This is a genomic window from Ethanoligenens harbinense YUAN-3 (genome assembly GCF_000178115.2).
In the GTDB taxonomy this organism is placed as follows: domain Bacteria; phylum Bacillota; class Clostridia; order Oscillospirales; family Ethanoligenentaceae; genus Ethanoligenens; species Ethanoligenens harbinense.
In genome coordinates, this window is sequence record NC_014828.1 from 2,422,247 (window position 1) to 2,652,932 (window position 230,686).

At 52.9% G+C, this 230,686-nt stretch carries 211 protein-coding genes, 1 other RNA gene, 3 pseudogenes, 1 riboswitch and 1 other annotated feature (1 of these 217 only partly in view); of the genes and pseudogenes, 109 read left to right on the forward strand and 106 right to left on the reverse strand.

The genetic code is table 11. The features are described from left to right. The 3 genes from ETHHA_RS11405 to ETHHA_RS11415 form a co-directional block, all read right to left on the reverse strand. Nucleotides 1-424: the start of a cation:proton antiporter gene (locus tag ETHHA_RS11405; RefSeq protein ID WP_013486123.1), read on the reverse strand. 746 nt of this gene lie to the left of the window's left edge; the window shows 424 of its 1,170 coding nt (coding positions 1-424); its start codon is at nucleotides 422-424; its stop codon lies off the left edge, out of view. 43 nt (nucleotides 425-467) lie between these two features. Then, nucleotides 468-518, reverse strand: a sequence feature (sodium ion sensor (DUF1646 type); this cis-regulatory element may regulate processes involved in with the transportation of sodium ions). A gap of 82 nt (nucleotides 519-600) precedes the next feature. After that, nucleotides 601-780: an H-type small acid-soluble spore protein gene (locus ETHHA_RS11410; RefSeq protein ID WP_013486124.1), complete on the reverse strand. Its 180-nt coding sequence runs from the start codon at nucleotides 778-780 to the stop codon at nucleotides 601-603. Nucleotides 781-1,001: 221 nt separating this feature from the next. After that, a complete protein-coding gene (locus ETHHA_RS11415; protein WP_013486125.1) occupies nucleotides 1,002-1,523 on the reverse strand; it encodes a peptidylprolyl isomerase in 522 nt (173 codons plus the stop codon). Between the two features lie 197 nt (nucleotides 1,524-1,720). Here ETHHA_RS11415 and ETHHA_RS11420 point away from each other — a divergent pair, with 197 nt between their 5' ends. After that, on the forward strand, nucleotides 1,721-1,948 hold the full coding sequence (locus ETHHA_RS11420; RefSeq protein WP_013486126.1) for a hypothetical protein: 228 nt from the start codon (nucleotides 1,721-1,723) through the stop codon (nucleotides 1,946-1,948). Nucleotides 1,949-2,102: 154 nt separating this feature from the next. Here the strand turns inward: ETHHA_RS11420 and ETHHA_RS11425 are convergent, their stop codons facing one another. From ETHHA_RS11425 to ETHHA_RS11470, 9 genes are all read right to left on the reverse strand, one after another. Beyond that, entirely contained in the window at nucleotides 2,103-3,272 is a 1,170-nt protein-coding gene (locus ETHHA_RS11425; RefSeq protein ID WP_013486127.1) for a toxic anion resistance protein, read from the reverse strand. Nucleotides 3,273-3,329: 57 nt separating this feature from the next. Then, nucleotides 3,330-4,415 (reverse strand): substrate-binding domain-containing protein, encoded by a 1,086-nt coding sequence (locus ETHHA_RS11430; protein ID WP_013486128.1) that lies wholly within the window; start codon nucleotides 4,413-4,415, stop codon nucleotides 3,330-3,332. Further along, nucleotides 4,412-5,032: a 5-bromo-4-chloroindolyl phosphate hydrolysis family protein gene (locus ETHHA_RS11435; RefSeq protein ID WP_013486129.1), complete on the reverse strand. Its 621-nt coding sequence runs from the start codon at nucleotides 5,030-5,032 to the stop codon at nucleotides 4,412-4,414. Before ETHHA_RS11435 ends, ETHHA_RS11430 begins: the two co-directional genes overlap by 4 nt. 10 nt (nucleotides 5,033-5,042) lie before the next feature. Further along, entirely contained in the window at nucleotides 5,043-6,650 is a 1,608-nt protein-coding gene (locus ETHHA_RS11440; RefSeq protein WP_013486130.1) for a VWA domain-containing protein, read from the reverse strand. 1,096 nt (nucleotides 6,651-7,746) lie between these two features. Further along, nucleotides 7,747-7,962 (reverse strand): hypothetical protein, encoded by a 216-nt coding sequence (locus tag ETHHA_RS15660; RefSeq protein ID WP_137143897.1) that lies wholly within the window; start codon nucleotides 7,960-7,962, stop codon nucleotides 7,747-7,749. Between the two features lie 50 nt (nucleotides 7,963-8,012). After that, nucleotides 8,013-9,173 (reverse strand): MFS transporter, encoded by a 1,161-nt coding sequence (locus tag ETHHA_RS11455; protein ID WP_013486131.1) that lies wholly within the window; start codon nucleotides 9,171-9,173, stop codon nucleotides 8,013-8,015. A gap of 137 nt (nucleotides 9,174-9,310) precedes the next feature. Then, nucleotides 9,311-10,339, reverse strand: a complete 1,029-nt coding sequence (locus ETHHA_RS14720; protein ID WP_013486132.1) for an ArsR/SmtB family transcription factor — start codon at nucleotides 10,337-10,339, stop codon at nucleotides 9,311-9,313. Nucleotides 10,340-10,441: 102 nt separating this feature from the next. Further along, complete coding sequence (locus ETHHA_RS11465) at nucleotides 10,442-10,969, reverse strand: HXXEE domain-containing protein (protein WP_013486133.1); 528 nt, start codon at nucleotides 10,967-10,969, stop codon at nucleotides 10,442-10,444. A 109-nt stretch (nucleotides 10,970-11,078) separates the two neighbouring features. Continuing rightward, complete coding sequence (locus tag ETHHA_RS11470) at nucleotides 11,079-12,557, reverse strand: phytoene desaturase family protein (RefSeq protein WP_013486134.1); 1,479 nt, start codon at nucleotides 12,555-12,557, stop codon at nucleotides 11,079-11,081. A 313-nt stretch (nucleotides 12,558-12,870) separates the two neighbouring features. Here ETHHA_RS11470 and ETHHA_RS11475 point away from each other — a divergent pair, with 313 nt between their 5' ends. Both ETHHA_RS11475 and ETHHA_RS14725 read left to right on the forward strand, forming a co-directional pair. Next, nucleotides 12,871-13,860 (forward strand): Gfo/Idh/MocA family protein, encoded by a 990-nt coding sequence (locus tag ETHHA_RS11475; protein WP_013486135.1) that lies wholly within the window; start codon nucleotides 12,871-12,873, stop codon nucleotides 13,858-13,860. Nucleotides 13,861-14,026: 166 nt separating this feature from the next. Next, entirely contained in the window at nucleotides 14,027-14,689 is a 663-nt protein-coding gene (locus tag ETHHA_RS14725) for a L,D-transpeptidase (protein WP_013486136.1), read from the forward strand. Nucleotides 14,690-14,815: 126 nt separating this feature from the next. Here the strand turns inward: ETHHA_RS14725 and rnr are convergent, their stop codons facing one another. The 11 genes from rnr to ETHHA_RS11535 form a co-directional block, all read right to left on the reverse strand. Beyond that, nucleotides 14,816-16,915 carry a ribonuclease R gene (gene rnr, locus ETHHA_RS11485; RefSeq protein ID WP_013486137.1) on the reverse strand — a complete coding sequence of 700 codons (2,100 nt, stop codon included), beginning with the start codon at nucleotides 16,913-16,915 and terminating at the stop codon, nucleotides 14,816-14,818. 112 nt (nucleotides 16,916-17,027) lie between these two features. Beyond that, on the reverse strand, nucleotides 17,028-17,285 hold the full coding sequence (secG, locus tag ETHHA_RS11490) for a preprotein translocase subunit SecG (protein WP_013486138.1): 258 nt from the start codon (nucleotides 17,283-17,285) through the stop codon (nucleotides 17,028-17,030). Between the two features lie 397 nt (nucleotides 17,286-17,682). Next, nucleotides 17,683-19,917 (reverse strand): DNA gyrase subunit A, encoded by a 2,235-nt coding sequence (locus tag ETHHA_RS11495; RefSeq protein WP_013486139.1) that lies wholly within the window; start codon nucleotides 19,915-19,917, stop codon nucleotides 17,683-17,685. 170 nt (nucleotides 19,918-20,087) lie between these two features. Then, nucleotides 20,088-22,073: a DNA gyrase/topoisomerase IV subunit B gene (locus tag ETHHA_RS11500; protein WP_013486140.1), complete on the reverse strand. Its 1,986-nt coding sequence runs from the start codon at nucleotides 22,071-22,073 to the stop codon at nucleotides 20,088-20,090. Nucleotides 22,074-22,300: 227 nt separating this feature from the next. Continuing rightward, the gene (gene ftsH, locus ETHHA_RS11505; RefSeq protein WP_013486141.1) at nucleotides 22,301-24,169 is read right to left on the reverse strand and encodes an ATP-dependent zinc metalloprotease FtsH; all 1,869 of its coding nucleotides are present in this window, start codon (nucleotides 24,167-24,169) and stop codon (nucleotides 22,301-22,303) included. A 182-nt stretch (nucleotides 24,170-24,351) separates the two neighbouring features. Beyond that, the gene (hpt, locus tag ETHHA_RS11510; protein WP_013486142.1) at nucleotides 24,352-24,891 is read right to left on the reverse strand and encodes a hypoxanthine phosphoribosyltransferase; all 540 of its coding nucleotides are present in this window, start codon (nucleotides 24,889-24,891) and stop codon (nucleotides 24,352-24,354) included. Beyond that, the gene (gene tilS, locus ETHHA_RS11515; RefSeq protein ID WP_013486143.1) at nucleotides 24,875-26,248 is read right to left on the reverse strand and encodes a tRNA lysidine(34) synthetase TilS; all 1,374 of its coding nucleotides are present in this window, start codon (nucleotides 26,246-26,248) and stop codon (nucleotides 24,875-24,877) included. Before tilS ends, hpt begins: the two co-directional genes overlap by 17 nt. After that, a complete protein-coding gene (dnaB, locus tag ETHHA_RS11520) occupies nucleotides 26,235-27,584 on the reverse strand; it encodes a replicative DNA helicase (protein ID WP_013486144.1) in 1,350 nt (449 codons plus the stop codon). Before dnaB ends, tilS begins: the two co-directional genes overlap by 14 nt. A 47-nt stretch (nucleotides 27,585-27,631) precedes the next feature. Continuing rightward, complete coding sequence (rplI, locus tag ETHHA_RS11525) at nucleotides 27,632-28,081, reverse strand: 50S ribosomal protein L9 (RefSeq protein WP_013486145.1); 450 nt, start codon at nucleotides 28,079-28,081, stop codon at nucleotides 27,632-27,634. 135 nt (nucleotides 28,082-28,216) lie between these two features. Beyond that, nucleotides 28,217-30,184 carry a DHH family phosphoesterase gene (locus tag ETHHA_RS11530; RefSeq protein ID WP_013486146.1) on the reverse strand — a complete coding sequence of 656 codons (1,968 nt, stop codon included), beginning with the start codon at nucleotides 30,182-30,184 and terminating at the stop codon, nucleotides 28,217-28,219. A gap of 55 nt (nucleotides 30,185-30,239) precedes the next feature. Continuing rightward, complete coding sequence (locus ETHHA_RS11535) at nucleotides 30,240-32,030, reverse strand: ribonuclease J (protein ID WP_013486147.1); 1,791 nt, start codon at nucleotides 32,028-32,030, stop codon at nucleotides 30,240-30,242. Between the two features lie 153 nt (nucleotides 32,031-32,183). Here ETHHA_RS11535 and ETHHA_RS11540 point away from each other — a divergent pair, with 153 nt between their 5' ends. After that, nucleotides 32,184-32,483, forward strand: coding sequence for a hypothetical protein (locus ETHHA_RS11540; RefSeq protein WP_013486148.1), 300 nt, complete (start codon nucleotides 32,184-32,186; stop codon nucleotides 32,481-32,483). Nucleotides 32,484-32,665: 182 nt separating this feature from the next. On the opposite strand, the gene ETHHA_RS14730 is transcribed toward ETHHA_RS11540, so the two are convergent. Together ETHHA_RS14730 and zupT are read right to left on the reverse strand one after the other, a co-directional pair. After that, nucleotides 32,666-35,002 carry a sugar phosphate nucleotidyltransferase gene (locus tag ETHHA_RS14730; RefSeq protein ID WP_013486149.1) on the reverse strand — a complete coding sequence of 779 codons (2,337 nt, stop codon included), beginning with the start codon at nucleotides 35,000-35,002 and terminating at the stop codon, nucleotides 32,666-32,668. A 131-nt stretch (nucleotides 35,003-35,133) separates the two neighbouring features. Continuing rightward, complete coding sequence (gene zupT / locus ETHHA_RS11550; protein WP_013486150.1) at nucleotides 35,134-35,913, reverse strand: zinc transporter ZupT; 780 nt, start codon at nucleotides 35,911-35,913, stop codon at nucleotides 35,134-35,136. 137 nt (nucleotides 35,914-36,050) lie between these two features. On the opposite strand from zupT, the gene rnhA reads away from it, so the two are divergent. The 3 genes from rnhA to ETHHA_RS11570 all read left to right on the forward strand — a co-directional run bounded on the left by rnhA (nucleotide 36,051) and on the right by ETHHA_RS11570 (nucleotide 38,371). Next, entirely contained in the window at nucleotides 36,051-36,524 is a 474-nt protein-coding gene (rnhA, locus tag ETHHA_RS11555; RefSeq protein ID WP_013486151.1) for a ribonuclease HI, read from the forward strand. A gap of 251 nt (nucleotides 36,525-36,775) precedes the next feature. Beyond that, entirely contained in the window at nucleotides 36,776-37,951 is a 1,176-nt protein-coding gene (nifS, locus tag ETHHA_RS11565) for a cysteine desulfurase NifS (protein WP_013486152.1), read from the forward strand. A 15-nt stretch (nucleotides 37,952-37,966) separates the two neighbouring features. Further along, nucleotides 37,967-38,371, forward strand: coding sequence for a secondary thiamine-phosphate synthase enzyme YjbQ (locus ETHHA_RS11570; RefSeq protein WP_013486153.1), 405 nt, complete (start codon nucleotides 37,967-37,969; stop codon nucleotides 38,369-38,371). A gap of 98 nt (nucleotides 38,372-38,469) precedes the next feature. Here ETHHA_RS11570 and ETHHA_RS11575 read toward each other — a convergent pair whose 3' ends face one another. The 4 genes from ETHHA_RS11575 to ETHHA_RS11590 all read right to left on the reverse strand — a co-directional run bounded on the left by ETHHA_RS11575 (nucleotide 38,470) and on the right by ETHHA_RS11590 (nucleotide 43,376). Continuing rightward, entirely contained in the window at nucleotides 38,470-40,212 is a 1,743-nt protein-coding gene (locus ETHHA_RS11575) for an NADH-dependent [FeFe] hydrogenase, group A6 (protein WP_013486154.1), read from the reverse strand. Then, nucleotides 40,206-42,050, reverse strand: coding sequence for an NAD(P)-binding protein (locus ETHHA_RS11580; protein ID WP_013486155.1), 1,845 nt, complete (start codon nucleotides 42,048-42,050; stop codon nucleotides 40,206-40,208). The genes ETHHA_RS11575 and ETHHA_RS11580 overlap by 7 nt, the downstream gene beginning before the upstream one ends. A gap of 122 nt (nucleotides 42,051-42,172) precedes the next feature. Then, nucleotides 42,173-42,559: a hypothetical protein gene (locus ETHHA_RS15665; protein ID WP_137143899.1), complete on the reverse strand. Its 387-nt coding sequence runs from the start codon at nucleotides 42,557-42,559 to the stop codon at nucleotides 42,173-42,175. Between the two features lie 196 nt (nucleotides 42,560-42,755). Then, nucleotides 42,756-43,376, reverse strand: a complete 621-nt coding sequence (locus tag ETHHA_RS11590; RefSeq protein ID WP_013486156.1) for a TetR/AcrR family transcriptional regulator — start codon at nucleotides 43,374-43,376, stop codon at nucleotides 42,756-42,758. 169 nt (nucleotides 43,377-43,545) lie between these two features. Here ETHHA_RS11590 and ETHHA_RS14735 point away from each other — a divergent pair, with 169 nt between their 5' ends. Both ETHHA_RS14735 and ETHHA_RS11600 read left to right on the forward strand, forming a co-directional pair. Then, a complete protein-coding gene (locus tag ETHHA_RS14735) occupies nucleotides 43,546-46,413 on the forward strand; it encodes an MFS transporter (protein ID WP_013486157.1) in 2,868 nt (955 codons plus the stop codon). Between the two features lie 441 nt (nucleotides 46,414-46,854). Next, nucleotides 46,855-48,024, forward strand: a complete 1,170-nt coding sequence (locus ETHHA_RS11600) for a YibE/F family protein (RefSeq protein ID WP_242822125.1) — start codon at nucleotides 46,855-46,857, stop codon at nucleotides 48,022-48,024. Between the two features lie 90 nt (nucleotides 48,025-48,114). On the opposite strand, the gene ETHHA_RS11605 is transcribed toward ETHHA_RS11600, so the two are convergent. Next, a complete protein-coding gene (locus tag ETHHA_RS11605) occupies nucleotides 48,115-50,532 on the reverse strand; it encodes a 5'-nucleotidase C-terminal domain-containing protein (protein ID WP_013486159.1) in 2,418 nt (805 codons plus the stop codon). A 308-nt stretch (nucleotides 50,533-50,840) separates the two neighbouring features. Here ETHHA_RS11605 and ETHHA_RS15670 point away from each other — a divergent pair, with 308 nt between their 5' ends. Continuing rightward, the gene (locus ETHHA_RS15670) at nucleotides 50,841-51,116 is read left to right on the forward strand and encodes a hypothetical protein (RefSeq protein ID WP_137143900.1); all 276 of its coding nucleotides are present in this window, start codon (nucleotides 50,841-50,843) and stop codon (nucleotides 51,114-51,116) included. A 35-nt stretch (nucleotides 51,117-51,151) separates the two neighbouring features. Further along, a complete protein-coding gene (locus ETHHA_RS11610; RefSeq protein WP_013486160.1) occupies nucleotides 51,152-52,033 on the forward strand; it encodes an aldose 1-epimerase family protein in 882 nt (293 codons plus the stop codon). A gap of 283 nt (nucleotides 52,034-52,316) precedes the next feature. Here the strand turns inward: ETHHA_RS11610 and ETHHA_RS11615 are convergent, their stop codons facing one another. The 6 genes from ETHHA_RS11615 to ETHHA_RS11640 all read right to left on the reverse strand — a co-directional run bounded on the left by ETHHA_RS11615 (nucleotide 52,317) and on the right by ETHHA_RS11640 (nucleotide 56,789). After that, nucleotides 52,317-53,567 carry an NAD(P)/FAD-dependent oxidoreductase gene (locus tag ETHHA_RS11615; RefSeq protein WP_013486161.1) on the reverse strand — a complete coding sequence of 417 codons (1,251 nt, stop codon included), beginning with the start codon at nucleotides 53,565-53,567 and terminating at the stop codon, nucleotides 52,317-52,319. After that, on the reverse strand, nucleotides 53,567-54,019 hold the full coding sequence (locus ETHHA_RS11620) for a 4Fe-4S dicluster domain-containing protein (RefSeq protein WP_013486162.1): 453 nt from the start codon (nucleotides 54,017-54,019) through the stop codon (nucleotides 53,567-53,569). Before ETHHA_RS11620 ends, ETHHA_RS11615 begins: the two co-directional genes overlap by 1 nt. A 226-nt stretch (nucleotides 54,020-54,245) precedes the next feature. Then, the gene (locus tag ETHHA_RS11625) at nucleotides 54,246-54,827 is read right to left on the reverse strand and encodes a PIN domain-containing protein (protein ID WP_013486163.1); all 582 of its coding nucleotides are present in this window, start codon (nucleotides 54,825-54,827) and stop codon (nucleotides 54,246-54,248) included. Nucleotides 54,828-54,837: 10 nt separating this feature from the next. After that, entirely contained in the window at nucleotides 54,838-55,185 is a 348-nt protein-coding gene (locus tag ETHHA_RS11630) for an STAS-like domain-containing protein (protein WP_013486164.1), read from the reverse strand. A gap of 20 nt (nucleotides 55,186-55,205) precedes the next feature. After that, nucleotides 55,206-56,072: an ATP-binding protein gene (locus tag ETHHA_RS11635; protein ID WP_013486165.1), complete on the reverse strand. Its 867-nt coding sequence runs from the start codon at nucleotides 56,070-56,072 to the stop codon at nucleotides 55,206-55,208. A gap of 339 nt (nucleotides 56,073-56,411) precedes the next feature. Further along, entirely contained in the window at nucleotides 56,412-56,789 is a 378-nt protein-coding gene (locus ETHHA_RS11640; protein WP_137143901.1) for a hypothetical protein, read from the reverse strand. A 306-nt stretch (nucleotides 56,790-57,095) separates the two neighbouring features. Between ETHHA_RS11640 and ETHHA_RS11645 the strand changes: the two genes are divergently transcribed. The 20 genes from ETHHA_RS11645 (at nucleotide 57,096) to ETHHA_RS11740 (ending at nucleotide 81,970) form a co-directional block, all read left to right on the forward strand. Beyond that, nucleotides 57,096-58,181 carry a FecCD family ABC transporter permease gene (locus ETHHA_RS11645; protein WP_013486167.1) on the forward strand — a complete coding sequence of 362 codons (1,086 nt, stop codon included), beginning with the start codon at nucleotides 57,096-57,098 and terminating at the stop codon, nucleotides 58,179-58,181. Between the two features lie 83 nt (nucleotides 58,182-58,264). Then, nucleotides 58,265-59,431, forward strand: coding sequence for an ABC transporter substrate-binding protein (locus ETHHA_RS11650; RefSeq protein ID WP_013486168.1), 1,167 nt, complete (start codon nucleotides 58,265-58,267; stop codon nucleotides 59,429-59,431). 82 nt (nucleotides 59,432-59,513) lie between these two features. Beyond that, a complete protein-coding gene (gene nifH, locus ETHHA_RS11655) occupies nucleotides 59,514-60,341 on the forward strand; it encodes a nitrogenase iron protein (protein WP_013486169.1) in 828 nt (275 codons plus the stop codon). 146 nt (nucleotides 60,342-60,487) lie between these two features. Then, nucleotides 60,488-60,805 (forward strand): P-II family nitrogen regulator, encoded by a 318-nt coding sequence (locus tag ETHHA_RS11660; RefSeq protein ID WP_013486170.1) that lies wholly within the window; start codon nucleotides 60,488-60,490, stop codon nucleotides 60,803-60,805. Nucleotides 60,806-60,830: 25 nt separating this feature from the next. Next, nucleotides 60,831-61,202, forward strand: a complete 372-nt coding sequence (locus ETHHA_RS11665) for a P-II family nitrogen regulator (protein WP_013486171.1) — start codon at nucleotides 60,831-60,833, stop codon at nucleotides 61,200-61,202. Nucleotides 61,203-61,326: 124 nt separating this feature from the next. Continuing rightward, on the forward strand, nucleotides 61,327-62,718 hold the full coding sequence (gene vnfD, locus ETHHA_RS11670; protein ID WP_013486172.1) for a nitrogenase vanadium-iron protein, alpha chain: 1,392 nt from the start codon (nucleotides 61,327-61,329) through the stop codon (nucleotides 62,716-62,718). A 2-nt stretch (nucleotides 62,719-62,720) separates the two neighbouring features. Then, entirely contained in the window at nucleotides 62,721-63,059 is a 339-nt protein-coding gene (locus tag ETHHA_RS11675) for a Fe-only/vanadium nitrogenase subunit delta (RefSeq protein ID WP_013486173.1), read from the forward strand. Between the two features lie 30 nt (nucleotides 63,060-63,089). Then, nucleotides 63,090-64,475, forward strand: a complete 1,386-nt coding sequence (locus ETHHA_RS11680; RefSeq protein WP_013486174.1) for a nitrogenase component 1 — start codon at nucleotides 63,090-63,092, stop codon at nucleotides 64,473-64,475. 732 nt (nucleotides 64,476-65,207) lie between these two features. After that, on the forward strand, nucleotides 65,208-65,429 hold the full coding sequence (locus ETHHA_RS11685) for a hypothetical protein (protein WP_013486175.1): 222 nt from the start codon (nucleotides 65,208-65,210) through the stop codon (nucleotides 65,427-65,429). 75 nt (nucleotides 65,430-65,504) lie between these two features. Then, on the forward strand, nucleotides 65,505-67,040 hold the full coding sequence (locus ETHHA_RS11690) for a nitrogenase component 1 (protein WP_013486176.1): 1,536 nt from the start codon (nucleotides 65,505-65,507) through the stop codon (nucleotides 67,038-67,040). Then, entirely contained in the window at nucleotides 67,025-68,371 is a 1,347-nt protein-coding gene (locus ETHHA_RS11695) for a nitrogenase component 1 (RefSeq protein WP_013486177.1), read from the forward strand. The genes ETHHA_RS11690 and ETHHA_RS11695 overlap by 16 nt, the downstream gene beginning before the upstream one ends. A 13-nt stretch (nucleotides 68,372-68,384) precedes the next feature. Next, a complete protein-coding gene (locus ETHHA_RS11700; protein WP_013486178.1) occupies nucleotides 68,385-69,644 on the forward strand; it encodes a NifB/NifX family molybdenum-iron cluster-binding protein in 1,260 nt (419 codons plus the stop codon). A gap of 52 nt (nucleotides 69,645-69,696) precedes the next feature. Further along, nucleotides 69,697-70,767: a homocitrate synthase/isopropylmalate synthase family protein gene (locus ETHHA_RS14740; RefSeq protein ID WP_013486179.1), complete on the forward strand. Its 1,071-nt coding sequence runs from the start codon at nucleotides 69,697-69,699 to the stop codon at nucleotides 70,765-70,767. Next, nucleotides 70,745-71,578 (forward strand): beta/alpha barrel domain-containing protein, encoded by an 834-nt coding sequence (locus ETHHA_RS11710; protein WP_013486180.1) that lies wholly within the window; start codon nucleotides 70,745-70,747, stop codon nucleotides 71,576-71,578. Before ETHHA_RS14740 ends, ETHHA_RS11710 begins: the two co-directional genes overlap by 23 nt. 20 nt (nucleotides 71,579-71,598) lie before the next feature. Continuing rightward, on the forward strand, nucleotides 71,599-72,225 hold the full coding sequence (anfO, locus tag ETHHA_RS11715) for a Fe-only nitrogenase accessory protein AnfO (protein ID WP_013486181.1): 627 nt from the start codon (nucleotides 71,599-71,601) through the stop codon (nucleotides 72,223-72,225). A gap of 13 nt (nucleotides 72,226-72,238) precedes the next feature. Further along, the gene (locus ETHHA_RS11720; protein WP_013486182.1) at nucleotides 72,239-73,183 is read left to right on the forward strand and encodes a hypothetical protein; all 945 of its coding nucleotides are present in this window, start codon (nucleotides 72,239-72,241) and stop codon (nucleotides 73,181-73,183) included. Between the two features lie 295 nt (nucleotides 73,184-73,478). Next, complete coding sequence (locus ETHHA_RS11725; RefSeq protein WP_013486183.1) at nucleotides 73,479-74,564, forward strand: ABC transporter substrate-binding protein; 1,086 nt, start codon at nucleotides 73,479-73,481, stop codon at nucleotides 74,562-74,564. A gap of 47 nt (nucleotides 74,565-74,611) precedes the next feature. Then, nucleotides 74,612-74,797, forward strand: a complete 186-nt coding sequence (locus ETHHA_RS11730; protein ID WP_013486184.1) for a hypothetical protein — start codon at nucleotides 74,612-74,614, stop codon at nucleotides 74,795-74,797. 490 nt (nucleotides 74,798-75,287) lie between these two features. Continuing rightward, the gene (locus ETHHA_RS14745) at nucleotides 75,288-80,690 is read left to right on the forward strand and encodes a CehA/McbA family metallohydrolase (protein ID WP_159033376.1); all 5,403 of its coding nucleotides are present in this window, start codon (nucleotides 75,288-75,290) and stop codon (nucleotides 80,688-80,690) included. A 95-nt stretch (nucleotides 80,691-80,785) separates the two neighbouring features. Continuing rightward, the gene (locus ETHHA_RS11740) at nucleotides 80,786-81,970 is read left to right on the forward strand and encodes a YibE/F family protein (protein WP_013486186.1); all 1,185 of its coding nucleotides are present in this window, start codon (nucleotides 80,786-80,788) and stop codon (nucleotides 81,968-81,970) included. 418 nt (nucleotides 81,971-82,388) lie between these two features. On the opposite strand, the gene ETHHA_RS11745 is transcribed toward ETHHA_RS11740, so the two are convergent. The 13 genes from ETHHA_RS11745 to ETHHA_RS11805 all read right to left on the reverse strand — a co-directional run bounded on the left by ETHHA_RS11745 (nucleotide 82,389) and on the right by ETHHA_RS11805 (nucleotide 96,077). After that, entirely contained in the window at nucleotides 82,389-84,299 is a 1,911-nt protein-coding gene (locus ETHHA_RS11745) for a sensor histidine kinase (RefSeq protein ID WP_013486187.1), read from the reverse strand. A gap of 18 nt (nucleotides 84,300-84,317) precedes the next feature. Further along, entirely contained in the window at nucleotides 84,318-85,550 is a 1,233-nt protein-coding gene (locus ETHHA_RS11750) for a transporter substrate-binding domain-containing protein (protein WP_049776610.1), read from the reverse strand. Nucleotides 85,551-85,664: 114 nt separating this feature from the next. After that, the gene (locus tag ETHHA_RS11755) at nucleotides 85,665-86,729 is read right to left on the reverse strand and encodes a response regulator transcription factor (protein ID WP_013486189.1); all 1,065 of its coding nucleotides are present in this window, start codon (nucleotides 86,727-86,729) and stop codon (nucleotides 85,665-85,667) included. A gap of 234 nt (nucleotides 86,730-86,963) precedes the next feature. Further along, on the reverse strand, nucleotides 86,964-87,869 hold the full coding sequence (locus ETHHA_RS11760; protein ID WP_013486190.1) for a carbon-nitrogen hydrolase family protein: 906 nt from the start codon (nucleotides 87,867-87,869) through the stop codon (nucleotides 86,964-86,966). Nucleotides 87,870-87,969: 100 nt separating this feature from the next. Beyond that, nucleotides 87,970-88,572, reverse strand: a complete 603-nt coding sequence (locus ETHHA_RS11765; protein WP_013486191.1) for a cytidylate kinase-like family protein — start codon at nucleotides 88,570-88,572, stop codon at nucleotides 87,970-87,972. Nucleotides 88,573-88,614: 42 nt separating this feature from the next. Next, the gene (urtE, locus tag ETHHA_RS11770; protein ID WP_013486192.1) at nucleotides 88,615-89,310 is read right to left on the reverse strand and encodes an urea ABC transporter ATP-binding subunit UrtE; all 696 of its coding nucleotides are present in this window, start codon (nucleotides 89,308-89,310) and stop codon (nucleotides 88,615-88,617) included. After that, entirely contained in the window at nucleotides 89,310-90,068 is a 759-nt protein-coding gene (gene urtD, locus ETHHA_RS11775) for an urea ABC transporter ATP-binding protein UrtD (RefSeq protein ID WP_013486193.1), read from the reverse strand. Before urtD ends, urtE begins: the two co-directional genes overlap by 1 nt. A gap of 1 nt (nucleotide 90,069) precedes the next feature. After that, nucleotides 90,070-91,155, reverse strand: a complete 1,086-nt coding sequence (urtC, locus tag ETHHA_RS11780) for an urea ABC transporter permease subunit UrtC (RefSeq protein WP_013486194.1) — start codon at nucleotides 91,153-91,155, stop codon at nucleotides 90,070-90,072. A gap of 1 nt (nucleotide 91,156) precedes the next feature. Then, nucleotides 91,157-92,014: an urea ABC transporter permease subunit UrtB gene (urtB, locus tag ETHHA_RS11785; protein ID WP_013486195.1), complete on the reverse strand. Its 858-nt coding sequence runs from the start codon at nucleotides 92,012-92,014 to the stop codon at nucleotides 91,157-91,159. A gap of 152 nt (nucleotides 92,015-92,166) precedes the next feature. Then, on the reverse strand, nucleotides 92,167-93,411 hold the full coding sequence (locus tag ETHHA_RS11790; RefSeq protein WP_013486196.1) for a transporter substrate-binding domain-containing protein: 1,245 nt from the start codon (nucleotides 93,409-93,411) through the stop codon (nucleotides 92,167-92,169). Between the two features lie 454 nt (nucleotides 93,412-93,865). Next, nucleotides 93,866-95,398 (reverse strand): IS66 family transposase, encoded by a 1,533-nt coding sequence (gene tnpC, locus ETHHA_RS11795; RefSeq protein ID WP_013484564.1) that lies wholly within the window; start codon nucleotides 95,396-95,398, stop codon nucleotides 93,866-93,868. 65 nt (nucleotides 95,399-95,463) lie between these two features. Further along, the gene (tnpB, locus tag ETHHA_RS11800; RefSeq protein ID WP_013484563.1) at nucleotides 95,464-95,814 is read right to left on the reverse strand and encodes an IS66 family insertion sequence element accessory protein TnpB; all 351 of its coding nucleotides are present in this window, start codon (nucleotides 95,812-95,814) and stop codon (nucleotides 95,464-95,466) included. Further along, nucleotides 95,814-96,077 carry a hypothetical protein gene (locus ETHHA_RS11805; protein ID WP_049776611.1) on the reverse strand — a complete coding sequence of 88 codons (264 nt, stop codon included), beginning with the start codon at nucleotides 96,075-96,077 and terminating at the stop codon, nucleotides 95,814-95,816. The genes tnpB (ETHHA_RS11800) and ETHHA_RS11805 overlap by 1 nt, the downstream gene beginning before the upstream one ends. 624 nt (nucleotides 96,078-96,701) lie before the next feature. Here ETHHA_RS11805 and ETHHA_RS16375 point away from each other — a divergent pair. Beyond that, nucleotides 96,702-96,848, forward strand: a pseudogene (locus tag ETHHA_RS16375) (hypothetical protein); the annotation flags it as partial. Between the two features lie 52 nt (nucleotides 96,849-96,900). Here the strand turns inward: ETHHA_RS16375 and ETHHA_RS11810 are convergent. From ETHHA_RS11810 to ETHHA_RS11850, 10 genes are all read right to left on the reverse strand, one after another. Then, nucleotides 96,901-98,265: an MATE family efflux transporter gene (locus tag ETHHA_RS11810; protein ID WP_041686854.1), complete on the reverse strand. Its 1,365-nt coding sequence runs from the start codon at nucleotides 98,263-98,265 to the stop codon at nucleotides 96,901-96,903. Between the two features lie 4 nt (nucleotides 98,266-98,269). Then, complete coding sequence (locus tag ETHHA_RS14750) at nucleotides 98,270-99,307, reverse strand: glycosyltransferase family 2 protein (RefSeq protein WP_013486198.1); 1,038 nt, start codon at nucleotides 99,305-99,307, stop codon at nucleotides 98,270-98,272. Between the two features lie 211 nt (nucleotides 99,308-99,518). Further along, nucleotides 99,519-100,544, reverse strand: a complete 1,026-nt coding sequence (locus ETHHA_RS11820) for a hypothetical protein (RefSeq protein WP_137143904.1) — start codon at nucleotides 100,542-100,544, stop codon at nucleotides 99,519-99,521. Nucleotides 100,545-100,719: 175 nt separating this feature from the next. Beyond that, a complete protein-coding gene (locus tag ETHHA_RS11825; RefSeq protein WP_013486200.1) occupies nucleotides 100,720-101,604 on the reverse strand; it encodes a glycosyltransferase family 2 protein in 885 nt (294 codons plus the stop codon). Between the two features lie 51 nt (nucleotides 101,605-101,655). After that, nucleotides 101,656-102,744, reverse strand: coding sequence for a glycosyltransferase (locus ETHHA_RS11830; RefSeq protein ID WP_013486201.1), 1,089 nt, complete (start codon nucleotides 102,742-102,744; stop codon nucleotides 101,656-101,658). Between the two features lie 21 nt (nucleotides 102,745-102,765). Beyond that, entirely contained in the window at nucleotides 102,766-103,581 is an 816-nt protein-coding gene (locus ETHHA_RS11835) for a glycosyltransferase (protein ID WP_013486202.1), read from the reverse strand. Between the two features lie 73 nt (nucleotides 103,582-103,654). Next, nucleotides 103,655-104,263, reverse strand: a complete 609-nt coding sequence (locus tag ETHHA_RS11840; RefSeq protein ID WP_013486203.1) for an acyltransferase — start codon at nucleotides 104,261-104,263, stop codon at nucleotides 103,655-103,657. Further along, on the reverse strand, nucleotides 104,260-105,609 hold the full coding sequence (locus ETHHA_RS11845) for a glycosyltransferase family 4 protein (RefSeq protein WP_013486204.1): 1,350 nt from the start codon (nucleotides 105,607-105,609) through the stop codon (nucleotides 104,260-104,262). Before ETHHA_RS11845 ends, ETHHA_RS11840 begins: the two co-directional genes overlap by 4 nt. 24 nt (nucleotides 105,610-105,633) lie before the next feature. Then, nucleotides 105,634-105,963, reverse strand: coding sequence for a hypothetical protein (locus tag ETHHA_RS15675; RefSeq protein WP_137143905.1), 330 nt, complete (start codon nucleotides 105,961-105,963; stop codon nucleotides 105,634-105,636). Nucleotides 105,964-106,871: 908 nt separating this feature from the next. Further along, nucleotides 106,872-107,966, reverse strand: a complete 1,095-nt coding sequence (locus ETHHA_RS11850) for an acyltransferase family protein (protein ID WP_013486205.1) — start codon at nucleotides 107,964-107,966, stop codon at nucleotides 106,872-106,874. Between the two features lie 753 nt (nucleotides 107,967-108,719). Between ETHHA_RS11850 and ETHHA_RS11855 the strand changes: the two genes are divergently transcribed. Further along, nucleotides 108,720-108,941, forward strand: a complete 222-nt coding sequence (locus ETHHA_RS11855; RefSeq protein WP_137143906.1) for a hypothetical protein — start codon at nucleotides 108,720-108,722, stop codon at nucleotides 108,939-108,941. A gap of 261 nt (nucleotides 108,942-109,202) precedes the next feature. Here the strand turns inward: ETHHA_RS11855 and ETHHA_RS16380 are convergent, their stop codons facing one another. The 8 genes and pseudogenes from ETHHA_RS16380 to gmd all read right to left on the reverse strand — a co-directional run bounded on the left by ETHHA_RS16380 (nucleotide 109,203) and on the right by gmd (nucleotide 115,446). Next, entirely contained in the window at nucleotides 109,203-109,505 is a 303-nt protein-coding gene (locus ETHHA_RS16380) for a hypothetical protein (RefSeq protein WP_423219396.1), read from the reverse strand. Further along, the gene (locus ETHHA_RS16385; protein WP_423219397.1) at nucleotides 109,493-109,948 is read right to left on the reverse strand and encodes a phosphohexomutase domain-containing protein; all 456 of its coding nucleotides are present in this window, start codon (nucleotides 109,946-109,948) and stop codon (nucleotides 109,493-109,495) included. The genes ETHHA_RS16380 and ETHHA_RS16385 overlap by 13 nt, the downstream gene beginning before the upstream one ends. A gap of 93 nt (nucleotides 109,949-110,041) precedes the next feature. Beyond that, a pseudogene (locus ETHHA_RS16390) lies at nucleotides 110,042-110,424 on the reverse strand (hypothetical protein). A gap of 20 nt (nucleotides 110,425-110,444) precedes the next feature. Then, nucleotides 110,445-110,579: a hypothetical protein gene (locus ETHHA_RS16395; RefSeq protein WP_423219398.1), complete on the reverse strand. Its 135-nt coding sequence runs from the start codon at nucleotides 110,577-110,579 to the stop codon at nucleotides 110,445-110,447. A gap of 444 nt (nucleotides 110,580-111,023) precedes the next feature. Further along, the gene (locus tag ETHHA_RS11865; RefSeq protein WP_013486206.1) at nucleotides 111,024-112,340 is read right to left on the reverse strand and encodes a sugar phosphate nucleotidyltransferase; all 1,317 of its coding nucleotides are present in this window, start codon (nucleotides 112,338-112,340) and stop codon (nucleotides 111,024-111,026) included. 51 nt (nucleotides 112,341-112,391) lie between these two features. Then, nucleotides 112,392-113,336, reverse strand: coding sequence for a GDP-L-fucose synthase family protein (locus ETHHA_RS11870; protein ID WP_013486207.1), 945 nt, complete (start codon nucleotides 113,334-113,336; stop codon nucleotides 112,392-112,394). Between the two features lie 20 nt (nucleotides 113,337-113,356). Next, nucleotides 113,357-114,418: a glycosyltransferase gene (locus ETHHA_RS11875; protein ID WP_013486208.1), complete on the reverse strand. Its 1,062-nt coding sequence runs from the start codon at nucleotides 114,416-114,418 to the stop codon at nucleotides 113,357-113,359. Next, a complete protein-coding gene (gene gmd, locus ETHHA_RS11880; RefSeq protein WP_013486209.1) occupies nucleotides 114,415-115,446 on the reverse strand; it encodes a GDP-mannose 4,6-dehydratase in 1,032 nt (343 codons plus the stop codon). Before gmd ends, ETHHA_RS11875 begins: the two co-directional genes overlap by 4 nt. Before the next feature lie 234 nt (nucleotides 115,447-115,680). Between gmd and ETHHA_RS11885 the strand changes: the two genes are divergently transcribed. The 4 genes and pseudogenes from ETHHA_RS11885 to ETHHA_RS15310 form a co-directional block, all read left to right on the forward strand. After that, nucleotides 115,681-116,553: an AraC family transcriptional regulator gene (locus ETHHA_RS11885; RefSeq protein ID WP_013486210.1), complete on the forward strand. Its 873-nt coding sequence runs from the start codon at nucleotides 115,681-115,683 to the stop codon at nucleotides 116,551-116,553. 173 nt (nucleotides 116,554-116,726) lie between these two features. After that, nucleotides 116,727-116,867 (forward strand): hypothetical protein, encoded by a 141-nt coding sequence (locus tag ETHHA_RS15680; RefSeq protein WP_156793978.1) that lies wholly within the window; start codon nucleotides 116,727-116,729, stop codon nucleotides 116,865-116,867. Nucleotides 116,868-116,948: 81 nt separating this feature from the next. Further along, a complete protein-coding gene (locus tag ETHHA_RS15685; RefSeq protein ID WP_137143907.1) occupies nucleotides 116,949-117,200 on the forward strand; it encodes a hypothetical protein in 252 nt (83 codons plus the stop codon). A gap of 972 nt (nucleotides 117,201-118,172) precedes the next feature. Continuing rightward, nucleotides 118,173-118,319, forward strand: a pseudogene (locus ETHHA_RS15310) (NAD(P)-dependent oxidoreductase); the annotation flags it as partial. Between the two features lie 45 nt (nucleotides 118,320-118,364). Here ETHHA_RS15310 and ETHHA_RS11900 read toward each other — a convergent pair. From ETHHA_RS11900 to ETHHA_RS11935, 7 genes are all read right to left on the reverse strand, one after another. After that, on the reverse strand, nucleotides 118,365-119,252 hold the full coding sequence (locus ETHHA_RS11900) for an ABC transporter substrate-binding protein (protein WP_041686861.1): 888 nt from the start codon (nucleotides 119,250-119,252) through the stop codon (nucleotides 118,365-118,367). Next, complete coding sequence (locus ETHHA_RS11905) at nucleotides 119,245-119,853, reverse strand: ABC transporter permease (protein ID WP_242822073.1); 609 nt, start codon at nucleotides 119,851-119,853, stop codon at nucleotides 119,245-119,247. The genes ETHHA_RS11900 and ETHHA_RS11905 overlap by 8 nt, the downstream gene beginning before the upstream one ends. After that, nucleotides 119,850-120,500 (reverse strand): ABC transporter permease, encoded by a 651-nt coding sequence (locus tag ETHHA_RS11910; RefSeq protein ID WP_013486212.1) that lies wholly within the window; start codon nucleotides 120,498-120,500, stop codon nucleotides 119,850-119,852. The genes ETHHA_RS11905 and ETHHA_RS11910 overlap by 4 nt, the downstream gene beginning before the upstream one ends. Beyond that, complete coding sequence (locus ETHHA_RS11915) at nucleotides 120,497-121,618, reverse strand: ABC transporter ATP-binding protein (protein WP_013486213.1); 1,122 nt, start codon at nucleotides 121,616-121,618, stop codon at nucleotides 120,497-120,499. The genes ETHHA_RS11910 and ETHHA_RS11915 overlap by 4 nt, the downstream gene beginning before the upstream one ends. 1,300 nt (nucleotides 121,619-122,918) lie before the next feature. Further along, nucleotides 122,919-130,358, reverse strand: coding sequence for a beta strand repeat-containing protein (locus tag ETHHA_RS14755; protein ID WP_013486214.1), 7,440 nt, complete (start codon nucleotides 130,356-130,358; stop codon nucleotides 122,919-122,921). Between the two features lie 35 nt (nucleotides 130,359-130,393). Then, on the reverse strand, nucleotides 130,394-130,657 hold the full coding sequence (locus tag ETHHA_RS11930) for a hypothetical protein (protein WP_013486215.1): 264 nt from the start codon (nucleotides 130,655-130,657) through the stop codon (nucleotides 130,394-130,396). A gap of 12 nt (nucleotides 130,658-130,669) precedes the next feature. Then, a complete protein-coding gene (locus ETHHA_RS11935) occupies nucleotides 130,670-133,024 on the reverse strand; it encodes a helix-turn-helix transcriptional regulator (protein WP_013486216.1) in 2,355 nt (784 codons plus the stop codon). Nucleotides 133,025-134,122: 1,098 nt separating this feature from the next. Between ETHHA_RS11935 and ETHHA_RS11940 the strand changes: the two genes are divergently transcribed. Then, nucleotides 134,123-137,581: a hypothetical protein gene (locus ETHHA_RS11940; RefSeq protein ID WP_013486217.1), complete on the forward strand. Its 3,459-nt coding sequence runs from the start codon at nucleotides 134,123-134,125 to the stop codon at nucleotides 137,579-137,581. Nucleotides 137,582-137,692: 111 nt separating this feature from the next. Here the strand turns inward: ETHHA_RS11940 and ETHHA_RS11945 are convergent, their stop codons facing one another. The 8 genes from ETHHA_RS11945 to ETHHA_RS14760 all read right to left on the reverse strand — a co-directional run bounded on the left by ETHHA_RS11945 (nucleotide 137,693) and on the right by ETHHA_RS14760 (nucleotide 141,205). Then, nucleotides 137,693-138,232 (reverse strand): IS66 family transposase, encoded by a 540-nt coding sequence (locus ETHHA_RS11945; protein WP_083803723.1) that lies wholly within the window; start codon nucleotides 138,230-138,232, stop codon nucleotides 137,693-137,695. Next, a complete protein-coding gene (locus ETHHA_RS16470) occupies nucleotides 138,207-138,374 on the reverse strand; it encodes an IS66 family transposase zinc-finger binding domain-containing protein (protein WP_083803724.1) in 168 nt (55 codons plus the stop codon). The genes ETHHA_RS11945 and ETHHA_RS16470 overlap by 26 nt, the downstream gene beginning before the upstream one ends. Nucleotides 138,375-138,475: 101 nt before the next feature. Continuing rightward, nucleotides 138,476-138,976, reverse strand: a complete 501-nt coding sequence (locus tag ETHHA_RS11950) for a hypothetical protein (RefSeq protein WP_137143909.1) — start codon at nucleotides 138,974-138,976, stop codon at nucleotides 138,476-138,478. Between the two features lie 140 nt (nucleotides 138,977-139,116). Then, nucleotides 139,117-139,728 carry a manganese catalase family protein gene (locus tag ETHHA_RS11955; protein WP_013486218.1) on the reverse strand — a complete coding sequence of 204 codons (612 nt, stop codon included), beginning with the start codon at nucleotides 139,726-139,728 and terminating at the stop codon, nucleotides 139,117-139,119. 4 nt (nucleotides 139,729-139,732) lie between these two features. Further along, a complete protein-coding gene (locus tag ETHHA_RS11960; RefSeq protein ID WP_013486219.1) occupies nucleotides 139,733-139,996 on the reverse strand; it encodes a spore coat protein CotJB in 264 nt (87 codons plus the stop codon). Further along, complete coding sequence (locus ETHHA_RS15325) at nucleotides 139,993-140,199, reverse strand: spore coat associated protein CotJA (protein ID WP_242822074.1); 207 nt, start codon at nucleotides 140,197-140,199, stop codon at nucleotides 139,993-139,995. Before ETHHA_RS15325 ends, ETHHA_RS11960 begins: the two co-directional genes overlap by 4 nt. 205 nt (nucleotides 140,200-140,404) lie before the next feature. Beyond that, nucleotides 140,405-140,818, reverse strand: coding sequence for an ImmA/IrrE family metallo-endopeptidase (locus ETHHA_RS11965; RefSeq protein ID WP_013486221.1), 414 nt, complete (start codon nucleotides 140,816-140,818; stop codon nucleotides 140,405-140,407). 15 nt (nucleotides 140,819-140,833) lie between these two features. After that, entirely contained in the window at nucleotides 140,834-141,205 is a 372-nt protein-coding gene (locus tag ETHHA_RS14760; RefSeq protein WP_013486222.1) for a helix-turn-helix domain-containing protein, read from the reverse strand. 210 nt (nucleotides 141,206-141,415) lie between these two features. Between ETHHA_RS14760 and ETHHA_RS16190 the strand changes: the two genes are divergently transcribed. Together ETHHA_RS16190 and ETHHA_RS14765 are read left to right on the forward strand one after the other, a co-directional pair. Then, a complete protein-coding gene (locus tag ETHHA_RS16190; RefSeq protein WP_013486223.1) occupies nucleotides 141,416-144,322 on the forward strand; it encodes a hypothetical protein in 2,907 nt (968 codons plus the stop codon). A gap of 32 nt (nucleotides 144,323-144,354) precedes the next feature. Next, a complete protein-coding gene (locus ETHHA_RS14765) occupies nucleotides 144,355-144,666 on the forward strand; it encodes a Mor transcription activator family protein (protein ID WP_013486224.1) in 312 nt (103 codons plus the stop codon). Between the two features lie 71 nt (nucleotides 144,667-144,737). On the opposite strand, the gene clpB is transcribed toward ETHHA_RS14765, so the two are convergent. From clpB to ETHHA_RS12005, 4 genes are all read right to left on the reverse strand, one after another. Beyond that, nucleotides 144,738-147,356: an ATP-dependent chaperone ClpB gene (gene clpB / locus ETHHA_RS11985; protein WP_013486225.1), complete on the reverse strand. Its 2,619-nt coding sequence runs from the start codon at nucleotides 147,354-147,356 to the stop codon at nucleotides 144,738-144,740. A gap of 305 nt (nucleotides 147,357-147,661) precedes the next feature. Then, entirely contained in the window at nucleotides 147,662-149,119 is a 1,458-nt protein-coding gene (locus tag ETHHA_RS11995) for a glycoside hydrolase family 68 protein (protein ID WP_013486226.1), read from the reverse strand. A gap of 295 nt (nucleotides 149,120-149,414) precedes the next feature. Further along, nucleotides 149,415-150,149, reverse strand: coding sequence for a LytR/AlgR family response regulator transcription factor (locus ETHHA_RS12000; protein WP_013486227.1), 735 nt, complete (start codon nucleotides 150,147-150,149; stop codon nucleotides 149,415-149,417). A gap of 342 nt (nucleotides 150,150-150,491) precedes the next feature. Then, nucleotides 150,492-151,325 (reverse strand): undecaprenyl-diphosphate phosphatase, encoded by an 834-nt coding sequence (locus tag ETHHA_RS12005; RefSeq protein ID WP_013486228.1) that lies wholly within the window; start codon nucleotides 151,323-151,325, stop codon nucleotides 150,492-150,494. Nucleotides 151,326-151,628: 303 nt separating this feature from the next. On the opposite strand from ETHHA_RS12005, the gene nadA reads away from it, so the two are divergent. From nadA to ETHHA_RS12025, 4 genes are all read left to right on the forward strand, one after another. After that, nucleotides 151,629-152,528 (forward strand): quinolinate synthase NadA, encoded by a 900-nt coding sequence (gene nadA / locus ETHHA_RS12010; protein ID WP_013486229.1) that lies wholly within the window; start codon nucleotides 151,629-151,631, stop codon nucleotides 152,526-152,528. Continuing rightward, nucleotides 152,525-153,616, forward strand: a complete 1,092-nt coding sequence (gene mnmA / locus ETHHA_RS12015; protein WP_013486230.1) for a tRNA 2-thiouridine(34) synthase MnmA — start codon at nucleotides 152,525-152,527, stop codon at nucleotides 153,614-153,616. Before nadA ends, mnmA begins: the two co-directional genes overlap by 4 nt. 357 nt (nucleotides 153,617-153,973) lie before the next feature. Continuing rightward, complete coding sequence (locus ETHHA_RS12020) at nucleotides 153,974-155,374, forward strand: radical SAM/SPASM domain-containing protein (RefSeq protein ID WP_013486231.1); 1,401 nt, start codon at nucleotides 153,974-153,976, stop codon at nucleotides 155,372-155,374. A gap of 208 nt (nucleotides 155,375-155,582) precedes the next feature. Further along, on the forward strand, nucleotides 155,583-156,191 hold the full coding sequence (locus ETHHA_RS12025) for a hypothetical protein (RefSeq protein WP_013486233.1): 609 nt from the start codon (nucleotides 155,583-155,585) through the stop codon (nucleotides 156,189-156,191). A 162-nt stretch (nucleotides 156,192-156,353) separates the two neighbouring features. On the opposite strand, the gene ETHHA_RS15695 is transcribed toward ETHHA_RS12025, so the two are convergent. Beyond that, on the reverse strand, nucleotides 156,354-157,046 hold the full coding sequence (locus ETHHA_RS15695) for a hypothetical protein (RefSeq protein ID WP_013486234.1): 693 nt from the start codon (nucleotides 157,044-157,046) through the stop codon (nucleotides 156,354-156,356). A 238-nt stretch (nucleotides 157,047-157,284) separates the two neighbouring features. Between ETHHA_RS15695 and ETHHA_RS12040 the strand changes: the two genes are divergently transcribed. Together ETHHA_RS12040 and ETHHA_RS12045 are read left to right on the forward strand one after the other, a co-directional pair. After that, nucleotides 157,285-157,839 (forward strand): hypothetical protein, encoded by a 555-nt coding sequence (locus tag ETHHA_RS12040; protein ID WP_013486235.1) that lies wholly within the window; start codon nucleotides 157,285-157,287, stop codon nucleotides 157,837-157,839. Nucleotides 157,840-157,947: 108 nt separating this feature from the next. After that, nucleotides 157,948-158,175, forward strand: coding sequence for an alpha/beta-type small acid-soluble spore protein (locus ETHHA_RS12045; RefSeq protein ID WP_013486236.1), 228 nt, complete (start codon nucleotides 157,948-157,950; stop codon nucleotides 158,173-158,175). Nucleotides 158,176-158,244: 69 nt separating this feature from the next. Here ETHHA_RS12045 and ETHHA_RS12050 read toward each other — a convergent pair whose 3' ends face one another. After that, nucleotides 158,245-158,661, reverse strand: a complete 417-nt coding sequence (locus ETHHA_RS12050; protein WP_013486237.1) for an ImmA/IrrE family metallo-endopeptidase — start codon at nucleotides 158,659-158,661, stop codon at nucleotides 158,245-158,247. Further along, nucleotides 158,648-159,016 (reverse strand): helix-turn-helix domain-containing protein, encoded by a 369-nt coding sequence (locus ETHHA_RS14770; RefSeq protein WP_049776613.1) that lies wholly within the window; start codon nucleotides 159,014-159,016, stop codon nucleotides 158,648-158,650. The genes ETHHA_RS12050 and ETHHA_RS14770 overlap by 14 nt, the downstream gene beginning before the upstream one ends. A gap of 218 nt (nucleotides 159,017-159,234) precedes the next feature. Between ETHHA_RS14770 and ETHHA_RS12060 the strand changes: the two genes are divergently transcribed. After that, nucleotides 159,235-159,540 (forward strand): Mor transcription activator family protein, encoded by a 306-nt coding sequence (locus ETHHA_RS12060; RefSeq protein WP_013486239.1) that lies wholly within the window; start codon nucleotides 159,235-159,237, stop codon nucleotides 159,538-159,540. A 246-nt stretch (nucleotides 159,541-159,786) separates the two neighbouring features. Next, on the forward strand, nucleotides 159,787-163,269 hold the full coding sequence (locus tag ETHHA_RS14775; protein WP_159033377.1) for a lectin like domain-containing protein: 3,483 nt from the start codon (nucleotides 159,787-159,789) through the stop codon (nucleotides 163,267-163,269). Between the two features lie 402 nt (nucleotides 163,270-163,671). On the opposite strand, the gene ETHHA_RS12070 is transcribed toward ETHHA_RS14775, so the two are convergent. The 6 genes from ETHHA_RS12070 to ETHHA_RS12095 all read right to left on the reverse strand — a co-directional run bounded on the left by ETHHA_RS12070 (nucleotide 163,672) and on the right by ETHHA_RS12095 (nucleotide 170,175). Continuing rightward, a complete protein-coding gene (locus ETHHA_RS12070; RefSeq protein WP_013486241.1) occupies nucleotides 163,672-165,045 on the reverse strand; it encodes an MBL fold metallo-hydrolase in 1,374 nt (457 codons plus the stop codon). Between the two features lie 79 nt (nucleotides 165,046-165,124). Further along, nucleotides 165,125-166,480: an ABC transporter substrate-binding protein gene (locus ETHHA_RS12075; protein WP_013486242.1), complete on the reverse strand. Its 1,356-nt coding sequence runs from the start codon at nucleotides 166,478-166,480 to the stop codon at nucleotides 165,125-165,127. A gap of 42 nt (nucleotides 166,481-166,522) precedes the next feature. Beyond that, the gene (locus ETHHA_RS12080) at nucleotides 166,523-167,347 is read right to left on the reverse strand and encodes a carbohydrate ABC transporter permease (RefSeq protein WP_013486243.1); all 825 of its coding nucleotides are present in this window, start codon (nucleotides 167,345-167,347) and stop codon (nucleotides 166,523-166,525) included. Beyond that, nucleotides 167,340-168,272, reverse strand: coding sequence for a carbohydrate ABC transporter permease (locus ETHHA_RS12085; RefSeq protein WP_013486244.1), 933 nt, complete (start codon nucleotides 168,270-168,272; stop codon nucleotides 167,340-167,342). The genes ETHHA_RS12080 and ETHHA_RS12085 overlap by 8 nt, the downstream gene beginning before the upstream one ends. Then, complete coding sequence (locus ETHHA_RS12090; RefSeq protein WP_242822076.1) at nucleotides 168,265-169,350, reverse strand: ABC transporter ATP-binding protein; 1,086 nt, start codon at nucleotides 169,348-169,350, stop codon at nucleotides 168,265-168,267. The genes ETHHA_RS12085 and ETHHA_RS12090 overlap by 8 nt, the downstream gene beginning before the upstream one ends. A gap of 408 nt (nucleotides 169,351-169,758) precedes the next feature. Continuing rightward, nucleotides 169,759-170,175: an allophanate hydrolase-related protein gene (locus tag ETHHA_RS12095; RefSeq protein ID WP_041686872.1), complete on the reverse strand. Its 417-nt coding sequence runs from the start codon at nucleotides 170,173-170,175 to the stop codon at nucleotides 169,759-169,761. Between the two features lie 97 nt (nucleotides 170,176-170,272). On the opposite strand from ETHHA_RS12095, the gene ETHHA_RS12100 reads away from it, so the two are divergent. The 14 genes from ETHHA_RS12100 (at nucleotide 170,273) to ETHHA_RS12165 (ending at nucleotide 186,504) form a co-directional block, all read left to right on the forward strand. Then, entirely contained in the window at nucleotides 170,273-171,103 is an 831-nt protein-coding gene (locus ETHHA_RS12100) for a MerR family transcriptional regulator (RefSeq protein ID WP_013486246.1), read from the forward strand. Nucleotides 171,104-171,201: 98 nt separating this feature from the next. After that, nucleotides 171,202-171,528 (forward strand): P-II family nitrogen regulator, encoded by a 327-nt coding sequence (locus ETHHA_RS12105; protein ID WP_013486247.1) that lies wholly within the window; start codon nucleotides 171,202-171,204, stop codon nucleotides 171,526-171,528. A 31-nt stretch (nucleotides 171,529-171,559) separates the two neighbouring features. Next, nucleotides 171,560-171,916 (forward strand): P-II family nitrogen regulator, encoded by a 357-nt coding sequence (locus tag ETHHA_RS12110; RefSeq protein WP_013486248.1) that lies wholly within the window; start codon nucleotides 171,560-171,562, stop codon nucleotides 171,914-171,916. 109 nt (nucleotides 171,917-172,025) lie between these two features. Next, complete coding sequence (locus tag ETHHA_RS12115) at nucleotides 172,026-173,078, forward strand: ABC transporter substrate-binding protein (RefSeq protein ID WP_013486249.1); 1,053 nt, start codon at nucleotides 172,026-172,028, stop codon at nucleotides 173,076-173,078. 13 nt (nucleotides 173,079-173,091) lie between these two features. Next, on the forward strand, nucleotides 173,092-173,883 hold the full coding sequence (locus ETHHA_RS12120) for an ABC transporter permease (RefSeq protein ID WP_013486250.1): 792 nt from the start codon (nucleotides 173,092-173,094) through the stop codon (nucleotides 173,881-173,883). Then, complete coding sequence (locus ETHHA_RS12125) at nucleotides 173,883-174,722, forward strand: ABC transporter ATP-binding protein (protein WP_013486251.1); 840 nt, start codon at nucleotides 173,883-173,885, stop codon at nucleotides 174,720-174,722. The genes ETHHA_RS12120 and ETHHA_RS12125 overlap by 1 nt, the downstream gene beginning before the upstream one ends. An 18-nt stretch (nucleotides 174,723-174,740) precedes the next feature. Beyond that, nucleotides 174,741-174,845, forward strand: a riboswitch (guanidine-I (ykkC/yxkD leader). 62 nt (nucleotides 174,846-174,907) lie between these two features. Further along, nucleotides 174,908-175,624 carry an urea amidolyase associated protein UAAP1 gene (locus tag ETHHA_RS12130; protein WP_013486252.1) on the forward strand — a complete coding sequence of 239 codons (717 nt, stop codon included), beginning with the start codon at nucleotides 174,908-174,910 and terminating at the stop codon, nucleotides 175,622-175,624. A 14-nt stretch (nucleotides 175,625-175,638) separates the two neighbouring features. Continuing rightward, entirely contained in the window at nucleotides 175,639-176,292 is a 654-nt protein-coding gene (locus tag ETHHA_RS12135; RefSeq protein ID WP_013486253.1) for an urea amidolyase associated protein UAAP2, read from the forward strand. A gap of 12 nt (nucleotides 176,293-176,304) precedes the next feature. Then, the gene (uca, locus tag ETHHA_RS12140) at nucleotides 176,305-179,901 is read left to right on the forward strand and encodes an urea carboxylase (RefSeq protein WP_013486254.1); all 3,597 of its coding nucleotides are present in this window, start codon (nucleotides 176,305-176,307) and stop codon (nucleotides 179,899-179,901) included. A 12-nt stretch (nucleotides 179,902-179,913) separates the two neighbouring features. After that, on the forward strand, nucleotides 179,914-181,248 hold the full coding sequence (locus ETHHA_RS12145) for an allophanate hydrolase (RefSeq protein ID WP_013486255.1): 1,335 nt from the start codon (nucleotides 179,914-179,916) through the stop codon (nucleotides 181,246-181,248). A gap of 825 nt (nucleotides 181,249-182,073) precedes the next feature. Then, nucleotides 182,074-183,498, forward strand: coding sequence for a hypothetical protein (locus tag ETHHA_RS12150; RefSeq protein WP_013486256.1), 1,425 nt, complete (start codon nucleotides 182,074-182,076; stop codon nucleotides 183,496-183,498). 53 nt (nucleotides 183,499-183,551) lie between these two features. Further along, the gene (locus ETHHA_RS12155; RefSeq protein WP_013486257.1) at nucleotides 183,552-184,532 is read left to right on the forward strand and encodes a glycosyltransferase family 2 protein; all 981 of its coding nucleotides are present in this window, start codon (nucleotides 183,552-183,554) and stop codon (nucleotides 184,530-184,532) included. After that, nucleotides 184,529-185,542: a glycosyltransferase gene (locus tag ETHHA_RS12160; RefSeq protein ID WP_013486258.1), complete on the forward strand. Its 1,014-nt coding sequence runs from the start codon at nucleotides 184,529-184,531 to the stop codon at nucleotides 185,540-185,542. Before ETHHA_RS12155 ends, ETHHA_RS12160 begins: the two co-directional genes overlap by 4 nt. Nucleotides 185,543-185,571: 29 nt before the next feature. Further along, on the forward strand, nucleotides 185,572-186,504 hold the full coding sequence (locus tag ETHHA_RS12165; RefSeq protein ID WP_049776616.1) for a lysylphosphatidylglycerol synthase domain-containing protein: 933 nt from the start codon (nucleotides 185,572-185,574) through the stop codon (nucleotides 186,502-186,504). Nucleotides 186,505-187,065: 561 nt separating this feature from the next. Here ETHHA_RS12165 and ETHHA_RS16400 read toward each other — a convergent pair. The 7 genes from ETHHA_RS16400 to ETHHA_RS14780 all read right to left on the reverse strand — a co-directional run bounded on the left by ETHHA_RS16400 (nucleotide 187,066) and on the right by ETHHA_RS14780 (nucleotide 191,785). Continuing rightward, nucleotides 187,066-187,314 carry a tyrosine-type recombinase/integrase gene (locus tag ETHHA_RS16400; protein WP_083803725.1) on the reverse strand — a complete coding sequence of 83 codons (249 nt, stop codon included), beginning with the start codon at nucleotides 187,312-187,314 and terminating at the stop codon, nucleotides 187,066-187,068. A gap of 37 nt (nucleotides 187,315-187,351) precedes the next feature. Continuing rightward, nucleotides 187,352-188,884 (reverse strand): IS66 family transposase, encoded by a 1,533-nt coding sequence (gene tnpC / locus ETHHA_RS12170; RefSeq protein WP_013484564.1) that lies wholly within the window; start codon nucleotides 188,882-188,884, stop codon nucleotides 187,352-187,354. A gap of 65 nt (nucleotides 188,885-188,949) precedes the next feature. Further along, a complete protein-coding gene (gene tnpB, locus ETHHA_RS12175) occupies nucleotides 188,950-189,300 on the reverse strand; it encodes an IS66 family insertion sequence element accessory protein TnpB (protein ID WP_013484563.1) in 351 nt (116 codons plus the stop codon). Beyond that, nucleotides 189,300-189,659, reverse strand: coding sequence for an IS66 family insertion sequence element accessory protein TnpA (gene tnpA / locus ETHHA_RS12180; protein WP_013484562.1), 360 nt, complete (start codon nucleotides 189,657-189,659; stop codon nucleotides 189,300-189,302). Before tnpA ends, tnpB (ETHHA_RS12175) begins: the two co-directional genes overlap by 1 nt. Before the next feature lie 111 nt (nucleotides 189,660-189,770). Then, nucleotides 189,771-190,682 carry a tyrosine-type recombinase/integrase gene (locus ETHHA_RS12185; protein ID WP_013486260.1) on the reverse strand — a complete coding sequence of 304 codons (912 nt, stop codon included), beginning with the start codon at nucleotides 190,680-190,682 and terminating at the stop codon, nucleotides 189,771-189,773. 32 nt (nucleotides 190,683-190,714) lie between these two features. Continuing rightward, nucleotides 190,715-191,278 (reverse strand): hypothetical protein, encoded by a 564-nt coding sequence (locus ETHHA_RS12190; protein ID WP_013486261.1) that lies wholly within the window; start codon nucleotides 191,276-191,278, stop codon nucleotides 190,715-190,717. 78 nt (nucleotides 191,279-191,356) lie between these two features. After that, complete coding sequence (locus ETHHA_RS14780; protein WP_159033378.1) at nucleotides 191,357-191,785, reverse strand: helix-turn-helix transcriptional regulator; 429 nt, start codon at nucleotides 191,783-191,785, stop codon at nucleotides 191,357-191,359. Between the two features lie 162 nt (nucleotides 191,786-191,947). Between ETHHA_RS14780 and ETHHA_RS16405 the strand changes: the two genes are divergently transcribed. The 17 genes from ETHHA_RS16405 to ETHHA_RS12265 all read left to right on the forward strand — a co-directional run bounded on the left by ETHHA_RS16405 (nucleotide 191,948) and on the right by ETHHA_RS12265 (nucleotide 200,100). Then, nucleotides 191,948-192,148 (forward strand): helix-turn-helix domain-containing protein, encoded by a 201-nt coding sequence (locus tag ETHHA_RS16405; protein ID WP_423219408.1) that lies wholly within the window; start codon nucleotides 191,948-191,950, stop codon nucleotides 192,146-192,148. 24 nt (nucleotides 192,149-192,172) lie between these two features. Then, nucleotides 192,173-192,436 (forward strand): helix-turn-helix domain-containing protein, encoded by a 264-nt coding sequence (locus ETHHA_RS12200; RefSeq protein ID WP_013486263.1) that lies wholly within the window; start codon nucleotides 192,173-192,175, stop codon nucleotides 192,434-192,436. Between the two features lie 64 nt (nucleotides 192,437-192,500). Continuing rightward, nucleotides 192,501-192,764 (forward strand): hypothetical protein, encoded by a 264-nt coding sequence (locus ETHHA_RS12205; protein ID WP_013486264.1) that lies wholly within the window; start codon nucleotides 192,501-192,503, stop codon nucleotides 192,762-192,764. 31 nt (nucleotides 192,765-192,795) lie between these two features. Next, entirely contained in the window at nucleotides 192,796-193,635 is an 840-nt protein-coding gene (locus ETHHA_RS12210; protein ID WP_013486265.1) for a hypothetical protein, read from the forward strand. Between the two features lie 218 nt (nucleotides 193,636-193,853). After that, nucleotides 193,854-194,603: a hypothetical protein gene (locus ETHHA_RS12215; protein WP_013486266.1), complete on the forward strand. Its 750-nt coding sequence runs from the start codon at nucleotides 193,854-193,856 to the stop codon at nucleotides 194,601-194,603. Nucleotides 194,604-194,668: 65 nt separating this feature from the next. Continuing rightward, the gene (locus tag ETHHA_RS12220; RefSeq protein WP_041686873.1) at nucleotides 194,669-194,893 is read left to right on the forward strand and encodes a hypothetical protein; all 225 of its coding nucleotides are present in this window, start codon (nucleotides 194,669-194,671) and stop codon (nucleotides 194,891-194,893) included. Between the two features lie 20 nt (nucleotides 194,894-194,913). Continuing rightward, complete coding sequence (locus ETHHA_RS16410) at nucleotides 194,914-195,075, forward strand: AbrB/MazE/SpoVT family DNA-binding domain-containing protein (RefSeq protein ID WP_013486267.1); 162 nt, start codon at nucleotides 194,914-194,916, stop codon at nucleotides 195,073-195,075. Between the two features lie 104 nt (nucleotides 195,076-195,179). Continuing rightward, nucleotides 195,180-195,500 (forward strand): hypothetical protein, encoded by a 321-nt coding sequence (locus ETHHA_RS12225; RefSeq protein ID WP_013486268.1) that lies wholly within the window; start codon nucleotides 195,180-195,182, stop codon nucleotides 195,498-195,500. A 42-nt stretch (nucleotides 195,501-195,542) separates the two neighbouring features. Further along, nucleotides 195,543-195,609, forward strand: an RNA gene (locus tag ETHHA_RS15345) — hammerhead ribozyme type II. 211 nt (nucleotides 195,610-195,820) lie between these two features. Continuing rightward, complete coding sequence (locus ETHHA_RS12230) at nucleotides 195,821-196,273, forward strand: hypothetical protein (RefSeq protein WP_013486269.1); 453 nt, start codon at nucleotides 195,821-195,823, stop codon at nucleotides 196,271-196,273. Between the two features lie 21 nt (nucleotides 196,274-196,294). After that, nucleotides 196,295-196,855 (forward strand): N-acetyltransferase, encoded by a 561-nt coding sequence (locus ETHHA_RS12235; protein ID WP_013486270.1) that lies wholly within the window; start codon nucleotides 196,295-196,297, stop codon nucleotides 196,853-196,855. A gap of 93 nt (nucleotides 196,856-196,948) precedes the next feature. Beyond that, nucleotides 196,949-197,728: a leucine-rich repeat domain-containing protein gene (locus ETHHA_RS12240; RefSeq protein WP_013486271.1), complete on the forward strand. Its 780-nt coding sequence runs from the start codon at nucleotides 196,949-196,951 to the stop codon at nucleotides 197,726-197,728. Nucleotides 197,729-197,801: 73 nt separating this feature from the next. Beyond that, complete coding sequence (locus tag ETHHA_RS12245) at nucleotides 197,802-198,359, forward strand: hypothetical protein (protein ID WP_013486272.1); 558 nt, start codon at nucleotides 197,802-197,804, stop codon at nucleotides 198,357-198,359. Between the two features lie 75 nt (nucleotides 198,360-198,434). Further along, nucleotides 198,435-198,701 (forward strand): hypothetical protein, encoded by a 267-nt coding sequence (locus ETHHA_RS12250; protein WP_013486273.1) that lies wholly within the window; start codon nucleotides 198,435-198,437, stop codon nucleotides 198,699-198,701. A gap of 28 nt (nucleotides 198,702-198,729) precedes the next feature. Beyond that, the gene (locus tag ETHHA_RS12255) at nucleotides 198,730-199,071 is read left to right on the forward strand and encodes a hypothetical protein (protein WP_013486274.1); all 342 of its coding nucleotides are present in this window, start codon (nucleotides 198,730-198,732) and stop codon (nucleotides 199,069-199,071) included. A 116-nt stretch (nucleotides 199,072-199,187) separates the two neighbouring features. Continuing rightward, nucleotides 199,188-199,547 carry a hypothetical protein gene (locus ETHHA_RS12260; protein WP_013486275.1) on the forward strand — a complete coding sequence of 120 codons (360 nt, stop codon included), beginning with the start codon at nucleotides 199,188-199,190 and terminating at the stop codon, nucleotides 199,545-199,547. A 217-nt stretch (nucleotides 199,548-199,764) separates the two neighbouring features. Further along, entirely contained in the window at nucleotides 199,765-200,100 is a 336-nt protein-coding gene (locus ETHHA_RS12265; protein WP_137143912.1) for a hypothetical protein, read from the forward strand. Between the two features lie 2 nt (nucleotides 200,101-200,102). On the opposite strand, the gene ETHHA_RS12270 is transcribed toward ETHHA_RS12265, so the two are convergent. Then, nucleotides 200,103-200,741: a hypothetical protein gene (locus ETHHA_RS12270; RefSeq protein WP_013486277.1), complete on the reverse strand. Its 639-nt coding sequence runs from the start codon at nucleotides 200,739-200,741 to the stop codon at nucleotides 200,103-200,105. 146 nt (nucleotides 200,742-200,887) lie between these two features. Between ETHHA_RS12270 and ETHHA_RS12275 the strand changes: the two genes are divergently transcribed. From ETHHA_RS12275 to ETHHA_RS12365, 19 genes are all read left to right on the forward strand, one after another. Then, a complete protein-coding gene (locus ETHHA_RS12275; protein ID WP_013486278.1) occupies nucleotides 200,888-201,334 on the forward strand; it encodes a single-stranded DNA-binding protein in 447 nt (148 codons plus the stop codon). A gap of 72 nt (nucleotides 201,335-201,406) precedes the next feature. After that, nucleotides 201,407-202,030, forward strand: coding sequence for a hypothetical protein (locus tag ETHHA_RS12280; RefSeq protein WP_013486279.1), 624 nt, complete (start codon nucleotides 201,407-201,409; stop codon nucleotides 202,028-202,030). A gap of 75 nt (nucleotides 202,031-202,105) precedes the next feature. Continuing rightward, nucleotides 202,106-202,336, forward strand: a complete 231-nt coding sequence (locus ETHHA_RS12285; RefSeq protein WP_013486280.1) for a hypothetical protein — start codon at nucleotides 202,106-202,108, stop codon at nucleotides 202,334-202,336. A gap of 1 nt (nucleotide 202,337) precedes the next feature. Beyond that, nucleotides 202,338-202,937, forward strand: coding sequence for an HNH endonuclease signature motif containing protein (locus ETHHA_RS12290; RefSeq protein WP_013486281.1), 600 nt, complete (start codon nucleotides 202,338-202,340; stop codon nucleotides 202,935-202,937). A 75-nt stretch (nucleotides 202,938-203,012) separates the two neighbouring features. Then, complete coding sequence (locus ETHHA_RS12295) at nucleotides 203,013-203,804, forward strand: ParA family protein (protein ID WP_013486282.1); 792 nt, start codon at nucleotides 203,013-203,015, stop codon at nucleotides 203,802-203,804. Nucleotides 203,805-203,810: 6 nt separating this feature from the next. Beyond that, nucleotides 203,811-205,388 (forward strand): ParB/RepB/Spo0J family partition protein, encoded by a 1,578-nt coding sequence (locus tag ETHHA_RS14785; RefSeq protein WP_013486283.1) that lies wholly within the window; start codon nucleotides 203,811-203,813, stop codon nucleotides 205,386-205,388. Between the two features lie 469 nt (nucleotides 205,389-205,857). Further along, a complete protein-coding gene (locus ETHHA_RS12305; protein ID WP_013486284.1) occupies nucleotides 205,858-206,133 on the forward strand; it encodes a SpoVG family protein in 276 nt (91 codons plus the stop codon). Then, a complete protein-coding gene (locus tag ETHHA_RS15705) occupies nucleotides 206,130-206,348 on the forward strand; it encodes a hypothetical protein (RefSeq protein WP_013486285.1) in 219 nt (72 codons plus the stop codon). Before ETHHA_RS12305 ends, ETHHA_RS15705 begins: the two co-directional genes overlap by 4 nt. Beyond that, nucleotides 206,345-206,827 (forward strand): prepilin peptidase, encoded by a 483-nt coding sequence (locus ETHHA_RS14790; protein WP_013486286.1) that lies wholly within the window; start codon nucleotides 206,345-206,347, stop codon nucleotides 206,825-206,827. Before ETHHA_RS15705 ends, ETHHA_RS14790 begins: the two co-directional genes overlap by 4 nt. Then, complete coding sequence (gene cpaB / locus ETHHA_RS12320) at nucleotides 206,824-207,687, forward strand: Flp pilus assembly protein CpaB (RefSeq protein WP_013486287.1); 864 nt, start codon at nucleotides 206,824-206,826, stop codon at nucleotides 207,685-207,687. The genes ETHHA_RS14790 and cpaB overlap by 4 nt, the downstream gene beginning before the upstream one ends. Continuing rightward, the gene (locus ETHHA_RS12325) at nucleotides 207,684-208,412 is read left to right on the forward strand and encodes a nucleotide-binding protein (RefSeq protein WP_013486288.1); all 729 of its coding nucleotides are present in this window, start codon (nucleotides 207,684-207,686) and stop codon (nucleotides 208,410-208,412) included. Before cpaB ends, ETHHA_RS12325 begins: the two co-directional genes overlap by 4 nt. Continuing rightward, the gene (locus tag ETHHA_RS12330) at nucleotides 208,409-209,767 is read left to right on the forward strand and encodes an ATPase, T2SS/T4P/T4SS family (protein ID WP_013486289.1); all 1,359 of its coding nucleotides are present in this window, start codon (nucleotides 208,409-208,411) and stop codon (nucleotides 209,765-209,767) included. Before ETHHA_RS12325 ends, ETHHA_RS12330 begins: the two co-directional genes overlap by 4 nt. Beyond that, nucleotides 209,668-210,723, forward strand: a complete 1,056-nt coding sequence (locus ETHHA_RS12335) for a hypothetical protein (protein ID WP_137143913.1) — start codon at nucleotides 209,668-209,670, stop codon at nucleotides 210,721-210,723. Before ETHHA_RS12330 ends, ETHHA_RS12335 begins: the two co-directional genes overlap by 100 nt. Next, complete coding sequence (locus ETHHA_RS12340) at nucleotides 210,716-211,639, forward strand: hypothetical protein (RefSeq protein WP_013486291.1); 924 nt, start codon at nucleotides 210,716-210,718, stop codon at nucleotides 211,637-211,639. The genes ETHHA_RS12335 and ETHHA_RS12340 overlap by 8 nt, the downstream gene beginning before the upstream one ends. Nucleotides 211,640-211,783: 144 nt before the next feature. Next, nucleotides 211,784-212,050, forward strand: coding sequence for a DUF6133 family protein (locus ETHHA_RS12345; protein ID WP_013486292.1), 267 nt, complete (start codon nucleotides 211,784-211,786; stop codon nucleotides 212,048-212,050). A 131-nt stretch (nucleotides 212,051-212,181) separates the two neighbouring features. Then, on the forward strand, nucleotides 212,182-212,643 hold the full coding sequence (locus ETHHA_RS12350) for a hypothetical protein (RefSeq protein WP_013486293.1): 462 nt from the start codon (nucleotides 212,182-212,184) through the stop codon (nucleotides 212,641-212,643). Next, nucleotides 212,628-213,203 (forward strand): hypothetical protein, encoded by a 576-nt coding sequence (locus ETHHA_RS12355; RefSeq protein WP_013486294.1) that lies wholly within the window; start codon nucleotides 212,628-212,630, stop codon nucleotides 213,201-213,203. Before ETHHA_RS12350 ends, ETHHA_RS12355 begins: the two co-directional genes overlap by 16 nt. Before the next feature lie 13 nt (nucleotides 213,204-213,216). Continuing rightward, nucleotides 213,217-213,765, forward strand: a complete 549-nt coding sequence (locus ETHHA_RS12360) for a hypothetical protein (RefSeq protein ID WP_013486295.1) — start codon at nucleotides 213,217-213,219, stop codon at nucleotides 213,763-213,765. Nucleotides 213,766-213,962: 197 nt separating this feature from the next. After that, complete coding sequence (locus ETHHA_RS12365; protein ID WP_041686876.1) at nucleotides 213,963-214,271, forward strand: hypothetical protein; 309 nt, start codon at nucleotides 213,963-213,965, stop codon at nucleotides 214,269-214,271. A gap of 314 nt (nucleotides 214,272-214,585) precedes the next feature. Here the strand turns inward: ETHHA_RS12365 and ETHHA_RS12370 are convergent, their stop codons facing one another. After that, the gene (locus ETHHA_RS12370) at nucleotides 214,586-214,801 is read right to left on the reverse strand and encodes a hypothetical protein (RefSeq protein WP_013486296.1); all 216 of its coding nucleotides are present in this window, start codon (nucleotides 214,799-214,801) and stop codon (nucleotides 214,586-214,588) included. A 244-nt stretch (nucleotides 214,802-215,045) separates the two neighbouring features. Here ETHHA_RS12370 and ETHHA_RS12375 point away from each other — a divergent pair, with 244 nt between their 5' ends. From ETHHA_RS12375 to ETHHA_RS14805, 7 genes are all read left to right on the forward strand, one after another. Beyond that, the gene (locus ETHHA_RS12375) at nucleotides 215,046-216,953 is read left to right on the forward strand and encodes an Ig-like domain-containing protein (RefSeq protein WP_013486297.1); all 1,908 of its coding nucleotides are present in this window, start codon (nucleotides 215,046-215,048) and stop codon (nucleotides 216,951-216,953) included. 39 nt (nucleotides 216,954-216,992) lie between these two features. Continuing rightward, a complete protein-coding gene (locus tag ETHHA_RS15350; protein ID WP_013486298.1) occupies nucleotides 216,993-218,045 on the forward strand; it encodes an Ig-like domain-containing protein in 1,053 nt (350 codons plus the stop codon). A 75-nt stretch (nucleotides 218,046-218,120) separates the two neighbouring features. Next, nucleotides 218,121-220,574 (forward strand): DUF8195 domain-containing protein, encoded by a 2,454-nt coding sequence (locus ETHHA_RS12385; RefSeq protein ID WP_479723655.1) that lies wholly within the window; start codon nucleotides 218,121-218,123, stop codon nucleotides 220,572-220,574. 766 nt (nucleotides 220,575-221,340) lie between these two features. Further along, nucleotides 221,341-221,913 carry a hypothetical protein gene (locus tag ETHHA_RS12390; RefSeq protein ID WP_013486300.1) on the forward strand — a complete coding sequence of 191 codons (573 nt, stop codon included), beginning with the start codon at nucleotides 221,341-221,343 and terminating at the stop codon, nucleotides 221,911-221,913. Between the two features lie 22 nt (nucleotides 221,914-221,935). Continuing rightward, nucleotides 221,936-222,604, forward strand: a complete 669-nt coding sequence (locus ETHHA_RS12395; RefSeq protein ID WP_013486301.1) for a hypothetical protein — start codon at nucleotides 221,936-221,938, stop codon at nucleotides 222,602-222,604. A 109-nt stretch (nucleotides 222,605-222,713) separates the two neighbouring features. After that, on the forward strand, nucleotides 222,714-223,259 hold the full coding sequence (locus tag ETHHA_RS12400; protein WP_137143914.1) for a hypothetical protein: 546 nt from the start codon (nucleotides 222,714-222,716) through the stop codon (nucleotides 223,257-223,259). 172 nt (nucleotides 223,260-223,431) lie between these two features. Beyond that, a complete protein-coding gene (locus ETHHA_RS14805) occupies nucleotides 223,432-225,171 on the forward strand; it encodes an RCC1 domain-containing protein (RefSeq protein WP_479723656.1) in 1,740 nt (579 codons plus the stop codon). A gap of 41 nt (nucleotides 225,172-225,212) precedes the next feature. Here the strand turns inward: ETHHA_RS14805 and ETHHA_RS12410 are convergent, their stop codons facing one another. Both ETHHA_RS12410 and ETHHA_RS12415 read right to left on the reverse strand, forming a co-directional pair. Then, the gene (locus ETHHA_RS12410) at nucleotides 225,213-225,704 is read right to left on the reverse strand and encodes an ASCH domain-containing protein (RefSeq protein WP_013486304.1); all 492 of its coding nucleotides are present in this window, start codon (nucleotides 225,702-225,704) and stop codon (nucleotides 225,213-225,215) included. Continuing rightward, nucleotides 225,667-226,740, reverse strand: coding sequence for an N-acetyltransferase (locus ETHHA_RS12415; protein ID WP_013486305.1), 1,074 nt, complete (start codon nucleotides 226,738-226,740; stop codon nucleotides 225,667-225,669). Before ETHHA_RS12415 ends, ETHHA_RS12410 begins: the two co-directional genes overlap by 38 nt. A gap of 152 nt (nucleotides 226,741-226,892) precedes the next feature. Here ETHHA_RS12415 and ETHHA_RS12420 point away from each other — a divergent pair, with 152 nt between their 5' ends. From ETHHA_RS12420 to ETHHA_RS12435, 4 genes are all read left to right on the forward strand, one after another. After that, nucleotides 226,893-227,888 (forward strand): DUF3991 domain-containing protein, encoded by a 996-nt coding sequence (locus tag ETHHA_RS12420; protein ID WP_013486306.1) that lies wholly within the window; start codon nucleotides 226,893-226,895, stop codon nucleotides 227,886-227,888. Between the two features lie 27 nt (nucleotides 227,889-227,915). Continuing rightward, nucleotides 227,916-228,170 (forward strand): TrbC/VirB2 family protein, encoded by a 255-nt coding sequence (locus tag ETHHA_RS12425; protein WP_013486307.1) that lies wholly within the window; start codon nucleotides 227,916-227,918, stop codon nucleotides 228,168-228,170. 42 nt (nucleotides 228,171-228,212) lie between these two features. After that, on the forward strand, nucleotides 228,213-230,120 hold the full coding sequence (locus tag ETHHA_RS12430) for a pLS20_p028 family conjugation system transmembrane protein (RefSeq protein WP_013486308.1): 1,908 nt from the start codon (nucleotides 228,213-228,215) through the stop codon (nucleotides 230,118-230,120). Nucleotides 230,121-230,206: 86 nt separating this feature from the next. After that, a complete protein-coding gene (locus tag ETHHA_RS12435) occupies nucleotides 230,207-230,503 on the forward strand; it encodes a hypothetical protein (protein ID WP_137143915.1) in 297 nt (98 codons plus the stop codon). Nucleotides 230,504-230,686 lie beyond the last annotated feature (183 nt).

Sequence of the window (230,686 nt, forward strand, 5' to 3'; positions counted from 1 at the left end):
TGGAGTTCAGTTTTCCCAGTTCAGTCAATGTCTCCACGGTGATGCTGACGCTTGTTGCCGTTAATATCACACCGACAAAGATATTCTCCATCCAGTTTTGATAGAACAGAAACGCACCCAGCGTGCCCAGAAACAAGGGAACCATGATTCCCAGCACCGCAATGACAAAAGATGATTTTCCGGCTTTTTTAAACTGTTCCACATTGGTTTCAAGCCCGGCCAGAAACATCAGCAGGATTACGCCCAGGTTTGAAAGCAGTTTGATGTTTTCATCGTATTGCACCAGATGCAATACGACCGGACCGAGGATGACGCCGGCCAGCAAAGCCCCCAGCACCTCCGGCATTTTAAGCTTGCGGCTGACGATTCCTCCGATTTTGGTGGCCGCCAGAAGCAATGCAATGTCCAGCAATATTTTTTCCATCTGACCCCTCCTCTGATAAAACAAAAGCGGGAAGCCCAAACTGGACTTCCCACCCAAGAAGCTGATTCTTGAAAACGGCTTCAGCCGCCCAACCGATCCCAACACCCTATTGTATTCAAGCTAACATAATCCACATGAAAAGTCAAGCGTTTTGTCATGCAGAAACGCTGCCGCCGTCAATGCTCCATTAAACTCGACAACGAAACGATTTCCTTTTTTTGCGGGTTGTTCAGGTAATGAATCATGCATGTTTGATCGGCATCATTGATTTTTTCCATATATACAGGGGAATTGTTATGCGTCACATTGACCATAACAGGGGACAATACGATCGATTTTGCACGTGTGATGTCCATCCAACCACCTCCGAATATTAGTTTCCGCATCAAAAGCCAAAATATAAGCCGGATCGTTCTCTTTCTTCCATTTTCCTTACAAACGGCCGCAAATTCGGGCCGGCGCCGGTTGCACATCAGCAGCATGGTACCGGTTTGCCGCATGCAAAAAATCCGGGCCCTTGTCGGGTCCGGATTTTGCGGCTCTGCAACCGGCAGAAAATGAAACGACAAATGCCGTATTACATTTTTTCCGGTTCTTCAAACGGATAGTCAAACAATTCAACCATCATGGATGTGATTTTCTGTTCGTTGACTGGTCTGTCCCGGAAATCAATGTCTGTACCAGCGATTTTGTCCACCTCGTCCATACCTTCCACGACTTTGCCGAAAGCGGCATATTGGCCGTCAAGATGCGGTGCATCCTGATGAACGATAAAAAACTGCGAGCTTGCGGAATCCGGATCAGCGGCCCTCGCCATCGAAATCACCCCGCGGCCGTGCCGCAGTTGGTTATCAACGCCATTTGCCGCGAATTCACCGCGGATGTTATATCCGGCTCCACCCATGCCGGTTCCGTCGGGGCAGCCGCCCTGTATCATGAAACCGCTGATGACCCGGTGAAAAATCAGGCCGTCGTAAAACCCGCTGTTTACCAAGGATATAAAGTTATTCACGGTGTTTTTGGCATATTCGGCAAGTAGTTCCACTTTGATCTGCCCGCCGTTTTTCATGGTGATGGTGACAATCGGGTTCTTGCTCATACACATTGCCTCTTTCCTGGTCGTTGAATGGATTCAGTCTGCATCATTATAGTAGAAAACGGAGCTTGAAGCAAGGGTTCGATCTTACAAAATCAGGAAAACTCCAACACACGTCGTGGTGTTTCTGGTGCAAAGCGTAAAATTTCCATCGTAATTTTCGCATTGTGGGGAAAAATAACTTGGAAAGGGGTGTGTTTATGGACAGGAAAAAGCATGGATATCCTCCGTATGACGATGACAAATTTTACGATATGGGTTCCGTCGCTTCCGCATCGGACTGCACGGGGCTGATACCCTCTCCGCCCATCAACGAAGGGGAAGCGGAGTCCTATGCCGAACTTTACAATATTCCGGAGCCGACCGATGAACTGAACAACGGTTTGCAGAACATTAAAAAAACCAAGAACAATACCGATATGAACTAGCGGGCCATAAGACCACGCGCGCCCAACATTGCATCATGCCGTCTGTCTGTGCGGATGCGGCCAATGGGGAAAAAACAGCCCTGCAAGTGCAAGGCTGTTTTTGCATGAAACGGAGCGGACGAACCGCGCACACCGCGTGTGTAACCTGCCGCCTTTATTTTTTCAACGCGATCAGCCGCTCTTTCAACGTCTTTTCCAGCGTGGCCAGCTCCGCTTCGGCCTGCTGCCGCTTGGCATGGCCCTCGTCCTGGATGCGGATCGTGTCCTCGATCGTGCTGATGAGGTCCGCGTTGACCTGCCGGAGCGTGTCGATGTCGATGACCCCGCGCTCGTTTTCTCTGGCGATCTCCGTGGTATTCTGCTTGAGCATGGCGGAATTTTTCAAGAGCAACTGGTTGGTCGTGTCCGTAACGGCCCGTTCCATCTGAAGCGCCGCCTGCTGCCGATTCATTCCAATGGCGATGACGATCTGGTTTTTCCACAAAGGGATGGTCTGCAGAATGCTGGTCTGGATCTTTTCCGCAAGCACCTGATCGCCCTGCTGGATAAGCTTGATCTGCGGGCAGGTCTGGATGGCGCTCATGCGGCTCAGGAGCATGTCGTGCAGCTTCTTTTCAAACCGCGCCGCCGCCTGCGCCAGATCGTTGGATGCCTGCGCGTCCATCGGGTCGCCGGTCTGCTGCGCTTTGGCCTGCACCGCCGGGATGACCGTCTGCGTCAGCTCCTGCAATTTCATCCGACCGGCGGCGACCACAATGTCCAGCTGCTTGAGATATTCGAGGTTCTTCTTATACAGCAGGTCATACATCTCAATGTCCTTGAGCATGGTCATCCGCTCTTTGTCGAGCTGATCGGTGATTTTGTCAATCTGCACGCTGGTCTTATCAAACCCGGCCATAAACTTTTCGACCGATTTTTTTACACCGAACAGCTTGCCGAACAACCCGTCCTTTTTCCCATCGAGCGAATCGATGTCCACATTCTTGACGGTGACAATCAGGTTGGTGAGCAGCGAACCGGCATACCCCGCGTCTTTCGCCCGCACCTTTTCCAGGATGGTGTCGGAGAAAGACGCGATGCCGCTCTGCACCTCCACGCCGTACTGCGACACCAGCGCGGAATCGGTCACATCGATCTTAGCGGCAAGGGCCTTTGCTTTTTCGGTCTGCTCCGCATCCAGATAGAGATCCGGGAAATCCTGCCCACCCTGGGCGGGAGCTGCGGCGGACGGCGCAGGCTGGATACCGGCGGCGTCAACCGGTTCCGGCGGCGTCAGAATCGTCGAGGCGATGTCCATTTCCAAGGGCGTTTTGTTTTCTTCCATGCGGATACCTCCTACACTTATAAAGAACGATGTATCGATTATATGGTTGCCCTGCCGTCACTGGTTTTTCAGGGCCGCCAGGATCGCGTTGATGACATCCGGGCTGGGTGTCTGGATGACCTGTGTGATCTGCGCGGGGACACCGGCAACCGGTACGTCGCCCACGTTGTTGACGACGCCCGACACTCCCGTGCGGAACCCGTGCTTTTTCCACGCAATGGCCTGGATCTGCGGGTCTTTGAATGCGTTCAGCAGCACTTTGGCCTTATCGTCCAGCGCGATGATGGTATGGGCGCTCCACAGCGTGGGGACGGGATAGAGGATGCGCATGTTGGACTTGACCTTGGTCCACACCGCCGGTTTTTCCGCTGCAAACTCGATGATCTGGCTTTCATACCCAACAATCAGCGGGCAGGCCCCCTCGCCGGTGTTGGTATACTGGTCGAACAGATAAGCGGAAGACTCCTGCATATACCCGAGGTTGCCGAAATACGTTTTCAGCTGTGGCAGCACCGCCTGCACCGACGTGCTGTCCACTGCGGTCCCGTTGTTCAGGATATCCGCCAACAAACCCGAAAACAGGTTGCCGGAATTCGACGATTCCGGGTCGGTGGACTGCAGAACGATCTTCCCATACAGGTTGTTCAGGCCGATGTCCGACCATTTGGCGCCGGTGTTCATCAGAGAGACCATCTTTGGCATATCGATGATGTAGCTGACGCCGTTGTCCGTACGCACAATGCCCTGTTTTTCCAGCGCACCGGTGACATCCGCCCACGAGTAGACCACCAGCGGAGAATTGAGAACCGTCTGCGTGCCGGCGTTTTTGATGTTGCGCTGCCGAAAAACCTCCACCGCCGTCTGGCTGGACGGGAACAGGAAATCCAGACCCGCGGTGCTTCCTTCCGCCATCTCGATGGAACCTGCTTTCTGGTAATCCAGCGTAATGCCGTATTTGTCCTTGAGAATCTTCTGCACGGACGCGTCCTGCAGCAGGCCTTCCTTTTCGCTGCCGATCAGCCCGGTAAGCGTAACCTGTTTGACACTCGGCGCCCCCGTGCCGCCGCCGATTCCCAGCTTGATGACCACGACCGCCACGATCGCCGCCGCGAGGATGAGAAAGCCGATGAGTTTTCGCTTCATGACAGTTCCCCCGATTGTATCGTCTTGCGCAGCACGTTGATTTCCGTCTCCAGATCGAACACATCTCCCTGTATGAGGTTTTCCAACTGCTTTTGGTAGCAGCCCACCAGCAGTTTGGCCACGTCCTCCGCTTTTTTCATGGAGTCCCGGATCTCCGGCGAATCGAGGCCCTGCGCCTCGATCCCGCAGTATTTTTCAAAGATGGTACAGGACGTGCCCAGATAATACGAGAAGAACGCACGGGCGCCGCGCACCTTCCCCGGATTTTTCTGGATATACTCAAAGATCTTGTCGCCCGTCTGGCAAATCTGCTGTGCATACCCCGCCATCACGGGGCTTTTGAGCTTCTTCACATATCCTTTGAGCTCCGCAAGCTTCTCATATCCATCGCCCACAATGGATTCAATCGACTGGTACTCGGACGCATCCTCCACGGTGATCTTCCCGATGCGGAACCGGTTGGGGCTGCTGACGAAATACAGCCCGGCAAGGAACACCGCCGAAAGCACGATGGACAACCAGAGTGAAATGGCAAAGAGCAGATAAAGTACGATGAAAAACAGCACCGCCGCTGCCGGAAGCAGGATATCCCAGACCGGGGTTTTCTTTTTCGCCATGAGAAACACCTCAATTGTAGCTTTTGGCCTGTTTGAACGCGGCAACCAGGTCTTTCCTGCCGTCAAACAGGGCCGCTTTGGACAGGGTGCCGAACTGCTTGAGCTGCGTGGGATCCGCGGCACCGAACTCGATGCTGAAGATCGGGATGTCCTTGCCGATCGATTTATAGGTGCTTTGCACATTCGTAAAGGTTCGGCCGGTGTTGGACTGCCCATCGGTCATGAGGATCACCGCCGGGTTGCACTGGCTGACATCCGCGCCGGCAAGCTGCTGCAGCGCCGTCATAACAGGCGTATAGATGTCCGTGCCGCCGCCGGCCTGCAGCTTCTGGATGTTCTGATCCAGCGTGCTCATGGAACTCAAGTCGCCACCGGTCGCATACCATTCCGCTTTGACGGAATCCGAGAAGGCGATGACCGCGATCTTGTCCTGCGGCGTTGCCTGCAGGAAATACAGCTTCGCCGTGGACTGGTTCAGAATCATGTCCATCGCCTTTTTCACGCCCGTTTCCCCGCCGTTGTCGCCCATGCTGCCGCTGTAATCCAGGCAGTAAACCGTATAAGACGGCTTGCGCAGGCTGGTCTGGTAGAGGTTGAGCGCATCGACGAGAACACCGGCGTCCGGCATGCGGAAGGTGTTCAGCGTCCGGCTTGTATCGATCCCCCAAGCCGGATTGAACGTGGCGGGCTCGTTCACCGTGACCGTGCTGCCGGTCCCCGTCCTGCGGCCGTAGGACTGCAACGCTTTCTGGACTTTATCGGACAGCAGATACGATTGAAACTTCTTGAACGCGGATTCCTTGGCGCTGTTTGCGTTGTCGATGTAACCCAGCGGAGAATCCGCGATCGTCAGACCATCCTTGGGATACACGACATAGAGCGGCTGCTTTTTCTGCTTGACCAGCTCTTTGTTGGTTTCAATGATGACGTCCTCATAATTGACCATGGCGCTGTACCCGCCCTGGAGGTAGAGATCCTTGAGCCACTCGGAGCTGCCGGAAGAACGGTTCACGCCCGAGAGCAGTTCTTTCATCTGGTTCTGTGCCGTCTGGTCGTTCAGGTCCGCTTCCGTCAGCACATCCGGGTTGCCTCGCAGCGCATACCAGAACCCGATATACGCCGAAGCGCCGGAGTTGCTTTGCGTTGCGGACGTCATGCAGAATTTCAGCTTGCCGGCCTTCACATCCTGCAAAATGGTATCAACCGTCACATCATGGCCGACATAACCGAGCTGCTCCGCCAAATCTTTTTCCACCCCGAAGACCACCGGGCTGGTCATGATCGACTGCTGCAACTTGACCTTGTGAGCCTTGTCTCCGAGGTTGATCCACATGCTGTTGGCCGGCCACACCGCATCATAGGGGATGTTCCCCTGCTGCAGCGTCTGCATAATGTCCACCGAGCCTTTGTAGACCATGTTGACTTTGATGCCCGTCTGTTTGGTAAACTGGGTGATGATGGGCGCGATCTCCTTGTTTTCGGACGCGGAGAGCACCGTCAGGGAAACCGCGGCGTTCTGCGAGGCGCTACCGCACCCGGAAAACCCAACCGCAAGCAGTACCGCCATCGTGAACGAGATTTTTGACTTGTGTTTCCGGAAAAGCCGCATGATGTTCATATTATGTCCCCCGATTCTGCATTTCTCAGGAACAGGACTTCGCTTTCCGTCACCGGCGCCACACCGTTCCGATGGGCACAGATGCATCTTTATGGAAACAGATGTTTTCCCTTTCCATTATACCATATATTTGCTGTTTCAGCGCTCTTTGAAATCAGCCTATGAACCGGGTCGGAAAAACAAATTCCAGCCGCAACACTGCCGGAACGCTTTCATGCAAACCGCCCGACTGCCCGGCCGAGGTGCTGCGGCGCGCATGAAAAAAGAGGGCCGCAGCCCTCTGGATTGGGTCCTTTGAAGGTACCTCACTTCAGTGGCAGGTATTCGATAGATTCACAGGATATAAAACGGGCATCTACTTTTTCATGTAGGTGCTCGTTTTCTGCCCTGCATATTGACAAAGACACCGTTATCTCAAAGTGAAATGTGTCATGGTGTTTCTGGGATTAATTCCACAATATTTCAATCATTCTATTCTGGCTTTTTTGGTGGATACGCATTAAAAGGATAGCGCATATACTGACAAGCTTGTTATTGTGGAATATGATGCACTTAAAGGATGACTCTGCACTTCGAGGGGTAATCCCGTTGGATTGTACTCATAAATAAATATGCGGTTCAGTTGTACCCCATTCGGGAACCACTGAGCCGCGTTTTTATTGCTTGTTTTCCGCAATGGTTTCCACCAAAGGCCATATTGCTCTTGCAAAGGTATCTATCGCCTATTGGGAATAACGTTCTGAAAGTGTTACGCCATCGATTTCCTGCATCTCGTATTCTCGTGATTTTTCTTTTATGTTTTCCAGTTCGTTGTTCCAGCGCCCTTACGTTTACGGACGACATCCTGCGGCAGGCGGTGGACAGCGACAACAGCCTGAACAACGTCGTGTTGCTGCCGGTCTGCATCGCGTCGGTCCCGGCGCTGATTGTACTGTACAATCCATTAACATCAGCGAGTGAAAGCGTGAAACCGCCACCCTCAAGGTGCTGGGATTCCACGACCGGGAAACCAACTCGTATATCTACCGCGAAGCCTTCATCCCGACACCAATCAGCATCAGCGTAGGGCCGGCGCTGAGCACCGGGCTCCACCGCCTCAGCATAGGGATTCGAAAACGATACCGCCATCTATTTCAAAAGCATCCACGCCTTCCGTTTTGTATGGGCGTTTCTGATTACGATGGCGTTTTCCGTCATCATGCAGATCGTCACCTTTTTTCAACTGCAAAAAATCGAGATGATCGAATCGCTCAAATCGACGGAATGAAAAAGTATACCATTCGGCGCCAGAACAGCCGTTATGCTTTTCCAAAAAGCGGAATTCTTATTGTAGTAGGGCTTCCGCTTTTCCCGCCGGCAAATTTATGGCCTCGGGCGCAGGCCGGATATCCCTATGCCGACAACCGCCAGGAAAACAGCGCTCCCATACAGTAAGGCCCCCAGGTGGAACTGGATGCACAGCCCCGCGGCAGTGGGGCCGAAGAAGAACCCGAGAAACGTCATCGTCTGCAAGATGCCGTTTGCCGCGCCACGGTTCTCCAGCGAGACCAGCTTGTTCATTTCCGAAGGGATACCGGCGGTCAGGCACATAAAACCGGTCAGGCTCACGATGGTTCCAGCCGCCGTAAAGGCAAGGCCTCCCGGAATCATCAGAAGCCATGCAAGCAGCAGCGCCGCGAACGACACCCGGGAGACTGGGACATAACCTCCCTTGTCGCTCAGGGAGGTCGAGAACTTCATGGCCGCTATCCCGCACACAACCGCCGGCAAAAAGACCATCCAGATATTCCCGGCTCCAATCATACCGGCAAGCCTTTCCGGCACGATCATAAAAAGATCCGCGTTCAGATAATTGATGATGAACCCGCCAATCGACAGGAGCAAAACCGGCCTTTGGGCAAGCAACTGCCCGATCTGCTTCCTCAACCGAACCCCCGCCGTGCTTTTCCGCTCCCGCTGTTCCTTGGCCAAAAACAGGACCATCAGAAACGCCAGGGCAATCAGCACCGCGCACCCTAAGAACATGCTCCGCACCGAAACGGACCGGTATAACAAGGGGCCCACCACAAAAGCTATGACGGCGCCGATGGAAACAATGGTGCCGGCTACCCCCATTGCGGTACTTTTCCTCTCGTTTTCGATACGGTCGCCAATCCACGAGTAGGCGATGGCCATGACCGCGCCGCTGCCCTGCAGTGCACGGGCCGCGATCAAAAGGTAAATATCCTTGGCGAGAAAAGCCAGAAAAAGACCCGCGCCCAACTGGGCCAGCCCGGTCAAAATGACCGGTTTGCGACCGGCCCGGTCGCTCCAACTGCCATAGGGAATCTGAAAGACCGCGTTGGTCAGTCCGTATATTCCAAGCGCCAGCCCGCACAGCAGCGATGTGCTTCCGCGCAGCGTTCCGCCATACAGGCTGATAAATGGGTTGAGCATGGTCATCGACAGTTCCCGGAGCCCCATCACAAGCCCCATCACAACCAGGAACCAGACCTGCGCCTTTGTAAATCCGCTTTTGCGCATAGCGTCATCGCCGCCCTTTATATATAATATACGCATCTAATTAGATGTATGTATTATATCAAAACAGCGGTGCCCTTGCAATACCAAAACAAAACACCCCGCCCGGAAATTCGGATGGAGCGTTTACTGTCCCGCGCCTATTTGTTATACAGAAAATCATTCAGGCTCTGCATGAGCCACTGGATCTCTTCCTCATTTGCAATAAAGTATTTGATATTGCCCTCTTTGCTTTCGCGGATCAGGCGGGCCGAACGGAGCACATCCAGATGATGCGAAATGGTGGCGGTCGTCAGGTGCAGCCGGTCTGCCAGCAGCTTGCCGTAGGTGGGCTGCAGGATCAGAAGGCGCAGGATCTCAAGGCGCGTCTCATCGCTCAATACCTTTAATGCAGCCGAAAGTTTCCGCCTGGACTGCCCGGCGCCGCTGTTCTCCCTTCGCATGTCAAACAGAAACATCCGGGCGGATCGGTTGTATGCCATCACGTAATGCGGAGCGATGTAATACGATGGCAGGAAAAACAATTCCCGCACGGAATCATCGGGGGTGATCCTGCGGTTCATGATCTGCTCCGCCACATCATAGGCGGAACGCCCGGACAAGCTGTCTCGCAGCGAATCGACCGCCGCTTTGTATTTCTCTTCCAGGTGCGGCTCCATCCCGGAGAAAAACAGCTTGCCGATCTCTCGGAGCAGTACGGTCAGATCGTTTTTGAAGGTCTGCGTTTCATACAGGAGGCTTTCGAAAACGTCGTCCCGTCCCCGATACACCCATGGAAGATCCTGCAGCCAACGCGGTAAAGCCTGCCTGTCCGCGACAAGCTGATCGATCAGCTTGTCTTCCAACTCTTCTCCCGTGAGGATGCGGATAAACCGCCGGTTGTCGTATGCCTGCACCGCGGCGGCAAATCCGTCCGGATCGTGAAAGATCCGGCAATCCAGCAGAAGTTCAAAAAACTCGATTCCCTGATAAGGAAGCCCCGCCACTTTCTCCAGAAACGCCTCGCTGCCTGCGGAGAGACATCCGGACAGCTCCTCGGTCTCTTCCCGGGCGGCGGCATGGTGTTTGTTGTCCGCCAATACATTCACCAGCGCAAGCAGCTCCGCCACCGCCGAGTAGAACACGTGGATTTCCGGCTCTTTCGTTTGGGTCGTCACCTCGACCGACATCGTTTATCACCCGCTTCCAGTCCAATCCTTATGATTGTAATCGGAATTTCACGGCATGTCAATGCGGCCCGCGATGGCCGGTCTTCCGGATGCCTGGCGGCGTCACGCGCCCCATTTTTCAAGCCATCGATCGAACCGGGCCATCAGGATGTGCAGAACATACAGGTTCAGGGCCATGAAAACCACCGACAGCACCGCGCTGATGACCATCGGGGGCTGCAGCGCGGCGGGAAGCATCCGGCAGAACGTGTAGACACAATAAGGCAGCAAGGCGATTGAGGTCGCCAGACTCGGAACATAGCTTCTCAGCACGGCGGCCTGCAGGATATGGATGACCAGATGCAGCGAGAGCGCGAAGAACACCCCAAACCAAACCACATCACAATCGAACACCACGGACAAGACGGTCACGCCGCTGATCAGGATGAACTCCTCGGCCACGCCAAGCACAAACGCCGGCACGGAGGTCTGTTCCATATGGGGCAGTATGCGGCCCGCAAAACGCGGGATACGCTCGCTGAAAACGGAACGATGGCGGTGGAACCACGCACGCAGAAAGATGATTTCTTCAAAGTCATGGACCATGAACAGGATCGGAAGCAGCCAAACCAGCACCATGTGTTCTTTCAATTTTTCTTTTCCTCTTGACGGTATTACGGCACCCGCCAAAACGTTTACACGATCGGTACGCGAACCGGACGTTCCGGACCGTTTCCCCGCGCGACGATCTGCTCGGACATCAGCTGTTTCCCTGGAATACCGTGCCGGTATCCCGGCACAGAAACTGGACGGCGCGCCTGCCGGAATCGACCGCCACCGGCAGCCCTCCGGGGCTGCGCAGCCGCTGGCCCGCAAAATAGAACTGCCCGATGTGTTCGGTTTTCGCGGGATAATACGTATTCTGCCGGCCCATGACGGTCATCCAGGAGCCTTTGTAGGAATGCAGATACCGTTCGTATGTCAGCGGCGTCGCCACATCCCAGACGGCGATCTTCCCGGCCGTCTGCGGATATCGTTCCGCCAGAATGGCAATGAACGCCTCCGCCAGCTTTTCCTTTTCGGCCTGATATGTGCCGTTTTCCCGGCAGGCTTTCCAGTAATCGTAGCTGTCCCCGATGATGGTACAGGTGACGGCGGTACAGCCCTCCGGCGCATATCCCCGGTAGCCCGCGTAATTGCAGATACCGACGACCGGTTCCGCCACGCCTCCGCACACCAGCGGCTCCTTCGGAATAAACTGCACCCTTTCCGGCAAGGCGGACAAATCGGCCTGCACCCCCACGCTGATAAAGGTGTCGAGCATGGGCTTGGTCGTCCGGCGCATCTTTTCCGCCCAGGGGTCACGAATGGGTTCGTCGAACAGGGTGTTGATCGCGGCCAGTGTATCCTGCGTCACGATGACCGCATCGGCCAAGATGTTTTCCCCGTTTGCCGCCACGCCGCAGGCAACATCGTTTTGAACAATCACCTTATCGACCGGTGTGCCGTACCGAATAGTGCCGCCCAGCGCTTCAAACCGTTTCGCCATGCGCAGAGCCATCCCCAGTGAACCGCCCTCTGGATATCCCCCGTCGCCGGAGGCAAGCGTTGCGATGGTAAACATCACGCCTGCCGCGTTATATGTGGGACCGATGATGCTTTCCAGCAGCAAACGCAAAAGCGGGCTTTTAAACCGGCCGGCATATTCCCGCACGGTCTGATTCGCATAAAAGGGCATGCGGGACAAAGCGGGCAGCATGCCGAACAACATCGAAACGGGCATGGATGCTTTTTTCTTCACCTTCACGCCCCGGATATCCATTACCGGCATGGTCATCTTTGTAAATTTTTTGACATCCGTGCATAGATGGTCGATTTCCTTTTTGTCCTCCGGTGAGAGCGCCATAAAATGCGCGCGGAGCTTTTCCACGTCACGGTACAGACATGCTGTCTGCCCGTTGTAATCGAACGTAAAGAAGGGGTCGCGGTTATGAACCTGCACGCCGTCATCCAGTGCACCCGTTTCTCGCCAAAGCCGATGCAACGGCATTTCGGGCGAGGAACCGGTCAGCCAGTGCAAACCGCCCTCAAACAGATAGCCTTTCCTGCGCCAACTGGTGGAGGCGCCCCCGGGTATGGTATGGCTTTCAAAGATGGTGACCTGAAAACCGCTCTGCAGTGCGTATATTCCCGCCGTCAGGCCGGAAATGCCCGCGCCCACAATGCTCACTTTTTTCATTCTGTTTCCCTCAAATCACGATGTGGCACGTCCGCAAGGGGAGAATGCAGCGGACAAACCGCAGGGGGACGTTGCGCCGGCATCCTTTAGCGGAGCTTTCTATATCTTTATTAAGAATACTCCATTTGGCATACCATAACAATTAAAAACAGGTAAAATTGTACCGAACGTTGAATCTCGTCGAATGTGAGGTCCCCTGGTTTCGGCAGCAACCCCCGATCTTTGCCCATGCATCTTTCTTTATGGCGGATTCGGTGGTATAGTGTAATCCATCGGGCATCCCGATAGCATACAGCGAAAAGAGGAGACAGCCATGATCCGTTTTGCGACAATTGGGACCAATTTTATCACGGAATGGTTTTTGGAAGCGGCCAAACGGTGCGATGCCGTGGAGTATCTCGGGGCCTATTCCCGAAGCGCCGAAAAGGCCCGGCGGTTTGCAAACGCGCACGGCGCGCCGCTGGCCTTCGACGATCTGGAAGAACTGGCCGCCCATCCTGACATCGACGCTGTTTACATTGCAAGCCCCAACAGCTTTCACTACCCGCAGGCAGCGCGGATGCTGCGGCACGGGAAGCATGTGCTGTGCGAAAAAACCATCACGGCCAACTACCCGGAACTGACCGAACTGATTGCCGTCGCAAAGGAGCACCATGTGGTTTTGATGGAAGCGATGCGCTCCGTTCACACACGTGGATTTGCCGTTTTGCAGAATAATCTGCACAAACTCGGAACGATCCGAAGGGCCACGTTCCAATACTGCCAATATTCTTCACGGTATGACAATTACAAAAAAGGAATCATCGAAAACGCTTTCGATCCCCACTATGCAAACGGCGCGCTGATGGACATCGGCGTCTACTGTGTACACCCGCTCGTAAAACTGTTTGGCATGCCACTCTCCATCCACGCGGACGCGCTGATTCTGCAAAACGGGATAGACGGTGCCGGCACCATCCTGGCAAAATACCCGGAGATGCAGGCGGAACTCCTCTATTCCAAGATCACCAACAGCGCGCTGCCCAGCCAGATTCAGGGAGAAAACGGCTCTCTGCTGATCGAGGAGATTCCCAACCCGCATAAACTGACGATCGTATACCGGGACGGCACCACAGAGGCCCTGCTGAATGAACCCGAAGCACGGGACCTTTTATCCGAACTGAACGTCTGGGCGGCATGCATCCAAAGCGGGAAGATCCTGCATCCGAACCTTGCCTGCAGCGAAATGGAACTGCGCATCCTGGACGAAGCCCGGAAACAGCAGGGCATCCATTTTCCTTCGGACGAGGGACGCATCTTTTGAACCGCCCCTCCTCCCCACGCTCGGCATCCCAAGGTGGCTTTTCCCAAATTTTTTGCAGATTCGGCTTGCGCCAACGGCACAATAGGGTATAATAAAATCAATATTTGCCCGCCCGTTTTTCAAGCAGCCGTCAGGGCGGCCGTGCCCATATACAGGAGGTCTTCTTTTGAAAAATCCCCGGTTGTTTCACCACAACAGACCCAAACGGCGCCTGCGCCCGATCGGTGCCGTCGTCATTGCCGCCGCCGTGGTCTGCATCGCCGCCGTCTACATGGTCTCCGCGCATGTACCCGCTTCGGGGCAAAGCGTACCGTCATCCGCCGTGACGAAATCCACGCCGTCCAAAACGGCTGCCAGCCATGCGGCCGTTTCCTCTACCCCGCTGACCCCCGCACAGGTTGCCGCGTCCCACCTGCCCGCCGTGCAGGTGAGCCTGGCGGAAGCAGCGAAACCCCTGTGGGTGCATGTCGATCTCACCACGCAGAACGTCGTGGTATACGACGCCCAGAACCGTGTCGTGGAAGCGTTCATCTGCTCCAGCGGCTCGCCGGGCAACGACACCCCCACCGGCACCTATACGGTTACAGACCGCGGAGAGTCCTTCTACAACCCCAAATACAAGGAAGGCGCGTATAACTGGGTGCGTTTCAACGGCAGCTACCTGTTCCACAGTGTCCCGTTCGACGCTAATAAGAACATTATCCCCGAGCAGGTCGCCGATCTCGGCGAACCCTCCTCGCACGGCTGCATCCACCTCTCCATGGACGATTCCAAATGGATCTACGACAACATCCCGCGCGGCACCAAAGTCGTCGTCGACAATTCATAAACGATGCAAATCAAAGCCACCCGTTCAAACGCTGGTGGTTGCGTTGTGCCAAAGCCGCAACGCAAAGCGGGCCGCCCTTGTGAGGGCGGCCCGCTTTTGTATTCATTCAGCTAAAAGGACAGTTTGTCACGCCAACTCGAAATCCACCTGGCCGAGCGCGACTTCCACCCGCGTGGCGACGACGGTCACCGCGTCGCCGATGGAATAGCGTCTGCCGTTGGTGGTGCAGAAAAGCTGCATGTTCTTTTCATCGTAATCGAACCAGCCCTTGAGCGTCTCCACCCGCACCAGGCCCTCCACGGTGTTTTCCAGTTCCACGTAGAACCCGTAGGATTTTACGCCTGTGATGGTGCCGGAGAACGTCCCGCCCACATGCTGGAGCATATATTCCGCCTTGTAAATGTCATCGCAGTCCCATTCGATCTGCATGGCGTTGACTTCGCGCTCGCTGGACTGCTCGGCCGCCTCGGCCACAAAGCTTTCATACCGGTGAAGAATCTCCTCCGTTTCCACCTTGTGCTCCAACAGTTCCGACAGGATACGGTGGATGACCAGATCGGGATATCGCCGGATCGGTGAAGTAAACTGGCTGTAGTATTTGAGCGCCAGCCCAAAATGCCCCAGGCATTCCGGCCAGTATTTCGCTTTGGCCATCGTACGCAGCGCCATCTGGTTGAGCGCACGCTCTTTAGGCGTGCCTTCGATCTCGCGCAGCACCTCCGCCAGATCGCCCGGCTTCAGGCCCGGCTTGATCTTACGGTTGTTGATGCCCACTGCGGCCAGGGATGCCGCGAAGTTCTCCAGCTTGAGCGCGTCGGGCTCCTCATGCACGCGGTAGACGAACGGCAGCTTTTTCTCACTGGCAAACGTAGCAACCGCTTCATTGGCCAGCAGCATGAACTCCTCGATCATGCGCTCGGAGATGCCGCGCGTACGGCGGACGATGTCCACCGCCACACCCTGCTCGTTGAACACAACCTCGCAGTCATCCGACTCAAAGTCGATGGCGCCGCGGCGCTTGCGCGCCTGCTGAAGCAGTTCCGCCAGCTCGCGCATCCGCGCGATGGACGGCAGTGCGTCTTTATATTTTGCCAGCAGGTCTTCGCCCGCCGTTTCGGCATAAATCTGGTTGATCTCATCGTAAACGCCCTTGACATAAGAGCGGATGACGCTTTTGTGCAGCTCGTGCCCGATTATCTCGCCGCTGCCGTTCACGTCGATAAACACGGTAAACGCCAGCCGGTCTTCCCGGGGATTGAGCGAGCAGATGCCGTTGGAAAGGGCCTCCGGCAGCATGGGGATGACGCGGTTGCCGAAATAGATGGACGTGCCGCGCTCAAAGGCTTCCTCATTGAGCGCCGTACCCGGCCGCACATAATGCGACACATCGGCAATGTGCACGCCCAAGCGGTAGCCGCCGTCCGTCTTCTCGATGGAGATCGCGTCGTCCAAGTCCTTGGAATGTGCGCTGTCGATGGTGAGGATGATGCGGTCACGCAGATCAAACCGGCCGGCAGGATCGAAAGTCTGCGGAATAGCGTTTGCCTCCGCCAGCACCTCGTCGGGGAAAACCTGCCTGGCGTGCTTGCGATCCAGCACGGCCTGGCAGCAGGCCGCGCCGCTGTCGGCAGAGCCGTAGCTCATCACCACATGCACCTGCCCGTTGTCGGCGGCGGTAGGATAACGGAGCATCTCGGCCATCACTTTTTCATGCTCGCCCAGCGTTTTCACGTCGTCCGGCAGAACCTCGATACGCTCCTTGAACCCGAAATCCGGCAGTACGAAGCCGCGCCCACCCTCACGGTAATACGTGCCGGTGAACTTGACGAAGTTGCGCTTGACGATGCGCGTCACTTCACCTTCGGGCAGGCGGTCGGTCTCGCGCAGGATACGCACTTCCACCTCATCGGTGGGCATGGCGCCCATCAACCGGGATTTGTCGATATACACGTCGGTGGACTGATCGGCAAGCTGGGCAAAACCGCCGCGCTTGGACATATTCATGATGGTGGCGGGTTTGCCCTCCGCCTCACGGGCGTGCACCTTTTTGGTTTTGGATATGGTCAGCGAGCCTTCCCGCTCCATCTGCTGCAAAAGGCGGAAAAAAGCCGGGCGTCCGCTCTCGGGAAGCGAAAGCGCCGCAGCCAGTTCATTCACCTGCATCGGGCGATATCCGTCGGCCCGGATAAACCGCAGCACCCGTTCTTGGGTTTTGGTCATATTCATTTTATCTGATCTCCCATAACCTGTTCGATCGCAACCGATCCTATTTCACATCACTTCCGCACAGCCACGACTGTGCAAAAAAAGAAACGCCCCGCGGCTGCGGGGCAGTGTCTCACTTATTGGCAAAAGCCATGGCGACTTCCACCGCTACAACGAGCACCACAAACACGATTGCCGCGATACGGGTCAGCCTGGTCAGAGCGGCATCCGCCGTGCTGGTGCCTTTCTTGCCTAAAAACGATTCCGACGAGCCCCCCGTGATGGCACCGCCGAGAGCCGATGTCTTACCGTGCTGCATCAGCACGATCACAATGAGGATAACGGCGGCAAGCAACAGCAGTACGCCGCCCACGATTTCCAAAACGCTCATATTCCATTCCTCCGCGGTATTTTTCCCGCTCCGTTTCGATTTATGAAAACGCCGGTTTCCGGCTTCTGTGTCACAGCTGTTCGTGCCCGCGCCTGCGGCGCGCGGCTTTTCCAGTCAACGCCGCGACCCATACAGCTATAGCATACCATACCTTGCATGCAAATGCAATTCTTCACTGTGGCGGGCGCATAAATTTTTCATATAAGGACATGCTAGAGAGGCAGCCACACTGGAAATATGCGTTTGCAACGTGGCTGTGAACCGCTGCGGTTTGAAAAAACCGCGGCGGTTACTTTTTGGCGGACAGTGCCCGCAAACGCAACGCGCCCGAAACTTTCGATCAGCCAACAGTACTCCAGCCCGCTATTTTTCCGGCCGTCTATTCGAAGCGGACCGATCAGAAATGGAGCTGCTCGCCCATCGTATCCTCCCGGGCGGGCATCTGCCCCGCGCCCGGCAGGTTCCGCACACGGTAGCGCCCCGGATTTTTGAATGTGCCTTCCTCATAGAGCTGCGCGTCGGTGACTGCCTGGCCTGGCTTGAGCGTCATGGCCGTCACGCCCTGCGTAGTGTGCGTGGTTTTGACCGGCACCGCGCCGGTGTCCAGCAGCAGCATTTTGCCCGCAGACGATGTGAGCACAACTTCCCGATCTTCCGTCAGGTGAAACATCGCCACCAGTGATTCCTTGTCGCTGTAGGCATTTACCAGCTTACGGCGGCGGGTCTTGGTCTTGTAGGACGCCAGTTCCACCTTGGCTGCCTTGCCGTTTGCATAAATGAACAGCAGCCAGCCGTCATACTGTTTGGCGACGACCATCCGCCGCAGGGCCTCGCCCTCGTCAAACCCCAGCCTGGCGGGCAGATAATCACCCAACACGCTGGCTTTTCCGTCCTCAAACTCGGATACGGACGATTTATAGACCTGGCAACGGTCGGTGAAAAAGAGCAGCTCGCAGCCATTGGTGCTTTCCACCGTTTGCACCAGCGCGTCGCTTTCCTTGAGCTTCTGCTCGCCGGACATACGCAGCGACTGCGGCGTAATCTTCTTAAAATACCCCTCGCGCGTGAGGAACAGCGTGACCGGATACGCTGGAATTTCCTCCTCGTCCGGGGCCGTTTCCTCCTTCACATCGTAGAGAATGAGGCTGCGCCGCGGCCTGCCGTATTTTTTGACGATGGCGCGCAGTTCGTCCGCGATCAGTCGGAGCATCCGGGCGTCTTCCCCCAGCGTTGCCTCCAAGTCGGCAATTTCTCTTTCCAGTTGCTCGATCTCCTGTGTCTTTTCCAGAATATACGCACGGTTGAAATGCCGCAATTTGATCTCTGCGACGAATTCTGCCTGCACCTCGTCGATGCCAAAGCCGATCATCAGGTTGGGCACCACTTCGGATTCCTCGTCGGTTTCCCGCACAATGCGCACGGCCTTGTCAATGTCCAACAGAATCTTTTCGAGGCCGCGCAGCAGGTGCAGCCGGTCTTTGGCGCGCCCTAGGTCGAAACGCAGGCGGCGGCGCACACAGTCCATGCGAAACGCCGTCCAAGCCCGCAGCAGGCCGCGCACGCCCAGCACCTGCGGCCGTCCGCCTACCAGCACATTGAAATTGCAGCCGAACGTATCTTCCAGCGGCGTGAGACGGAACAGGCGGGACATCAGCTTGTCTCCGTCCGCACCGCGCTTGAGGTCGATGGTCAGTTTCAAACCGGAAAGGTCGGTTTCGTCGCGGATATCGGCGATCTCGCGCACTTTGCCTGTCTTGACCAGCTCCACGATGCGGTCCATGATCGCCTCCACCGTAGTGGTGGGCGGTATCTCGGTGATCTCGATGAAACGCCCGGCTTTGTCCAGTTGGTAGCGAGCACGCACCCGCAGGCTGCCTCGGCCGGTCTCGTAGACGGAGCGAAGCGTGTCCGCGTCGTAGAGCACCAGCCCGCCGCCCGGAAAATCGGGCGCTTTGAGCAGCGGCAGGAGGTCGGCCGCCGGGTCTTTCATCAGGCGTATGGTCGTTTCGCAAACCTCGGTCAGATTAAACGGACAGATAGAACTGGCCATGCCCACCGCGATGCCGATGTTCGAGTTGATGAGAATGGATGGGAAGGCTGCCGGCAACAGCACCGGCTCCTGCATGGTGCTGTCATAGTTATCCACAAAATCGACCGTTTTTTTGTCGATGTCACGGAACAGCTCATTGCAGATCGGGTCGAGTTTGACCTCCGTATAACGGGACGCGGCAAACGCCATATCGCGCGAATACGCCTTACCGAAGTTGCCTTTGGAATCCACATACGCGTGCAGCAGTGCCTCGTTCCCGCGCGAAAGGCGCACCATCGTTTCGTAGATGGCCATATCGCCATGCGGGTTGAGCCGCATGGTCTGCCCCACCACGTTGGCTGATTTGGTACGCGCCCCGGACAAAAGGCCCATTTTATACATCGTGTATAGTATTTTGCGGTGCGAAGGCTTGAACCCGTCGATCTCCGGGATGGCGCGGGAGATGATGACGCTCATGGCATAGGGCATATAGTTGGCGGTGAGGGTGTGCGTAATGGGTTCACTGAGCACTTTGCCCGCGCCTTCGATGCGCACCTTTGTGCTGCCTGCACGTTTCTTGGAATGTTCGTCTTTGGGTGGCATCCGGCCGCTCCCTCCTTGTGAATTGGTATTTCATGCGCTGGCATTCAGGACACAGCACCGTTTTGCCGGTGTTTACCTGCACAGGAATGCAAGCACAGCCCGCTTCAGACTATCCGGTCGTTTCTCTCGCCAAACCAACCTGAACATGCCCGCGGGCTGTGTCCGCCCGGCTAGGAAACGTCCGCGAGGTCAATGTATTCCTCGCCGTGCTCGGCGATATACTGCTTGCGCTCAGCCAGATTGTTACCAAGCAGCATATCGAAGACCTCCACCGTTTTCTCCACATCGTCCGGCAGCACGCGGATAAGGCGGCGGGTTTCTGGGTTCATGGTGGTTTCCCACATCATGTCCGGCTCGTTTTCGCCCAGCCCTTTGGACCGCTGCACTGTATATTTCTTTCCTTTGAGCTTGGCCAGGATGGTGGATTTCTCCGGCTCGGTATAGGCAAAATAGGTCATCGACTTCTCGTTGATCTCATAGAGCGGCGATTCGGCAATGTAGACATATCCCTCGCGGATGAGCGTGGGCACCAGACGGTAGAGCATGGTGAGGATGAGCGTGCGGATCTGATAGCCGTCCACATCCGCATCGGTGCAGATAACCACCTTGTTCCAACGCAGCTGCTCCAGCGAAAAGCCATGCATGTCCTTGTTGGCGCGGGTGTTTACCTCCACGCCGCAGCCCAGCACCTTGATGATGTCGGTGATGATGTCGTTTTTGAAGATCTTGGCGTAATCGGCTTTCAGGCAGTTGAGAATCTTGCCGCGCACCGGGATGATGGCCTGGAACGTCGCGTCTCGCCCCAGCTTGCAGGCGCCGAGCGCCGAGTCGCCCTCCACGATGTAGAGTTCCCGTTTGGAGACGTCGCGCGTGCGGCAATCCACGAACTTCTGCACGCGATTGGCGATATCCAGCGAGCCGGAGAGCTTCTTTTTGAGGTTCAGCCGCGTCTTTTCGGCGTTCTCGCGGCTGCGCTTGTTCACCAGCACCTGCTCGGCGATCTTGTTCGCGTCGTCCGGATTCTCAATGAAATAAACTTCCAGACTATGGCGCAGGAAATCCGTCATGGCCTCCTGAATGAACTTGTTGGTGATGGATTTTTTGGTCTGGTTCTCATATGAGGTAATCGTGGAGAACGAGGACGATACCAGCAGCAGACAGTCCTCAAGGTCCTGGAAACTGATGCGGCTCTCATTTTTCAGGTATTTGTTGCTCTGCTTGAGCAGCGCGTCGATCTGAGAGAGAAAAGCCGAACGCACCGCCTTTTCGGGCGCGCCGCCGTGCTCCAGATAGCTGGAATTGTGGTAATATTCGAGACGGTTTGCGCTGTTGTGGAAGCAGAACGCCACCGCGATCTTCACTTTGTATTCCGGCTTGTCCGCCCGGTCGCGCCCCTGCCGTTCGCAGGAAATGGACTGCACCGGTGTGAGCGCGTCCTCGCCCGCCAACTCGCGCACATAGTCCTCGATCCCGTTTTCATAATAGAATTCGCAGGTCTCAAAGCCGTCCGGGGTCTCGTCGCGCAAGAGGAACCGCAAGCCGGGGTTGACCACGGCCTGCCGCTTGAGCATATCCTGATAAAACGCGAGCGGCACGTCGATATCGGTGAATACGTCCAGATCGGGCAGCCAGCGCTGCACCGTACCGGTGGTTTTGTCCTTACTCTTTTTCTTTTGCAGGCCGCCGACGTTTTCGCCGCGCTCGAAGTGCAGCGTATACTCCATACCGTCGCGCCGGGAGATCACGTCCATATACCGGGACGCATACTGTGTGGCACAGGCGCCCAGCCCATTCAGACCCAGCGAATACTCATAGCTTTCACCCGCCTGCGTATTGTATTTGCCGCCGGCGTACAGCTCGCAATAGACCAGTTCCCAGTTGAAGCGTTTCTCGGCGGGGTTGTAATCCACCGGTACGCCGCGACCGAAATCCTCCACCTGCACCGAATGATCGGCAAACCGCGTGACGATGATGCGGTTGCCGTAGCCTTCGCGCGCCTCGTCGATGGAGTTGCTCAATATTTCAAAAATGGAATGCTCGCAGCCCTCCAGCCCATCCGAGCCGAAAATCACGCCCGGGCGTTTGCGCACACGTTCGGCGCCTTTCAAGGTGGAAATGCTGTCGTTTCCATAAGTTTGGCTTCGTGCCCTGGCCATGCCATTGCCTCCAGATTCAGAAATGTCCCGCAACAAAGCGTTCCCGTTTCGTGGCGTTTGATGCAGATGCAAGTATTACTGTACCGTACATTCCGCTGAATTGTCAAGCAATTTTATGCAGCGGAACGTGACCGCACGGCGCCACCCGCGAAAACGGGCCGTTTTCCAACAGCCAAATGCCGCTGGAAAACAGCCCGTTGCAGGGTCGTATAAAAAGGGGCGGCCCGTCAACCCATCGCGGGCTGCACGGTCGGGGACGGCGGAATCGGCGGCTCGGTGAAGAACCGCTCGAACTCCGCGCCGGACATTTTCTCATGCTTCATCAGGAAATCGGCCACCGCTTTGAGTTTGTCCATATGCGCTTCCAGGATTTCCTTGGTCTTTTCATAGGCCGAATCGACCAGGCTTTTGATCTCGCTGTCGATCTCAGCGGCCACGTTTTCGGAATAGTTGCGCGCCTGCGCGAAATCGCGGCCTAAAAACACCTCGTCGTGGCCGGAGCCAAATACGATCGGCCCCAGGCGCTCGCTCATGCCGTAATGCGTAACCATCTTACGGGCCACGTCGGTGGCGCGCTCGATGTCGTTGGAGGCTCCGGTGGAAATATCGTCAAGCACGACGCTCTCAGCCACCCGGCCGCCAAGCAACACGCAGATTTCCTCGAACATCTCGGTTTTGGACGTATAATATTTGTCTTCCACCGGCGGGGAAAGCGTAAAACCGCCCGCCATGCCGCGCGGAATGATGGAAATCTGCTGCACGGGGTTCTGCGTGGGCAAAAAGCGCGTAGCCACCGCGTGCCCGGCCTCATGCACCGAGGTGAGCCGCTTTTCTTTCTCGGTGATAACGCGCGAGCGTTTCTCGGGGCCGACCATAACCTTGATGGCAGCCTCCTCGATATCGGTCATCATAATGACATGGCGGCTCTTGCGCGCCGCAATCAGCGCCGCTTCGTTGAGCAGGTTTTCCAAGTCGGCACCGGTGAAGCCCACCGTCGTCTTGGATATCTCCTTGAGATCCACATCCGGGGCAAGAGGCTTGCCGCGCGCATGCACCTTCAAGATTTCCTCACGGCCCTTGATGTCGGGGACGCCCACGACCACCTGCCGGTCAAACCGGCCGGGGCGCAACAGCGCGGGGTCGAGGATATCGGGGCGGTTGGTGGCGGCGATAATGATGACGCCTTCGTTCGCACCGAAGCCGTCCATCTCCACAAGCAACTGGTTCAGGGTCTGCTCACGCTCATCGTGCCCGCCGCCGAGTCCGGCGCCGCGGTGACGGCCCACCGCGTCGATCTCATCGATGAAAATGATGCAGGGGGAACTCTTTTTTGCCTGGTCGAACAGGTCGCGCACGCGAGAAGCGCCCACGCCGACAAACATTTCCACGAAATCGGAACCCGAGATGGAGAAAAACGGCACGCCCGCCTCCCCAGCGACCGCTTTGGCAAGCAGGGTTTTACCGGTACCGGGAGGGCCCACCAGCAGCACGCCTTTGGGGATGCGCGCGCCCAGCTCATTGAACTTGTGCGGGTTTTTGAGGAACTCCACGATTTCGCGCAGCTCTTCTTTTTCCTCGTCGGCGCCGGCCACATCGTCAAATGTGGTCTTCTTTTTCTCGTCGGTGCCCTGCTTGACGCGCGCCTTACCGAAGGACATCACCTTGCCGCCCCCGGCACCGCCCGCCTGATTGAGCATAAACACCCAGAACACGATCATGATGATGGCCAGCACCAGCACGGGCAGATAGCCGAACCACCAAGGCGCCTGCCACGCCTGAATGTAATCGTAGGTGATACGGTTGTCCGGATTCTGCGTGTTGTACTGGTTCACCAGCGGCTGGATCTCATTTACAAACAGGTCGATATTGGGCACTGTGTACTTGATATGCTCGGTATGATTGACCGTGGCCACCAAATCACCGCTGCCGAGGTCGAGAGTAAAATCGTTGACTTTATTGTCCTCAAAATACCCCACGATGGTGGAATAAACGATCTTCTTGTCCTGCGGCTGATTCTGCTCGACAACGAAGAAAACCAATACCAGTACGGCAAACAGGATCAGATATACCCATGCGCCACGAAAATTTTTGCTCAATTCAAACTCACTCCCTGATGCCGGGCAAACACGCCCCGCAGGATAGGGGAACTCTGCATGTCACAGGTTCCTTTACGTTGTGCGTCCTGTAACAATGCGTCCGTCGGCTTGCCGCCGGGCTTGTGGTAGGACCTTTTCTATTATACACGGTAGGGCTGAAAAAAACCAGCTTGCGCGCGCGGTTATGCACCATATATTTCCGGACGCAGCAGGCCGACAAACGGCAGGTTGCGGTATTTCTCCGCATAATCCATGCCATAGCCGACCACAAAGCCGTCCGGCACGGTAAAACCGATGTATTTCGGCTCCACAGGCACCGCCCGCCCGGACGGCTTGTCGAACAGCGTGCAGATTTCCACGCTGGCCGCATGCTGGGCGCGCAGCTCGTCCTGCAGGAAGGCCAATGTGTGCCCGCTGTCCACGATATCTTCCACGATCAACACGTCGAACCCCTCCGGCGGCTGGTCGAGATCCTTGCGCACCTCAATGGCGCCATTGCTCGATACGCCGTCCCCGTAACTGGAAACCGACACAAAATCCACCGCAAGCGGCAGATCGACCGCGCGCGCAAGGTCCGCAACGAACAGGAACGCACCCTTCAGCGTGCCGACAAGCAGCAGATTCCTGTTCGCGTAATCCGCCCGGATCCGCGCGCCGAGCTCCGCCACCCGTGCGGCGATCTGCTCCTCTGTGAACAAAACCTGTTCAATATCCTCCGTCACCGGTTGCCCCTTTCCGCGTGTCCGCATCATATGCGAGAAACAGGACCCGGCGGGTGCCGGTATCCGGCGCGCAGCGCGCGTCCGGCCCGAAGCCGCCCACCCAGATGATCCCGGTTTCATCCGCCGCCACCGGCACATACGGCCGCAAAGACGGCGGAACCGCTTGCTCATTGAACAGTTTTTTTAAAGACTTTCCTACGCCGCGCCCAGCCGGATGATAGAAATCCCCCGCCCGCCGGGTACGGATGACCGCTTTACCGATTATTTTATCACAATCCAGAACGCTTTTGAAATAGCGTGCACAAAAACTTTCAAATTTTTTTACATTTGCATGCTCGACCGGCGTGACTTTCAGGCGAACCGGGCCGTTTTCCAGTACGCCGGGCGCAAGCGGCCGGCAAAACGGCGCGGGCGGTTCCTCTTTTCCTGGGGAAAACGAAAGCACTCCGCGCACGATCTCGGCAAACCAGCCGCCCCGCAGCTGCGTGCGCCCCGCGCCCGTGCGCAGCAACTGTTCCATGGCTCGCACATGCACGGCTTCGGGCCGCAGGCCGGTCGTCTGCGCGGCTGCGGCCGCCAGCGCCCGCGCGCACAACGGCGACGCGCGCAGCACCTCCGCCGCAAAACCGCCCGGCACCGCCGCAGCACGCAGAAGGGACGCGGTGAGGTCTTCCAGCACCGCCTCATCCCGCGCGAACAGGCGCATGTCGCGGGCCAAGGTACGCTCCAGCGCGGGATTGAGCGCGCGCAGAGCGGGCACCACGTCCAGCCGGATACGGTTGCGCCCATAGGCACGGGAAAAATTGGTGCTGTCTGTCACATAATTGAGACCGTGCGCTGCGCAGTAAACCTCCACCTCCGCGCGCGTGGTCTCGATGAGTGGCCGCACGATGTTCCCGCGCACCGGCGGGATGCCGCGCAGACCCGCCAGACCGGTGCCCCGCGCAAGGTTGAGCAGCATGGTTTCCACGCTGTCGCTCAAAGTATGGGCAGTGGCGATCTTCGCGCCGAGCGCTTCCGCCTGCTCCGCAAAAAAAGCGTAGCGCAACCTGCGCCCGCAAAGTTCCTCCGATTCGCCGGTGCGGGCGGCCTCGGCGCGCACGTCGGTGCGGCGCACAAAGCAGGGCACGCCCCATTCCACACAGCGCGCACGGACAAACGCTTCGTCCCGATCCGCTTCTTCTCCGCGCAGCCCGTGGTTGAGGTGGGCGGCAAACACGCGCAGCCCCCATTCCTCACGCAGCGCGCAGAGCAGGTGCAGCAGCGCCGTGGAATCGGCGCCGCCCGAAAATGCCGCCAGCACAGCGTCGCCCGGTGCGAGCAGATGGTATGTTTTCATGGTATCACGCGCCTGCATGGACCCGCTCCATCGCTGTGAACTCGGTGTGCATGCCGTCCCAGTGCAAGGGGATATCCCCCACCGCGCCGTGACGGTTTTTGCCCACAATGCAGGTCGCCTGGTTGTGGTTTTCCTCGTTCTGTTCGTAATAATCCTCACGGTAGAGGAACATAACGATATCCGCGTCCTGCTCAATGGAGCCGGACTCTCGCAGGTCGGAGAGCTGCGGGCGGTGCCCGGTGCGCGACTCGGTGCCGCGCGAGAGCTGCGAAAGCGTGAGCACCGGCACGTCGAGATCGCGCGCCATAATCTTCAGGCTCCGGGTGATCTCGGAAACCTCCTGCACGCGGTTCTCGATGCGCCGCCCGGAGGACATCAGCTGAAGGTAGTCGATGACCACGAGGTCGAGCTCGTGCAGGCGGCGGCAGCGCGCCTTGATCTCCGGCACCGTGATACCGGAGGTATCGTCGAAATAAAGCGGACATTTGGAGAGCGTGTCCGCCCCCTCGGCCAGGCGCACCCATTCGTCCGCCGCCAGTTCACCGGTGCGCAGCTTGGTGTTCTCGATGCGCGCCTGCGCCGAAAGCATACGCGAGACATTCTGCTCCGCCGACATTTCCAACGAGAAAAACGCCACCTTGCCGCCCGCGCGCGCCACATTCTGCGCGATGTTGAGCGCAAACGCCGATTTGCCCATGGCCGGGCGGGCGGCAAGCAGGATGAGGTCGGACGGGTTGAGGCCGCCGATATAGCGGTCAAGCTCCGAAAAACCGGTGGACATGCCGAGAAAATCCTTTTTGTCCGACCCGCTGATCTTTTTCAGGCGGTCGTAGGTCTCGAGGATAACCTCCTTGACATGATGCAGGCCGGTACCCTGCTTATCCTGCCGGATATCGTAAATGCGCTGCTCGGCCATGTCCACCACGGCACGCACGTCATCGGTCTCCTGCACGGCGGCACCGATGATCTCCCGCGACACCTGAATGAGGCTGCGCAGGTAATATTTGTCCTCCACGATGCGGGCGTATGCCATGGCGTTGGCCGCCGACGGCACCATCTGCATCAGCGAGAGCAGATAGGCCTTACCGCCCGCCTCGTCGTACACGCCCTCGGCCTTGAGTGCGTCGAGCAGGGTGACGAAGTCGATGGTCTGGCTGGCGGAAAACATCCGCACCATCACGGTATAGACGGCGCGGTGCTGCGCCAGATAAAAATAGGATGCCTTGAGGACATCCAAAAGCTGCGTCAGAACGCCGGGGTCGAGCAGCACGGCACCCAGCACCGACTGTTCCGCCTCCAAACTGTACGGGAGCGGCACGTTCCCCAGCAGCTCATTTGTTTCTTCGGCGGCCATGCCGTTTTCCCTCCCGGTTTCGTTTGGTTGTCTCTGCGCGAAAAGACTCAGCCCGGTTCGCCCACCTGGACGGACAGCTTCGCGCTGATTCCCGGGTGCAGGCGGATCTCGAACGGATAAGTGCCGTAGGACTTAATCTCGCCTTCGAGAACGATCTTTCGTTTGTCCACACCCACCGAGAACTGTGTCTTGACGGCGGCGGCAATCTCTTTGGCTGTTACCGCGCCGAACAGACGCCCGTTCTCACCGGCTTTGGCCGTCAGGCGCACCACCACGCCGTCCAGCTTTTGGGCCGCCGCTTCCGCCTCGGCCTTTTCCACCGCGGCTTTATGCTCTTTGGCGGCTTCGCGGCCCTTGAGGTCGTTAATGGCCTGTGCGCTGGCCTCGGCGGCCAACCCGCGCGGCAACAGAAAATTGCGGGCGTATCCGTCGGACACGTCCACCATCTGCCCGGCTTTGCCGCTGCCTTTGACATCCGCTTTCAAAATCACTTTCACGTGCAGACCCTCCGTTTCGGCGCGGCAGCGCGAAACGCCGCCGCATCGTTCGCCTTCTCGCCGGCAGATGCCGGTCGGTGGCTATCATTATAACATTCCGCGCGCAGGCGGGCAATCCCACCTGAAATTCCGCTCTTATTTGTTGCTTTCAAAATACCGGTCGAGCGCCTGGAACAGACGGTCCCGCGCCTCGGCGGGCGTGGTATCCGGTATCTGAGCGCCGGCCATGGTCAGGTGCCCGCCGCCGCCCAGCGTTTCCATCACCAGTTGCACGTTCACCGCGCCCATGCTGCGGGCGGACATCGACGTGCCGCCGCCGTCGGCATAGAGCACAAACGATGCCTGCACCCCGCGGATGGTGAGCAGATCGTCCGCCGCCTGCGGTGCGATGAGCTTGATGTCCGGATCGGGGCCACCGGTGTAGACGGCAACGGCGCAACCCTTGTAGACCTGCGCGGAGCTCACCAGCGCGGTGCGCTTCTTGTAATCATCCATGCTGCCCGCAAACACCTGCTTGACGCGGGCGGTGTCCGCCCCCTTGCGGCGAAGATAGCCCGCCGCCTCAAAGGTGCGCACGCCGGTGCGAACGGAAAAATTGCGGGTGTCCAGCGTCATGCCGGCGAGCAACGCGCTGGCCTCCACCGAGGTGACGGCGCTGTCCGCGATGTACTGCATCAGCTCCGCCACCATTTCGCTGGAGGAAGACGCATAGGTCTCATGATAGAAGATGACGGCGTTGTCAATGAAATCAACCATTTTCCGGTGGTGGTCGATGACCACCACCGTGCGCGCCACGCGGTACAGATCGGGCGATTCCACGAAGCCCTTGCGGTGGGTATCCACCACAATGAGCAGTGTGCGGCGCATGACGAGCATCAGGCATTCCTCGGGCGGGATGAACGCGTCGGCATACCCCTCCTCCTGCCGGAGCTGCTGGACAAAATCCGCGGCCAGGCAGGTCTTGAGGTTGACCACGATGCGCGCGTCGCGTCCGCGCGAGATGCAGGCCTTACGCAGGGCCACCGCAGCGCCCAGGGAATCGAGATCGGCATTGCGGTGCCCCATGATGAGCACGTTGTCGCTGCCGTCGATGAGTTCCCCGAGCGCCGAGGCGATGATGCGCGTTTTGACCTTGGTGCGCTTTTCCACTGCTTTGGACACGCCGCCGTAAAACTCAAAGCCGTTCTGCGTTTTCACGGCCGCCTGATCCCCGCCGCGGCCGAGCGACATATCCAGCGCCTGGCGGGCCATTTCCTCCGCCTGCGCGAAGGTCTTGGCCCCGCGCCCCACGCCGATGGAAAGGGTGGCGGGCATGTGCTCCGACGTGACGATCTTGCGCACAGCGTCGAGGATATCGAAGCGCGACTCCACGATCTTGCGCAGGTGCCGTTCCTCGAAGATGAACAGGTATTTGTCCCGGTCGGCGTGGCGCAGAAAGCCGGTGGTGCCGGAGACCCAGCGCACCAGCTCCCGCTCGATCTGGCTGACGATGCCGACCTTTTCGCCCTCGCGGGCGTTCTGCATCAGTTCGTCGTAATTGTCGATCATAATCATGGCCACGACCGGGCGGCTCTCGCGGAATTCGTCGGCGATGTTCTTGAGCTCGGTGTTTTCCACCCAATAGAGCGTGTAGAACCCACGGTCGGCCGGGTGGCCGTAAACGGTGAAGCGCCGTCTTCTGACCACCACGTCCACCGCCGTGCCGGGTTTTTCAAACGATGCCGGATTCAGGTTCTTCACGATGCACTTGAGGTCGGCGCCGAACTGGTCCACGCCCCCGAGGACCTGCTTACGGAACGGATCGTTGTAGAGCACGATCTCGCCGTTCTCCCCCACCACCACCAGCGGCAGCGGAAACAGTTGCAGCGCCTGCCGGTCGCGCGCGTCCAGCCCGGCGGCCGTTTTGCCGACCAGGGAACGCATGTCGTGCCGCACACCGCGCAAGCCCAGATAGACCGCAGCAATGACCACCACCGAGGCGCAGAGTTCCCCCAGCGCCACCTTGTAATCCCAGAACAGGCTGATGAGCGAGATCGCGGGCGGTACCGCAATGGCCAGCACGATGGCCGGCGTGAGCTGCCAGATGCGTTTTTTTCGTTTCATAACCGTCTTCCCCACCAGACAAAGGGCCCGCCTATGCCGCAGGCGGGCCAATCCGTCAGACTTCCATAATCACGGGCAGGATCATCGGGCTGCGCTTGGTGCGCTCATACAGCAGTTTGGAGAGCGCGTCCTTCACGCGGGACTTGATGGTGCCCCATTCGGTCACATGAGCATCGGCGCAGTCCATCAGCACGTCGCGCGCGGTCAGGCGGGTCTGCTCCATCAGCGATTCCGATTCGCGCACATACACAAATCCGCGGGAAACGATATCCGGCCCGGCGACAAGCGCACCGCTCGCGCCATCAATGGTGGCCACCACCACGATGAGGCCGTCCTGTGCAAGATGCTTGCGGTCGCGCAGCACGATGGAGCCGACATCGCCGACGCCGGTGCCGTCTACCAGCACCCGCCCGGCGGGCACGGTGCCCACGAATTTGAAATTGCCTTTATCGAATTCCATCACCTTGCCGATGTCGGTAATGATGATGTTTTTATCCGGAATGCCGATGCTGCGCGCCAGCGACGCGTTTTTCATCAAGTGCTTGTATTCGCCGTGCACCGGGATGAAATAGGTTGGCTTGCAGAGCGACATGATGATCTTGAGTTCTTCCTGCCTGGCGTGACCGGAAACATGCACTTCCTCATAGACCACTTCGGCGCCCAGCCGCATCAGCTCGTTGACCACGCGGTCCACCGTCTTCTCGTTGCCGGGAATGGGGTTGGCCGAGATGATGACGAAATCGTCCGGCCCCACCACCACCTTGCGGTGGTCGGAATAGGCCATGCGATAAAGCGCCGACATGGCCTCGCCCTGGCTGCCGGTGGTGACGATGACCATCTTTTCCTTGGGGAAACGGTCGATCTCGTCAATGTCCACCACCAGGCCCTCGGGCACGCGCAGGTAACCGAGCTCCGCGGCGATGCCGCAGACGTTGACCATGCTCCGGCCCGAAACCGCGACATGCCGCCCGTATTTCTGGGCATAGTCCACGATCTGCTGCACGCGGTGCACGTTGGACGCAAAGGTGGCGATGATAAGCCGCTTGCCCTCCGCCTTGGCAAAAAGCGTATTGAGCGCTTCGCCCACCTTCCGCTCACTGAGGGTATAGCCCGGACGCTCGGCATTGGTGGAGTCCATCAGCAGGCCGGTCACACCCTCCTTGCCCAACTCGCCGAAACGCGCCAAGTCGATCATCTCGCCGTGGATGGGCGTGCAGTCGATCTTGAAGTCGCCCGTCTGCACAAACAGGCCGCCCGGCGTGTTGATGGCCAGCGCCACCGAACCGGCGATGGAATGGTTGACGTTGATGAACTCGACCGTCATGCAGCCGAGCTTGACCGTGTCGCCCGGCTTGACGACATGCAGCTTCACTTTGCCCGTAAGGCCGTGTTCCTTCAGCTTGCCCTCCACCAGCGCAAGAGTGAGTTCGGTGCCGTAAAGCGGCATGTTCACCTGCTTGAGCACATACGGCAGCGCGCCGATATGGTCCTCGTGCCCGTGTGTAAGCACCACGCCGCGGATACGGTCCTTATTTTTGACCAGCCAGGTCACATCGGGGATGACCAGATCGACGCCGAGCATGTCGCTGTCTGGAAACGCAAGGCCGCAGTCCACGATAACGATATCGTCTCCGCACTCGTAGGCGGTGATGTTCTTACCGATCTCATTGAGCCCGCCCAGCGAAACGATGCGCAGCGGAAGCCCCGGCTTGACCGTGGGTTTGCGCCGGCCGCGATGGTAGGGACGGGGGTTCTGGCGCCGCGGGGCGGATGCCTTCGCCGCCGCGGCGGATGGTTGACCCGGGCGCTCCGGGGTTGCCGGCGTTGCCGGATTGTTTGTAGTCACAGACGATTACCTCCATGTATGAAAAAATAAAAATATCAAAGATCACGCGGCTCTTCGTGACGATAGCCGCATGCCAAAGGCAAAAATCAGACGCCCGCGCAGGGAAAGCTCTCCCCCTGCCGCGCTCGCCATATGGTTGCATGGAGGGCAAAAATGCACGCACATTTTGGTCCTCTATACAACTATACCCCGCCCCGGGTCGCTGCCGTCAAAAACGGCCGGAAACAGCCGGAAACAGCCGGAAAAGTCCTACCGGCAGCCGAAAAGGCGAACAAACCGCAAACCAAACAAGGCCAGACCTTGTTTGTAAAATCCCGAATCTTGTTCATTTCGACTAAAATGCCGCCGCGCTACGCTGCAAATACGCGGAACACGGCAAGTATTCCTGCGCTTTACGTGGGCGACATTTTCTCCCGAAAATCCGTTGGCTTTAAATTTAGAAACAAGACCTGATGAAACAGCTCAAAAACAAGGCATCCCACAGGGATGCCCCGGATAGTCAGATGAACGAACGGAAAAAACGGAAACGCCTGCCGACCGCACACGAGCGCTCGCTTTTTACACCGCTCTGCCGCCCCATGGCGGATAGTAAAACTCAAACCGGACACAACTGCACATTCAGTATATCCGCATTCTCAGCGTTTGTCAAGCGGGTCGCCGCCCCGGAGTTCCTTCTGCAGATCGATGCACAGTTCGTCGGCGGTCTCCATATCCGCCGCTTCGGCGAGAATGCGCAGGCCCTTCCCGCGCTTGAGCGGGCTGAGCAGCACCTGGCCGCGCCGCCTGGAAAGCAGCACGCCCTCGCCCTCACCCAGGAGTGCGTCGCCTGCAAACGCGCGCAGCACCTCACCGGGATTGCCCGTCAGCGGCACCGAGCGCACCGCCACGGCAAACCCGGGCAGTGCGGCGGCCGCATCGTGCAGGCGCAGACCGCCCGTTTTCAGCCAGGAGAGGATGCGCACGCCATTCTGCAGGCCGTCCCGCACCCACTGCTGGCGTGCAGCCAGCGCGCGCGCCTCCCGGTCCGCGTCGTCGGCCGGGCAGGAAAGGTAACGCAGCACCCGCCGTCCATACTGCCCGGCCAGCGTGTCCAGCACGCGCGGCGCTTCGTAGGGCAACGCCACATCCTCGCCCGCTTCGAACGCGATGCGGCAGCCCAGCGCAAGCGTGTGCAGCGGGGAAAGATAGCGTTCCTCTTCATCGAAAAACGAAGCCGCCCGGCCGGACGCGGTGAGGTGCAGCCGCAGGCCGCCGGACCGGCTCGGTCCGCCCGGCGCGCAGGACAGTTCCTCCAGCACCCCCGCCAGCCGCTGCCTGGCCTGCCGGTTGGCGCAACGCACGATGGCGTACATGCCGGCCAGCCCCCGCGGCGCCAGGCCGGCAAGTGCACGCGCATAAAACGCGCCCATGCCCGCAAGCTGTTCCGGCGCGCCGTATTCCCCCGGCAGGCAGCGCGCGATCTCTCCGGTGGAGAGATGCGCCTCGATGCTGCGCTCCCACTTGCGGCAGAGCGGCAGGCCCGCACCGTCAAACAGGCGGAGCACCGCCCGCGCGCCCGCCGCACGCGTGAAAATGCCGAGATCGGCGGCGCAGAATACCGCGGAAAACAGGAACTGCGCTTCAAACGCGCTGCCAAAATCCAGCACGCGGGCGCCCGCCGAGAGCGCGCCCGCCGAAAGCGCCTGCTTGAGCGCACGGCCGACGTTGCTGCCGTCGTCCCCCACGGCAATCAGGCCGCGCGCGGTAGCCTCCCCTGCCGCCGCACCCAGTTTTGCGCAAAACTCCGGCGTGAGGTCCACCCCCACTTCACCGGAAACACCGTCGTCATCGAACACACCGCGCCGGGCCGCACCGGATTTGATGTTCCGCGCGGCGCGGGCGCCGTCCTCCACCCGTTTGCCGGGCCAGATGCGTACGCCGGGCGCGACCACGGCGTCGCGCCCGATCACCGCTTTCGCGCCCGCCACCGCGCCCTCAAACATGGCCGCCCGCGCGCCGAGCGACGCGCCCGCACAGACCAGCGCACCGCGCAACTCGCACCGCGCGCCCACATAGGCGTCCGGCAGCAGCACCGACTGCCTCACCTTGGCGCGCGCGCCGACGGCGCAGCCGTCATCCACCACCGCAAACGGCCCGATCACGGCGTCTTCCCCGATGGTGACGTTCTCACCCAGATACACCGGCGCGTGCAGCGTATACCGCCCCGCCGGGAGCGAGCCTTTGACATACACGCCGTTTTCCGCCTGCCCCGGCAGGCGCGCGTCCACTTTGCCGTCGAGCAGGTCGAACTGGCTCTGCACATAGGCGCCGATGTCTCCTATATCGCACCAGTAGCCGCTTGTGTCAAACCCGTAAAGAGGCATGTCCGCACGCAGCATGGCGGGAAACAGATCCTTGCCGAAGTCATAGGGCCCGCCCTGCGGGATGCGCGCCAGCGCTTGCGGTGAAAGGATATAGATGCCGGTGTTCACCGCATCGGTGACCGACTGCGACCATCCGGGTTTTTCCACAAAACCGCGCACCCGGCCTTCCGGCGCCGTCACCACCAGGCCGTACTCGCGCGGATCGGCCACACGGGAGAGCAACAGCGTGGCCGCAGCTCCTTTCTCCCGGTGGAAACGCGCGGCGGCGCGCAGATCGAAATCGCAGAGCGCGTCCCCGCTGATAACCAGCACGTCTCCGTCCGCGTTTTCCAGCGCGTTCCGCACGCTGCCCGCCGTGCCCAGCGGCTCGTCCTCTTCCACAAAACGCAGCGCCACCCCGGCGCAGCGCCCGTCCGGCCAGGCGGCACGGATGGTCTCGGGCAGATAGCGCAGCGTCACCGCCGCACGGGTGATCCCGTTCTGCGCAAGCAGTTCCAATATATAAGCAAGCGCGGGCCTGCCGCACAGGCGCGCCATCGGTTTTGGACAATCGCAAGTAAGCGGACGCAGACGCGTCCCCTCGCCGCCGGCCATAATCACGGCTTCCATTCCAGCAACCTTCCCCTCATTTTTTTCGGTGCATGCGGGTCTGCATGCAAGTCCGCCGTTTTGCGGTACAGACTATAGTATTGCACCGAAAATACGTTTTTATCGCGCCGGGCCGTTCGGACACAAACCCGTCATATCGACAGAACAATCAGCGCGAACTGCATAAACGCCAGCCCCGCGAAAATTCCACCGACCGCAAAACCGGTATGCCCGGCGGCCCGCGCCGACGGGATGAGCCCCGCGAACGACAGGTAAAGCATAATGCCCGCCACCCACGCAAACAGCACGCCGAACAGCAGCGGGCTTAAAAACGGACGCAGCACCGTGAACGCCAGCAGCGCGCCCACCGGTTCTGAAAGGCCGGACAGCGCCGAAAAGGTAAACGCCTTGACACGGCTGCCGGTACCGTAATACAGCGGCGCCGACACCGCGATGCCCTCGGGGATGTTGTGCAGCGCGATGGAAACCGCCACCGGAAGCCCGATGCGCAGCCCGGCGTAGCCCGCCATAAAGGTAGCCATGCCTTCGGGCAAATTGTGCAGCGTCACCGCCACGGCGGTGACGGCGCCCACACGCGCCAGAGCCGCCGCCGTACCGCCCGTCACGGGTGTTTTCCGTTCGCGGTGAGGCAGCGCACGGTCAATGGCGGCCGCACACGCCAGCCCCGCACAGAGGAACACCAGCGTCAGCCCGTCGGCGGTCTGCGCCTGCATCTCCTGCAAAAGATGGGCCCTGGCCTGCGGCAGCAGGTCGGCCACCGACACCAGAATCATCACCCCGGCGGCAAACCCCAGCGAAAACGACAGGAACCGCCGGTTTTCCCGTTTGGAAAACAGCGCGATCAGGCTGCCCAGCGCCGTGGCCAGCCCCGCGCCCGTGGAAAGCAGAAACGCCTGCCAGAAACCCTGCATGCCGTCCCTCCGTTCTGCCCTACAGGCCACATGAATCCAATCAAACTCGATACAGAATATAGGAATTGGCATTGTATCCCACCCACACATTTGCTACAATAGGAAAAAACGAGCGGAACCGTCCGGTGGAGGATGCAATGGAACAAACGCACAAGCATGTGGAGATCTTTTCGGACGGGGCCTGCCGCGGCAACCCCGGCCCGGGCGGCTATGGCGTCATTTTGCGCTTTGGCGGCCATGAAAAGGAACTCTCTGAAGGTTTTGCCGAAACCACCAACAACCGTATGGAGCTTTCCGGCGCCATCGCGGGGCTCTCCTGCCTGAAGGAGCCGTGCGACGTCACGCTCTACAGCGATTCACAGTATGTGGTCAACGGCGTCGAAAAGGGCTGGGCCAAAAAATGGCGCGCCAACGGTTGGCGCAAAAGCGACAAATCCCCCGCGCTCAACGCGGACCTATGGGAAAAGCTGCTGGAGCTGCTGGAGCTGCACAACGTGCGCATCGTGTGGGTGAAAGGCCATGCCGGGCACCCTGAAAACGAGCGCTGCGACGCGCTGGCCGTAGAGGCGGCGCTCCGGTTCCAGCAGGGACCGGCCAAAGGCGGCGCATAACCCGCCGGGCCGCGGTTTTTTCCCTAAAGAACCGCCGATTGAACGGAAAATGCGTGGCTGGACGAAACGATTTCTCGTTCGACAAGAACAAATGCACGCGAATCCTTGCTGTATGCGGAGCATTTGGAACGCAGTCCGGACGGAAAAGCGACCGCCCGGGCATGCGCTCGGAAGCAATCAGCGGTTCCTTGAACAAACCGATGTTTTACACCGCGCCGCGCCGGAAGCGCGGCGGATTGGAGTGATCTGCCATGTCCAAATTCGTATATGCCGACAACGCCGCCACCACTGCCGTTTCCCAAGACGTGCTGCATGCCATGCTGCCCTATTTCGCGGAGCGATATGGCAACCCGTCGAGCATCTACTCGGTGGGGCGCTCGGCGCGCGAGGGCGTGGACAAAGCCCGCAGACAGACGGCGGACGCGCTCGGCGCCAAGCCCGAAGAGATCGTCTTCACGTCCGGCGGTTCGGAATCGGACAACCAGGCCATCCGCGGTGCGGCTGCCAAGTGTGCCGCCAAGGGGCGACACCTCATCACCACCGCCATCGAGCACCACGCCGTGCTGCACACCATGCGCGCGCTGGAAAAAGAAGGCTTCACCATCACCTATCTGCGGCCGGAGCCGGACGGCACCGTGTTGCCCGAGACACTGGAAGCGGCTATCCGGCCCGACACCACGCTGGTGAGCATCATGTATGCCAACAACGAGATCGGTACAATCCAGCCTATTCCCGCCTTTGTGCAAATATGCAGGGCGCGCGGCATCCTTTTTCACACCGACGCGGTGCAGGCCGTGGGGCATGTGCCCATCGACGCGGAACAGGAGGGCATTGACCTGCTCTCGCTTTCGGCGCATAAATTTCACGGCCCCAAAGGCGTCGGCGCACTTTATATCCGCAAGGGCGTGCGGCTGCCCAGCCTCATCGAGGGCGGCACGCAGGAGCGCGGGCGGCGCGCGGGCACCGAGAACACCCCCGGCATCGTGGGGTTGGGCGAGGCTCTTTTCCGTGCCGCCGCCGGGATGGAAGAGCGGATGGAACGGGTGGCCCGCCTGCGCGACCGCCTGTGCGACGGCCTGCTCGCCATCCCGCACACCCGCCTCAACGGCAGCCGCGCGCACCGGCTGGCCGGCAACCTCAACATCTCCATCGACGGCATCCAGGCCGAAGGGCTTTTGCTGCTGCTTGACCAGAACGGCATTTGCGCGTCGGCCGGCTCGGCCTGCGCCACCGGCGCGGTGCAGCCGTCGCATGTGCTCACCGCCATCGGGCTGCCGGAGGAAGCGGCCCACGCCGCGCTGCGCCTCACGCTCGACGACGTCAACACCGACGAGGACGTCGATTATATCATCGAAACCATCACGCGGCTGGTGCAGCATCTGCGCAGCCTTTCGCCGGCCTGGGGCCCGGCGCAGACGACACATTGACAGGGGGACGGCCAGATGGCTTTATTTCTGAAAACCTGCGCGTTGGAAACCATGCAGCGTGAATTCATCGACATCACCCGAACGGTGGAATTGTTTGTGCAGGAAACCGGCGTGCGGGAAGGGCTGTGCCTGGTTTTCTGTCCGCACACCACGGCGGGCGTCACCATCAACGAGAACGCCGACCCCGATGTGCTGCACGACCTGAATTATACCTTTGAGCGCGCGTTCCCCAAGCTGCCCGCCTATCTGCACATGGAGGGCAACTCGGATGCGCACATGAAGTCCACCCTCACCGGCGCGTCCGAGACCGTCATCATCCACGGCGGGCGGCTGCTGCTCGGCCGCTGGCAGGGGCTGTATTTCTGCGAATACGACGGGCCGCGCACCCGCAAGTTCCTTATCAAGGTACTGGAAGGATAGTTCCCGTTTCCCCGCAAAGCACAGCAAAGCCGCCCCTTATGGCCGAAAACCATAAGGGGCGGCTTTTACCGAAAACGGGCGGTGTGTCCGTTTTGTATTTATTTTTTCGCGGCGGCGCCGGGCATTTCCCAGGCGTCATGCGCCGTATGGAGCAGCTCATGTGCGCGATGCGAGAGCGGTTTGTCCAGATAGTCACGGTACACCTGCACGATGGACGGGTTTTCATGTGAAAACCGCAGCGCGCTGATATTATCCAGCCCGTAGAGGGTCTCCGCGCGGACGCCCGCCCGCTCCTCGCCCTCGGCGATGGGCTGCCCCCCGCCGCCTGAGCAGCCGCCGGGGCAGGCCATGATCTCCACGAAATCGTACTGCACATCGCCTTTGCGCAAGGCTTCCACCAGCCGACGGGCGTTGCCCAGACCACTGGCCACCGCTACACGCACCGTGGTGCCCGCGATGTCGATGGCCGCTTCCTTCCAGCCGTCCATTCCCCGCACGTTTCCAAACGCGTCGGGCTCCGGATTTTTTCCGGTGACCAGATAGTAGGCCGAGCGCAGGGCCGCTTCCATCACGCCGCCCGTGGCGCCGAAAATCACGCCCGCGCCGCTGCCCACGCCAAGCGGCTGGTCGAACTCCTCCTCCGGCAGCTCCCCCGGGTGGATATCCTCCGCGCGGATCATGCGGTCGATCTCCCGCGTCGTGAGCACGATGTCCACATCCGGCCCCGCTCCCGCTGTGTCCATGGTGGGCAAGGCGGCTTCCTGTTTTTTAGCCAGGCACGGCATGACGGAAATGGAGCAGATGCGTTCCGGCTCCACATCCAACAGCTTGGCATAATAGCTTTTCGTGATGGCGCCGAACATCTGCTGCGGTGATTTCGCAGTGGAAAGCTGGCGCACCATGTCCGGATACTGCGATTTCAGAAAGCGCACCCAACCGGGACAGCAGGAAGTGAACATGGGGAACGTTTCGTTTTCCCGGTTCCGGAGCTTTGCGAGGAACTCACTTCCCTCCTCCATGATGGTGAGATCGGCGCTGAACGTAGTGTCGAAGATATAACGGAACCCGATCTTGCGCAGCGCGGCCACCAGCCGTTTGGCGGTCGCCTGCTCCCGCGGCAGACCAAGTGATTCGCCCCACGCGGCGCGCACGGCGGGCGCGATCTGCACCACGGTGATCGTATCCGGATCGGCCAGCGCGGCAAACGCCTTGTCGGTGTCGTCCCGCTCGCGCAGCGCGCCCACCGGGCAGTGCGTGATGCACTGGCCGCAGAGCGTACAGTCCGATTCCTCCATTTTGCGGTTCTGCGACACGTCCACCGTGGTGCGCGAGCCGGTGTTGGCAATGTCCCAGATGTTCATATCCTGGATCTTGTCACAAACCTGCACGCAACGCATGCACTTGATGCACTTGGAAAAATCGCGGATGAGCGGAAACGACTTGTTCCATTCAGAGACCGGCATTTCCCGCCGGTAGGGCAGATCGAGAATACCGAGGTCGTTGGAAAGCGACTGAAGGTTGCAGTTGCCGCTGCGCGCGCAACTGGCGCAATAACAGTCGTGCTGCGAGAGGATGAGCTCCACATTGGTGCGCCGTGCCTCGCGCACGCGCGGGCTGTTGGTGGAAATGACCATGCCTTCCGCCACCTTGTTGCCGCAGGCCGTCACCAACTTCTCAATGCCCTCAATCTCCACCAGGCAAACCCGGCAGGCGCCGATCTCATTGAGGCCCTTCAGGTAGCAGAGCGTGGGGATATGAATGCCCGCCGAAGCCGCCGCTTCCAGAATGGTGGTGTCTTCGCCCGCCTGCACGGGGGTGCCGTTGATCGTCACGTTTACCATCTTTCAGACCTCCCGCCTTTGAATATTCCATAACCGAAATGGTCGCAGCGCAGGCAGCGCGACGATTCCTGCGCCGCCTCTTGGGCGGTCATGCCGCATTCCGCCAGGTCGAAATCCTGCTTGCGCTCCGCCGCCTCGCGCTCGGTAAGGTTGACCCGTCCGCACGGCAGGCGGTCGTCCAGGCAGGCGGGCGGAATCTCGACATCCGAAACGATCTCGTGGTTGAAGCCCAGATAATTGTCGATGTTGGCGGCGGCCACCTTGCCGGCCGCAATGGCCCGCACCACGGTGGACGGCCCGCTCACACAGTCGCCTCCTGCAAACAGCCCGGCCGTACCCTCCACTGTGGCGATCTGCCCCGCGGCGTTGGCCCGGATGGTCCCCCGCTGGATCGGGATGCCGAACTGCTCAAACGGGCGGTAGTCAATGCGCTGCCCCACGGCCACCACGATGAGGTCACAGGGGATGCGTTTTTCGCCCGTTTCGGCATTGAACGGGCGAGGACGCCCGCCCGCATCCGTCTTGCCGATGATCTGCGGCCGGACCCACAGCGCGGCCGCCCGGCCGTCCACATCAACCTCGATGCGCAGGGGCACTTGCAGCTCCATAACCTCGCAGCCTTCCCCGATGGCGCTCTCCACTTCTTCAGGGAGCGCGGTCATATCCGCCTTGCGGCGGCGGTAGACGAGGCCGACCGTTTCGGCACCCAGCCGCATAGAGGAACGCGCCGCGTCCATCGCCACGTTGCCGCCGCCGATCACCAGCACCCGCTTGCCGCGGACATCCGGATACTGCCCGTTGCCGATGCCGCGGAGCATCTCCACGGCGGAAATCACGCCCGGGCTGTCTTCCCCCTCGATCTCGAGCGGGCGGTTTTCATGCGCGCCGATGGCGATATACACCGCGTCGTAGTCCTTCGTCAACTCTTGGATGGAAAGCGCTCCTCCCACATCCACGCCGGCCTTCACCGTGATGCCCGTGGAGAGGATGGCGTCGATATCCTCCTGCAGACGCTCTCTCGGCAGGCGGTAGCTTGGGATGCCGTAGCGCAGCATGCCGCCGAGCAGGGGCTGCTTTTCGAACAGGGTCACCTTGTGCCCCATGAGAGAAAGATAATACGCCGCGCTCAGGCCGCTGGGCCCGGCCCCCACCACGGCCACGCGCTTGCCGGTAGCAGGCGCGCAGGCGGGCGCGGGCACGGTGCCGGCATGGTCCACGGCAAAACGTTTGAGTCCGCGGATGTTCACGGAATCGTCGATCATGTTCCGGCGGCACCGTGCCTCACACGGGTGCTCGCAGACAAACCCGCAGGCCGTGGGGAACGGATTGTCCTTGCGGATGAGGCGCACGGCGTCGGCATGGCGGCCGGCCTTTACCAGCGCCACATAGCCGGGGATATCCACCCCCGCCGGGCAGAGCGCCACGCAGGGGACCGGCTGGTTGAGACCGCAGGTGCATCGGCCGTGCGTAATGTGCTCGATATAATCGTCCCGGAAGCCGTGCACGCCTTTGAGCACCATATTGGCGGCCTCCCAGCCGATGGCACAGTCGGCGGAGGCGGCGATCACGCGCGCGGTGCGCTCGATCAGCTCCAGGGTCTGCATATCGGCCCGGTGGTCCAGCACGTCTTCCAGCAGGTTCTCCAGTTGTGCCAGCCCAATGCGGCAGGGGACGCATTTCCCGCAGGTCTGCGCCCGGCAGAATTTTAAAAACGACGCGGCCATGTCCACCGGGCAAAGCCCGGGAGGACTGGCAACGATCCGGCGCTCCAGATCGCGATACAGGTTCTCCACGACCATTTGCGCCCGGTCCGGCGTCAATATTTCCAATCGGCTCATTTCCGAAACCTCCCGGCACCTCTCGTTGTTTAGGCGATTGTGTTTAAAAAAATCAACAATTTTCCCGTTTGTTATATATAATATCATATTTTTTTTGCATCCACAATCTTTAAACCACAATTTCATGTTACCGGGAAGATGTTCCAAATGTGCACAGCACCCGCCGAGAAAAAGCCCCCGGTAATCTTCGCGGAGCACTCAACCGTATTCCGGGAAGAAACGCCGCCTGTGCCGGTCCGCTCACACGCAATGACATGCGAAACTTTCCCCGACAGCCCGTACTGAGCGGCGAAGGCGTCACGGATCTTACCGGTCTTTCGTACGCGCAGTATGTTTTGGCGCTGGATCTTTCCGAAAACAAAATCACGAAACTGAAACCGCTGATCGGCCTCAAGCGTCTGCAATTTCTCAACCCGGACAAAACCCGCGCGATTTCGCCGCACCCCGTCACACAACACCCGGCGCAGCTCGGATATCTGTCGTTCCGCAACAACTGCGTGCGGGTCCACCCGATGTGCCGCGAGGCGACTTCCATTTCTGTGCGCTCCGGTTTTCCGGCGCCGTTACGGCCCCTCTTGTGTACGAAAAGCACGACTGCTGCAAGCCTGCCTGATTTGCATCCGCCTTTTCCGGCCGTCCTTATGCCGCACCACAGCAAAACGCAGGTCAGCCGAAAGGCTGCCTGCGTTTTGTGTTGCCTGTGTGTCAGCGGTTCTCTGTCCGCGTGAGCATGGACACAATGACCTGCGCGCAATCTTGAATCAAAACCTCCGGGTCGATGCCCGGGGTCTGCCCAAAAGCCAGCTCGTCCTGAATCCGGTCCACCATATGGCATACAAGGAAAATCTGCTCGTGCGGGTGCCGGAAGGCATACCCCTGCCGGTTAATTTCCTCGGTAACCGTATCCATCAGAGCGTTTTGCATATCGGTATAATACCGGCCGACGTCCTCATCCCGGTATTGCAGCGATTTGATTTCATCATGGAACCGGCGCGTCAAATTTGTATGAAATTTGGCCAGGATATGCAGTATGTTTTCCATGGTCTGCGGGGTATCGCCTGTTTCGGACAATTTGGAAATTTCTTCTGATATATCATGCAGGATCGCATGACCGGAACGTTCTATACAGGCCAACAGGATGTCTTTCTTGTCCTGAAAATACGCATAGATCGTACCGGTGGAAAGGCCGGCTTCCGCGGCGATCTCACTGGCGTAGGTCTCAAAATATCCTTTTCGATTGAAGATGCAGTACGCGGCTTCAATGATTCGTTCTTTCTTTTCGATTGACCGCTTTTGCTGCGGAACCCGTACGGTCTTTTTGGCCATCGGTCGCACCCCTTCTTTTCAGGCGGGTTGAACTTTACTCTATATTGTAGCCGAATTCCCCCTCCGTGTCAACATGAAAATATTTTCATGTTTATATTGACTTTTACCACCTTGCGGTCGTAATATAAACATGAAAGATTTTTCATCTATATGCAAGGAGGCGATCCGATTGAAGAACACCCAAACCGGCGGCCGGCGGCGCATGGCGGGCTTTATCGCGCTGTGTCTGGCAATGTTTGTGGTGGCGCTGGACAGCACCGTCACCAATATTGCACTGCCGGATATCATGAACGCATTTCGGTCCAACCTGAACGATGCGAGCTGGATCAGCACCATTTATGTGCTGGGACTTGGCGTTTTGATCATCACATCCGCCAAGATCGCGGACCAGTTCGGGAGAAAGAAGCTGATGCTGATCGGGTTTGCGCTGTTCGGCCTGAGTTCAGCCCTGTGCGGCTTGTCGCAGTCCCTGCTGTTTTTGATTGCCATGCGGGCCGTGCAGAGCATCGGGGGGGCCATCATTTTGCCGCTTGTACTGCCGATGGGCCTTGCGCTGTTCGGCAAGGCCAAAATGCGCAGCATCTCCAGCGTGATCGGCGTGACCACCGCGATTGCCGCTGCGGGCGGGCCTGCTTTAGGCGGGCTTATCATTCAGTTTTCCAGTTGGCGGGTCATCTTCTATTTAAATGTGCCGCTCATTGTGATCGCGCTGATCCTGACGGCGACCTGCATCGACGAATCCTATGATGAAACCGCCTCCAGAAGCATTGATTTTGCAGGCATGCTTCTATTGTCCGCCGCCCTGTTTCTCTTGACGTTTGCCCTGCTGAAAGGGCAGGATTATGGCTGGCACTCCGCGTTGATCGTGTCCATGTTCGTGGGCTCCGCCGTGATGCTGACGCTGTTTCTATTGGTGGAGAGCCGGTCCCGAGCCCCCATGATGGAACTGGGCCTGTTTAAGGAACGCGCTTTCACGGCCTCCAATGTCTGTTACATGCTCGGCGGATTTGCCGTCGTCTGCCCGACTTTGATTCTGAATTACTTTTTGCAGAACATTTTGAACGACACGGCGCTGAACGCCGCGCTCATTACCATGTGGGTCTCGGCGACGGTCATCCTTTTCATGCCGCTGGGCAACCTGCTGGCCGCGAAGCTTGGAAGTGCGAAAGGCATCAATGTCCTTGGCCTGCTGCTGCTTGGCGCCGGTTCCCTCCTTCTTTCGGGCATCACGGTCCACACGTCCAGAGCGACGATGATTTTTGATATGGTGGTTTGCGGTTTTGGGCTGGGTTTTTGCTGCCAATCCATCATTACAGCGGTAAAATTCCTGCCGGTGGAAAAAAGCGGCATGGCTTCCGGCATCATCAACGCCCTCCGGCAGATCGGCACCTGCATCGGCATTGCCGTTTTGGTCAGCCTTTTAAACACCAACGTCACCACCGCGAAAACCTCTATGAAAGCGGCCGCCATCGCGGACATCCGGCGTTCCGGCATCGCAAAGCCGGTTCAATCGGTGGGCATCGCCGATATCACCGCCATTTTCGACAACAAGGATAAGACCAAACAGAACGCATTACAAAACAAGCTCACCAATGACATAAAACATGCGATGGCTTCCCTTTCCGCCGTGCCAAAGCCCTCAAACGGCACGCTGGGGACATTCTACGACGCCGCCAATACGTTGCGTGACGGAACTGCACAGGCGGCGGATGGGCAACAGGCATTACATACCGGCATCGACTCGTTATCTTCCGGGCTGAGCGGCCTGCAGGACGGCAGCCATTCCCTTTCCGCCGGGCTGGGCAGCTTGCAGACCGGCGGCAACTCGCTTTCCGCCGGGCTGGGCAGCTTGCAGACCGGCAGCAGCTCACTTTCCGCCGGACTGGGCACACTGGACCAGGGGCTGTCGCAAACGCTCTCCGGTGCGCAAACGCTGGATGCCGCAAGCAGCCAGGGCGTGCCCGCGCTGTCCTCGGGTATCGGGCAGATCAACAACGGCGCACAGCAGCTTCTGTCCCAGTTTTCGTCGGGCGGCACAGGCGATCCGACCCTTTACGATGGCGTAACCGGGGTATCCAACGGCTCCGCCAGTCTTTCGTCCAATCTGAACAATTATGTCTCGGCAGTAGATAATACCTATTATTTGATGATAACCAGCAACCCGGAAGCGACACAGCTCCTGCAAACCTATCAAAATCAGCTTGCGCAGGCGGAAGCCGCCTACTCCGCCGCGACCGGAGATGCCAAAACAGCCTATGGCCAACAGGCGCAGGCCCTGACCGGCCTCGTCACGCTCTATACGGTGGGCACAGACCCCACCGTTACGAATGAAGCGCAATTTGCCGCAAAACTGGTCGCCCTTGCACAGCAAAGCCAGACAGATCAGAATGTTGTGGCGAGTGGGGATCAGATCACCACCGGCACCGGCCAGCTTTCCGGCGCCGCACAGAAAGTCGCCGCACAATTTCAGGACGGCGGTACGTTCAAAAGCGGCATGCAGCAGATTGCAAACGGAACCGCCCAGCTCAACCAGAACGCCGAAAAACTGACCGCTTTGCAACAGGGCCTCGACCGGCTAACCAACGGGCTGCTCCAACTGAAAACCGGTTCCAGCCAACTTTTGAGCGGTTCACAAGCTCTACAGAATGGTATTGCTTCCGCAGCAAGCGGCTCCAGGGCGCTGCAAAGCGGCCTTGCCTCCGCAAATGCTGGAGGCAGTCAACTGCAGCAGGGCCTTGATTCCGCGGCCAGCGGCAGCGTTCAGTTGCGGTCCGGCTCGAGCCAATTGGTAGACGCCAGCGCAAAAATCCAGGACGGCACGGCACAGCTTGCCAAAGGCGTGGGGCTTGCCGGCCAGGCCAACGCTGTACAAACCGTTCTGAACAAAGTCAATCAATACAAAGACGACCAGACGGCGGACGCTTTTGACCGTGTTTTCCTGATTGCGGCAATTATCCTGTTTGCCACCTGTTTCATCGGTCTGTTCACAGACCGGGAAGAACATCCCGTTTCACAAGAAAAACCCCGTGCAGATTAAAGATCTCTATCCCACCAAAATAGCAATACAAACCGTTCGGGTACGCTGTTTGCGGCAAACCCGAGCGGTTTCTTTTCTCCTGAAAACCGAATCTGCGCCGCTCTTTTTCAAACCAATGGCGAAGAGATACGGCAGCAGAATATTTCCCCGCGCGCCGCCGGTGACCGCACGCTTTTATGGTGCGCCCGTAACCATTCACCAGTCCGCAGCCCGTGCGGCCGGATGCGCCCGAAGCAACGACCGCAGCTGTTTCAAAAGAGACCGCATGTAAAAGTTCACACAGATTTTACAATACCGGGATAGCATGAGCCGGTTGTCCCTGTATAATCAGTTTGACGTATGCAAGCATGAAAAAGGATGGAACAACAAGTGAGAAAAAAACAAGCATATGAAATCAAACCCGTTGGAACGTTTCACATCCGATTTTCGCATGACATTTTGGTGAGAATTTTCGCGCTGCTGGCCCTGTTTTCGCTGACGGCCATCCTGATGATCTACGCCGCCGCCGGTCTGCACACCGGTCTGGCCGGGAGGCAGGGCGCCAGTGATTATGTCAAGGCACGGGTGGAAGCAGTGCTGTCAAGCGACACCTCGCCCGACAACGCCTATCCCGAACGCAGGACCGGGGAGCAGCAGCTGCGCATCCGCATTCTGGAAGGCAGCTACAGCGGCCGGCAAATGGAGATCACCAATTATGTGAACGTGCTGCATGACATTGAGGCGCGTCAGGGCATGACCATCGTAGTGCAACTGACCCACCAGAGCGACGGCAGTCTCTCCGCCTCGGTCTACAATTACGACCGCTCCGGCGTGCTCATCCTATTCGGCGTTTGTGTTCTGGCCCTGCTCTGCATCGCGGGCGGGCTGAAAGGGGTGCAGTCCCTGTTTGGCATCCTGTTTACCGTGCTGTGCGTGGTCTTTATTCTGCTTCCATTTGTGCTCAAGGGCGCCCCCCCGATCGGTATAGCGCTCCTCGTGGTGGTTCTGGCCACCGCCGTCCATTTCATTCTGCTGGACGGTATCGGGCGGAAAACGGTGCCCGCCCTCATTTCAACTGTGGCCGGCGCGCTCTTTTCAGCCGGTGCGGCAAGCCTGGTCGGAGCCATCGCCTCGCTCAATGGATTTCATATGCAGGAGGCCGAGGCGCTGCTCTTGCAGTCTGCTCACGGGCAGATTCCCATCCACGGGCTGCTGGTTGCGGGCATCCTTATCTCGGCGCACGGTGCGGTGATGGACGTGGCCATCACCATTGCGTCGGCGGTGGACGAATTCCGCCGGGAAAGCCCGATGCACAGTGACACCGACCGTTTTCGGTTCGGCATGCGCGTTGGCCGCGATGCCATGGGCACCATGGTCAATACGCTGGTGCTGGCGTATGTCGGGTCGTCGCTCAACACGCTTTTGCTGCTGTATTCCTACGGTATCTCGTTCGCGCAGCTCATCAACACCGATCTGATCGGGGTCGAACTGCTGGAAGGCCTGGCCGGCAGTCTGGGAATCATTCTCACGGTGCCGCTGGTTGCGTTTCTGTCCGCCTTTTTGGCGGGACGGCTTCATACCGCACCAACTACGCTGCCGAAAAAGCCGGAGCCTGTGAAGCAGCCGCAGTAGCCGCGCCATTCCAACTGAATACAGAGAAGGAAAAAGCCCGTGGGATTTTCTCCCACGGGCTTTTTGAATGAAATGCTTTAAAAAAGCAAATCAGCGGCGTTTGTTCTTTTTGCGAAGAAGTACGAGGAGCGCCGCGCCGGAAATACCAAACATCACGAACGCGCCGGTCAGCGGATAACGCATGTCGCCGGTAAACGGGTTGCTGGCCGACACGGCGGAGGAAGCCGCGGAAGACGCCGCAGAACTGCCGGACGCGGCGGACGAGGCGGAAATCGAAGCGGCAGCCGACGCAGAAGACTTCGAGGAACCGGAGGAAGAACTGCCGGAATCGGTGGGATTGACCGCCACCACCGCCGCTTTCAGCACGGCGGAATCGGCAACCAGCGCCTGTTGCTGTACCGTCAGCGCGTTGTATGCTTTCAGCGCCGTATTGACCGTTGTCTGATCCACCCATGTGGGAGAATACGGAAGGTTGAGGATGCTCGTCATCACAGCAACCGCAGCAGCCTGATCGCTGCTCTGGGCGCTCATATCGTTGGTCACGGCGGTCATGCCGATGGTGTTGTTGACATAGGCCTCCGCATAGTTCCCGTTCTGGTACACATAGATGGTATGCGAACCGGATGTCAGGTTCGACACGGTCAGCACACCGTTGGAATCGGTCGTGCCGTAGGCCGCGGACGTGTTATCAATGCTGTAAACCACCTGCCGATTCGCCACGGCGCCGTTGGAGTCGGTCAGCGTGACGGACGCGCTGTAGTCCGGATAGACATAGCTGGTGGCCAGCCGGATGCGTCCCTGGCTCATGGGATACGCGAATGTGCCGCCGCCCGCTTTCGTGAGCGCGGTGATATAGTTGCCGGTGATGACATCCAGCGCGTCGCCTTCACCGATGTTCTTGATGCCGGAAAGCATGGTATAACCGTCGCCGCCCGCGTCTTCATAATCGTTGGTGGCAAGCACGATCTTGGTGGTGGTATCGTTGCGGTCGAGTACCTGTTTGTCGCTGCCGTCCGGATTGAGCAGCACAATCTGCTTCACGCGGCTGCCGGTCACGGCCGGCGTCGCGGCGGTATTAGAGGGCGTATCAGAAGGATCGTATGTGAAACGCATGCCGGAAACCTGCGGGAAACGACCGTCCGCACCGGTGATTTTTCCGGTGGTGGCATCCTGCCCCGCAATCTTGGACACGCCGTTTTCAATGATCTGATAAAGGACATCCGGCGTGACTTCTTTCATCGAGAGAATGTTGCCAAACGGCAGGATGGTGCTCACCTGCCCCTGCGTGATGTCGCCCTGCGGGATGGAATCGCGCACACCGCCGCCGTTTTCCAGCGCCACGATGGGCAGCCCGGCTTCCTCCGTGCCCGCCACATGGGACTTGGCGGCATCAGCCATGGCATCGGCCACCAGGTCGCCCATATTGCTTTCACCCAGACGGGCAATGGAGGTGTTGTTCACTACGCCGCCCCAGAGCGCCGTGGACGTGTGGCCCACCACTTGGTTGAACAGCGGCGCCTGCGCGCTGCTCAACTGAGTGGCCAGAGCCTGCACGGCAGTGTCGGGGGTATAGTCTTTTTGGGCCTGCGCGGCACTGATGAGAGTCTCTTTCGGCGTCACCGTGCCGTTTGAATCCACGGTGATGTCCAGCCGGCCCACGTTGGCGCCGTAGCAGCCCGTCTGCACGATCAGCGTGCCGTTGACCACATTGTTTTCCACCGTGTGGCTGTGCCCGTCGATCAGCACGTTCAGACCGGTCAGTTGGCTGGCGATCTGGTCGCTGTTGGGGGAACTCATGGGATCATTGCCGATGTGCATGACACCCACGATCACCTGCGCGCCCTCGCCTTTGAGCGTGTTGATCTCCTGCTGGGAAACAGCGACCGGATCTTTGAACGTTACGCTTCCGGCAGTACCGATCAGATAGGAGGGATTGGTTTTGTAAGCGGTTTCCGGTGTCTCGATGCCGAAAAAGCCGACCTTGACGCCGTTGACGGTCTTGATGAGATCGCAGCCGTTGTTGCCGCTCAGTCCTTGGCCGTTCACACCCTGGAGAATGGGCTGGCTGCCATAATAGGTATTGGCGGAGAGCGTGGGATAGTTGGAGTTGCGCACGTTGTCAAACATCACGTCCAGGCCATAGTCAAACTCGTGATTACCCAGCACGCCCAGGTCATATTTCATCGCGTTGGTCAGCTTGATGACATCTGCGCCCTTGCTGATGTTCGCAAACGGCACGCCCTGCGAGGCGTCGCCCGCGTCCACCAGCAGGGAACCCGGCACGCTTTCGCGGATCCCGGCCGTATAATCGGCACCGATGGTGGTCAGCACTTTGGAACTGTTGTAGGCATCAATGAGATGACCGTGCATGTCGTTGGTGTGAAAGATGGTGATGGTGTCGGTGGACGGTGTCACCGCCAAAGCGGGCACGGATGTCCCCAGGACCAGCCCCGCCGCGCAGGCAAGACCCAGCAGGCCGGCCCAGCATGTCCGGATAAACTTTTTCATTTTTCCTCCCGGTTGTCAAAAAATGTTTTTGCTTTTACCGGAAGCGTTTCTTTATACAAGGAAACGGCTGTCCCATTTCAGCAACGCATCCGTTCCGGAAAAGCAATTTCGACCATGCTTTAAGTATGTAACTTTTTCGCGGAAGGAAAAATTACATCTTTATATAGCCTTTGTAAAATTTATGTAATATTTTGTGTGCCTTTTTCCGGGACACCTACCGAAAAAGGGACGTCCTCTTTTGAACCGGCCCTGTTCCATGGGCTTTTCGATTACAATGGCCATGATATGCCCATTCCAGGAATCTCCCGATGCTCCGTTTTTCACCATCTATTGCTGATTTTTATGGGAAAGCGTATAATCATGTAAAAGCCGGCATCCGTCTTGCCTATGCACCAATATGTTCCGGGCCGGCGTTGGCACCGGCATGCCTGCAATCAACCGCCTCGAAAGGCCGCCGGGCGCGCATTGCTTGTAGAATCGGCAAGTGTTTGGGCATACCGGCAATATGGAAGCTGCTTTCTGCAAAAACACATTTGTTCAAGGGCTTTTTATATCGTTTGCATTTCAAGAAAATCCAAGATTGATCGCGTGGTAAAACGCGCCGGGAGGAACGCTTGTCATGATGGATTACACATTAAAAAACGAGTACGTAGACCTGAAACTGAGCGCGTATGGCGGACAGTTGACTTCCATAAAGGCAAATGCCATAGAATATCTTTGGCAGGGCGACGCAGCCTATTGGAGCGGCCAGGCGCCGATTCTTTTCCCGATTGTAGGAAGCCTGCGCAATAAAGAGGCAACCGTCGGGAAAAATAAGACCTGCCATATGGAACGCCATGGCGTGGCGCGCAAGCAGAACTTTGACATGATTGCATGTACCGGTGAATCCATTTCTTTTTCCTTTGATTCCAACGAATCCACGTTGTCACAGTTTCCCTACCGCTTTCATCTGATCGAGAAGTATGTCCTTCACCAAAACAGCATTGAGGTGCAATACATCGTTCAGAATACCGGTGACGGCGTGCTCCCGTTTCAAATCGGCGGTCATCCCGGATTTAATTGTCCTTTGCTCCAGGGCGAACGTTTTGAGGATTATCAAATCGAATTTGAATACCCGGAGACCGCCGACTGTCCCCAGATCGTGCCAGATACCGGCCTTGTGGATGTAGAAAACCGCAGGCGTGTTTTGACGGACTCCAAAACTCTTCCATTAAAGCACAGCCTGTTTTACAAGGATGCCTTGATTTTTGACCGACTGAAATCGAGGAACGTGAAATTACGGAATCCGCACACCGGCCATTATGTGGCACTTTCTTTTCATGATTTTAACAATCTGCTTATTTGGTCCAGTTCAAATGACGGACCGTTTGTTGCACTGGAGCCATGGAGCGGATTGGCAACTTGCAGCGACGAAAGCGATGTTTTTGAAGAAAAACGCGGGATCTATTTATTAGAGCCCCGGCAAATGAAATCTTTTTCCCATACAATCACCGTCGGATAAGACGCGCGAATGGTTTCGGATGGAAACAGAGCGGATACAGTCCAACTGAAAAACAGACGGCATCGCGCTTGTTGCCTCTGCATCCCATACGGACGATCCGCATCACGGGCCGCCTGACGCAGGCCCTTTCACTCCGCATGCGGCGAATAACTCAGCGCATATTCCAAGGCCGCGTCCGGTGATTTTGTTAGACGAACATATCCGATCGCCACGGCACAAACCCGCACGGAAGGGCACCCCTTCCGTGCGGGTTTGTGCGTCCGCCCATTACAGAATGGACCCTTTACCGCGGCGTCGGTTCTGCATAGAAGTATCTCGCTTTCTCATCGACCGCGAAATGATCGGTAAAATTTTCATTCCACCGTTGTGCTGCGCGTTTGAGCGGGATTCCCCGCTTGACCATCGCGGCGTAAAATCCACCGCCTGCGATATCACCCACAAGCAGCGCGCCACGTAAAATGCCGTTTTCGGTCACGAATTTCTTGTAAACGGCGCCCGAAGTCAACGTTTCGATTGCGGAATCGGTATCTTCCGGAGGATTCACCTCTCCGATCGACAGCGCCGGCAGACCGCAGAAATTCAGGGCGTTGATTTTTGAAAACGTATCTTGATACACGCTGTCCTTCCCGGCCATGTTTTCAGCGGCGACGATGCCTTGCTTCACGGCGAGCGGCCAGATGCCCGAGATGCCGGTGACATCGCCCGCGGCATAAACGTCCGGAGTGCTCGTGCGCATATGGTCGTCAACTTCTATGGCGCTGCTTGTGCGCGGTATGTTTCCCGATTTCTGCGAGGAAAAGGCAAGATTGGGCCGCGCGCCGGAAGCCACCACGACAAAATCACAGGGAACCGTCTCTCCGTTTGCAAGCACCAGAGAACAGACTTGACCGGCGCCATTTTGCTGCGCGCTCGTAACGGCGGTTCCAGTGTGGAATGCTGCCCCTTCCTGCTCGAACAGTGTCTGGTAAAGCCTGGCCGCGGGTGCATCCAAGTAAAGCGGCAGGACACGGTCAGCAAGCTCCACAACATGAACCTTTACGCCACGCTGCAGAAGCGCCTGCGCCGCATCCATGCCAACCAGACCCGCACCGATCACGACGGCTGTCCGGTCACCCGTGCCGCATACCTCCGCAATGCCTTCCGCATCCCGAAAGGCGCGCAGAGTGTACACGTTGCCTGCCTGCGCAAGCCCCGGGACAGGCGGCAGGACGGCACGCGCGCCGGTTGCGATCAGCAGCCTGTCGTAGCGGAGCCGCTCACCGTTGTGCAGACGCATGACCTTCTGGTCAAAGTCGATGGAGGGGCAGGCGCTCTTATTGATAAAACGGATGTTGTTTTCTCCAAAGAAGTAGGAGGGAACAAAGCTGAGATCGTCCAGCGCACGGGCTCCGGCAATGTAATGATGGAGCAAACAGCGCGAGACCGGGCTGACGTCTTCGGCCACGACCGTGATTCTGCCCTTCTGATCCAGTATGCGCAGCCGCTCTGCGGCCTTCAGTCCCGCGGCACCCGCGCCAAGTATTACATAATGCATCACACATTCACCTCGATCACCAGCAGTGCCCCTTTCGGGCAGCTTTCCACACAGCGGGGAATTTCGCGCCGGTTGCACAAGTCGCACTTCACGATCACGCTATGCGTGCTCTGGTCGGGCCTCAATACCCCAAACGGGCAGGCCAGCACGCACATAAAGCAGGCGGCGCAGCAATCTGCGTCATACGTAACCCGGCCGGAAAGCGGATTTTTGGCCATCGCTCCGCTGATGCAGGCCTGAGCGCACGCAGGCTCGTCACACTGGCGGCAGAAAATCGGCGTAAAGTGCCCATTGGCATCCGGAAGGATGCTGATGCGGCTTTCGCTTTGCTCTTCGGCGGAATCCATCCCTTCCATAGTCTGGCCGCCGGTCTGGTCATACTCCGCCGCGCAGGCGGCCGTGCATTTCATGCAACCGTCGCAAAGTTCTCGCCTGATCTGTATTCTTCTCATACAGGCCCCCCTCCCCTGTGGAAAGCGCCGCCCTGTTCACAAAAAAAGAGCTTGCCCGTCATGCGGGACAAACTCCTTCGTTTGCAGCGGCTAAAACTGTGTGATTCTTGTTTTTTCATTATAGATTAAATGTCGTCCATAGTCAACAATTAGGTTAAATATAACAACAATCTACAAATTGCCTTTTGGTTGCTCCACCGCGTGGTGGCAAACATCCCATGCCGCTCTATTCGGACGCCATGCGCAGGATCTGCGCGTTTGCAGTGAACAGGTCAATCGGGCTGTAACTGTAATAAAAATCAACATCATCCGAAATGACGGCCACCCCACTGCGTTTGCAGAAATCGAGCAGATAGTAATCGAAAAAATCACAGCGATGAGAAGAATACCCGTCCGCAAAGGCCTCCACCATCCCGGGGCTGATCGTTGCGGGTTCGATCGCAATGCCGGGGATGGAGGAAAGCTGTTTCAGAATCAGCGTGATCTCATGCTGCACCATGCTGCGCTGTGCGGGCAGTTGCCGGAATTTCTTTACGGACAGGTTGGTTCCTTTGAGATTGTTGTAAATGTCGCACTCGTTTTTTTCGATGAAATGGAGCATTTCGTTGATGTTGAGCGTCGTAACGATCAGCCTGTTTCCGTGCGAAATGACATTCTTGATAAATTCCGGATAAGCGGTTTTCTGATAGGCCTTGGTGATTGCGCACCGGCTGTAAAAGGTCCACAAAAGGATATGGGTATCCATGGCAAATGCGACCGTTTGGTCCGGAAATACCGGCAGATTCGTAATGTCATAGATCGTATGCATTCCATCACCTTCAGTTGTCCGTAATGTTGGACTGGGTGATGTCGCTTATCTTGATGAGCGTTTCCTGTTGGGCGTAGATGGCGCTGGCGTTTTCAAAGGAGTGAAGGTATGTGTCCATCCCGAGATCCGAAATGTTCGTCAGCCGGATTTTTTCCGCACATTCGTCCGGAGAAAGCTTCATGACGAAATTTCCGATGCTTGCGTTGAAAAACATCGTGGCGAAAAGCGAGATGCCGGAAAAGTCGAGTTCGACTGTCTCGCCGTCCTTCAGAGAGGCCTCGATCGCCTTTCGCAGCTTCCTTCCGTCCGATTCGGTCAGAGCCATCGTTGCAATATCGCGGACCATTACTTTTTGCATAGCGTTTTCTCACCTCTCGTTCAGTCCACCAGATAGATATGCCGGTCGTCAGCATGAATGTTCATGCTGACGATTGTGCCTTTGATGGGGTTTTTTAATTGATAGAACTTTCTGGATTTCGAATCGATCCGGCAATACGCGCTTTCGGTGACAAAATCGATCCGCCCATGGTTGGCACGGGAGAAGCTTTCCAGCAGGCTCAGGCCGGCGCCGCGCGGGTAATCCACGATGCCGTTCAAAGTTGAGTGTGTCTTGTCAAAAGCCCATTCCAGCGCTTTCTCATTGCTGAGACGGGTGTGCAGATAGCGGTTCACGTTGGTGCAGACCCCAACGCCGGCGTCATACACCGAAAAAGAAAAATGGTTGGAGCTGTTGATAAAGCCGCAGCAGAACACGCCGATCTCGCTTTTTCCATGTTCAAACGCGTTGGAAAAGATCTCGGTGATTTTGGAAATAAACTGGTTTTTCAATGCGCTGCTCAGGTAGACGGGAGCACAGTTTAGAATCTTTTCAACCGTTGAATAAGTGTCTTCGATGCGCCGGAACCGGTTGAACGGAATAGAAGAGTTTTTCGAATCCAACTGCGTGCGATGTTTGGGGGAATAATAGCATCCGCAGATGCCCGCCTGCTTGAGGAACTGCGCAAGTTTTTGGTTGGCAATGTCGTAACGGATGACGACCTCTTTGCCGTACTTGTCACCAAGATAGATAGACGACGCGACGAGCACCGCAAACGCGGGGTGCATATATCGATATTCACTCATGTCGATCTCGATTCGGGAACAACCACCGGCCATGATGCATTGATGCAGCTGACCAAACATCTCATAGGAAGGTCTGCCCTGATACATGACCGTATTGAATTTGAATATGCGGCATCCGTCCACCCACTCACCTGCTTTCCGGTCCAGACAGTCTGGATATCACGTCACGTTACGTTTTATTATACTTCAACAAATCAAAACCGCAATAGATTCTGTATAAAAAGCGAAAAAAGGCTGACTTAAAATAAAACATCGCAAAACATCGGACCATACGCTATCTTTTCCTAAATAAAACGTTATAAATCAAAACGTAAAGGCTGCGGCATGGCACGCATGATTCCGGGCAACACACCGGGCAGATCACGCGGACATACCTTGCACCACAAGCCCAACCGGGCGGCCACCGGGAGCGGCGGGCATAAAAAACAGCCGATGTCAAAGGCATCCGCCATTCGGACCGGATTACCGTGTTTTCGACTGTTCATCTGCCGGATACCGGATGCTTTCGTTGTGCTCATCAAGCTGCTCACGAAAATCCAGATAGCGGACCAGCTCCAGCTTGGAGTTATCAGACAAGTTTCGGAATTTCGTAATGATCCGCCACTCTTCAGACGAAAGCTGGCGGGGGTCGCCGAAATCCGTATGGTTCGGCATAAGGCTTTCCAATTGGATACCCAGCGTAGCACACATTTTAATAACGGTTTCAACGGCCATTCCATTGATGCCCGCCTTCAAGCCGCTCTTGATTGTGGAATATGGGATATCGGCCGCAAGGGCGAACTGACGTACGCTTTTGTATTTTCCTTTAATAAGCGCCAAAACAAATTCCGTTGTATCCATGTCGATCTTCATTTCTATCGTTTTTGATAATGATAGCATAAATGCGGCGGTCCGTAAATGCAACGAATGGAAACGCGTGATAAACGGAATATCAAAAAGTGTTTGACAATAGACGAAATGTAGTCTATAATAACAGCACAGACGAAATAAATCCGTTTTCGTTACGTTTTGACACGATAAGTTCCGTGATGCATCGTTTTGCCAAACCGAATAACAAGAGGTCGATGGAGCCCTTTTTAAGCGCAACGCTTAAAAAGGGCTCCTTTCTTTTGGGAATCATCTGCGCTACGAAAAGAAGGTGGAAAAATGGAAATGGAAACTCAGAGCCGGATCGGGAAAGCCGTGAGAACAAAGACCCGCACACACGACGGGGCCGACCATCTGGACATCCCGGTTCTCCCGCTCCTGATTGTCTCACTGATTGTCCTGTTTCTTCTTTCCATCAATTTGGGCAGATTCGGTATCCCCATCGACCAATTCGCCGGTTTCGTTCTGGATAAAACGTTTGGCATGCATTTTTCTTATCCCGCAACGATTGAAACTGTGCTGATGAACATCCGCATCCCGCGCATCTTCGCCGCGATCTTAGTGGGCACCGCGCTCTCTGCATCGGGCGCATCCTATCAGGGTCTGTTCAAAAACCCAATGGTCTCGCCCGATATTTTGGGGGCGGCTGCCGGCGCGGGCTTCGGAGCGGCGCTTGCGATCCTCCTTTCTTTCAACACCGTGGGCATCCAGATTTCCGCATTTGCTTTCGGCCTGCTCGCGGTCATGCTTTCTTATCTGTTGAGCCGTGCCATCGGCAAAGGCAGCAATGTAATCCTGATTCTGGTGCTGACCGGCATCGTCATGGAATCCATGTTCGCCGCGCTGACATCGGCCATCAAATATGTCGCCGACCCGGACAGCAAGCTGCCGGAGATCACATTCTGGCTCATGGGCAGCCTGTCGCGCCTGCTCGGCATGGGGGATATTCTGAAGCTTCTGATTCCGGTCGGGATCGGCATTCTGCCGCTTTACCTTCTCCGCTGGAAAATCAATGTACTTTCCTTCGGAGAGGAAGAGGCCATCGCGATGGGTGTTAACACCAAAAGACTCCGGTTGGTCATCATCGCCTGCTCTACGCTGCTGACGGCCTGCGCGATCTCCGTCAGCGGGATGGTCGGGTGGGTCGGCCTTGTGGTGCCGCATATTTCCCGCATGCTGGTCGGGCCGAACTACAAAAAGCTGCTGCCGGTCTCCATGGTCACGGGCGGTATCTTTTTACTCGCCGTCGATGATGTGGCCCGCAGCGCAATTTCGATCGAGATTCCGCTCGGTATCTTGACGGCGTTGATCGGGGCTCCGTTTTTTGTCTTCTTGCTGCTGCGCGGCAAGAAAGGGTGGCTGTAAAACATCCTCACGCGCGGTTCGGCTCGCCTGGGCTTCTGTAAATCGATATACAACCATACAACAAAAGAAAGCAGGGGAAGCAAATGTTTCAAAAGGAAAGAGAATGTAAAATCACAGGGCCGTTCCGGCTCCTGCTGCTGGCTTTGTGCTTCGCGCTGCTGTTTACGTTATATGGATGTGCAAGCACAAACACAAAGATATCCGCCACTTCCTCGACTGATTCGAGCAGCACGACCAGAGTGGTCACCGATATGGCGGGCAGAAAGGTGACCATTCCCAAAAACGTCACTCGGGTCGTCTCGCTGAGCAACAACACCTCGGTCGACACCTACATACTGGCCCCGGATAAACTGCTGGGCTGGAGCTTTACGCCCAAGACCGACGCAAAGCCCTATATCGACGACAAATACTTCAACCTTCCGGTGCTTGCGACCGACACCTCCAATTCGGCAAATTTTGAGAACATCATCGCACTCAAGCCGGATGTGATTATCTGCTCCAATGAGGACGAGGTGTATCAGCCGGACGAACTGCAGTCCAAACTGGGCATTCCGGTCGTCTATGTGGATATTGAGCTAAAAAACACCGCGAAGGTTTACACTTTCCTAGGCGATGTGCTCGGTGTTCAGAGCCGCGCGAAAAAGCTTGCGGACAGCACGACAAAGGCGCTCGGCACGGTGGAAAAGGCAATGGCCAAAATTCCGGCCTCCAAAAAGCGCAAGGTTTATTACGCGGAAGGCGCCGATTGGCTTCAGACGGACATTTCGGGCAATGTGCACGCGCAGGTCATCGATGTGGCGGGCGGCATCAATGTGGCGAACATCTCGGAGGACAAAACCGGCTCGATGGCGAAGGTCTCGCTGGAGCAGGTGATTGCGTGGAATCCGGATGTCATCCTCGTGGGCGCGACCGCCGCAAAAGGCGGCTTCTATTCCAAAGTGTATTCAACGCCGGCATGGGCCGCCATCAACGCTGTGAAGAACAAACAGATCTATCAGATCCCCTCACTCCCCTTCAACTGGTTTGACCGCCCGCCGTCCGCCACGCGCATCCTCGGCGTGGAGTGGCTCGCAAACCTGCTCTATCCGGACACGGTGAAGCTGGACATGAAGAGCGAAACCAAAACGTATTACAATCTGTTCCTCCACAAAACGATCACCGACCAACAGGCAAGCGACATCCTGAACGTGGTTTCCTCCACGTCTTCCTCCAGCGCGTCTTCTGCAGCTTCTTCGACGGCGTCCAAATAACCGGCTGCCGGAAGGCCGCTTCCATTCGGTATTTATAACTTTATATAAATACAAATTTATTATTTGAAAGGGGCCATTTTAAATGACCAGAAAAATCGCATTCTACGGCAAAGGCGGCATCGGCAAATCCACCACGCAGCAAAACACGGCGTGCGCGCTCTCGCATTTCCACAACAAAAAGGTGTTCATCCACGGCTGTGACCCGAAAGCCGACTGCACGCGTCTGGCGCTCGGCGGCAAACCGCAGGATACCATCATGGATATGCTTCGTGAGCAAGGCGAAGATGCCATCACGGTTGAGAAAGTGGTCAAAACCGGTTTCGAAGGTATCCGCTGTGTGGAATCCGGCGGTCCGGAACCCGGCGTTGGCTGCGCGGGCCGTGGTGTTATCACCGCCATCTCCCTGATGGAAGATCTGGGCGCCTACACGGAAGATCTGGATTTCGTTCACTTCGACGTTCTGGGCGACGTTGTCTGCGGCGGTTTCGCAATGCCCATCCGCGACGGTAAGGCGCAGGAAGTCTACATCGTGGCTTCCGGCGAAATGATGGCGATCTACGCGGCCAACAACATCTCCCGCGGCCTGTTGAAATATGCGAACCAGAGCGGCGTGCGCCTGGGCGGCATCATCTGCAACAGCCGTAAAGTGGACAACGAGCACGAGCTGATGGATGAGTTCGTCACCGCTCTCGGCACCCAGATGATCCACTTTGTGCCCCGCGATAACATCGTGCAGAAAGCGGAATTCAACAAGAAATCCGTCGTGGAATACGACGACAACTGCAACCAGGCTCACGAATACGAGACTCTGGCGAAAAAAATCATCGAAAACGAAATGTTCGTTGTCCCTTCCCCTCTGGATATGGATTGTCTGGAGAAAATGGTTTCCAAATACGGCCTGATGGACTGACGCAGGCAGAACTCCGACACAGTATACAAGAGGAACCTTCGCCCGTTTATCCAAAATTGCGCAAAAAACGGGAACGGTTTCATCGTCTGCCGGATGCGGCCCAAATTCGAACCTTGAAATTTGAACATTAAGTTGGGAGGATTTTTATGAAAATGATTCGTGCGATTGTCCGTCCGGAAAAAGCCACGGACATTACCGATGGACTTTCCGAAGCCGGTTTCTATTCCATGACCAAATTCAACGTATTTGGCCGCGGCAAGCAGAAAGGCATCTCGGTCGGGCAGGTGCACTATGACGAGCTGCCTAAAACCATGATCATGGTTGTGGTGGACGACGATGCGGTAGACGACGTCATCAAGGCCATCAGTTACAAGGCATACACCGGCAATTTCGGAGACGGCAAAATTTTCGTGAACACCGTGGACAATGCCTATACGGTGAGAACCGGCAAAAAAGGCCTATAAGCTGAACGAAACGGAGGCAGACGTAATGAAGGAGATCATCGCGATCATCCGCCCCAACAAAATGGAAAAGACCAAAGAGGCGTTGGACCGTCTCGGCTTCCCCAGCTTCACAGCTTCAGCCGTGATGGGGCGCGGCCACCAAAGGGGCATTGCAGGTGAGGTTACGACGCCCATTGATACCAAAATGAAAGCTGCTGAAAAGGGCATCGGCATGAAGTTTATCCCCAAACGGATGATTTCGATTATTGTCGATGACAACAGCGTGGATGAGATACTAAAAACACTGATCGCCGTCAACCAAACCGCTCAAATCGGCGACGGCAAAATTTTTGTCTGCCCGCTTGAAGGTGCAGTCAGAGTCAGAACCAACGAAACAGGCACGGATGCGCTTATTTGATTTCTAAGCATGACAGATCTTTGCCGCTTCATTTATAACAAACAGATTACAGGCGGCCATCCCTGCCAAGGCACGGCTTCTTTATGCAATCCACCGCAAATTGAATAAAATGGAGGAAACCCTCATGCCGTTAAAGCTATTCGAATGCGATACCGTCATACCGGAACGCAAAAGGCATGTGTATGTCAAGAACGTGGGCGAAGACACGTCCATGTTCCTGCCCATGGCCAACATCGACACCATCCCGGGTTCCATCTCAGAACGCGGGTGCAGTTACTGCGGCGCGAAGCTGGTCATCGGCGGTGTGCTGAAAGACACGATCCAGCTGATCCACGGCCCGGTCGGCTGTGCATATAACACCTGGCACACCAAGCGCTATCCGAGCGACAACGACAATTACCAGTTGAAGTATGTCTGCTCCACCGACGTGAAAGAAAAGCATGTCATCTTCGGCGCGGAGAAACTGCTCAAGCAGAACATTCTGGAAGCCTTCAAGGCTTTTCCAAACTGCAAACGCATGATTATCTATACCACCTGCGCGACGGCGCTCATCGGCGACGACCCCAAGGCGGTGGCAAAAGATGTCATGAAAGAGCTCGGCGATGTCGATATCTTCTGCTCGCAGTGCGCCGGTTTTGCCGGTGTCAGCCAGTCCAAAGGCCACCATGTTTTCAACATCGACTGGATGAATGAAAAGGTCGGTACATACGAGCCGGAGATCACCAGCGACTACACGATCAACATGATCGGTGACTACAACATCCAAGGCGATTCCGTGGTACTCAGCGATTATTTTCACCGCATGGGCATCCAGGTCATCGCGCATTTCACGGGCAACGAAACCTATGACGGCCTGCGCAGCATGCACCGCGCGCAGCTGAATGTCGTCAACTGCGCGCGCAGCGCGGGTTATATCGCCAACGAGCTGAAGAAAAAGTATGGCATTCCGCGCCTGGACGTGGATACCTGGGGCTTCAACTACGTGGCCGAATCTTTGCGCAAGGTCGGCGCGTTCTTTGGTCTTGAGAACAGGGCGGAGCAGGTCATCGCCGAGGAATATGCAAAGTGGGAGCCCAAGCTCAACTGGTACAAGGAGCGGCTGAAAGGCAAAAAGCTTTGCATCTGGACGGGCGGCCCGCGCCTCTGGCACTGGACCAAGGCTCTGGAAGACGACCTTGGCATGGAGGTCGTCTCCATGTCCTCGAAATTCGGCCATCAGGAAGACTTCGAAAAGGTCATCGCCCGCGGCAACATCGGCACCATCTACATTGACGATGGAAACGAGTTGGAGTTCTTCGAGGTTCTCAAAGAGAAAAAAGTCGATGTGATCTTTACCGGCCCACGTGTAGGCGAGCTGGTCAAAAAACTTCATATTCCATATATCAACGGCCACGCCTATCACAACGGCCCATACATGGGCTTTGAGGGATGGGTAAACTGCGCGCGTGACATTTACAACGGCATTCATTCGCCGATCTGGGCACTTGCCGGAAAAGACATCAGAAAGGGTGCGTGAATATGTCGGAAAAAACCGAACAGCTCTTTCTGTATCTGCAGGAGCGCTGCCTGTTTCAGTTCCATTCCCGCTCGTGGGACAGAGAAGAAAACATCCATGTCACCTGCGAGGATCTGGTCAAACTGCTGACCGGTGAAAAAGTCCTCCGGGAAACTCCGGAAGACCGGTGCCACTATGCGGACGCCGTTTTGCTGGCTGAACAAGTCAAGGAGAAATTTCCCTGGATGCTCAAGCTCAGCGATGATGAGCGGCGTGACGTGATCCAGGGGGCATTTGAAAAACTCATGGACGTGACGGTAACCAATTCCCGCAACGCAGAATTGAACAACGAAAATTACTGATTCACAGGGAACAACAAAGAGGTGATATGAATGTCTTTAACCATAAAGGATAAAGAGCGCGCCGGCGTTATCAATCCCATGTATAACTGCCAGCCTTGCGGCGCGCAGTTTGCCGGGATCGGTATCAGGGACTGCATTCCGCTGGTTCATGGCGGCCAGGGATGCTGCACGTTTGTCCGGCTTCTGTTTGCGCAGCATTTCAAAGAAAACTTCGACATTGCTTCCTCCTCGCTGCACGAAAGCGCCGCGGTGCTTGGCGGCATGAAGAATGTTGAGGTGGGCATCGACACATTGGTCCAGCGCTACCCCGATCTGCGCATCGTCCCCATCATCACGACCTGCTCGACCGAAACCATCGGCGATGACGTGGACGGTGTTGCGCGTAAGGCCAGACGCATGCTCAAAGAGCAGTTTCCGAACCGTTCGGTCAAGCTGGTTCCGGTGCATACCCCCAGCTACAGCGGCAGCCACGTCAAAGGCTACGACACAGCGCTTCTCGCACTGACGAAGGAGCTTGCAAAAAAGACAGAATCAAACGGAAAGCTCAACATCATTACCGGCTGGCTGAACCCCGGCGATGTGACGGAAATCAAATACATCCTCAACGAGATGGGGGTCGAAGGCAACATCCTGATCGACACCGAAACCTTCGATGCGCCGACCATGCCCGACAAAGACGCGTTTGCCTATGGGAACACAACCATCGAAGATTTTGTCGAAACGCCGAACGCCGTCGGCACCATTGCCCTCTGCCCGTTTGAAGGGGGCAGCACCGCGCAGTTCCTTCAGGATGAGTTCGACGTACCGGCTGTCATTGGGCCCACGCCCATTGGCATTGAAAACACCGATAAACTGATTCAGAACATCAGCAAGCTGACCGGAAAGGAAATTCCGGAATCACTGGTTGTGGAACGCGGCAAGGCGCTGGACGCGATCGCCGATCTGGTGCACATGTTCTTTGCAGACAAAAAGGTTGCCATCTACGGCGACCCAGACCTTGTGATCGGCTTGGCGCAGTTCTGTCTGGAGGTTGAGCTGCAGCCGGTGCTTCTCCTGCTCGGCGACGACAACAAGACCTACTCGAAAGACCCCCGTTTCAAAGAGTTGGAAGAGAAGGCCAACTGCGATATCGAGGTTGTCTGCAACGCCGATATGTTTGAGCTTGAGGACCGCATTAAGAATAAGGGAGCGGATATCGACCTCATTCTGGGCCACTCGAAGGGCCGGTATATCGCCATTGACAACAACATTCCGATGGTTCGGGTCGGCTTCCCGACCTTCGACCGCGCGGGCCTTTGGAAATATCCGATCATTGGCTACAAGGGTGCTTCCATGCTCGCAGAAAGCATTGCAAACGCCATGTTCACCGACATGGAATATAAGCACAAGGACGAGTACCTGCTCAACGTCTGGTAAGCGCCGGCCTCTTCCGTCGGCTATAGCGGGCGGACTGTATCCTGCCAAATGGAACGGCAGGCGCCCGGTGCGGAAGTCGGATATCAATGGGGATATCCTGTCCATCCCTGAATACGGCGAAGGCCGCTCCCATACAGGCAAAACCGCTTTGCGATGGAACAGCCGTTCTTTTGGTCATCGCCCGCTCTCTTCCACGCCTTGTTTAAAAGCAGACGATCCATCGGTTTGAAAAGTACGGACAAGGCCTAATGAATATGGGAAAAGCGCTGGTAGCCCATGCTATCGGCGCTTTTTCCCAACGTGAGCAAGCCGATTGGGGCTTTGCATGCGGGCCCTTGGCGCTTCAAACGCTTTGTTTGCGGGCAAATGGCACTGCTTCCCGAGAATACACCCTGTCGCAACGGAATTCCCCAAAACGGCCGGATGTTTCAGTGAAAACGTGAAGATATCGAACGAAATTTGACAGTCACCATCAAAATATTGCAAACCTCCCAAATATGTGATAAGGTGTTTTACAACAAAACGGCACAAAAAGCAACAAATTGATTCATATCTTGACGGAATCTGCCGGGCAGAATCAAACGTAACGCATCATTACGAGATTTATCCGGCATGCAGCTCCAGGTATCCAAAACCGCCGTACGGTTCCGCCGATAACGCGTGATACGCCGAAAGCCGGGGGACGGCCCGTTTCAGAGTGACAAGCGACAGAACGCCTATGGAGGGATGCTTATGAATTCGTATTCACACCTCACAAACGCGATGCTACAACGTGGGGTTCAACTCAAAGACATTGCTTCTGTACTTCAAGCGAGCGATACGACGGTATATAAAAAGATCCACGCGGAGACCTCCTTTACGTTTGAAGAGGCCAAAAAAATACAGTCGGAACTCTTCCCGGATCTTTCGCTCACGTATCTGTTTGAAATCCAAGAAAAAATCTCTCCATATTAAAAAGCGCCAAGATCAATATCTTGCCTTCGTGCCATCGTTTCGTATGATACATCAAGGATGGAGGAGTGAGCTGAAATGTCCGGCATCACCAAGGACCAGATCGTTTTTCATGGCAAGCTCAGCGAACTGTACCTGCTTGCCAAAGAAGGTAAAATTCCAACACACCTTCAGGGCAGCCATACGCGTCCCTGCAAATTCTGGACGGCGACCAAAGTCCTCAGCGGCATCCGGAATGCCGTAATCATCACCCACGGGCCGAGCGGCTGCGCATACGGCGTCAAGCAGGCCTATAAACTGACGAACTGCCGCAACAGCGGTTCGTATTACGAGCCTGTCGTCAGCACCGACGCGGATCTGAACACCGTCATCTACGGCGGCGAGCGAAACCTGCGCGAAGCCATTCTGGAGGTCGACCGGAAATACCGCCCGGAGATCATCATCGTGGCGACGAGCTGCGCCACCGGCATCATTGGCGACAATGTGGATGCGGTCGTCGGCAAGCTGAAAGGCGAGATTGGTGCTGAAATCATGCCGATTCACTGTGAGGGCTTCGCGGGCGACTACCGTACCGGGTTCGACCTGGTTTTTGAGCAGATCGTCGATTTCATGGAGCCCCCCACGCCGGAAAAGCGGGAAACCTTAAAGCACAGTGTCAACATTGTCGGCGCGAAAATGGGGCCGGAACGGACCGAAGTCGATACCGACGTAAAAGAACTGGTGCGACTCATCCACGGGATGGGCGCCGACGTGCACGCGGTCATCGCGGGCAACTGCACGCTCGCGCAGCTCAAGGCCGCGCCGAGCGCCGCCGTCAACTGTGCGCTCTGCCTCGACCTGGGCTACCCGATCGGCAAAGCCATGCGCGATAAGCACGGCACGCCGCTCAATTCGACCATCCTGCCATACGGCATCGCCGCCACTGAAAAATGGCTGATGGGCGCCGCCAAACATCTCGGTATGGAGGAACAGGCACAGGCGTTCATGCAGGCGGAATATGACGCGGTAAAAGAGGAATATGAGGCGGCGAAGCAATATCTGGAAGGGAAACTGGCCATTGTCGAAGGGCACGATGCGATCAAATCCCTGTCCATCGCACACATGCTGGAAAAAGATTTTGGCATGCGCCCGGTCATCTACAATTTTCATCCCTGGAGCGCGCAGGCGCGTGAAACGAGCATCGATTACCTGCTTGAAACGGGCGTAGACCCGGAAATCCTCATCACCAAAGGAACGCTCGCCTTTGGCAAATACGAATCCATGCAGCAAACAGAGGAAGAACTCATGGCTTTCCTCGGCAGCACGAATCCGGCCGAAACGGTCTATTTCGGTTCGTCGCTGAGCTTTCCGCACATCCCGCTGGTGGATCTGAACGCCATTCTCAACCGTCCGCGCTTTGGCTACCGCGGTGCGCTCAAGGTCGCGGAATGCATCACCACATCGCTCGCATACGCATTCCGGCCGCGCAGCAGCCTGACAAAACAGATTGTATTTCCCAAAAACGCGGGGCTGGCTTCCGGGGCGTCGCTCACGTCCAAGCTTTCCAACGAGTTGCCGGACTGCACGATCTACGCGGAACACAGAAGGGGGCGAGGCCAATGTATGATGAACTGACTTTCGAAGACTGCTCCCACAGCAAGGACCCGCTGATGAGCTGCGCATTGGAGGGCGTTGCCAGCATCATTGCGGGCATCGGCAACGTCAGCGTGGTCATTCATTCCCCACAGGGGTGCGCGGCGACCGTAGCGGCGGCGTATGATACCCACGAGATTGATTTTACCCACCGGAAAACCGCCTGCACACATCTGTTTGAAACCGACATCGTGATGGGTGCGACCGACAAGCTGGCACAGATGATCAAGGAGGCGGACCAAAAGTTTGCGACCAAGGTCATCTTCGTCGTAGGCACCTGCGCGGCCGACATCATCGGCGAAGACATCGAGGGGCTCTGTGCCTCCATTCAGCATGAGGTCGACGGCATACTGATCCCCGTCGTCGCCGGCGGATTCCGCGGCAACAAATACGACGGAATGGATATCGGGCTTGCCGCCTTTACCCGCTTCATCCAGAAGAAGGGCGAGACCATCCCCAAAAGCGTCAACCTCATCTGCCCGCAGGCAAGCCTGAACCCGACCTGGGGCGCCGACCTGAAATGGATGACGGAATGCCTCAAACGCATGGGGGTCCGTGTCCAGTCCGTCATCTCGCACGATACCACCATGCGCGAAATCGAGGGGGCGGGTCGCGCGTCCGCCACCATTCTGCTCAGCCATGACGCCGGATATAAATTTGCCAAAAAGCTGGAGGCGGATTTTGGAATCCCGCTGATCTTATCCGACATTCCTCTCCCCATCGGCATCACGAATACCAAACGCTTTCTTCGCGCTCTTGCCGACACCTTCGACGCGCATGAGGAAGCGGAAAACATGATCGAAGCCGGTGAGAAATACGTCATCGACATCCTGCGCCGCCGTGCGCTGATGATTATCCCGCGATATCGCAACTGCAGAGTGGCCATCTCCACGGACGCAACCTTCGGCATCGGCCTGACCCGCATGCTGTTCGAGGAGTTGGAGATGATCCCCACCCTGATCCTGCTGCGCAGCGGCAGGGAGGAAGCCAAACGGCTCTTGGAAAGCGAACTGGAAAGCATGGGGCTCAAGGCGAAAGTCGCTTTCGCGGCGGACGGCTACCAGACCAAACGCGCGCTGCAGGAGGCAAATGTCAGCGCCGTCATCGGTTCCTCCTGGGAGTCCTATCTGGCAAAAGAGGTGGGCATCCAGGTGGGGTTCGATCTGTTTTTGCCGACGAACCGCGACGTTTACTTAGACAAAGCGTATTTCGGTTTTACCGGCATGCTCAACATGATGGAGATCATGGGGAACGACTGGGAACGCGCATTTCGTTCCGACAACATCCTGTGGGAACAATACGACAATATCTAAGGCGGTGAAAGAAGTGATTCAAAACTCTGCGGCGGCAAACCTGGAAAAAACAATGAACCATCCCTGTTATAACTGCGGGGCTTCCCAAAACGCACGCATCCATCTGCCGGTGGCGCCCAAATGCAACATCCAGTGCAATTACTGTGTCCGGCAATTCGATTGCGTCAACGAATCGCGGCCGGGCGTCGTAAGCGCCGTGCTGACACCCGGGGAGGCCGTATCCCGGTATTTTGAGGCAAAAAAGACCATACCGAATCTGACGGTTGCCGGCATCGCCGGCCCCGGTGACGCGCTTGCCAACTTTAAAGAAGTCCGCGAGACACTGCGGCAGATTCGGCAGCGCGACCCGGATGTAACCTTCTGCCTGTCCACCAACGGGCTGATGCTCCCGTTCTACGCGAACGATCTGCTCGCCCTTGGCGTGAGCCATGTGACGGTAACGATGAACACGGTGGACGCCGCCGCGGGCGCGAATATCTACGACCACATCAACTACCTCGGCAAGACCTATACGGGTGCGGACGGTGCGGCCATCCTGCTGCAAAACCAGCTTTCCGGCATCCGTTACCTCGCCGAGAAAGGCGTTGTCCTCAAGGTCAACATCGTGCTGCTCAAGGGCATCAACGAGCATCAGATCGAAGATATCGTCCGCACGGCAAAGGACTGCGGCTGCAGAATCACCAATATCATGCAGCTCATCCCGGTCAGCGGCAGCAAATTCGCGCACATGGAGCCGGCCGGCAATGCGGATCTGAACCGGATCCGCAAGCAAAGCGCGGACATCCTGCCCCAGATGTACCACTGTAAGCAGTGCCGCGCGGACGCAGTGGGCGCCCTGGAAAACGATCTTTCCCGCCAATTCGGCGGGAAAAGCGACGACGATAAGGCGGCCGGCGTCAAAGGCCGCTACCGTTTCGCGGTATGCTCCGTGGATGGCACACGGGTCGATCAGCACTTCGGACACGCGGAGCGATTCCTGATCTACGATTATCGGGACGGCGCGGTTCGCTTTGTGGAGGCAAGACCGGTCGAGAAGTACTGCGCCGGCCCCGACCAGGCCGACGAAGAGGATCAAATTGCCAAAGCGGTCAAAACCATCGACGAATGCGATTGCGTCGTCTGCATGCGCATCGGGAACCATCCATCCCATGTGCTCCGCGACAAAGGGCTGGAGATTTTCACGACCTACAATCAAATTGAGGGTGCCCTGAAGGAAGCGGCTGAAACGCTGGCATCAAGGGAGGCAGTCGGCGTGCCCGCGGCTTGCGGCTGAATGTCCGGCGACGGTCCGGTATGATGCAATCGATAAGGAGGGAACGAACAGGATGATCGCGGTCGATTTCTCAGACAGCACGGTCGAATGTGCAGTGCAGCGGCAACTGCCTTCCTCCGAAATTGAGAAGATGTGCGAAACGCTTGGCCGATATGCCGTTTCATGCTTCGACATCCGCCTCGATGCCTACCGGCGGTATCTGTCCACGGGCAACACACCGGGCACCGGGCGGATGCGATGCATGGTAGGCACCGCCGTGGAAGATGCCGTGCAGGCGGCTGATTTCCGGCAGGTTACAGTCTGCGTGCATCAGGCCGACCCAAACGGGTTGAAAGGCCTTGCCGCTGTCGTGCGCGCCGTCAAACCCGGAGATGTATATCTCTGCCTGGAGGACGCCTGGAGAATGCAGCCGGGCGAATGGGAACCCATTTTTACGTTTACGGAGCGGTATGGCATAAAGGGCATTGTCTATTGTTCGGAAGGGGCCGAGGATCTCTTCGGCCTTTTCGAGCGACTGCGCGCCCTCGTTCAAAACGCGCCCTGTCCGGTCGAATTCAAAGCCTCAAATGCTTTCCGCATGGCCACCGCGCAGACCCTTGCGGCGCTCCGGGCAGGCGTCGGCCGGGTTGGGGTGTCTGCGGCCGGAGCCGGATGCCGCGCCCCGCTGGAAGAGGTGCTGATGGCAGCCGGGCATCTGTGGAACGTGAACATTCCCTCTTGCCGGACACTGGCAGAAGATTTCCGCGCGGTCCTTTCCATGCTGGACATCCGCGTGCCGGCGCGGAAGGCCCTGATCGGGCCAAACATCTTTGCCCATGAATCCGGCATCCATGTGGACGGCATCGTCAAAAACCCTTCGCTTTATGAGGTGATTCGGCCGGAGGATGTGGGGCTGACGCGTCGGCTCGTCATCGGCAAGCACTCGGGGAACGCCTCCGTACGCATCAAACTGTTACAGCATGGCATCCGGCTTTCGCGGCAGGACGCCGCGGCGCTGCTCGACAAGGTCAGGATACTGGCGCATCGGCAGAAGCGGCCGTTGACCGACAACCAACTGCTCGGGCTTTATGAAAAATACACCGTGAAAGGGAGCCTGGAGCATGTCGGCTGCAAAAACTTTTGAGCTTGTGGACACAACACTTCGCGACGGGGAACAACAGGCGGGTCTGGTCTTTTCGATGCGAGAGAAGCTTACGCTCGCAAAAGCGCTGGATCGCGCGGGCATTCGCTGCATCGAGGCCGGTATCCCCGCGATGGGCTCATTTGAGCAACAGACCATGCGGGAGTTGATAAAACTCCGCCTGAATGCCAGGCTGATCGCCTGGAACCGGGCCAATCGCAGCGACATTCTCGCCTCGGTCGCGTGCGGCTTTTCGTGGATCCATATCTCCCTTCCGGTCTCCGACCTGCAGATCCGGGACAAGCTTGCCAAAAACAGGGAGTGGGTGCTCCGGGCGCTTTCACAGACCATTGCATTTGCCCGGGCACAGGGCTGCCGCGTGACGGTCGGCGCGGAAGACGCCTCACGGGCGGACCTCGGCTTCTTTTTGAAATTTGCAGAGGTTGCCGCACAAAGCGGCGCGGAGCGCATCCGCTTTGCGGATACGGTCGGCTGCCTTGAACCGTTTTCCGCGTACGAAAAGCTGAAACAGGCCGGGGAACGGTGCCCGCTCCCCATCGAATTTCATGGGCACAACGACTTTGGGCTTGCGTTGGCCAATACCCTGGCGGCCAAAGAAGCCGGCATCCCCTATGCCAGCTGCACGATCTCGGGCATCGGGGAGCGGGCGGGCAACGCCTGCCTGCAGGATGTGGCCGCCATGCTGAACCGGAATGACCCAGGCTGCTGCGCGGTCGACACGGCTGAGCTTGCACGGGCCGAAGCCATCATTCCGCCGCCCCGCAACGATCTTTCCGGTTTGAAAATATCATAAAAACAAAGGAGTGTTACGTGATGCAAATCGCAGTGATAGAAAACAACGAAGGAAAAACCCATTCCATTTTCGAGCCGGGTTTTCTTGCGGTCTACGAGCATGAGAACAAAGAGTGGAAGGAACTGAGCCGGAAAGAAAACCCCGTTCCAGATGCACAGGGTATCGCGGCCGTTCGGCAATCCCTGTCGGATGTGGTGGAAAGTCTGCCCCATGTCCGCATCCTCATTGCGAGCGATCTTTCAGGCGTTGCCTTCAGCATTTTTGAAAGCGCAGGCTTTGAAATCTTTTTGGTGAAGTCCGACGCCGCTTCCGCTCTCGCATCGGTGCGGAAAACCATTTTGGAGGATCAGAAAGAAAGCGAGTCCGCCAACAATGTGGACATCTCACAGTTCTTTGAGCACGGGACCAACAAGGGCGATTTCGTCGTGAACCTGCAACAGGCACAGATGGCCTACCCGCAGCTATCTTCCAAAAAAATCCTGCTCGATCATGTCAAGCGGGGCGAATTCAATCGGCTCGATGTCATCGTATCCCATACGCCCAAGTGGTTCGACCGGGAGCTTCCTCTGATGGGGTTCCAATACGAGACCGTCAACATCCTGCCCGATAAAAAAACTCTGCGGGTCAGCCACGCCCCTCTAATGTAAGGCGGTGCTTGCGTTGGAAACGGCCATTACCAAATACGGCGCGTTCGAGGACATCGGCCTCTCGGATTATTTTGAGAACGGAGCGCTCAGGCGCTGCATCGTCAGGCAGGAATACAGAGTGACTCTGCCCTGCGGCACCTTCATTCCGCAATATCTGGACGACGGCAACCGGAAGAAACTGCTCAAGTCCATGACGTTTTACGCAGGCGGCGCGCTGTCCTCGTTGATCCTGCAACAGACAGAGCAGGTGCAAACCAGTCTCGGCAGCCTGCCCGCGGAGATGGTCACCTTTTATGAAAGCGGCGCGGTCAAGCGCATCTTTCCCACCTTCGGCAGCATTTCAGCTTACTGGACGGAGTCGGATGAGCAGGCTCTTTCACCCACTCTGGATTTCGATCTGCCGGTCTGCGCGTTTTCGGGCAAGGTCATCAACATCGCCTTCTATGAGACGGGAGAGCCCAAGAGCCTGACGCTGTGGCCGGGAGATTCCGTCTTTGTCAAGACGCCCCTGGGTACCATGCAGACGCGCATCGGTTTCTGCCTGTATCCGGATGGTTCTGTCCGATCCGTGGAGCCGCCCGTCCCCGCTGAAATCAATACGCCCATCGGCCGGATTCCGGCGTTCGACCCGGATGCGATCGCACTCGACGGCGAGGCCAATTCGCTTGTGTTTGCCCCAAACGGCGCGATCGAGTCCCTCCTGACCTGTACGGCAAAAGTCGTTGCGGCCGACCGGCATAACAAACAAACCGTCCACGCGCCCGCTTTTCAAAGCAGTTTCTATTTTGACGACAGGCAGGCGGTCGCGCCGATGAAGGTCCGGTTTTCCGACGGTATAGTTTCGTTCGGGAGACGAAAAGGCCCGGCGGCTGCCGTATATGACATAGACGGGAGCGCCTTCCGAATCGAACCGGTCAGCATTGCCCACTGCGCGAACATCTGCGACGCATGCGAGTGACCCGAACAGACGAAACGCGCCGGCGCCACCTGGCAGGAAAACGATCGGCCGTTCCGCGAAAGCATACGGGCAAACACCTGCCGGAGCGATTACCCGAACCAATCAAACTGCCATGGGACGTGCAGCTAATTATGCGGAGCTCTCTTTCTGCTATCAATCGTAAATCGCTTTTTAACAACAGGCAAAACGGCTGATGCAAAACGCCCAGCCGGCCTGTATCCACAAGATTCCACCCAAAGCCCTCTCTGGTTTCGGCCCGTTTTATGCCTTGCATATACTGAAAGGAATGGTTGCCATGATCAAGACAAACAAAACATCCGTTACGAAAAGCAGAGCGATTGCGCTCATGCTGGCGGCGCTGCTTGCACTCTGTGCCACAGAATGCCGAACGGCGACCACTTCCTCCACGGCTTCGTCGGAAGCTTCGCAGTCGGCAACGCAGGTGATAACCGATTTGGCGGGCAGAAAAAACACATTGCCCAAAAACATCACCAGAATATCCATTGTCCACCCCATTCCATGTCAAATGGTTTGGAGGCTTGCGCCAAATAAACTTGCAAGCGTGGACAAGCAATTTGACGACCGACTCGAATTTATGAACGCCGCGGAGCAGAAAAGAATCAAAGCGCTTCCTGTCACAGGCGAGTTTCACAGTGGCTTGAGCGCGGAACAGATCATTTCCGTGAACCCACAGGTTGTTGTTTCATTGACCAAAGATACGGATATCGACACCGAGCAAAAAAGCTTTAACATTCCCGTCGTGGCCGCTTCCAAAGACACCCTTCCGGATATTGCAAAATCATGGCGCTTCATCGGCAAACTTGTGGGAAATGAAAAAGAAGGCAACGCACTGGGCGACTATTGGGACAGCACCGTCAAAATGGTCACGGCCCAAACCTCCAAGATCAAAAAAAACAATAAGTTAAAGGTCTATTACGCACAATCGACGGTGACGAATACGGTTGGAACCAAGACCATCATGGCGTCCGTGATTGATCTCGCCGGCGGCATCAGTTTTATGGAAGAAAACACACAGAAAGATTCAGACGCGACCAATGAATCCATCCCGGTCTCCATGGAAGATATCTGTAAATGGGACCCGGATGTAATCATCACGGCAACCGAGAGCGGCAAGGAGCAAATTCTGGCAAGCAGTATGTGGAAAAACATGTCGGCTGTCAAAAACAACCGCGTATACGCTTCAACAAAATATGAGATGCTTGACCGCACGCAGTCTCTGATGGGCCTGTTATGGACGGCAAAAACACTTTATCCATCACAAATAACATATGATTTGAATAAAGAAGTCCGAACATTTTATTCAAAGGTCTACCTTGACAACAATGTGACCGACGATGAGATCACAAAGCCAAACAGCTGAAAAGCCGCATAACGAAAACGGGCCGTTCAACAGGAGGGCCCGTTGAAATGGGGCGGGAAGAAACCGCAACGTTCCGGGAAACGTCCAAGCTCAAACAAACTTTAGGTTGTGAGAATATCGCAAGCTCCGTTTTTCTTTCTTTGGGGGATTCAACCTCCTCTCCGACCTACAGCGCCTTTCAAACAAAACAAACGGGCTGCTTTATGTTCAAGCAGCCCGTTTGTTTTGTTTGAAAACGCGAATTCGCCGCCGGGGCATCGAGCGACGGGTTAAATACATGGACGTTCTTCTCGTTGAGGTGGTCGAGCGCGACGCGCAGCGCTTCCTCAAGCTGAAAATCGGCAGAACGCATGTTCGAGATCGTATGACCGAAAGCGATAGAGAATTTTAAGGTGCCCGCTTGTTCTGACCATGATTATCCCGCCGCCTCCAATCTTCCCGGTCGAAATTTTCGGGCAGAACGGCCTGATATGGTACGGGTTTCTAATAGTACCCGCAGCGGGTAGTATTCTCCAATTTACATAATCATTACCAAATCTATACTTGTCCAGGGTGGTTTGGATGGCCGAAAAACTTTAATCTAGAAGATAAGGCCTGACAAGGCCGTACTTTTGGCAACAGAGAGAGGATGGAACAAAAAGGAGAAAAGCAATGAAGAAAAAGCACCAGAGAAACCGAGTCGTTTCGCTTTTTATGGCGTTCGCATTGATATGCGCGACTTGCATGACTTTGCCCGAAAAGGCGCTGGCGGTTTCCAACCCGCTTGCGCAGTGGGTATTTACGGCCAACCCGACGGACACGTCGGTTACGCCGGCAAACGCGTCATTTGCGGCGACGGGCAGCGGCTCCGACGGAGCGAAGATGACCATTGTGGCCGGGAACGCCTGGGGGACATCGGGCAAAACGTTCATCGGCACGAACGGGTGGGATAACGGCTCGGGTACGAAATACTGGGAATTTGACGTTCCCGCGGGCGCCAGCGCTACCGGGATGACTTTTTCGGCCCAGATCCAGGTTTCCAAGACGGCGCCGAAATACTGGAAAGTGCAAGCCTCGGCAAACGGGCTCGATTATTCGGATGTCACCAACGGCAAATTCCAGTCCGTGAGCAGCATGGCCGATATCCAGTTTGCCGACGCCGGCACCACGGCGCTGCCGCTGCCCGATTACACCAAAAGCGTGCGGGTGACGCCGTTTGACAACACACCGTTCGACAACACGAATTATTCCACCGTGCAGGCGGGCGGCGTCAGCTACATCAATAACATTGTTATCACGGGCAGTCTGGGGGCGCAGGCCCCGACCAGCAAGATCTCGCCGGTCACGGCGCAGACCAGCGTTACGCCCGGGGAGAACAACTCGGTGCCTTCCGGCACGACGGTGACGCTTGCCTGCGCCACCGCCGGCGCGCAGATCTATTACACCATAAACGGCGGGGCTGTTCAGGTCTATGCGCAGCCGATCAAGCTGACGGAAAACACCAGCATCAGCGCCTATGCCGTGGCAGGCGGTGAGAAGAGCGATCCATACAGCTTTTCTTATACGGTTTCCAGCGCGTCGGCCACTGCTATTTCTGCCGTGCGCGGCATGGCGAACGGCGCGGCGGCCACCGTGTCGGGCGTGGTCACGCGCGTGGTGAACAGCAGCACCATGTATGTGCAGGACTCCACGGGCGGCATCTGCGTGTTCGGCGGCAGCTTCACGGCCGCGGATTATCCGGGCGGTACACCGGTGACCGTGAGCGGCACGGTGAATAACTATCAGGGTGTGATGGAGCTGACCAATTCCTCCAGCACCGCCAAGGACCTCACCGTCACCAAAACAGGCGGATCGCTTGCGCCGATCACGCCCGCCGTGGTCGCCCTTTCGGATTTCAGCAGCAATCCTTCCAAATATGAAGGCCAGCTGATCCAGATTCAGAGCGCGACGCTGAAGGTGAGCGGATCGAGCTATTCTCTCACCAGCGGGAGCACGAGCGTCCCGCTTTACAGCAAAAACGGATCAAAAGTTTCCGCCGCGGACGGCAGCACGGTGAACGCCGCCGGTATCGCGACGATCTACAAGAGTGCGGCCGAACTTCTGTTTGCGGACGCGGCCGACCTCACCGCTGCCGGCGGCAGTACGACCGGTACCGCCATTTCCGCCGCGCGCGGCATGGCGAACGGCGCGGCGGCAACCGTGTCGGGCGTGGTCACGCGCGTGGTGAACAGCAGCACCATGTATGTGCAGGACTCCACGGGCGGCATCTGCGTGTTCGGCGGCAGCTTCACGGCCGCGGATTATCCGAGCGGTACGCCGGTGACCGTGAGCGGCACGGTGAATAACTATCAGGGTGTGATGGAGCTGACCAATTCCTCCAGCACAGCCAAGGACCTCACCGTCACCAAAACAGGCGGATCGCTTGCGCCCATTACACCCGCCGTGGTCGCCCTTTCGGATTTCAGCAGCAATCCCTCCAAATATGAAGGACAGCTGATCCAGATCCAGAACGCGACGTTAAAGGTGAGCGGCTCGAGCTATTCTCTCACCAGCGGGAGCACGAGCGTCCCGCTTTACAGCAAAAACGGATCAAAAGTTTCCGCCGCGGACGGCAGCACGGTGAACGCCGCCGGTATCGCGACGGTCTACAAGAGTGCGGCCGAACTTCTGTTCGCGGACGCGGCCGACCTCACCGCTGCCGGCGGCTCCGGCGGCAATTCAGGCAACACCTCCGGCCAGGTCGCGGCGGTGGAAGCCACGCCGGGCAGCGGTGCGGTGGTAAACGTGGGCGATTCGATCACCCTGAGCACGACCACGGACGGTGCCTCCATTAAATACAAGCTCAACGGCGCGTCCGCTTACAGCGATTACACCGGGCCGATCAAGATTACGGAGCTGCCGCTGACCATCTCGGCCTACGCCGTCAAAACCGGCATAAAAGACAGCATCAAGACCACTATCACGTATGACGCGCCCTACAGCGGCACCTACAACCTCTATTTTGGGCAGCTGCATTCCCACACCACGCTTTCCGACGGGCAGGGCACCGTGGAACAGGCATTCGCGCACGCCTCACAGGTGGAGAATCTTGACTTTCTGGCCGTGACGGATCACTCCAATTATTTCGAAAGCGCGACCGACGCCACCAACCACGTCAACACCATCCTCGACAGCAGCAACAACGCGAAGTGGAACGAGGGACATCAATCGGCGGCGGACATCACCAGCCAGCAGATCGACAAAGGGAACGTCTCCGACCCCTCTGCCCGCTTTTTGGGCCTCTATGGGTATGAGATGACTTGGAGCGACGGTTCCGGTCACATCAACACCTTTAATACCCCAGGCTTTGAGGATCGACAGAATCCCTATTACGACAACAATGCGCAGTCCGCCAGCGACCCGAGCGGACTGCAGAAATATTACGACACACTCACCACGGTTCCGCAGTCCGCCTCGCAGTTTAATCACCCGGGTACGACCTTCGGCGATTTCTATGATTTCGCGGACTACAGCCCGGCGTATGACAGCCTGATGGACATGGTGGAAGTAGGCAACGGTGAAGGCCCTATCCGCGGTGCGGGATACTTCCCATCCTACGAATACTACACCCGCGCGCTGGACAAGGGCTGGCATGTGGCCCCCACCAACAACCAGGACAACCACAGGGGCAACTGGGGCGACGCGAACACGGCCAGAAGCGTCATCTTGGCAAAGGATCTTTCCACATCCAGCCTGTATGATGCCATGCACCAGCGCCGGATGTATGCCACGGAAGACAACGACCTGAGCATCCAGTACACCTTGAACGGGCAGGTTATGGGCAGCGTCCTTTCCGTCAAATCGGGCGCCCCTATTACCCTCAAGGCGGACCTTTCCGACCCCACCGACAAAAGCATCGGCATGGTGCAGGTTATTTCCAATGGCGGCCGCGTGGTAGCCAGCAAAACGCTGGATACCAACAAGGGATCGGTCGAATTTGACCTTTCCAATGATTACTCCTATTACTACCTGCGCGTCACCGAGCCGGACGCCGACATCGCCGTAACGGCTCCGGTGTGGACAAACGATGTGGATAAAGCCGGCATCGCCTCCACCACATCGGACACCAGTCTCCCGGTGAAAGGCGAGGCGGTCACCATCACCACTTCGCTGTACAACAACGAGCAGGTTCCGATGCAGTTGGAATCGCTCCAGTACAGCATCGGCGGCCAGGTGATCCAAACGGTCCCGGGCAGCCAGCTGAACGGCGGGCAAAGCATCGCCTCGCTCGGCACCGCCCAGTATCAGTTCTCCTACACACCGGCCAACGCCGGAGACCAAACGGTGGACGTAACGCTCACGGCCAACGAAAACGGCGTAGAGAAAACCTATACCGGCACCCTACAGCTGAGTGTGGCCGACCCGAAAACGGTGACGCGCGTGCTCATCGACGGCACCCATTTTAACAGCTATGTGGACGGCTACTACGCAGGCAACATGAACAATTTCACGCAGATCGCCGCGAATGTGGGCGCACAGGTCAAGATTGCGACCGACGCCAGCCAGATCACGCCGGATGTGCTGAAAACCATCCAACTGCTTGTCATCACTTCGCCGGCCACACAGGGCGGCACCACGAAAGCCGGCACGGCTTACACGCCCCAAACGTTCAGCAGTGATTTCATCTCCATGGTGAAGGATTATGTGGCTGGCGGCGGCAGGGTTGTTGTCTGCGGCACGTCCGATTACGGCGACGGCGCCGGCGAATACAAAGCCTCCACACAGATCAACAATCTGCTCACAGGCATCGGGGCCACCGCACGGGTTCGCGCGGACGAGATGAAGGATGATGTGACCAACGGCGGGCAGAACTACCGGCTTTATCTCCAGAATTTCAGCAGCACGGCGTCTCTGCTGAACGGGGTGGTCACCGGCAGCAGCGGGCAGGAATACAGCGCGTACAGCGGCTGCTCAGTCAACCCCGGTGCGGGCGCCTCTCTGGTGACGGGTTTTGATACTACTTATGCGGACGTGTCGTCCCCATCCGCCTCCAATGTCGGCACCGTCACGGTTCAAAAGGGCAGCCACCCGGTCGCCCTTTCAGAGGAGACGGTTGGCAAGGGCGAGGTCGTTACCTCCGGCACCATTCTGCTGTCCGACTTTGAGATCAAGGCCACCAAAGACAACAACTGGGATCTGCCATATGCCAACTACAACATCATGTCTAATCTGCTGAAAGAGACGCAGGTCAGCATTCCCATTACCAACATCGCGGATATCCGACAGAACGGAAAAGACGGCGACGTTTATGCGGTGGAAGGCACTGTGACGGTGGGAACCGAACAGCCCAACGCCTTCACCGATACCCTGTATCTTCAGGACGGCACCGGCGGTATGGATGTTTACCCCATCGCAAACGGAAGCGGTATTAAGGTGGGAGAAAAGATCCGCGTCATCGGGCATGTTTCCAGCTACCAGGGTGACAAGGAACTGAAGATCGGCTCCGGTGTCGAAGGCTATGAAGTGCTGGATTCCAGCATCCATCCGCTGGCGCCTACCGCAATGAGCGCCAAAGACGCCATGGACTACGATCAGAACGGCGGCAAATTGGTCAGCGTGACCGGCACCGTTTCCAATGTGCAGCAGGATGGGGGCGCCATCCAAAGTTTCATCCTGAACGACGGCAGCAACGCGAACGGCGCCCGCATCTTTATTAATGGATACATCGACCCGAATGTCAGCCTGAGCAATGTTGTGCAGGAGGGAACCACCGTAACGGCAGTAGGTGTGGTGTACACCGACCCCAACGGCGTGAGCCTGCGCGTGCGTGACAAAAACGAGATCGTACCGGTTCAGACCGGCACGCCGGGCGGCGGCACATCAAGCAGTGCTTCCTCCGGCAACAGTTCTGCGGGCGGCGGCACATCGGGCAGTGCTTCCTCCGGCAACAGTTCTGCGGGCGGCGGCACATCGAACAGTGCTTCCTCCGGCAACAGTTCTGCGGGCGGCGGCACATCGGGCAGTGCTTCCTCCTCCGCGCCGTCCGGCACGGTAAGCAACCCCGACACCGGCACCGGTGCCTGGACGTTTGGCCTGTCCCTGTCCATCGTCGTGCTGGCGGCAGTCCTTGCCGCGGGCTGGCTGACGATGCGCAGGCGCACGCACTGACCGGCTTTTCCAAATATCAAGCAATAAAAAATAACGCAAAACTGCCTGCATTGGATTAATGCCGGCGGTTTTGTGTTTTGTGAACAGGTGTAAAAATGAAGAAAATCGACAGGCGCATTTCGCGGCAGATGGTGCACCGCCTCATCCTGATCACCGTGCTGCTGGCAGTGACCGTGGGCGCATACGTCGGCATCACCGCTAAAACGGTCAAACGCGGCACGAGCGCTTCGGCGTATGTATCCGCCGAGGTGGAATCCGTCATCAGTGACACGACCTCTCCGGACTCGAACTCGCAGGGGCGCCGGATCGGCAATCAACGGATCAGCATCAAAATCTTGCAGGGGAAACATAAAGATGAGCATATGCAGGTGGACAACTATCTGAGCGCACTGAACAACGTCTATGTGCAGAAAGGCACGCGGATCATCGTGCAAATCAGCACCCAGCAAAACGGCAGCTATTCCGCCTCGGTATACAATTATGATCGCTCCGGCGTGCTTCTCGGATGCGGTGTGGTTTTCATCTTGCTGTTGTGCATCATCGGGGGGCGCAAAGGATTTCAGGCCATGTTGGGCATCCTGTATACCGTGTTTTGTGTCATTTTCCTGTTGCTGCCCATGGTGTATCGGGGTGCCGATCCGGTTCTCTCGGCGCTGCTTATTGTGTTGCTGACTACGGTGATGGGGTTCGCGCTGCTGGACGGGGTGAACGCCAAAACGGTTTCCGCATCCATCGCCACCATCGCGGGCGCGCTCTTTTCCTGTGCCGCCGCCGCTATCAGCGGGGCGGTGGCGGGATTGAGCGGTTTCAACATGCAGGAGGCGGAAACCATTCTGCTCCAAGCCGACAACGGTGCTAAAATTATGATCGGGGGACTGCTGATGGCGGGCATCCTGATTTCCGCGCACGGCGCCGTGATGGATGTTGCGATCTCCATCGCATCCTCCATGGACGAGATCCACAAGACAAACCCGGACGTGAAGGCGAAGGAGCTGTTTCGCTCCGGCATAAACATTGGGCGCGACGCGATGGGGACCATGGTCAACACGCTGATTCTTGCGTTTGTGGGGTCTTCGCTGAATCTGCTGCTCATCATTTATGCATACGGCATTCCATTCGGGCAATTAATCAATACCGATCTGGTTGGCATACAGCTCATCCAGAGCATGGCGGGAAGCATCGGGATCATGCTGACGGTGCCGCTGACGGTGGCGCTGGCGGTGTTCTTCCAGTTTCACCCGGTTCGGCTGTTCAGTCGAGGAAAATCCCTGAACCCCTGAGCTGCCGGTATCTCCATTTCAAAAAGCCAGGCTTTTCACCTCGCACCCCATGTTGAGCGCCGCGGCGTAGAACAGGCAGTTCAACTTCATTTTAACCAAAGAAACCAGCCGTTTTGTTCGTCATATGCTGGATACACTACCGGCTTGTTCTCTGTCCTATACGTTTTTTATCTTCCCCCAGCTCAGCTGGGGGTTTTGTCTTACCTGTTCGGCTACAATCACGGAAGAACCGCCCCATTTGGAGCAGCCCTTTCATACAAATAAATAAGTTGTTCCTTGCCGCTTCACCGTCGGAGTATCGAGCGACGGGTTAAACGCATAAAAATTCTTCTCGTTGAGCTGGCCGAACGTGATGCGTAGCGCTTCTCCGAAATGCCGGGAATGCATGATCTCGCACTGACTGAGGAATTTGAGCAATTCACTTTGGAATGGTAAAAGATACCGTGCAGCCTTCATTGACTTTTGCATCAATTCCAATTTTTCCGCCATGCTTTTCTACAATATTTTTCACAGTTGCCAATCCAATCCCGTTCCCCTCAAATTGAATATCGGCATGTAACCGATTAAACATTTGAAACGGATCGGAAGCGTACTCCATGTCAAATCCAACCCCATTATCTTTAAAACAGAAGACGTACTCGTCTTTAGTATCCTTAAAAAAGACATGAATATATGTAAATTCAACTCCTGCTGAATATTTCACCGAATTTAATAAAATATTATAGATACAGCAGCGCAGAAGTATTTCATCTCCCATAACGTTGGGCAGCTTGACCATATTGATACGTATATCATGCGTATTGTAAATCATACGTAATTCTTCAATAATATCTTCCACCAGCTTATTCATGTTAACACGCGCCAGAGCCAATCTGCTGGATTTTATTTTTGAATACTTTAAAATCTCGCCGATCATGTTCAATGCTTTGTTGCAATACATTGATATTTTTAAAGAGGCATCATTTGCTTCTTCTGTAAAATGTGAACCGCTTTCATCGTTGAGGATGGTATTATAAAGACTGATTGCGCGAATTGGCGATTTGAATTCATGTGCAATGATATAACACATGTTCTCCATTTCATTATAGGCGTTGCGCATTTCTTGTGTTCTTTCCAAAACCTTGATTTCAAGTTCATCGTTCATGCGCCTTGTCTGCTCTTCAAACAAAATGTCATCCGTAATGTCTTTGGCGAACACCGCGATATTATACTTTTTCGCACTAAGACCGATGCGGTGAAGGTGTACTTGGTAATAGTGCTCTGACACGGCGTCGTAATACTCCACGATATAATGTCCCGATTTTTCAGTCTCATCAAAATAATCGTTCCATAGAATGGCATCCTCGTCACTAAACAATTCAAAAAATTTTCGTTCATTAAACACATCTGATTGGGCATCAAAAAAAGATTTTGCAACTGAATTGCAGGTGACAATTTCTCCATTCTGACCATTGACGCACCAAATCATATCGTCACTTGATTCAAAAACCGCCTGTTGCGTTTCCGCCATTTCCCGGCTTTTCTGTTCCTGCCTGTTGTGATATTCCAGATAGTGCATCAAAAAGTCACCGAGCAATAGAATAACCGCCGCTTTCAAGAGGGCAAACTGCATGTTTCCTATATTGCTCTGATACGCGTTGACGGTAAACGAAATAGACATCATCCCGTTAATCATACCGTTTGATGAAAAAGCAGCCAAAAACGCCGTCAGAAAAACGGTTATGACCATTACAAAGTAATTGTCCTTTTCATAACCGTTCGTTTTAATCTTCAAAAATCTTTTTACAAACGGAAGAGACAGCACACTATTGGCCAGCAATATACAAATCGTCATTGTTTCTGCAAGAACGGTCGCGTTGGCATTGATTAGATTTTCCGGCAAATATGAAAATGTATAATTTTTGCACCAGAAGGGCGGATTATAGGAAACGAAAAACTGGACCAGCGTTTTGTTGCAAAGAAAATACACTAAAACAAGCAAAACTTGAAAGATATATAATGCAAAAAAAGGAATTTCCCCTTTTGCGATCTTATCACGGCACATTCCCAATCCCGCCGCCCATAACAAAATAAAAACCGCGGTAACAAAATTTCCCCATCCATTCGTGGGTACGACAATAAACGGGCTGAACATTGCCAGCCCGAGTGTGCAGCATGCGATGGCATAGCGCATTCCATAATATAAGGCAACGACAGCAGGCAGCAGCAATCCCGGCAAAAGATAGAGGTCATAAGCGGAATCAATGGTAATCGGAAAATTTGAAAGCCCAAAACACACCCAGCCAAGTATGATGGAAATTAGATACTTTTTCAAGTCCATGTGATTCATTCCGATTGATCCCTTCTTTTAGTTGTGTGATCCATCCGGGTAAAGGATCGTCGGCCACGGTTCAGGTTTAATTGCATTTTTTGACTGATATACAATTTGGAATTTTCCATTATGCGCGATTGCAAAACGCGAGTACAGCCAGGTGCAATGGTTCGTTTCATCTACTTTGATCTTGCCTTGCGGAGCATCAAACTCCAGACCTGAAAACGCTTTAATCAACGAGTTGGTGTCATAGGGGTTCTGCACTTTTTCTATTGCCTTTGCAAGCAGATAGCAGCTATCGTATGTTGCTTCTGCAGAAGAGGTAATGACGGAACCGTCCTGTGAATGCTCCTCATACTTTTTGACAAATTCTTGGCTGGCAGGCGTATCTAATGTCGAGAAGTAATTCATGGACGCATAATGTCCCTCGGCACAGTCCGCGCCCATCCCCTGAACGCTCATTTCATCTGTTGCAATCGCAGCTATCGGGCATTTTTCCGGATCTAAGCCAAGACGTTTATATTCTTTGTAAAAAGAAATCACAGAATCGCCCACCAGGTCGCAATAAATGAAATCGGGTCTTACTTTCTTGATTGTTTCAAGTATATCTGTAAAATCGGAGTAGCCGATTGAAACATACTTTTCACCAAGGACGGTACCGTTGTTCATTTCAATGATGCGCTTTGCCTGCTTATTGCAAATAACAGGGAATACATAATCATTCCCAATAAGGAAAACTTTTTTTCCGCATTTTTTCATCAGCCACGGAATGTATTCCACAGCCTGTTGATTCGGCATTGCTCCGGTATAAATCACATTTGGATCGGTTTCTTCGCCCTCCGTAAAGGTGGGATAAACCAGCAGCGAGTTATATTTTTTCAATACCGGCAAAGTGGCTTTTCGGCTTGCGGAAGTGCAGCACCCTACGGTTGCAACAACGTTTTCGTTTACAATCAAATCTTGTATCTTTGCGGCCGCAATGGTTGGATCTGAGCAGTAATCCTCTTGGATATACTCTATGCGCTTTCCATCAATGCCACCCGCCTTGTTTATTTCGTCAAACGCCAGATAGGCCGCATTGAGCATGGATCTTTCGACTACCGCGGTAGACCCGGTCGTCGATAAAAGAATGCCGATACGGATTGTATTGCCATCGTGTTCAAAAGATGCTTTCCCAACATTCGCTTGACCTTCATTGGAACATGCAGTCAGAACAAAAAGCAAAAAGCAACACACGATCATCCTTATTTTGATTGTTTTGAATGCCATCCCCTTACCCCGCTTTTCCACTTATCCTCGAATCACACGTCCGCATGCTCGATTTTTTTGCGGCGCATCCCGAATATCGCCGTAGATTGATGTTTTCCATATTGGGTATGGCCTTTATGGATGCACCATCCCGCGCATTTTTTTGTAATCGGAAGGCGTCAGTCCATAAATGTTTTTAAACAGGCGTCCCATGTATTTATAATCTTCATAATGCAGCTTTTCCGCAATTTCGCTCATATTCATGTTGGTTTCTTGAAGCTGCTTTTTGACAATCTGCATTTTCAGGCCCACCACATATTCGACATAGGATCTTCCCATATCCGTTTTAAAACTGTGACTTAAATATGCCTTGCTGACAAAACATTTTTCAGATATAACCGTTAAAGTCAACTTGTCAAAAGGATGCGCAAGGATGTAGTCCACCACCATTTCGGAAAGCGCGGACATACGAGATGGATGATACGTTTTGATTGTCGTATACAACTCCCGCAGAAATTCTTCAAAAACAGCAGCTGTTGTGTAGTTGTTGTCGCTTTGAATAATTTTGTTGCAAATAAAATCCACGTCGGAAACCAAAAGCGCCACCCATTCATTTTTTTCAATGACCGCCTGATAAATTTTTCTTTCCGTTTCTGCCAACAACACACCGTTTTTAATGAAATCATGCTTTACGGACTCATCGCACTTGCGCACCAGGTGAGAAACTGCGTTTTCAAAATTATCAGTGCCGTTCAATATGCAGTTTACTACTGCAATTCTTTCATAGGCTGTTTTGTCTTCGGGTTTTTTGGCCTTAGATAATTTTGTAATATAGTCCGCGGCGCGACTCAGTACATTTAAAAAAGATTGATTTTCCACCGGTTTTACGATATAATCAAACGCACCCAGCACGAGGCCTTTCCGGGCATATTCAAAATCCGCGTATTCACTTAAAAGGATCACGCACTTGCAGAGTCCTTCATTTTGAACCCGTTCCAGCAGTTCCAGACCGTTCAGCCGCGGCATTTTGATATCGGTTACTAATATGTCAACAGGGTTTTGGCGAAGCGCCATCAGCGCTTCCCATCCGTTATCAGCTTCTCCGGAAATTATAAAATCGAGTTGATTATTCCAATCCACCTGCTTCTTCAGTTGTTTCCTGAATATCTCATAATCATCGACCAGCATTACTTGGTTCATTCATACCATCCTCAACCCACAGAAAACCTATTTCATTTTACCATCTGTATGATTTTAGCATGCAATTTATTGTATTTTTACCCTTCAAAATGGAAAAATTGGAATACTTAAGTATCCAAAGCCAACGGCGCGTTTCAGAGGATTTATACAAAGCTGTACCAATCTCTCTGAAACACGCCGTTGTGATCTTATAATACCCTATTTACCGAAGAAAAGCAAAGATCCACATTCTGTTTATTTGCCGTCATTCGGATTGGATAATGTATCCTTAAAAAACTCAATATACTTATCCGGACGCCAATCGGTACCGTTGACAGCGGGATTGAATTGGTAAGGATATCTGCTTGCAAGAGACAGGTCAATCGTAGCCGTAAACATTTCGATTTCGGGGGCGTCTTTGTCTGTAAATTTACGGCCCGCATAATAATAATACGACCAGGTATGCTTCTGCCCGGGGCCGAGAATGGAACTTCCCCCCCAGAAATAGTTTTCAACGTCAAGGCCGCCAAGATTGGCGGAGGCAATATAGATTCCGTTCTGAACAATCGCCGCTTCCAGTGTGGCGGGACCGTAATAGGGGCCATGGCAGTGCGCAAGCGCAGTGCTGTTGACGATCAACCGGCAGCCCTTTGATACATAGTAGCGCATAAGTTCGGGGAAAGAGTAGTTGTCGTAGCAGATCGCAATGCCGACAGGTCCCCATGCCGTCTCCAGAATATACGGTCTGTCGCCGCGGGTCGCCCAGTTTGGCTCGGGCGGCGGCAGGTGGATCTTGTGGTAGGAGCCGGCAAGGCCATCGGGGGAAAACACTGCAAGCCCGTTGTAAACCGTCTCAGGATCGTTGTCGTCCCTTATCGGCATTCCCATTACGGCATAAATTCCAAGCCGCTTTGTAAGCTCGGCGACCTTTTCCGTGCTGGGCCCCGGAACGGCCTCAGCAAGCCTGACCTGCATTTTTTCTTTTCGGGGCTTATCCCCCTCGTCATCATAACCTGTAAGGGCCATCTCAGGCAGCACAACGATGTCGCTGCCTTTTTTGGCAGCACACTCGATGTACTCCATGATGCGCTTCAGGTTTGCTTTCTTGTCACCCCATGCTGGATGAAAGGTCACGACAGATACGGTGCAAATGTCTTTCATAAAAAACTCCCTTTCTTTGCGCACGGCGCGCAGCTTGGCAGCGATCCGCGCCGTAGGCTGATTCTACCTATTTTTATATCAACAGCGAAGGGGCTGTCGATCAAAGCAGGCCCAATTTATGCTTTGCGGCGGTGCAGATCAGATCGGCGCACGCCTCGTGGGACGCGATGGAGCTGTCTACCATCAGATTGCGGTATGTCGTGGAATAATACGAAACACCCGTGCGGAATTTATAAAACTCACATCTGGCTTTATCCACACTTTTTATGTAGGATTTTGCTTTTTCCGTGCTGAGATGCAGTTCTTTCTCACAAAAAGCCACACGGCAGTCATACGGAGCATATATGAAAACATTGAGCATGTTTGGATGGCGGCACTCGTGCAGAATATAATCGGAACATCTGCCAACGATCACGCAGTCGTCGCCGGATGCAAGATCAAGGATGACGCTTTTTTCCATCTCATATAATTTATCCTGCATCAACGCCGTTCCATGCCCGAGCGGATACATCATTTTTGCGAAAATGGAGGTATTTTTTTCTTCAAGCGTAGACAATTCTTCAATATTGCCGTGCAGTTCCTTTACCGTGAGTTCAATAATATCACGGTCATAATATTGAAAACCCATTCGCTCCGCAATTATTTTTGCAATTGGACGCCCCATGCTGCCGAATTCACGGGTAACCGTTATGACATTGCCCATAAAACGCCTCCTATCGAACAATATGCCGGAATGCCGCATTCATCACACCGCCAGGTATTTTTTGATCGTCTCCTCTTCCAAATGCGCCATTTCACCCTCGGAGACCACCTTGCCTTTCTGGATAATCACATAATGGTCGGCTATTTTCCTGGCAAACTTCAGGTTCTGTTCCACAATCACAAGGGTGATACTCATTTCCTCTCTGACCCGATCGAGTATTTTGGCGATCTCGGCTACAATATTCGGCTGAATGCCTTCCGTCGGTTCGTCGAGAAGCAGAATTTTGGGGTTCGACATCAGCGCCCGCCCAATAGCGAGCTGTTGCTGCTGGCCGCCGGACAGAACCCCTCCTTTTCTTTTCAGATGTACCTCCAGCGCAGGAAAAAAGCGGAGCACTTTTTTCTTTTGCTCCTCCAGATCTTTGGTGTGCGCATAGCCACCAAGTTCCAGGTTTTCTTCCACCGTGAGATCGGGGATGATTTCTCTTCCCTGGGGCACATACGCGATTCCCTGTTGCGCACGCCAGTGGGGGGATTGCCTTGAAATTTCCTTGTCGTCCAGCCGGATTCGCCCTTTTTCCAAAGGGAGCAGGCCGATGACAGACTTCAGCAGGGTGGTTTTTCCCACACCGTTGCGGCCTAAAATGGCCAGCTTCTCCCGGTCGCCTATTTTCATGCTGATACCGTTGATTACTTTGCTTTTTCCATAGTTTACGTTGATATCGTCGATAACAAGCATTAAAACCCTTCCCCGCTTTCATCCTGCAAGTAGACCCTGATAACCTCGCGGTTTTCCTTCACTTCCTGGAAAGAGCCCTCTGCCAGAACCCGGCCCTGATGCAAAACGGTCACTTTGTCCGCAATCTGCTCCACAAAATCCATATCGTGTTCAATAACAATCAGCGTGTGTTCTCCTGCAAGGCCTTTTACCATTTCGCCGGTTTTATAGGTTTCCGTGTCTGTCATGCCGGCCGCGGGTTCGTCCAAAATAATCAGATTGGGCGACTGTGCAATGACCATCCCGATTTCAAGCCATTGTCGTTGGCCGTGAGACAGTTCCACGGCCATCCTGTCTTTCTGGTCGTAAAGCTGGACCAGATCCAGCACATTTTTCATTTGCGCCTTGACCTTATCCGTCCGGCGATAGGAAAAGGCTTTCCATATACTCGTATAGCCCGTAAGGGCGATCTCGATGTTTTCATAGACCGTCATATTGTCAAATACATTGGGCCCCTGAAATTTCCGCCCGATTCTGTATTTCGAAGCGATGACGCTCGGCTCTTTTCCGGCAATGTTTTCCCCTTCATATAAAATGCGTCCGGCCGTTGGCTTGGTTTTCCCTGTAATCAGGTCCATCAAGGTGCTTTTGCCTGCGCCGTTCGGGCCGATAATAACATGGATTTTTCCTTTTTCAACCTGGAGGTTCACCTTGCTGACAGCATGGAATCCCGAAAATGATACACTCAGGTCCTGAATATCCAACAATACAGTATTCATGTTACGCCCCATCCTCGGCCGAAGCGGTCTCCTGCCCGGCCATCATTTTATCTGTTCTGCGGCGTTGCTGCAGACTGATGATTTTCCCAACGATCCCGTTTGGCATAAAGAAAATGATCAGGATAAGGACAATGCCCAATATAAGCTGCCAGAAGGATGAAAACTGATCCGACAGTAAACTCTGCGCCCAGTTGATAAATAAAGTTCCGACCACCGCGCCCGTGAGATTTCCGCGGCCTCCGACTGCGATCCACACCACGACAAGTGTAGAAGCGGCGATTCCAATATCCTGAACGGTAATGGAACCGGTCGCCGGAGCATACAGCACACCGGAAAGTCCGGCAATCGCGCCCGCAATGGTCATAATCAATATTTTGTAATGGGAAGCGGTATAGCCGAAAAAGCCAAGGCGCTGTTCGTTTTCCCGGATGGATACCGCGATCTTTCCGACCCGGTTTCTGGTAAGCCACATGCAGAAAAGAAACACAAGGGCCGCCACGACAAGGATGACATAGTAGTATTCGATTTTATCCAGCGGCTGCCCGTGGTTCATTGCAAACCGTTTGATGCTCTGCAACCCGTTAAAGCCGTTCGTATACTTTTGTTCGGTAATAATGAATTGGCTGAACATCTGTGCAAGGGCCAGCGTTATAATGGTAAAGAACACACCCTTGATCTTGCTTGAGAAGACGAAAAATCCCAGAATGGCCGATATCAGTGCCGCCAGCCCAATGCCGATCAGCGCCGCGACGATTGGATTTTTGAGCGGAAGATAAAACCATGGCAGTACCGTAATCTTTTCCCTTGTCATAAATGCGGGAAGCCCAAACTGTATCTGGTAGCAAAGCCCGATCATATACCCGCCGATTCCGAAGAAAACCGCGTGCCCGAGGCTGAGCAAACCGCCGTAGCCCCATAACAGATCCAGCGACAAGGCAAATATGGCCAGGCACAGGTATCTGCCCATCATTTCCACCCGGAACTCTTCGGCAAACAGCGGAAACACGGCCAAAAAGACGAGGAGTCCGATGTCGATCATCCGATGGATCTGTACGCTGCGTATTTTGTTGTAAATTCCACCCATCATATCATCTGCCTTCTTTATAGAATAGGCCCTCGGGCTTGAACCGGACCAGCACAATAATGGCGAAAGAAACCATAATCATGGCCCATGTATCGTTGGAGAAGCCTGCAAGCAGTGTCCTGCTTTCACCGATGATCCCCGATGCGACCGCCGTACCGACCATGGACTGGGCTCCTCCGACCACAGCCGTCAGGAAGGTGTTCGTCAGATAAGTGGCGCCCATGTCGTAGGAAACCCCTGTCGTAGGCGCCAAAACACATCCCGCGATTCCCGCCAGGCCTGCTCCGTACGCAAAGGTAAGCGTATCGATTTTAGCAGTGTCGATGCCCAGGCATTCGGTCATCTGCCTGTTTTGTGTAATCGCTCTGATTTTCCGCCCTGTTTTGGTGCAGGCGAAGAAATAAATGGTGCATACGAGCAGGCCGAGAGCGATCAGCACAAGGAATATGTTGTAAAACGGGATGGTGACCGAGCCAAGCGTGAATTTGCCGGGAAGCGGCATTTTCACATTTACGGCCAACGGCCAGACCATGCGGGCAATTTCCGTCAGGATGATCGAAATTGCGAACGTTGCCAGTATCGTTTCCGTCGGCTTCGCATACAGCCTTTTTATAATTACGATTTCGATAAGCATACCGAATAAAGCGGTTACAATAAACGATATGACGATTGCCAGACAAAACGGAAGGCTGAAGATCCCGGTCACAATATACGCGCAAAAGCCGCCGATCATAATCATCTGGCCATGCGCCATATTGATGACTTTCATTAACCCAAAAATGATAACCAATCCCAGGGTTGCAATCAGCAAAACCGCCGACTGGTTTAAACCGTTGCTCATCTGAGAAATAAGGAACGCCAATTCTATCACTCCCTGTTGATACGCAAGGCTTCTTGATCTGTTTTTCAGAAAAGAGAGGCGCTCGTTCCGTGCGTTAAGGCGCCATTGTAAGAGGATATAAATCCAGTTACCACCCCTTTGTGACAACTGAATTTATATGGGCAACTATCGGTTTACTGCGGATAACATTTCGGATCGTTCCAGTCCGGCATAAAGTTGGAATTTTTATACTGAGGATACAGGATTCCCGGCCATGGTTCCGGTCTGGTCGCTTTATCGGTGGAGTAAACGACGTCAAATTTTCCGTCGTGAATCTTTGCAAACCTCGAATAGACCCATGTGCTGTGGTTGTACTCGTCCACTTTGATCTGACCTTGCGGCGCATCAAACGTAAGCCCGCCGAATGCTTTGATGAGTGCGGTGGTATCCGTGGGGTCCTTGACTTTTTTCAGCGCTTCTGCCAGCAGGTAGCAGCTGGAATAAGCGGATTCAGTCAAAACGGTTACAACCGTACCGTCTTTGAACTGGCTGTTATACTTATCAACAAATTTTTTAGATGCATCCGTGTCAAGGCTCGAGAAGTACGGCATGGACGCATAGTGACCTTCCGCATAATTTGCGCCGATGGCCGACAGATTGCTTTCATCGATCGCAATGGAGCAAATGGGTGTTTTGCTGGCATCCAGTCCATATTGCTTGAAATCTTTAAAGAACGCGTTGTTGGAATCACCGACAACCGCCGAGTAGACAAAATCCGCACCGGAACTCTTGATCTTGCTGCACACGGTCGAAAAATCTGTTCCGCCAAGGGGCACATATTCTTCGCCGACGACCTGTCCGCCGTACATGTTGATCAAAGCGCGCGCCTGCTTGTTGCAGGTTTTGGGGAAAACATAGTCCGATCCCACCAGGAAGACCTTTTTACCGAGTTTGTTAATCAGGTAAGGGATGAAATTTGTGGCCTGCTGATTGGGCATGCAGCCGACATAGATGACGTTGGGATGCACTTCTTCACCCTCTGTAAAGGTCGGGTAAATCAAAAGGGAATTGTCATCTTTCAGTGTCGGAAGCGTTGCCTGCCGGCTTGCCGAAGTGCAGCATCCGACCGTGGCGACGACGTGGTCTTTCTCAATAAGTTCTTTGATCTTTTCCGTGCAGGTCGCCGGGTCGGAAGCGTAATCTTCATGGATATACTCGATTTTCTTCCCATTAACTCCGCCGGCCTTGTTGATTTCATCAAAAGCCATTTTGCATGCATCTGTCATTGTTTTTTCCATTACGGCGGTCGATCCGGTATCGGAAAACAGCACGCCGACTTTGATCGTATTGCTGCTTTGCCCTTTGGAGCAACCGGCAAATGGTATCGCCATCGCTGCGGTAAGGGCCAAAGCCGTAAGCCTCAAAAATTTGTTTTTCATTCTTTACATCTTCTCCCATCACATTCTTATCCAGTCCGTATTGTTTTTACTTTATAAAACACCTCCATTCACTCCATACTTTTTGAGGCAACAAATTAACTGCGGCCGCGTTAATTCATAAAAAGTGCACAGCTCTTTATAAGAACTGTGCACCCTTGCACTTCTTTCTTGTCGCGATCGATCTCTTTAGTGTGTATTTATCATACCTTTATTTCTCTTGACAGTAAATCGAATATTTTTACCCATAAGCGGATTATTTTTATCATGATTTCTTTCGTCCATATCGGGCGTATTTCGTAATTGCCCCAAATATTTATACCCGCCGTATGTTGACGGGATTTCACTCTATGATTACAAGCTATTCGCAAGCACTGATGCACGTGGCATCACCAAGTCCAACCATTTACAAATGAATCGAAATATGATTCATAAAAGCTTGGCTTCGGTGTAACCGTCAAATCAACGGGCACGCCCCCCAAGGCATGAGGTTTTCAACATCCGCGCCATTGGGCGCTTCGGTGAAAATCTTTGTGAGGTACTCAAAAGGCACAAGACCATTCTCCCTGGCAGAGACGATCAAGCTGTAATAGATTGCGCTGGCTTTTGCACCGTTTGGCGTGTTGGAAAACAGCCAGTTCTTCCGTCCCATTACAAAAGGTCGAATGGCGTTTTCCGCGCGATTGTTACTGATTTCCAGCCGTCCGTCCAACAGATACCGCACAAGATACATGCGCTGTGACTGTGCATAATGGATTGCTTTACCCATCAGGGTTTTAGGCAGTTCCCGGAGCGATCCGACCCAGGCGTAGAACGCCTCAACCACCGGTTTACTTTGCTGTTCGCGTTCCTTCAAACGATCTTCCGGGGTCAGCAAAGTGAACTGTTTCTCCAAATGAAACAGCCTGTCACAGTAAGCAATCCCCTTTGCGGCGTCAGACGATTTCCGTTTATCCTTCGGCAGTGTTTGCAGCGCTTCGTCAAATTTCCGACGCAGATGCGCCCAACAGCCCACCACGGTGATTCGGTCAGGCAGCTTGTGGTATCCGTCATAACCATCTGCATGGAGAAAACCTGAAAAATCCTCTAAGAAGTCTTTCGGACGGATATGCTTTCGATCCCGCTGGTAGTCATACAGCACAATCTGGCGCTTAGCCTCGCCGCTTGTACGATAAAGCCACATGTAACTTTTACTCTGGGCGGGCTTGCCGTCCTCATGCAGCACCTGAAGGGTGGTTTCGTCTGCGTGAAGGACTTGATGATTGCATAGCTGTCGCTTCATTTCCTGATAAATTGGCTCCAGCCAATCTTCACAGGCTCTGATGAGCCAGTTGGACATGGTTTGACGTGAGAGCAGAATGCCGCTTTGCGCCCACTCCTGCTCTTGCCGATAAAGCGGGCTGCCCATCACAAATTTTTGCACGGCGATATGGGCGACGGATTCGGGTGATGCGAACCCTCCCTTGATGACGGGTTTTGGCATCTCCGCCTTGACAATCGGCACACGATCAGAGGACTCCTCGCAGTGGCGGCAGGCATAGACGTGCCGTACATGGCGTACAATCACGGCTTTTGCCGGGATGATTTTCAGTTCCTCACGGATGTCTTCCCCCATTTTGTGCAGAGGACAACCGCAGTCCGGACAGATACGCGCCTCGATCGGCAGCTCGTGTTCAATGGTCTCAACAGGTAAATCTTCCGGCAACTTGTCGGTGGTCAGGCGCGTCTTTCTGCGGTAATGCGCCTTGACCTCGGTGGTTTCCGGCTCTGGCACGGTCAAATCGGCGGTTTGCTCTGCTTCGTTAAACAGACATAATTGTTCGTTGTCCGTCTGTTCACTGGACGCGCCGAATTGCTTACGTTTGGCCAGGCGGAATTGCTCCATCAGCCACTGAATCTGCTGTTTTAGCTCGGCAATCTGCTCCGCCTGTTTGAGAAAATTCTCGTAAACAGAAAGCGGTATTTCAATTGTTTTTTCTTGTTTTTCCATTCTCTAATTATACCGGAAAAACCGCATAGAATCAAGAAAAAACGGCATTTTCGTATCCCGATGTGTTACGAAATATTGTGTTCAAGAACTTCGCTGCGGCGAAGCTTTTTCTCCAGCCTTGCGCCATCGATCAGACAAGACAGTTCCTCACTGTTCAGCGTCATTGTGGTTTCCTCGTCTGACGACGGCCAGCGGAAATGTCCGCGTTCCAGCCGTTTGAAATACAGCCAAAAGCCATCGCCGTCCCACTCCAGTATTTTCAGGCGGTCACGGCTTCGGTTGCAGAACACGAACAGCGCGTCGACAAAAGGGTCGAGAGAAAAACTGTGCTGCACAAGCGTCATTAGCCCGTTGATCGATTTCCTCATATCCGTGCACCCACAGCAAAGATACACAGGTTTTTCTCCGAACTGCATCACAGCGATCTCAGGATGCGGCAGACTCTCGCCAGCAATTCCAGGTCGGTTTGGGCATTTGCAAGGATATGGCAGCCGGCGATTTCAATGTCTAGGGTGCCTTCGCCGGCAGTAACAGATTTTGCTTCCGTAAGCTGCGTCCAGCCGTCCGGCACAAGCCCGGTTCCGCGCTTTTGTTTCTCCATAAGCTCCATGCAGGCAGCTTCCCGTACTTTTTTCTGCCTGTAGTAATAGGTGGCCTTGCTGATGTTTTTTCTTCGCAAAATGCGTCCACGCTCTGCCCGCCAGCTATTCGCTCCTTTACCGCCTCGCCCCACTCTGATAGCCGGAACTCCCTCGCGATTTTTTGCGTATCCATTTTATTCACTCCAATTTGGTCCAAAACACTCCATTACATGTTTTGAACCCTTTTGAAGTTCATTGTACCTTCCCCGACACCATGCTTACAAGGTGCGCGCGGTCTTGACGGTTACGCTTCGGTTATAGATTAAACCATTTGGCACATTGAAAAAGAAGGTTTCGGTAATAAGAAAAACATATCAGTTGAAGGAGTTTTTCACAAAATGACAAAGAAAGAAATGTTTGAAAAATTGATTGAAAATTGGAACAGCGAAAAGGCACAGGAATGGCTTAATTGGAATATAGATTTCTTGATTTGAAAAAAGGAAGGCTATTATTCTAAGGCACGGATGACAAAAAATCAATGGATGTTCATAATAATGGGGGGTATACAGCCCAGGGTATTGAAATAACAACGAAATGGAATCATTGCGCAAAGCAATCCGGTATGTATGTGGACATTGGAAATCCCCATTTTCCTTCTTCTTTAAAGGCCAAATTGGCAGAGACAGTCACAATGGTATCACCGGAAGGCAGAGACTTTCTTCTCCATTCTCAAAGCGAATGCATCTATCGTAAAAAATCTGAAAGCGATGAAAGAAGCTCGTCGGCGTATTGCTGCATATGTTTTATGCTTCAATTATGAACGCATCCAGCTAAAATCAAAAACCACCAGTTCAACTGGTGGTTTTTGATTCCTCATGATAATTCAAGCGTGTCTATGTACCGAATTATTTGATACTCACTCTAGTTTTCCCCTACGCCTTTCTGCAAGCTCATTTTACACTGCCAGCGTTTCAACCAAAGAGAGAGTCCTATACAATAGGGCAAAGTGGATATTATATTTGCTATCATAATTGCCACATAACCATGCGTCAATTGGACAAACAAAAACGCCAGCGGAATATTGGCGAAAGCCCCAACCGTTAATAAAATTGCTTGCAGTTTTAATTCGCTTAGCCCGTTTAATAACGCAGACAGTATATTACCCCACATCATTAATGCTCCACAGATTGCAAACGTCACCGCAATTCCATAATTAACTGCTATTGTTTGTTCTTGCAACCATAAGTTAAATATAATTTGCAAAAACGCCAACAGGAAAATTTCCGCACCGACAGCAGCCAGCAGCGCTTTTCGCATGGTAGAAATCAACCGGTTTAACCACGTATAATTGTTTTCGACTTTTGCTTTTGTTACGGCTGACCAAAGCGGAGTAGTCGTCAAAGCAAAAACCGTGCCAATTAATGCAAATATTTTATAATAGATTTGATATTCCACAACGGCTTTGTTGTTTACAAATAACGCTATTAAATAACTGTTGGTATTGTTCGATATCAAAGCCATCAGCTGCAACCACAAAAATGCACCGCCCAATTTCAATATGGACACCGCATAGCGAAACTCAAACAATTTAATGGAAGGACGGGATTGGCGCAACTTTGTAGAAAACACAAAAATCGTCGTAATCAGCAATGGCGCATTCACTGCAAATAAGTACACAATCGCCAGGTGAACAACGTTGTTCTTCATCCCAATTTCATTGCAAAATATAACATATATCAACATAATCGCGTTTGTCGCAAAATTCAGCAGGCCGGGGACAAATGCTTTCTGCAGCGCATATAAGATAGAGTTAATGATCTGCAAATTGAACTGCAATATTATACTTGTCAAGAGAACTGATAAAGTTGTGTTTAGAACACTTTTGGACAAATCACGCGTAGAAATATTGAATACAAAATTCCAATCTACAAACGAAGATAAGAAAAACATCACAACCAGTAATAGACACGAAATGCCGGAAAGAAAGATATAAGAAGAAGATATATATTTCCTGATTTGTTCCTGATTGTTTTCGGCCAGAGCCTCCGTAAGTTTGTTTCGCAGTCCGTTTCCAATACCAAAATCAAAATTAAGTATCCAAGCCAAAACAGACAATACTGTAAACCATATGCCCAATATTGACTTGTTCGAAAAATATCGGAGGTACATTGGTGTGGTAAAAAACGCCAGCAACAAAGACATTCCTTTTACAACAAACGAAGCCATGATGTTTTCAGCAACATTTTTCGTATCGCCGGTCCAAGACTTAAATTTTAGCATCTTCAATTTTTCAAATCACCCACTTATCGGCAATTGCCAATATAATAAATAGAGCGCGAAGCATCCCGACCCTCAACAAGCCGCATTTTATTTTCCCAATTCCACTGCGTTTCAAACTCATATTTTTATAGGCAGATGCGACCGCCTGATGAATGATAGGATCGTGAATAATCATACGAAGCGTGCGGATCTTCGAATTTAAAGAATATGGACAATCTTTTTTCAATAAATTATATACCACTCCAACTAATATGTGGAAATATATCTGATAGCACATTTCATTATAGAATTCACACTTTAACATATTGGCTGTATAATATTGATATATTTTTACCGAAAAAATTCTAGCACCCTCAATGAGCCTGGCATTGAAACGACGAGTCGATGAATTTGGATTTATGTTAATTTGGTATATTGCCAAATTAATGCATTCAATTTGATCACAAAGACCCGCTGCTTCAATATAGAACAGGAGATCTTCTCCTAACGTAAGCTCTTCCGAAAATCTTAGCTGATTATGCTTTACAAAATCTGTCCGAAATAGCTTCCCGTATACGCCATGCACAGAATCCACCATGCCACGATGTTCCGGTTTGACTATCGGATCACTTTTGTATTTTTCTCTATTCAAAGCGTATATCTGAATTTGTTTGGAATCAATGGATAAAATCTCGCAGGTATCGTCGTTCTCTTGCCCGGCATAGATCTGACAGCCCTGGATAATCGGAAACTCTTCATTACACAACCGAAGAAGTTTGCTGAAATTATCTGGAAGTATTGTATCATCTGCATCCACAAATATAAGCCATTTCCCGCTGGAGCAATTCATACCGGCATTCCTGGCAGCAGAAACTCCTTTGTTTATCTGATGTATCACTTTTATGCGTTTGTCATTTGATTCAAGATCCCTACAAATGGATAACGTATGATCGTCTGAGCCATCGTCTACAATGATTATCTCAATCTCCTCTTTCAAATCCTTTATAGAATTAATACAGTTTCTAATGTTTAATTCTTCATTGTATGCTGCAACAATGATACTCACCATAGTAGTTTCTCCTTAATTCAAATTGATGCTATGCCCCGATTTGACATCCATTCTTCATTTAGGCAGGCTTTCTACGATTACTTGGAAATTATTCTTTCACCCAGTTTTCACTTAAAAAGACCGCGATACGAAGACCCTATCACATCAACAAAACAGAATGCTTTCTCCTGTGTTTACCGCATACAGCTTTTTGATTTTACCAGAGTCGTTATCAGTCAATATATTTCTCTTTGGTTGCCGAAAACCTAAATAGAAATACTGTATAAACGGGAAGCCACCACAATACCTCCGTGCAATTCAAAATAACAAAAACAACAATTAAGCCCGCCCATTCAAGTGCAGTTGGGTGAAAAAAAGCTTTAAGTCCACCGTAAAGTCGCCATAGATAATATAGACCAAAAGGAATACCGCAGGTAAATAAAAGTGAGCTCAACCCAACGCTAATATCTGTTGTCATTCCTAGTTCCCCAAGCCTCGTTATCCTTGCATTGGTAAAGGAGTATCCAATAAATGGATGGTCAAACACTACATTGAAACCATTTAGAAAATCATATTTTCTGGTCATTCCAGAAATATTTGTATTCACAAGCTTGTCGCTAATATTATTGCTTAATACAATATAAAACAATACCCCCACTGTCATTATTACGACCACAAACTTTATCCAATTTTTACCTCTAAGGCTTCTATCTTCCAAGAATAGTTTTTCAAATCTTTTATGGAATATAAAAAGAACAACAATAGTAAGAATATATCCTGTCGTAGAACCAGTCGTAATCATCGTTGCAAGCAGGACGAACATCTTGAATTTAACGTGTTTGTGTTTTCCTGGAGTAAAAAGCATAAATAACACTGCCATTATAATAAAACCCTGGAATGCGCCTGGTTCCCAAAAGGGGCCTGAATTTCGCGCAAATACATGTATGCCCCATCCCCATGTATAGAACGGCGATATATTGTAGATAGAATTATTGAATTCCGTTTTAGTAATAAATGCCCACGCTAATTCCGGATTAAGCACCGCAATCGAAAAGCACACCAGACTAACCAGCGATATGACAATCAGCACATTCACATATTTAATTAGATAGCTTTCTTTCGTTAACAAAGCAGTACAAAAGAAAGAAATAATAAACGGCAAATATGTAACCACAAAAGTGTGTATAAACGAACTGCTTAATTGATCATTATAGGCCAAGAACTGCATAGTCATTTCTACGAAGATTACAAACAACACTATTAAATTATCCAATTTGATTTTTGTTTTGTGATGGATACTGAAGATTAAAGATATCACACATATGCCAGACAAAGCCAAATAGGTTAATCTAACATAAATCAAGCCAAAATAGACAGTTTTGGAACTTAATATCATTAATATTACTATTAAATAATTGCGAATATAGATCCATTTAGATTCCATCATTGTACCGTATGCGCTCCTTGATAACATGCTTAATCCAAGACAAATATATCCATAAATAGCGCTTGCCTACCCATAAAGGCCATTTCACCCCATGAAACTTCATACAGTAATGAAGCTCTGACTTTATAGGCAAACCGATTGGCTTGTTTGCATATTCTAATCGTTTTTTTAAACTTAACGTTTCATCTCTCCAAGTGTTATTTATAGAATTCCTTTGACATATCCCTATATATTTATGCGCAACGTAAATTTTATTTCCCGATAAAATAATTCTATTTGAGTAATCATTATCCGCTTTGGCATGTTCGTAGTAATCATCTATAGACCCGATATTTTTAATCATTTGATCTGGAATCAAAAAGCAATTCCAATTTGACATGTTGCATTCTCTACAGGGCTTTTCCGGCAGTACCGGGACGTAGCGCTCATGGATGAGCTGTTTGTTCCATATTTGTCCCCCATATGTCCAATTTCCTCCGAAAGAATCTTCTGTAGACCCTACAATTGCAACAAGCGGTGCTTTGCTTTCCACTTCGTAATACGATTCCAACATGGTCCTTATCATATCTGGATAAAAATCAACATCATCGTTCACCATCAAATAAAAATCATGTTTTGTTTCCAACGCCTTTGAAAGTGACTTGAACATGCCTTTTGCCCAGAACAGAGATCCATCTCCATAAGTTAAATGCACTTTAGGATATTGGACCCGTATTTGCTCGGAAGATCCATCCGTTGATCCGTCATCGCAAAAATAGCACTCTAATTGAATTGTCCCGTTTTCAACATACGTTTGATGAAGCAAAGATTTTAAGCAACTGAGCGTCTTGTTCTTTCGATTATGAAAGGTTAAAATTACAGCCATATCCATATCTATTAATCCTTTATAATTTTCGCTTTTCATTGCTAGAAACTGGCCTTATTAAAGTCCATTTTCTAGCAATTTCCCCATAATCCTATTCCAAGAAAATCGCTTTTTTGCGATTTCTGCCAGATCTTCTAGTTTTTCTCGCTTCATTCTACACCAAATATCAAAGATTTCCTGAATATTCAAAGCATCTTCTCCATCTGTAACGTGAATAGTATAATCTTTTTCTTCCAATGGTGATAATCCGCTTGTCACAACAGGTACTCCCCTGCAATAGTATTCAATAATTTTAAGAGTTGTATCTATATTCGCATTCCGCCTGTGCAAGGCTAGGCATCCCAACCCTACGTCAAATTGATCATACATACAGTTGAGTTCATCTGTGGACTTGATCCCGTAAAATTTCACACGTTTCAGTCCAAGGTGACGAGTCAATTTTCTCAAGTCATTTATTGTGCTACTTTCACCCACCACATGAAATTCCACTGGTATTCCATTTATCTGCTCTTCACATTTTGCCAATCCTAACAATACTCTATCATATCCATGGTACGGATACAGCGTCCCGACTGCAACCATCCTAAATGTTCCATCCCATTGGGTTTGATAGTTCTTTGATGTGATATTTTCGGTCTGAACCCCATTTGTTATTTCTACCATTTTATGAAACATATGTACATTAGTATTGCTTTTTATTACGACGATCCGTTCGCACAAATAATTGATAAATGGGAAAAAAAGGCAATCTAGCGAAATTTTCATGGCCGCCCTATATTTTTTTTTCGATGCTCGAAACTGCTCCGCAAAATAAGGGTACGTCGGGATCTCATAATAGATTTTTGCTCCTTTTTTTCTCGCCTTTCTCATAAGCTGAATCAGACCAAAACCGGGCACCATTAATCGTATATATACAAGATTGATTTCTTTATGATCTATCAGCGTCTTTGCACAGTTCAACAACGATTGATCAACTTCTACGCTTTCACCTGTCCCGGTATCAAGCAATATAGAAGCATCTTGTAATCTTGTGAGCAATGTGCAGCGGCCAATAACATTTCCTATCGCAGTAGCTTCCGCGCAAATTTTTTGGTAAATCCCTTCATTTTTGTTTAGCTCTAAGTTCGCTATAAGCAGAGCTTCCATCACATTCACTTCCTTATATCGTCACACATAATAATCCTTGTATACCAAATAAGACTTCTTCCAAATCTTAAACTTTTTATAAGACGAAATTTTCCCAACACTAGCGTTTTCCAAATGAACGACCTGTAAATCAGGATCATACAACATCCTGTCGCCTGACAAAGCCAATTGATGCGCCAGCATGACTTCTTCTCCCCATAAAAACAGCGAATCATCCAGCAACCCACAATGTTTAAAAAAAGCCGGACGAAGCAACATAAGAGCTCCTGTACAAAGAAATATCTCCGTGGCAACTGGCAGATGTTTCATTCTTGCTTTAGTGCGATTCTTTCTAATAAAATTGTAGAATAAATCCAAAAGAATGGACACCAGATAGCAAGAATAATAGACTCGATAACCCAATCGTCTACTTTTACTTGGTACATGAACAAACTGAGGATTTTGATGGATTCCGTTTATTGTCAGTAGATCTGGTACAATTACCGTTTGCTTATCCTGATATTTCTTCTCTGCCAGCACATCCAAAAAATTCCCATCAAACAGCAAGTCATTGTTTCCCACAATCACATAATCATAAGAAAATCGATTAATTTCTTTCATGCCATAATTCAGTCCACCAAAATAGCCGAAATTTTTTTCAGCCCGTAGCAATTTGACGGTCGTCATATCGCGTACGGCTTGTTTCAAGGTTGCAAAATCCTCTTCCTTTGAATGATTATCTATCAATACTATATCTACCTGGTGCTTGTCTATGTTTCTTAGTGATCTTACATTGGCCACATAGTTTATAGTTATATGGCAATTATTATAGTTAACCGCAATAAAAACCAATCTCATATGATTCTCCACAGTTCATTTTTCTATACGCTTTCTATAACCAAATGCTACAGTCGGCGGATTATCGATCCGCCTAACCTTCTTTCGTATTGCACTTTTTTAGTGTATAGTTTTGTCTTATCACCCGAGCTGGATTGCCAACAATTACGGAATCTGCTTGAAAAGTTCCGCTAACCACTGCGCCCGCGCCAACCACACAGCCGTCTCCAAGAACCGTCCCTTTCAAAATTATAGTGTTGCAGCCAATAAAACAATTCTTTCCGATATGTATTTCCCGGGTTGGAATCCATTCGTTATCCTTAGGGCCAATTTCGTCAAACATGAGTCGGTTTCGCATTTTCCAATCAATTGGATGAAAATCATTGTCTAGTATCTTACAGTTTCCCCCGATGCAGGTGTTCTCGCCAATATAGATGCCTTTTCTGGCATAAATGGTTGCACCGGAAATACCAACGTGATCTCCAATCACAATTTCTGCACCTGTTGTTCTGGTACAGATAATCGTACGGCTGTAAAGTCCGATAAGATTTGACAAAAAATTCGATTTGATCGTTACATCATCTCCAATTATAATATGGGCTCCATGGTGGTTGTATACAAAAGGCGCTCCTTTGAGCAGAAGATCTCGACCATAGTGGATGTGCATCAACTTCAGAAAAAGCTTGCAATAATTGCTGTTCATCGGCCCCCCCTCCTGCTGTGGGGTATCAGTTCTGCCATCCGGCTACCGTGGCTTGCGCCACAGGCAAGAATTTCCTCACCATATTTTTGGATAGAGATATCCTTAGTAAGTTTTCCAACGAGGTACGCGCGTCCGCGTAGTCCCATATTCCTCACTTCTTCGCTCCCTGCGTGCTCAATGAACCACCGGATATGCTGCTCAAACAGCACATAATCATCGGGATCACTGACAAGGCCACAAGTAGTTTCTTCCAGAATCAGGCGTGCTTCAGATCCGGATTCCAATACCGCCAAAACCGGTTTGCCAGCTGCCATGATACCGTATAATTTCGACGGAACTGACACACCTTTGATACCTTTCGCGCTGACGCACCAGTGCACATCTGCCGCATTCAGGCTGTAATTCAGATCGGCCTTGCTCTGATAAGGAATAAACAATACATTCTCCATGCGATTTTCCTTCTGATAGCGCACCAGTTTTTCCTTCATACTGCCGGCTCCAATAAAGGCAAAAATCACATCTCTCCCATCAAGCGTTTTGACGCCTTTAGGAAAAGCATTAAGCACTTTGATCAGGTTTTCCAGATCATAATATAATCCCAAGTTACCCGAATACATCAATATGAAATGATTAATCAATCCATATTTTTGTTTAAAAGCGACAATGCGAGGCTCATTCTGTCCCAGTGGATAAATTTCATTTTCGTCAATCCAGTTGTTGATGAACGCATAAGTTGGCATCTGCTTGCCTAAAAAGCGTTTCCTCAAAGTCTCCACCATATCTCGCCCCACCACAATGACCTTGTCGGCTCTTTTGCAACTGAATTTATCCGCCATCAGCATCATCTTTAAAATTGCTTGATTTTTACTGTATCCTGTCGCAATTGTCTGTTCTGGATTGAAATCCTGAATGTTGTAAATGTATTTTGCATGCTTCACCCATTTTCCCCAAACGCCAAGCAATCCGCCGAGAATGGGGGGCTGTGATATAGAATAGACGTAATCGACACTACCCACCCTTGTTGTTGCTCGCATTGCGCGAAAAAAGTATGCGCTTATATTCTTAATTCGGCTGAGTTTGTTCGTCTTATCAAAACCAGGAACACGAATGCGCATGACATCTACGCCATTGATATTTTCGAAATAAAAGGATTTTTTAACATAATCTACACCTACTACTCCGCCGTAGGAAGGTACAACACAAATCACGGTAATAGAAAACTGCCCCAACAGTCCTTCTGCCAGTTCTCTGAGAATCTGGCCGGTTGAGGCAACGTCGGGGTGGTAATAGTGGGCGTAAATCAGCAAATGCGGCTTTGGGGATTTTTCTGCGTGGTTTGCATTCAATTTGGGCAGCTCCTATCAAACGGTTCAGTCACGACGGTACAAATCTGTAGTATATACCTTTTCTGCCACATCATTCAACACACCGTTATAACGGCTGTCAACAATCATTCCACGTCTTTTTCTCTTACGTACTTTATTATGCCCTGAATGCAACTCTGACGAAAGTTGTCGCTGTTGAGCTTCATGATCAAGGGAAACAACACATTTCTTTATCTTGAATGGGGGGCTAATTAAATCAACTTTTCCTGGAGCAATATCAACTATAAACTCCATATGGTGTCGTGCCAAAACAATAGCGTCGGACAAACCAACACAGCCAGTTCCTAACACGACGATTTTCAATTTTTTATACATTGCACATATCAGGACTTCCCAACATCTACTTTCGGAGTCGCAAACGAAATAAACCTCGCCTTTACGTTTGATTTACATTCCGCCACGCATGTTGTTCAGCGGCCCTGAGACTACAACTTCCTAAATTTTATTATACTATAAATACCCAGACAAATCAATTTAATTAATTTACATAATTTACACAACTTGGATTACAACTTGTATTGTTCTGGAAAAGCGCCCACTTACATACAGGCACTGGCTTGCTGAAAGCGTCAGATCAAAAAACAGGATTCAAACGCCGGTATCCGTGAGAAAAATGCTGAAAACCAGTTTGAATGCTCGCTGGCATCTCAAGATATGTTTCGGGTTGCCTCCTCCTTACCATCTTTTCCAACTAATATCCGAAGCCAAAGCCACTAAAAACATTGTGCCGCTTTTTATTCCCATTGGGATTCCGCTTTTATTTTCCTCTCGTTTTTTTCCATGGCTGAAACCAGCGAATAAGATTTTTCAGGTGTTTCGACAATTCCTGTGGTCTATTTCAATTTTTTTTGGGGCAGTTGTTTGTTGGATAACCAGTGCTTTTGCAGCAATCGCACTGTGGCAGCATACCCGCCTGCGAATTCCACAGTGGCCATGCTTGGCGAAAGCCCGAGCGGATAAGTGCCGGCTTTTAATCATTCAACTGGAATTGCCACGGCGGGATACTATCTTCGCATGCATCCTTTCGGGATGTGTATCGCGTTCGGTCCCAGGCATCCCTTACCAAGTTCGTGATCTTGTCCGACCTTACAGTAGGCTTTTTACTCATTTCATTCACTTTTATCCTTTTGAGTTTATACCATTGACCTACTCAGATTTTCATCAGTGTCCTTTTTAAATCAAAGAATCCCCGATGTTGACATTAGAAAGCTTTTTCTATTTAATCAATATGTCACTTTATATTTCAATTTGTCAAAATATTTCATTACAAAGTTTTCTATTTTCTTGAGTATAACGGCGGTGGCAAACGATAAAGCAACTAAAGTCACATAGATAAGCAGCGAATAGTGACTAGCTGTTAACAAATCACACACTATTCCTCCATCCAAATAGAAGCCGTGTACTAACCACATATAAACAGAGTACTCACCTACTTTACTTAAAGAATTCAAAATCACACTTCTATTTTCCACTATACTACATACTGAATAAATGAACGGGAAAATTATAAGTGTGTCAATAATGCAATACCCAGCTTCCGTTGACAGTAAGACTCTAATGGCAACACAGCATAGCAAAATCATGACATTAATCAATTTTCTATATTTGGTCGGCAAAAAATTGCTTAACTTTTCAAAGCTGCATAGCCTTGCGCTAAAATAGCCTTCGATAAATATTATCAAATATGTAACAGTAACACTATTTGCAAGCACATTAATCACTTTAAACGGACCACTTGAATAGTAATAGCCTAAAAACAAGACCGTGATAACTATTCCTAATATAATAATCTTAGGTCGCTCTCCGGAATTGATATGCTCGTAAATAAAATCTATAAAAGGAAACAACAACAGCATCAAAATATACTGTCTGACATACCACCAAGCTCCATTATACGAAAATTCAACGCCAACAAAATTCAACAACAATTCTTTAGCACTTGAAATTTTTATGTCTTGCGTTACATATAATATTGGAATGAACACTATAAACACAAGCCAATATTTAATCATAAAATCTATTAGCTGTTTTACTACCAGCAGAAAATTTCCAGGCAGTCTCTTTTTTATTATAACGGATTTAGCTTGAGCTTTCTTGCACATGGCATAGCCACTGATAAATGCATATATTGCAACACATAATTTTCCAAGCCACGCAAGCGTCTCGATCGAAAGAACTTTACCTAAACCCAACAAATCAAATGTTGAATAGAATGTACAATGCAGTGCAGCCGGTGCTTTAAACAAATGATGATATAACATCATAAGTACCGCTAAGCCGTACAGCATTTTTGAATTCTTTTTTGAAAAATGAATCATTATAGTACCCCTACCAGCAAATCCGCATAAATCATATAGGTAAGCCGTTCTTGATTATTCGACGCTAATGAGATCACGCAGTCGGCTAAATTCAGGAGACTTGATTTACAGTTGAAAGTCGTCTAAAGCGCGGAAAATTCCACTTTTGTTTCAGCCTATTGATAAAGATAGAAACAGCTTTCTTCTAATTTTACGCCTTCTGTGAAATAAATTGGCGTGGAACAAAAAAGCGAACAGATGAAAAATGTTGTCACAAAGGATATATTGCCCCGTCAGATTTTCCAACACACCCAATAAGTCAAAATAGCACAGCTTTCTCCATTTTACAAACAAGTCCTGATTCATCATTCAGATCAGGGCATCCAGTGCGTCAGCACGAACCATCTGTGGTCTTGTCGAATCAAAACCACACCGAATCCAGCAATCATTAACAAATGTGCGCCCTATGAGCATTACATAATCAGAACGTAAGTCTAATGCAAAATTTTTAATTACCGAATTATCCCCTCGCATACAACAACGGATATATTAATTAGAAATCCAGCTTAACATGCTACTTTTCCTTACATTTTGAACTGAAACAGTATGTAAAAGAATAATTCCGTTTAATTATATTGGCGTGAGCCATACCCGATATAAAAACATTACGCAAGGGTGTTCAGCATAAAAAAACAACGTAAAACAGTACGGCGAGGAGTTTGGGCAAGGGGCCGTCGATCTGGTATTGGAAAACAAGCAAAGCATCACAGAAGCATGCCGGAATCTGGACGTGCTAAAGACACGATGGAACGCTGGCTTGCCTCCGAGACGGGCAGCCACGATGCCGAGAAAATTTGCCTGCGGCAGTCAGAGGATAAAGTCCAGCAGCTTCGCAAGGATACGGCAGATCTGAAGGACACGGTAGAAATCTTAAAAAAGCGGCGGCCATCTTCAAGCAAAACCAGAGAAGAAATACGAAATGATCCGCGAACGTAACGGGGGAATCTGTGGAGAAGACGTGCCGTGTCTTCCAAAACGGATACTACGGTGGTTAGCCTGCCCGGGAAGCACCACAAAGCGGTAAAACCGGGCGATCTACCCGGCACCGTCGAAACCTTCGATAATATTCCTTCTGCAGAATTTCGACGTCACTTTTACCAACAACAAGCAACATAACTCACAATTCTGTGATATTCACATACTTTAGCCGATTGTGCTACTTCCTTGTCTCCGAAAAACCGAGAGAAACTTGATGCATCATTTCTCACTTGGTTCAGATGAAAAGGTTCTAGTTAAAAATGTTTGAATCTGATCCGACAGTTTTGCTTCTACATTTGTAACGTCTTTTTGAGTCTTTCCGTTAACAGATATATACACCTTCAGTTTTGGCTCCGTCCCGGACGAGCGTACCACCACAAACGAGTTTTCTTCGAGAAGATATTTTACCACATTAGATTTCGGCAGCCCATCCAGCCCCTTTGCATAGTCCAGAACCGTCAAAACCTTCCTGCTGCCGAGTTCTTTCACACCCGAACGAAACCGTGCCATCACTTCCACCATCTTCTGCGCGCCCGTAGCGCCTTCAAATGTGTAGGAGTGCAGTGTATCAAGCAGTATCCATACTTATTATACAGCTCTTGCAGTTTCTCGTAAAGACTGATTCCCTGCGCACGATAATAGGAAACCATTTCGCAGATCAGGAGCGCGACGTCGACGGCGTTCTTGTCGCGCACATAGCCGCCGCTCAGATAGCCATAGCTGTCTTCAAAGCCAAATACATAAGAATCCGCTTTTCCCTGCGCCTCAAACCTGCCGATCTGCTCACCGATAAACTCGAAACCCGTCAGCACATTGCCCGTGCATACACCGTAGTTTGCGGCGATCCGTTCCGCCATTTCGGTAGTCACGATGGTTTTGATCAGCACCGGCTTCAAACCGGTGCCGTTCAGCAGCGTATAGACAATCGCTACATCTTTGTCGACCTCGTCATTAGGGCTAAGCATGGTTTGCGCCTTTACCGCTCCGATAAATTTTGTCAGAACATCTTCCGGAATAAAGGAAATGATTTTCGACTGCACACCCGCATCGAAATCGCTTCACTTCACATCCGAAAAAACATCCATCCGCTCGATCTCGGACAAAATCTCTGTCGCAGATTCCGTGGTGATCTGGCAACCGCCCGCGCCGTAGACCTTATAGCCGTTGTATCGGGACGGATTGTGCGCTGCCGTCACCCAATGCCGGCAGCGCAGTAGAGCTCTCTGACGGCAAACGACAGACATGCCGTCGGCATCAGTTCGGTGTAGATGTACACCTTGATACCGTTAGCGGCCAAAACGCCGCTGGTCGTTTTGGCAAACAGCTCGGACTTGTTGCGCAAGTCATAACTGACGGCGACCGACCAGTCTTTCTCAGCAAAATTCTTTTTCACATAGTTGGCAAGGCTCTGGGATGCTTTTGCAACCGTATAAACGTTCATCCGGTTGGTACCGACACCAATCACGCCGCGCAAACCGCCGTGCCAAACGCCAGATTCCGGTAAAATGCATCCTCGTTTTTTTCGGAGCTGCCCGCCATGCTTTGCAACTCCTGTTGCAGGTCGGCATCCGCAGTCGCTTTCTCGCACCAGTTCATATAATTCTTCTAGAATATTCATCCAACTTTACTCCACTCAACAACTCACGCCCAGAAAACAATCCTCTCCATGAATACAAATCTCAACCAGTTTGGCCGGAATAAAGATGCCGTCGCACCCCAAGAACTGCAATAAAGCGCCGTCCTCCCTAAAATGGGTTCCACCCCCTCGGTGCAGATGCACACATGAAACGAGAACATTTGCCTGAACTACTCCGCGTTCAGCAGATACCGTTTGGCCTGAACGTTTTTGCACCGGCACAGCTAACTCGGGCACCATGCCCCCGCTTGTATTTCAGAAAGCACATGGTGATGCCTGGGTCGTTCGAATACGTCAAGCATTCTCCTCCGCCAGGGGCATGCGGTCAATATCTCTATTAAATTCCGACTTCGCTGTCGGCCGCTCATCCCGTACTCTTCCCCGACGGCTGGAATAAAAGCAGCTTAGATTCCCAGCTCAAATTTGTGTTTGTCATGGACGTCAATATCTTTTCCAAGCTGCACCTCGATCATCTGCAATTCCGTATCGGCGATGACCGTATGCCGACAGCCGGCCAGGATGGTAAGCACATCGCCCGGATGAATTCGTTCTTCCACTCCGTCCATGATGGTTTTTCCGTTTCCGGAAATGACCGTCCAGACCTCGTCGCGGTGGTCGTGGCTGTGGTAGTTCATCCGGTGCCCCGGATTGAGCGTAACCTTGACGGTCATGCTCTCCGGTTCAATGTCAATGACCTGGAAATTCCCCCAAGATTTTTCGGCAAACATGACCTGCTGTTCGATTCCGTCCACAAACGGTTTGATATAGCTCGATTGTTCTTTGTCGGTGACCAGAATTCCCTCCGCGCTGGCGGAAACAATCATATCTTTCAGGCCCATGCAAAGCACCGGGATATTCAGTTCATTGACCACATGCAGGTTCTCGCAGGTATCGTTGTAGATGACCTTGCCCAGCGTATTTCCAGACATTTCTTCCGTCAGTGTGTTCCAGGTACCCAGATCCTTCCACTCACCGCTGAACCGCATAACTGCGAGGTTTGGCTCTTTTTCCACGACCGCGTAGTCGAAACTGATCTTCTGCAGCGTCTCATATTGGGCAAACAAGCTGTCATAATCCGTAAAATCGAGCAGTTCGTGCGCCTTTTCCAGCAGATAGCCCAACTTGAACGCAAAAATACCGCCGTTCCAAAGCGCACCCTGCCTAATATACCGTTTGGCCGCTTCGACATCCGGCTTCTCTTTGAACATCGCGATACGGCTGACCGGGTCTGCCGTATCCGGAAGGATGTACCCGTATTTCTCGCTCGGATAGGTCGGCTCAATGCCCATCAGTACGATGTTCCCGGCGCCCTCCGAGGCCAGTTCAAACAGCCGCTTCAGCGATTCAAAATATGTGTCTTTGGCATACAAATCAACCGGGCAGACCACGACCGCCTCATCCAGCGGGACGCCTTGCACATCATGGAGAAAGGCTGTTGCCAGCACGATAGCCGGAAATGTATCCCGGTGACATGGCTCGACACTAATGCTGACATCGTCGCCAATCTGATTGATAATAGAAGAAACCTGTGTTTTGGATGTGGCGATAGTCACAACCGCATCTTTATCCAGCCGGCGGATGCGGCGGTACACATTCTGCACCATAGACTCATAACCGCCGTCTTCCTTTTGAAAAATCTTGATAAACTGTTTGGAACGGACATCATTTGAAAGCGGCCAGAGACGCTTCCCGGAGCCTCCGGACAAGAGCACGATATTCATAACAGCCACCTATCTTCAAAAGCAGGGCCGTTCGCCCGCCCATTTTTCAGTTCAGCGCTCCGCGCGCATCGGATTCTGTAAGAAATCTTCATAAGTCAGACGGATACCGTCTTCCAGCTCCGTCCGATAGTGCCAGCCCAGCGCCGCGCTCTTGGAAACGTCCAGCAGCTTGCGCGGGGTACCGTTCGGCTTGGAGGGATCCCAGCAAATCTCACCGGTGTATCCAATCACCTTCGCCGTCAGCTCGGTCAGCTCTTTGATCGTAAGCTCTTTGCCGGTACCAGCGTTGACCGTCTCATTCCCGACATAGTGGTTCATCAAAAAGACACAGAGGTTCGCTAAGTCGTCCACATACAGAAACTCGCGCAGCGGTGAGCCGTCGCCCCAGCAGGTGACGTACGGCAGGCTCTGCTTCTTGGCCTCATGAAAACGGCGGATGAGCGCCGGCAACACATGGCTATGGGTGGGATGATAGTTGTCGTTCGGGCCATACAAATTGGTTGGCATGACGGAGATATATTCCGTGCCGTACTGCCGGTTAAGAAACTCGCAGTATTTCAAGCCAGAGATCTTCGCCAGCGCATACGCCTCGTTCGTTTTTTCCAGTTCGGAGGTTAACAGGCAGCTTTCTTTCATCGGCTGGGGCGCCATGCGGGGATAAATACACGAGGACCCCAGAAACTCCAGCTTCCTGCAGCCGTTCTTCCAGGCGGAATGCACCACGTTCATTTCCAGAACCATGTTTTCATACAGAAAATCGGCCAGCGCTTCCGCATTTGCCTGGATGCCGCCGACCTTCGCCGCCGCAAGAAAGACATACTCCGGTTTTTCTTCCACAAAAAAGGCTTCCACAGCATCCTGACGGGTCAGATCCAGCTCATTGTGCGTGCGGGTAACGATATTGGTATAGCCCTGCCGGTCCAGCTCACGCACGATTGCGCTGCCTACCATGCCGCGATGCCCAGCTACATAGATTTTCGCACTTTTCCCCATCATTATGGCACATCTTCTTTCTATCATTGCATCAGGTTCCAGATATACTGTGCGATTTCCTCCGACGAGTCGTGATACTTCTTGGCCTGTTTCGCATCCAGCCTAGAAAAACGCGCCAGCATAGTGTCCATCTGTTTCAGATCGTCCGGCTCGATGGAAAACGCCAGATTCTCATTCTCCAGCAGACGGATGGTTGTGCGGTCCTCCAGGATAGAGTCTCTGGCAAACAGCGCCATCGGTTTTCCGGCAAGTAGCGCCTCCGCGACGGTACCCCAGCCCGCCTTGGAGATCACGTAGTTCGCGGCAAGGACATAATCCTGCGAATTCGGCACGGAATACGGGACGATGATCACATTGCCGCCTGCCAGCGGCACACCGGGCGTCGTGTAAAAATCGCATGCGGCCCCGCTCACATCGATGGGTTCTTGAAATGCCGCGGACATGCCCAGCGAAACAAAGACCACGGGACGAGTATGCCCCTTCCGTATCCGCCGCGCAACCTCCAGATGAAACGGTCGGGCGACCATGGAGACTTCCGGGCCGCGCACCCATTCCAGCATCTCGGTGTTATGCAGCGCGTACAGGAGCGCGTGCCCGATTTTGGCGTATTCGGCGGCGTAGCCCTGCCAGATGGTTTCCGGCAGATACTCCCGGTACAACTCCGCCCAAGTGAAGTTACCGATATACAGCAGGGGCACCCCGGCCTGCCTCGCCGCTTCAATGGACCAGATCGGCATGTCGCAGACGACGGCGTCCATTCGGTTGTCGCGCAGCCAGCGCGCTTCGGAACGCGCCCGCTCCGGCAACTTCCGCAGAAAAGCCGTCGCCGCAGCCTCCAACAAGGGCGCATCCACCAGCAAAGTACCCTCCCGCAAAATCCAACCGACATCGGTATGAAGAGGCCGCAGGGTCACCCTGCCCTGCTCCACCTGTGTCAGATTCTGTTCCGCAAACCGCAGGTGGGCCGCACCGCATACGAGAAAAACATGGGCATCCGCACGTTCCAACAGCCTGCAGACAATCGGTAGATTCCGCGCGATATGACCAAACCCATGGTCGGAAAGATAGAAGCATATCCGCTTCATCCTTCTTTTGCGACTTTCTTCATATCGTTCTCGACCATGATGCGCACAAGTTCTTCAAAGCTGGTTCTGGTCGGGTTCCAGCCCAGCTCCGCTTTTGCCTTGGACGGGTCACCCCACAGATTAACGACATCGGTCGGCCGGTAAAAATCCGGTGAAACCTCGACCAGAATCTTGCCGGTTACCTTATCAACGCCCTTCTCGTCCATGCCTTCTCCGGCAAATTCCAGCTCAATACCGGCATGATGGAACGCCAGTCGGCAGAACTCCCGTACAGAATGCTGCTCGCCGGTCGCGATCACAAAATCCTCCGGCTTCTCGTTCTGCAGAATCAGCCACATGCACTCCACATAATCCTTTGCATAGCCCCAGTCGCGCAGGCTGGACAAATTGCCAAGACACAGCTTTTCCTGCTTTCCTTGCGCAATGCGCGCGGCAGCCAGCGTAACTTTGCGGGTCACAAAGGTTTCGCCGCGGCGCTCGGACTCATGATTGAACAGGATGCCACTGCAACAGAACATGCCGTAGGCCTCGCGGTATTCTTTGACGATCCAGAAACCATACTGTTTGGCAACGGCGTAAGGGCTGTATGGATGGAATGGAGTGGTCTCGCTCTGCGGTACTTCTTCCACTTTGCCGAACAGTTCCGAGGTGGATGCCTGATAGATGCGGCAGGTCTTTTCCAGACCGCAGACACGAACCGCCTCCAGCACGCGCAACACACCGGTAGCATCAACATCCGCCGTATATTCAGGGACATCGAACGACACCTGCACATGGCTCTGCGCCGCCAGATTGTAGATCTCATCCGGGCGAACTTCACCGATGAGCTTAACCAAGCTGAGGGAATCACTCAGATCGCCGTAACGCAGGTGAAAACAAGAATTGCCTTCCAGATGATCAATGCGCTCTCGAAAATCCACGGACGAACGGCGGATCGTACCATAAACCTCATAGCCTTTTTCCAGCAAAAACTCCGACAGATAGCTGCCGTCCTGACCGGTCACGCCGGTAATCAACGCTTTTTTCATATTCATCCTCATTCTTGCAAGTTTTAAATGTAAATGGCCGACTCTGCATATTGACGGCAACTCTCTTTCATTATAAAAACCTGCGAAAATTTATAAAGCGATAAAGTTGACCAATATTAGCACAATGTTGACTTTATACTATAATACAACTATACTGGAAACAGCCGTACACCCAGCAAGCACAAGAGCGCGATTAGACTCCACATTTTGATTATAAGTAAGGTTCTGATTTTTGTGGATATTTCTCTGTTTGAAAGCAATGCAGTCAAATCCAACCGGATCGTTTACACGCCGTCCGCTTTTGCCAAGAGCAATCTGATCTATTTACAGGAAATCGGCTCGATGCAGTATTTACGTCCGCATATCAGCCGAAGGGAGAAACTGAATTCCTATCTGTTTATTCAGGTTCAGAACGGCTCGGCTTCCGTGGACTATCATAGCACACTCTATCTTTTGAAGACGGGCGATTGCGCTTTCCTTGATTGCCACTACCCTTACGTACGCCAGTCCGACGCGTCGTGTAACTTGAACTGGATCCATTTCGCAGGCCCTAATATGGCCGCTATTTATGAAAAATACCTGAAACGCTCTGGCAGTCCATGCTTTTCACCGGTTATGCCTGCCCTGTTTCAAACGATATACGGTGATATTTTCGAACTCGCGTCCTCTGACGATTATGTCCGCGACATGCATCTGATGGAAAAAATCACATCCCTGCTTTCATTGCTAATGGAGAGCAATTGGCGCTATAGCCTCCAAGTCAAGCCCTCCAAAGCGCGTCAGGAATTACAGCCTATCAAATGCTATCTGGACGAACATTATATGGAAACCATACATTTAGAAGATCTTGCAAACCGCTTCTTCATCAATAAATTTTACCTGGCGCGAATTTTTAAAGAAGCCTATGCCGTCTCTATCAACCGGTATATCACGCAAATCCGCATTACTCATGCCAAGCAACTGCTGCGGTTTTCCAATCATTCCATCGATGAAACCGGCGCACAATGCGGCCTGTATGACCCAAATTATTTTTCCAGGGTCTTTAAAAAAATAGAAGGCGTTTCGCCATCGCAGTACCGAGAAGAGTGGGCGTCGCAAAAATCCTGATGCGGCCGGCACCCTTTTCATCACGATCTTTCCCGGGATTTCCGGACTTTACGTTGATAAAACCCGGTATTTTTATTTTACATTCACAACCCAAATCGCCAAGCGTTTTGTGACAGGCGATCTGGAAGCGGCGCTCGGGCAAAAAGAGCAAACCAACCGGCGCCGGAAGGTAGATGGCAAAATGGGAGCGCGTATCCTCGCTTATTACCTGCTCCAATCCTCCGGAAGGACGCAAGCGCTGGACATTGCAACTTATTGCGGATGAACCGGTACACCTGCAAGTGGTGGGCGGTATCTCCGACACGGCGGTTTAAAACAGACTTAAAAAATGAGCTTAAGCCATAGCAAAAAAAGAATGGTGCATTCCGAAGGCAGGCGCGGAATTCGTAGCTTGCATGGAAGACGTATTGGAGACCTACAGCCAACCCTACGAACCACTGCGTCCCGTTGTGCGCATGGATGAAATAAACCGCCAGCTTATAGAAGAACGACATATTTCGGCCAAACCAGGGAGCCCAGAAATCGTTGATTATGAATATCGGCGCTGTGGTGTCGCTGATTTGTTTGTGGCGTTTGAACCGTTGGCGGCCAAGCGGATTGTAAAAGTTACAGAGAGACGACATCCACAGATTTCGCACAGTTTGTAAAAGAACTGGTGAATGTCCATTATGCGCATACCAAAAAAATTGTTCTGGTCATGGACAACTTGAACTTACCGGACACAAGCGCGCCCTACCCGGTGATGATTTTTTTCATGGTGGCGGACTATTATAACGCATTTTAAAGAAAATTATTATTCAGATTGAACAGATGCGGTCAAAAACCCAAGCGCTTCTTCGTAAGGCGAAAGCACACTCTGTTGACGCCCTTTTGAAAGTTTTGCCGGTCGCTTTGGATGCGATTAACGTTCAGGATATTTCGGGATGGTTTCATCCAAGCGGATATTTTTGCTTATAAATCAAATTGCTATAAGCAGCCTGGAACGGGGCATTGTCAATGCGTTTTCATGCTTCGGCGGCATGTCGGAGAATGTACACATCGACAACGTGAAAAACGCCATGACAGAGCGCGAGGTCAGTCCATTTGGAACATGCGTTTCGCAGATTTTACCGCCAAGCTGAGATCTGTGCTAAAAGTGTGCCGCACTCGTTTCCAGCATACCAAGAGCAAGGTGGAACGGTTGGTGCGGTATGTGAAAGACAACTTTCTGCCCGACAGACGCTTCGAAGATCTGGAAAATTCGACTTCAGTCTTCAACCATCCATCGACAAAAGCTCTAAAGACCAACCTGACAATTTACTATACCCGCCTGATATGTCCCATTGAGGATCGCAAACGGAAATTGAAACAGAATCGTCTGGAGATGAACTGGCTGATCTATCTGCACCCAGCAGTTCTCGTTATTGACGAAGTCGAGTAATAGCCAGTTAAGTGCCTTTGTACATTTCTCATTGGACGCAAAGCGAATTACTTTGGAGAAGTCAAGAACCGTGCAGAACCTGAACACCCAAAATCTGCTGGCTAAGCAGCCAGGTCTCTGGTGGCCTGACGGTACATAGCGGGAGCGAGACCGCCAGGATTAGAGGTATAGATTCGCTTCTGATTATAGTAGGTCATGATGTAACGAAACGGTGCGACACGGCGATACCAAGGCCGGGTTGGTTGGCTCCGAGCTGGAAGGAAAGAAATTCGGTATTATCGGTGCCGGTGCAATCGGCCTGTGTACGGCAAGCATTGCACGGGCGTTCGAATGCGAAATCTATGCTTAGCACGTTGGGCTGAGAGGTCCATCCGTGCGCGACGGAAAAACCCTATTTAATCAGCCCTTTTTCTTTCAGAAAATCGGACGCCACTTTGGAAATAGACTGTTTTTGATTATCGGCCTTGTAATTCAGGTTCTGCATCGTCTGTTCGTCGATTAGCCCGCCCAGTTTGTTTAGGAGTTTTTCAATCTCAGGATATTTTTTCAACGTGGCATCCCGAACAATCGGTGCCGCATAATAAGGCGGGAAAAAGTTTTTGTCATCTTTCAACACTTTTAGATTCAGCGCCTTGAGCTGCCCGTCCGTTGTGAACGCATCGGTAATCTGGATTTTCCCTTGACTAATCGCCTGATATTTGAGAGAGGCATCCATTTTCGACGTGTCTTTGAACTGAAGGCCATAGGCTTTGGTAAGCCCCGGATAACCGTCATCACGGTTAAAAAATTCCTGCTCCGCGCCAAATGTGTAGTTTTTAGAATACGGCACCAGATCACTGATCGTATTGATGTTGTTTTTCTTTGCAATATCGGCCGGCAAAGCGAGCGCATAAGTATTGTTAAAACCAAACTGTTTGAGCCATGTAATCTGAAATTGTGTTTCAAATTTGGAGCGCACCGTATCATACACCGCCTGGGGGTCGTTGTTGACCGGGAGCTTCAGTTCTTCCATCAGTCCGGTTCCGGTATACTCCGGGTAGAGATCGATCTGCCCTTTCTTTATGGCTTCAAAGCAAACAAACGTTCCACCCATATTGAGTTTTCGCTCTACTTTTATGTCGGAGTTTTTTTCAATGACCTGCGCCATCATTTCACCAAGGATTTCACTCTCTGTGAAATTCTTGGACCCGATTACAATCTTTTTGCCCCCTGAACAGGCTGTGAGCAACGGAACCGCAAGAAGAGCGGCCAACATACATGCAACTATTTTTTTAAACATTGATTTTTCTCCTCTTCTCGAGACGTTGCAGCTTATTGAAAACATACTGTGCCAGAAGTGACAGCAATACGACGGGTATCGTTCCTTCTATGATCATACCCCAATCCAGTGCCTGAATCCCCCGGTAGATAATATAACCGAGTCCGCCGGAACCAATCAACACCCCGATCACCGCTGTGCCGAGCGCTGTAACAAACGCAATGCGGATGCCCGACAGAATCATGGGCACCGCAAGCGGCAATTCCACTTTTATAAGCGATTGGATAGAAGACATGCCCATGCCGCGGGCCGCCTCCCGGATAGACGGCGGAATAGCCGTAAGCCCCGTGTAGGTATTTCGTATAACAGGAAGCAGAGAGTACAGGCAAAGACCGATGATCACGGTCAGATCCCCAAGACCAAACACGATCATCAGGATGGCTAAAAGCGCAAGCGACGGGATGGTCTGAATGACATCGGCGATATAGAGCACAGGGCCCGCAAAAGCGGTTTTACGGGAGATCCAGATACCCGCGAGGGTTCCAATCAGCACGGCAATGGCGACGCCGGCCGCAGTCATAGCCAAATGCTCCAAAATGGTGTTTATAAAATCCAGCATCATTCCGCCCTCCTTTTTATTCTCATGCCCCGGGGCATAACGGCTTTCTGGAGCAAGTCAATCAGCAGACCCGAAACGATTGCAAGCAGGGATGCCGGAATTGCTCCCGCCAGAATCATGTTCGTATCGTAGCAGGAAAGTCCCGTCCAGATCAAGTCCCCCAGTCCGCCGGCGCCGATCAGCGCCGCAAGCGTGGCCCAGCTGATGATATAGACGAGTGAAAGACGAATGCCTGCAACAATGGCGGGAATTGCAATGGGAAATTCCACTTTCAGGAGGATCTGGAAATCCGTCATGCCGATACCTTTAGCCGCTTCCGTATAAAGCCCATCTACTTCTTTGATCCCTGTAAATGTGTTTTGCATGATGGGCAGGATCGCATAAGCCACCAGCACGATCACGGAGGGAAGCATGCCCAGCCCAAAAAGTAACAGCCCAATGCCCAGCATAACCAGGCCGGGGATCGTCTGGATGACACCGGCGCCCGCGAGAGCTACTTTGGCTGCCTTTTCGTGCCGTGTGAGCAGAATGCCGATCGGCACGGCAATCAAAACAGCAAACAAAATCGACAGCAGCGACATTTGCACATGGATAAGCAACGCATGCAAAACGGCAGCCCAGTTTTCTTGCAGATAGTCCATCAAACTCATGCTTCGTCGTCACCCCACAGAGCTTCCGCCATAGACCTTACCATTCCTGTGCGGGTAATCATCCCTGCAACCCGGCTTTCAGCATCAACCACAATGAGATATTCCGCTTTTGTGCCAAGCAGCAGGTCAAACGCTTCCTTTGCGCTGCCGGTTACGGAAACGGTACCGACCGAATTGTCGATCAGCCCCTTGATCGGCTGCCCCGGTTTGCCGGAACGGCGGATGTTTTCCGCTGTGACGATTCCTTTCAGGCGCCCATCCTCGTCTGTAACAATCAGGCTATCGATTCCTTTGCTGTTCATCAGAGAAACGCATTCCAACGTATGCTTGTTTTCTGTGACGGTAACCGGTTTTTTTCGCATCACTTCCACCACGGAAAGATCCCTGTTTGCCGAAGATGTATGCATACCTATAAAGTTCCGGACAAAGTCATTTGCGGGATTTTCAAGGATTTCCTCGGGTGGTGCGACCTGAACGATATTTCCTTTATCCATAAACACGATAATATCCGCCATTTTGATGGCCTCGGCCATGTCGTGCGTGACAAACACAAAGGTTTTTTTCAGCGTCTGGTGAAGCTTCTTGACCTCATCCTGCAGACTGTCCCGCGTGATGGGGTCCAGCGCGCCAAACGGTTCATCCATCAAAATCAAAGACGGATCACCGGCAAGAGCCCGCAGGACGCCGATGCGCTGCTGCTGACCGCCCGAAAGCTCCGACGGATATTTGTCTGCATAGGTAGTGGGTGGCAAATCAACCATCTCCAGCAAATCCAGCGCTTTTTTATGGTATTTTTCTTTCGGCCATTTCAGCAGTTTCGGAACAATCTCGACATTCTCCAGAATCGTCATATTCGGAAAAAGTCCAATCTGCTGGATCACATATCCAATATTTCTGCGCAGCTCAACCGGATTCATGGTTTTGATGTTTTTCCCATCTATGGATATTTCACCGCTTGTCGGTTCGATCAAGCGGTTGATCATTTTCAGCGTTGTTGTTTTTCCACATCCGGATGTACCAACAAGCACAACAAATTGGCCGTCCTCTATGTTCAGATTGATGCCACGGACAGCTTCATCGGCACCATATTTTTTTGTTACGTTCCTAAGGCTAACCATTCGCACTCCCTTCTGATACAATAGCGTGTGCTTCACGGGCAATTAAATCGACCGGCAATTTCTGCATAAATTGTGCAAACACCGGGTTGCTCATACGCTGATTGAAAACCCATTCCCACTCTTTGCAAAGCGAAGCACTGATTTTGTGTTTTTACGGGCAGGATTCCTATTCCAAAAGGAACTCCCTTTTCGGAGCATTTTAGTCCGAATCTGTTACTCTCAGAACGTTCATCATTTCTTTTGAAGCGGAACAGGAACTGATTTTTGCAGATCCGGACAAAAAAATTCTTTTCAATTCCAACTCTCCTTCAGCAGAATATGGAGGCGCCAAACAGACAACTCTTTTGAACCAAACAAGTTGTCACGTTTCATTTTACCGTTTTTCCACTTTTTTGTCAAGTTGATGGAAAATGCGGGAAAATCAGCAGCGGTTTTACACTATTTTTCGATAGATGGATAACGCTCATAAGCAAGTCTCGTATGTTCGACGCCGGCCTTTGTATCGTGAATGTTTAAGTAGCACAATTAGAATAGTAGGCATCGCGTTCCTCGTCAGTCGCGCAGTTACCCCCTGCGTGGGCTGAATATGCAACCGACAGCATCCTTAGCGCATACGTTTATAATTTTATCTGGTCGTTTTCTTAACTATTGCTGTTTTTTGTAAATCAGAGTATAATTATGTAAAAGATAGTAACGCCGTGTTCAACCATGAGTTTGCTATTGTTTACGGCGGTAACCGTTCGCTTTGAGACGTAGTTTAGCAATTATGGGAAGCTCACACGGCCTGATGAAAATGATAAAAAGCAAGAAGCCACATGATTTTTGAATTATGCGGCTTCTTGCTTTCGGTATGCTTAAATACGTCGATGGTGTTTCTATTTTATAGGATACATATTCCCGTTTCCCCCGCCGACTTGAATATTACCGTATTCGGAGGAGGACTTCCCAAGTTTTGGTCGACGACGGAAGTCAGGCAAATGTTTATGAAAATGCGGGATGGAAAAATGCAGCAAATAACGCAACTACAGCAGGAAATAAAAAATCTTCCTGCATAATACAAAACCCCAATTCAAACAATCGGCGGCGCTAAATCATTGAGTAAAGCATGATGGTTAAGCCAGAAAAATGCGCCTTGAAATGGCTTTAAAGCCAATCAAGACGCATTTTCCATACTATTTCAATATGCCGTTATGCAAAGTCCCGTAAGTTACAGCCTGGCTATCATTGAAGTTTCCTGGTTTTGCTAAAATCAATTTTCAATTATGTTATTTCGATATTAGCGATTTACAAATTATTGTGCTTATTTCTTCCTTCTGGAAATCTTTCTTCGCTTCATGATGATTGCGCTTGTTGCCGCGCTTCCACCAAGCAGCGCCAGTGGGAGAATCGGCCAGCCACCGGAACCGGTTTTCGGGTTCGGCACCGTACCGCTCGTGGTGCCTGTGGAACTTCCGGTGTCTTTTGTGGTGCCTGTGGAGCTTCCGGTATCTGAGGAAGATGCGAGCTGCGCAACAGCGTAATAACTGAAGTGGCTGGTTTCAAACACCAGATATCCGCCTTCCCGCGTGGCGTGCATATCCGTAAGCGTGCCAACCGCAGGATTATACCAGAGCACCTTCAGGTTTCCACTCATACCCACCGGAATTGGAATCTTCACCTTGATTTTTCCAGCGAAATGCTCGATCGGGTTTCCGTTCTGGTCGAGCAGCTTGAGGTCGTAAACCGTCAGGTGGTTCAAATTGCCTAGGCTTCCATTTTGCCTAATCAGGTTTTCCACCACCGAATCGGCGGAGCTGCCGCTGCTTTGTATGTTGCTTTCCAGCGAAACGGCGGTCACGCCCGCAGGCATGGTGGCGCTGGTGCAGTCGAGCTGCGGCGTATTGGAGCCGCTGCCGGTCAGAACGGGCGACACCTTTACCGGAACCTGGCAGACGACCGTGCTGTAATTCTCTGTGTCCGCCGGGGTAAAGGTCACGGAATAGCTGCCAGAAGAAGAAACGACCGTATCAGGATTTGTCCAGTCGAATGTACCGGGTACGCTTGTTTTGCCGCCGCTCAGGTGGCTGGAGGACAGCTTACCGATTACCGTAATGTCGGAAGCCGTCGGTATCACCTGAACAGTTGGCTCAGCTTTCAAGACGTTTACTGTCAGTTGCGCCGTCGTCACAGAGTATCCGTTGCCCGCTTCTTTCATAGCGGTGATGACGGCGTTGCCTGCTTTTTGTATCGTCACTTTTCCGGTGGAGGCGTCCACGCTGAGAACATCTGCGCCGCTTGTAACGGTATAGGTGGCTGCTCCGCTGCTCTGACCGCCTGTGGCCGTAACGGTGAATGGTGCGTCGCCATAGGTTTTGGAAAGTGAGGCGGAAGCAAAACCGAAACCGGTCTGCGCCGCGTTTTTCGTAACGTGTACCGTCACGGTGGCCGCCGTATTGCCCGCATTATCTTGCGCATTGACGGTCACGTCATAGATGCCGTCCGGCAGACTGCCAATGTTGAAAGAATAATCTTTTGTCAGGTCGGAATAATCGTTCGAAGTCAGATCCACGGTCTGTACCTCGCCGCCGTTGATTTGATAGGTGACGGTGCCGACGCCCGCGCCATTATCTTTTACTTCGACGGGAATACAAGCGTTCGCATCCAAAATAATTAGTGTGGAATCGCCGGAGTTTGCCGTGATGGCCGGTGCGGTTTGATCCACGACCAGCGATTTTGCCACCGTGCCGGAAATATTTCCCGCTTTGTCTACCGCGCGGGTATAGATGGTTCCCTTGAAATCCGGCGCGATTGACGGAGAACCGGTTTGCCATGTGCCGTTCGTATCGAATGTATCGCCCTCCGCGACCGTCTGGTATTCATAATGGTCGACGCCGTTGAGATCGTCTGCCGTGAAGTTCACATCTATTGTACTGCCGAAGAAAATTCCAAAGGTCACAAAATGCGCGACCGCTTTAAACGGATTCTGTTTAAAGCCGATGGTAAGGTTGGTGGGAGCCGTTTTGTCGATTTTGACGATAACGGTTTTAACATCGCTCTGAATGCCGCTCTCGCTCGTCGCGCGGAAAGAGTAAGCGGTGACGCCCTCGGAAGAATCTGTCAGACTGCCGTCAAAAGTTGTCCACGTTTTGCCGTTGTCCGTGCTGTATTCCAAAGTGGTCGTCCCGAGGTTCTGGGTCGTGTTGGAAATATCCAGTTTTACATCATTTTTCGTCCACGCGCCATCGGTATAGCCGTTGGTATTTACTGCAGCCACCGGCTTCGCCGTGTCAATTTGCGTAACGACAACTGGCGTACTGCTGACGCTGACGCCTGCGTTATTCGTCAAAGTGAACGTATATGTGCCATTCCGCATAACGGAATAGCCGTTTTGATACGTGCCTGTGATGTCCTTGTCACCCTGCGGTCCGCTGACCGTCACATTCTTGACGCCGGATGCACCCGCTGTCGCCGCGATATGCAGTGCGGCAGACTGTGTAGGTGCTGCCGGGTTGCCGGAAGCGGATACGGTCGGGGGTACGGTGTCCTGCTTGACGGTCACGGTTCGGGTCGTTGTGTTCAGCGCGTTGTCCGTCGCGGTGACAACATAGGTGTGCGTACCTTCTTCCGTCGAAAGCGTCGCATCTTTGGAAGAGGTCAGGCCGCTGTCGCTGTCGGATTCCGCAAACAGCGTCCGGGCACTTCCATTATCCACCGTGCAGGTGACGGATTTCAAGTCGCTGCCTGCATCCGCCGCGCTGATGTGCAGCGTCTGCGCGGTGGTGTACCAATCACTTGTAAAGGCTTTCGCGCCGTCGTTGACAGTCAGGGTCGGGGCGGTGTCTTCCACCGCCACTTTGCTGGTGGTGACGGTTGCGGAAGCATTGCCCGCCTTGTCATAAGCCGTGATGGCGATAGTGCCCTTGAAGGTGCTGCTCACGGTGAAAGTGGCGTTGCCGTTGGTTACAGTCGCGGTCTGCGCCGCCTGTGCCGTGCCGCCGTCCGGCGTCAGCACATAGAGGATGTGATCTGCACCGGAAAGGTCGTCGGTGACGGGCACGGTGACGGTGATTTCGGATTTATGGAACAGCCAGTCGAGGAAAGACTGGTGTTCGCTGTAGGCAAGCGTGCCGATGGTCGGCGCGGCGGTGTCCTGCTTGACGGTCACGGTTCGGGTCGTTGTGTTCAGCGCGTTGTCCGTCGCGGTGACAACATAGGTGTGCGTACCTTCTTCCGTCGAAAGCGTCGCATCTTTGGAAGAGGTCAGGCCGCTGTCGCTGTCGGATTCCGCAAACAGCGTCCGGGCACTTCCATTATCCACCGTGCAGGTGACGGATTTCAAGCCGCTGCCTGTATCCGCCGCGCTGATGTGCAGCGTCTGTGCGGTGGTGTACCAGTTATCCGTAAAGGCGTTTGTGCCATCGGTGACAGTCAGCGTCGGGGCGGTGTTTTCCACCTCCATTTTGCTGGTGGTGACGGTTGCGGAAGCATTGCCCGCCTTGTCATAAGCCGTGATGGCGATAGTGCCCTTGAAGGTGCTGCTCACGTTGAAAGTGGCGTTGCCGTTGGTTACAGTCGCGGTCTGCGCCGCCTGTGCCGTGCCGCCGTCCGGCGTCAGCACATAGAGGATGTGATCCGTGCCGGAAAGGTCGTCGGTGACGGGCACGGTAACGGTGATTTCGGATTTATGGAACAGCCAGTCGAGGAAAGACTGGTGCTCGCTGTAGGCAAGCGTGCCGATGGTCGGCGCGGCGGTGTCCTGCTTGACGGTCACGGTTTTGGCGCCGGTGATGTAGCCGGTGCTTGTCTGCTTCAGGTAATAGGTGTAAGCGCTGTTCATGTCGGCGCTCACTGTCAGGCTGTCACCCCATGCCGCGCCTCCGTCGTTCGATGTGGCAATGGTATAGCCGGAGGGTGCGGAAACGGTCACGCCGCCGGTAAACCAACCGTTGGTTCCTTTTGTGCCGGAAAGCATGGGCACGGGAGTGTTGTCAAGGTAGCTGATCGTTACTTTTACGGTAGTGCTCGCGGCGGTGTAATGGTCGGCTTCCGCCACATCCGCTTTCAGGGTGTAGGTGCCCGCTTCGGAGGGCGCGCCGGTCAGCTTGTCGGCATCGGCGGTGGAATCGCCCTTGTACCAGGTGAAGCTCACCGTGCCGCCGCTGTTGGTCTTGAAATTGCCTGTTGCAGGTTCCGTGATGGCAGCAGCGGTGTAGGTATAAGACGTGGTGTAATCGTTGTTCGCTATGCTGCCATCTATCTTGTTTACCGTCACCGTGGCGGTGCTGCTGTTCAGCGTGTAGCCGTCACAGGTCACAGCGCAGTAGTAGCTGTATGCGCCCACCTCAAAACCCGTGGGAATGGTATAGCTCGCGCTTGTTGCGTCGGTAATCGGCGTACCATTCTTATACCACTGGTAGCTTACCGTGTCGCCGGAAGATGTAGCAGCAGCCGTCACGCTCAATGTGGGGGCGGCGGTGTAGTCGTAGGCCACCGTCGTGTCCGCAGGCTGGGCGCTGATGGTGACCGGCACGGCCTGTACGGTGACATGGGAAAGTCGCGTGCCGCTCACGTCAGACACCCACGCGCTGTCGGGGTCGGTGCTGCGGTAAGCATATCCGTCTGCCAGCAGGCCGCCGACGGTGGTGATGCCGCTGTCTGCATACATTTCCACATCCGCGAACGTGCCGCCGGTGAAGGAAACATCCGGACAATAGTAAAAGAAAACCCCCTGTCCATAGTCGTTGCTAAACACGCCGCCGGAAATAGATGCGTTTGAAGCATTTATACAGACAGGCGGATTGTTTGCACGGATATGTCTGTTTAGGAACGTACCGCCGGTGATTGTCACCTTTTTATTCGGATTATTGACAGCATCGGCATACAGCGCACAACCATCGCCTGTGCAGTTATAAAATCCGCTTTCAATCCTGACGGCGGTATTCTTTGCATAAATCGTACTGTAGTCCACGCCGGCGTCTCCGGTGAATGTGCCGCCGCCGGCACTGTCCTTCAGGGTCACATTGCTGGTGCCGTCCAGCCGGAAACCATAGTTGTTGGTTCCTGCCGTACTGGTCCACGTTTTGCCGTTGAGGTCGATGGTGAACGTGCCGGAAGAAACCTCCACCGTGTTTTCGGTGGTCGCGTCGGTCAGCAGTTTGACGGTGCAGCCGCTTTCGCTCTGCGCCGCCGTGATGGCTCCCTCCAGAGTTTCACAGGGCGTTTCCGTGCCGCCGTTTTCCACGGCCGCTTCGGCGGTTTCGGTCAGGCCGCTGTCGGGGTCGGTGCGGGTGTAGCTGCCGTCCGGCTGCTTCTGCCAGTCGCCGCTGTACGTCGGGGTATAGGCCGCGGCGTAGGTCGTGGTCAGCGTGGGGACGGTGTCGGTCGTCCAGGTAACATAGTTCACCGCGTTTGCCTGCTGTTGGTTCACCCAGTATTTCACGGCGTTTGCAAGGTTATTGCCATAGGCAAGCGCGCTGCTGGCCGAATCGGCGGTCAGCGCGCCGCTTGCGTCAAAGGCGCCGATAGAGGTGAGAGTGGCGCCGTCGTTATACCCCACCGCCGAAAGTGTCGGGTTTACGGAAGCGGAGGCATAGCAGTTGGTCAGCGCGCCGCTAACAATACCGCCCACCAGCGCGCCGGTAACGGCTGTTCCGTCTCCGCTTGCCGTGATGCTTCCCAGAGAAATACAGTTGAAAGTATTGCCGCACATTTCCACGCCCGCCAGGCCGCCCGCGTAACCGGTCATGCCGGAGGCCACAACAGCAGTGACGTTCACATTGGCCTTGCAGTTAGAAAGGCTGTTTTTATTGTCTCCGGTTATTCCACCGGCGTAAACGGTGCTGGAACTGCCGCCGGTGACCGTGACGCTGCCGCTGACGGAAAGGTTTTCTGCTGTGCCGTACAGATAATCAAAGAAGCCGCCAAAGACCACAGTATGGTTGTCGGATACATCCACCGTCATGCCTGTAATCTTGTGTCCCGCGCCGTCAAAGGTGCCCATGAAAGATTGGATGGGCGTCCAGTTTTTCCCTGAAAGGTCGATGTCCGCGCCCAGCTTGATGGTATAACTGGTGAAATATGTGTTGCCCGGCAGCACCGGGTCGCTCGGGTAGGTATCCGCCGTGATGGTGCCGTTGCTTACGCCGGAAATCCAGCGCAGACCGTTGGCGGAAAGCACCGTGTAGGTTTTGGAAGCGCTGTCGTAGGTGATGTCGTTGGCCCAGTCGCGCCCGCCGACGGTGACGGTCTGGCCAATGATCCGCCCGCTGCCGTCAGCGGCGGTGCCGGAAGCCGTGCTGCCCACATAATATTGATAGCCGTCCGCAAGCAGGGAATTTGCCGTAGCGCCGGACGGCGCCTGTATGTGCGAAAACGTGCCGCCTTTGAGCGTTACACCCGCAGCGTCCGCCTGCAGACCGGTGGTGGTAAAGTTTCCTCCATTGATCGTGAGCGCGCCGGCTGTAAATGCGATATCATCGCGTGTGCCGATAAAAGTTCCGCCGTTGATGACCACATTGGCGTAGCTGGTCTCACACCAGAGCGCGTAACAGCCCGTTCCCGTTGTCTGAATCGTGCCGCCGTTAACTGTCACTCTGCCAAGGGAACAAACCGTATCGGTGCTGCTCGTAAGGATGCCGCTTTTGGCCGCGCTGCTGTCCGTGATCGTCAGTTCGCCATAATTGACTGAATAATAATCCACCCGAATATCGTGGACGCCCATGTCCAGTTTGTAGCCGTTTAGGTCCAGTGTCATTTTTTTAGTGATGCCGATTTCGCTGGTACACGCCGCGTCGCTTAGCAGCGTCAGTGTGCTGCCGCCGCTGCCTTGCGCGGCGGTAAGCGCCGAGGCAAAATCGGGATAGCCGGTGGTCACGCCGCCGGAGGTGGTCACGCTGGCGGCGGGAAGACTAAGCGTGCCCGTGGTACCGGAGGCCACGCTGCCGCTGTACAGGCTGCCGCCCGCAGCCGCCCCGGTGACGGACACACCCGTGGGCAACCAGAGATAAAGTGCGCCGCCGTTCAGCGTGGTCATATCCGGGTATGCATACGAATTTCCGGAAAATGTCAGGCTATTGACAGAAACGTCCGCGTCGGTCACACCGCTCAGCGTCACGACGGTGGGCGCCCGGCTCAACGCGGCGCCGCCCACGCCTGTCAGCGTACCGACGTCCGCTCCTCCCGAGCCGTGGCCAATGGCTTCCGCGCCGCTGCCCGCGACGGCATGTACGTTGCCGCCCAGAATGGCCACGCTGCCGCAGTCGGGACAGTAACCATCACCGCCGATACCGGCGGCGGCAGCGCCGCCGGTGGCGGTCAGGGTGCCTGTGCTGGCGTCGGTGATGTTCAGCGTTGCGCCATTCTGCACTTCCACACCGGCGCAGCTGTCGCGGGAAGTCAGGACGTTGTCGCCCTTCAATGTTAGGTTTAGTGTCGTACCCGAATCAATTTCCAATGCGGAATAATCCTGGCTCGTAGCATCAATCTTGACGTCGTCCAGCGTAATATTGGCTGTGGCAACGCTGGAATCAATATAAATGTTATCCGTTTCCGTTGCAGTCGTGCCGGATATGGTCAGCGCTGTGCCGCTCAAAATGGTTAAAGTATTGTCTGAATAATCATAATCCAAGTATTCTAAACCGCCGGTCACGGTAAAACCGCCAACGGTTGCAACGCTTGCCGCGTTCGCGCGGAACGAGCCGCCGGGCAGCATGGTCAGCATCATACAAAGCGCCAGGAATATGCTTAAAAATTTCTTTTTCATGTCGTCCCCTCCTGAAAATGTCTCATATCTATTGTTTACGACTCGATATATGGATCAAAATCAAGGATGAAGGCCGTCAGCTCCAAAGCCGCGGCTGCCTCGTCGGGCGGCGGGCCGTCCCTCGCGCGCAAAATCAACTGCAGCTTTTTCAGAGGCTGCTCACGAGCGGCCAGCGCCCGGATGAGCATGGCCTGCCACTCATCCTTCGCAAGCCGGACACGCCCGGCAAGGGAAAGCCCGGGCACACCGTCCCGCTCCACCAGTTTGACATCGGACTTTAACCGCATCATCTCGTTCATCGTGTGCCCTCATTAAATCAGATGCAGCTTTTCCGCTGCGTCTTTAGCCTCGCTCCGCCGGCTGACGCCGAGCTTTTGCAGGATGTGGCTGACGTGGGTCTTCACCGTTGCCAGCTTGATATCCAATATTTCTCCGATTTCCTGATTGCTCAGATTTTCACACAAAAGCCGCAGAACCTGTGTCTCTGCTGCCGAAAGCGGCTCACTCGGCGCGGGCAGCGGTTTCAGAAAGCGCGGATACAGCACCGCCTGCGCCCGCACGGCGGCGGTCAGGCGGTGAAGATACTCCATGTCACAGGCCCAGCTGCAGTCATTCAGCAGCGGCAGAATCGCCGCACCGTACTGTGCTACCGGCCAGATGAACGAATACCCGCGGCAGGTGTCCAGCACCTCGCAGAATTCCGTCTTCCAAGCCCCGTCTCCCATGCGAAAATGACACAGCGCCGTCAGCAGCCGTATGTAAATAGCGTCCATCACGCGGCCGCAGTGTTTGCAATAGGGCCGCAGCCGCGCCAGTACCAGCAACGCGTCGTCATACTCGCCCGTGGTGAGCTGCACCATGACGCGCGTAAAATACTGGTAGCGCCACATGGCCCAGAGCCGAACATTGTCTCTCGGCGCTTTTTTGTGCAGCCATTTTTCCGCCGCCGCGGTGTCGCCCAGCCACAAGTGCAGCCGGCAGAGCATCGCGTCGATGTTGGGCAGAAACCGCTTTTGCTTTGTGGCAAGAGATTTGGCGCGCAGGTTCGCGATGGATTCCAGTGCCGCCCGCGCCTTGCCCTGCGACACCTGCACCCGCGCCAGCAGGCCCACCACGGCAAACTCAATGTCTGGCGTGCCCTTTACCTGAATCTCGCCCAGACGGGACATCAGCGTCAGCAACCGTTTCGATACGTCCAGCCCTTTTTCAAATTTGCTCTCACAGATGCCGCAGTCGGCCAGACCTACGCCGTCCGGCCCCAGCACGGTTTCCAGTGGCTTGCGCATGGTGGCGTAGAGCAAATCGTCTTTTTTCGACCATTCGCAGAAATCCTTACCGCCGTTCATTATGCTCGGCAGCATGCTGGTGACGGAAAAAGCGGGCAGGGCGATCTGCTTGTCCGACATGACGCGAAAGATATTTTTGATGATTTCCACCAGCCCCTTGCTGCCCCGCTGGGGCAGCGCGATGTCCAGGTAGGCCAGCTTACTGCGCACGCTTTTATACTCCGGATCGTTTTTTACCAGACCGGCGGCATAGCTTTTCAGCGCCTGATACCATTCCTCCGAGGCTTCGTAATCCAGGCACAGAGAGGTCATCATGCTCATGCCACACATCAGCGTGGGGGAGCGCAGAATTCCCTCTTTCGGCAGTGCAAAATAATACCGCACCATCTCATGGTAATGCCCCAAGCCGGGGTGCCTCTCCGCGTTTTTCTCCAGCAACTCGGAAACCTTGTGTTTTTCGCCCGCGCGGGTATAATAGTCCAGCGCTTGGCTGGTTTCGCCGTGCAGCTCGTAATAAAGCGCGGCGCGGCTGTAAAGTGCCCGCTGCTCTGTTTCATCCATTACCTGGTGCAACTTCCACATCAGAAATTCCCGGAAAATGGGCCAGAAATGCCAGGTTTCCAGCCTGTCGAACAGCAGCATGCTGGTATCGCGCTGCAGCTTTCCCAGCAATTCTCCCACATTGGAATCACCGCTGACGATCTTGACCAGCTCCAGATGAACGCCTTCAAACGGTGCCAAACTCACCAGCAGACGGCGCAACGGCATCTCAAATTGCCGGTAAACCGCCTCGTCATAATAGAAAAAAAGCTCCCATTTCACGGCACTCAACACAGTTTCTCCGTAGGGCGTATCTTGCCCCAGCTTGCGGCAAAGAATATCCATGCCAATGGGGTAGCCTTTGATGTCACGCTGAATGTCGGCCATCTCGCCGGCACTGACGGAATGTCCACGCGCTTCCAGCATCTGCCGGGCGGTTTCTCGGTCAAACAGCAGCATGGGCGCGTCGATCACCAGCAGTGTGCCTGTAAACTGAAACGGCATAAGCCATCCGGGAATATATCCTCGTGTCAGCAAAACAAAATGCAGATCATGCCGCGCACGAATCAGGTCACAGAGCGCCTGCCTGCATTCTTGCCCCGAAAAATATTGGAGATCGTCCACCAGCACGGCGTCGCAGCCTTTCGGTGGCTTTTGCAGCGATGAAAGTGCATCCTCCGCACCGAGCGTGCAGACGGTGTGCCCGGCCAACAGCGCTTGTGCGGCGGTCGTTTTCCCGCAGCCGCAGGGCGCGCTGAACAAAATGACCCGGCAGCGTTCCCAACCGGCGAGAAAAATTTCTTTCAACGCCGGTTTTATGATGGCGTTTGTTTCGTTCATCCTCCGGCCTCCCGCAAAAAATTCGACTGTCGTTTATCCACCATATTGAAGCATAGAAGCATATAAAAACAGACCGGAACCGCGGCGCAGAAAAAAAGGCAGTTCCTCACGCGGAGCGGAAATCCGATATTGCCGCATAATCTTTACGATACTTATACATTATAGCAGTCACTTTTGCGTTTGTAATCCATCCAAAGTATGATTTGGGTTTTACCTTGCGAGGTTATATAGCGGGGCTTTCCTTTCCTTCAGAAAGGGCTTTGCAGAACGCAAGCAATTTCCGTGAAATGATCCGGAAAGCTGCAAAACGGCCATATTACGTTCCGTGCTTCTTCTGTATCTCCGCGCTTTTGGATCGCAACAAATCCAATCGCCGCAGCGCTTTCCAGCACCGCCAGATACGGAAGATAAAAACATACCACACATCAGGGCAGCTTTTGAATTTCTGGCTCGAATATAATCGGTCGCTCTATGAAAATGCGAAAATTCTCCTTAAAAAATGCAAAACGCTACTTTGGGTCAATCAATATTTGGCTGTTGTCGTTTATTCCGCTTTCATTTATCTACAATGTTTTATTTACAGGCATGATCGCACCATATCCGTTGATTGTTTCTTCCGCCATTGTGTTCCCTGCACCACAACACAACTGTCTGCCGGGGACACTTTGACCATTACACCCCACAAGCGGCATCGAGTGAAGTTTACAAGCATCGAACCGCCATGTTTCTGGCTTTGTGTTTTTTGGAAGTAAGACCGTGACCGTTGATTTAACGGTTACTTTGAAAGCGGAGAAACAACATGAACATTCTGATTCTTTCAGGCGCGATCGTAAAAGCGGGGCAACCGCGCTGCTCATTGAATATGCTGTAGGTGTCGCATGGAAAAGATTCACCTCCAACTCTGTGTTTCCCATATAATCGAGTGTTTTCTGGCTATTGTTTCAACAAGGTTTACAAAGCAACCACATTAAATTGATTTTTTGTATTTTTTCATATATCATTAAATTGTTGCTTTTTTGAGATGAAATAAGTGTTATGAAAAATCATTTCAAAATTGCCAGAACTTAAAATTCAGGAAAGAGAAAGGTAGAATGGGGAATGAAAAAAGTTAAAGCACTACTGTCGCTTATTCTTTCGGCGATACTGGTTTTCACCATGGCAGTAACACCTGTTCACGCAAGCAGCGTAGCAAAAGCAGAAACGGCTTCGTCCATCAGGTTGGTTTCTATGAACAGTACCACCAAAAACTGTATATCGATCGCACTCGATACGGCCGCGATGGCAAGCGGCATTCCTGGTTTGCCTGCGATTGTCGCCCCGCTAATGAATCTGATATCCCCAAGTCCCGACGCTCAAATACTCCAGGACGTGACTGAAATCAAAAATGAGTTAACGAAAATGGAAAACCAGTTGAACACGATAGACAGCAAGTTGTCGAGTCTGCAACAAGAAGTGAACATTGATACCACCAAAGCTTCATTGGGCAATGCGCTGAATTCTTTTTATGCGCAATTTCAAAACTATCCGGTTATAGCGCAAGATTATCTCCAACAGATTGATTCCATTCAAAGCATGCCAACAGACACCGCAGACGAAAAAGCCCAGCAACAGGCAGCGATAACGCAGTTCTTCCAAAGCATCTATTACTCAACTCCGGTAAATGGCAGCCAGGATATATTTCAATCGGTGCAGAATTTACGGCAATTGATGACGAAAACTTGGTATACCAACGCCAATGCCAACTACGACATCATCGGCACGTTCGATGAGTACGAGTGTTACGCGTATCCTTGGGAGCACCAAGCTTATACGGAGCGGCAGAGTTTTCGGGCATATGTTATTGGGACCTACTCCATGCTCAATGCCATTGCACTGATGAGCCTGGAATACGCGAACCAGAATCCTCCCAGCACCTGGGCAAATCATCCTGGAACGACCTATGCGCCAAATTACTATGATGGATCCGGTTTTTCGCCGCAAATCGAACTGACAAATTTTGAGTCCAACCTTCAGGATGTCAATACGATACTAGCAGGTGAATCAACCTTTACACGGCGCCCGAGCGATCAACGATACTATCAAGTGCCGGGTCATGAATGCCTGCTGGCAAGCAGTGCAGAAAATTGGCCCAAAGTCTTGAGCAATTCCGATACTGGCGCTGGCTGCACTTCCGTTTTTACTGGTCAGATATGGACACAAACATGCGATGCCTTAACGGCTGGTCAATTTTCCAATAACAACCTCGGCATCGCGAACACGCGCCCCACTTCCGACTGGCTTGAGGCTGTATATAAGGACTATGGTGGAACCTCGCTGTATGACATCTTCCTTCAACCGGATAATGGAAACTTTACCGCTGACTCTGGTATATCAGGTGGAATGGTCTTCCTCACGAATACTTCTAATGCAACAGGAAATGACGTATCGGCCGGCGGCGATGGAAAATGGTGGGATAATGCGACAATTGTAGATGACAGCGGTCAACTTGATTCAAATTATACAATTGCCTGGGGGATGGCCACGGATGGGGGTAATTGGGAAGTCGGTATCGAACCTGATGTTGATAGCTGGTACAACACGGCACATTGCATTGGTTTGGCGGTTCTGAACCAGACTGCGACACCGATGGGCTATGATGTAGCTACGATTGCTTGTCCAAGCGCAACAAACGGCAGTGTGAGCGTGGACATGCAATATCCCACGACAACGGAATTGGATGACTTTACGGCAACCTACAGCATCGACGGCGGTGATCCGCAGCCGCTGGCCCTGACTGGTATCAGCGGCAGTGGATCAAACTACACCTTATCATTTGATCAGATTTCCGCGGCAGCTGCCAGCCACAGCATCGCAATCACCGTCAATTATTGCGGAAATACTGCAAGCGCCCCGGCATTTACCGTAAGCCCTGCCGTGGCGGCTGTCAATGGAACAAACTATAGCACGTTTCAGGATGCTCTGAATGCTGCGGCAACCAGTGGAGATACGGTAACGCTGCTCAACAATGTGACGGAATCCGACACTGTCACAACAACTTCCGGTCAAACCATCACCATCGACGGCGAGAACTATACACTCACTGCCCCGGATAACAGCAGCGGCAACAGCAATGCGCTTACTGTTACCGGTGGAGGTACACTGATCCTGAAGAATATCACCTTGCAGGGCGGTGCGGCGAATGGCGCCAGTGGCAACAGCATCGGTCTGGATGCCGATAGCGGTTTTTCCGGTACTGTTATCGCATTGGGAACCGTCAACGCGAATGGCGGAGATACCAGCAACAGCGGAAATGGCGTAGAGAATGACGGCAGCGGAACCGTCAATGTTAGTACCGCCAATAGTGGCGAGTGGAACGGCAGTGGTACTTATGACGGTTCTTCCGGCGTTATCAATGGCGCTTATAACGGTTCTTCCGGCGTTATCAATGTAGGTACCGCAAAAGGGGCAGGCAGTGGAGTTTATAACAGCTCTTCCGGCGTTATCAATGTAGGCACTGCGACAGGGAACTGCAACAATGGCGTTTATAATGGTACTTCCGGAACCGTCAATGCGAACACTGTTATAAGCTGTGGTCTTGAGGATGTAGCTAATGGGTGGGCCGTCGGTGGTACTATCAATGTTGGCGGCCAAGTAACGGGCGATAATGCAGGAACCATCAACTATGGCAGCAATGTGAAAACTGTTACGCTGCACGCGGGCGACAGCAGCAGCTGTGTTCTCGGCACCATCACTATCGCTGCCAATGAATCTACAAATGTAGGCGCATTGCCTGCTGTATGTGACGTAAACGGCAACGTTGGCGAGTGGTTCACCGATCCCAGTCTTACCACCAAGGCTTCTCCCCCGCTTAGCAGCTCCACCACAGACCTGTACAGCACCTTCTATACGGCGGCTAAAAGCGACCCGCTAACCGCCGACTGCTTTGTGGTAACCAACAACTCCGGTTCAGACGATACTGTGACGATCAAAAATCTGAATGCCGGGGATATTGTGAAAATGTATGACGCACCCACTGCGGGGAACATGATTGGAACCGCGTCGGCGGACAATGCAGCTAAAGCCACAGCCTCAACAACCAGCACAACGGGAGAAAACCTGCAAGTCAATGCAATGACGGCGGCCGCCGGCAAACTGCACTTGGCAACAGATATTGACATTACTCCCGCACAAAAAAGCGTTACCCTGCACCTGAAGCTTGCTTCCAGCGGTGGAAGCATTTATGTGACGAGAACCAGTACTGGCAAAACAGAGAGTACCAGAATCCAAATCACCTATGCGGCAGAATCTGCTGAAAGTTCATCAGATGCGGGTACTGCCAGTTCTGCATCCTCTACCCCATCCACGACTTCAGAAACAAGCAGCAATCAGGAAAGCTGCTCGTCCACTGTGTCGGGAACAGGCAGCAGCCACGGAAGCGGTTCCTCCAGTGCGAGGATACAAAACCCGCACACCGGAAGCAACGATTTGGCCAGCAATCTTCCATGTGCTTCGGGGACACTGATCTTGGCATGTGTTTCTGTTTTGTTGATTCGAAAAAAAAGTTACGATAAGGATTAATTTTCTATCTTATAACAAACAGGGGTTGAACATTCCAACATGCAGGAATGTTCAACCCCTGTTTTATTTCTCAAATAGTTCTAATATTTAGGGTAACCGTCAAATCAGCGGTCACGCCTTCCACGGCATGAGGCTTTCAACATCTGCACCGTTTGGCGTATTGGAAAACAGCCCGTTCTTCCGCCCCATCACAAAAGGCCGAATGGCGTTTTCCGCGCGATTGTTGCTGATTTCCAGCCGTCCGTCCAACAAATACCGCACCAGATACATCCGTTGTGACCGCGCGTAATGGATTGCTTTACCCACCAGGGTTTTAGGCAATTCGCGGAGTATACCGACCCACGCATAAGCATGCAGCACTTTGCGACGGCAGAGTTTCCCATGCAGCAGATCGTAAAGGGGCTGCAACCAATCTTCCGCACAGCGTATCAACCAGTTCGACATGGTTTGACGGGACAAATGGATCCCGCCGCCAGCAAACTCCTGCTCCTGACGGTATAACGGCACACCGGTCAAGAATTTCTGCGTCATGATTTGCGCCACGGCTTCCGGCGAGGCAAAACTTCCCTTGATGACCGGCACATCACCTTTTGCTTTCAAAACCGGAACGCTGCATTGGGTACGTTCACAGCGCCGGTAAGAAATACGCATCGGTCACATGCTCCACAATTACAGCCCTGGCAGGGATGAGTTTCAGTCCGCGCCGGGTTTCCTTGCCCATAACATGCAACGTGCCGCCACATTCCGGGCAAACCTGCCGATCCGCGGGAGGAGCAATGCCCCGCTGTTTCAACGGGCAAATCCGGCGGCAGACGATCGCCGCTTTCCCTCGCCTTTTTGCGGTAGTGCATACTCTGCCGAAACATTTGTGAATACAGGTTCTAAGTAGTACAATCAGCTAAAAACAAGGAATATCGTGAGATTGCGGGCTAAGCCGCCCGCTGCTAATAAAATCGCCACCGGAATTCCGACAGTGCGACGTTGCCGGTTGAAATAAATTTCAATATACTCAAAAATAGCGGCTAAGTGCGAGATTTTGACGACAGCTTCAGCGGAATCGGTAGCAATTTCATAATCCTTGCTGAGACAACGAAAGTGATTCAGCCAACCGAAGGTGCGTTCACCCACCCAACGCCAAGGACGTTTCTCCCACGCATGCGGCTTGATTTTCTCTGAAATGTCCACACAAAGGCCAAGGATTTTATCTACATCAAATACAAATATACCACGATAACCTGCATCAGCACAGAATTTTTCGATGGATGGATAGCGCTCATAAGCAAGTCTCGTATGTTCGATGCCGGCCTTTGTATCGTGAATGTTTAAAGTAGTACAATAAAGCCGCACACCCTTGACAACACTCAAAGTCAAGGAGATGTTAAAAATGGGAAGCAAATACATCTTTTTCCTGTATCTTATAAGATTTTCCCACCCCGATTGATGAACTGGAGTTTTGTCTTGCCTGTTCGGCGGCAATTACGAAAGGGCTGCCCCAGTTGGAGCAGCCCTCTCATGCAAATATGCCGGATTGTTTCCTACCGCTTCGCCGACGGGGTATCGAAAGACGGGTTAAACGCATAGAAATTCTTTTCATTGAGGTGGTCGAGCGTGATGCGCAGCGCTTCCCCGAAACGCTGATAATGTACGATTTCGCGCTGTCTGAGGAATTTGATCGGTTCACGCACATCCGGATCGTCCGTAAACCGCAATATGTTGTCGTAAACCACGCGCGCCTTCTGCTCGGCGGCAAGGTCCTCGTTCAGGTCGGCGATGACGTCGCCCTTCACGGCAAGCGCTTCGGCCGAAAACGGCACGCCGCTGGCCGCCTGCGGATAAACGCCCGCGGTGTGGTCCACAAAATAGGCATCGAATCCGGCCTTTTTGATTTCCTCCATTGTCATGTTGCGCGTAAGCTGGTAGACGATCGTCCCCACCATTTCCAGGTGTCCGAGTTCTTCAGTCCCAATATCCGTCAGCACGGCTTTCACTTCGGGATACGGCATGCTCATGCGTTGGCTCAGGTAGCGCAAAGAAGCACCCAATTCGCCATCCGGACCACCGTACTGACTGATGACGACCTTGGCCAGTTGGGGGTTGGTCTGTTTGATCTTGATCGGAAATTGCAAACGTTTTTCATAGCTCCACATAGCATCAAACCTCCGGGTTGGCCGCCGCTTCCCACGGCCACGGATCTTTGACCCATTGCCAGGTGTTGCCGGCGTTGGCGGTGTTGGAATCGATCGGGCCGTAGGCACGGGTATATTCGGCCGTCAGCACGCTCAGCTTCTGCTGATATTTGTTGAACAGCGCGATCCCGGTCGCGTCGGCCGGATGAGTGTCCAAAAACAGCCGCAGCTCCTGCATGGAAAACCCGATCGCGGCGATGTTGCGCAGCAATGTGGCTTGCTCGTTCATTTTGCGCTCGCCCCCATTTCCGGATGCCAGGGTTTATCCAGTTCGGGATACAGGGTGCCGCGTTTAAGCGCGTGCACCGGTTCATAGATGTTTTCCAACTTCTGCATAGGCACATAGGCCATGGCCAGCGGCGTTCCCGGAGGGAACAGCGGGTCACCCATCGGCATGGGTCGGCTCTGCGCGTGAAAATGATCCGTTGACACAATTATCGGCTCCTTTCAAATCAGACTCCACCACCAGCCTATGCCCTGTCCACGCGCGGGGTGAACAGGCTGCGGACCGGCCCGGCCGTTTTCGACAGAAAACGCGCATCCGACGGCAGACAACCGTCCGCTCTGCGCATGCAAAAACGCCGCGCACGGTCCAGGACCGCACGCGGCGCTTTTTTCCATACGGCACAATACCGTTTCAAATTTTCCCCTCACACCGGTAGATGTAGATCGCCCGCCGAACGAACGCCTCCGTTTGGTTGAAGCGTTCGGCCAGTTGCCACGGCTCCACATCTCCGTCCCGCAACGCCTCCAGCAGGTGCTCCAGCGGCAGCAGGCGGCGCACGGCATATTTGTCCGCGCGGTATTCGTCCTGCGCGATGACCTCCCACGGCGAACCCACCGGATGCATCGAACCGGTGGCGATATGCCCCGCCTCATGCGCCACGGCATATTTTTCCTCCGCCGTGGTGCGCACCAGCCGCTCGTTCACAAAAATGGCGCTGCCATAGAGGTTCTGCACCGCCGTGGCCGGGGTCCCGGCAGCTGCATAGTTGAACAGCATGATCCCCTGCGCCATCACTTCATTATACAGTTGCTCGATGTCAGACATACATGTCCCCTCTTGTCAGCCGCCTGCCGGCTTGTCCTTCCCTTCCCGGTGCTGCCGCTCACGCAGCAATCGGGCCATATCCAGCAGCATCCGTTTGTTTTCCTCAGTGAGTTCCCTGCCCTCGTGGAACATCGCATAGGTAAAATCGTCGAAGGTCACGGGCGGAATACCGTCCTCGCCCAGCGGGCCGTCCGCCCCGGTAAGCAAGTAATCGGTGGTCACATGGAAATGCTCCGCGATGGCCCTGAGTTTTTCGGCCGACGGCATGGAGCCGTTTTTCCACTTGGTCACCGTGCCGGATGAAATGTGCAGCTCTTTGGCAACGGCATTGGGCGAAAATCCGCTCTGCCGGCAAAGCTGTTTGTAAATATCAAAAAACGCCATCATTCATCTTACCTTTTTATGCATAACGTAGATCATCTTTCCATTGTGTGTTTTTCTCTTGAAAATCTCACTATTATAAGATATACTGCAATCAATGGCTCACAAAATCTTACCAAAAGAAATTATACCTCTGCCCCGACTCCCCTGTCAATCACACCGGCAAAAAAATGCGGCGGGTTGACACAGGCCGGGGCACCGAAAGGAGGCACCCGCATGCTCACTCCGATCAGTTTCAACGGCGTAGCGCTTAACGACGGATTTTTTTCCAGCGACCTGCGCGGCGCGTTCGACGCGGACAAGACCCTCACCACAAATGATATTCTCGACGACGGGCAGGTGTTTGGGCGCAGCAAAGTCGCCCCACGCAAGCTGGTGCTGCAGATCGTGGCCGGTGCGCACGACCTCGCCCGGCTCGCCGTGCTCAACCGGATGGCGGCCGGCAACGCGCTCAAGCCCCTGGTGATCGACACCGACTTCGGCCGGCTGATCGGCTACGCGGAGGTGACGGGCTTTGGCTGGAGCAGCGACACGCCGCTGCTCTCCACCGTGCAGCTCACCATGCCCGACCCGCACTGGTACACCCTGCGGGCCGACACGCTTTCACTCGAGCCGCATATCGACAACGGCGTAATCTTCACCGGCGGCGCCTGGTGCGCCGCCATCGAGAGCTGGCTCGCCGCGCATTACCAGTTTCTCACCACCTATACCCGTGCCCAGATCCCCAACGCCCTCAACGAGACGGATCTGGTCTCGGCGCAGTTCCGGATGGCATCCGGCACAGGCGTCTATTTCGCACCGGGCAGCGGCACCACGGAAGGGGAATTTCTGCTATTGCGCGGCATGCTGGACACCTACCTCTCCACCGGCGACGGCAAATGGCTCACCTTCGCGCGCAGCGTGGCCGCCCGCATGATGGACGTGCTGTTCGACGGGGAAAACCTGCCCGCCGTGTTCGACGGACAGACCTATCGCCTGCCCACCTGGCTGTTCGACGTCAAAGCGGATTTCACCTCCGAGGTGTTCTACCTCGACCGGCAGGTGACGTTTGCAAACGGCGTGGCCACATTCACAGCGCAGCACGCGGCGCGCAGAGTCTTTTCCGTGCGCGCGCCGGACGCCACCCTCCAGTGGCCCAACCCATTCTCCCGGATCACCGGCACGCAGTACGCCGTCGCATCCTGCGCCACCGACGGCGCGTCCACCTTCACCGTGATGCTGGAAGACACGTCGTTTTCCGGCCCCGCGCTTGTGGCCTACAGCGATCTGGGCGGCCCCGTCATCCCCAAAAACAGCACCTATGAGGCATGGCCCGTCTGGCGGCCGCTCGAACCGACCGAGATTTCCTGCGCGGTGGACAGCCTCTGGTGGCTTTATGATTGCTTCGACCGGCTCTCCCGTTCCACCGGCGAATCCGGATGGAGCGACGCCTGCGCCTATCTGCGGCAGGTAATCCCGTCCGCCGTGCGCGTTGACGATTTTGACGACTGGTTCGACGCCAGCACCGGCACCGACGACCCGTTCGACCTTGCGGGCACCTACTGGCAAACCAGCCGGGACGGCGCATCCGTCTCGCGCAACATGACCACCGGCGCGGTGGATATCCGGATACCCACGGGCAGCGGGTTCGCGCAGTATGGCAACGGCGCGCTGGCCGACACCTGGAGCACAAACAATTACCTGGAACTGGAGATCGCCTCCACGCTCGCGGGCATTGTCCGCATCGACATCGACCCCACCACGTCCTACGATGCAAACACCCGTTACTCCGCCGTCGCGGCGCTGGACGGCAGCGGTGTTCCGCAAACGGTCACGCTCCGCCTGTCCGATTTCCTCCTGTCCGCCGGCCTTGTCTGGGACATGTCCTACAAATCCTCCACCTACGGTGTCAATAAAGACAGTGCCAGCACTGTTTCCGCCACCGCGGCGGCAGACGGCTCATATGTCGCCGCCGCCTACTCCAAATCGGCAGACGGCTACGCGCAGCTCGAGCCGTATCCGGACGCGACCATTCCCCTCACATCCTGCCCCGCCGTCACCTACGCCTCCGGCGCGCCATGCAGCCTGCGTCTCACCGACGCCGCCGGGTGGTACTGGTATTATCCCCTGCCCGCCGCATCCGTCAAAACCACCGTCACGCCCGCCCTGTCGGCGTTCACGACAAGCGGCTACCAGCCCTCGAACGGCACGCCGCCCTCCGTGTTCACCGGTGCCATCCGGGCCGTCGTGTTCGATTTCACCGCGTCCGGCGGCACGTTCACACTCTACCGGCTGGGCACGGCGCAAAGCCCCGCAGTCGGGGTTGCCATCGCCAACGCGGCGGTGTACGTGGACAATTCCGCCGCGCAGACCATCAGCGTCTACCGCCTGCGCTTTCTGCCGCAAAAAGTCATTCCCTACACGCCGTATGTCGCGCCGTTCACCGTCAACCTGCTGCATGGTTCCATCGTCACCTGGCGCGGCATGCCCTACACCGGCTACCAGGCGCCCTATATCTGGCAGGCCATCGGCGATCCGGCCGGCGTGGCCACCGTGCTGCAATTCCTCAGCGACGCGCAGGACGCCTACGAAGCCGCCACCGGCGTGCGCGGGCCGTTCGCGCCCTGCTATGTGTGGAACCGGTGGGACGCGGCGGCCTACGGCACGCCCGGCACCTGGACCTGGAACGGCCCCGACCCCAACACCTTCTGGGGCGGGTTTCAGTACCGGGCGCTCGAAGCGGCCGCCCGCGCGCTGGAAAACGACCCCGCGCTCCCTGCGGCGGCGCGCATCGTCTCCGATTTTCTCACGATGGTCGCCCGGTACTGGCCGTCCGCCGACATGTATCCCCTCACGGCTTTCCCCCAAAGCGGCCCGCCCACCGGCGCCTACGACGATCCGCACGGCGCGGCGCTGCTCCTGCGCGCTGCCATCCGCGCCTACAATTCGCGCAAAGTGCCCGACCTGCTCACCCAGCCGCTCATTCTGCGCTGCATGGCCTATCTGAACCGGCTCTATGTGTCGGATAACCAGAGCGAGGTCTGCGGCACCTGGTCCACCGACGGCGACTGGTATGCGTATTGGAGCGGCGAACTGCTCTCCGCGCTCTCGATGGCGCACGATTATTTCAAAGCCACAGTCTGACACACTACGGACATGCAAAAAGGAGGAAAGCCATGGAACTCAGACACATTACCGTTTCCGACCTCAAAGGTGAGCAGCGCGACCTGGCCGAAACGGTCGGGCTGGAAACCTACCTCAAGCTGGTGCGGATCTTCGGCGGCTGCAATCTTTACATTTATAAAGCCGACACCATCCTGCGCATCGCGCGCGACACAGAAATCCGCCGCCGCTACAACGGCCGCAACCTCCACGAGCTGGTTGCCGCCTTCGGCATGAGCGAGCGCGCCGTGCGCAAGATTCTCTCCGGCCGCGCATATCCCGCGCGGCGCGTCAAACAGCGCCGCCGGGCGGCAAGTTCTTCTTGAACGGTACCCAAAAGCCGCGCACAGCTTCCGCCATGCACGGCTTTTGGGTTGTTTTACGGTATCAGGTTGGTTCAGCCCGCCGCTACCGGTTTGGGGTCGCGCACCGAAATATCCAGCGCGCCGTCCTTCAGCCCGATGTGAATGGTCGCGCCGTCCGGCACATCGCCCGCGATGATCTTCTTGCCCACGGCGGTTTCCACATACTTTTGCATAAAGCGCTTCACCGGTCTGGCGCCGTAAGCGGGGGTATACGACTGCGCCGCCATGTATTTCTTGGCCTCGTCGGTCACCTCAAGGGTCCAGCGGTGGTCGTCCATGCGTTTCTGGATGCCGGCCAGCGCCAGGTCGATGATGCGGACGATCTCCTCCTCGCGCAGCGGTTTGAACAGCACCGTTTCGTCGATGCGGTTGAGGAATTCCGGTTTGAAGTGCAGGTGCAGTTCGCGCTGCACGGCTTCTTCCGCCGCGGAGTCGATGCTGCCGTCCGGGCGGATACCGTCGAGCAGGTATTGGCTGCCGAGGTTGGAGGTCATGATGACCACGGTGTTCTTGAAATCCACCGTGCGGCCCTGGCTGTCGGTCAGGCGGCCGTCGTCCAGCAGCTGCAACAGGATGTTGAACACATCCGGGTGCGCCTTTTCGATCTCGTCGAACAGGATGACGCAATACGGTTTGCGGCGCACGGCCTCGGTGAGCTGGCCACCCTCCTCATAGCCCACATAACCGGGAGGCGCCCCGATCAGCCGGGCCACGGCGAATTTCTCCATATATTCGGACATATCGATGCGCACCACGTTGTTTTCGCTGTCGAACAGAGCCTCGGAAAGCGCTTTGGCCAGTTCGGTCTTGCCAACGCCGGTGGGGCCGAGGAACAAAAACGAACCGATGGGTTTGGTGGGGTCTTTCAGGCCGGAGCGCGCACGAATGACCGCGTCGCACACGGCTTCCACCGCACTGTCCTGCCCGATCACGCGGCGGTGCAGGGTGTCGCCCAGATGCAGCAGCTTCTGCCGCTCATTCTCCACCAGGCGCGTGACCGGAATACCCGTCCACTTACCGACGATCTCGGCGATCTCCTCCTCGGTGACTTCTTCTTTGAGCAGATGCTCGCCGCCGGCGGATGCAACGCGCTTCTTTTCCTCCTCCAGTTCTTTCTGGAGTTCGGGCAGCTTGCCGTTTTGCAGCACGGCCAGCTTCTCAAGGTCATAGCGGCGTTCGGCCTCCTCGATCTCGCGCTTCACGTCCTCGATCTGCTGCTTGATCTCCTTTTCGCGTCCGATGTCCTTTTTCTCCATTTCCCACTGGGCCTTCATCCGGTCGCCTTTTTCCTTGAGGGCGGCCAGTTCTTTTTCCAGCGTGACCAACCGGGACTGCGACGCAGGATCATCCTCTTTTTTCAGCGCCTGCCGCTCGATCTCGAGCTGCATCACCCGGCGGGAGATTTCGTCCAGCTCGGTGGGCATGCTGTCGATTTCGGTGCGGAGCATGGCGGCGGCCTCGTCCATCAGGTCGATGGCTTTGTCCGGCAGAAAGCGGTCGCTGATATACCGGTCGGAGAGTTCCGCGCAGGCGATAAGCGCGCCATCGGTGATGCGCACGCCGTGGTGGATCTCAAATTTTTCCTTCAGCCCTCGCAGAATGGAGATCGTGTCCTCCACCGAAGGCTGATCCACCACAATGGGCTGGAACCGGCGCTCAAGCGCGGCGTCCTTTTCGATATACTTATGGTATTCGTCCATCGTGGTGGCGCCGATGCAGTGCAGTTCGCCGCGCGCCAGCATGGGCTTGAGCAGGTTGCCCGCGTCCATGGCGCCGTCCGCCTTGCCCGCGCCCACAATGGTGTGGATTTCATCAATAAACAGGATGATGCGCCCATCGGATTTTTCCACGTCTTTCAGCACGGCTTTCAGACGTTCCTCAAACTCACCGCGGAACTTCGCACCCGCAATGAGTGCGCCGAGGTCGAGGGCGAAAATGGTCTTGTCGCGCAGACCCTCCGGCACGTCGCCTTTCAAAATGCGCTGCGCCAGCCCTTCCACCACGGCGGTCTTGCCCACGCCCGGCTCGCCGATGAGCACCGGGTTGTTCTTGGTGCGGCGGGAGAGGATACGGATGGCCCGGCGAATCTCCGCATCCCGCCCGATCACCGGGTCGAGTTTGCCCGCTTTGGCCATCTCCACCAGATCGCGCCCGTATTTTTTCAGCGAATCATAGGTGGCCTCGGGGTCCTGAGACTCAATACGCTGGTTGCTGCGCACTTTTTGCAGCGCCTCCATGAATTTTTCGAGCGTGACGCCAAAGCGCCGGAACACCGCCTCGGACGGCGTGCCCTTTTCTTTCAGCAGCGCGATGTAGATGTGCTCCACACCGGTGTATTCGTCCTTGAATTTTTTGGATTCGTCCTGTGCGTGCAGCAGCAGCGTACTGTATCGTCTGGTGAGGTAGGTCTGGTCGGCACCGCCGCCCGACACGCGGGGCAGCTTGTCGAGCTGGGCATCCAGTTCGGCGCGGTACTGCTCAAGCGGCACGGCCATATAGCCGAGCAGCCTAGGGATCAGCCCGTCTTTCTGCTGCACCAGCGCGGCGTGCAGATGCTCGCCGTCCACCTGCTGGTTACCCAGCCGGATGGCAAGCTCCTGCGACGTGGAGATTGCCTCCTGCGCCTTGACGGTAAATTCTTCCATGGTCATACCCATTCCTCCTCTGCGCCGCATGCGGCGGCGGATCTTTTTGCACCTTTGCATGCAGTATAGCACTTTGGTCAGATAAAGTCAAACTGCATTTTTGCCCTGTGTCTCCTTTTTGCGCCGAAAACTGCACTGGTAAAAACCTGTGCTGTCTTTTCGCTTTTCCTCTTTCATTTTCGCCCGTTTTTGCATGCACATACGCATAGAAATGTAGAAAAGAAACAGCGCGCGGCATGCGCCGCGCACTGTAAAAAAGAAAAAAGGGGGAAGGAAGATGGATTCGCTCAGAAGAAATGGTCCGCCGGATTTCACCGGCGGTGCTGGTCGCCGTCGATCGTCAACTGACCCTGCGCCAGAAGACCGCCCTGCACCACGCTTGTGTGGTTGCCCAGAATGCTGAGCAGAAAGCTGGGTGCAAAAGAGGAATGATGCTCCGTGGAAATACTGCGGTTGGTGATGTAGCTGGTGACGACCACATTGTTGCCCTTTTCCTGCGGGATGGCATAGTAGGAATAGGTAAAGGTCGGGTCGTAATAATTCTTGTCCATGTGCAACACCAGGCCGCTGTCGTTGAGCGGCTTATAGGAGCCGGTGAGTGAATTGGAGGAATACCCCAGCATGTAGATATCTTTGGCACCGATACCGTCAATGGTCATCTTCGAGCCGCGGGAATCGGTGAACAGATACCAGCGCCCGTTGAGTTTGAACACGTTTGCGCGCTCGATCTCATCGGTCACCGTATTGGAGGTGATAAGCGGCTTCATCACCGTCTTGAGAGAATAATCGTCGTTGAGCTCGATGATGCCCAGTGCGCCGTTGGCAACAGCGGCCGCGTCCTTGGACGGGCTGTTCAGGAGCTTGTCCTTTTCGGTCTGGAAGAAACGGAAGGAGCCGCCGTAATACGCCTGGTTGAACAGGGAATCTTCGCCCTGATAGCCGTCGGTCGTACCGGTATTGGCTTCAAACACCAGGTATTTATGGCCGTTGTCCTCCACATAGTGCGGGTCGCGCAGGGTGTGGTTGTCACCCGGCGTCACCTGCCCCTGCATCACGTTCTGGTAAATGGTGCCGTCTCCTCCATCGAAAACGGATTTGAGATCCTGCACGCCATCGACTTTGATTGTGGACGCATCCGGCTGTGAGAGATTGACCTGTGCGGTCGTCAGCGTCTGCTTGCCATACAGCCCGTTGGCCAGATCAAATGCGCCGCGGTCGGTATAGAACAGCCGCACCTTGTTGTCCGCCGTCAGTGTCGCAGAACCCGACCACTCTTCCGTCTGCTGGGCCAGTATGGGATCGCCCGTGTATTTGTCGCTGTCTTGAAAGACACGGCCCGCGCACTTCCAACTGTCGATGGAGGTCTCGCCGTCTTTCTGGTAGAACAGATAAATGTGCGTATCCCACGCGCGGCTGGGGTCGCCCACCAGCGCGAACACGAGATGATATCCGTTGTAGGTTGCGACCGTGCCGTCCGGGCTCTGCAACGGCCAACTGTCCCAAACATCCAGATCGACCGGGTTGCCGTTTTCATCCGGCCCCTGCACATGCAGGTTTTTAAGTGTAGACGCGTCGAATTCGGGCACTTCAAATTGTGCGCTGGACTGCTGGCCGGGAATTTGGGACATATCATAGCGCGTAATGTGGGAAATACCGTAGGTGTTGTTATAGTCCGCCGTCTGTGCCATTGCAAACGGCGAAGCCAGCATCGCCGTTCCAAGCAGGATGGTACTGGAAATCGCCAGCCGTGCAAGTGCTCGTTTTTTCATGTTTTCTCCTCCGTTTTCACAGTCGTCGTTTTCTATCTTCCATCGCGGGCTGCGGGCGGGATTCACCTCCTCAGCGCGGAAATGGTATCGATTCCATATTCGCCGCATGTCCGCAGATGGTTTCTATTTCCAGTATATAAATTTCCAGAAAAAAGAAAACCAGTTTTTCCCAAAAAGCGCGAAAAACAGCATATAAACGGATTTATTGTTGAAATATGTATAATCGTGGCGAATTTTTCTAGTTTTATGCCAAGCTATTGCCAATTTCCAGTTTTATGTATTTTACATAAAACTGTTAACACTCCGTCTCGGATTTTTCAAACAACCGCAGTACATTGTCCTTGTATTTGTTCCCAAGCAGTGCGATTTCCGGATAGTTATCGAAATGGATATTCCAGGACGTGAGCGCATAGCGCTCAATGCTGCGGATATACCGCAGGTTGACCGCGTAGGATTTATGCGTCTGGATAATGTCCGGGCTGTTAATGTGCCGCAGCACATCCTTGAGCGGCATGCGGTTGAGACGGAACACCTGCTCAGCCGTATGGATGGTGCAGGCGCGCGCGTTGATCTCCAGGAAAATAATCTCATCCACGTAGACTTTGAACGCCTTATTCCCATTGCGGAACAGGCGAAACGGCCGCTCCGGCCCGGCGGCCCGCCCCTCGCCCAGCAGCAGCCGCACCGTTTCCCGCATCCGGCCCGCGTCATAGGGCTTGATGAAAAAATCGTAACAGTGGATTTGTTGGAACGCTTCGGGTATCCCATCGGCATATTGGCTGATGAACAGGATCCATGTCAGCCGGCAGAGCGACAGCTTCCTGATCTCCGCGGCGCAATGCAGGCCGGAACCGTTCTTCAATTGAGTGTCGATCACAAACAATGCAATAGTTGTCGTCTGCGCGATGCGCAGGGCCTCTTCTTCCGTTTCGGCCTCATACACGTTCATCCGCGCCGGGACCTCCGGCAGGAGTGCGCGAAATTGTTCTCTTTCTGCTTGCGATGCCGCCGCCAGAAGAATGTTAAGCATTCAATCGCCTCATTTACAGGATTCTCCCGCCGTATGTTCTATCAAAAAAGGCCGCCTCAAGCAGGCGGCCAAAAGTATAGAATGTCGGGCGGTGAAATAGTTACAAAATGGTATCATTCTAGAAACATTTTCATTAAATATACCGGGTTTCCTGTAAAATGTCAATCCATTATACGGTCAAATCATTTCATAAATATTGGAAATACATGCAAAAGCCCCCGGCGGGATGCATATCCGGGCACCAGCAACAGCCGGCATGTGGCGGGGTTTCCGCAGCATACCGGCTGTTTTCACACACGATGTCTACTTATTCCAACAGGCAGCCCCTGCCGAAAACGCCGCTCAGTGCAGCACGCCGGCCGCCACGCAGATGAGCATCACGATACCCACGGCGATGCGGTAATACCCAAACACGCGCAGCGGTTTCTTTTTCAAAAAACCGATGAATTTCTTCACCACGATGAGCGCCACGATGAACGCCACTACGAAACCGAGCACCAGCGCGGCCACTTCGATACCGCTCAGCTTCATTTTGGCGTCGAGCAGCGAATAAGCCGACGCGCCGAACATCGTGGGGATCGCCAGAAAAAAGGTGTAATCCGCGGCGGCCACGGTGGTCAGTCCCACGACCCAGCCGCCGATGATGGTAGACGCCGAGCGCGAAAAACCGGGCCACAGAAACGAGAGGCACTGGAAGACGCCGACCATAAAGCCTTCTTTGATGCCCACGTCCTCCATCCGGCGCACTTTTCCCTTGTGGCCAAACGCCCGCTCAAAGTAGATCAGCGCGATGCCGCCCACCACCAGGGACAGAGCCACCGGCAGCGGATACATCAGCAGCTTACCGATCTTTTTATAAAACAGCACCGCCACGATCACCGTAGGTACCAGCGAAGCGATGATGGCCAGCGCAAGCCGCAGTCCGTACTGGCCGGGCTTAAAGTTCCGGAACACATCGAGAATGCGCTTGCGGAACAGCACCACCACCGCGAGGATGGCGCCGAACTGAATGACAATTTCAAACAGCGTGAAAAATTTTGCATATGGGCCGCTGTCGGTACCCATGAACGCACCGACCAGGATCATATGCCCAGTGGAAGAAATGGGAAGAAATTCCGTGATGCCCTCAACGATGCCGAGGATGAGCGCCTTGAGCAGCAGAAGCAGATTAGCCATGCAAACAGTCCCTTCAAAATCCGTATCAGTCGTCGCAGCGGCGCGCCACAAAGACACAACAGCCGCACCGGTTTCTATTATACCGGGTATCACACGCATTGGCAATCTTTTGGGTTCATAAGTTTACCGCCCATATGGCGCACGGCTTCCCGAGGCGGCCTCGGCAATTCTGCAATTGAAAAAAGTGAATTTCATGGTATAATAACTTGCGAAGCAGGTCGTTTCCTGCGCAACTTCCACACTTTTTTCCACATCGTTCCCACGGGGGCAGCCCCGCGGGAACTGCACAGAAGGAATTGATATATGGAACTGATTCAGGAAATCCGGCGCCTGAAAGCCGAGCGCGGCGCCGTCATCGTGGCACACAATTATCAGATCGACGAAGTGCAGGACATCGCCGATCATGTCGGCGATTCGTTCTACCTGAGCAAGATCTGCGCCGGATCCGATGCTTCCACCATTGTGTTCTGCGGCGTGCGCTTCATGGCTGAGAGCGCCAAGATCCTTTCTCCCGAAAAGACCGTGCTGCTGCCCGAGGCGCACGCGGGCTGCCCCATGGCCGATTCCATCACGCCCGAGGACGTGCGCAGGCTCAAGGCGGAGCATCCGGGCGCAGCGGTGGTCTGCTATATTAACTCCTCTGTGGAGGTCAAGGCCGAGTGCGACATCTGCTGCACCTCCTCCAACGCGGTGCGCATCGTGCGCAGCCTGAAAGAAAACGAGGTCGTGTTCGTGCCCGATCAGAACCTCGGCAGCTATGTGGCAAAGCAGGTGCCCGAAAAGCGCTTCACGCTGTTCAACGGCTGCTGCGCCACCCACGCGCGTGTGACGTTGAACGAACTGCACAGCGCCCGCGCGCTCTATCCCGATGCGCCGGTTGCCGTGCACCCCGAATGCTCGCCCGAAATTGTGAACGCCGCCGATTTTGCAGGCAGCACCAGCGAAATCATCGACTTCTGCCGCAAAAGCGACGCGAAGCGCATCATCATCGGCACCGAAATGGGCATCCTGCACAAACTCAAACGGGACAACCCCGAGAAGGACTTTTACCTGCTCACCCCACGGCTGATCTGTACCAATATGAAGCTGACTTCGCTGCAGAGCGTTTACCGCGCGCTGGCCGAAAACCGCACGCAGGTCGAGGTGGAGGAATCCATCCGCCTGCGGGCGCGCACCTGTCTGGAAAGGATGTTGCAAGCATGACTCCCGCCCTCCCACTCGCGGGAAAAACCGTGCTGGCCGCTATGAGCGGCGGGGTGGACAGTTCCGTCACGGCCGCCCTGCTCAAAGAACAGGGTGCCAGCGTAATCGGCATCACCCTCAATGTCTGGCCGGAAGAGGAGAACCCCTGCGCGCGCAGCTGCTGCTCCGTCACCGACGTGGACGACGCGCGCGCCGTCTGCAACGTGCTCGGCATCCCGCACTACGTCCTCAACACGCAGGCCGATTTCAAGCGCGGCGTCATCGACTATTTCGCCGCGGAATACCTGCGCGGGCGCACGCCCAACCCCTGCATCGCCTGCAACGCGCGTGTGAAGTTTACCGCCATGCTGCGCAAAGCCGACGAGTTCCAGGCCGATTTCATCGCCACGGGACATTACGCCCGCATCCTGCGCGACGCGGGCGGCTGCCGTCTCGTGCGCGCGGCCGACGCACGCAAGGACCAGACCTATGTGCTCTATATGCTCACGCAGACGCAGCTTGGTCGCATCCTGTTCCCCTGCGGCGGATATGAAAAGCCGCAGATCCGCGCCCTTGCCAAAGCGTTCGGCCTGCCCACCTTTCAGAAAACCGACAGTCAGGACCTCTGTTTCATCGGCCGCGGCGGATACACCGGTTTTCTACGCGAAAACTGCGCCGGCCTGCTGCGCCCCGGCAACATTGTGGACGAAAGCGGCCAAGTGCTGGGCCGTCACGACGGCGTCTATCGGTTCACAATCGGGCAGCACAAGGGGCTGGGGGCTTTTTCCGAAAAGAAACTCTATGTGCTCTCCATCGACGCCGCGCGCGCCGAGGTGCGCGTGGGTGAAAACGCGGCGCTGTTCGCGGCGGGCGCGCTGGTGGGCGGCACCCACCGCATACTGCCGGGCGCATTGGAAGACGGGGCGCGCGTGCAGGCTAAAATCCGCTACAATGCGCCCGCCGTGCCCGCTACCCTGCACACGGTGGAAAACGGCGCGCTCCGCCTGCTGTTTGACGAGCCGCAGCGCGCCGTCACGCCCGGGCAGGCCGCCGTTTTTTACGACGGTGATACCGTGCTCGGCGGCGGCACCATCGAACGGCCCGTCTGAATCCGCCCGGCGTCACCGGCAAACAGGCAGGCATTCATCTGCCCGCACCCCAATGGTCCACACCTGGTGGATTTTTCTGAAACAGGAAATGAAGCACGACCACACCGGTTGAATCGGTGCGTTTGCTGTGCAACTTCACAAATTTGACAGCAAATCAGCGGTCAAACCTTGCAATACCATGGAAACGATAGTATAATTCGCTTGATAATCATATCACGCGGTCAAGGGATATTGCAGCATGCCGCCGTGACCGTTCGTATCGGTCTGCCCTGAGGACACACCGCTTTCACAGCGCAGAGAAACAGGCACCGTCCGGCATGCACAAAACCAAAAGGGTTCTTTTGGGGAGGAAAAACCATGATAAACGCAAAACAGATTCTCAGCAAACTGGTTCTCAACGAAGTCTACAAATATGTGGATAAAGACCCGATGAAGAACTTGAACAAGATGATCAACTGGGCGGAAAAGGTCATGACCAAAACGTCCTATGCGTCCATGATCAGCATGTTCCGGGAAATTGCGGAAGATCCGAACAGCAACTGGTACAAACTGATCGAGCGCTATTTCACCGAGCTGAACAAAAATACCCAGAAACGCTTCCTGACGAACTTCATCGTGAACGCCGGCCTTGTGGGCAACACGATCATCGACAAGAGCAAAGCCAAATACGACTGCAACGTGCCGTGGGCCATCCTGATGGACCCGACCACAGCCTGCAACCTCAAATGCACCGGCTGCTGGGCGGCGGAATACGCCAACAGCGTCTCGCTGAGTTATGAGCAGTTGGCCAGCGTCATCGAGCAGGGCAAGAAGCTGGGTATTTATATGTACCTGTTCTCGGGCGGCGAACCGCTGGTGCGCAAAAAAGACCTGCTGCGCCTGGCCGAAGAGAACAACGACTGCATGTTCCTCGCTTTCACCAACGCCACCCTCATCGACGAGGAATTCGCCGCCGAAGTCGAGCGCCTGGGCAACTTCGCGTTCGCCATCAGCGTGGAAGGCTTCGAGGAAGAAACCGACATGCGCCGCGGCAAGGGCACCTATCAGGCTGTGATGAACGCCATGGACATTCTGCATCGCCACGGCATCATCTTCGGCTTCTCCACCTGCTACCACAGCAAGAACACCGACGTGGTGGGCAGCGACGAATGGCTCGACCTCATGATCGAAAAAGGATGCACCTTCGGCTGGTACTTCACATACATGCCCATCGGCAAAGATGCCGTTACCGATCTGCTGGCGCGTCCGGAGCAGCGCGAATATATGTACCGCCAGCTGCACAAATTCCGCGGCACCAACCCGCACAACGGCACCAAGCCTATTTTCCTGCTCGATTTCTGGAACGACGGCGAATATGTGGGCGGCTGCATCGCCGGCGGCCGCGTCTATCTGCACATCAACGCCAACGGCGATGTGGAGCCCTGCGCTTTCATCCATTATTCCAACGCGAACATCAAGGAACAGAGCCTGCTGGAAGCACTCCAGTCCCCGCTCTTCCAGGAATATAAAAAAGGCCAGCCGTTCAACGAGAACATGCTGCGTCCCTGCCCGCTGCTGGATAACCCCGAAAAACTGCGCGGCATGGTCAACACCTCCGGCGCACACTCCACCCAGTATCAGGACAACGAGAGCGCCGAGGAAGTCACCGCAAAAACCGAAGAAATTTCCAAAGAGTGGAAAGAAACAGCCGATCGCATATGGGAAACCAACCCCAACAATCCCAGCCAAAAGGAAACCGTCAGCAAATCTGCGGACTGATTCCGCCCGCAACTGCATAGGTATTACCCGGGAGGCCCCGCCGACCGGAAAAGCCGCCGGCAAGTCCCGGCGGCTTTTTATATTTCCCGCCCTCTTGCAATCCTGTGGAAGATACCGGATAATAGGTTTGGGTATCAAAGTGGTCCAGCAGGGGCATAAGCGCCCTGCTTTTACATACAGTTTGTATGCAAGAAAGGGAGAATGACGTATGAACCTTTATCAAATCGGGTCGCTGATCGTCCTGATCGGTTCCTGGCTGTTCTACAGCACCATCAACTGGGCGCTTGCCATCAAGACCGACTACCCCAACAAACAGTTGGCCTGGGTACCCGTCGCCAATATGTGGATCTATGGAAAAACCGTGCGCTTCTCCAACCCGCTTACCGTCGGCATGATGTTTCCGTTCATCGCCTCCATCCTCAGTCTCTTTGCACCCGGCAACCCTGTCACCGTCATCCTGGATCTTGTCGGCATAGTCGTCCTGCTGATCGCCACAGTCCGGCTTTTTCGCTGCTTCGGCACCAGCCCCGCCAACATCTGGTGGGTCTTGCTGCCCATCGTCGGCACCATCATCTTCCTCGTTAAATTTTTTGGTCTTCTTTTTTCCAAAAACGTCCCCTATACCGACCTGTACGCCAAAAACTCTGCGGATAAAAAAGGCGTGCTGACCGCCACGCCGGAATGGAATGCGCTCAGCACCGCGCTGGCGCTTGCCATCGTCGCCATCATCATCATCATCGTCGGCTCTTTCTTCACGACAGCAGCCTCCATGCAGCAGGCGTTCGAAGCGGCCGCTCATTCGTCGCTCTACAAATAACCGGGCACATCCATTCGGGAACAACCGCCTCGTTCGATACGCAGGGCGGACGATCCGCGCATTTCAAAAGACGGCAGGTGCATTCTGCACCTGCCGTCTTTTTTTCATCGGAACCTAACGTTCAAAAAAACATCCTGCCGAGCCGGCAGTCCCGCATTCGGTTCAATGCGCGGTACCCACACCGGGTGCTTCAAAATGTGCCATCATATACTGCGCGGCCGCATCATACTGTGCCTTCTGCCCTTCCGGGAACTGAAAACGAAGCGTATTGATGGAGCCGGTACCCACCACAGACTTGATATAGCCCAATTTACCATCCACATTCCAGGTGATGACGGTGGTATCGCCGCTTTCCTGTTTGGAGAGGATGCCCGCCTGCCGCTGATAAAAATACTGGTCAAAATAATCGGACGGGCTGAGGTTTTCCGCGTTGTTGCCGCCGGAAACACTGAGGATCACCGTATTGTCGGACGACGTGAACGTCTGCCCCGAACTGCTGTTGCTGAACGCTTTCAGCGACGACAGCACCGGCACGGAAAACCCGAAACGATCGTTGGTATACAAGGTGTAGCCCGCGGCGATTGAAGCGGACGAGGACGCGGGAGCAGACGACGATGACGGAGTCGACGAAGCCGACGAAGAGGACTTGCCGGACGAAACCGATGAAGCGGATGTCGACGACACCTGTGATGACACGGCGGAGGATACCGAAGACGAGGACGAAGAAACCAACTGGGCCGGTTTGGTGTGGCCCATACAGGCGGTCAGCGCTGTCGCGGCGGCCAGCACTGCGGCGGCAACCGCAATACCCGGCAAAAGCGGCCCGTGTTCTCTGCGATTTTGAATGCTTTTCATATCCATCACTCTTTTCTAAACGCGTGCGGCGGGACAAGCCGTTCACGCCGGCAAAATCGATTTTTGTCATAAAAAGCGTACCATATGCTTGGGGGTGTGTCAAGCGCGGCCCGGGCCGCTGCGGTGCACAGTCCGGCCGCCGGGTTTACCGTCCTGTTTACGGGCATACTAAAAAAAGGCAGGTGTTTTTGCATGGCCGTAATAAAAAACGCGTTTGATCGCAGACAGGAGGAATTGGATGAATCCCATCATCCTGTATGGTTCCGAGAAAGATGAGAACATCGCCAATATGCTTTTGGCCGCGCTGCGCAGCCTGCGGGTCGGCGTGCTGCGCCTGACGGCGCAGTCCGTCACTCTTCTGCCGCCCTGCGTGCCGGATGTCTCCTATTTGTTGCTGGACGACGGGCAGATGCGTTCGGTGCAGATGGACCACTGCATCCTGCTGTTTAAAGCAAATTGCAGCGGGCTTGGCGGCGTCACCCTGCCCCGAGCCCACGCCGCCGTGCTGGAGCCGGAAAACGAGGAGGCTGCCGCGCTGCTGCAGGCACAGCATGTTCCCATCGTCACCTGCGGGCTCTCGCAGAAAAACACCGTCACATTTTCCAGCCGCACGCCCGCCACCGCCGTCGTCAGCCTCCAGCGGGAGATCCACGCCACAGACGGTGCGCCGGTGGAGCCGCGCGAGCTGCCGGTGACGCTCTCCTCCCCGCGCGACGATTATCCGCTGCTGGCCAGCGTGGCGGCACTGTGGCTGGCAGGTATATCATTCCCGGATAAGGGATTAAACGTGTAACAAGAAAAACCATAAAAATTAGAAACAATTGCATTTCATAATTCAACGCACAAAACCCAAAATAGTAAAGCAAACGCAAAACAAAAACCTTTTTAAGGAGAGATATATATGGCTGGTAACAATGGTAGCAACCAGACCCTGATCCCGCAGGCGCGTGAAGCCCTCAACCGTTTTAAAATGGAAGCTGCGAGCGAAGTCGGTGTGTCCCTGAAACAGGGCTACAACGGCGACCTGACCTCCCGTCAGGCCGGCTCCATCGGCGGCCAGATGGTCAAAAAGATGATCGCGCAGGTCGAAAACAGCATGGCCAGCGGTTCCATCAACGGCATGCAGTAATCAGCGCTTTTAAAGCGTTGGGCGGGGCCCCCAATGGGGGCCCCGCCCTTTTTGTCTACAGCCGGATTTTTATAGCAGTCCTTTTTGCCGGTAGATCTGGACGGCCCGGGCGACCAGCCGCTCCGAGCAGCCCAGATATTCCGCCAGTTCCCAGCATTCCCGGCAGTTTTCCGCAAACGCACGCCTCAGTCGTTCCACCGGGAGCAGGCGCTCCACCGTCCAGACGTCCGCTTTGTATTCCATTTTGCTGCGCAACTGCAGCGGGTTGTATGCCCGGTAATAGGTGCCGGTGTGATAATGGCCCAACTCATGCGCAAACGTTTCGGCCGTTTCCTGACGGTCTTCCATCTTGCCGGTGTTCAAGCCAATGGCAGCCGCACCGTCCCCCAGATCGGCGATGACGCCCTTGATCTCTCCCAGCGGGCCGTCATAAACGGGGATTTGGTTTTCGGCGGCATCCTGATACAGTTCGTCAAGTATGTCCATGTTCCCGGCCTTCTTTTTTATCTTTGGCGGCGCGCTGTGCTTTTACGAACTTGATGAAATCGAGCACGTCTTTCTTTTCGTTCAGCGTCAGCTCATGCACCTCGCCTGAAAGCGCGAAGTTCACCTCGCGCAGCTGGCTGTCCACCGTGTCTTCCTCGGGCAGGGAGAGCGACGGCGCGGATGGCCCGTCTTTGCCTGTAAGGAGGTAATCCACCGACACATGGAAATAGTCCGCGATTTTCTGCAGATTTCTGGATGACGGCTTCTGCGCACCCTTTTTCCACTGGCTGACAAGCCCGACGGTCAGCCCGGCTTCGCGGGTGAGCTGCGCCGCGTTCATCTCATGCGCTTCCATCAGCTGGAATATCCTGTTTATGGTCGTCAACGGCCTTCCCCTTTAGTCAGAGAGTTTTCTCAAAAAAATTGCATATTCCTACTTGATAAATTGAGAATTCTCATTTATACTGTATACAGCAACGTACCTTGCTTTTTATAGTTTACCATGCCGGAGGCCGCTGTGCAACCCCGCCGGCACCCGAAAACACAGGTACCCGACACACGGAGGGAACACACATGGAACTGAAACAGCTTACGGTATCCGATCTCAGAGGCGAACAGCGCGATCTGGCCGAACTTGTCGGGATGGATACCTACCGCACACTGGTGGAAGTATACGGCGGCTGCAATCTTTACATTTACAAAGCAGATACCATCCTCAAAAACGTCCGCGACAAAGAGATCCGCAGCCAATACACGGGCAGCAACATCCAGGAACTGGTAGATACCTACGGCATGAGCGAACGGGCCGTGCGCGAGATCGTGGCCGACCTCGCCAGGCAGCGGCGCACACAGGCAGCGCCCCGAAAAGTACGCGCCTGACCCTTGCCTTTTTCCGGTGCCCTTGAGAAAATTTGCTCCAAATATCGTTGCGGATACATATTTTTCACAAGTAGCCCTCGCCAAACATTGCCGAAATATGTTAAAATAAGATGGATTTTCTTCTTGAGCATGCCGCTTTTCCCGAATCGTTTTGACCGAAATCGCCTGAAAAGGGCTGCGGAACAGACGGCGCACATCCATCTGCTGATCGACTATGACATTTCATTCGTAAAAAAGGGGGCCGCAATGAAAATCAAAACCACCCGCGTATGCGCGGCAGTTTGCGCATTTTTCTTCCTGTTATCCAGTTCGGTGCCGGCATCGGCCGCCACCTCCACCGCACAGCAGTACACTGTACAGACAACAACCGGTGCCAGTATATCCGGGCTTTCCGTCACCTCGCTGATGCATACCGCATCCTCCGGGAGCGGCACACGGAAACTGGGCTACCGCAGCACCCTGTTGCAAATTCCCCACGCCGCCACGGGCGCTTCCCGCCGGTATGGGGCCGTCAGCATCCCTTCTTCCTACGACCTGCGCACGACCAATAAACTGACCCCCATCAGGGACCAGGGAATGGAGGGAGACTGCTGGGCCTATGCAGCCATCGCTTCTCTGGAATCCTTTTTGATGCCGGGCGAAGAAGACGATTTTTCCGAAAGCGACCTTGTCCAGAACGCAGGCTTCGACGCAAGTGAAAATGACGGCGGTAACGATCTCATGGCCACGGCATACCTGGCACGCTGGAACGGTCCGCTCAATGAAGGAACCACATCGGGCGTACAAAAGCACGTGCAGAATGTGGACTGGCTGCCCAGTCGCAGCGGCTACGGCGACACAGACACGGATACCGCCATCAAGCAGGCCGTGATGAACGACGGTGCAGTTTCCACGCCCATATATATGGATGAAAATTCCTATTATTGTGCGTCCACCTCCAGCTATTTCGACCCGCATGATGACACCGCCAATCACGCGGTGGACATCGTTGGGTGGAACGATGCATATCCGGCCTCGAATTTCACCACGACGGCGGGCGGCACGCCCGCCGGCAACGGTGCGTTCCTGTGCCGCAATAGTTGGGGAACCAGTTGGGGAGACAGCGGCTATTTCTATGTTTCCTATTATGATAAGTCCCTCGGCCAGTCGGAAAGCGCGGTCTTCGACAGCGCAGAATCCACCGACAACTACAACCGGAATTATCAGTACGACCCGCTGGGCCTAGTGGGTGAGATCGGGATGTCGGGCTCCGGTACACAGTGGATGGCCAACGTGTTCACTGCATCGGACAATGACAGCCTCGCCGCCATGGGCTTCTATACGCTCATCCCCTCCACATCCTATAATCTCTACATCATTCCGAACTACACCGGATCGCTCACCAACGCCACACTGGTCGCATCCGGCACCGTTGCGGACGCCGGCTATCATACCGCCGCTCTTTCCAACCAGGTGGCGCTGACAAGCGGCAAACAGTTTGCGGTGGAAGTGGAGTTCGTCGGCCAGGGCGGCGTGATCCCCATTGAGGGCCCGGTCAGCGGCTATTCCTCACAGGCTACGGCATCCTCGGGACAGAGCTTTGTCTCGGACAACGGCACCGACTGGGAAGACACCACCGCCATTGATCTGGCCGCCGCGCAGGATCCCAGCAGCGGTTCCGCGCAATTCATCCAGTCGGGCAGCAACTCAAATCTCAATGTCTGCCTGAAAGCGTTCACCATTCCGCTGACCCTCTCCGGCAGCACCCTGAATGCCAATGCGACCTATTACGGCGGTATCCCGGTAGGAGGCACCGCCGCGGCGCACGCGGGATTAAAACAGGTCACGGTTTCCGCCGACGGCAAAGCGCTCCAGACCCTGCCGGAAACCGGAATCAGCGCCGATTTCTCCTATACCATCCCGGCGGGAACACTGTCGTCCGGCACCCACAGCATTACCGTAACCGCGACTGATACCGGCAACAGCACCGTGCAGCAGACCACTTCGATCGTGGTCGGCGCGCCGCAGACCACGATCGACACACTGGCTGTCGATTCCTCGGGGGACGGCGGCTGGACGGTCGCCGGCTGGTCTGTGGCCCCATCCGGCATTGCATCCAATGTCATCTATATAGATAAGGGCACCGCCAATGAAAAGCAATATTCTGCGGCGTTCACCTCCCGCCCGGACGTACAGAAGAACATTTACCCCAACGGAAACTATCCGAACGGCGCAAACAGCGGGTTTTCCGTGAGCATCCCGGCCGACAACCTGACGGTAGGCACACACACCGTCACCGTAGCGGCAAACGCACAAAACGGTTCCACCCAGTTGACGACGCGAAGTATGGACGTCGGTCCCGCTTCCCTCACGACCATCGACACTCCCGCAAACGGGTCGGCTCTGGCAGGGGTGATAACCGTTTCCGGCTGGGCGCTCAACCACGCAGGCATCAACCGGGTGGACGCCTACCTGTACAACAGCAGTGGAACGCCCACGCCCATCGGCTCCGTTCCGGCCGAAGATATGACCGACCGCACGGATGTCGCCGGCGCTTATGCGCAGGCTGGCTATCTGGGACTGAACGCAGCCGGATACACGATCCAATATGATACATCCGCCCTGCCTGCCGGCAACTACACGCTGGTCGTCGCCGGCATCGGCAACGACGGCAGCGTACAGTGGGCCTCAAGAGGCATTACGTTGGGTACCCTTCCCGCACAAACCCGCATCGACACACCGGCAAACAATACTTACGTAACCGGGAATCATTTCACCGTTTCCGGCTGGGCACTCAACTCCAGCGGCATCCAGCGCGTGGACATCTATGCATATGATCCTTCCAACAAGCCGCACCAGCTCGGCTCCGTCTCCTCCGACGCCCTGTCGGCGCGGATAGATGTGGCCGACGCGTTCCCCGCTTACGGCACATGCAACAGCGGCTACAGCCTTTCCGCAAGCACAACGGGTCTGCCCGCCGGCATCTATACGCTGGCTGTCGCCGGCATCGGCAAAGACGGCAGCGTGCAGTGGACTTCCCGGTCGCTTACTATCGGCCCTGCTCCGCAGACCTGCATCGACGCGCCTGGCAACGGCGATTATGTGACCGGGCAGAACGTCACCATCTCGGGCTGGGCGCTCAACCATTCCGGCATTCAGCGCGTAGACGTCTATGCCTACGACCAATCCCACACGCCGCATAAGCTCGGTTCCATCCTGTCCGACAACATGACCAACCGTTCGGATGTTGCCGGTGCCTTCCCCGCCTATGGCATGCTAAACAGCGGCTACAGCCTTTCCGTGAGCACGGCCGATCTGCCTGCCGGCACGTATAACCTGGCTGTCGCCGGCATCGGCAACGACGGCGATGTGCAGTGGGCTTCCCGGCTAATCACCATCGGCCCTGCTCCGCAAACTCACATTGACGCGCCGACATCCGGCGCCCGCGTGTCGGGGCAAAGTTTCACCGTTTCCGGCTGGGCGCTCAACCATTCCGGCATTCAGCGCGTAGACGTCTATGTCTACGACCACTCCAACACGCCGCATAAGCTCGGTTCCGTCCTGTCCGACGACATGACCAACCGTTCGGATGTAGCCGGTGCCTTCCCCGCCTACGGCATGCTGAACAGCGGCTACAGCCTAACGGTCAGCATGGCCAGCCTGCCCACCGGTACGTATAACCTGGCTGTCGCCGGCATCGGCAACGATGGCGATGTACAGTGGGCTTCCACGAGCATCAGCGTAAATTGACCTTCCCATGCGCAGCAAACATCTTCTGCATGGGCTCCCGCACCGGGCTGCTTTCCGGTGCGGGAGTTTTTTTTATGGGTTGTTCATTTGTTTCCTATCCGCCCGTCACAGTAGGCGCTCATAACGTAATGGGCACGGCTTCGTACATACCAACGCGGCATCTTCCGCAAACGCACATGATATTCCGTTTTTCACACAGCAGCTTCGACCCGTTTGTACCGATATGTCCGATTGGCTTTTTTATTGCTTGCACACACAGATCGTCTCCGAACGAGACTGCCATAGACTTTCAGGTATAAGCAAGAGCAGCCGGGATCATCCCGTAAAAAAATCTCCATCGCCCTGTTTACAGGCAATAGAGAAAAATAAGAGCAGCGTGCGCAAGTCAAACCCCAAAACAGATTACGTCGGCGTTTCAACGACCAGTTGACCATTTTTAAAAATATACTGTACGCCATATTGAGGTAAAAAGCTGCCGCACAATTCGATTGCCAGACGTTCCGGATGCAGGCTGTGAAGCGGTATGGTCACCGTCGCGTTCAGACGCTCCGCCAAATACTTCAGATTCTTCGGAAACGCATGCCCGCTGCAGTAAATGGGTACGGTGTCGATCCCAAGAAAGCTTACAAAATCCCGAAAGGAAGGATCTCTGGGATCGTAAATTCCAAGCGGTGTGCCACCCGTATGGATGTAAAGCCCGTCATGTAACCGGAACCGAAGCAGATCCAAACTGTTTTGATAGGTGTTTTGCAGCGCGAACAGATGCGGATCGTGATTGATTTCATCCACATCAATCCAGTGCCACGCATTCTGCAAAACGTCCGGGGACATGGTCTGGTGCCCGCCGGAAAATACCCGGAAACGCCGCGCGCACCCCATTTTCTCCGCAACGAACGCCGTCCTCGGGTCTAGCACCAGGGTACGCCCGTTTCGGATCGCCGCGTCCATCGCCGCGTCGATCCGCTCGACATTACGGGGATAGAGATTGATTACGACAAGCCCCTTTGCTCTGGCGATCAGCGCCGCCATCCGTTCACGGACGCCGTCTTCCGTGATAACGTCCGGCGGTAGCTTGCTGTCCGCTTTAATAGGTAATGGAGTTTCCTCCCGGCCGCGCAGGGCCGTCCCTTCCACCAGCGCCACATCAATTCCCAATGTCCGGGCAGTCTCCGCCATGCGCCGTGTTTTTTCGGGATGCCTGCCATGCAGACGCACATCCCCCGTATACAGCAGGCGAACATCCGGCGCGGCGATATGCAATGCGCACGCGCCCGGCACGTCGTGATCCACCTCCAGAAACTTCACCGTGAACGGGCCCCACGCGACCGGTTTTGTCGTGTCAACCGCTTGAATCTGCGGGTTCCATTCCGTCCCGTCTTCCACAAAATGCAGCGCCTCATATAAGGTTCGAGACGGTTCGGAAAGAAAAACGGGGACAGACGGGCTCAACAGGCTCAGAGCCCCCATATGGTCGATATGCAGATGCGTGATACATACTGCGGTTTTGCCGTCCGCCTCGGCCGGGCGCAACGGCAGCCCTTCGATGTCTTCCGCCCGATAAAGGCCACTGATGGGCTTGAGACGCCTGAGTGTGAGAAAATCCCGGACAATCTGTTCGGATTTCATATGAATTCCATAGCGCAGGATGCCGCTTGTTTTTGTTTCGATGATTCCAAAATCGAAAACGATACGGAAATCACCGTGTTCAAGAGAAACAATTGTGCCTCCGATCGTACTCAGGCCGCCCCAAAACCGGATCCTTGTTTTTTCCTGCATGTCATTTCTCCTATAAAATACAGAGGCATGGCTTACAGCCTTGCCCCTGTGCCGATCCCTTTATGATCTGTCCGGAAACTCAGCTTTTGGCGTCATCCAGAGCTTTCTGATAATTGTCCGCGGCGGTTTTCAGCCCATCGTTCACCGAGGCCTTACCCAGCATAACCGTTTGGATATCGGTGGTGAGCTTGTTGTTCGCATTGTCGGAACCGTTCAGACGGGTGAGAAAATAACCCGCGCCGAACTGATCTACAGCGGCGCTGTAGACCGGGTTCTGCTGGACAAAGCTTTTCCATGTGCTGTCGTTCAGGGCGGAGGTACGCACCGGCACATATCCGGTTTTTTCCGCCCATTGAATGGTCTGGTCTTTATCAGTCAGATATTTGATGAACTCCCACGCGGCCAGCTTTTGCTGCGAGGAGACGGACGAGAAAACGACCAGATTGGTGCCCATGAACGGCACCGCCGATTTTTTGCCCTTGGGAAGCGGAGCGGTAGCCCAGTTAAATTTGCCTTTCGCGCCGCTGGCAATAAAGCTCATGCCCGCACAGGAGCCGAACGCCATCGCCACGTCGCCGCGTGTGAAGACGTTGGAGATATACTGGTCCTCATTGGCCATGCGCGCCTCGCTGCTCTGGAACAGGTCATTGAGGTAGCTCAGCGCGGTTTTACCCTCGGTAGAATTGAATTTGACCTTCCCGGTGCTGTCGTCCACAAAGGTGCCGCCCGCCTGCTGGAGGAAAGACGGGAAATCGACCATGCCGAGGGAGTTTTCAAATCCGACGCCAATAACTTTTCGCCCATTGATGGTGGTGGTCAATTTCTTGGCATCGTTGGTCAGGTCATCCCAGGTTTTGGGAGCGGAAAGACCGAACTGGTTGAAGTAATCGGTGTTGTAAAACAGGATCTCGGTGCTTTTATTGAACGGCAGAGAATACAGTTTGCCGTTCCAGGTGTTGGAATCGCGGAAGACCTTGACAAAATCATTGTAACTCGTACTGGAAAGGCCGACGGTCTTGTTATCTTTATACGGGGTGAGGTCGGTGATGAGGTTGTTCTGGATGTAATCAGTCTCCCAGTCTTCATACGCCTGCGCCATCGCCGGGGAGGTGTGCGCCTTGGCCGCGGCCATCAGCTTTTGCTGGAGGTCGGTGTAACCGCCCTGCGCCACGAGATTGACGGTGACGTTCTTGTTCTGGGCCATGAAATCGCTTGCAAGCTGTTTGAGCTCGGCAGCCTGCGCGCCCGTCATGGCGTGCCAGAAGTCGATGGTGACCGGACCGGTGATCTTGGTGTCCACCGAAACGGTGCCGCTTGTGGTGCCTCCCGTCTGAGATTTGCACGCCGTGGCGCCCAGCGCCAGCGCGACGGCCAGCACGGCGGCCACAACGCCTTTTGCCCTTTTGCTTTTCAGGAACTGCATCTGCTTTTTCATGTTTACCTCCTGTTTTCGCAACGATTCGAACAACGGGTATTCCTACCCCTTTATACCCACGCGCGCCACCCCGTTGATGACATATTTCTGTAAGATCAGAAACAACACCACCATCGGCAGAATAATCATGGTAGACGCAGCCATAAGTAACTCATAATGGATACCGGTTTCCGTACTGAACGCCGTGAGGCCGACCGGAAGCGTACGCATCGTATCGGAATTGGTGGCGATAAGCGGCCAGAGAAAATCGTTCCAGCTGCCGATCACTTTGAGGAGGAGGATGGTGATAAGCGCGGGTTTCACCATCGGAAGCAGAATAGCCGTCAGGTAACGGAAATTCCGGCAGCCGTCCACCCGCGCGGCATACCCCAGCTCCTTTGGCACGGCCAGAAAGAACTGGCGCAGCAGAAAAATGGAAAAAATACTGGCGCACCACGGCACGATCAGGCCCGGGTACGTGTCCACCCAGCCCAGATTGGCAATGGTGACGAAATTGGGAATCATCAGCACCTCGCCGGGCACCATCATGGTTCCGAGCAATAAAGCGAACAGGATGTCCCGTCCGTAGAACTTTAGATTGGAAAAGGCATACGCCGCCAGAATGGTGGTGACCAGTTCACCGACCGTGCCCAGCCCCGTAACGATCACGCTGTTGAGCAGATAACGCGGAAACGGGGCCGATTGCCAGGCCGTTACATAATTCCACCACTGAAATGGGTTGGGAAACCATTGCGGAGGCATCACCATCACATCGCCCGGCGACTTGAACGAGGTGCTCAGCATCCACACAAAAGGGAGCAGCATCAGAATCGCCCCCAGGATCAGCAAAAAATAGATGCATGCCTTTGAAAGCGCCTGTTTAACCATGACCGTTTCCTTCCTCCGCCACCGCGTATTTTTTCGTTTTCCACGGAAAACCGCCGCTTCCAAACTTCAACTGGATCAGCGTAAAAACAAAGATGACCAGAAACAGAACATAGGCTGCGGCCGATGCCACGCCGAAATTCCAGCTGCCATAGAATTTGGAATAAATATAGTAGACCATCGTTTCCGCACTGCCGGCCGGTCCCATCTGGCCGCCGAACAAGGCGTACACTTCGTCGAATACTTTAAATGAACTAATGATGGCAATGATGGAAACGAACAGCGTAGTGCCGGACAGAAGCGGAACCGTCAGACGCTTGAAGCGCTGCCAGCCGAATGCGCCGTCGATGCGCGCCGCCAGATAATACCGCTCGTCGATATTCTGCAGCCCAGCCAGAAAGATCACGATGTTATATCCAAGCCCTTTCCAGATTGCCAGAATGACCAGCGCCGGCATGGCGAAATTGGGATCAGTCAGCCATTTGACTGCCGGGATGCCCACCAGCTCCAGAAAATAATTGAGCAGACCGTACTGGGAATGGAAAATCCAGCGCCAGACGATGGAAATTGCCACCACAGAGGTGACAAACGGCAGAAAGAAAACGGTGCGGAACAATGCGCGAAAGCGGATCTTCTGGTTGAGCAAACAGGCGATCAGCAGCGAAAGCACAATGGAAATCGGCACCACGCCGACCACAAACAGGAACGTATTGCCCATCGAGCGCCAGAACTCCGGATCACGAAAAATATAGGCATAATTGTCCAATCCATAACGGGAAACCACATCGGTGAAATAATTGTATTTCGTATAAAAACTCATTAAAAAGGAGCGAACGATTGGATAAATCTTGAATACGACCAGAATCACCATGGCTGGCATCAGATATAGCGCCGCCCTGGCCGTCGTACGCATCCTGCTTTCATACATTCGCGCCCACCCCTTTTTCACGGGAAGAAATACGCTCACCTTTTGCATTAAAAAGCAGGCCTTTCCCTTTTTTGACGGCAAGCCGTACGTGATCGCCCGATTTTGCTTCCCAATCGGAAGGCATCAGCGCACGCACCGGGGTCTTCCCGGCTTTTGCGTAAAGCAGGTTGTCCCGGCCGGACCGGGTGAGCATAGTGCAAATCAGGTCCAGCCCGCCGGTTTCCCCGCCCGGCACGAAATCTTCCGGCCGGATGCCGACCACGATCTCTTCTCCTTCCGTCAGGCCCTCGGGCAGTTTACTGCTGTAGGTAAACGCTTCGCCCGTATCCGACAGGCACAAGACGTTTTCTTTGGTGCGGGTGCAGGTCAGAAAATTGATCGGCGGGTTCCCCAAAAAGGACGCAACAAACCGGTTCACAGGATCTTGATAGATCGCATTGGGCAACCCCGCCTGCTGAAGCTTTCCCTCATTCATCACGAGGATACGGTCAGAAATGCTCATTGCTTCTTCCTGGTCGTGTGTGATAAACAAGGTTGTCACACCGGTTTCGTCATGCAGCCGCCGGATCTCCTCCCGCATTTCCAGGCGCAGCCTTGCGTCCAGGTTGGAAAGCGGTTCATCCAGAAGCAGAAGACGAGGTTTTTTGACCAGCGCCCGTGCGATAGCCACACGTTGCTGCTGCCCGCCTGAGAGCTGATCCGGTTTACGGTCCAGTAGATGTTCCACCTTCACCACCCTGGCAATTTCCAGCGCCTGTCCCTCGGCAACCTTTCGGGGAACTTTTTTCATATTCAGAGGAAACAGGATGTTCTTCATAACCGTCATATGCGGATAGAGCGCATAGTTCTGAAAAACCATGCCAATCTCCCGTTTCTCCGGTTCTATTTTGTTCATCCGTTTATCGTCAAAATAGAGATTGCCGCTTGTGGGCGTATACAGACCCGCCAGTATAAAAAAGGTGGATGTTTTGCCGCAGCCGCTGGGCCCGAGCAAACAAACCATCTCTCCGGTATCAATGGAGAAAGACAAATGATCGACCGCGAAAACGTCTCCGAATTTCAGTGTGATATCATCCAAACGTATACCCATCCGCGTCATTCCTTTCATGGTTGAGGTCCTTCGGACCAGTATTACAGAATAACACATATTTTTCATGCTTGTGTCTAGAAAGGATATAGCCCACATAAAACTTATGTAAATATTTTGTAATTTCTCACATCAAGGCGCCACCCGCATACAAAAAGGACTATTAGAATCATCCGCGCACAACGATTCTGGCCGAATAAAAGGAAATTTTCTGTTTGACAAAGCGAAAAAATCCCCGCAAACCTTGTTTTGATGTAGGTTTGCGGGGATTATAAACTGGTGCGCGCTAAGGAACTCGAACCGCCGCCCGCCCGTTGACAAGCGAATGCCGCATTTTGTACTCTGCTTTATCACGGTATCATTCCATCCGATTTTATGCTATAATATGAAATCATTTTATCAGTTACTTGGCGCGGGCGGGAATCGTTTTTTCCAGCCGCCGAAAGAAGTGATATCTTCTGCCGCCTCAGACGCAAACCCTTCACAGATAAAACCACAGATTATCTCACCACTGTTTAGAATTACTTTTCCAATTCCAAGCGGGGAAGGAATTAGTTTTACAAAACCTCCAAAATATTGGATTGGCATTTCCCAAATTTCCACCGAAATAGCACTTCCCCCTTTTTCAGTACGAATCAAACCGGGCTTCGGTGGAGTCATTGGAAGCAGATAAAGCCTGTAGATGGGTGCTGTTTTGTCTTCACGGACAAAGTGGGCATTGCGCTCTAACAGTTGGCTCTCTAACGGGTAACCGCGCATGTGCAAACCGCAGACAGCGATGGTTACCGTATCATTTTCATTGATCATAGCTTGCATGCTTTGCCACTCCTTTTTACGAAAAACTGTCTATCAGTATAAAATGTCGGGCAGATTCTGTCAAACAAGTATATCCGCCCACATACAGGAGAAAAAGATGCCACCTAAAATCATCATTGGTGAAATGGCCAGAATGCACGGAATTTCTACCCAGACGCTGCGTTACTATGACCGAATCAATCTATTCAAGCCGTCTTATACCGATCAGGAAAACGGCTACCGGTATTATGGAATTGAGCAGTTCGCGCATCTGGAATCCATCCTGTTTTTAAAAGGTCTGGGCATGTCCTTGCAGGACATCAAAAAGTATTTTAAAAACCGGGATCTCAAATCCATGCTGGAGCTGATGGAAAACCGCCTGAGCCGGCTCGACGCAGAGGTTTTAAACCTGGAGATGAAACGAAAAAAAATCGCCTCCTTGTTTTCCACAATTCGCAATTATCAGAACCACGATGTGCTGGGAAAATGTCATCTTCAGAAAATGCCGGAACGACGTATCCTGTTTTTTCATTTTGGAGGCGGCGATATCGTTTCTGAACACGAGTTTGGCATCAAAAAACTGGAAAATGTATTGGAGAATGTGGATGACCTCTATCTGAACCCATTTGGAACGGTTATTTCAAAGGACGCGCTGCAGACTAAATCATATGAGATATTTAAAGGAATCGCCATGGTTTTCGACGCGGATATTCCCAAGCGACCCGGTACATTGCCTATGCAAACCGGTTCTTATGCATGCATGGCTTTTGTAGGAACCTATAAGGAGGTTTCGGGCTATTGCGCGCAGTTGGTGGATTGGATCAATAAACAAAATTTAGAAATAATTGGGGACGGGATTATACTGGTCGTGACAGACAAGGCATATTCCGATTTTGAATATGAATATGTCAGCGAAATTCAGGTTCCGGTTCGGAAAATAAGGACTTGACATTATAGTTGTTATAAGGTTTAAACTGATCGTAACAAAGCAGCAAAGACGCTGGTTCGGTAGAATCAGTGTCTTATTTTATTAATGGGGTGATTGAATTGGTGATGATCGAAGCTTTTGTTCGACCGGAAAAAGCAGATGATATTTTGGCAAAGCTGAAGGATAAAGGGTTTGCAGCGGCGACAAGAATATCTGTTCTGGGACGCGGCAAACAAAAGGGACTAAAAGCTGTGGACGTGTATTACGACGAACTACCCAAAGAATTGCTTATGCTGGTGGTACAGGACACGCAGGAGCAGCTGGCCGTCGACACGATTTTGCAAAGTGCCAAATCTAAGGGTGACGGCGCATTCGGGGATGGCAAGATCTTCGTGACACCGGTTTCCAAAGCGTATACTGTCAGCAGCGGAAAAGCGGAATTATGATACCCGGAAGATCGGAAAGGGACAGAACGAAATGAAAAAAGCGGTTGTAATCCTTCGGCCAAACATGTATACCCAAACCAAACGGGTGTTGGAACAGGAAGGTTTTTCTTCGTTCAGTGCGGCCAGTGTTCACGGTTGCGGAAAGAAAGCGATCCCCATGTCGGCGGCAGACAACAGTGTGGCATCGTCGGATAACACGGCACATCGCTTCGTTGCAAAAAAAATGCTGATTGTATATATACGGGATGAAGATGAAGAACCGTTCGTTCGGGCGATTTTTTCTGTCAACAGCACCGGGAACGCAGGGGATGGGAAAATCTTTATTATTCCTGTTTCCCGCGTTGTCCGTATCCGAACCAATGAAACGGATGAAAACGCCTTGCTGTGACATCGGCATTGGATAAAATCCACCAAGCACTTTTCCCGAGGGAATATCCGTCCATGTTCAACTGTCGTTAGGGACTAAAAACAGCTTTGAACGAATAGGAGAAAAAATCATGAAAAAGAAAGTCATAGCGGTCATAACTGCTCTACTCATGCTGACGGCAATATTTTCAGGCTGCGCCAGCCAGTCGCCTAAATCTTCTGCCGGCCAAACCATTACCATTGGCACCTCCCCCTATCCGGCGTGGTATGTGTGGTATATCGCACAAGACGAAGGTCTTTTCAAAAAATATGGGCTGAATGTTACACTGAAGTATTTCCCGGTCTACAGCGACAGTCTGCAAGCATTCAACACCGGCAAGCTTGATATGCTGAATATCGCCACCTGTGACACGGTGGCACCCTATAATCAGGGCGTTGGATTCAAGATCGTTATGATCAACGACAACTCCAACGGAGCCGACGGCCTGGTCGCAAAGAACCAGTACAAGACCATCAAAGACCTGAAAGGGAAAACCGTGGTGACCGAATACGGCACCATCGAGCATTTCTTCCTTCTTAAAGCGCTTGAATCGGCGGGCATGACTCAGGACGATGTCAAGTACACCAATATGACGGTAAACGACAGCGGAACGGCCATGCTGGCCGGAAAAGTGGATGCCGCCTGTGTTTGGGAACCGTCGCTCTCTATGGCGCTTGGCAGCAAAGACAACCACCTGCTGTACAGCTCGGCAGACACACCCGGCCTGATTCCGGATCTTCTTGTTGCCTCGAACAAATTGATCAAAAACAACCCGAACAACGTACAGAACCTCATCAATGTCTGGTACGATGCGCTCGATTTCTACAACAAGAATCCGGATAAGGCCGCCGCGGATATGGCAAAACAAGCCAACGTGTCGACCACAGAAATGAAAAAAATCATGGCAGGTTCCAAACTTTTTTCCGTAAAAGACAACATAGAAGCCATTACCAAAAAGCAAAACAGTTATACCTATCTTCCCTATACTATCACCGAGACCGCAAAATTTCTGAAATCCGTCAAAATGGTGGACACAGTACCTTCCAATCCGCTGGATATGATCGATTCGACTTTTATCAAAGCTGCACAGAAAAAATACGGAGAGCAGACAGCGCCGGATACCAAAGCTTTGAATAACGGATAAAGAGGGTGCTATTTTGAAAAGTATGTTCAGAATACGCGCAAAAATCAGCCGAAAGCTCTATTATACGCTGGCGGTTGGCGTATTTGCAGTGGTATTTCTGGTCTGGACGATTCTGGCCGGAAGCGGCCTCGTCAGCAATATTTTCCTGCCGTCTCCCCTCAAAGTGTTTGCTTATCTTGTCAATGCCTTTGCAACCGGAAGCATCTGGGGCGACATCGGTATCAGCAGTTACCGCATTTTCATGGGCTTCCTCGTAGCGGTGATCATCGGCGTGCCACTCGGCATTCTGGCCGGCACATTTCATTTTGCGGAAGCGCTGATTCAGCCTTTTTCCGAATTTCTCCGCTATATGCCGGTGCCGGCTTTTGTGCCGTTGATTATGGTCTGGTGCGGCATTGGGGAGACGGCCAAAATCGCGGTCATTTTCCTTGGCACATTGTTTCAGCTCATCCCCATGATGGCCGACAACGTGCGCGCGGTGCCGGACGATCTGCTCGGTGCGGCCTATACGCTGGGAGGCGGACGCAGTCTGGTGTTGCGCCGGGTCATCCTTCCGGCCATTGCTCCCAGCACGATGAACACACTGCGCATCATGCTCGGCTGGGCGTGGACGTATCTGACCGTGGCGGAACTGGTGGCAGCCAATTCCGGCCTTGGTTACAACATTCTGAAAGCACAGCGCTTTTTACGGACAGACGCCATCTTCGGCGGCATCCTGATTATCGGGGTTTTGGGGCTTTTGTGTGACCGGGCGTTCGTACTGGCCGGCAAAAAGCTGTTCCCGTGGGCGGAGGGGGATCGGTAATGCTGAAATTGCGCAAAGAGAAAAAGAGCGCCACCCGTTCCCAGCCGGTGGACGCCCGGGTGGGCACCAGCAAAATCGTAGTGCAAAACCTGCAAAAGACCTACCAGACCAAAAAAGGCGAGGTTGTTGCCATTCAAGACGCCAGCGCGGAAATCCTCGAAAATGAGTTTGTCTGCATCGTTGGACCGTCCGGTTGCGGAAAGTCCACGCTTTTGCGCATCCTGGCCGGCCTGGATGAAGCGACCGGGGGCGAAACTTCCGTGGATGACCAGCCCATCACCGGGCCGGGTGCGGACAGAGGCATGGTCTTTCAGACTTACACGCTGTTTCCGTGGCTGACGGTGGAGGAAAATATCTGCTTTGGATTGAAAATCAAAAAAATGCCCAAAAAGCAGATGGAGGAGATTGTCGGCCGGTATCTGAAAGTCATCGGTCTGGAGGCATTTCGCAAAAGTTTTCCCCGCGAGTTGTCCGGCGGGATGAAACAGCGTGTTGCCATTGCGCGCGCGCTGGCCAACAGCCCGAAAGTCCTGCTGATGGACGAACCGTTCGGTGCGCTGGATGCGCAGACAAAAGCGCAGATGCAGCTTTTGATGCGAGAAATCTGGCAGGTAGAAAAGCCGACGGTGGTTTTCATCACCCATGATATTGAGGAAGCGGTTTTCTTGGCCAACCGTGTTTATGTGATGAGCAACCGGCCCAGCCGCATGGTGGCCAACATCCCGATTTTGCTTCCATATAACAGGGAATTGAATTTAAAAGAACAGTCCGCGTTTCTGCATTACCGCCACCAGATCACCGGATTGCTGCATCAGCAGACACCGGGATCGGAGGCGTAGCGGGCAAATCGAATATCTATATCTGTTTTCTAGGGTTCCGTGGAAGAAGACTTCCAGTCTGGTCCGAGAGAAAACGCACATCGCGCAGGTGGTGTGTCACGGAGGGAGAAAAGCCCGGGAGGACAGAAATTTTTCTGAACCTCCCGGCTTTTTTATCTTAAACAATCAAAAGGAGTGTACTGTTTATGAATACGATTTGGAAAAACACATTCAGAGCCGGTGAAAAATGGTCCGGGCTGATCGGCAGACATAAGCTGCTTCGCTTTACGGCAATGGAAGCCGGCGCCAACCTTGCGCTCCTGCTTTACAACCGGCTGGAGCTGAACGAAAAATACAATATGCCGGATACATTGAAGGCCCAGCACACCGCACACCTGACCGCGGGCAACGCACTTTTCAGCGACAAGGGGCGCGTGCTGGCATCCATTGTGGAAGACAGCATCGGCTGGCATGACACCATCGGCGGCATCACCACCAGAGAGAGCACCGACCAAAAGTATGGAAAAACGGATTATCAGACGCTGCGCAACGACTGGCTGCGCAACGGTTACGACAATTTCATGATGGAGCTGGAGTGCAACGGCCTTGGCCCGCGTGATTTTGTCCCGCCGGTCAATCTGTTTTCAAAAATCCGGTGTGATAAAGACGGGCATATGCACGCCGACCCGGAAAACTGTCCCAAAGGGGCGACCGTCACGCTGCGCACGGAGATGGATGTGCTGCTGGTACTTTCCAACACGCCGAATCCGCTTGACCCCCGCAAAGACTACCCGGCGGTTCCGGTGAAGATGGAGGTTCTGCCCGCGGCCCCGGAGGATTCTCTGGACCCGTGCATGAACAGCATGCCGGAAGTGCGGCGCGCTTATGAGAATACGTGGGATTATTACACCCTGTTGGGCTGAGGGAGGAAAAAGCAATGAGCACAGCATTTAAACCTTGTGAAAGCAAACGTCAGGAGAAGGATGCGGTCTTCAACCAGATCGTTCCCGCAGGCGCCGGGTTGATGCATGTCGTGAAAAAAGGACAGGTTTTGCGCATCACGGATGTGGAGGGCAACCAGGCTGCCGACACTATGTTTTACGATACGGAAAATCCGGAAGACCATTACAGTGCTACCGCCACAATAACCGGGCAGGAAAATATTTACCTGACTACCGGCACCGTATTGCGTACGGAGTCCGGAAAACCGTTGCTCACCATCGTGGCCGATACCTGCGGGCAGCATGACACACTGGGCGGCTCCTGCTCCGCGCAGAGCAATACCATCCGCTATTCGCGTGACATCCGGTATATGCACAACTGCCGCGATACCTTTATGCTGCAAATGGCGAAATTCGACGGGAAATATGCAAAGCGCGATCTGGCGCCCAATATCAATTTCTTCATGAATGTGCCGGTCACGGAAGACGGCGGGCTGGAATTTGCGGACGGTGTCTCCGGCCCCGGACGTTATGTGGAAATGCGCGCCGAGCGGGACGCCACGCTTTTGCTGAGCTGCTGCCCGCAGTTGAATAACCCTTGCAATGCCTACAATCCGACTCCGCTGCGCGTGCTGGTCTGGGATGAATGAGGAGTTGTTCCTATGTTTGAAAAAGTACTGATTGCAAACCGGGGCGCGATTGCCTGCCGTATCGAGCGCACGCTGAAAAAGATGGGAATCCGCTCGGTGGCGGTTTACACCAAGGCGGATCAGGACAGCCTGCATGTTTTTCATGCGGATGAAACCGTCTGTATCGGCGACGGCCCGGCGAGCGAAAGTTATTTGAATGCGGAAAAAATACTGCAAACCGCTTTGCAGACGGGCGCGCAGGCCATTCATCCCGGTTATGGTTTCCTAAGCGAAAATGCAGATTTTGCGCGCAGATGCGCAGAAAACGGGATTGCTTTTATCGGCCCGACACCGGAACAGATCGAGCTGTTTGGCCTCAAGCATTCGGCCCGCGCGCTGGCAAAAAAAGCCGGCGTTCCACTTCCGCCGGGCACCGGGTTGCTAAAAGATGCCGCACAGGCCGTCGAAAGCGCGGCGCGCATAGGGTATCCGGTGATGCTCAAAAGCACGGCTGGCGGCGGCGGTATCGGGATGCGCGTCTGTTCCAATGAAACGGAACTGCACGCCGCGTTTGAGTCCGTGCGTCATCTGGCGGCTGCTAATTTCGGAAACAGCGGCATTTTTCTGGAAAAATATGTTCCGCATGCCAGGCATATCGAGGTTCAGATTTTCGGAAGTGCATCCGGCGAAGTGGTCGCTATTGGCGAGCGCGACTGCTCGGTGCAGCGCCGCAACCAGAAAGTGATGGAAGAAACACCCGCACCGGATCTTCCGCAGGCGGTCCGTGAAGACATGCATGCGTCGGCTGTGCGCTTTGCCCGGATGGCGCAGTACCGCAGCGCGGGCACGGTGGAGTACCTGTATGATAAGGATGAAAAGACTTATTATTTTCTGGAGGTCAATACCCGCCTTCAAGTTGAACACGGCGTCACCGAGGAAGTGTATGGCATCGACCTGGTGGAATGGATGGTGCTGGAGGCGGCTGGAGAGATCGGCACGCTTGCGCCACGGGTTGGTCGGCCGAAAGGGCACAGCATACAGGCGCGCATCTATGCCGAAGACAGCAGCGCGGGCTTCCTGCCCTGCGCCGGTCATGTAGACGGCGTGTATTTCTCGAAAGAAGCGCGCATTGAAACCTGGCTGCAAAATAATGCCGAAGTGACCACACTGTATGACCCGATGCTTGCCAAAATCATCACCTATGGTCAAAACCGGAAAGAAGCGCGCGCCAAACTGGAAAAGGCGCTGGATGAATCGCGCATTTACGGTGTGACCAGCAACCGTGCCTATTTGGCGGCGTTTATCCGCCGGGATGATTACCGAAATGGGAATCTTTCCACCCATATGCTGGATGGGTTTGCTCCGGAGGAGCACGCGCTGGAAGTTTTGGACGGTGGCGTGCAAAGCATGGTGCAGGACTACCCGGGCCGCACAGGCTATTGGGACGTGGGTGTGCCGCCGAGCGGCGCGATGGATATGTGGTCGTTTCGCGCGGGCAATCGGATACTCGGCAATGCGGAAGGCGCCCCGGGTATCGAGATGACCCTGCGCGGCGGAAAGTATCGGTTCCGCGGTGCGGCGGCCTTTTGTCTGGCCGGCGCGGATATGCATGCCGAACTGGACGGTGTGCCGGTCGCACCGTATACTGCCGTGGCGGCAAAGACCGGACAAGTGCTTTCTTTCGGGGAATGCCGGCTCGGCATGCGCGCCTATCTCCTGCTCAAGGGCGGACTGGACATGCCGCGTATCCTCGGAAGCGCGTCTACCTTTACGCTGGGCGTATTTGGCGGCTACAACGGGCGCACCCTGCAACCGGGCGACCTGCTTGCCATCCGAAAAGCAGACGGCGATGAGATGCCCCGTCCTGTCCGGGTGACACAGCCTCTCACGCACCAATGGACGCTCGGCGTGATTTCCGGACCGCACTGCACCACGGAGTTTTTAAAAGAAGACTATCTGAAACAGCTGACGGACACGGCATGGGAGGTGCACTTTAACAGTTCCCGCACCGGCGTGCGGCTGATCGGTCCCGCGCCGGAATGGACACGGGCGGACGGGGGTGAAGCCGGTCTGCATCCCTCAAATATCCACGACACGCCGTATGCGCTCGGTGCGCTGGATATGACCGGCGACATGCCCATTCTTCTGGGCCCGGATGGCCCAAGCCTCGGCGGCTTTGTTTGCCCGGTCACGGTCGCAACGGCGGAACTCTGGAAAATCGGCCAGATGCACCCGGGGGATACGGTAAAGTTTCAGATCGTTGCACCGGAAGAAGCAGAACAGATGCGGCAGAAACAGGAACAGGCGTTTGCGTCCGCGGGTGCGGCCAATGCGCTTGCTCCGGCAGAATTGCCGTTGAAACATGCGCTGCCGTCGCCGGATGTCCCTATCCTCTATACTGCCGGAAAACAGCGTGACAAAGTGGTGTTTCGCTGCTCCGGCGACCAGAATGTGCTGGTTGAGTTTGGAGAAATGGAATTGGATCTGCGTCTGCGCTTTAAAGCGCATTTGCTTATGCGGGCGATTAAGGAAGACGGCCGCATTCCAGTGGTTGATCTCACTCCCGGCATCCGCTCGCTTCAGGTACATTTTGACCCGGATCGAATGAAAATGAAGCGGGTCTGCGAACAGATTACGCGCATGATTGCGGAACTGCCTTCACTGGAAACGGCCAGAATTCCTTCTCGCGTGGTGGAACTGCCGATTTCGTGGAATGATCCGGCTGTGCGTCTCGCCATGAAACGCTATCAGCAGGGTGTTCGCCCGGACGCGCCCTGGTGCCCGGATAATATCGAATTTATCCGGCGTATCAACGGGCTGCAAAGCATTCAAGACGTGTATGACATCATTTTTAACGCGACCTATCTGGTGATGGGGTTGGGCGACGTTTATCTCGGCGCACCGGTCGCGGTGCCGCTGGACCCGCGCCATCGGCTGGTCACCACAAAATATAACCCCGCGCGCATTTGGACACCGGAAAATGCCGTGGGCATCGGCGGTGCGTACATGTGCGTTTATGGTGTGGAGGGTCCCGGCGGCTACCAGCTTTTTGGCCGCACTGTGCAGATGTGGAACCGCATGCACGAAACTCCCTGTTTTGAAAAAGACCGCCCGTGGCTGCTGCGGTTCTTTGACCAAATAAAATTTTACCCGGTGGAGCCGGAGAAGCTGCTCGAATACCGTGAAGCATTCCTGCGCGGGCGGTTCAATGTAAAAATCACTGATACGACCTTCGACCTTGGCGGCTATCTGCGTTATCTTGACTCCATTGAGGGCGTTTCCGCTGTTGCCAAGCAGCGCCAGCAGACTGCGTTTGAAGCGGAGCGAGAGCGCTGGAAGAAAAACGGTTTGGATGAATTCATTTCGGAACAGCCGGAGATCCCGGAGGAGGACGAAACGCTGCCCCATGGCGCCGAACCTCTGAACGCCAAGATGGCAGGTAGTATTTGGAAAATATTAGTTAACGAAGGTGACCGGGTCGAAGCAGGACAGACGCTTGTCGTGATGGAAAGCATGAAGATGGAATTTGAACAAAAGGCTCCTGCCACCGGCAAAGTCGGCAAAATCTTTGTTCACCCCGGTGATATCGTTCGAAATGGGCATGCTCTTTTGTATATCCAGACGGCGTAAGGAGGGAATTTTATGGAACAGGTGCCGGAAAAAATGACTGTGGCGGGGCTGCGGCAGGCATATCGCACCAAAACATTGACACCGCGCAGGGTACTGGACAAAGTGCTGTCGCGTGCCCGCCGTTATGCTGCAAAACATATTTTCATTTCAGCGCCGGAAGAGGCAAAGCTGGCGGCATATCTGGGCAGACTGGAGCAGATGAATTTCGACAGTCACCCGCTTTGGGGCATTCCCTTTGTGGTAAAAGACAACATTGATGTCGAGGGGTTTACAACGACCGCCGCCTGCCCCGATTATGCCTATATTCCCAAGCAGAGTGCCGCGGTGGTGCAGCGGCTGGTCAATGCGGGTGCCGTTCCGGTCGGAAAAGCCAATCTTGACCAGTTCGCTACCGGTCTGGTAGGAACGCGCAGTCCTTATGGAGCGGTGCACAATGCGTGGAGGGACGAACTCATCAGCGGCGGTTCGTCGTCCGGCTCCGCCGTTTCGGCCGCGCTGGGTATCTGTGCGTTTTCTTTGGGAACAGATACGGCCGGTTCCGGCCGCGTGCCGGCCGCCCTGAACGGATTATTCGGCTTTAAGCCGAGCTGCGGCGCATGGCCGATTAAAGGGGTGGTGCCTGCCTGTGCCAGCATTGACTGCGTGACGGTTTTTGCCCATACCATGGGCGATTGCTTGGCAGTGGATGACGTTGCGCGTGGTTGTCAGGCGAACGACCCATGGTCGAAAGATCTGCCGCGCAAGATGGCGGCCGCACCCCAAACCGTGTATATTTCGGATAAGCCTCCGGTGTTTTTCGGCCCGTTTGCACAGGAATATGAAGCGGCATGGAAAAACGCGCTGAAGATGGTTTCCAACGCGGGATTTGCCGTAAAAAAAACGGCGGTGTCCCTGTACGAAGAGGCGGCGTCCATTTTGTATGGCGGGCCATGGGTGGCGGAGCGCTGGGCGGATCTCGGCGACTTCGTGGGAAGTCATCCCGGCAAGGTATTTCCGGTCACGGAAAAGATTCTGCGCAGCGGGGAAAAACCGACGGCGGCTTCGCTGTTTCATGCAATCCACCGGCTTCAGGAAATAAAGCGTTCTGTTCAAGAGTTGTTGGCCGATGCGGTGTTGTTGATGCCGACGGCAGGCGGAACATGGACGATCCGCGACGTGGAAGCCGATCCGGTGGAAACCAACACACAGATGGGTGCCTTTACCAACCACTGCAATCTGTTGGATCTGTGTGCGTGCAGTTACCCGGTTGCCATGGCTGCCGACAATCTGCCGTTTGGTATAACGGCGTTTGCCCTTTCAGGCGGAGAAGGACTCCTGTCTTCCTTTTCAGAACGCCTTTTTTCGTAAATAGAAGTTTTTTGCTTTGGATTGCCCCCCATTTGCCATCAGTATATCCTCTTGGAAGCAAATGGGGGGTTCCATATACCATAAGGCCATCGGTGATCAAGCTGAGATGCTCTGCCATCTCAGCCATTACGACCAGGTGTACCACTCGAAGACCTTTGATTTCACCAACGGGACGGGAAGCACTGGCTGCCATCCGTGCAGACGGGATATTGTACGGCGGCACCGGGTCTCAAAACAGCCACGTTCCCTGCCGCCTGAAATCGAGCACATCTACCCGTATTACAGTCTGTATCCACACTTTTCGCAGGCATACGGTTTCCTCACCAGGGGTTGCCCGCGGGCATGTCCCTTTTGTGTTGTCTCAAAAAAGGAAGGCGAAGCGTTCAGGTGTCCGATCTGAACAGGTTCCGGCACGGGCAAAAGGAAATAAAAGCTGTTGGACGCTAACCTGCCGGCTTGCGAAAACCAATGCTGTGGGTGCTCCGGCCTGCTCAGAATCGGACTTGCTCCGCCGGGGAACGGATACCTGCAAAGCGGTTTTAAAAGTCTGTTGGATAACAGGCTTGTTTTGCTATGTCTGTTTTACCAAAAGAGGGGGGAATCTGCAATACAATATACAAGGGAAGGATTGCGGAAATCCGATGCATCATTAGTTTACAAAAAATTTGCATTTGTTTTTTTATTTTTATAAAAAGTTTTGATAAACTGACAGAGTCAAATATTCGATATTCGTACGGACTTTGGCAGGAAGACCGGCGAGGATCGTTCCACTCAATAGGTACGACGATAGACTGTTTCCTTATTTTCATAGCGAGGAGGTGCGCGATGTCGCACCTGGATAGAAATCGGTCACGTCCTAAAACACTGCTTATCATTTACGGAGGGATGTTTGTTTTTTTTCTGGCAAAAGCTTTTTTTTATGCCAGATATGTTGGCCGCTTCCCGGATGAGAGCGACCATATAAGCTATATCGCCTATCTGGAAAAGACCAATGCCTTAATTCCGAATTTCAAAAACATGATGCTTTTGGTTTTGCAACAGGGCGCGGGCGGAGATACTTACCACGGACAGTATGTCTTTGGTTCGGTGCTCAATCAGCTTGGGCATCCGCCGCTGTATTATCAGTTCATGCGGCTGGCACATGGTGTGGTGCTGCAAAATGGTGTGTTCGTAATCCACATTGTCCGTCTGCGTTTGCTTAGTCTGTTTCTGGCATCTCTCGGGCTGCTGCTTGCTTTTTATATTGGCTGGACGCGCATTGCCCACGTCCCGATGCTTCATCTGCTGTATGCGGTGATCTGCACTTCCGTTCCGATGTTTGCATATGTCAGCGCAGGGGTCAATAACGACACCATGGCATATGTGACGTTCAACCTCTATTTACTGGGATTTCTGCGATATACGGAAAGAAAGACGGATATTGGGACCTATCTGTTGATCAGCGCAGGCATTACGCTGTCGCTTCTGACTAAAAGCACTGCGGCGCTGGTCGCGATTGGCTCACTGGCGCTCTACCTGCTTTATTGTATGATTTGCCGGAAAGACCTGCAGTTTTTCCGCCGCCGGCAATTTTGGGTAACACTCCCTGTATATCTGGTCGCCGCTCTATATCTTTTTACAGTAAAATGGGAGACGGGTTCTTTTCAGCCCACATTGAGCTCGTTGGACTGGCAGCAGTTTGTAAATTCTTCGTTTTATGTGGCACCCGCGAACCGTCAGCATATGGATTTTGGCGCTTATTTTTATTATTTCTTCCATGGTTTTTTCTTGACTTGGAGCGGTATTGCCTCACATGTATCCCTGACAAAGTCCGACGCGTTGTGGGCAATCGACCAAATCGGGCTGCTTCTGCTTTTTGTCCTGCCGCTTTTCCTGCTAGTGAGATCCAAACATGGGCTCGAGCGAAAATGGCACAGCGCAAATCTACTTTTCATTTATTGCGCATTGTTGATCGTCATATTCCTCCAATTTTTCCGTGCCTACTGGCAGTTCTCGCATGTATCCGGTTATCTGGGCGGATGCCAGTCCCGCTACTATCTTTGCGCCGTCCCAATGCTTTCGCTGTGCATCACATGGAGTGCGCAAACGGCCTATTCTCGTTTGACTCGGCGGACGACATTTGACCGGCAGAGCATGGCGCGCAGCACAGCGGGCGGAATAGCCGTACAGGCCGCTTGCGCCGGTTTTTCCGTTTTGTTGATTTATGAGGACATTATCTATTTTTTATGCAATTTCCATCAGTATTTATAAAGGGTTTTGTATGCGCACAGTGATGTCGGGCATCCGAAAGCGGGAGGTAAACCATGAAACTGATTATTCAGATCCCCTGTTACAATGAGGAAGAAACACTGGGGCAGACGTATTTTGATCTGCCCAGACGAATTCCCGGAGTGGACCAGATTGAGTATCTGATTATTAACGATGGCAGTTCCGACAGAACCGTTGCGGTCGCACAGCAGCTTGGCATCGACCATATTGTCAATTTCAAACAGAACAGAGGGTTGGCCGCCGGATTTATGGCGGGGATCGACGCCTGCCTCCGTTTGGGTGCCGACATTATTGTAAACACCGATGCCGACAACCAATACCGCGGCTCGGATATCGCACGCCTGATCGCTCCGATCCTGCGGGGGGAAAGTGATATCGTGGTGGGTTGCCGCCCCATCGACGAGATCGACCATTTTTCCAAAGCCAAGAAGATTCTACAACATGTTGGAAGCCGTGTTGTCCAAAAGGTTTCTTCCACCACAGTACCGGACGCGCCAAGCGGTTTCCGCGCCTATTCGCGCGAAGCCGCCATGCACTTGAACGTCGTCAATGAATACACCTATACGCTGGAGACGCTCATTCAAGCCGGGCGAAACCACATAGCTGTCTGCTCCGTGCCTATACATGTGAATCCGGAAACTCGGAAATCACGCTTGTTCAAAAGCATTCCGGCTTATATCCGTCGATCGGCTTCTGTAATCATCCGCTCGTTTATGATGTATAAACCCCTTCGCTTTTTCTGCATTTTGGGCGGCGTATTGTTTGTCATCGGCGCAGTGTTTATCGCTCGTTTTTTAATTTTGTACTTACTTGGAACCGGCGCCGGACACATCCAGTCGTTGATTTTGGCTATTCTGCTGATACTGCTCGGGTGTAGTTCCGTTCTGTCCGGACTGCAGGCGGATCTGATTGCATCCAACCGCAAACTGCTTGAGGATGTACAGTACCGTATCCGCAGGATAGATTACGAAAACGTCGATCCGCAACAGATTCCCAGAAAAAGAGCCGCAAGATGAAAACCACTCACACGTTTCCGGATGACTGGGTTGCGCGAAAAAATGTGCTGTTTATCACCACGAAAAATCTAAATTATATACGTAATGCACAGGAGATTGCCTGCCTGCGCCGCAGTGCCGGTCAGCTACAGGTCATCGGGTGCGAAAAAGGCGGCACGATATCGCGGCTTTTGCGCGTTTGGCTGCGGCTGCTTTTCCTGCCTGTCCGCTCCTATGATGTGGTGTTCATTGGGTTTGCCCCACAGCTCATTCTACCGTTTTGGGGATGGAAGTTCCGAAAGCAGACCGTGGTTGCAGACTTCTTTATCTCGTTTTACGAAACCTTGGTGTTTGACAGGCAGATTTTCCGGACAAAATCTCTGGCGGCAGCGCTTGCACACCGGCTGGATACGACTGTCTGCCAGCGGGCGGATAGGGTTTTTGCCGATACATGCGCAGATGCCGATTATTTTATTCGAAAATTTGGATTGACAGCGGAAAAGACGAAAGTGTTCTATCTGGAAGCGGATATGTCGGTTTTTTACCCTCGGAAATCTTTGCCGGCCCGGTTAGGGCCAACGGAAAAATTCGTGGTGCTTTATTTCGGCTCCATTCTGCCCCTGCAGGGGGTGGACGTAATCCTGCAATGCGTACGGCTGATGCGGCAGGATACAAGTATCGTATTCAATTTGATTGGACCCGTTCCACAGAAGGAACGACGGCTTTGCGCCGACCTTCCCAATGTGCATTTTACAGACTGGCTGCCACAGAATGACCTGGCAGAGCGCATCGCTCAGGCGGATTTATGCCTGGCCGGGCATTTTAACGCCCGGATTCAAAAAGCGTGCCGCACGATTCCGGGGAAAGCTTATATTTATCATGCGATGGGTAAGCCGATGATCTTAGGGGATAACCCCGCCAATCACGAGTTGTTTGATGAGAACGGAAAAACCGTTTATTATGTCAGGATGGGGGATGCGGGCAGTCTGGCTGAAAAAATCAGGCAGATCGCGTTGCATGCAGTGCAGTGAAAATAAAGATCTCCTTAAAAAGCAAATGGATGCGATGGATCGGCATCGGAATTACAGCAGTTTCCTTCGTTTTTCTGGCAAAGTTCCTGTTTTCAATGCATGTTGATCTCTTCCGGCTACAGCACCCAGCCCTAACGGTTTTGCTGGTGGTCGCTCTGGCGGTCTGCTATGTGGGAGTGGTCTATCTTTCCGCAGCCGCATGGCGGCTGGCGCTTAATTTTATCAGCCAAACAAAGATTCCATTCCATGATGTTTTCGATATCTATGTCCGCGCTAATATCGCCAAATACCTTCCCGGAAACGTGATGCATTTTGCCGGGCGCAATATGCTGGCCCAAAAGCTGTCGTTCGACCAGGTGGACGTTGCCTTCAGCACCGTGCTGGAAGTAGCCGCGCTGCTTGTCACGGCTGTGATTTGGTCGGCGGTACTGTCCTTTCAATCGTTTCTATCCATGATTACCGATTTGAGTCGGAAGTCCGGCATGTATCTCTATATCGTCATCGGGGTACTGATCCTGCTGGTGGCAGCCGCATGCCTGATTCTCCGTAAAAAGGGGCTGTTGAAAAAGTACCGGCGCTTTTTCACACCCGCGTTTGCAAGGCTGCTCCCAAAACTTTTTTTGCTCTACAGTCTTACCATGATGATCCCCGGGGGGTTTCTGTCGGTGTTTCTTGGCGCGCTCGGCGTAAGCCTTACGCCGACACTTCTGTTGAATGTGATTGCCTCCTACATGATATCATGGGTCGCAGGCTATGTGGTCATCGGCTCACCCGGCGGCATCGGCGTGCGGGAATCCGTTATGGTGCTGCTGCTCGGGCCGTTTTGCGGAAATGATATCGCGCTGCTTGCCGCGTTGTTGCTGCGGGTTGCGTCTGCATTCGGTGATGGAGCTGCATATGCACTGCAGCAGATTTGGAACAACGCCCGGCGGCACAAATCGGCAAGCGACTGTGAAAAATGATTGGACTCGATTGCAGACGCATTCATATTTTGGCCCATCTATGACCGTAATGGCCACGGAAATACCGGCAGGGTTGTAAATTCCGCGCACTGCCGGAGCTTGAAATATGGTCCACAGAAACCATAGCAAAATGCTTTCGTTTCTCATATTCTTCAGAGTCAAGATTTATACTGAATCTATCTGGACTGCGCCATTTCAAACCGGGAATTGTGCAGACTGGCATATAAGCCATTTTTGCTAAGCAATTCCTCAGATCGAGGATGCAACCACGCAGGTTTTGGAGCGCGCCAGGGTAACACTGGCGTTGAATGGCGGCGTGGAAAATGAGCTGTGTCATTTAGTGCGTAAAAGCAACTTTGATTTTATCCACTCAATTTTGTATAAGGGATACCACGGCTTGCCATTATTTCGTATATGCCTGCGAAACAAAACGCCACTCTACGTCTTAAATAAGCCGTAGAGTGGCGTTATAGGCTGGTGCGCGCTGAGGAACTCGAATCCCCGACCCTTCGCACGTCAAGGAAATATACATATAGAAATAGACCGCTTAGCTATGCGTTTTTACCTGCTATGCTTCTCTTTTTTGTCCACTGGATGTCCACCGGCCAGTTTTTCACGTATGGTCTTCCCTGCTTTGTCCAAACTGCGCTCTGTGAAATGCGTATAGATATTTGCCGTTGTTTTAATGCTCGCGTGTCCCATAAGGTACTGAGCTGTCTTCAAGTCGATCCCTATTTCAAATAAAGATGTGCAGTATGTGTGCCGTAAAAAGTAGGGTGTGACAGCCTGATCAAGACCGTGGACAATGATCTTGTTCCGGTATAGCTCCGCACCTAATGCGTAACCGTCAAATCAACGGGCACGCCCCCCAAGGCATGAGGTTTTCAACATCCGCGCCATTGGGCGCTTCGGTGAAAATCTTTGTGAGGTACTCAAAAGGCACAAGACCATTCTCCCTGGCAGAGACGATCAAGCTGTAATAGATTGCGCTGGCTTTTGCACCGTTTGGCGTGTTGGAAAACAGCCAGTTCTTCCGTCCCATTACAAAAGGTCGAATGGCGTTTTCCGCGCGATTGTTACTGATTTCCAGCCGTCCGTCCAACAGATACCGCACAAGATACATGCGCTGTGACTGTGCATAATGGATTGCTTTACCCATCAGGGTTTTAGGCAGTTCCCGGAGCGATCCGACCCAGGCGTAGAACGCCTCAACCACCGGTTTACTTTGCTGTTCGCGTTCCTTCAAACGATCTTCCGGGGTCAGCAAAGTGAACTGTTTCTCCAAATGAAACAGCCTGTCACAGTAAGCAATCCCCTTTGCGGCGTCAGACGATTTCCGTTTATCCTTCGGCAGTGTTTGCAGCGCTTCGTCAAATTTCCGACGCAGATGCGCCCAACAGCCCACCACGGTGATTCGGTCAGGCAGCTTGTGGTATCCGTCATAACCATCTGCATGGAGAAAACCTGAAAAATCCTCTAAGAAGTCTTTCGGACGGATATGCTTTCGATCCCGCTGGTAGTCATACAGCACAATCTGGCGCTTAGCCTCGCCGCTTGTACGATAAAGCCACATGTAACTTTTACTCTGGGCGGGCTTGCCGTCCTCATGCAGCACCTGAAGGGTGGTTTCGTCTGCGTGAAGGACTTGATGATTGCATAGCTGTCGCTTCATTTCCTGATAAATTGGCTCCAGCCAATCTTCACAGGCTCTGATGAGCCAGTTGGACATGGTTTGACGTGAGAGCAGAATGCCGCTTTGCGCCCACTCCTGCTCTTGCCGATAAAGCGGGCTGCCCATCACAAATTTTTGCACGGCGATATGGGCGACGGATTCGGGTGATGCGAACCCTCCCTTGATGACGGGTTTTGGCATCTCCGCCTTGACAATCGGCACACGATCAGAGGACTCCTCGCAGTGGCGGCAGGCATAGACGTGCCGTACATGGCGTACAATCACGGCTTTTGCCGGGATGATTTTCAGTTCCTCACGGATGTCTTCCCCCATTTTGTGCAGAGGACAACCGCAGTCCGGACAGATACGCGCCTCGATCGGCAGCTCGTGTTCAATGGTCTCAACAGGTAAATCTTCCGGCAACTTGTCGGTGGTCAGGCGCGTCTTTCTGCGGTAATGCGCCTTGACCTCGGTGGTTTCCGGCTCTGGCACGGTCAAATCGGCGGTTTGCTCTGCTTCGTTAAACAGACATAATTGTTCGTTGTCCGTCTGTTCACTGGACGCGCCGAATTGCTTACGTTTGGCCAGGCGGAATTGCTCCATCAGCCACTGAATCTGCTGTTTTAGCTCGGCAATCTGCTCCGCCTGTTTGAGAAAATTCTCGTAAACAGAAAGCGGTATTTCAATTGTTTTTTCTTGTTTTTCCATTCTCTAATTATACCGGAAAAACCGCATAGAATCAAGAAAAAACGGCATTTTCGTATCCCGATGTGTTACGAAATATTGTGTTCAAGAACTTCGCTGCGGCGAAGCTTTTTCTCCAGCCTTGCGCCATCGATCAGACAAGACAGTTCCTCACTGTTCAGCGTCATTGTGGTTTCCTCGTCTGACGACGGCCAGCGGAAATGTCCGCGTTCCAGCCGTTTGAAATACAGCCAAAAGCCATCGCCGTCCCACTCCAGTATTTTCAGGCGGTCACGGCTTCGGTTGCAGAACACGAACAGCGCGTCGACAAAAGGGTCGAGAGAAAAACTGTGCTGCACAAGCGTCATTAGCCCGTTGATCGATTTCCTCATATCCGTGCACCCACAGCAAAGATACACAGGTTTTTCTCCGAACTGCATCACAGCGATCTCAGGATGCGGCAGACTCTCGCCAGCAATTCCAGGTCGGTTTGGGCATTTGCAAGGATATGGCAGCCGGCGATTTCAATGTCTAGGGTGCCTTCGCCGGCAGTAACAGATTTTGCTTCCGTAAGCTGCGTCCAGCCGTCCGGCACAAGCCCGGTTCCGCGCTTTTGTTTCTCCATAAGCTCCATGCAGGCAGCTTCCCGTACTTTTTTCTGCCTGTAGTAATAGGTGGCCTTGCTGATGTTTTTTTCTTCGCAAAATGCGTCCACGCTCTGCCCGCCAGCTATTCGCTCCTTTACCGCCTCGCCCCACTCTGATAGCCGGAACTCCCTCGCGATTTTTTGCGTATCCATTTTATTCACTCCAATTTGGTCCAAAACACTCCATTACATGTTTTGAACCCTTTTGAAGTTCATTGTACCTTCCCCGACACCATGCTTACAAGGTGCGCGCGGTCTTGACGGTTACCCTAATGCAATATCCAGTTCCCGTTTGAAAGAGTGCCACAAACGACGGACGTTCGTTTGGGTAAGCATCCCCGTTGACTGTTCCGGAGTAAAAACGTAAAGCCCTCTGTGCGGGGCTGCCTTTAACTTTTCAACGAGCTCACCTGGTATCGGAATGGTGCGCTCCTTTTCTTTGCCCTTTTTCTTATCTTTGCCCTTTAGGCCCTTTATTTTCGCACGGCCATTCACCCATTCAACAGCCCTACTAACTGTGATCGTTTCCTTGCCCTCTGTAAAAGACACATCGCTCCACATCAGAGGGACCGTCTCTTCTGGCCGCAACCCTGAGAAGAGCATGACCATCACCCACAGCCCCGCCCTGTGTGTTTCCGCAACACGCAACACCGCTGCCTTTTCTTCCGGTGTAAGTGGGCGACGCTCCCCCTCAACAGTTTCAGGCATGTGTAACCCTTCGGACACATCCTTGAGAATGATGCCATTTAAAAAGGCCCGATGAAATACTTGACGAATGGCAAAGCGGATTTTATCAGTATTACTGCTGCTTTTCCCTTGTTGGCCATTCATTATCTCTTGCAAGTGAAATGGCTTTACATCCGCAATTTTCAGATGTCCGATGTGTGGAAGAATATGTAATCGCAGATTAATCTCGTAAGTCTGATAACAATGATCTCTAACTGTCGGCTTCTTATAAATCTCGAGCCATTTATATGCCCATTCCGCAACTGAGATATCTTTTGCGTCAAAATCGTACCCATGATCTCTCCGGTTCTCTGCCTCTCGCACAAGTTTCTTAAACTCCTGATAGGATTTTGAACGAATAATCTCAAGTTTCGCTGAACCGTCTGGATTTTTACCAACAGTCAGTGTCTTTTTGTAGTATCCGTCTTTATTAGGCTTAGGAACAGGCATAAGGATCACCTGCCATTCTGGTTAATAGGGTGCTATTTTCTTTCTATCCAAGAAGCATTATTGCGGCTGATAACTTGAATGTATTCTAAGGTCGATAAAAATTTCTCCAAAGCAGCGGTATATAAGTTTTCTGTCCGGATGAATATGCATGGATTATAAACATTCTTTAATGCAATTTTTATAACGTTTGCTTCTCTTGTTTTGTTTACTTTGATTATGTCAGCGTATCTATAAATTTGCATTGGACCGTTTTCATATAAAATAGCAAACCATTTGTGTATGTCATCTATAAAAACCTTGGGTTCGGTATCAAACCTTACGGCAAGATGAAAACCTTGTCTGTCTAACTCTTGCAGGTTCTGGATGTAAGTTCTTTCCACTGAAGCATTATATTTTATTGTCTTTCTATATTCAACAATAGAGAGCATAAATTGTATTATGTGTTTAATACTGATGATTAAAGATACAGCCAGAAGCAAGTACTCAAATGCTTTATAAAAAAAGGGTTGCTCAGACTTCGTTGTATTCCAAACATAGAGGCTAAATAGAAAAAGAGCAACCGCTACAATAAAGTGTATTATAATCCTTGCTTTCACAGTTAAGTCACCTCCGAACTCTTCTCACCATCATCACAGAATGATTTTACATCATAAGGCTCAAATTGATAATTTTCCCTATGCATGGTTCTCGTTATCAATCTCTGTTGAAGTGGTTTCTTTGGAACTTTTACTCACATACTTGGAATTCATGACTGCACCTTCAGCTGCGGTCAGTACTGCCTCTTTTCCTGCATTATTTAGTTGATGAAATAAAGACAATAGATGTAGATCTATATTGCTAATTCTGATGTTATCGCTGTCACATGATGTTGAATCCACAGACTCTTCAAGTTCAAAAGGTTTACCATAAAGTTCATTTATATTGCTAATTGAATAGATTTTGCATAAGCGCAAAAGTGTATCGGCATCAGGTTGTCCATGGCAATGTTCCCATGCATTAACTGTTTTACCGCTTTTGCCTATCATGACTCCCACTTGATTTGCTGTCAATTTGTTTTTGATTCTAAAATACTTGAGTCTTTCGGCCAGAACTTGTTTAATCAAAAAATCTACCCCCATATATACTATCTGCTTATAACGGTGAAGTCAACAATAAATTCCATGTTTTGTAGGAAAACACGTCTGATTTATATTGACTTACTGCAAAATGTAGATTATAATAGAAATATCCAATAAATGTAGAATTACGAGGGGCCATGCAAATTGTTGACTACGTCTCAAATTCTTAAAGAATATATTAAGAATAATGGAATTAGTATAAGTTTCATAGCCAGAAAATCCGGCATGTCTCGTGAATTGTTGCGGCGTTCACTTGAAGGATCTCGCAATCTTAAAGCGGATGAGTTTGTGAAAATTTGTAAGACACTCTCCTTGGAGGACTTAAACTATTTTACTGCAAAATTATGACATTTGAATAAAGGAGATACCTAGATGCCAAGAGTCAACTTTAAAGGATATCTCGCTCCTGCAAAAGAACACTTACCGTCAGATCTGGAGGTCGTTGTCGCCACATATGGGCCATACCTCTCACTTAACGATGCTGCTACTTGTATCAAGCGTGATCGCCGTACCGTAGAAAAACTGATAAAGTCAGGTGATATTCCCGCTTCACGGACCAGCAAGAGTGGCTTTTACATCATCGCAGCGACCGATTTGGTGAGGTTTATACACAAATCTAAAATTGCCTGCAATTAATCTCAATTATAAACTTACAGATCGATGTAGTCAATAATTTCCAGCACTGACAGGAGCGTTGACAATGAAAAAACGTCTCAAGAGCATCGTTCAAATCTGGAATGATTTCGAGCAGTCGCCCGACCGGGAACAGCTAGCTCCCCAAACATCCTCCGAAATCCACGCTTACCAGGACGGCCAGAAGGTGCGCTGCGTGGCCAGCTGCACACCGGAGTTGGCGGGCCACACGATTGCCTTCCTGCTCCGTACATTCACAGACACCCCCTCCAACACCTCCAGAATGATCCGATCGGCTTGCGAAAGCCTTCCGGACCGCAAAAGCCAATAAAGAAGCGGACATAAGACAGGAGAGGTAGACAATGAGTAAAGCATGGTACATCATCGCATCACGAAAACAGGACGAGCTTGAACTGCTGCTAGACCGCAAAGACATCGATTACTTCAACCCCACCTGCTTACAGGCCCGGACAACACGCCAGAAGCTCCAGCTGCAAGAGCAAAACATCATGGGCGGCTATGTATTCGCTTATCTGGATCTCTCACAGGAGTACTACTACCTCAAGCACAATGAGATGTTTTACGGCAACGTTATCGCCATCTTGGGCATGGACAACGGCATTGCCGGCACAGTCGATGAGGATGAGGTTGTCGAGTGGCGCCAGCTGGCGGCAGCGGTTTCCGTCCCTCTCCGGCTCCGCTTTACAAAAGGCAAGTATCGCATTACCAACAAAGGGCTGCATAGCGCCCGGATCGTCCACTATTACCGCCGCAAACTCAGCGCATCGATTGAGATCATGGTGGCCGGAAAGATCCGTAAACTGATGGTGGCCGCCTATGACGTCGGCAATCAATCTGCCGCAGCGTTGGAACTGGCTGCCATCTACAAGAAATCACAGCACCTGTTGACGTCTGGAACTGGTTCCCGCCAAAGGAAACGCCGGATTGCTGCCTTTTTGGAAACCGTGCGCCAGGATGCCACCAACGCTATTGCGGAGCTGGAAAGAACCCGCCTCAAGTCTCATAGAATCACCATGATGATCGTAGATAACCCCAGGCAATATTTGAACGATCTCAAAAGGTCCGCAAAATACCGGATGGTTTCCTATGGCCGATGGAGGATCGCGCCGTTTAGCAGCGATTGGCTCTACGTAACAAGACACAATTACGCGTTTGCCCAGCGCTTCCCGATTGCAGACTAACTCCTTATCCCCGATATCCACGTTTCTTTTGTCCACAATATGCAGCCCCATGCGCCGTTCGTGCTAGTGGCACCCGTCGCTTTGCCGATTTGATACAGAATTTTGTAATCCTGTATCGAAATGGCGAAGCGTGCCCTCGCAATTATACCATTATTTGGATATTACGACAAATTTGATTTTGGAACTAGTTCCCGACCATAGACAAAGGAGTGTTGACAATGCAAAGCAAGGAAAAAATCTCCCGCATAAACGAGGTGCTTACTGATTTACAGTATAAACTTGATGATTTGCAGTTTCAGAATACCGCCTGCGCCAACGAAAAAAATGGTACGTACTACGATTATGATGGTGTGATTGCTTTGCTTGAGCAGACGGTGGCTCTACTTGAGCAGACGGTAGATCGTCAAAAAGGAACAGCCCGCAATCCCCGCCCCGCTAATCTGCCGAACAACATAGCATGGCGCGAAACTTTTGCCGACCCGGACGAAGAGTTTGATCCCTACGTCTTTGACGGCAGCATGTCGCCGGAGGACTACAACAAGATGGTATCGGCTTACGAAGCCAACAGAGACCATCCTACAGGAGATCCCTCTAAATCAAAGGTAGACTACAGCCTTTCAGCCGCCATGCGGGACGCTGAAAGGAACCACGCGACGGTTGATCTCGCTCATCCCGACCGAAAACCAGTTCCAGCCGATGCGCTGCCGGCAGCAGACCTGCGGGCAGGTAACACCATGAAAATCCGTTTCTTCGACCCGCACGGCGTTTATTTTATGGATACCGTGGCTTTCCGCCCAAAGGCCATGGAAATACAAGCGGCGTTGGCAACGTTGAAGGTTGATTGTCAGCCACCGGATGAATACGCCGGGTGGACGGCCTTTGAATGGAACGAGCAGAAACGACAGTGGTGGCCGTACCGGGACAAACAAAATAAGGGATTCCAGTATGATACCGGCAGAAGGACATAGAAGTCCGACAATTTGCCGCACTTCACATGCCATGTACCACAAATGTAACAGAGGAAAATCAAAAAATGGAAAGTAAAGTTGAAACGGAAACATTTCTTGGATATTGCTTTGACGCAGAGGGCCGTTATCCTTCGCCTGTGTCCTTGCATGGGATTGAACAGGCAGTTGGCTATTTCAAACTGCAAATGCCGCTGCACCCTCGCGTCATGATTACCGATCAGCGTGATTATTGCGTGCTGGAAGCGCAAAACGGCAAAATCACGTTTCCGCCGGCTCGCAAGGATACTTAAAGAAAGGCTGTTGATGAAAGATGCCGGGTATCGTGCGAAATATCGATCAGAATGGTCACCTGGTAATTCCAAAAGGTGTGCGCAAAACCTTGGGTATTCCCGAGGGTACGTGCCTGGAGGTATGGGTGGACCGGAATAGGATCATTCTACGGAAACAAAAGGAAGCTCACAATGAGCCTTAAACGGCCGCAGTGTTTTTGTCGTTGATTGTATCCGGCATCGTCCGTGCAATACAGACAATACAGAAGATTCGTGCCGAAACCGTAAGACAAAAGAGGCGATTAAAATGATGGAATATAAGCTGTTTGAGCTGCAATCTCTTAAAACTTATGAAAAAGATATTGCGGCGCATGGCTGCGGGTACTGGAGCGTGTGTATGGAACATGGCCATTCCTGTCCGTGTGCCTCTACTTCTGCGGTCATGCAAGGGTTTAGCTTAGACACATGGGTTAGCTTGCTATCGGAAATGGAGCATGTGGCCGAGGACGCGGAAAAGGAGGACAGGAAGTTTTTGCTTGATCACGGCTGTACGTTCGAGCAGTATGTCAAAAATGGGTGCAAGGATGAGCCGGATAATGATTATCCATGGCCGTCCGATAACGATTGAACGATAGATTCAACTTCCTAATCTTCTGCCTACTGAATAGTAAGCCGAAACGGGACTTTGGTCCTGTCTGCCGGGAATGGCCGCCCGGCACTGAGGATGGCAGGCTGCTGTTATCAAAATTTGGGTGCCGATGACAGCGCTGGACGGGTCCCCCTCCGTTCCACGCGCGAGGAGCTTGCGGTTAAATGCGCCGGTGCAGCCCAGCTTGTGGAATATGTCCACTAAGCCCCCAAGTGCGACAAATTGTCGCACTTGGGGGTAAAAATCTAAAGACCAGCTTTTTCAGCAACTGCGACAATAAAAGATGGGAGGATGTGTACATGCGCAAAAAAGACATAATAGAAGCAAGAGAAGCAATGAAAGGGACGTATCCGGAAATATTGCGGAAATTAAACGCTCTTATCGCCATCGGAAGGGGCCGCGCTCTTTTTACGGCAGTAATCTATATTGAAGACAATAAGACTTTGACAACTTCTCAAAAGCAATATATACTGAATAAAGTGGAAGCGGCGCAACATGAATGCAGGAGATTTCTGTACATTGGATGGCGCTTTGTCTGGCAGCTTCCCGTAGAAATGCGGGATGGCGTCGCTTATATGGATACGTTCAGATATATTCGATATCTTCCGGCCGGGCGACAACAGTTCAGGCTGCTCTTGAAACTGATAAAAATGGCGAACCATGAAAGCAACCCTGATTTTATTAAAAGCAGCTACAAGAAAGATCTATATTATGACGCGTATCGTGTATTGCGCAATTATTACATAAAATAACATTCCATAGGATGTGATTGCTTGTTCCGTTGCAAAAAGGAAATTGAAGAGCTTAGAAAAAGCAATGAGGAACAAAAGAAACTGATATGCAAGCAATCTATCCTGTTGAAGGATCATCAGGTGCTTTTGGAAAACGCCGATCGCATACAGCAAGAGGGTGACTTCCATCTATACATCCAAGACGGACATTTGCATTACATACAGATCAAACCGGAAAAAACGGATTTTGTTTATACAGTAACATTTTCTGTTTACAGACTGAGTCAACACTATTATTCCTCTGGAGCCTGGATTTCACAAGCGGTGGGTAATATAGTAATGTGCCAAGATACTGATTTTCCTTATAAAACCAATAATACGTTTGATCTTACAAGCTTAGATACCATACCTGATTACCAAAGGCAAGGTCATGCCAGCCATTTGATTTCTGCGATTCTTTCATTTTCTTATGAGCACAAAGTTCAATTGGTCTCGGGAGACTTATATGCAGAAACACCTATCGGAATAGATAATTTGAGGAATTTTTATCAGAAAAATGGATTTAAGGTAGGGAAAAGCTCATTTAGTATGGCACTAAAATAGAATCGTATCGTAAAAGCAGCCTTCCAACCGGAAGGCTGCTTTTTACTGCGACAATTTGTCGCAGTAGTGCTTGTTGTGAAAGGATACGCCAATATGTGCAAGATGGTAATTGAAGATGGAGTACTGAAGGAATATGAGGGTGCCAAGGCAGTGGTCACGGTTCCCAATGGCGTACACACAATCGGTTGCAGGGCGTTTGCTCAATGCGACAGTATACAAAGCATTCATTTACCGGAAGGGCTGACCACGATCGGAATCGGTGCGTTTGAAAATTGCAAAGCCTTGAGAGAGGTCTTTCTCCCTTCCACAGTGACGCTAATTGAGGATCAGCCGTTTTCCAGTTGCGTCTCCCTCAAAAAAATAGAGGTCGCAACTGGAAATAAGCAGTTTCGGTCAACGGACGACATCTTGTTCAGCCGGGATTTCACAACACTTCTCAGATATCCTCCCGCAAGGCGTTATATAGATTACACGATACCACACGGTGTTCGGACAATTGCTGATGGTGCGTTTCAAGAATGCGCAAATCTGGCAGCGCTCTTTATTCCGTGCAGCGTGACAAAATTGGGAAGCGAGTCTTTTTGCTATTGCAGCCAACTACACACGGTCATGCTTTCAAGCGGCATTACGGTAATTCCTTATTTCGCATTCTCTGACTGCAGCAATCTAGAGTATATTGCATTGCCAGACAATCTAAAAAAAATAGAAGAGGGTGCATTCTCCGGAACGGGGTTGAAATATATCCAAATTCCGGACACTGTCGAAGAAATCGAATTCGATGCCTTTGCCGATTGCTTGGCACTGGATGACATAAAGGTAGGTTCCCATACCGAAATGGACACCCACGCAATGCACATTTACGGCGATGACTGAACGTAATCCCGTTGCTTTTACTCCAGCAGCAAGGTATACTGAATAAAAATGCTGTCGGGAGGATTGCGCGAACATGAACGAACAAGCCAGTCTGCCAGAAATTATGGAAGTACCAATTCGGAAAATCCAAACAGATACCGCAATAGATTCAGAAAAAAGATTTTCCAGTAGCTATATAGCGGAATTTATCAAAACGATGGATAATACCAACAGTGATATTTGTTGGCCTATACTCGTTAATTATAGGGCTGGAGTTTACCGGCTGCTTTCGGGTTTATTCTTCTTGGATGTCTACTTATATATGGCTGTAGATAGGGCAGTCTGTATTGTCTATCGTGACCTTACGGAGCTTGATGAGATTCGTTATGCATCTGCCGCACAGATGTGCAAACCGACATCAAGTTCCAGACTCAAGCATTTTATTTACTTGTATCATGGGCTTGGGATTGGAAATGGAATGGGGAAGCACGAGAGGCGCAAAGAGATTGGTCGGATTATGTGTGAAACGCCCAGGCAAATTCAAAAATATGAGCGTATATTTTTAAAAGGTGATAAACAGCTCATACACGACGTATTACATGATCGCCTTGGTACGAACAAAGCTATTGAGATAATTAAAGCAAACAAATAGATTGAGAACCGGTTCCAAGAAGCAGCCGCCTACGGGTTGGCTGCTTTTTTTATGTCATAGGGTGGAGGTGTTATTATGGACAACACGATTCTACCGCAACAGGCTTTGGCTGTCAAAGAGCTGCTTCATACTTTCAATTCCACTTGCGGGGGGCAGATAGGCTTCTGGGATCGCCCCTGCCCTGAAGAAGACATTTTGGCAGCAAGACGTAAACTCGAACAAATTTTTTCTCCTGAGCAGGAAGATCTGTATATCGAAACTGTTAAAAAACTTTGTGCGATCGGCAGATGGCGGTTTAACGAAGTCTACCGGAAACGGCATTTTCGGAATAACCCAGATTAAAGTGTCCAAAAACGACGGAGGAATTTATATGGTTAAAATTACGATATTTGTTGTGGTATTTTGTTTGATAAGCGGAATTCTTGGCTCCATTGTAAGAGGCATCTCCAGTCAGCAGCACAAGGATTATCTGGCTGTTACATCAATGAATTTTTCGGACATCCACGTTGGCCAGTCCATCAATCTCCAAAATTATGATGTAGAAGTGAAATCAGGAAACACCAGTATTTTGCAGTTCAGAACCAGCGACGATCACGGCCTCTTTTCCGATAATAAAGATATTATTTGGGGTGCTGGGGTTGGCGATACGACACTCATGATTTGCGATAAAAGCAGCGATGCTTATAAGATCGTCAAGGTGCATGTGGAATAAGGAACAAGGGCGGTGTACTTAACAGTGGGGAGGGCGGCGTCCACTGGCACAGCCACTGTTCTGGTGACAAACAAGATCGGTGACGTTCATGACAAAAGGAGAATTGAGGAAACTTTATGTTTGATAAAGATGATCTGCTCGCATATTTGACTGTCGTTATTGCAATGGCTTTTGTTGTTGGGGCGGGGATATGGGCAACAACAAGGGAATCAGATCAGGAGCACAGAGATTATATTGCCGCAGTCAAAATAGACATGTCCCATTTAAAAGTCGGACAATCCATCGATTTGCAAAATTACAGAATTGATTTGAAATCGGGCAACAGCAATATCTTGAAAGTTCGAACGTTTGATGACAATGATTTGCTTCCTGGAAACAAATACATTGTGTTGGCGGTGGCTGCCGGTAACACAACCTTAATGATCCACGACACAAGAAGTAATGCGTACAAGATCATCAAGGTGCATGTAGAATAGGAGAAACCTGAATGACTGCAAAAATCATATGGATTTGCGTCTTGGTCTTCTGGATAGGCCTTGGAATTTTCCGTTGCGTCAAGAAAAAGCACTCCATTGTATCTGAGGTGTATACGGACTTTTATGTGAGTCTAATCATCTTCCTGTTTCTGATTACAAAATAGAAACAGCGCGGAGGACGGCCGGTATGGCCGTAATTTCATTTGGAGGAAAGCACATGGCATGGATTAAAATTATAGTTCCCTTTGTGATCTTATTTGTTGTTTTATTTTTTGCACTTCCAGTGTGGACGAAAAGATATTCAGCAGTAATAGGGTGTGCTGCACTAATATTATCTTTTGGATTACAAGTGTTAATCGTTGTTTGGAATATTAACCAGGGTAAAACTGAACAATTCCTCAAAGTCCTACAATCTAGTCAACACGAGCATATTTTGAGCGCAGAAAAAACCAAATGGAACAGTTGGCTGTCAAAAGCTCAGGCTGATGTAAGATCAAAGGGAGAATGGTCTTTTTATTCATATAAAATTTTGCAATATGAACCGTTGCACTAATATCAGAACTCTCTTGCTATTAATATAAGACAGACAAGCACATAAAAATATAATATTGCCATTACAATAGTCATTCTAATGTCGTGTACCTTTGTGATTGACATAACTTCCCAAAAAGCAGTCGCAATTGCCAAAGATATAATAAAAGACCAAAACAAAAATTTCTTTAAAAATGACCATGATTTCATTTGGCGAAAAAATCCCATAGATGGATAGCCCAATCGCTTTTTTGTTAAATAATATTGATCGTTTATGAGACGAATCAATTCTTTGTATTTTTTTATAATCTCTTTATCGCTTACAGATGTGGAATAAAGCTTGCCTATTTGTTTATAAAGGTTATGAATGCTTTCTGGAATCAAAAGGTAGTATCTATCAAAGTAAGGCCATATAGTTTCACAAAATGCTTTTATATTTATAAGGTCAATGTTCTTAACTTTTTGTAAGTTATAGCTTTCCCATTTTCTATGCATAGGAAGATAAACATCCAAAAGTTGTTTTCTGTATATTTCTTGTCTTTCTTTTCGATGGGATTGAAATTTTCCTGCTTGAAATGTCATAAACCCTGTCAGTACTGCAATCAAAATCGGAACAAAAGGTGATGCATATTGAATTATAGATTCCCAAGCCTTGTCAGACATATCGATTCTCCCAATGATTTTTTGACAAAAGTTGATGTGGTAGTGGTAGAACAACAAAAATTTCGTGGACTTGATTTTATCATGTGGACTTAATTTTATCATAATGAACAGTATTAGCACAAGATATTAAAAGGAGAATCTACACCATGCTTAATGTAGTAGCACTCAACGGTCGGTTGACCGCCGACCCGGAACTCCGGCACACCAGCAACGACATCGCCGTTACATCCTTTTCCCTGGCGGTAGACCGCAGCTATTCCCGTTCCAGCACGGAGCGTCAGACGGATTTTATCGACATCGTTTGTTGGCGCAACACTGCTGAGTTTGCCAGCAAGTATTTTCACAAAGGCCAGCTGATCGCGGTGGAAGGGTCTATCCAGACCCGCAGTTACACCGATCGGGACGGCAACAAACGCAGGGCGCTTGAAGTGGTCGCAAATAACGTGCATTTTGCAGAGCCGAAAAGAGCTGCTGAAAGACCTGCGGGGAGCTCAGAGGGCAATGCCACGGATGATCCCCTTCCTCCTCCCCCGGTTGCTGGTGACAGCAGAGATTTCGTAGAGATCGACGTGACAGATGATTTACCGTTCTGATTCGGGAACCGGTTCCAATTTTTATGCGCTGCTTTGACGATGAATGACAGTCTCATAAGATGGAGGCCACCCATGGAAACACTCCTGACAAAACGAATTAAATCCTTGACGCACGGGTACCGGCCTAAAATGCCAAGTGCTATGAGAACCATCCGCTGGGCCGATGAGGTATGGACACCTAGCGGCATTGTGGACAGCATTCGATTTGAAGATTATCCACGCGAAGAACAGTACCTGTGTAAACTAATAGACACTGCTTGCTATTCTGACCGTGATAACCACACAACTGCAATTATGCACCCCAGGTTGGTTTTCGGACAATGTTTTCGGGATGGGAACAAAGAAAAAAGCGAGGAAAAATGTCGCGGTTGCGCCATGCGAGAGCATCTTTGGAATGTTGGCATGATGGTGACGTGTTTTGAAGTGAAGATTACATATGCAGATTTCAAGAGTAAAAACGGCCACAATTTTCACGGCAATGAAAATTACTATTGCGTCCCAAAGGCGCTGGCACCCAAAATAGCGCCGGAGATTTTGGATGATATCGGCATCCTTACTTATTATGAGGGTGAGAAGGGCTTTGGGCTTCGCAAATTCAAGAATCCGAACTGGCGTGACATTGCCGCAGAAACAAAGACGTTGCTACTCTATAATGCTATGAAAAAATGGTGTGATGGGGCGACATTTATAGAATAGGAGCCCGCAAAGGAGCCGTTCTGATTTTGGAACCGGTTCCAATTTGTTGTGTGCATTTTTATGGGAGGACTCGTCATGAAAAATAAGCTTGTTGACTTGAACAATCATCTGTTTGCTGAATTGGAACGATTGAGTGAAGAAGATCTGAAAGGTGAAAAGCTCACTGAGGAAATCAACCGTTCAAAGGCCGTCGCGGACATTGCATCAAAAATCATCGCCAACGGTGCACTTGCGCTGAAGTCAAAACTCGCCACCGAAAAATCCAATGATGCAGATCTCCGTTTGCCTACGATGCTGGAGGAGTGAGATGTCCCACCTTTTTTCGCATGAGGAAGCGATGTTTATTATTTCTCATGCACGGGAAAACAGCCAACAGGAGCTGACTAATCAGATGAACGCAGCATTCGGCCTTTCTCTTGAAAAAAAGCAAATCGCGGCGTATATAAAAAATCACCACATCTACACCGGGCGCACAGGGCGGTTCTCAAAAGGCCATGTGCCGCCCAATAAGGGCAAACACTCACATAATCCCGGCTGTGAAGCGACTCAGTTTCGCCCGGGTCATCAACCCGCAAATCATAGGCCGGTCGGAAGTGAACGGGTTAATGTAATGGGCTATGTTGAAATCAAAGCGGCAGAACCAAAAACATGGAAAATGAAACATGTGGTTATATGGGAAGCTGCGAATGGACCTGTTCCCGATGGCCATGTTATTATTTTTGGCGATGGGAACCGACTCAATTTTTCGGTTGATAATCTAATTTTGGTTTCCAAACGGGAACTTTTGGTGCTGAACCGCAAGGGATTGATCCAGAACGACACTGAGCTGACAAAGTCCGGGACACTGGTCGCGCAGCTTATTGTGAAATATGCTGACCGGGAAAAAGAGTCCAAACGGGACGGGTAAGTCATGCGGGAACCAGTTCCAAATCTACATATAAGCTGGAGATACAGCTGAGTTGACAGAAAGAGGTAATGTAAAATGGCAACCACAATCTGTGTCATGAACCAAAAAGGCGGCGTGGGCAAAACAACCACCAGCGTCAATGTCGCCGGTATTTTGGCTACTAGAGGCTTTCATGTCCTCCTGGTGGACAACGATCCGCAGGGATCAGCTACGGCATACTACGATAAATATGTTGAGGAACCGGCAGACCATCGACAGCCGAAAGGCTTGATCGGTATCTATGATGTATATAGGCGGGATAACCCACTGATAGTCTCTGCGGTGGTCAGCAAGACAAAAGTTCTGAATCTGGAACTGGTTCCCGCCGACTATCGATTCAAGGATACAGACGGCGACCTGTTTCTGGTCAAAGCCGGCAAGGAGTTTGTCTTGACGGATGCTCTGGAACCGGTTCTCGAATCTTACGATTACATCATCATAGACTGCCCGCCTGCCGACAACAATTTGACGACCAATGCACTCGTTGCTGCCAACTACATCCTCCTGCCGAACATCGCAGACGCAAACGCATTCAAAAGTATCACGTCCATGATTACCATGATAAAAAACGTCAAACGCAGCAACCCGCGCCTCAAGATTCTCGGCACCCTCATTACCATGGACGAAAAGACCCGAAACAAAGCAGCCTATAAGCGGGCGCTTTTCAACTACACGAATTTTCCCGCCCTGTCCACCGTGATCCGCAAGAACACACGTATCGCGGAGGCGATCAACAACCAGGTGCCCGTGCATGTGTATGACGCCAGCTGCACCGGGGCGGCCGACTATAATGCTTTGGTGGACGAACTGCTGTCAAAAATGGGGTGAACTTCAATGAACACCTACTATACCAAATGCGGACGGTCATTCAAAAAATCCACAAAGGCCGACACGACCGGCTATCAGATGGCACAACAGATTGAGGCAGATGGCTCTCTCGGCCGAGTTATGGATATCGAATGTCAGAAATGCCCCTTTGTCGTGGATGTGAAAGAAGGCTGGCCTGCCCGGCATAAACGGTATGAGTGCCGGGCAGGAAGCAAACCACCAAACCATCAAAGCGATTGGATCGGCAGTCTTGACGATAAGTGTTCCATTTATGTTCGCTCCCTTGACCACGATCTCTGTGATCGCATAATCTCCTATTGCAAAGAAAATCCGTATCTTGCCGCAGGATATAATCAGGATCGCCCGGATTGCCGCAGAACGGTATCCATCAGCTGCGCCGCAAACAAAAAGGGCGTTGCGGCCAAAAAAGAGGTCATCAAAACATTTTTCCCTGACATTGCGGTCACACCAGACCCTACGGACGATTCGGATGATCTCGCTGATTCTATGACAGAGGAGTATGGCAAAATGGCAAAATTCAACGCCGATGCAATCTTAAACTCGGCAAAAGAAGTCGCGCAGCAGACCGAAGGATTGGAACCGGTTCCCGAATTGAAAGAAATCCGTTGTGAGCTGATTGATCTAAATCCTGATAATGCGTTTGCGAAAAAAGACACACAGGAGTCAATTGAGGAATTGGCTACAGACATCCGCGCCCACTCCCTGCTACATCCAATCGTCGTAAACCATGTGGATGGCCGTTATCGGTTGATCTCCGGCGAACGTCGTTTTCGGGCTGTCACAGAGGTGTTAAATTGGCAGGTAGTCGATGCAAAGGTGTTTGAAAACCTGGTCAAAATAGACGAGATGGAAATGTTGTATGCCGCCAATTTCCAGGTACGTCAATACACGGCAGCCGAATTGCTGGAGCATTATCAGCGATTGGTTCAATTCTTTCAAACAGAAGATCCAAAGCAACGACTTACCGCAAAAGACAAAGATAAAATTGCCCGTTTCCTTAATGTGACGCGCCGGCAGGTCAACAAATACGCTCGTATTATGGAAGCCTTGTCCGAAGGTGAACGCCAAGCTATCATGGATAAGAGCATGAGCATCAACAAGGCGAATGATCTTGCTAAAGAGCGTGCGCAAAAAGCCGAACGATCCGTTGCTCCTTCAAAAAATCGGAAACCAGTTCCAGCAGCACCACGCCAGCAAGCGTCATCGTCAACTGGCTCTCACCAAAAGGCCACTGAGGAATCCGTATATATGCCGCCACTCCCGGCGTCTCCTTTGTCGGAAAATCAGGAACCAGTTCCCGGTAGAGTAAAGCTTTTGATCTCACAAAAAAGTGAGATGAATCAGGAACCGGTTCCCGCTGCACCTGTGCATCCCGTGCCGCACGAAACGTTAAATAATAATGAGTCTTCGGTAGCCGATGTGGCTCGGCAAATTAACGAGATTACAACCGGCCTCTACCTGTTGGGCGATATGCTCAAAAAATCTGGTATTGACGCGAGGAACCCAATTAGAGAATTTGTTGAAACGATGCAGGAGTATCTGCACGAGTATGCCGGCAAATGAAAAAATACGGGCATTAAAAAAGGGGCGCACTCCCTCGTGCGCCCCGACAGAGAAATGGCATATACCAGACCGTTTCTCTTGTCAGTAATAGGATTGTCAAAAATGCAGGAAGTTATTCCTGGTGGTCGGAGAGCGTATGCGTCCTTTTATACTGCCCTTATCAGGACAATTTGTTATTTTCGCGTCTCCCGCAAACCAGTATATTCGAGTGGGTGTGAAAATATTGTCATAATAATGTATAGCACAAGGTCGAGACAGACCAAATACGACGTTTCAGGAAAGACAGATTGGAGCATTTTATGGGCAATATCATATCTATCGCTGTCCTTGGGTTGATCGCACTGGATGTGTCATTTGTACTATGTTGTTGCAAAGTTTCCGAAAGGTCAACTCGCTGGGAAGAATGGGCCCGGTTATCACACCGCACCCGCAAACACGACTATAAAAAAACAGGGAAGGAAATCAAATCATGACCATTACAAAAGTTATCATTCGGAAGTTGTTTGACGGCCCCAAGATAAAGGGGATTGCCTCCATCATAGTCGATGATGAGTTTACCATTCATGACATCAAAATTATTGAGGGCGTTGAACGCCTGTTCTGCGCGATGCCGAACCGGCATTCGGAGGATGGCCGATACCAGGACATCGTGCATCCCATTTCCCAGGAAGCCAGACAGAAGATTGAGGAGGCGATTCTGGAAGAATATTATAGCGCAATCCATCAGGAGGCGACAGCTTCATGAGCATCCGTGAATCGGATCTTATCGCCGGATCTGTTGTTGTTGTCCAGTCAAACCGCACCTTTTGCGGCTTTGAGAGTGGCGTTATAACCGGCCATAGCACCGGCGGCCATGATGGCCTTGTTTGCTACTATACCGACGCCGGTGGAGGCCCCAAATGGTGCTTGGCAAGCCAGATCATCGATATCCAATTGAAAAATCGGGTGGTTCGAGAATGAACATATTCGGCTTTCTGTGTTTCACGGCTGTGCTGCTTGGCACAGCCGTTATTGATGCCCGTACAAGGCATATCCCTAAATACGTCCACTGGCTTCTATTGGCAATTGGCCTTGTCCGCGTCTTTTCAACCGGCCCGCCGGATCAAATCGTAAATAACCTGCTCTATTCCATTGCTGGAATGGCGATCGGCTTTGTTCCCCTGTTTTTACTTGGCTTGGTGGCGGGCGGCGTCGGCGGTGGTGATGTCAAGCTGGCCGGAAGCGCCGGGTTTGCGTTGGCAGAGCCGGGATTGGCGATCCTATATCCCGGTACATATTGGGCAATCTTGGGCTCTCTGCTTTTGTTTCTGTCTGGAAAACTGTACTGCAAAATACGAAATGGCAAACGTATAAGCGTACCAATGCCTTTTGCGCCGTATTTTGCGGCAGCGGGCATTGGTACTTATTTTTTACAACTGATTTGGAGGACGATCACATGAATGAAGAGTTGAACAAACCGCGGCAGGCTGCAAAATCGGACAACCCCGACGGGGAGCCTGACGCAAAAGAGAGGCAGAAGCGGAACCTGGACCCTGTCGCGCAAAAACGGCTTGTGGCCAGCATATTAAGTATCGGTCTGGCTGTCGTGGTCGGCTTTGGTGGGGTATTTCTGGTCAACAGGCTGACGATGGCCACCGTGCCGGTCGTTCGTGCCAAAGAAATCATTCCGCAGGGTACGCAGATCACTCCGAATATGATCGAAGTGGATCAGGTAAGCAAATACAATTTGCAAAGCAACGTGACAGGTAATACCTCTCTGGTGGTGGGCGCTTATGCAACGACCGAGATCATGCCGCAGGACAATATCACCGGAGACAAGCTTTCAAAGTCCAACCCGGTTTACACATTGGATACTGGCGAAATGCTGGTAAGCGTGCCGGTCAAAAACCTGTCCGACGCTTTGGCCGGGCAGCTGAAGGCGGGCGACATTGTGCGGGTTTCCGCGCTGGTTGCATCTGGAAGCACGGCAGGCAGCAACAATGCGGGAGGAACCGCGAATCAGACTACGACGCCGGCCGAGTTGCAATATGTCAAGGTGGCCGCTGTCGCGGCTTCCAATGGGCAGAGCGCCGCGGTCTCCCAGGCACAGGCCAAAACAGCAATCGGAACCACAACCAGTTCCAACACGTCCAACCTGCCGGCGTCTGTCACGCTGTATGTAAATGAACAGCAGCTTTCCCGCTTGACGCAGATGAGCCAGTCCGAGTTGACCTTCGCCCTGGTGTATCGCGGAGGCGGCACGGAAGCGAAGACGCTGTTGCAAGAGCAGACGCAGCTTTTGGAGGGGGTGCAGAAATGATTCTGATAGGCGTTATCGGTACGCCCGGCGTCGGTAAGACAACCTTTGCCGCCGCGCTGGCCAATATTCTTGCCGACAGAAATAACCACGTGATTCTGGCAAGCTTGGATGACCACTGCCCTGCCATGAGTCTTTGGGAACCTTTAAGGCATGATGTGCCGTCGTTCAAGGAATTTATTCAAAACGACGGCAGCATTGACAGTGAAGTGGTCTATGAAAAGGTCACGTTCAGCAGCGGAAACGGCAATGTTCTGCTTTTCGGATTTACCAAGGCAGACCTTTGTGGGTCAACAAGCGTGACTGAAAAACTGGTGGACAGCATCGTGGATGTCGTCACGGCGGATAACTCTGTTGACTACATGGTTGTGGACGGCAGTAACTATAAAGAGGCTATGACCAGCTATGCAATCAGCCACGCAGACGTGTTGATTCGCATCCTGCCCGCCGACATCACCGGTGGTATCAATTATTTTTGCGAGGTCATCCGGGGCGCGGAAAACGCTTCTCAGGAGCGTTTGAACATCCTCTATAGGCGGAATTTGTTTGATCCGCTGGATGAAGTTGTTCACACGACGCACATGGATCTGTTTGATACGATCCCGTTTTCGGATGAATGTCACCGCAAACTGGTGGATGGTCGGTTGGTATCCAAATATGACGATGCGGAATACCGGCATACAGTCGAGCGCGTCGCCGTGCATATCCGGGAAAGGAAGCAGGCATGATACAATTTCCATTCTTCCTTCCGGATCAAACGGAAATCACCTACCAACAGGCGTATGACATGGCACAGAAGTATGTGAAGGAAGAACACGCCGAAGAGTTCAATAGTAAAAAATCAAACGTTCCAAAACTCGCCGGTATCATCCGGCGCTTTTTTGTTAGCCGCGGTATCCACACGTCAGGCGATCTGGATCAACTGTCACATTCCATGGCGCAGGATATGGGCGGGCTATCGTTTCTGTCCAAATATTTGGAGCACCTTGACGATTATCCCACATTGGAAGAAATCAACATCAACGCATGGAACAGCATCGTTCTGCGTTTTTCAGATCGCCCGGATGAATGGCTGCAAGAAGGCTTTTCATCACCCGTGCACGCGCTTGGTATCCTCAATAAGATCAAAAGCCGGACTGGAACGCAGCAGCTGAGTCCCGCGTTTCCTGGTTCGATTGGGTATGTGTTTGATTCCGTCCGTGAGGCTTCCATGTGTGCGCCGATCATTCCGGAAAGTGCAGGCGTCTATGGCAGTATCCGTATTGTAAGACCGGCTCCGCTTTCTACTAGGCTGATTCTGCAATCCGGTTGCATGACGCGCGAAATGCTGGACTTCACCATTATGTGTATGAAACATTCAGTGAACGTCTTAATCGGCGGCAAACCGCGAGCCGGTAAAACCACAATCCTCAATTACCTGCTTTCCATCTTAGTCAAAGATCCCAATATCCGCATCGGGATTATTGAGGAAGGAAGTCGAGAAGTCGTACTGACAACCTATGATGAAAACGGCAGACCACAGAACCAGGTATTGTCCATGCTCACCAGGCCTTCAGAAAATCACGATCAAAACTATGATCCAAACCGGTTGTTGGAAATATGCCTGCGGTTTGGCCTTGACGTCATCGTCGTGCAGGAGATGCGCAGCGGTGAGGCCTATGTGGCCGTCAAGACCGCAAACACAGGCATGGCGGTCTATTCGACCATTCACAGCAATGATGGCGAGAGCACCTATTATCGCGGCGTCGATCTCATGGAGGAGGGCTCTCCGCAGCCGGAAACGGTTCTCATGCGCAAACTGGTTCTTGGATTCCCAGTGGTCTTATACTTCAAACGTATGGAAGACGGCGTTCGCCGTTGTATGGAAATCATGGAGGGCTTTTATGAGCGTGGCGAGCTAAGGTGCAAGACTTTGTATCAGTTTGTCACGGATGATAATGTGCTGGATGCAAACGGAAAGATCCATGTCAAAGGCCATTTTGAATGGAAAAACGACCTTTCCGAACGCACACAGCGTATTCTCCGAAACAACGGCGTCAGCGCCGCAGAGCTGCAACAATACATACAGGGTGGTGTTGCGTGATGAACCTGCTCATTTTTTCAGCGGTGCTTGTGTCTGCCGCAATCGCGATTGGACTCTGCATGAGTATTGGCATCCATCCGAAAGATCTGGCAGCTCTTTTCAAGGCACCAGGTCCAAAACTGCGGACGCTCAAGCAGCGCGTCCGCAAAGCCAAACACCAGGAGAAGCCCTTCTTTATCGTTCGTGAGTTTCAAAACGCAAAAACGATTCTCAAGGATACGCACCGGGAACAGGACTACCAGCGCTATAAAAAGATGTCCATTCAGATGGCCATTGGGGGCGCCTTGATCGGCTGCTGCTTTCTCAATCCGTTTCTTTCGGCTTCCCTCGCGCTGTTCGGCATGTTTCTTCCAATTTTCATGATCTATCTGACAGCCGCAACGTTCCGCAGTCAGTTTGCCGCTGAAATGTATACCACGATGTCCGTAATTTCGACGAGCTACCAGCGCCAATATGATCTGATCCGGGCGGTGCGGGAAAACGTGGATTCAATGAACGAGCCAATGAAAGGCCTATGGACGGTATTCCTGCGCGACTATGAAAACTTTAACGCTGCGAACGTCTTCAGCGGAATACGTGAGCTGCGTGGGAAGATCAACAACGTCGTCTGGCAGGAATGGTGCGATGATCTGATATTGTGCCAAACCGATCCGACCAGAAAGTTTCTGCTTACCGGCGCGGTTAAAAAAGCGACCCAGCAAAGCCGTGCCCGGATGATGCTGGACGCTATGCTGGACGAGCCGGTCTTTCAGGCGGTCGGCACAATGATCATTGTGCTTGCATCCATTCCAATCTGCGGATTCTTCTACACGGAATGGGGCTATCTGCTCATGAATACATGGCCCGGAAAACTCTCCATTGCGATCATTGTCATCGCCTGCCTGTTCTTATGCTATATAGCCGTACATGCCACCCGTCCGATTGATTTGCTAGAGGAGGTGGAGAAAGGTGCCTGACATCGTGCTCTATATCCTTTGTACCGCGGTTGCCGCAGCCGTCTATTATGGGCTGTACACGGCTCTGAGTTGTCATATGGGCTTACCGAGTCTGCGGAGTCTGAACGTTATCCGCCGCCTGACTGCATCTACAAAAGACATCGCGTTAAGTGAAAAAATCACCTTGCCCATTGCGGGCTTACTCGAGGCGAAAATCCATCTGAACGGTTATACCAGAAGCAGGCTTCAGGCAGACCTGAAGGCAGCAGGACTGGCCGAATATACCCCCGAACGTTATACCGCAATGTCGGTCGCATTTGGAGTGATGGTCTTTATTCCCGGACTGATCCTGGCTTTCGCCGGAATTAAACTGGGCCAGAATATCTTCCTGATTGCCGCAACTGCACTGATTGCCTGTTCTGTAATCGTCGGCATTGCCAAACAGCGGGAGATCCGTAAGATCGCGAAACGCAGACGCGGGCGCATTGAACTGGAAATCCCCAAAATGACCGACTCAGTGCTGCAATCCCTTTCCAAGCGTAATGGTCGTGCAGATATTACAACCATTTTACGTGAATACCAGCGAGTTGCCGGTCCGGATCTCAAGAAAGAGATCGGCTATATGCTTGCGGATATCGAAACATCCAACAATGAACGTGTTGAAACAATCCTGCTGCGAACGGAGAACCGTTTAAATTCGGAAATTGCAACATCACTCATCCGTGGCTTAATCGGTATCTACAATGGTGAAGACATGCGTGAATACCTACAGGGGCTCGTGCTGGAAATGAACGAACAGCAGATTGAATTTGCTGCCCGCGCCGCAAGACGGCGGCCGAACGAACTGACGCTTCCCACATGGGCCGTGATAGGCTCCATGGTCCTGATGATCTGCATTCTCATCCTATCGACGATATTTCTTCATCTTCCGGGTTGATTACTGATATAAATCAGTTTTCATAGTTGATAAATGGTCTTGTTGACGCGAAAGGGGTGATGCTAGACCCAATTGCTATTTAATGGAGGTGATGTGGAGCATCTATATTCCGTATCCATCAAATCAGAAGAAAGAGGTTGTGTCATGCAAAAAATCCGCCGTTTGCAAAATTCCGTTAGATACCATGCAACGAAGGGCTACCTTCATGCTCTGGCTGTCCGTGACAATGCGAAAGGCGCCGCCTTCGCATTGATCAGTAACGATGATGGTTACATCGATATGGCTATGAAGATCATTATCGGCGTTGTTTGTGGCCTGTTGATTTTCGGTGTCCTTTACGCGATCGTGCAATCTTCCGGTCAGACCGCCCAGACGAAAGTCTCCAATGCCTTCAACTACGCCGGATCGTAAGGCCTGTTCGTCATCGTCTGTATGCTTCACGCCGCCCTTTACGGGCGGCTTATTTTGAAAACAATCGCCTCAAGGCTTTAGATAGAGTGGATAGTACCAGAATAATCGGAACACAGGAGGGTAATCAAGCTATGAAAAAAAGACTCTTGCGGCTTTTAAAAGACAACCGCGGAGAAGCACAGATCGATTCTGTGTTTTTTCTCTTTGCCTTTTTTCTTTCTCTCGCATTTGGGTTGTCAATCTTTGTGTCAACTGCCGGCAAAAGTAACGCTTATAATCTGGCGCAGCTGGCCGCAAGGCAGATCAGCGCCAACGGTGCGGTGGATGGCAGTACGATCAGCGCTCTGTTAAAAGTGGCACAGGATGGTAGATATACGTTGACGGTTAACGCTCCGGATGACGGCGTATCCATGCAGGTTCCAATCAGCAGTTCCCAGACATTGATGAGTTCTACCGCCATCCAGTATGGAACGTCCTTTAATGTCACCGTAAGCCAGAACAGCAATGACAAAATTGGGGTGGATGCCCAGCATTCCAATATTGTAAATGAAAGCGCGACAGTACCGGGGGTAAGCGAATGCTGGACAAAGTAACGTATGCGCTTTTTCAGCGCGCAAAAAAAGCTCTGCAATCCGACGAGGGAAACTTCACACCGATGATCGCCCTCGCACTAATCGGTGTGTTTCTGCTCATAGCGTTGGGCCTGGAATCGTGGCGGCTCAACTCAACATCGGATTTCGTAAACGAGGCGGTACGCTCCAGCCTGATTTCCGCAAATGTGCAGAACGCCGAAACGCTCTACACCGGGGAACAGGACATGATTGGCGGCAGCTTTACCTATGACGCTTCCACAAACACCTGGAGCGAACCGGTTGATACCACACCTGTCACGGATCTGCTTTCCAGTAAACTTGGGCTGACACAAGAGGGGTCGGACTGGATCAGCAAGGTGAACGGTCAGGAGAATTACAAGATTAAGGGCTTTGCCGTAACCGAGTCCCAACCGGCCGCGTCGGATGGCACACCGGACAGCACAAAAAGCCTAACCATTACGGCCAGCTTTACGCTGGAGATCCCCTACAACGCAGGCGGTACCGTTACGAAGATTTCCGTTCCGATGAATGTGCCGGTCGGAACGCAGGGGAAATTTTGAAAGGAAATGTACAATGGAAAATGATAAGGCGGCAAAACCCTATTGGCCGGTCAGCGAGACATTGCATAAGATCAGCAAGCCGTCCGGGCTGCTGCTGCTTATCTGGATGGCACTCTTTGCGCTGCCAGGATGGAAGCAGCTCACAATGGCTACTCATACTCCCATGTCCGACATATATGGTTTTATTTCTGCTCTCGGCATTTTCTGCGGTTCACTCTGGTTTGCAATCGTTTCATCGTGCCGCGCGGATGCTTTCCCGGCATTTTCTATTCGGAACTTGCCGAGAATCATTTTGACAATCCTATTGCGACTCATAGAGTACTGGGCAGCGGCAAGTGTGGCCGTTTTTCTGTTATTCGGCTTCGTTGCTTACCCGCGCCACCATGAACTTCTGTCTTGTGTTTGGGTGGCTCTGGCGGTCGTGTTCATCGTAACTCATGTAGTCGGTAAGCATCTGGCACGGAAGCGTCAGACCGTATCGCTCGTTGCGGAAAACCCACCTGTCCGTCCTAACCCCCCGTCCGGTGAACACACTGCGAACCTGGTTAAAACGAAACTTTGATAACTCTTTGAAAAGCATCCAGTCCCAAGATGTTGTAATTATGATAAAACAGGAGGTAAAGACTGTGAATTGGAGTGACATAAATATAATGGACGTAATCGCAGGGGCCATCATAAGCGCAGCCAGCGCCATTGTCGTGTTGTCAGGAGCATGATAAACTGTCTGTTGAACACAGCCGCATCAAAGAGCATCTTTCCATGGAACACCAAAGCATTAAAGACCTGTTGGCTCCCATTCGTGAAAACGCCAAAGCGACGCACAACATCCTGCTTGGTGAAGTGGGTCGTCGTGAGATGCAATACGACAATTTGTCGGAGTCGCAGAAAGATATGAAAGCACAATTTGAAAATCTTCAAAAAATGGCCGGTCAATGGGAAGCCCTTATTTCCGAAAACAAAGATCTGAAGGAGCAAATCAAGGAGTTGACAAAAGAGCGTGATCTCGCTCGGGAGAAAAACCGCGAATTGAACAATGACAAGCACTTGGGACGGTCACGGCATTTGTAAAGCTCTGCCGCATCAAACGGAAAAGGAAAATCCTTGAAAACACAACTATCTTTGTCGTATAATAGACAATAAGACAGAGGGATGTCGATAGGGCGGTTAGCCACTCTCCCGGAAGGGAGGTGGTGCGAATGGAGTATATGGCGGCAATAATCATTATCTTGATTCTTGCTATCGCATATAACCAGAGCATAAAAAAATAACCGCCCTCCGGTCCAATGGAAGCGGTTATTTAACCTAACCTTGGGCTAACCGTTACTGGTACACCCTCTGTCTTTTATTATACCCGTTTTTGATTGGAAGTCAACGCCCACAAATTAAGGTGTACGATTATCATCAACCTTGATATCTTCGTCGTCCGGCAAGTCCTTGTCAATTAGGTGGTTTATGTATCCGTTTACCGAGAGGCCGAGTTCTTTTCCCCGCACCTCAATTTTGGCTTTGCGGCCTTTTTTGACAATCAAATGAATATGATCGTATGCTTTTTTGTTATATTTATTGCTTGCGCGTCCATGTGCTTTGCTTACTGCCATATTAATCACCTCAACTATAAGCGTAACACAGGTAAGTGTACGTGTACACGGCAAATTATTACGAATAACCGTGTACATATTTGTACAGTTTACTTATTGCATAACCGTGTTCGCGGTTATATAATGCAACTATAGGAATAAACTTCCATTCAAACCAACCGATATATTACAGGAGATGTTCCCCTGATCCCAGAAACGAATGATCCAATATTCAAATACATGCGACATATGAGGAGTGCTTCAGATGAATAAGCAGGCCACAACTAAAGCTAAAAAAGTCAAAGAACTGCGTTCCAAGATGTTGGTCATTGCCATGGCGGCCATTCTGACGGTCGCCGGCGGCGCGGTATCCGCGTCTGCCGCACCTGTAACCACTTCTGTCCAGACGGCGGCTTCTGTGCGGTACAAAGCTGCGACTGGCGGAATCACGGATCTCGACACGCCGGCCACTACCTATACCGGTACCATTCCGGTGTATGGCTGGGTACTCAATGCGTCTGGTATCAACCGCGTGGACGTCTACGCACTGGATAGCACTGGCCATTATCATGGGATTGGCTCGGTGGATGGCAGCAAGCTTACCGCCCGGCAGGATGTACAGAATGTTTTCCCAGCTTATGGCACGCTCAACAGCGGATACAGCCTGACCGCCAATGTAAGCACTCTTGCGCCGGGCAGCTACACGCTCTGCGTTGCGGGGATCGGCAAGGATGGTTCGGTAAACTGGTCGTCCGTTCCGGTTTCCGTCGGCCCGGAACCGCTGACCGACATTGACGCGCCATCTGGTGGCAGCGAGCAGGACGGTTCCATTACCATTTCCGGTTGGGCGCTCAACCACGGCGGTATCAACCGCGTGGACGTATATGCACTGGACAGTAGCAGCCATTATCACGGACTTGGTTCTGTAGCAGGAGATACGCTGACCGCCAGACAGGACGTGGAAAACGTATTCCCTGACTATAGCGCGCTGAATTCCGGGTACAGCCTTTCGGCTGACGTGTCCACACTTCCGGCAGGTAACTACACACTCTGCGTCGCCGGAATCGGTAACGATGGAGATGTGCAGTGGGCGACCAGAAACATTACAGTAGGCCCCGCGCCACTTACGGATATTGATACATATGGCCCTATGACTAATGGCACCCTTAATGTGGCAGGATGGGCACTTAATAAGTCGGGTATCAGTCGTGTGGATATGTACGCATGGGACAGCGCCGGTCATCCGCACAGTCTCGGATCGGTAGATGGTGGCGCGCTTACAGCAAGACAGGATGTGCAAAAAGCGTTTCCGGCCTACAACATGCTTAACAGTGGTTATTGGCTGACAGTCCCTGCGGGAACACTTCCTGCTGGCAACTACACGCTGGCGGTCGCCGGGATCGGCAATGATGGTACGGTGCAATGGGGATCAAAAACGATCACAATTCGAGGCACAACAACCGCAGCTCCCATCACCGACCTTGATACCCCGTCTACCACATACACCGGCACGATCCCGGTGTATGGCTGGGCGTTGAACACCTCGGGGATCAACCGCGTGGATATCTACGCGTATAGTAGCGGAAGCACCACAGCCATTAAACTTGGATCAGTAGATGGCGGTGCGCTCACAGCCAGACAGGATGTCGCGAACGCATTTCCGGCATACGGTATCCTCAACAGCGGCTACAGCTACACGGTACCGGCCGGCACGCTTGCTCCCGGTAGCTACACGCTGGCGGTCGCGGGTATTGGAAACGATGGAGATGTGAAGTGGGAAACGAAAGGAATTACTGTTCAGAAGGTTGCCAACTATCAGGGTATTAATGAGGTGAAAACCTATACCGATGAGATTACCGGTATCACGCAGACAGTGCAATTTCTCGGAGTGGGCGCCGGATACTGTGAAGTGGCTGGCGGCACAGCGAACATCAATACGACCCCTGCGCTGGGCGCTGCGCATGGTGGATTTAATGCTACAGTTTCGCTTATAGGATCAAACGGCATTCATCAAGGGGGTTCTACTGCCGTCGTCGGAACCTCTGGCACATGCAGCAGCCTAATTTTCAGCAATTTGACCGCCGCCACTTACACCATCCAGCTCGCTGCCAACGATGGCACGGTCGTAGCAAAATACTCGTTCACCGTTGACTCCAACGGCAACGTAGAATAAAACTGACATCGTGAATTTCAGACGATGAGGAGGACACTCATGAACAAAATTAAAGAGTTGGCCACTCAAATGGCGGCGAAAATCAGGAAAGCGCTTTCCACCCGAAAAGGTAAAACTTATGCCGGAATCGGCGGTTGCGCCGTCGTGGCCATCGTGATCTCCGCGCTGGCAATCAACAGTATTCCGACATCCGCGTCGATTTCAAACCATCGCTTCAGGATCGATGCGGCTTCGTCTTCCTCCAGCACTGGAACCGCTTCCGGCAGTTCGGGGCCCGTTGTTTCCTCCGGTAGCACTCCCTCGTCCACCAACAGCATCCCGATCGTTAGTGCGGCCCCGGTTCCCAGCGGCGCGGCCCCAACGGCTGCACAGGCGATGCAGACCATCCCGGTCACATCGGTAGACTTTAACCACCGCTCTCTTACATTGTCCGTCGGCGCGACTTCGCAGCTCACCGCCAGCATTACTCCCGGCAGCGCCTCGGACAAGACGCTTACGTGGACTTCGACAAACACAGGAGTGGCCACGGTAGACCAGTCCGGTACGGTCAAGGCGGTCGGCACCGGAACGGCATACATCCGGGCAACGAACTCGGATGGCCAGCGGGACACCTGCACCGTGACGGTGCAGGGCAGCACTGGAAATACTGGCAGCGGCACGGGTAATGGCGGTGGGAACGCGGGCGGTGCCCCCGGCACCCCTACGACAAATGTTCCGGGGCATGTTGCAAACTACCAGGGTATCAATGTAACAAAGTCTTATACCGATGAAATCACCGGCGTTCAGCAAACGGTTCAATTTCTCGGAGTGGGCGCGGGCTATTGCGAAGTGGCTGCGGGTAATGCCGACATCAACACCACCCCGGCACTGGGTGCGGCTCATGGTGGATTCAATGCAACAGTTTCTTTGATAGGTTCAAATGGTATTCATCAAGGCGGTTCCACTGCTGTTGTTGGAACCTCCGGTACATGCAGCGGGTTGGTCTTTGGCAATTTGACAGCCGGCACTTACACTATCCAGCTTACTGCCCACGACGGAACCGTGGTTGCCCGGTACCACTTTTCCGTCGATTCCGGCGGCAACGTCGCATAAGTATCTTTCGTTTGGTTGTAGCCCTCCGATTTTTATCGGGGGGCTGCTTTTATTTTTTATAGGAGGCGAGTTTTGGTGAAATTTAGATCGGTTCGTCGCTTCAAATTTTTGAGCGTTTTCATTCTCGCGGCGATCATCCTGGCGACCGTTGCTCTGGCCGCCGGAAGCGGCACAAACGAATGGCCAGGCGGTCGCATCGGCTATCGATTGGATACACATTATGGCCAGGTCGCGGCGAATGCGCCTGCAATTCCTCTGTACAATGATCCCGGCTGTACGCAGCCCATCAATCACTATCTACTGCCCGGGGACTGGGTGATTGCATATTTCAATGGGGACAGCTTTTCCGGGGCAGTGACATATCCGATCACCGTCCCACAAAATGGCGGCGGAGATGATGGCCTTGAATATACTACACATTACATCCACCCCGGAGATCTATCCTTTATCGTCAGCGGTACCGGCAGTTTCAGCGGAACAGACTGGAATCAAACAACATGGTTTAATCATCTGCCAACAAATATCGGTTATACCAGTAAACTCCCGGGCAACGGCGATACCGTATGGGTCGGCAATAACACAGATGGCGGAACCCCGGGGGGTTTTCAAGTAGTTTCAGCTCCAAGCGGCAATGGATATTACGACCTATGGCCAGGAAACGCATCTTCAAAAATCATGTCTGCATTCCTCTCTCAATATTGCTATTACGACTCGTCCAGATCCGACTTCGTCAATGCAGATTATTCATGGAACCTGTTGTCCCAACCGTGGAACACGGTAGGTTTGCACCAGGGTTACAATCTGATCTCTTACGCCGGGATGGACGCTTCGGGAAACTACGCGACCGGCCAGCGGTATCTGTGGTGGGATACAATCGCACCGGACATGGATACCAACCTCACGGCGATCCAATATTCGCCTGGGCATTCCGGTTGGCTCAATCTGTCCGATTTCAACAGCGATCAAAACGTCGTGATCCTGTCACACGAAGACACCAGCCAGACCACGGATGTCTCCGGATTGAATCCGGCATCCCTGCGGACGGATTTCGACGGCATAAACCGTTGGGGAAACAGCGCAGGCTATCAAGGGTTCGACACGTTTTCTGCCACCAGCGGTGTCAAAAACTATTTGCTGAAATCCATTATGCAGGCCATGGGCGTGCAGGCTGACGGCACCGGCGGGCAAGGCACACACACCTATACCTTTTCAAGCATCGACAACGCCTGGAACACCGCCGTGATCGGCAACTCTGTGCAGATCGATACTATCCCTCCAACTTGTACCGTATCCACCACGGCCAGTGACTGGAAATCCGGATCTGCACCAATCACTCTGGACTTTGAAGATCCCGGCGCCTCCAACGGTACGGGCAGCGGCGTGGCCGCAGAACAGTACAGTTGGTCGCAAAGCCAGACCGATGCAGGAACATGGCAGAACTACACCGCAGGCGGGCAGCTCACCCCTCCTGGAACCGGTTCCTGGTATCTGCACTGGCAGTCTACCGATGTGGCCGGGAACAGCAGTAGCGGCGTTTTCGGTCCTTACAGCGACAACAGTGGGCTTGCTGTAACCATCCAAGCACCGAATGCCGCCTATCTGACCGATACCGATGTCATAACTTCCGCAATCGTCGCGGATAACAGCGGCGTCCCGGTCTTGCCGAGCGATTCCGTCACGCTGAAGCTAACTGTCACCGCAGCCGATGGCAGCACCTATACCACGCAGACCAAGGCGATCGTCGTGCCGGCCGAAGATCAAAACCTCATCTGGTTCCGATGGCACACACCAGCCACGCCCGGGACCTACACACTTACGGCCACCGCGATCAGCCCCAGCGTTCCTGCGCAGGCCGGTTGGACAAGCACACTGCAATGGAATATCAACACACCCACAGAGTCCACGCCCCCGCAGCCAAAACTGTATGATAAGGCCCCGCCGTATTTCAGCATTCAAACACCTACGCCGTCCGGGTACTCCCCCTCGCTGACTTGGAATGAGTGGACGTATACCGGCGGCGCATTCAAAAAAGAGACCTTTACGGCTAATCTAAGCGCGGCGCTGAAAATCACGCCGGAAATGGGCGAAGATGGCCAGACGCGCATTGTGACGGCCACACAGGACGCAAGCGGCGTATGGACGATGAAAAGCGGGTACGGTATCAACGAGACGGCCACCGGCAGCGTAGCGGTCACTTCGGGAACCGGTTCCCAAATCGATGCGGCCAGCACCACGCTGGCGCAGCTCACCGAGGGCCGGTATCCCGAATTCAACTATTGGTCTGAAGGTTACTTCCGACTGTTCAAGAACAATGGCGGCGGCAATTTTACGCTTCAGCCCAACAAGTACAGCGTTCTGAATCTGCCGGTGCATTATACTCCCGTCTGGTTCCCGGATGGGCCATACACGGCACAGGCGACCATTTCACAAGCATGGACGCCTGCCGGAATGCTTGGCGGCGACGCTACGGACACCATTCAGATCAAGGGCGCTTTGCCGCAAGACTGGTATGTGAGGGTGTTCCAATAAGAACATAAACGCAAAAGCGCCCACCATGTCAAATATTGACACGATAGGCGCGAATCTGTATACTTTATCCAGACACAGGACAGACGCGGGCGGTTCGCCACTCCCTTGAGAGGGGGTGGTCTTGATGGAGTACATAGCAGCAATCATTCTTATTTTGATTCTCATGTATTTACTGAAAGATAAAACGAAGTAGCCGCCCCCAGCCAAGGATTCGGCTACTTCAACCTACGTTGGGCTAACCGTTTCGTGGTATGCCCTGTGTCTACTTATATTATAGGACTATCTCACATATTCGTCAACATTTAGCGCCGGGTGCAAAAGCAGATCAAGGGCGCTTTGCCGCAAGACTGGTATGTGAGGGTGTTCCAATAAGAGCATAAATGCAAAAGCGCCCACCGTGTCGAACATTGACACGATAGGCGCAAATCTGTATACTTTATCCAGACACAGGACAGACGCGGGCGGTTAGCCATCTCCCATAGAAGGGAGGTGTTGCCATGGAATACTTATCGGTAATAATCATCATTTTGATTCTTGCCATAGCATATAACCAGAGCGTAAAAAAATAACCGCCCCCGGGCTCAATCGTCGGGCGATTATTTTCACCTATTGAGCTAACCGCTTTTGCGGCTCTGCCCTGTGTCTACTTATATTATAGGACTATCTCACATATTCGTCAACATGTAAGCGCCGGGCGTAAAAGCCCGGCGCTTTTTTTATCTATAGGGTGAAAGAAAAACCGAAACTTTGAAAAGGAGAGACGATTATGACCTTACAGCGCATGGCACGGGAAAGCAGCGAGCAGACACTTCTGGCTTCGCAGGAATTTAGGGGTTTTTTGAACACTTTACCATTGCAGGACATGTGGACAGAGCATACATGGAACGGCAACAGCTTCAAGGCAAAAAAAGAGCACGGGTATTTTTTAATTGAGTATAAGGAATATCGCACGAACCAGACCGTGGGCACATACACCTTCAGCCGGAAAGGCAAGCTAGCGTACTTTTTAACACCCAGAGAAAAAATTGAGGAATTGGCCTCTTTTCTTGCGCCGTTTCTTATCCTTATCCTTCTGTTTGTTCTATTTATAGGTTTTCCGGCAACTGCACTTACACTTGCCGCCGCGAGACCTCATGCCCATTTTACCATTCCAGGCTCTCTAATTCCGTATGTTTTGTGTTTGATTTCACTTGCAGCCTCGATTTTTATAAGCACCAATTCAATTACTAACGCAACCGGAAAAATTTTGGTTTCAATTAGCGTGTTCGCGCTCATCGTCGTGATTTGTATGCAATTTGGCCCTTACATCACCCCGTTCTTTCCAAAAGTCCAAATTTGAAATTGTGAAAGGAGAATGAATTTTGGCTGAACCATTCAAAAAAAGCAATAAAAAGAGACACCGGCTGGCAGTTTTACTGCTGGCCATTTTTGTTCCCACAAGCGTGTTTGCCGCTGGGCTGGTTTTTGTACCCAGCTTTCGCAATACCGTGTTTTCCGTTTTGTCATCAGCCTTTGGCACTCAAGGGCACAAAGAAAAGAAGTCCACGTCTTCGGTACCGGATAAAAGAACGCCGACCGGCTCCGGCCCGGACAGCGCGGTGGGATATGGGGACAATACCGTGCTCGCGTCACAAGCACCTGGCGCGGCCGCAGATCGGACGACCTACGCGCCGTCCACCGTGGTATATGGTACTGCCGGCAGTTCCACCGGGCAGTGGAGTGCGACCATCAACAACAATCCAAGTGAGTACCAGCAGGCGGTGTTTTACGAATGCACGGTCAACTCGAGCTACGAAAAGCAGGCAGACGGCAGCATGAAAAGAATCATGACCGACACCAAAACAACACGCCTGGGTGAGTCTCAGATCATCGGGCCGGGGCAGCATTATAACAAGATCGTTTGGGATGCGCCGCTGACTGGGCAAACCCGGATCATCTGTGCGGAGATGCACAGCTACAAGCTGGTTGATGGGCAGTATGTCGAGGTCACACCGCTTTTTGTGCAAAACCTGACGTTGGATATTCAATGAGATATCAACCGGCCAGACCGGATGATAAATAAATTACAGGAGGGACATATCAATGTCCATCATCAACCATGTCCGCCGACACTTCGGCGGAAAAATCGCAGCTGCGGCTATGGCCGTAGCACTGATCGCAGGCGCAGCGCTGCCTGCATCCGCAGCTACCACACAGACGGCGACCGGAACGGGCAGCGCGTCTGCCAGTGTCCCGATCACCGGCACGATTAACGCAACGACCATCAGCGTAACGATTCCGAACAGCGTGGCCTACACCATCAACCCCGATGCCAATACGTTCACGGCCCCGGCACTCGCCGTGACCAATAACACGGTGGTGCCCGTGACCGTCGGCGTGCAGTCCCTGACCGCCGACAGCTCCGGCACTTTTGCTGACAAGCTGCCGACTGATGAGACATGGAGCACACTTGATGCGTCCGACAGCGCGAAGTACGTTGCGCTTGGCATTAGCGCTACCAGCACCGGTTGGAGCACCGGGTACAATAGCAGCACGGACTGGGCCGCTGCTCACGCACCCGTGACCATTGGCTCCCTGCCCTCCGGCGCCACCGGCAATCTTGCCTTGGCGGCAAACTTTGGCCGCGCATTCACCGCGTCAAAGGCCCCTACCGGCTCTATCGTATTTAGTGTGTGCCTGTCGTAATCATTCGCATAAACCTCCGGGCGGCTGGGAAACCAGCCGTTTATTTTGATCACTTGCTTTTGGCTTTACATAAAAAACATTTTGGAAAAAAGGTGAAATTATGTTCAAGAAAATCAAAAAAATTGTGGTCGTATTGACAACAACTGTTCCTATCTTGGTTTCTTCATTTATTATGCCTAATGCAGCTTCCGCAGAACAAACCCCATTGGGTGTAACACAGGTCGTCACAGGAATGAACACTGCATATGCGCTGAAATCCGACGGCTCTGTGTTGGCAACAGGTTATAACAGTTCCGGCGATTTGGGCGATGGAACAACAACCAATTCACTCGTGTGGAAGCAGGTGATCGCATCGGGTAGCGGGGTCACACAGCTCGCAACGGGAGAATGTACTGCATATGCGCTAAAATCCGATGGCTCTGTGTTGGCAACAGGTTATAACAGTTTCGGCGATTTGGGTGATGGAACAACAACCAACTCACTCGTGTGGAAGCAGGTGATTGCACCGGGTAGCGGGATCACACAGCTTGCAGCAGCGTGGGATACTGCATATGCACTAAAATCCGATGGCTCTGTGTTGGCAACAGGTGATGACAGCCACGGCGAGCTGGGCGTCGGGTCATCCAGTTCACTCGTGTGGAAGCAGGTGATTGCACCGGGTAGCGGGATCACACAGCTCGCGGCGGGAAGCCACAGTGCATATGCGCTAAAATCCGACGGCTCTGTGTTGGCAACAGGCAACAACCAATATGGCCAGCTTGGCATCGGGACAACAAGCAATTCGCTGGTGTGGGAACAGGTGATTGCACCGGGTAGCGGGGTCACACAGCTTACGGCAGGAAACCGCACTGCATATGCGCTAAAATCCGATGGCTCTGTGTTGGCAACAGGTGATGACAGCTACGGCGAGCTGGGCGTCGGGTCATCCAGTTCACTCGTGTGGGAACAGGAGATTGCACCGGGTAGTGGGGTCATGCAGCTTGCGGCAGGAAACCTCAGTGCATATGCGCTAAAATCCGACGGCTCTGTGTTGGCAACAGGTTATAACAGTTCCGGAGGTTTGGGCGATGGAACAACAACCAACTCACTCGTGTGGAAGCAGGTGATTGCATCGGGTAGCGGGGTCACACAGCTCGCAACGGGGTTGTCATTCAGTGCATATGTGCTAAAATCCGGTGGCTCCGTGATGGCAACAGGCAACAACCAATATGGCCAGCTTGGCGTCGGGACAACAAGCAATTCGCTGGTGTGGGAACAGGTATTAATCATTGATTCCACGCCGCCGACTGGCAGCTACAATCTCTCCACCACAGCATGGACTACCGGCAATGTAACGATCAACGTCACAGCAGCGGATTCACAGTCTGGGGTAAAATCCATTACAACACCGGACGGAACCACGGTGGCCGGCCCCACGTGCAGCTACAAGGTATCAGGCAACGGTACATATAATTTCGTTCTCACAGATAACGCCGGGAATACCTGCACCTATCCGGTAACGGTATCCAACATAGATCGGTCTGTGTCCGTATCCTACACCTCCAGCGTGGCCTATACGGTCGATCCAGATAACACCGGCAGCCCTACCTCGGGCGGGGACATTACGCTTACCAACAACAACACCCATGTAGGCGCGCAGGTTACATTGCAAAGTCTTACGTCCGCGCTCTCCGGTACCAATGGTTTCGTGCTCGGCGTGCAAGTGGAGGAATCGGCGTCCGGGAACACCGCATGGTCGGAGATCGACAACAAATCTGTGCAGTTGCCGGGCGGGGGCTCAACGGTGCTGGGCGTCCTGTCCCCGGGCGGTACCGGGCATATCAAGCTGGTCGGGCAGCTCAGCAGCCTGCGATGGCCCAGTGCCCAAGGGGATAACGGTAGCATGCAGCTGACGTTTACGGCGGTGTCGTAAAGATCGATGAAACTATGTAGCTATTCAATAAGCCAGAAATATCAACCTGAAAATGCGCGATTGAAGCGGTGCGATAACATAGTTTGGACTCCGGTAACATCCTCGCTTGTGTACGCAGAGTCATCACAAAATGCGCAATTTTGCAAACACTCCCCGATTTCTTCGCTTACGTATCGAAACGATTGGGGTGCAACAAAATCTTCTATCATATCGAATGGATTAATTGGATCGGTATATTGAAAAAATTTCTTGATTTTGATTGCATATCCTCTTTCTTTACCATTAAAATATTTGGAAAAAAATTGCTTTGTTATTCCTGAATAGCGCTTGGTTTTAGTCCACAAATCATGTGGCGTTTCAACAAGTATCGTATCGATTGTAAATTCACCTATAATAAGCCCCATCGGTTTGCTGGCATATATGACTACAGAATCGACTGATTGCTTAAATAGCTTCTTTCGATACTCAAATTTTTTTCTTCCTGCAATTATTTCTTCAACGAATTCTGGCTTGATCGATAATAAGACTTTCATTTACTCCACCATCCTTAAGTATTTGCTTGAACTGATCATCTGTAATCTGAACAAATCCCCAGTAAGGCTGCTCTCGATCAACCCCAACTTCTTCAATTAACTTATGTCTTGTCAAACGTCTGCTCAGTGCCGCGTTGTATGTCATTTTTATAGTATAGCAGCCCTGCTTACCATACCAGTAAAACAAATCATCTCTATCGAACACACTATATTTACTCGCATATTTAAAAAAATCATCAAATCCCCTAAATTGGCTTTGATGTTTAACCTCATCAATGATACAAATGGAAGTAGCCACAGATGAGTATTCTGCAGAGCGACCATCATCTGCTGTGCGATATATGACGACGAGATCTCCTGATGATAGCCTACTAACATCTCTCATGCGGCAAACATATATTTTGTGTATCGAATTGGTGTGAGATACATCATCTAAAATATCAATAGTCTCATTTTTTAAAATTGAATCCGGAAACATGATTGAATGATATTTGGGATAGATACTTAAGAGATATTTGCTGTTTCCTGCAATCTTCATTAAAGGAAAATCTTTGTATATATCTCCGACTATAACAGATAAACGTTTGACTAAGATTAGTTCCGTACCGTTGTTTGTAGTTTTATTTCCATGGTTTGTAAAGCCGTATTTTTCAAGTAGTCGAATTAAAGTATCCTGCTTTACAAACATGGACACATAGCAAATAGAAGCGTTTTCTTGGATGGCATAGTCAAGAGCTTTTTTAATAAACCGTTCACCTAAGCGGGTTCCATGCGGATTGATCTTAAACGTACTAATCTTCAATATGTTTTTGGATTTGATTGGAGGTACGACGTCATTTACAACGCCATGTTCCATTTTCATTGCTAATAAACCGTTCAATGTACCATCATCGTTAAACTGCACATATGCTTGACGTTTACTGGCAGTTGTTGTAAACCATCTTTCGAACTCCTTGTAATCGTTTTTTAAGGAATCGAAAAATGGATCATGGATATTAAGACTTCCAAAGGTGACCAGCTGAAGATTGTTACTCATATCCGTTCCTCACTATATTGACGTGTCACACACTGCATGTTATGGAAATTATAACGCATATGCATAAAAATCGCAAATATCTACAAGAGGCCGGCGAGTGTAAAAGCTCGCCGGTTTTTTATTGCCCATAGTGTGAAAGGAGGTGCGTGGCCATGCAGCCATTTTCAAAAGAGATCGTCCAAAAAGCAAAAAACATCAGTCTGCTTGAATACCTTCAGCGCAAAGGCGTGGAGATGGTCAAAGACGGCAGATATTACCGCATGAAGGAGCATGACAGTTTTGTTGTAAATCCGGAAACCAATCTTTGGATCTGGAACTCACGGAACATCAGCGGCAAAAACGCCATTGATTACCTTGAACGGATCGAAAAAATGACGTTTGTCTCCGCCGTTTCTGAATTGTCGCAGATTGCGCCGGATATGCCTCTGGAACGCTCTCAGGCAGCCGATACACACCCACCCCCGGATGATAATAAGTCGTTCGTTTTGCCGCAAGCAGCACCGGACAACCGGCGTTGCTTTGCCTATCTCCACACTCACCGCGGCATTCTGCCGTCCGTAATCAACCACTTCATCAAAGCCGGAGCCTTGTATGAAGGTGCCGAATATCACGATGCCGTGTTCGTGGGCTTCGATGATAAAGGCCTCCCGCGCCATGCGCACAAGCGCAGCACAAACACCTATTTGCCCAAGACGGGCACGGATGGCAAGCGAAAGCATGACCGCTGGGACGTAGACGGATCAGACAAACGGTTCGGATTTGCTCATATGGGCAAGTCTGATCGCGTGTATGTGTTCGAGGCTCCTATCGACATGCTGTCGTACATATCCATCCGGATTATGAGGGAGGGGGCGAATCTGTGGAGGTTGGACAACTACATCTGCCTATTCTGCCTGGCGGATAACCGTCTGAAGGAATTTCTGCGCAGTCACCCCTATATTCACCGCATCGTGTTCTGCCTGGACAATGATGTAGACGGTAAGCTGCCAGACGACACGCCGGAAAATCATGGCCAGGCTGCGGAAGATCGCTTGATCGACGCGTACACCTGCCAAGGGTATGAAGCAACGCGCGACATCCCACCGCATGGCAAGGATTTTAATGACGCACTGCTCTTTATGATACGCACAAACAGCACACGTGGCTGAGGCCCGTTATGAAACAGGAGGATCTATATGCAAAACCTTATCCAATGGATCAACAATGTTCAAACTCTTTTGAAACAGCTCGGGGTGCCGTTAGGCATTGTTTTTATGGTCGCGGCCGGCATCCTTCTGATGACCGGACAGGAAGGCGCCGCAAAGGGCAAAAAATGGCTGGCTTATATTTTGGGTGGACTTGGTATCATCATGTTTGCCACGCAGATCGTATCGTCCTTCAGTACCTCCGCGTTTATCGCGCCTGCAGGCTGGACACTGTTCTTCAAATAATCGATTTGTATACGACTGCCTTTGAACGAGAGGTGAGGCTATTTGCAGGAGGTATACAAAGGGCTTTCTTTTTTGCACGGCCATATCAATGTTGCAACCCCTGGGATGGATATATTGAGATGGCTTGGATACATCATCCTGTGTGCTTTGGCAAATGTTCTTGATGCTTTGGGAAAAGCAGTGAATACCGTATTGGGAACAAACCTTGTGGCCAACATCCCCATTATCAACACATTTACCACGCAGATGTCATCGGTTGGATGGAGCGTGTTGAGTGTCTCGCTGATTGCGGTAGGACTATATTTTATTGTCTGGGGCAAAAACAATCATACCTTTCAACACTTGCTGTTTGCAGTCCTCCTGATGATGGCTATCCCGTTTATTTTTACACAGTTGGACAGCCTGCAAACGGCCGGAATCAATGACTTATCCGGCCAATTGTCTACAAACGGGAATGTCGGCGAAACGATGCTCAAAGGGTACATCATTGATATCAACCAGTCCGGCACTGCAAAATCCATCCAGTACCTGAGCAATGACAAAAGCGGGATCAGTCCTTACGGAATGGATATCAACACACGACTGCCCACTGGCGATCCTTGGAATTACAAGGTGGACTATACGCTTGGAAATGACCAGTCCGGTTACAAAATGATGGGAGAGCCGTTAGGAGAGGGTTTTTTTGGTTTGGGCGCCGATCGCGTCTATGCCTATGATTATTCCTTTTTACTGCCTGCCGTCAGCCTTACCATCATGATTGTTGCCATGGCCTTGTCCGGTTTTAAGATTGGAAAAGTAATTTTCGATATCCTGTTCCACAAGGTGATTGCCGGTGTCGTATTTGCCTCCGACATCAATGAGGGGACGCGAACAAAAAAATATCTCAACAATCTGATTGGCCTTTACATCATGATGATCCTCACCATGGTCGTCTTCAAAATATTTATTGACGCAAGCCAGTGGATTAACGCCAATGTTGCGGATGTTCTCCCACGCATCCTTTTGCTGGGTGGTTGCGCCTGGGGCTGCATTGAAGGCCCGGATATCGTCATGCGGCTGTTGGGCGTGGATGTAGGTATGCAAAATGCCGCACAAACAGCCATAGCCGGTATGATGGGAATCAACGCGGCCACCGGTATGGTGAAAGGCGCTGGCCACATGGTAGGCGGTGCGGTCAATGCCGTCGCCGGAGCCGCCGGCGGAATTTCCGCGCTGCCGGGTATCAAAGATGCGTTTGCAGCAGGAAGAACAGCAAAAGCCGGAGGCGATTTCGCCAACGCTGCTGACTTCAATAACAGTCTGGCCAAAGGTGGAAAAGGCTTTTTCGGCGCGCAAAACGGTGTCTCCAACGCAGCAAAGACGTTGGGCTTTATGACAGGAAAAAAGCCCAAAACACCGGATGCAAAGGACGGTGCAAAATCGACATCTTCCGCATCCTCCCCATCTGCCGAAGAAACAACATCAAGCACAGGAACGCCACCAAATTCCAGCACGGCTGAAGAGACGCCGCTTTCTCAGGCTTTCGAGGCGGCGGCAGAAGATAATACCCCTCCGCCCAACTCAGATCCCTCAGAAGAACCGCCGTCTTCGTCCGGCTCCGGTCCTTCTGAGGATGTGCCGCCCCCGCCACCGTCCAGTTCCGGCACGTCCGGCGCAACACCCCCGCCTCCCTCCGGTTCCGGCACGTCCGGCGCAACTTCCCCGCCTCCCTCCGGTTCCGGTGCGTCCGGCGCAACACCACCACCGTCCGGTTCCGGCGCGTCCAGGGCAGCACCACCACCGTCCGGTTCCCGCGATTCTGGGGCAACGCCACCGTCCGGTTCGGGCGAATCCAAGACAGCACCGCCGCCAACCGGCGATATACTGCACGGCTGGCAGCAGGCAACAGATGCTGTTGAAAAGCAAAAGCCTAAACGCACGTTTTGGCCGAAGAAAGACGAAAGGCAGTAAGGCTTATGGGAATCATACCGAGATCGACAAAGCTCAAAATCAAGGTCGTTGCCGGCCAAAGTATACAGTGGCTGATGGGGTGTGTCATGACCATGATGCTGGCAATGTCCCTGAGCAACCAATATGTTCATGCATACCTGCACGTTCCTTTTTTTATTGTGTGCTTTGTTCTTTACGTTATTTTAATGCGTCCCGCCCCAACCAATCCAACACGGCAAACATGGCAGTGCCTGATTTTGTGGGTTTTTTACTGGAAAACTCCCAAGCAGTTCCTTTCCATTGTCGGGTGTGCGTTTGAGGAAAAGCGGAAAGCCCGCGGCAGCCTTTCCGAAACACCCAAATCTTCACCGATTACTTTGAGAAAGGGGTTTGCGCTGCAATGACCAACAATGAACAGCATTTTGTCACCGAAGCCTGCCAGTTTAAGCATGTCGTAAATGACAAATATCTCGCTGTAAAATTTGGCGACAAAACACGTTACGCCGGAGGACTTTTGATTTCCGGCGTCAATATCTTCGCGTACAACGGGTCGGACCGGCTGCTTTGCATGATCTCCTATGGCGACG

What these genes read in the sequence shown, in the direction of transcription:
- ETHHA_RS11965 (WP_013486221.1), bottom strand. Translation starts at nt 140,818, where the DNA reads ATGTCTGACATCGAGCAACTGTATAATGAAGTGATGGCGCAGGGGATC.
- ETHHA_RS12265 (WP_137143912.1), top strand. Translation starts at nt 199,765, where the DNA reads ATGGCATGGATTAAAATTATAGTTCCCTTTGTGATCTTATTTGTTGTT.
- ETHHA_RS12075 (WP_013486242.1), bottom strand. Translation starts at nt 166,480, where the DNA reads ATGAAAAAGCAGATGCAGTTCCTGAAAAGCAAAAGGGCAAAAGGCGTT.
- ETHHA_RS11745 (WP_013486187.1), bottom strand. Translation starts at nt 84,299, where the DNA reads ATGAATCACATGGACTTGAAAAAGTATCTAATTTCCATCATACTTGGC.
- ETHHA_RS11410 (WP_013486124.1), bottom strand. Translation starts at nt 780, where the DNA reads ATGGACATCACACGTGCAAAATCGATCGTATTGTCCCCTGTTATGGTC.
- ETHHA_RS12435 (WP_137143915.1), top strand. Translation starts at nt 230,207, where the DNA reads ATGACCATGATGCTGGCAATGTCCCTGAGCAACCAATATGTTCATGCA.
- ETHHA_RS12155 (WP_013486257.1), top strand. Translation starts at nt 183,552, where the DNA reads ATGAAACTGATTATTCAGATCCCCTGTTACAATGAGGAAGAAACACTG.
- ETHHA_RS11910 (WP_013486212.1), bottom strand. Translation starts at nt 120,500, where the DNA reads ATGAGTTTGATGGACTATCTGCAAGAAAACTGGGCTGCCGTTTTGCAT.
- ETHHA_RS12290 (WP_013486281.1), top strand. Translation starts at nt 202,338, where the DNA reads ATGTCCCACCTTTTTTCGCATGAGGAAGCGATGTTTATTATTTCTCAT.
- ETHHA_RS12200 (WP_013486263.1), top strand. Translation starts at nt 192,173, where the DNA reads ATGCCAAGAGTCAACTTTAAAGGATATCTCGCTCCTGCAAAAGAACAC.
- ETHHA_RS12050 (WP_013486237.1), bottom strand. Translation starts at nt 158,661, where the DNA reads ATGGACATACTTGACGAACTGTATCAGGATGCCGCCGAAAACCAAATC.
- ETHHA_RS15670 (WP_137143900.1), top strand. Translation starts at nt 50,841, where the DNA reads ATGCTCCGTTTTTCACCATCTATTGCTGATTTTTATGGGAAAGCGTAT.
- ETHHA_RS11420 (WP_013486126.1), top strand. Translation starts at nt 1,721, where the DNA reads ATGGACAGGAAAAAGCATGGATATCCTCCGTATGACGATGACAAATTT.
- ETHHA_RS11470 (WP_013486134.1), bottom strand. Translation starts at nt 12,557, where the DNA reads ATGAAAAAAGTGAGCATTGTGGGCGCGGGCATTTCCGGCCTGACGGCG.
- ETHHA_RS12250 (WP_013486273.1), top strand. Translation starts at nt 198,435, where the DNA reads ATGGACAACACGATTCTACCGCAACAGGCTTTGGCTGTCAAAGAGCTG.
- mnmA (WP_013486230.1), top strand. Translation starts at nt 152,525, where the DNA reads ATGACTCCCGCCCTCCCACTCGCGGGAAAAACCGTGCTGGCCGCTATG.
- ETHHA_RS11500 (WP_013486140.1), bottom strand. Translation starts at nt 22,073, where the DNA reads ATGGCCAGGGCACGAAGCCAAACTTATGGAAACGACAGCATTTCCACC.
- ETHHA_RS12150 (WP_013486256.1), top strand. Translation starts at nt 182,074, where the DNA reads ATGTCGCACCTGGATAGAAATCGGTCACGTCCTAAAACACTGCTTATC.
- ETHHA_RS11690 (WP_013486176.1), top strand. Translation starts at nt 65,505, where the DNA reads ATGTCCGGCATCACCAAGGACCAGATCGTTTTTCATGGCAAGCTCAGC.
- ETHHA_RS14765 (WP_013486224.1), top strand. Translation starts at nt 144,355, where the DNA reads ATGGAACTCAGACACATTACCGTTTCCGACCTCAAAGGTGAGCAGCGC.
- ETHHA_RS12085 (WP_013486244.1), bottom strand. Translation starts at nt 168,272, where the DNA reads ATGTATGAAAGCAGGATGCGTACGACGGCCAGGGCGGCGCTATATCTG.
- uca (WP_013486254.1), top strand. Translation starts at nt 176,305, where the DNA reads ATGTTTGAAAAAGTACTGATTGCAAACCGGGGCGCGATTGCCTGCCGT.
- ETHHA_RS11440 (WP_013486130.1), bottom strand. Translation starts at nt 6,650, where the DNA reads ATGAACATCATGCGGCTTTTCCGGAAACACAAGTCAAAAATCTCGTTC.
- ETHHA_RS12345 (WP_013486292.1), top strand. Translation starts at nt 211,784, where the DNA reads ATGCAAAAAATCCGCCGTTTGCAAAATTCCGTTAGATACCATGCAACG.
- tnpB (WP_013484563.1), bottom strand. Translation starts at nt 95,814, where the DNA reads ATGCAGTTCGGAGAAAAACCTGTGTATCTTTGCTGTGGGTGCACGGAT.
- ETHHA_RS12165 (WP_049776616.1), top strand. Translation starts at nt 185,572, where the DNA reads ATGCGATGGATCGGCATCGGAATTACAGCAGTTTCCTTCGTTTTTCTG.
- ETHHA_RS14730 (WP_013486149.1), bottom strand. Translation starts at nt 35,002, where the DNA reads ATGGAAGCCGTGATTATGGCCGGCGGCGAGGGGACGCGTCTGCGTCCG.
- clpB (WP_013486225.1), bottom strand. Translation starts at nt 147,356, where the DNA reads ATGACCATGGAAGAATTTACCGTCAAGGCGCAGGAGGCAATCTCCACG.
- rnhA (WP_013486151.1), top strand. Translation starts at nt 36,051, where the DNA reads ATGGAACAAACGCACAAGCATGTGGAGATCTTTTCGGACGGGGCCTGC.
- ETHHA_RS12335 (WP_137143913.1), top strand. Translation starts at nt 209,668, where the DNA reads ATGGAAAAACGACCTTTCCGAACGCACACAGCGTATTCTCCGAAACAA.
- ETHHA_RS12115 (WP_013486249.1), top strand. Translation starts at nt 172,026, where the DNA reads ATGAAAAAGAAAGTCATAGCGGTCATAACTGCTCTACTCATGCTGACG.
- ETHHA_RS12130 (WP_013486252.1), top strand. Translation starts at nt 174,908, where the DNA reads ATGAATACGATTTGGAAAAACACATTCAGAGCCGGTGAAAAATGGTCC.
- ETHHA_RS14775 (WP_159033377.1), top strand. Translation starts at nt 159,787, where the DNA reads ATGAAAATCAAAACCACCCGCGTATGCGCGGCAGTTTGCGCATTTTTC.
- ETHHA_RS14760 (WP_013486222.1), bottom strand. Translation starts at nt 141,205, where the DNA reads ATGATGGCGTTTTTTGATATTTACAAACAGCTTTGCCGGCAGAGCGGA.
- ETHHA_RS11850 (WP_013486205.1), bottom strand. Translation starts at nt 107,966, where the DNA reads ATGATTCATTTTTCAAAAAAGAATTCAAAAATGCTGTACGGCTTAGCG.
- ETHHA_RS12100 (WP_013486246.1), top strand. Translation starts at nt 170,273, where the DNA reads ATGCCACCTAAAATCATCATTGGTGAAATGGCCAGAATGCACGGAATT.
- ETHHA_RS12280 (WP_013486279.1), top strand. Translation starts at nt 201,407, where the DNA reads ATGGAAACACTCCTGACAAAACGAATTAAATCCTTGACGCACGGGTAC.
- ETHHA_RS11625 (WP_013486163.1), bottom strand. Translation starts at nt 54,827, where the DNA reads ATGCATACGATCTATGACATTACGAATCTGCCGGTATTTCCGGACCAA.
- ETHHA_RS11915 (WP_013486213.1), bottom strand. Translation starts at nt 121,618, where the DNA reads ATGGTTAGCCTTAGGAACGTAACAAAAAAATATGGTGCCGATGAAGCT.
- ETHHA_RS12330 (WP_013486289.1), top strand. Translation starts at nt 208,409, where the DNA reads ATGATACAATTTCCATTCTTCCTTCCGGATCAAACGGAAATCACCTAC.
- ETHHA_RS11960 (WP_013486219.1), bottom strand. Translation starts at nt 139,996, where the DNA reads ATGAACGAGCAAGCCACATTGCTGCGCAACATCGCCGCGATCGGGTTT.
- tnpC (WP_013484564.1), bottom strand. Translation starts at nt 95,398, where the DNA reads ATGGAAAAACAAGAAAAAACAATTGAAATACCGCTTTCTGTTTACGAG.
- urtC (WP_013486194.1), bottom strand. Translation starts at nt 91,155, where the DNA reads ATGATGGGTGGAATTTACAACAAAATACGCAGCGTACAGATCCATCGG.
- ETHHA_RS12400 (WP_137143914.1), top strand. Translation starts at nt 222,714, where the DNA reads ATGGCCGTAGCACTGATCGCAGGCGCAGCGCTGCCTGCATCCGCAGCT.
- dnaB (WP_013486144.1), bottom strand. Translation starts at nt 27,584, where the DNA reads ATGGCCGCCGAAGAAACAAATGAGCTGCTGGGGAACGTGCCGCTCCCG.
- ETHHA_RS15350 (WP_013486298.1), top strand. Translation starts at nt 216,993, where the DNA reads ATGAACAAAATTAAAGAGTTGGCCACTCAAATGGCGGCGAAAATCAGG.
- ETHHA_RS11580 (WP_013486155.1), bottom strand. Translation starts at nt 42,050, where the DNA reads ATGAGCCGATTGGAAATATTGACGCCGGACCGGGCGCAAATGGTCGTG.
- urtE (WP_013486192.1), bottom strand. Translation starts at nt 89,310, where the DNA reads ATGCTTGTTATCGACGATATCAACGTAAACTATGGAAAAAGCAAAGTA.
- ETHHA_RS14785 (WP_013486283.1), top strand. Translation starts at nt 203,811, where the DNA reads ATGAACACCTACTATACCAAATGCGGACGGTCATTCAAAAAATCCACA.
- ETHHA_RS11840 (WP_013486203.1), bottom strand. Translation starts at nt 104,263, where the DNA reads ATGAACAGCAATTATTGCAAGCTTTTTCTGAAGTTGATGCACATCCAC.
- ETHHA_RS12370 (WP_013486296.1), bottom strand. Translation starts at nt 214,801, where the DNA reads ATGGCAGTAAGCAAAGCACATGGACGCGCAAGCAATAAATATAACAAA.
- ETHHA_RS12285 (WP_013486280.1), top strand. Translation starts at nt 202,106, where the DNA reads ATGAAAAATAAGCTTGTTGACTTGAACAATCATCTGTTTGCTGAATTG.
- ETHHA_RS11610 (WP_013486160.1), top strand. Translation starts at nt 51,152, where the DNA reads ATGATGGATTACACATTAAAAAACGAGTACGTAGACCTGAAACTGAGC.
- ETHHA_RS12390 (WP_013486300.1), top strand. Translation starts at nt 221,341, where the DNA reads ATGACCTTACAGCGCATGGCACGGGAAAGCAGCGAGCAGACACTTCTG.
- ETHHA_RS15675 (WP_137143905.1), bottom strand. Translation starts at nt 105,963, where the DNA reads ATGTATAAAAAATTGAAAATCGTCGTGTTAGGAACTGGCTGTGTTGGT.
- ETHHA_RS16380 (WP_423219396.1), bottom strand. Translation starts at nt 109,505, where the DNA reads ATGGTGGAAGTGATGGCACGGTTTCGTTCGGGTGTGAAAGAACTCGGC.
- ETHHA_RS12060 (WP_013486239.1), top strand. Translation starts at nt 159,235, where the DNA reads ATGGAACTGAAACAGCTTACGGTATCCGATCTCAGAGGCGAACAGCGC.
- anfO (WP_013486181.1), top strand. Translation starts at nt 71,599, where the DNA reads ATGCAAATCGCAGTGATAGAAAACAACGAAGGAAAAACCCATTCCATT.
- ETHHA_RS11955 (WP_013486218.1), bottom strand. Translation starts at nt 139,728, where the DNA reads ATGTGGAGCTATGAAAAACGTTTGCAATTTCCGATCAAGATCAAACAG.
- cpaB (WP_013486287.1), top strand. Translation starts at nt 206,824, where the DNA reads ATGAATGAAGAGTTGAACAAACCGCGGCAGGCTGCAAAATCGGACAAC.
- ETHHA_RS14750 (WP_013486198.1), bottom strand. Translation starts at nt 99,307, where the DNA reads ATGGTGAGTATCATTGTTGCAGCATACAATGAAGAATTAAACATTAGA.
- ETHHA_RS12365 (WP_041686876.1), top strand. Translation starts at nt 213,963, where the DNA reads ATGGAACACCAAAGCATTAAAGACCTGTTGGCTCCCATTCGTGAAAAC.
- ETHHA_RS11435 (WP_013486129.1), bottom strand. Translation starts at nt 5,032, where the DNA reads ATGGCGAAAAAGAAAACCCCGGTCTGGGATATCCTGCTTCCGGCAGCG.
- ETHHA_RS11930 (WP_013486215.1), bottom strand. Translation starts at nt 130,657, where the DNA reads ATGAACGAGATGATGCGGTTAAAGTCCGATGTCAAACTGGTGGAGCGG.
- ETHHA_RS11640 (WP_137143901.1), bottom strand. Translation starts at nt 56,789, where the DNA reads ATGGATACAACGGAATTTGTTTTGGCGCTTATTAAAGGAAAATACAAA.
- nadA (WP_013486229.1), top strand. Translation starts at nt 151,629, where the DNA reads ATGGAACTGATTCAGGAAATCCGGCGCCTGAAAGCCGAGCGCGGCGCC.
- ETHHA_RS16410 (WP_013486267.1), top strand. Translation starts at nt 194,914, where the DNA reads ATGCCGGGTATCGTGCGAAATATCGATCAGAATGGTCACCTGGTAATT.
- ETHHA_RS11935 (WP_013486216.1), bottom strand. Translation starts at nt 133,024, where the DNA reads ATGAACGAAACAAACGCCATCATAAAACCGGCGTTGAAAGAAATTTTT.
- tnpB (WP_013484563.1), bottom strand. Translation starts at nt 189,300, where the DNA reads ATGCAGTTCGGAGAAAAACCTGTGTATCTTTGCTGTGGGTGCACGGAT.
- rnr (WP_013486137.1), bottom strand. Translation starts at nt 16,915, where the DNA reads ATGAATATGACCAAAACCCAAGAACGGGTGCTGCGGTTTATCCGGGCC.
- ETHHA_RS11865 (WP_013486206.1), bottom strand. Translation starts at nt 112,340, where the DNA reads ATGAATATCGTGCTCTTGTCCGGAGGCTCCGGGAAGCGTCTCTGGCCG.
- ETHHA_RS11630 (WP_013486164.1), bottom strand. Translation starts at nt 55,185, where the DNA reads ATGCAAAAAGTAATGGTCCGCGATATTGCAACGATGGCTCTGACCGAA.
- ETHHA_RS12410 (WP_013486304.1), bottom strand. Translation starts at nt 225,704, where the DNA reads ATGAAAGTCTTATTATCGATCAAGCCAGAATTCGTTGAAGAAATAATT.
- ETHHA_RS15680 (WP_156793978.1), top strand. Translation starts at nt 116,727, where the DNA reads ATGGCAAAATGGGAGCGCGTATCCTCGCTTATTACCTGCTCCAATCCT.
- ETHHA_RS11530 (WP_013486146.1), bottom strand. Translation starts at nt 30,184, where the DNA reads ATGAAACGAAAAAAACGCATCTGGCAGCTCACGCCGGCCATCGTGCTG.
- ETHHA_RS12425 (WP_013486307.1), top strand. Translation starts at nt 227,916, where the DNA reads ATGCAAAACCTTATCCAATGGATCAACAATGTTCAAACTCTTTTGAAA.
- ETHHA_RS12215 (WP_013486266.1), top strand. Translation starts at nt 193,854, where the DNA reads ATGCAAAGCAAGGAAAAAATCTCCCGCATAAACGAGGTGCTTACTGAT.
- ETHHA_RS16385 (WP_423219397.1), bottom strand. Translation starts at nt 109,948, where the DNA reads ATGCTTAGCCCTAATGACGAGGTCGACAAAGATGTAGCGATTGTCTAT.
- ETHHA_RS12415 (WP_013486305.1), bottom strand. Translation starts at nt 226,740, where the DNA reads ATGAGTAACAATCTTCAGCTGGTCACCTTTGGAAGTCTTAATATCCAT.
- ETHHA_RS11650 (WP_013486168.1), top strand. Translation starts at nt 58,265, where the DNA reads ATGTTTCAAAAGGAAAGAGAATGTAAAATCACAGGGCCGTTCCGGCTC.
- ETHHA_RS11695 (WP_013486177.1), top strand. Translation starts at nt 67,025, where the DNA reads ATGTATGATGAACTGACTTTCGAAGACTGCTCCCACAGCAAGGACCCG.
- ETHHA_RS11830 (WP_013486201.1), bottom strand. Translation starts at nt 102,744, where the DNA reads ATGGAAGCTCTGCTTATAGCGAACTTAGAGCTAAACAAAAATGAAGGG.
- ETHHA_RS12230 (WP_013486269.1), top strand. Translation starts at nt 195,821, where the DNA reads ATGCGCAAAAAAGACATAATAGAAGCAAGAGAAGCAATGAAAGGGACG.
- ETHHA_RS11790 (WP_013486196.1), bottom strand. Translation starts at nt 93,411, where the DNA reads ATGAAAAACAAATTTTTGAGGCTTACGGCTTTGGCCCTTACCGCAGCG.
- ETHHA_RS11740 (WP_013486186.1), top strand. Translation starts at nt 80,786, where the DNA reads ATGAAGAAAATCGACAGGCGCATTTCGCGGCAGATGGTGCACCGCCTC.
- ETHHA_RS14745 (WP_159033376.1), top strand. Translation starts at nt 75,288, where the DNA reads ATGACTTTGCCCGAAAAGGCGCTGGCGGTTTCCAACCCGCTTGCGCAG.
- ETHHA_RS15705 (WP_013486285.1), top strand. Translation starts at nt 206,130, where the DNA reads ATGAGCATCCGTGAATCGGATCTTATCGCCGGATCTGTTGTTGTTGTC.
- ETHHA_RS12350 (WP_013486293.1), top strand. Translation starts at nt 212,182, where the DNA reads ATGAAAAAAAGACTCTTGCGGCTTTTAAAAGACAACCGCGGAGAAGCA.
- tnpA (WP_013484562.1), bottom strand. Translation starts at nt 189,659, where the DNA reads ATGGATACGCAAAAAATCGCGAGGGAGTTCCGGCTATCAGAGTGGGGC.
- ETHHA_RS11455 (WP_013486131.1), bottom strand. Translation starts at nt 9,173, where the DNA reads ATGCGCAAAAGCGGATTTACAAAGGCGCAGGTCTGGTTCCTGGTTGTG.
- ETHHA_RS11495 (WP_013486139.1), bottom strand. Translation starts at nt 19,917, where the DNA reads ATGCCACCCAAAGACGAACATTCCAAGAAACGTGCAGGCAGCACAAAG.
- vnfD (WP_013486172.1), top strand. Translation starts at nt 61,327, where the DNA reads ATGCCGTTAAAGCTATTCGAATGCGATACCGTCATACCGGAACGCAAA.
- ETHHA_RS12260 (WP_013486275.1), top strand. Translation starts at nt 199,188, where the DNA reads ATGTTTGATAAAGATGATCTGCTCGCATATTTGACTGTCGTTATTGCA.
- ETHHA_RS12240 (WP_013486271.1), top strand. Translation starts at nt 196,949, where the DNA reads ATGTGCAAGATGGTAATTGAAGATGGAGTACTGAAGGAATATGAGGGT.
- ETHHA_RS12225 (WP_013486268.1), top strand. Translation starts at nt 195,180, where the DNA reads ATGATGGAATATAAGCTGTTTGAGCTGCAATCTCTTAAAACTTATGAA.
- zupT (WP_013486150.1), bottom strand. Translation starts at nt 35,913, where the DNA reads ATGCAGGGTTTCTGGCAGGCGTTTCTGCTTTCCACGGGCGCGGGGCTG.
- ETHHA_RS11905 (WP_242822073.1), bottom strand. Translation starts at nt 119,853, where the DNA reads ATGATGCTGGATTTTATAAACACCATTTTGGAGCATTTGGCTATGACT.
- ETHHA_RS12095 (WP_041686872.1), bottom strand. Translation starts at nt 170,175, where the DNA reads ATGCAAGCTATGATCAATGAAAATGATACGGTAACCATCGCTGTCTGC.
- urtD (WP_013486193.1), bottom strand. Translation starts at nt 90,068, where the DNA reads ATGAATACTGTATTGTTGGATATTCAGGACCTGAGTGTATCATTTTCG.
- ETHHA_RS11750 (WP_049776610.1), bottom strand. Translation starts at nt 85,550, where the DNA reads ATGGCATTCAAAACAATCAAAATAAGGATGATCGTGTGTTGCTTTTTG.
- ETHHA_RS11685 (WP_013486175.1), top strand. Translation starts at nt 65,208, where the DNA reads ATGAATTCGTATTCACACCTCACAAACGCGATGCTACAACGTGGGGTT.
- ETHHA_RS12275 (WP_013486278.1), top strand. Translation starts at nt 200,888, where the DNA reads ATGCTTAATGTAGTAGCACTCAACGGTCGGTTGACCGCCGACCCGGAA.
- nifS (WP_013486152.1), top strand. Translation starts at nt 36,776, where the DNA reads ATGTCCAAATTCGTATATGCCGACAACGCCGCCACCACTGCCGTTTCC.
- ETHHA_RS12220 (WP_041686873.1), top strand. Translation starts at nt 194,669, where the DNA reads ATGGAAAGTAAAGTTGAAACGGAAACATTTCTTGGATATTGCTTTGAC.
- ETHHA_RS11430 (WP_013486128.1), bottom strand. Translation starts at nt 4,415, where the DNA reads ATGAAGCGAAAACTCATCGGCTTTCTCATCCTCGCGGCGGCGATCGTG.
- ETHHA_RS12045 (WP_013486236.1), top strand. Translation starts at nt 157,948, where the DNA reads ATGGCTGGTAACAATGGTAGCAACCAGACCCTGATCCCGCAGGCGCGT.
- ETHHA_RS11870 (WP_013486207.1), bottom strand. Translation starts at nt 113,336, where the DNA reads ATGATGGGGAAAAGTGCGAAAATCTATGTAGCTGGGCATCGCGGCATG.
- ETHHA_RS11425 (WP_013486127.1), bottom strand. Translation starts at nt 3,272, where the DNA reads ATGGAAGAAAACAAAACGCCCTTGGAAATGGACATCGCCTCGACGATT.
- ETHHA_RS11645 (WP_013486167.1), top strand. Translation starts at nt 57,096, where the DNA reads ATGGAAATGGAAACTCAGAGCCGGATCGGGAAAGCCGTGAGAACAAAG.
- ETHHA_RS11875 (WP_013486208.1), bottom strand. Translation starts at nt 114,418, where the DNA reads ATGAAGCGGATATGCTTCTATCTTTCCGACCATGGGTTTGGTCATATC.
- ETHHA_RS12070 (WP_013486241.1), bottom strand. Translation starts at nt 165,045, where the DNA reads ATGCAGGAAAAAACAAGGATCCGGTTTTGGGGCGGCCTGAGTACGATC.
- ETHHA_RS12270 (WP_013486277.1), bottom strand. Translation starts at nt 200,741, where the DNA reads ATGTCTGACAAGGCTTGGGAATCTATAATTCAATATGCATCACCTTTT.
- ETHHA_RS11765 (WP_013486191.1), bottom strand. Translation starts at nt 88,572, where the DNA reads ATGGGCAATGTCATAACGGTTACCCGTGAATTCGGCAGCATGGGGCGT.
- tilS (WP_013486143.1), bottom strand. Translation starts at nt 26,248, where the DNA reads ATGCAGGCGCGTGATACCATGAAAACATACCATCTGCTCGCACCGGGC.
- ETHHA_RS14755 (WP_013486214.1), bottom strand. Translation starts at nt 130,358, where the DNA reads ATGAAAAAGAAATTTTTAAGCATATTCCTGGCGCTTTGTATGATGCTG.
- ETHHA_RS11945 (WP_083803723.1), bottom strand. Translation starts at nt 138,232, where the DNA reads ATGCGTATTTCTTACCGGCGCTGTGAACGTACCCAATGCAGCGTTCCG.
- ETHHA_RS11725 (WP_013486183.1), top strand. Translation starts at nt 73,479, where the DNA reads ATGATCAAGACAAACAAAACATCCGTTACGAAAAGCAGAGCGATTGCG.
- tnpC (WP_013484564.1), bottom strand. Translation starts at nt 188,884, where the DNA reads ATGGAAAAACAAGAAAAAACAATTGAAATACCGCTTTCTGTTTACGAG.
- ETHHA_RS12420 (WP_013486306.1), top strand. Translation starts at nt 226,893, where the DNA reads ATGCAGCCATTTTCAAAAGAGATCGTCCAAAAAGCAAAAAACATCAGT.
- ETHHA_RS12125 (WP_013486251.1), top strand. Translation starts at nt 173,883, where the DNA reads ATGCTGAAATTGCGCAAAGAGAAAAAGAGCGCCACCCGTTCCCAGCCG.
- ETHHA_RS12185 (WP_013486260.1), bottom strand. Translation starts at nt 190,682, where the DNA reads ATGCCTGTTCCTAAGCCTAATAAAGACGGATACTACAAAAAGACACTG.
- ETHHA_RS12005 (WP_013486228.1), bottom strand. Translation starts at nt 151,325, where the DNA reads ATGGCTAATCTGCTTCTGCTGCTCAAGGCGCTCATCCTCGGCATCGTT.
- ETHHA_RS12160 (WP_013486258.1), top strand. Translation starts at nt 184,529, where the DNA reads ATGAAAACCACTCACACGTTTCCGGATGACTGGGTTGCGCGAAAAAAT.
- ETHHA_RS11760 (WP_013486190.1), bottom strand. Translation starts at nt 87,869, where the DNA reads ATGAAAGACATTTGCACCGTATCTGTCGTGACCTTTCATCCAGCATGG.
- ETHHA_RS11665 (WP_013486171.1), top strand. Translation starts at nt 60,831, where the DNA reads ATGAAGGAGATCATCGCGATCATCCGCCCCAACAAAATGGAAAAGACC.
- ETHHA_RS12325 (WP_013486288.1), top strand. Translation starts at nt 207,684, where the DNA reads ATGATTCTGATAGGCGTTATCGGTACGCCCGGCGTCGGTAAGACAACC.
- ETHHA_RS11855 (WP_137143906.1), top strand. Translation starts at nt 108,720, where the DNA reads ATGCCGGAATCTGGACGTGCTAAAGACACGATGGAACGCTGGCTTGCC.
- ETHHA_RS12135 (WP_013486253.1), top strand. Translation starts at nt 175,639, where the DNA reads ATGAGCACAGCATTTAAACCTTGTGAAAGCAAACGTCAGGAGAAGGAT.
- ETHHA_RS12210 (WP_013486265.1), top strand. Translation starts at nt 192,796, where the DNA reads ATGAGTAAAGCATGGTACATCATCGCATCACGAAAACAGGACGAGCTT.
- ETHHA_RS15695 (WP_013486234.1), bottom strand. Translation starts at nt 157,046, where the DNA reads ATGAAAAGCATTCAAAATCGCAGAGAACACGGGCCGCTTTTGCCGGGT.
- ETHHA_RS11995 (WP_013486226.1), bottom strand. Translation starts at nt 149,119, where the DNA reads ATGAAAAAACGAGCACTTGCACGGCTGGCGATTTCCAGTACCATCCTG.
- ETHHA_RS11590 (WP_013486156.1), bottom strand. Translation starts at nt 43,376, where the DNA reads ATGGCCAAAAAGACCGTACGGGTTCCGCAGCAAAAGCGGTCAATCGAA.
- ETHHA_RS11680 (WP_013486174.1), top strand. Translation starts at nt 63,090, where the DNA reads ATGTCTTTAACCATAAAGGATAAAGAGCGCGCCGGCGTTATCAATCCC.
- ETHHA_RS12305 (WP_013486284.1), top strand. Translation starts at nt 205,858, where the DNA reads ATGACCATTACAAAAGTTATCATTCGGAAGTTGTTTGACGGCCCCAAG.
- ETHHA_RS11755 (WP_013486189.1), bottom strand. Translation starts at nt 86,729, where the DNA reads ATGAACCAAGTAATGCTGGTCGATGATTATGAGATATTCAGGAAACAA.
- ETHHA_RS11710 (WP_013486180.1), top strand. Translation starts at nt 70,745, where the DNA reads ATGTCGGCTGCAAAAACTTTTGAGCTTGTGGACACAACACTTCGCGAC.
- ETHHA_RS15685 (WP_137143907.1), top strand. Translation starts at nt 116,949, where the DNA reads ATGGAAGACGTATTGGAGACCTACAGCCAACCCTACGAACCACTGCGT.
- ETHHA_RS16395 (WP_423219398.1), bottom strand. Translation starts at nt 110,579, where the DNA reads ATGAACTGGTGCGAGAAAGCGACTGCGGATGCCGACCTGCAACAGGAG.
- ETHHA_RS14720 (WP_013486132.1), bottom strand. Translation starts at nt 10,339, where the DNA reads ATGTCGGTCGAGGTGACGACCCAAACGAAAGAGCCGGAAATCCACGTG.
- ETHHA_RS11835 (WP_013486202.1), bottom strand. Translation starts at nt 103,581, where the DNA reads ATGAGATTGGTTTTTATTGCGGTTAACTATAATAATTGCCATATAACT.
- secG (WP_013486138.1), bottom strand. Translation starts at nt 17,285, where the DNA reads ATGAGCGTTTTGGAAATCGTGGGCGGCGTACTGCTGTTGCTTGCCGCC.
- ETHHA_RS12020 (WP_013486231.1), top strand. Translation starts at nt 153,974, where the DNA reads ATGATAAACGCAAAACAGATTCTCAGCAAACTGGTTCTCAACGAAGTC.
- ETHHA_RS11415 (WP_013486125.1), bottom strand. Translation starts at nt 1,523, where the DNA reads ATGAGCAAGAACCCGATTGTCACCATCACCATGAAAAACGGCGGGCAG.
- ETHHA_RS14740 (WP_013486179.1), top strand. Translation starts at nt 69,697, where the DNA reads ATGATCGCGGTCGATTTCTCAGACAGCACGGTCGAATGTGCAGTGCAG.
- ETHHA_RS11660 (WP_013486170.1), top strand. Translation starts at nt 60,488, where the DNA reads ATGAAAATGATTCGTGCGATTGTCCGTCCGGAAAAAGCCACGGACATT.
- ETHHA_RS14790 (WP_013486286.1), top strand. Translation starts at nt 206,345, where the DNA reads ATGAACATATTCGGCTTTCTGTGTTTCACGGCTGTGCTGCTTGGCACA.
- ETHHA_RS11605 (WP_013486159.1), bottom strand. Translation starts at nt 50,532, where the DNA reads ATGAAAAAGTTTATCCGGACATGCTGGGCCGGCCTGCTGGGTCTTGCC.
- ETHHA_RS11825 (WP_013486200.1), bottom strand. Translation starts at nt 101,604, where the DNA reads ATGGATATGGCTGTAATTTTAACCTTTCATAATCGAAAGAACAAGACG.
- ETHHA_RS11730 (WP_013486184.1), top strand. Translation starts at nt 74,612, where the DNA reads ATGGGGCGGGAAGAAACCGCAACGTTCCGGGAAACGTCCAAGCTCAAA.
- ETHHA_RS12145 (WP_013486255.1), top strand. Translation starts at nt 179,914, where the DNA reads ATGGAACAGGTGCCGGAAAAAATGACTGTGGCGGGGCTGCGGCAGGCA.
- ETHHA_RS12245 (WP_013486272.1), top strand. Translation starts at nt 197,802, where the DNA reads ATGAACGAACAAGCCAGTCTGCCAGAAATTATGGAAGTACCAATTCGG.
- ETHHA_RS11575 (WP_013486154.1), bottom strand. Translation starts at nt 40,212, where the DNA reads ATGGTAAACGTGACGATCAACGGCACCCCCGTGCAGGCGGGCGAAGAC.
- nifH (WP_013486169.1), top strand. Translation starts at nt 59,514, where the DNA reads ATGACCAGAAAAATCGCATTCTACGGCAAAGGCGGCATCGGCAAATCC.
- ETHHA_RS12205 (WP_013486264.1), top strand. Translation starts at nt 192,501, where the DNA reads ATGAAAAAACGTCTCAAGAGCATCGTTCAAATCTGGAATGATTTCGAG.
- ETHHA_RS12000 (WP_013486227.1), bottom strand. Translation starts at nt 150,149, where the DNA reads ATGCTTAACATTCTTCTGGCGGCGGCATCGCAAGCAGAAAGAGAACAA.
- ETHHA_RS11540 (WP_013486148.1), top strand. Translation starts at nt 32,184, where the DNA reads ATGCACGCACATTTTGGTCCTCTATACAACTATACCCCGCCCCGGGTC.
- ETHHA_RS12355 (WP_013486294.1), top strand. Translation starts at nt 212,628, where the DNA reads ATGCTGGACAAAGTAACGTATGCGCTTTTTCAGCGCGCAAAAAAAGCT.
- gmd (WP_013486209.1), bottom strand. Translation starts at nt 115,446, where the DNA reads ATGAAAAAAGCGTTGATTACCGGCGTGACCGGTCAGGACGGCAGCTAT.
- ETHHA_RS12080 (WP_013486243.1), bottom strand. Translation starts at nt 167,347, where the DNA reads ATGGTTAAACAGGCGCTTTCAAAGGCATGCATCTATTTTTTGCTGATC.
- ETHHA_RS12360 (WP_013486295.1), top strand. Translation starts at nt 213,217, where the DNA reads ATGGAAAATGATAAGGCGGCAAAACCCTATTGGCCGGTCAGCGAGACA.
- ETHHA_RS11570 (WP_013486153.1), top strand. Translation starts at nt 37,967, where the DNA reads ATGGCTTTATTTCTGAAAACCTGCGCGTTGGAAACCATGCAGCGTGAA.
- ETHHA_RS14805 (WP_479723656.1), top strand. Translation starts at nt 223,432, where the DNA reads ATGCCTAATGCAGCTTCCGCAGAACAAACCCCATTGGGTGTAACACAG.
- ETHHA_RS12025 (WP_013486233.1), top strand. Translation starts at nt 155,583, where the DNA reads ATGAACCTTTATCAAATCGGGTCGCTGATCGTCCTGATCGGTTCCTGG.
- ETHHA_RS11675 (WP_013486173.1), top strand. Translation starts at nt 62,721, where the DNA reads ATGTCGGAAAAAACCGAACAGCTCTTTCTGTATCTGCAGGAGCGCTGC.
- ETHHA_RS12295 (WP_013486282.1), top strand. Translation starts at nt 203,013, where the DNA reads ATGGCAACCACAATCTGTGTCATGAACCAAAAAGGCGGCGTGGGCAAA.
- ETHHA_RS14770 (WP_049776613.1), bottom strand. Translation starts at nt 159,016, where the DNA reads ATGGAAGCGCATGAGATGAACGCGGCGCAGCTCACCCGCGAAGCCGGG.
- ETHHA_RS12255 (WP_013486274.1), top strand. Translation starts at nt 198,730, where the DNA reads ATGGTTAAAATTACGATATTTGTTGTGGTATTTTGTTTGATAAGCGGA.
- ETHHA_RS12110 (WP_013486248.1), top strand. Translation starts at nt 171,560, where the DNA reads ATGAAAAAAGCGGTTGTAATCCTTCGGCCAAACATGTATACCCAAACC.
- ETHHA_RS12040 (WP_013486235.1), top strand. Translation starts at nt 157,285, where the DNA reads ATGAATCCCATCATCCTGTATGGTTCCGAGAAAGATGAGAACATCGCC.
- ETHHA_RS11620 (WP_013486162.1), bottom strand. Translation starts at nt 54,019, where the DNA reads ATGAGAAGAATACAGATCAGGCGAGAACTTTGCGACGGTTGCATGAAA.
- ETHHA_RS11940 (WP_013486217.1), top strand. Translation starts at nt 134,123, where the DNA reads ATGAAAAAAGTTAAAGCACTACTGTCGCTTATTCTTTCGGCGATACTG.
- ETHHA_RS11900 (WP_041686861.1), bottom strand. Translation starts at nt 119,252, where the DNA reads ATGTTTAAAAAAATAGTTGCATGTATGTTGGCCGCTCTTCTTGCGGTT.
- ETHHA_RS12375 (WP_013486297.1), top strand. Translation starts at nt 215,046, where the DNA reads ATGAATAAGCAGGCCACAACTAAAGCTAAAAAAGTCAAAGAACTGCGT.
- ETHHA_RS11475 (WP_013486135.1), top strand. Translation starts at nt 12,871, where the DNA reads ATGATCCGTTTTGCGACAATTGGGACCAATTTTATCACGGAATGGTTT.
- ETHHA_RS11615 (WP_013486161.1), bottom strand. Translation starts at nt 53,567, where the DNA reads ATGCATTATGTAATACTTGGCGCGGGTGCCGCGGGACTGAAGGCCGCA.
- ETHHA_RS16190 (WP_013486223.1), top strand. Translation starts at nt 141,416, where the DNA reads ATGCTCACTCCGATCAGTTTCAACGGCGTAGCGCTTAACGACGGATTT.